We start from the raw sequence: 230,686 nt of genomic DNA on the forward strand, positions 1-230,686 counted from the left end.
CTATCCAACGCAATTTAGACGAGCGCGAAATTGGATATATTAGAAATACAAGTATAAGAATGAGCGTTAAATGCACATTCCTTTGGAGCATAGCTGTTAGGACACCAAATCCAGCTGTAAAAAGATGAAATAAAGATAAAGATATACAAACAATAAAAGTTATACCTACTATATACTTAGTTGCAGTAGATATTTTTTGCTCCTGTTCCATTGTATCACCTCGGAAATTTAATAATTTTTAATGTTAAATACTCAAATTTCGCAGCCCAAATAAGGCATGTACACCTTGATATAATTGGGTAGACCTGCAATCCAATGTTGGAGTTGACGTTTGATGAATGTTTTCATTTGCTTGTTGCTGTTGTTGAAGACATCTTCAAGAAGCTCGATAAGCTGCTGGAGAGCTACAGCCCAATCGAGTTCACTCACTTCATCACAGACGTCATAAAACATACCGCCAAGCGTTCGTTGGTCGGTGCTACATCGGTTTTGCCATGCCAGTACGATATACCGGGCAAAGACAATAGTCGTATGACTGATCAGGGAATCATATGAGCGGCCTTGAAATTCTTTTTGCAACTTTAAAAGGGACTTGCTCGTTTTGAAAAACACCTCAATGTCCCTTATCCAAACGTTTGGATTATGGCCCACCGCATACCATAAATACGGATGATCTCCTGATCGCTTAATGTACAATCCGTGCTCAGAATTGCCAACCAGTCACTCTTTTTATTTCGATTGCGAACAAAAACAACTTTGACAGGAACGCCGTTAGCCATCGTTGTATGAATGGAGCGAAGCAACGCCTTTTTCCCGGTTCTTGGGGCAGCGAGGCGGTAGAGTTGTTCTAAATCAACCTGCTTGCCGTCCACGATATAACGCTGGTTCATTTTCTTGACCATGCCGATGACGTCGAGGCCCTGTTTGGCTTGGATCAATGGCGGCTGCGTAAACCAACTATCCATCAATACGTAAGAGGCATCAATCCCTGCTTTCGTTGCTCTTTGAAGCATGCTCGGCATTTGTTCCGGAGCAGATTGAAGGGCTTCCCGTCGTCTTTTATAACCAGAAGTCCGTTTATCAATGTGATCAGAAATGCCGTTGATACACGATTGTTTAGAACTGAGCAACGAGAAGTCGACAGGCAGAAAGGTTGCTCCATCTGTCCATCCTAACGTGAGCATTCGAAACCCTTTGTAATAGCGCATCTTTTGGGACGCATGATCAAAACAACGAGCTAATAATTCCACCTTTTTACTTCGGTTACGATCGTAGGAGGAATCGTCCAGCACAAACACTTTTGGCCGATCGTGACGGGTTAGCTTTGTCACTTTTCCAATCGTGTGGGCACTCAGGAAGAGAAGAAAGCGACGCCATGCAAAGGTGGATTCATTCAAAAACCGATAAACCGTGTCCTTACCCGGAGATTCATCCGATTTCTTGCTTTCAAGAAATTGAAACCAGTTTTTATGTTCAAAAATCAAGCAGAAGGCCAACTGAAAAAGGTAGCCGCAAGAAAAGCCGAATGACTTCGTAATACCGGCGTTTCGCAAGTGTTTGAGCATGTTTAACTCTTGAAACGTTGATCGTAGTTCATTTGGAAGTTGATGATTCGTGCTATTTTTCGGTATCATAGAGACGCACCTCTTCTTTTTGGTTGTGTTTTCTGTCAATGACACTATACCAAACGTCGAGGTGTTTTTTTATGATTGTTTCTCATGTCAAGGACCGAACCTGATGCTTCCTAGACCAAGCAACCGTAGGTTTCGTGATCATTATCTAGGTGCGAAAGTTGAGTTAAATATTACAGTCATAATATTTTTCCGGGAAATCGTTTAATACTAGCGTGAGATACTATAAATTCAAGTGTTTTTATAAACATAGCTTCTAATTTGCGAGATCTTGTACTACCTATTTTAATACATCTATATCTACTATTTTAAAATCCAGGACTTGGGGACAACTGAGTTATTACAGAGATCCCCTAATCGTATCTTCACGCTAGATTATTGATTTTAAGTTGTTTGCGAGAGAGCATGATATCGAAGGGATGCCTTTAACTGCTAATACGTTTATTGATTTTCTTCAAAAAACCTTTCTGCTCCAGGATGAAGATCAATTACATCTTCATCTGCTGTTTCTAACGATAATTCTTCAAGGGTGGAAACTGAGTTTTCCAATTCTTCCGTATTATCAAATATAATTTCCATAAATGAGTAGACATCTTCATCAGGAGTATCTGCGGCGGTATAAAATTGAACATTTACAGAAACTGTTTGAACATCTTCTTCAACACCATCATACGTTCCTCCTGGTATAGTGTGCTCGTACAAAGCTGGAAAATCACTAACAACATCGTCAACTTCCTCAGAAGTTAATGGTATCATGTGAATATCATCTAAGGAGGCTAAATCCATAATCCCTGGAGTCGGAAGACCTGTCCAAACAATAGATGCATCTACTTGTCCATCTCTTATACCCTCGACACCTTCTTCAATAGATAAGAATTCTGCGTTTATATCATCATAAGTAAGGCCTAAACTCTCTATTACCTGCCTGGTTCTTACTTCATTACCACTTCCTGGAGATCCAACTGCTACAGTTTGACCTTCTAAATCAGAAAAAGATTCTATTCCTGACCCTTCCAAAGTTACCATGTTTAGGGGTTGGTCATATATACTGAAGACTCCTTTTAACATATCTTCGTGAGATTCCCCTTCGAAATCATTCATACCATCAATGGCATCTTGTGCCATATCCCCTCCAAATAATGAAAATTGGGCATCACCACTATCCATCAAACGAACATTTTCTACTGCTCCACCAGAGGCCTGATTAGTTAAATTTAGAGAAGATTCACTGCCATTTACAGTTTGTGAAAATGCTGCTCCCACGGAATATAAAGTTCCTGATGTCCCTCCAGTCGTAACTACATAATTTCCATCATCGCTAGATGCCGAATCTTCTCCACAGGCTATTAAGAGAACAGATAAGAAAATGAAGTTAAATACTAGTGAAATTCTTTTCATTTTTTTTCCGCCTTTCATACTAATTTAATATGCGACCCACATTATTGTTGCTGCTATGCGTAAAGTCTAAATCTCTAGATACCTTAAATAGACTCACATTCCTTTCCATTGGGGTTTTCTTTTTTCAAGAAAAGCTTGTGCACCCTCTATTCGATCCTCGCTTTCGTATACATTTGGTCCGATATCTAATTCTAAAGCTTGAAATAAGGGAACATCCATTGTTTTCCATATGGTTTCTTTAATTCGTTGGACAGATAGAGGAGCACATTCGCAAATTCTTTCTGCTATAGTAGTTGCACGGTCTAAAAGTTTTTCGTTGTCCTCAAGAACTTCACTCACTATTCCAACTTGATATGCTTCTGAGCTTGATAGTAATTCACCAGTGTATAAAATTTTAGCAGCCTCACCCGGTGATATTAATTTAGGTAAAATCGTGGCACCAAATGATGCCCCCATGCCTCTTTTTGCCTCCGGCATTCCTATTTTAATATCAGCAGAAGCTAATCTAATATCACTAGCAAGAGTTATTTCACAACCAGCTCCAACAGCAGAACCGTTAATGGCAGAAATTACAGGTTTATAAGTTTGAATAATTGCGTTAAAAAGCCTCCCTCTTAATGGTTTTTTTGTGACTGCATCACTATTTTCACTTGATTCTTTCAGATCCCTACCGCTACAAAAAGCTTTATCGCCAGCCCCAGTTATAATTAACACCCTCGCTTGATCATCTTCCTTAAACTCTGATAAATAGTGTAGTATCAAATCTGCCATTTCAGTATTAATGGCATTCCTTTTTTCCGGACGATTTAAATACATGAATGATATTTCACCTTTTTTTTTGTACTCAATAACACTCATTTTATCCCTCAATCTTAAAATTTAATATTTTCGATTCTGTTACTCCGAATTGATCTATTTCCCTAAAAATTTAGGTTTTCTTTTTTCAGTAAATGCTGATACTCCTTCTTTATGGTCATGAGTTTCTTTAATAATTGCATAATGTGAAGATATAAGATCAAGAGATTGTTCTAGATCCATATTTCTAGAGTATTTAACAGCTCTTTTAGTCATACGAATAGCAACCTGAGGTCCAGAAGCTATTTGTTCTGCTAATTCTAAAGTTTTATCCATAAACTCCTCTTGTTTGTAGGAATAATTTACAAGTCCTATATTTAATGCTTGATCAGAATCAATAGCCTTTCCGGTCCATAACATTTCATAGGCTTTAGCCTCTCCAATTATTTTTGGTAAAAAAAATGCTCCCCCATCTCCGGGCACAAGACCCACCTTCACATATCCTTCGCTAACTTTGGTAGAATCCACAATTGTACGCATATCACACATTAACGCCATATCTAAACCTGCTCCAACAGCGGGACCGTTAATTGCAGCAATTACAGGTTTGTCAATATCCCTTAAAGCCATTGGTACCCGATGAATATTTCTCCATAGCTTATTTTTATTATCTAATGGGCTTTGATGATTTGACATTCCTTCTACATCACCACCGGCACAAAAAGCACTTCCCTCTCCCGTAATGACTATAACGTGAACATCATCATTGTTTTTTGCTTCTAATAAGGCATTTACCCATGCTTCAATCATTTCGCCATTGAATGCATTCTTTTTTTCAGGTCTATTTAACTTGATAATTTGAACATGGTTCTTAAAATCTTGCACAATAGTTGAACTCAACTCTTTCATTCTCCTTTACACAAATATTCATATATTCGATTTAGTTTTATTTGTATGAATTACATTTTTATCTATAAGTTGCGACAAATCATCTTTGCTAAGACCTAACATATTTTCAAGAACTTCTTCAGTATGCTCTCCCATAATAGGAGCTGCTGATATGTCTTCAAGAGGTGAATCTGATAAACGAATTGGAGATCCTGGTATTTTTATTTGTCCTTCTTTAGGGTGATATACTTCTCGTATCATATTCCTGTACTTTAAATGGGGATCATCGGCGACTTCAGCTATTGTTTGGACAGGAGCATGAGGTATTTTATAATCTACTAGTCTTTGTTCAATTTCAGATTTATATTGTTTTGAGGTCCAATTTTCAACAATGTTGTCTACTATATCTGTATGGGCTGCGCGATTAACATTCATTCTAAAACGATCATCTTCCAATAAATCTTCTCTATTCATTAGTATTAATAGATTTTTCCATTGTTTATCTGTCACACAAGTAATAGCTACATAACCATCAGCTGTAGGGTATACATTAAACGGTGCTGACGCCTTTCCACTATGTTGATTTCCGGTTCTCTCTGGAGTATCCCCTCCTTGACTGTAATATGCTCCTAGAGCCGAAGCTAATGTTGGGTATACTGCATCGTGCATTGAAACCTCGACTAACTGTCCTTTTCCAGTTTGTTGTCTTTGATAAAGTGCCGTTACAACACCTCCAAATAAGTGGATACCTCCTAAAAAGTCACTAACTGCAGGTCCTGCTTTCACAGGAGGAGTATCCGGAAAACCCGTTGTAGACATAATTCCACTCATAGCTTGCATGGTTAAATCCATTGCCGGCCTGTGGGCATATGGACCTTCTAACCCGTACCCTTTCCCAGAAGCATATATTATTCTTGGATTGATCTGTTTTAATTTTTCATAATCCAATCCCAATCGTTCCATAGCTCCTAAAGAAAAGTTCTCCACAACTACATCAGCTTGCTTTACTAAATCTAAAAATACCTGTTTTCCCTCATTAGACTTCAGGTCAATAGAAGCACCTAACTTATTGGAGTTGAGCATAAGTAGCTCATGGCTATCTCCTTTTCTTCTCACACGTAAATTCTCACCTTGAATTGGTTCTATCTTTATTACTTTTGCTCCTTGATAAGCTAACATCAGTGAACAATATGGACCGTTATATATTTGTCCTAGATCGAGCACCGTTATTCCTTCTAGAGCTTTATGCATATTTGAAACCCCTTTCAATACTAACAATATCTATATTATTCATTACATTTTTTAATATAGTATAAACATGAATCCAACTCTAAAAATTTCTTGTCTATAATGCATTAGGATTATCTATTATACGTACTATTTGATCTGCCGCATTTTTAGCTAGCCTTGAAAAATATTCTACTGTAGTATCAGTTTTACGAAACGTTGGGCATGAGATTGCAATACTTGCTAGTAAAGTTCCACTTTGAGATATAACAGGTACAGCAACATTTAAGGTGCCAACGTTTACTTCTCCCTCTGTATTGGAAAAACCTAATTTTTTAATAACCTCTAATTCATCTTTCAATATGTCAATTTTTTCAAATCCTTCATTCTTGGCTTTTTTAAATATTTGTTCCTGTTGCAATGGACTTAAAAAAGCTAATAAAACCTTTCTTGAGGCGCCAAGGAAAACTGGTTTACTCACACCTATAGGGGCAGAAGTTTTTAATACTTGCTCACTTTCAATAGATGCAATACATACACCCTCTAATTTCACAATATCAAAAAAATTAAGGCTTACAGTTTCTCCTGTTTCCGAAGCTATTTCTTTAAGAAATGGCATAGCCGTGCGGGCCAGTTTAGGTTGAGGGTTTGCGTATAAGCCAAGGACATACGCACTTAATCCTAAACTATATTCTCCTGTTTTCTCATCTTTCGCTAAATAACCACCTTCAACCAATGTATTAAGCAGTCTTAACGTTACTGTAGGTGACATTTCCAATATTTCAGCTAACTCCCTAGCCCTATACCTAGCCTCATCTCCTTGAAAAAGATCTAAAACTTTTAAACCTCGTCGTAAAGTCTGTGATGTAGATGTATCTGCCAATTAGTATCACCAACCCTCTCCACGAACTAAAACAATTATAGGTTTTAGATTCCTATAATAGGATATTATCATCGGTTGATTTATCTGTCAACATTCATTCATGAATTCTTGTAATTTTTGTCTTTTTGTCTTCATCCACAGATAATTATCATATTTTCTTGCATTCCATGCTTTATGCAATTTTGATCACAATCTTCGTGCATATCCCTGCATGAGGATGTTGTTAACCGAGTGGAGGGATGCACAAATTCAATCATCCCCGACCTAATTTTCCAAAACTCAAAAATCCTTTCTGGGCATCACCGAACATCCAAAGGGCGCATAAGATGCGGTATCGATGCAAGGAGGGAAGATGATTATTATGAATAAATGGATCCGTCGGGGATTGGCTCCGGTGCTTGCCGTGCCTTTAATGTTAACCGCTTGTGCCAACGGCGATGATGGCGATGACGACACGGTGGAAGTAGCCGAAGTGACCCGTTCCATTTTCTATGCCCCGCTTTATGTAGCCATTGAAGAAGGCTTTTTTGCCGATGAAAACATTGACATTGATCTTACAACGACTTGGGGCGGCGATACGACCATGACCGCACTCTTATCGGATAGTGCAGATGTGGCGCTTGTCGGTTCGGAAACATCCATATACGTACACGCGCAAAACCCAAGTGACCCGGTTGTCAACTTTGGGGCGCTCACGCAAACAGATGGCACGTTCCTTGTTTCCCGAGAGCCGATGCCGGACTTTTCTTGGGATGATCTTGAAGGAGCGTCATACTTGGGGCAACGCGCAGGTGGCATGCCGCAAATGGCCGGTGAATATGCCCTCCGCCAAAACGGGATTGACCCTCACAAAGACGTAGAACTGGACCAAAGTGTCGACTTTGAAAATATCGCCGGTGCATTTGCATCCGGAAGTGGAGACTTCGTGCAATTATTCGAACCAAATGCCACTGAATTCGAAGAAGAGGGAATTGGGCATGTCGTCGCTTCTTTCGGTGAAGAATCAGGCACGCTTCCGTACACCTCTTTTATTACGAAGGAAAGCATGGTCGAAGAAGATGAAGATGTGCTCGTTCGCTTTAACCGCGCCATCTATGAAGCCCAACAGTTCGTGGAAAATGAATCGTCAGAGACGGTCGCCGCATCCATTGCCCCTTACTTTGATGAAACATCGGAAGATGTCATTGCCAACGTCGTTGAACGCTATGACGAACAAAATTCCTTTGCAAAAGACCCTTATATTGATGAAGAAGGATGGGACCACCTCCAAGACATTATGGAAGAGTCCGGGGAATTGCCTGAGCGCATTGACTATGAAGATCTCGTTGACACCGACATTGCTGACCGGGCATTAGAATAAAGGGAGGTTCCGGATAATCTTCCTGTCTCTAGCAACTCGCGCGCTAGCCAGAAGGAGGCGAGATGATCTATGGCGCTTTTGGCATTGAGGGATGTGGAAAAGCATTTTTTTTCTCGGGAAAATGTCCTTGAAGCGATACGCAACGTCAGTTTGGAAGTGGATACAGGGGAGTTTGTCTCCATCATTGGCCCGAGTGGTTGCGGAAAAACAACCATTCTATCCATGATCGCGGGGCTGATGGAACAATCGGAAGGGGAAATTCTTCTCCAGGGTGCTCCGATAACGAATATAAATACCAATGTTGGCTATATGTTGCAGCAGGATTATCTTTTTCCTTGGCTAACGATCGGCCAAAACATCGACATTGCTTTAACGATTACGAAAATGAAAAATAAACAAAATCAGGCTTATACACGGGATTTGCTCGATCAAATGGGGCTGGCGGACCGGGAACATGATATGCCCGCCGCCCTTTCCGGGGGAATGAAGCAACGGGTTGCGCTCGTTCGGACACTTGCCGCCAAGCCCTCCCTACTGCTCTTGGATGAACCTTTTTCGGCACTGGATTTTCAAACGAAACTGAAATTGGAAGACTTGATTCACGAAACATTAAAGGAAAAAAGAAAAACGGCATTGCTCGTAACTCATGATATTAGTGAGGCAATCGCGATGTCCGATCGGATTATTCTCCTGACGAATCGACCTGCTACCATTAAAAAAACATTTATGATGCCGGAGGAACTTAAAATTTTATCACCGCTTGCTGCACGTCAACATCCAACGTTCCAAGATTGGTTCCAATTGATTTGGAAGGAGTTGGAAAATCTTGAGTCCGAAGTTGAATGAACAACATGCACAGTTTCGTTCACGGATAAAACGGGAGAAAATATACGTTCACGTCAGTCAGATCTTAATATTAGTCGCGTTCTTCTCTTTGTGGGAAGTGGCGAGCCGATTGCAATGGATCGATCCCTTGATCTTCAGTTCACCCGGCAGTGTATGGGACCTCCTGGTCAACATGTTGGCAAATAACACGCTGTATGTACACATCGGCATTACTATACTGGAAACGATCCTCGGCTTTTTGATCGGAACGTTAGGCGGGATATTGATTGCAGCCTTTCTATGGTGGTCTCCTTTTATGTCGCGTGTGTTGGATCCGTACATTGTCGTTTTAAACGCGACACCCAAAGTTGCCCTCGGACCGATGCTTATCGTTATTTTCGGGGCAAACATGACATCCGTAATTGCAATGGGCGTTCTTATCTCCATTATCGTTACGACCCTTGTCATCTACGGCGCGTTTAAAGAAACGGATGAAAATCTGGTTAAAGTCATTGATACGTTTGGCGCCAGCAAACTGCAACGATTTCGGCATGTCATTGTACCCGCTTCCTACCCGGCAATGGTATCGGCCTTAAAAGTAAACGTCGGTCTCGCGTGGGTCGGGGTGATTGTCGGGGAATACCTTGTGTCCAATGAAGGCCTTGGGTATATGATCATTTACGGCTTCCAAGTATTTAATTTTGACATGGTCATGTTGAGCCTTGTGCTCGTTGCAATCCTCGCCACTATCATGTATCAGCTCGTGGCAATGCTGGAAAAATTTCTGATGAGAAACCGAAATTAAAAACATCCATTACACGTTATGGATGTTTTTTTCTTATTTTATTTGAATTAAATTTATAATTTATTGTCAATTATAAAAATAAGGCGAGTCCCCAGAAAACTCGCCCTACGTGCTACAAAATGGTTCTCGGATTAAGAGAACCGCAATATTCTTTGAGAGGATGAAGGTCCCCTCTCTATATACAATATTATACATGACTTATTGAATTTATGCTACAACAACCGCAAAATGGCCGTTGCTTTCACAAAAACTGAAAAACCGCCGACTTATAAAAAATGATTTTCTACGTATTCTTTTGCCAGTTTCCATACGTTATCTTTCATGATGAAACTGAAATCCCTGTTATTTTCCAATTTTTCCGGAAGGCTTTCCAGCAACGAAGGGCCTTTCGTTTCCATATACCCTTTTTTTACTTGTAAGTACGCAATGTCGGCAAAATATACATTTTTCACGATCGTGTCTGAGCGTCCACGTACTTCATATTGGCCAAGATAGTGAAGACGATTGATGCGGGCACCTGTTTCTTCCCACACCTCCCGAATGGCGGCGCCTTCCGCCACTTCTCCTTTTTCCACTTTCCCACCCGGGAATTCCAATCCGCGTCGCGGATGCTTGGTAAGCAGCCACTTATTTTTGTATCTGCAAAGCACCAACACATGCCATGGTTGCTCTGAAAAAGGTTCACGGCGAAAAGAGAGGCTGACCTCATTTCCATAATAATCTGCGAATGTGTGTATCATGATTTATAGCCTCTGCTTTCATTTCCGGCACTTTATTCAGCGTGACTAAGGGGCGAATACCCCTGTGTACGATATTGTTTATATAACGACCCGGCCAAATGCCGAGACCAGCTTCCCCGATCTTGTTTGCGTTTTTTAAACTCTGTAAGGAGCTCTTCTCCCGAATAGCCGTCTTCAATCAACGTCTCTAGAATATAATTGAAGACCTCTTCTTTTTTCACTGCCATTTTCCCGTCGATTAAAATCGAATAGCGGTCTGTCAGCGGCCGAATGGAGCGCACACGGCCGACTATCGTTGCCGGATCATTTTGCGTGTGTGAAATAAGAATCTCCATTACCACTTCACGGCCTTCCTCTGATAATTGTTGAAAGGTAGCAATCCCCGATTCTGCCACTACTGCTTCAACCAACCACCAGCCGTCTTCCTCACGGTTAATGACAAGTCCTTCTTGTAATTCAACCTGTTCTTCTTCCGGTTTTTCATTATCTTTTTCCAATAGCAAATGTAATCCACGCAGACGAAATGTTTTCATAAGCGCCTCCATTTTTCAAGCAAAAGTTTCCGTCTTTGCAATACTGTTTTCGGCAGCATTCGCCATTACTCTCCTGGTGTTTTCTTCGCCAACCCAGTAAAGAAACATAATCTCCTCATCTGTAAGCGGGCGATGTAAAGACGCTTGAAATTCTTCTACTAATTCTTCACTAAACTTTTCTGCCATCATAAGACAATTCTCCTTTGCCAATGTGGAGCTGTCGCCTAAACGATGCGTAGCTTGTCTCTCTTTATACTAGCCTATTCACACATTTCGATACAAATGCTTAAATTCCTCTATTTCTTTTAAAAAAATATGGGATTTCAGTTAAAAAAATTAAAAATGCAAGGATCTAATTGTTTATTTTTTTATCATATGCTGTCTTTAATCGATTCATCCCTTCAACGACATGTTCGCGAGGAGTTGCCACATTCATTCTGGCAAATCCGCTGCCGGCTTTCCCGAACATATGGCCGTCATTCAACGCGATTTTGCCTTCTTTTCTAAGCCATTTCTGTAGGTCGTCCTGCGTTAATTCCAGCTTTCGAAAATCAAGCCATAGCAAATAAGTCGCTTCCGGCTTCACAAAACCAATGCTTGGCATTTCGTTTTGCAATCGTTCGCTCACGTAATCAATATTGCCCTGAACATAGCTCAGTAGCTCCTCCAACCATGGTTCCCCGTGTCGATATGCCGCTTCGGCAGCCGCTGATGAATATGGATTTCCGATCCCCATGAAATTTCGTTGCATTTGTTGTTCAAGTTTCTTCTGCATTTCTTCGCTATTGAAAATCACGTATGACAGCTGCAAAGACGCGAGATTAAATGTTTTGCTCGGAGCCATGCAAGTCGCAACCTGCAAGTCTTTCGCTGCCTCGAGCTTGGCGAATGGCGTATGTTTGCCTTGTAAAATCAAATCGGCATGAATTTCATCAGAAATAACCGTGACGTCATAACGCGCACACAATTCCGCGATTCTCGCCAGCTCTGATTCGGACCAAACGCGTCCGACGGGATTATGGGGATTGCAAAGAATGATCATTTTCGCACCGTTTTTCATGTGCGCTTCCAGATCGTCAAAATCAATCTCGTACTTGCCATCGTCCTTTTCAAGGAGCCGATTTTCCTGGAGCGTGCGACGATTGCTTCTCAGCAATGCAAAAAAGGGATGATACACCGGCGTTTGGATGATGATGCCATCGCCTTCATCCGTGTACGCATTAATTAAATGATGGATCGCCGGAACGACGCCCGGGGTAAAGGTCATCGCTTCCGGTTTAATCTCCCAGCCAAACCGTCGTGACGTCCAGTCTTGAATGGCTTGCCGCAACGAATGAGGCGGATGGTGATAACCAAACACACCATGCCTTGTCACATCGTCCAATGCTTTCAAAACCGGCTCCGGTGCGCGAAAGTCCATATCGGCCACCCACATCGGCCACAGCTCGCCATCTTGATACTTCGCCTCTAATTGATCCCATTTCATGGAGTTTGTATTTCTGCGTTCAATAATCTCATCGAAATTCATTGGGTCTCCTCCTTCTTATCCTACACATGACATCTTCTCTCATTGTACGATAAGACCGGGCACGTTGAAAGTCAGAAGCACTCCTCGTTTTTCTGTTTGCTTTGCATAATAATGTCCACGGTCCCAATAGAGCGAACCCCGATAAGAAGGGTGGCGCCACAGAGTTAAGATAACCCCTTAACGCCGGCTAAAGCATATGAGGGGTTATTTTTTATTGTTTCTTTTGGACATGAAACGCTAAGAGCAAGTGCTTTTAAAACAGGAAGCATGAATATCATGCCGCATTGCTTCCTCGCCCATTTTAAAACTCACGTTCTCTGTTTGAGCAAGATGACGCGTCCCTTGTTCCTCTCGGAGCAGTTCGACTTACGTCTGAGGGATTACTTCGCGTCTTTTGTTCCTCTCAATCCAGCTTGGCTTCTCCCTGAGGGATTACTATGCCTCTCTTGTCCCTCTCAAAGTAGTTCGATCTCCGCCTGAGGGATTACATCGTGTTTCTTCTCCCCATCAGGAAATCAATCAATATAATATGACGCTGATCTACTTCCGACTTTTTTGAAGTAATTAGTAAGCGTTCGATAAACTTTTTTCCGGTCACCTTCCACCGCACACCATTCAATGATTGTATTGCTGGTGATTTTTTTCTTTGGAAAAAGAATCTTGAATTCCTTGATACTTCGGAGGATTGCGGCTTGAGAATTTTCCGTTTGGCCACATGCAGCACATATCCATATTCGCCCCTTTTCTATCATAAAGGATGAACATTCGCTACAAACCACCCCTTTTTTCAATTGCCCAAAATCATACGCCGGCCACTCGGTATTTGGTGAGTCGTTTAAATGCAATGCAACTAGCTGCTCTGCAAGCTTTTCATGACCCCGGTTAAGTTTCGAGTGCATGTTGTTCATTTTTTTCATAAATGAATTCAGTTGGGTGGGGAAAATCGCTGGTAACTCCGGGGAGGCGTGATACAGCGTAAATTCAGGATGGGTAAAAACAAGGAAAGGGTCAATCGATAGATTCGTGTTTAAACGTTGTCTAAGCAATTGGCGCGAGAGGGATTCGCAACGTTCCAGCTGGGGTAAAGGGCTGGTAATTTCATCAGCGGCTATTGTGTTCCATTTATTACCGTCAAGATAAAAGTCACCTTTATGATATTTGGAGTCAAAGAGATAGATGATACTCTGAAAAATAGCCAACGAATCAATTTGAAAAAGCTTTCCCTTGTGCTTAAGCAACAAGTCATTAACGACAAGACAATCGTTCGTTAAGCCTTCCAGCCAAACGTCCAGTTTCAGCTCGCCGGCATAACCTTTTTCAAGATTCATGTAATGTTGATGGTCCGGAAGATTCATTCGCGGATTCAATAATCGCAAAACTTTTAATTCAGGGGTCGGCTCTCGCTCTTTAACTATTTTCATTGCCCACTTCCTTTCATTTTTGTAAGTATAGCATAAAAAAGAGCTCCGCAGGGAACTCTTTTCAAGAAATGCTAGCGTTTGTTGTACCTTTCGGAAAGGCGCACGCACCTTTTGAGGGATTACTGTGCTTCTGTTGTTCCTCTCGGAGCAGCTCAACCTCCGTCTGAGGGATTACTTCGCCTTTCTTGTTCCTCTCAGGGCGGATGATCTCTCTTTGAGGGATTACTTAGAGTTAAAAAGTAAATTTTCCTTGCATCAGCACCATTTGCATTCCATTAGCATAGCGAAAGACGTTCATTCTCCTATATTTTGTATCCATTCACGTAATTTTGAACTCGGGTAATAGACTTGTTCATTTATAATAATATGCGGTATATCAGGGTATTCCTGAATGAGAGACTTTGCATCTTCTTTTGATAAACCGATATAATGGTGAACCTGTTTTTCTTTTATCAATTCAGGTAGTGTTGCATTAGACATATCATCAAAATTATAATCATGGCCATTGGGATTTTTAAAGTTTTTTAATCCGTCACCTATTAGAAAAACTTGGCTTCCGGAGCGACCGAGCATAGGTCGTGTCATTTAACAGGTGGAAATCCTGTTTGGTAAGGCTCTAACCAAGCCACCAATAGCGAGTCTTGGACGCAATGGAGTAATCAATTGGGTTAAGCGTAGACAGTTAGGTCGTAGGCCTGAAAGTGATTGAGCCTCGTAAAAAGTTAAAACGGGGAGGTTGACGGTGTCGGAAGACTGGAAAACAACACGCCGTATATCGTGATCGGTGAGATATATGGAGCTCCTCCGGGGTCGGAGAGCCAGGCATGCGATACAATGATGACACGAGAACTCGGGAGATCCTGTTTGTTCTTTCTTCAATAGAAGAGAGTATGGTTGAACAAGCGATACAAAGCGAGGAAACCAGATGACGGCAGGAAGTCGGATGACCGCATAGTACCAATGACATCGGGTAATGCCGAAAGAGGGAAGGCAAGCGTCACACCGACATCACCTTAACAAGGGGCACATTCCCTACACACGGAGGTAGGAACACGGAATGGAAACAAAACTTGCTAGGATAACGGAATTAGCTAAGAACAACTCAGATATGACATTCACATCTCTTGCACACTTGCTGAACAGTGAATACCTCATGCAATGTCATCACCAACTTCCTAATCGTAAAGCACCTGGGGTAAAGGGAACAACCAAGATGACGTATGAGCAAAATCTTGAGGAGAATATCGAAGATTTAGTGCTTAGAATGAAACAGAAGAGTTATTGTCCCAGCCCAGCTAAGCGGGTCTATATTCCAAAGGATGAGAAGGGAAAGAAAAGACCACTGGGCATTCCTGAACATGAAGACAAAATTGTTCAGAAAGGAATGGCGCCCATTTTGAACGCCATCTATGAGAATGATTTTCTGGACTGTTCATTTGGTTTTCGTCCCCAACGCAACTGCCACGATGCATTGAAGGTATTAAATGTGTATATAGAGAAAAGACCTGTGAGTTACATCGTTGATGTGGACATAAAAGGTTTCTTTGATCATGTTGACCACAAGTGGATGATGGCTTTCCTGAGAGAGCGTATTGTAGACCCGAGCTTTCTCCGAATCATTGCTCGGTTTCTCAAGGGCGGGTACATGGAGCAGGCGAAACACTATAAGACTGAGAGCGGAACGCCTCAGGGAAACCTGATATCGCCGATACTAGCGAATGTCTACCTGCACTATGTTCTGGACCTTTGGTTTGAAAGACATGTGAAGAAAAGAATCAAAGGGCAGGCCTATCTTGTGCGGTACGCAGATGACTTTGTCTGTTGCTTTCAGTATCAGGAGGATGCGTATGCATTCTATGATGCCCTTAAGCTAAGGTTGAACAAATTTAACCTCGAAGTGGCGGAGGATAAGACGAAAATTATTTCTTTTGGGAGGTTCGCTGAGGAAAATCATAAAAGGGCTGGGAAAGGAAATCCACCAACATTTGATTTTCTGGGCTTCACACATTACTGCAGCAAGAGCAAGGAAGGCAAATTTCGTGTGAAACGCAAAACAAGTAAAAAGAAAATGGCCTCCAAGTTAAAGCGAAATAACGAATGGCTGAAAGCTAATCGTCACCTGGATATGAAGGACATAGTCCGTAAACTAAGCCGCTCTCTACAGGGTTATTACAACTACTATTGCATCACAGACAACGTAACCACTGTGGTGAAGTTTCAGAATGCGGTCATCCAACAATTTTTCAAATGGATGAACCGGAGAAGCCAACGTAAGTCGTTCGGTTGGGAGAAGTTTCGGTTATTTCTTATGAAGTTTCCCTTACCGAACCCAAGGGCTAAGGTAAACATCTATGAACTAAGAAACCATATTAGCTATATTCTGTGAAAGATGTTGGTGAGGAGCCGTGTGCGTTAATTGCGCCCGCACGGATCTGTGGAGGGGGGAGGAGCACAATCCATACTCAAAGGAGAGGCTCCCTCCTACTCGACCCAAGTCCTTATAGCGGAAGCCTTAGTTTTTCTTATACTTTAATCCTTGACTAAAGTTAAACATTCTTAAAGTGCAAAAAATGCTGCTGCTGCAAATCCTAAAGCTATGAATAAAAATTCAGCTTCCATATTCTATGACCCCTCCATTTTTTAGTGATTTTCGTCCCCCCCCGAAGGGCCGTTTTGCGCCTCTTATCCTCACGGAGGGGATCGACTTCTGTTTGAGCAATCACATGGCTTCTATGATTTTTCTTTCCTCGACATCGTCACGGCTTGCTTGATGCCGTTTTTGAACGTAAATTTCCCGTACATGAGCACGCCACCTTTATAAATACGTGCCGCGAGAATGTTAAACAGAATCGCGCTGATTAACAGAATACCAATAATCAACGCCACTTCCCACATCGGTACCGTGCCCATGCCGATGCGAAGGAACAGAAGCTGCGGTGCGAAAAACGGAATATAGGACATCACTTGAATGAACGTCGTATCCGGGGTATTCAGACCGAAGATGGCGATGAAAAAGGCGATCATGGCTACGATGATTAAAGGTTGCAGGGCTTGGTTGACTTCTTCCGCACGGCTGACGAGCGCGCCAAGCATCGCGGCCAAACCTCCGTATAAAAAATACCCGAGAATAACAAACAACAAGGCGTATAACAAGAGAGACATGTCGGGGGCTTCCCCTATGATTGTTTGCAATAGCTCATCATCGCTCATCGTAAGCCCGATACCAGCTGAAGCCCCAAGCGCGGCCAAACTAACGAGGCCAACGACACCGATCCCCACGAGCTTCCCTAACATTTGCGTAATGGGATTCACACTGGACACGATCAATTCCATGACACGTGACGATTTCTCGGTGGCTACTTCGGTGGCAATCATCGTCCCGAAAGTGATGACGATCAAGTAGATAGCAATAACCAGGACATAAACCATCCAATAGGCTTGCATTTGCGATTCCTCGGTTTGCACTTCCCCGTCCGGGGTAAGCGGCTGTTCATTAAAAGAAATCGGCGCATGAATCATTTCGAGTTCGTCTTCATCTAAATCGAGTTCGCTTGTGACGACGGCTTCTTTTACATTTTGCACATCTTGATTAATCTCTTGACCAATCGTAAAATCATTATCATCACCGTAAAAATCAACATTGAGATCGACCGCGTCGCCACTCAACGCCAGCACATACTCGTATTCCTCATTTTCCGCTGCCGCGATCGCGTCTTCTTCATCGCCCTCGGTATAATTCACATAGTCAAAAGGCCCGTCTTCATAGCCTTCAAGCATGTCACCGATGGCATCATCCGTCGTCTCATCGACGACCGCGATACGCTGCGAGCTGCCCCCTTCATCTTCATCTGAAAACACCGCTATAATTTGGCCCGCATTCATCAATCCTATGATGAGAAGCACCATCGTTAACGTTGACCACATGAATGCTTTCGATTTTAATCGTCTGTTCACCGTATGCCCGACGGTAATCCAAAAGTTATTCATCTTCGTCTCCCCCTGCCTTATCTACAAAAATATCGTGCAACGAAGGTTCCTCGACCTCAAATTTGCGGACAAACCCTTCCTGGGCAATCGTGTAAAAAAGATCTTCAGCCACTTGTTCATTTTCAACTTTTACAGTTGCCCCATCTTTTGTATTATCCAGGCTTAAAACCCCGGGGCGATCGTCCAAGAACTGTAAATCATAGTCTGCTCGAATACTGATGCTTTTCATGCCGTATGAACGTTTAATCTCTTTCAAATTGCCTTGAAGGACAGGCTCCCCGCGTTTTAGCATAATAAGGTCTTCACACAGTTCTTCCACGTTTCTCATTTGGTGGCTGGAAAAGACAATCGTCGTCCCTTTTTCCTGTAAATCTTGCACCGCATCACGCAACATATCCGTGTTCACCGGATCAAGACCGCTAAACGGTTCATCCAAAATTAAGAGCTCCGGGTCGTGTAGAACGGCCGCGATAAATTGAATTTTTTGCTGATTGCCTTTCGATAACTCTTCGATTTTCTTGTTTTCATATTCCGGGACTTGGAATTTTTCCAGCCACCGGCGCATGGCCTCTATGATATCCTGTTTTTTCATCCCTTTGAGCCTCATCAAATAAATCAATTGTTCTTTCACGGTCAGCTTCGGGTATAAGCCTCTTTCTTCAGGAAGGTAGCCCACCAAGTGGGTACGTTTGTAGGAAAGTTGCTTCCCGTCCCATGTCACGGAGCCGTTGGTCGGGTCGAGCAACCCTAAAATCATCCGGAAAGTTGTCGTTTTTCCCGCGCCATTTGCCCCGAGCATTCCGAACATGCTGCCTCTCTCCACAGTAAGAGATAAGCCATCCACAGCCTTGTGTTTGCCGAATTTTTTTTTGACATCGTTAATCATGAGTGTCATGGAATTCTCCTTTGCATTTAATAATAACTCGCATCAATCAGCTATCGCTTCCAGTATCTCTTCGCGAAAAGTCTTATCTTCAAAAAATTGCTCGATAAAAATTGACATGTTCCTCCCCAGTTTAAAACTTTGCCACCAACTGAGATCATCGTTCAAAACTACCAGCTCCATGACATTGCCATCCTCGGTTGTAGCATACATCGCCTGATTAAGGACAAAAGCCGTCGATCCTCCTTTTTGTCCGAAAGATTCGATGCCTTCAATGTCAGCCGTTCCTGCTTCCAATATGTCCATAAGGATGGCTGTTGCTCCTTCATTGGACCACTCGTCTGTATGAATATCGTGTAGCCATTCTCCGTATGAAGCGGCTGTGGCTGCCGGCAAGCGATCCGACCACATCCTCTGTTCATCCATTGAAAGTGTGAATCCTTCTGCACTAGCATCAAGCTCACCTTGAACGATCGCTTCATGATACAATTCTACCTGTGATCGATAGTCTTCCATCGGTAACGAAGCCGCTTCCTCCCCAATATCTTCGTACATAAGCAAGGGGCTAACGAGTGGGTAGACGGGATCATGATCCGTTAATCCCCATTCTTCAAGCCTTTCATTGATAGACTCGATCCCGATTTTTTCAAGTAAAAAATCCGTGTTCGCGTTTGAACTGAAAACAATCATTCCCTCGACGACTTCTTGTAGGGGGACGGTATCCTCGCTTTCGGAATCCAGTTGATCAAGCCACTGAGGATGCGCCCCGCCTTCGGTATTTTCCATGTGAAAACGTTCCAGGTCATCCAGATTTATCGCTTCATCAGGGTCGATGTCACCCGCGTCCACAGCTTCTGCATAGACAGCGGCAATCACGATTTTCACCGTGCTCGCCAGCGGTCTTTGCTCATCAGTTGACGACTCACTAGCACTTCGCCGTTCTCGGCAACATACATTGAAGAATTCTCGTCCTCGGACAAATGGTCAACGACGTACTGTGTATCTTCACGAAAGGCAAAGTAAGCAAGGCTTCCGACAATTAGCGCGATGCTGCCAACTGAAATCAATCCCCATTTTGTATACACAGACCTTTCCATAAAAATAATGCCAACACCTACAATAAGCGCGCCTATAAACGGTGAGATGATAAGATTGGTGATCGCGATCGATGCCACGAGGACGATCACTACCGTTCCGGTTGCCCGAAAATAATTCCACGTCGTTCGCTTATCCTTTTTCAAAAGCGGCAATGCATTAATAACGACAATAATCAAAAACACAATTACGATAAACGACGGCATAGCTTACACCCCATTCGTTTCCTCGTCTCGAAGCAGCAACGGCAGGCTTTCATGCAAGCTTAAACTCTCGCGTTTCATAATTTGAGCGTCTCGTGCCGCCAACCATTTTTCCGTCGCTTCGGCATCATTCGTTAAAATCTGAGGCAGGGCGCCCTCTATACTGACTTTTTGGATGCCGGGGGCTTCCTCGACCCCGGTGACGGATTTGGCTAGCCAGATCCGCTTAAATTGTTGAGCGAGTGAATCTTTTTCCATCGGCTCTCGTGTTTTTCCATCTTTCATCATCACAATATAGTCGGCGAGGCGCCCAACTTCATCCGCGATATGTGTGGCAAATACGATGCTGCAATTGGGGTCTTCTTCCATTTTGTGAAGTAACATTTTCTCTAATTGTGTCTGCCCCTCCATATCCAAGCCTGCGAACGGTTCATCGAGAAGCAAGAGCGATGTGTCGCGACTGAGCTGCAGGGCAAGAACCGTCTTACGTTGCATCCCGACGGATAGTTTGTTAATTCTTTTTCGGAGCGGCAGCTTGAATTCATGCACAAAGGCTTGGAATCGGTCATCTTGCCAACTGTCATCATGCGCTGCATGCAGATCCCGCAATTGTTGCAGGCGAAAAGGAAGCACTTCCGGAAAGGTTTGCGGCACATAACTGAAAGCGGCTTTTGCTTCAACACTGTGAATATTGTGACCCAGAATATTCGTTTCTCCCTTCCCGGGATAATCACCACTCAATGCTTGAAACAATGTCGTTTTACCAGCACCGTTATTTCCGATTACCGCCGTAATCGTGCCGGCGGGGATCTCCAGATTGATTGGGCCGAGCGTAAAATCATCTCCCATTTTTCTGACAACATTTCGGCACGTCAGTGTATGCATCTCTTATCTCTCCTCTTTCAAAACGGTGGACAATAATCGCTGAATCTCTGTATCCGTATATTCATGTTGGCGGGCTGTTTTCACGGCTTGCCGCAAGGCATCTTGCACCGCTTGCTCTTTTAAGATCGAGCGTTTCTCCCGCGTCACTTCGCGAACGAACGTCCCCTTGCCGCGATACGTTTTGATATAGTCTTGCTGCTCTAGGTTCTGATACGCGCGCCGGGTCGTAATCACGCTACATCCCAATTCGGAAGCAAGAACGCGAATCGATGGGAGAGCCGTGTCCGCCGGCAAATAACCGGACACAATGAGCGCCTTCACTTGCTCTTCGATTTGATGATAAATCGGCTCTTGCCGGTCTTCATTGACTTCAATCGGGAGAGGCACGAACATCTCCTCCCTTCCGTTTGATGCGTCTGCGACCCAGTAAAGCGAAGACGAGGAGCGTTAAACAAACAATGATGATTGGGATGACAACATTCCACAATAGATCTGCTTCTTCGGCCAGATAAATTGAAAATGCCATAAACGTGCCATCAAAAGGAACAAGCCAAATCCATACAACGAGATAAATTAATAAATAGAGGAAAAGGATAAAATACGCTCCGCTATAAAGATGGACTCTTTTTCGATAATATATCCCAATCTCTTCGAGTGCCGTGTACGTCGGTATAAAAGCAATAGCGGCCCAAAAAACAAGAAAACTGTAAAACGCGGGATCAGTAAACGTGAAAGAGAACACGTTCGTAAATAGCGATGCAAAGCAAATAGCAATCGTCATAATGACAGGTCCTTGCAGACCTTTCACCAGCATCCTGCTATAAAATAAACGCTTCTCCGGGATCGGGAGCCGCCTAGCATACGTATAGTAAGGACTCGACCATTTCGATGTCGACAACTCTTTCGATCTAAAGCCTTTGAGATGTACATTACCTAGCGTTAGGAAAGCAAATAAGAAAGAGATCTCAACAACCCCTTTGGCAACATTCCATCCAGAATCCATACTTGCCATTACATATATGAATCCAGCGTAAAGCACGCAGATCATCAATCCGAGAGCATGACCGCGCACATTCGTTTGTTTCCACTCAAACAGTGCTAACCGAAATATTTCTTTCACGTCTCTCACCCCCCATCCCTTTGTTTCCGTATCTTCTGCCGCCCTGAATATTCAACGACCCATAACGTGACGAATACAATGGCTCCGGCAATACCCAACATCACTGTCGGACGGGCAACTGCGTATTCAATCGTAAAACGCATAAATGTTCCGTTATAAGGAATGAGCCACACCCAAATGACAAGGTAGAAGACAAAGAACCCGATGATCCATGCCGCTGCTTTCAGGTTCATTTTCTTACCCTCTTTCATGCTGTATCCAATTTCATATATCGCGTTCATCGTGGAAATCAAGACAACAGCGATCCAAAAAGCAGTAAAACTTATAAATGCATAATCTCCAAATGAAAACGGAAATGGATCAGGGGCAAAGATCACTGCCAAAGACGCCATTGCAAACATGAGCACGGTTAGATACACGGCTTTAACGAGCAAACGACTGCGGAATAAAGCCACTTCCGAACGCGGTAATCGCTTCATATAACGATAAAAGGAGGTCGAAAGCATATCATCGTTCATCTTAGTCAGATTAAACGGCTCACCGCTAAACTGGGACGTGCCTAACCAGAGGATAATCGCTAAAATTAACCAAAAGTCCAATCCCTGAACTATTCCTTCATCTTCTCCCAATCCCGCGACAAAGGCTAAGAGAATGGCGTAACATATCAACACAAAAAGCGCGCTAACAACACCCCGAATACTCACGTTCTTCCATTCAAACCAGGCTAGGCGGAATACATCCCTTATCATCATGAACAACTCCTCAACTGTTCATCTGTTTATATCTACATATACAGTATAACATCCCCTGTCATTTTGCAACTGTTTTTTGTAAAAAAAACACACGCCCGCGCTTGGACGTGTGAATCATTTGCAGATTTCTTTTTACAGGATAAGCATACCGGCAATCGCGCCGTTCATTAAATTACCGAGAATCGCGGCAATCAACGCTCGCGGACCGTACTGGGCAATTTCCTGCCGGCGTTCCGGCACAAGTGCCCCTAAACCGCCGATCATAATCGCGATCGTACCGATGTTGGCAAACCCGCAGAGGGCAAAAGTTGCAATCGCGATCGTTCTCGGATCCGTAATCGCTCCGGCTTCCATGGCTTCAATGAGCGTGCCGAAACCGACAAATTCGTTGATAATCGTTTTCTCCGCAATCATCTGGCCGACGAGCGTCGCTTGTTCCCAAGGGACACCGATTAAAAATGCCAAAGGAGAAAAGACAAAGCCGAATATGGTGGCGATCGTCAAATCTTGACTGATGAGCCCCAACCCAATATCAAGCAATTCTACAAGCGATACGAAGGCAAGCACCATTGCACCAACGTTCAAAGCCAGCCGCAGCCCATCGGTCGTCCCTCTTGCCGCCGCATCAATGACATTTCTTGTGTCTTTATCTCTTTCGAGTTTAACATCATCCGTCGTCTTACTGTGTTCCGATTCGGGAATGACCATTTTAGCCATGACCAATCCGGCAGGTGCTGCCATAAAACTCGCGACGATCAAGTAATCCACCGGTGCTCCCATGGCGACCAGACCACCGAGAACGGAACCGGCAACGGTGCCCAATCCAACGGTCATAACCGTAAAGAATTCCGAGCGTGTCATTTGATTCAAATAAGGTTTAATCGTAAGCGGAGATTCCGTAATTCCAACGAAGATATTCGCAGTTGCGGCAATGGATTCCACTTTACTCGTCCCTAAGACTTTTGAAATGAGACCGCCCAGGATTTTAATCAACCAGGGCATAAACCCTATGTAAAACAGCACACCCATTAAAGCAGCGAAGAAAATGATAACAGACAAAACATGAATGAAAAACGTGTTGCCATTGTTGAGCGCCATTAAATCTTCCCCGAACAAAAAGTCAATCCCTGCATCTGCAGCGCCTAAAATGCCGGTTACAAATTGACTGAGCACAGCTAGCACTTCCTCGCCTACACCCCATCCGAGGAAAAGCAAACCGATGGCAATTTGAATCGCCAAGGCGCCTAAAACAGTCCTTACATTAATGTTCTTCCGGTCCACAGAAAGCAAGAAAGCGAGCCCCAACAATACAACAATTGCGATAAGCCCCCATGCAATGTTGCCCAATAACTCCATATCTCGCGCTCCTCCCGTAAAATTTTTTGATTCATTGAAAATAAGTGCTTGTATGAACAAGTAGGCTTAACGTTAGATTACCATGGTCATGGTGCCTACCACAATAAGCGCATCAACATTTCCGTCAGCGACCATTCTTACGGTTGCGGGCAAGTTCGATGATTTGCTTTTCTTCTTCCGTTTCCCCGAATACTGCAGGTACCTTTGCCGGCTTTCCTTGATCATCAATTGCTACCATCGTCACAAAAGAGGTAGTCGTTGTTTTCATGTCTCCGGTCGCCGGATTTTCTACACTTACATGCACATAAACGACCATCGATGTCCGTCCGGTTGATGCTACCCATGCTTCAACATTAACAAGATCTCCTGATTTTACGGCTGCATGGAAATCAACGCTATCCACCGAAGCCGTGACAACGATTTCACCTGAATGCCGCATAGCCGCGATTGCCGCTGCCTCGTCAATATAGGCGAGAACATTTCCGCCGAAAATTGTTTGCAGATGATTCGTATCCGATGGGCTTACCAGGTGCGATTGAAGTGTATGGGAACGGGATATTGGTTGCGTTTCTTTTCGTTTACTCATGACGAACACCTTCCTATATCATAATTACCTTATTAAACCTACATTTTTTGATGTGGTTCGTCAAATGTGATTGCGCTATCACAGCGGGCGAGGACATTTTGAGCACGATTCGCTTTGTTTTTGTCCCCACCTACCCCAAGTGTGGACACTTTACCCGCGATTCACCTTATTTTTGCCCCGGATCAATCATACGGTTAGTGACCCTTTCATCGTTCCCCTCTCTGCTGTTCGGGTGTTAATTGTATGATTAGTGACCCTTCGAGCGTGTTTTTACTGCTGTTCGGGTGCTAATTACGTAGTTAGTGACCCTTCTACCCAGTTTTCACTAATGTTCGGGTCCTAACCCGCAATTGTACGTCTCCGTTCGAGCAAAAACCACCGGCGCATATGCCTAGTGGTAATGTAAAACCCTTCGCCGGGTTTTGTAGCCCAATTTTCCCGGCTTTCATGTACTTGATGAGAAGCGGACACGGCCGGTATTTTTCACGGAGTGTTTCATATAAATAATTCATGTTACGCAGGTGGCTATCGATAATCAAATACAGCTATTAGAAAACTTGGCTTCCGCCAAGCTTTGATGGCGAAAGCCTTAGTTGCACTTATGCAGGTAATAAATTTGATTTATACTTTCTTACCTGCTAAAAAAAGCCAAGCCCATTCAGTTGAGCTTGACCTTTCGGGACATTCATGCTGTAGGCGTTAAGATTGCACTTCCAAAATAATTTTGCCTCTCGTTTTTCTGCCTTCCATGAGCTCATGCACACGCGCGGCCTCTTCAAGAGGAAACGTATGACCAATCTGCAGCTCTAGCTCTCCCTTTTGCAAATGGGTAAACAACGTTTCCAAACTAGCCTGCATTAACGCTTGCCTTCGCATGATTTGCGGCAAAAAGAAGCCGATAACGGATTGATTTTTTTCCATAAGCCGACCGGCATTAAGTTTGCTTTGTTCGCCACTCGCGGAACCGAAGATAACGAGGCGCCCGAAGCGGCCGAGCACTCGGAGTGTTTTCTCGAAAATATCTCCTCCGGCCATTTCCATGGCGACGTCCACGCCCTTGCCGTCCGTTGCCTCAAGGACTTCTTTTTCCCAACCTTCTTGGGTATAATTGATGCCCACATCAGCACCTAATCGCTTGGCATCCGCCAACTTTTCTTCCGTGCTTGCCGTCGCTATTACTTTGCCGGCGCCGTGCAATTTTGCCAGTTGAACAGCGATGCTGCCGACACCACCCGCGGCCGCGTGAACAAGAACGGTCTCTCCTTCTGCCATTTGGCCCATCGTTATCAACACGTGATAGGCACTCAACCCTTGTAACGGCAAGGCAGCCGCGGTAGAGAAATCCAATGTGTCCCCGAGGGGGATTAACCCACGCTCATCCGCCGTTACATATTCGGCATATGCCCCCGACCCTGTCATTGTAACGACACGGGAACCCGGCTTCACACTCGTCACTTCGGGACCGACTTCCTGTACGACGCCTGCCAATTCTGCTCCGGGGATAAACGGAAGCGGCGTTGGCACAACATATTGCCCTCTCCGTCGTGCGGTGTCCGCATAATTGACGCCCACACGATGAACGGCAATTAAGACTTCGCGTCCTTCCGGTTTCGGTCGCTCTACATCCACTGTTTCCAATACTTCCGGCCCGCCATAGTTCGAGAATTGAATTGCTTTCATTTTATCACCTTTTCGCCTTTCAATTATTTTATGAGCCAACCGCCATCGGCAAGAACATCAGAACCGACCATATACGATGCTTCCGTTGAAGCGACAAACGCAATGATATTGGCTATCTCTGCTGATTGCCCCACTCGTTTTAACGCCGTGTTCCGTTCAATGGCTTTGGAAAACCGTTCATTCGTCAACGCATCTTCAGTTAGCGGCGTTTCCACAAATCCCGGTGACACCGAGTTCACCCGAATGCCGTACGGCGCAAGTTCGAGAGCAAGCGCTTTTGTGAAATTAAGCGCCCCCGCCTTCGCCGAACTGTAATGGGGGATCTGCGCACCGGCTTGATGCCCGGATAACGAAGCCACATTCACAATCGCGCGTGGTCGATGCTCCGTTTCTTTTTCCGCTTGTCTGATCATTAAAGCGCCGAGTGCCTGCGAAGAAAGAAACACGCTTTTCAAATTCACATCCTGCATGGCGTCCCAATCTCCCTCTGCCGTTTCCATGATCGGGGAATGTTTAGATCCGCCTACGCCGTTGATCAGCACGTCCAATGTTTCACATTCCGCTTCTACAAAAGAGACAAGCTTATCTACCTCTTCCTTTTTCGTCACATCGGCGGGAAAAATGACCGCCCCCGGGACTTTTGTAGCCACATGTTGTAATTTCTCTTTCGTCCGGCCCACTAAAATTACTTTTGCCCCTTCATTGGCGAGCCGAACGGCTGTCTCTTCCCCAATGCCACTCCCTGCACCTGTTATCAAGGCCGTCATATCTTTAAATCTCATTGTGTCCTCTCCTTCACGATTGAATGCCGTGCAACACCATATCGACGAAAACACCTGCTACTTCTTCATCGCTGTATTTCCCTTCAGGGTTAAACCATTGATAGCTCCAATTTATTACACCGAGGATCGCGAGCGTGACGATGGGCGGATTCAGATCACTGCGAAATTCTTGTGCTGCAATTCCCTCTCGGACAATCTCTTCGGTCCGTTCTCTTACTTGATTGCGCTTGCGTGCAATTTCCGTGTAACTCTCTGCACTCACATGACGCATTTCCCGAAAAATAATATTGGCACTTGAGCGATGATGTTTTATTTTCATGACCATTAAGTAGACAACACCGACGAGTTTATCCCTGTTACTTTTTGTTTCATCTTCTGAGAGTTCTTCAATATTCCGAACCAACTCATCGATATAATCAAAATGGATTTCGGTTAACAATTCTTCTTTACTGGAAAAATAGTAATAGAATGTTCCTTTGGTGACTTCCAGCGAACGAACGATATCTTGTATGGATGTTTCTTTAAATCCTTTTTCCCCGAATAATTGAATGCTTGCTTTCTTTATTTTTTCTCTCATTTTTCAGCCCTCGCTACATCAAGCTTGTCCCTCCGTCAACAACGACGACATCTCCGGTTATATACTTCGAAGCGTCGGATGCAAGAAAGAGGGTGGCTCCTTTCAAATCGTCATCTCCGCCAAAACGGCGAAGCGGTGTAAACGTCAGCATTGCTTGGCTGTTTTTGTCCATCAGTTCCTTTGACATTTTCGTCTTAAACCAGCCCGGGGCAATGGCATTGACATTAATATTATGACGCCCCCATTTTACGGCTAAATCTTTCGTGAAGTTAATGACCGCGCCTTTGCTCGTATTGTAGGGAATTGTATCCATCATTTCCGGCATCGAGCTTTTCAGGGCAGCAACCGATGAAATGTTAATAATTCGCCCTCCCCCTTGTTCGATCATCACTCGGCCGACCGCCTGGCTCATGAGAAAAGTGCCGGTAATGTTGACATTAATCACCTTTTGCCAAGCTTCCAACGGCACGTCAACAACCGCCGCCCCCCAAGTTGCGCCGCTGTTGTTGATCAGAATATCAATGGAGCCGAACGTCTCTTGCGTTTTTGCGACGAGATTATCCACGTCTTCTTGGTCGGTCACATCGCATTGCAGAGCCAGTGTTTCCACTCCGTATTCATCTTTCAGTTCTTTGGCCACGTCTTCGCAGTTTTCCACCCTGCGTGAGCAGAGCACAACGTTAGCCCCGGACTCTGCCATCGTTTCTGCAAATTGGGCGCCGAGGCCTCGACCGCCACCGGTAACAATGGCTGTTTTTCCTTTGATGTTAAAAAGATCCAATACACTCATTAGATAACCTCCCTTAGGCTTTTTGAACATACAATGTCTATTAGGCTGTAAATTCTGAACCTTTTTCTGATACTGACCATTTAGTATGGACATATTATAACATAAATTTAGTTTAATTAAACAAAAGTTTTCATAAAAACAGAAAAAAATGCTTTGCTTGTTCAGGGTTGAAAAAAGAATCTGGTTGCAGGCAAAGCATGAGCTTTGAAAAGACATGAGGGCTATAAGTTTTTCAAACGGTAAATTTCCCGAGAATGGTCTTTCACTTTTTCTTCAATGCCTGAAAAATCAACATCCAACAACCGCAACTGACGGTCAACAAAATCAAAACGATCCTTGGTTTCGTTAAAACGAGTACTGATTTCTTTCCTTATACCTCTTTGACCATCGGTCAGCACTTTTTGGCCAACTTTCAACTCTTCGATGTTTTCATCCATTCTAGTCATTCTTTCTTCCATCGAAGTAACTTTTCCATCCATTGCAGTGATTCTTCCATCCATCGACGTCATTCTTTCTTCCATACGTGCTTGGCCTGATTTTAGACCTTGAATATCATCACTCATTCGTCCATATGAAGTTTTTAACTCCGTAATATCTTGACCCATATCATCCAATTTCGACAAAATTTGCTCTAACTTTTCTTCGCTCATCGCTCTCCCCTCCTTTTTTACAAAGATAATGCCATTTAATATCACAAGTGTACACGAACATGCATTCTTTGTCAACTAAATTCAGAAAGAAAAACCCCCGTCGATCCAACGTGGGATCAACGGAGGTTTCATTGTTTCAGAGATATTACTTACACATTCACTTTGCTCATGGAAATGCCACATGCTTTAGCTACACCTTCGCCGTATGCAGGGTCAGCTTTGTAGCAATTACCGATGTGTCGGAGTTTAATGAATTCCGGCGCATCTGATATATCACGGGCAGTATTGGCAAATAATAATTCTTTTTGTTCATCGCTCATCAGATTGAATAATTTACCTGGTTGCTCGTAATAGTTATCATCATCTTCCCTGAAGTTATACGCGTATGCATCGCCATTAATCTCCAGAGGTTCTTCTTTACGTTCCGGCGTTTCTCCCCATTCGCCGTAACTATTTGGCTCATAAGCAATTTTACTTCCGTGGTTGCCATCAACCCGCATAGCGCCGTCACGGTGATAGCTGTGAGCTGGGCATTTCGGTGCGTTAACCGGGATTTGATGATGGTTGACACCTAAACGGTAACGTTGCGCATCTCCATAGGAAAACAAGCGTCCTTGTAGCATTTTATCCGGAGAATAGCCAATGCCGGGAACAATATTTGTCGGCGCAAAAGCCGCTTGCTCTACTTCTGCAAAGTAGTTGTCCGGATTGCGATTGAGCACGAATTCCCCAACCGGAATCAATGGGAAGTCTTTTTTATACCATACTTTTGTAAGATCAAACGGGTTGTAAGGCATGTTTTTCGCTTCTTCTTCTGTCATGACCTGAATATAGAGCTTCCATTTCGGATAATCACCATTATCGATGCTTTCCAGTAAATCTTTTTGGTTGCTCTCACGGTCTTTTCCAATTGTTTCTTCTGCTTCTTGGTCGGTTAAGTTCTCAATGCCTTGCTGTGATTTAAAGTGGAACTTCACCCATACCCGTTCGTTGTCAGCATTAATCATGCTGTATGCATGGCTTCCGAATCCATGCATATGACGGAATGTTTTAGGGACGCCACGATCACTCATAACAATCGTCACCTGATGAAGAGCCTCAGGCAATGAGCTCCAAAAATCCCATTTGTTTTGGGCACTGCGCTGATTTGTGTACGGGTCACGTTTAACGGCGTGGTTTAAGTCCGGGAACTTGATTGGATCTCTGTGGAAGAAAACAGGGGTGTTATTGCCTACGAGATCCCAGACCCCTTCATCGGTATAAAATTTCAAAGCAAACCCGCGAATGTCGCGCTCATCATCTGCGGCACCGCGTTCACCGGCAACCGTTGAAAAGCGGGCGAACATGTCCGTTTGTTTGCCAACCTCAGAGAAAATATCCGCTTTTGTGTATTTTGTAATGTCATGGGTAACCGTGAACGTACCGTACGCGCCGGAACCTTTCGCGTGCATCCGCCGCTCCGGAATGACTTCCCGGTCGAAGTTTGCCATTTTCTCAAGAAACCAAAAGTCTTGCATAAGCATTGGACCGCGCGGTCCCGCTGTCTGAACATTTTGGTTGTCGGGAACCGGATTTCCAAATGCCGTTGTCAGTTTCCTGTTTTCATTGTTTTTGTTTTCGCTCATGAAAAGCGCACCTCCAAGTGATTTTTAATAAAAAACAAGCCGCATGTTAAATTGAATGCTTACTGCCATTCATTCCCTCGACAGTCCGCACACACCCCCTTTAACACAATATGATGAAAGTTAACGGGTTTATCAACGGTATAATTCGTTTCCTGAGCAACGGAGTTGAGCCATTCTTTCGGAAGATCCGCGTAGACCTCATCGATTTTCCCGCACTCCATGCACGTAATATGGTGGTGGTCGTCGATGTTAGCATCATAGCGGCTGGCGTTATCTCCCAATTTCAATTCCGAAATATACTCCGCATCTACTAAGTAACGAAGCGAATTATAGATCGTGCCATAAGCGAAGTTTTGACCTCGCTCACGAAGCCGGTCCATAATTTCAACCGCTGTCGGATGATCTCCCGACTCCCGTATAACTTCATAAACAGCTTGTCTTTGGGGCGTATGATAAGCTTTTGCCGACATGTAATTCACCCCTCACATCTACTAATTTATACTTAGTCTAAATTTATGTCAAGACATACGCTCTCTATAATTTCGGGCTGCAATGCATACAAAAAATTGTCATCATCGATTTATACACAAAAAGTGTGATAGTGTTATGATAAGGAAAACAGATTCAGAGGTGAAAAAAGTGGCTCAAGCAAAAAAGAAAAACACAAATAAAAAAGCACCAATCAAAATGTTGGTCATTATCACGCTTGCCCTTGTCATTGTCATGGGCGCGCTTTTATTCGTCGTAAATAGCGGCGGAAACACCACGGCTGTCGAACAGGCACCATCCGTTGAAGATGTTCCAACGACAGGAGATGAAGACGCTCCCGTTTCAATCATTGAATTTGGGGATTACAAATGTCCGGCATGTTCCGATTGGGATTCCGAAATCGTTCCCCAACTATATGACGATTATATAGACACCGGCGATGCTTCGCTGTCTTTTTACAATTATATTGGTTTTGGGGAAGAGTCATTGTTGGCATCTTTGTCTGCTCGCACCATTTATGAAGAAACACCCGACCAATTTTGGAACTATCATCACGCCCTTATGCAATATGCAGGACAACAGGGGTCACAAGTGACTACCGATCTTCTATTGGATTTAGCGGACGAGCATGCCCAAGATGTAGATCTAGATGAGCTGGAGGAAGCCATCCTTAACCAGGAAGCAATGCCGAGAATAGAAGAAGATCACAGTGTAATAGAAGAATTTGACGTACAAGCAACGCCTACGATTATGGTCAACGACCAAGTTATTGACGATCCGTTTGATTATGGTGCCATCCAAGAAGCCATCGACGAAGAATTGGCAGCTGCAGACGCATGACACGGCAAAGCCTCTTCTTATACGCCGCATGGTTGCTGGCGCTCGTATCAACATTCGGAAGTTTATATTTCAGCGAAGTCGCAGATTTTGTTCCCTGTGAAATGTGCTGGTATCAACGGATCGCCATGTATCCGCTCGTGGTGATCCTCGGGATCGCTACCTTCCGTTCTGACTTCGGCATTCGTTTATATGCACTGCCATTTTCCGTTATTGGCGCTATCTTGGCAGCACTTCATTATGCGGAACAAAAAATACCGGCATTTGGCGGCGCAACGCCATGCGCGGAAGGGGTGCCATGCAGCGCCGAATACATTAACTGGCTTGGTTTTATGACCATTCCTTTTTTAGCCCTTATATCTTTCTTACTCATCACCATCTGTCTATTGTTCGTACGGCAATCATCCAAAAATTAAAGGTGGGAAAACCTTGAAGCAAAGGAGAATGACACTTCTTGTCACAACTTTGATCCTTCTGTTAAGCGCTTGCCAAGAAACGCAAGAAAACCAGCAAACGGATCATTCCGCCAAAGAAGAAAACACAAACAGCGAAAATAAGGAAGAAGATAACGATGATCCATGGGTTATCGAAGAAGAACGATTCAATGAGACCGAAACGGTGGAAGGGGTGGAAACCATTCAGAATCCGGATAATGTTCAAGTGCTCGTGAATCATGATTACGCCTTGCCGGAAGGCTATGAGCCTGACGATCTTGTCATTCCCGATGTGGCCTTCTCTTTTGATGAGGACGTAGAAAAACGGTATTTACGGGAACCGGCGGCAGATGCACTGGAAGATTTATTTGATGCGGCGGCAGATGACGGGCATGATCTTTTCGCCGTATCCGGCTTTCGTTCCTATGAACGACAAGATGCCGTTTTTGCAAATGCAGCAGCCGAAACGAGCGAAGAAGAAGCAAGCGAAACGGTTGCCACTCCAGGTAACAGCGAACACCAAACCGGATTGGCCATGGACATTTCCAGCGAAAGCAATGATTTTGAACTAAACACTTCATTTGCCGAAACGGAGGAAGGAGCATGGGTTGCCGAACATGCCCATGAACACGGATTTATCATCCGTTACCCGGAAGACGGGGAAGAGATAACAGATATTTCCTATGAACCCTGGCATCTCCGATATGTCGGCGAGGAAGCGGCAGAACTCATTTATGAAAATGACATTACGCTCGAAGAATTTTTCGAGCACGCCGGTAAAATATAAAGGGTGTTCCCCTAAACAGGGGAACACCCTTTAAAAAATCCATTCCATCAATGCCCAGCCTACCGCTCCGATCACACCGGCAACGACGGAATTAAGCACTTGTTCACTGTTAACGCGCTTCTCTTTGGACCAATCGATAATGAGCCATCCGACGAAGATGGCAAGCCCAAACCAAATGGCTTGCATGTTCCCCTCCCATTTCTAAACGTAAAACCGTTACACGTTATGTTGCCAACACCTGTTCCAATTCCCGAACAAGCATAACCCCCTCGCGAACGTACACCTGATCAACGTAGGCATCTTTTTCTTCCGGTGACGAAAATTGGTTCCATAGTGCACTGTACGCCGTGATCCCCTCATGGTCAAGTCCTGTTTGATACCGGTGGGACAAAATAAATGGTGTCCCCAACACAACCGTTGCGTCCCCGCTCCCGATTTCACCAACCGTCGCTGAAAATGGGATGCGTAAAAATTGATAGCCGTTGTCATCGGCGATTTGATATTCCATGTACGCGTGATCGTATTCCCATCCGCCTCCAATCATAAAGCCGAGGGGCCCTAACCTTTGTTCCAATTCCTTCAAGGGCATTTCCAAACCATTGATTTGTGATCGCAGTTCTAACATATCCACCGGCCTCCTATGAAGCAATTCGAAGAATTGTAAATTAAACTTCCATCAGAGGATTTTTCCTCTGATTGTTAGTTGCAGTCCCCATTATTTCAGAGGTCAGAAAAGGATTTTTTCAGGATTTCTGGGTCTTCCGGAATCGCCACATCTTTCGTTACTATCCCTCTAAATACGGGTTTCATACAAATCATAGGAGAGGCAGTTTCCACCAATTTTTTTGGCTATTGCCATTCGTTCAGACGTTCTTCCAACTCGGTGCGGCGTTGTTCATGACCGGATTTTCCCAAAAGAGCATACATATTCTGCTTATAGCTTTCCACCCCCGGTTGATCAAACGGATTGACCCCAAGCAAATAGCCACTTAAAGCGCAAGCCTTTTCAAAAAAATAAATCAATGCACCCAGGGAAAAAACGTTCAGCTCATTCATTTCAAGGAAAACATTCGGCACTGCTCCATCCGTATGTGCCAACATCGTCGCTTGAAATGCTTTTTGATTGATGGCATCCAAACGCTCTCCGGCAAGAAAATCAAGCCCATCTTCATCACTGGCGGATTGGGGAATTTGTATTTCATTCCGGCTTTTCCTAACGAATAAAACGGTCTCAAATAAATGGCGACGCCCATCCTGAATGTATTGGCCCATCGAATGAAGGTCGGTCGTAAAAACCGCCGATGCAGGGAAAAGTCCCTTGCCGTCTTTCCCTTCACTTTCCCCGTATAGCTGTTTCCACCATTCACTGAAATCCGTAAGTTTCGGTTCATAAGTAGACAACAATTCAATCTGTTTTCCTTTTTGATACATCAGGTTTCGAAAAGCTGCATATTGATAAGCCTGATTATGACTTAAACGCTCATCGGTGTAATCACGGCGTGCTTCCTCCGCACCCGCGATCAGATCCCGGATAGAGATGCCGGCCGCGGCAATCGGAAACAATCCCACAGGTGTAAGGACGGAGTATCGCCCGCCAACATCGTCCGGGACGACGAACGTTTCATACCCTTCCGCGTTTGCCATCGTTTTTAAAGCACCTTTTTCCCGATCGGTCGTGGCGATGATGCGTTTTTTTGCTTCTTCTTCTCCGTATGTATGCTCCATCCATGTTTTCACGATGCGGAACGCAATCGCAGGTTCTGTCGTCGTTCCCGACTTGGAAATGACGTTTACGTAAACACTTTTTCCTTCCAGCGCTTCAAGAAGTTCATTTGTATAGTCGGAACCGAAATGCTCCCCGAGAAAAAAAACATCCGGACCGTTTTTCTTCTGCGGATGCAAAGAAGAATGAAAAGCGTGGCATAACCCCGATATCACGGCTTTTGCTCCCAGAGATGAACCACCGATGCCGATGACAATAAACACATCTGCATCTTTACGGATCCGCGCGGCTGATTTTTCAATACGGGAGATTTCCTCTTTGTCAGGTAAATCCATCCAACCAAGCAAACCCGCTCCCTTCCCGGTTCCTGCATGTAAAAGATGGTGGGCGTGGGAAACCGCCGGGTGCAACTGCTCCCATTCATGATCAGCCACAAACAAAGCGACATAATTCAAATTCAGCGACACAGGTGACGACATAAAAAATCCTCCCTCTTTTATCTCCTCATACATAATCTAAACATTTCTCCCTCATACTACCTACAGGTATTAGAAAACTTGGCTTTTCGCCAAGCTTTTATGGCGAAAGCCTTAGTTACACTTATGTAGGCAAGAGAGTTGATTTATACTTTCTTTCCTACCATGTTAGGGAGGTGAAGGAATGAGCGGCTTACAACGCACGGCTCTTATTATAGCAATTATAGGCGCGGTCAACTGGGGGCTGATCGGATTCTTCGGCTTTGACTTGATTGCTGCGATTTTCGGCGGCCAAGGCGCCGTGTTTGCACGGGTCATCTACGCCATTGTCGGTCTCGCAGGTCTCTATTGTATTTCCCTTCTTTTTATTCCTCAAGAACAAACACAACCAAGTCCCGAGCCACAAAGATGAATCAGCCATGAAAAAACCCGGACGCTGCAAATGTCCGGGTCTCATTTATTTTTTTGCTGGAAACATTATTTACGGGCACGTTTGTTCAGATCAGCGTGAATTTCATTGGACTCTTTCAACCAATCTTTAAGTTTATCTTCCAATGTGTTGAATCCTTGATTTTTGCTTTCTTGTTTCTTCGGTCCACGTGATCCGCCGCCGCGTCGACTGTCGCCGCCTTCCGGCGCGGGTTGGGTGGCACGAATGGACAGGGAAATCTTGCCGGATTCAGCATCTACGGACTTCACTTTCACTTTCACTTCTTCACCGACAGAAAGCACATCATTAATATCTTTCACGTAGCCGTGGGCCACTTCGGAAATATGAACAAGTCCCTGGTTTTTATCATCAAGCGCAACGAATGCGCCGAACGGTTTAACACCCGTCACCTTGCCTTCCACAATGTTTCCAACTTCATACTCTGCTACAGACATTCGAACATCCCCTAAACATTTATTAACGCATAAATCATACCACATGTTGCACCTTTCAGGCAAAGAAAAGTTCAAGATCTGGAGATGACGATGCTTGACAACCAATCTTCCCCAAAATAATGTGTACATAACTGCTTTTTTTAACACTCGGAAAGGAGCTGTTCATAAAGAATGGCCTCTGATCAATGGACATCACGGATTGGATTTATTTTGGCTGCCGCCGGATCAGCCATCGGGTTAGGAACCGTTTGGCGTCTTCCCTATGTCGCCGGCACAGAGGGAGGCGGTGCTTTCTTCCTTATTTTTCTCGTGCTTTTATTAACGATGGGAACGGCTTTATTGCTCGCTGAATTTGTCATCGGGCGGCATACACAGGAAGGGGCGATTCACGCCTACAAACGCATTGCTCCCAAAGGCCAATGGCAACTGGTTGGGGTTTTGGGGATGATTGCCGCTTTCTTGCTTTTATCTTTTTATAGCGTCGTTGGAGGTTGGATCCTCGCCTACCTGGTGCGAAGTTTCGGCGGTCAAGTGACCAATCCGCCAGGCGGTGATTACAACGCGCTATTCGAAACGATTACCGCGAACCCTTGGGAAGTGGGAGCAGCCCACCTTGCTTTTATGATTATGACGATTCTCGTCGTTCAAAAAGGAATTCGCAAAGGAATTGAAAAAGCAAGCGTGTACATGATGCCAGCTTTGTTTATTCTTTTTGCCGTACTCGTCGTTCGTTCCCTGACGCTTGATGGCGCTTGGGAAGGTGTTGTTTTCTTCTTGCAGCCTGACTTATCGGCCGTAACCGGCGAAACGCTGCTGACAGCCCTTGGGCAAGCGTTCTTTTCCCTTAGCCTCGGTGTTTCTGTTATGGTTACATACAGTTCTTACTTAGGAAAAAATGAAAACCTGCCGCGATCTGCCTGGTCGGTCGTTTTGCTGACGATTCTCACTGCGTTTATGGCAGGACTCGCGATTTTTCCAGGCGTATTTGCATTTGACTTGCAACCGGACGAAGGACCTGAGCTTATCTTTACGATTTTACCGGCGGTCTTCGGTGAGATGACCTTCGGGGCCCTCTTTTTCACGCTTTTTATGATTCTCATGCTGTTCGCGACGTTGACGTCAGCATTTTCACTCGTGGAAATCATCGTCAAACCGTTGGTTCGCGGCAAAGAACAAAAACGTGTCAAAATGACGTGGATTGTCGGTTTGCTCATTTTCGCAATGGGGGTTCCTTCAAACCTATCCTTTGGCGTTCTGGCCGATTGGAACGTGTTTGGCGACATCTTTTTTAATCAAGTCGATTACCTCGTCAGCAATATTTTACTGCCTACCGGCGCATTGTTCATTTCGCTGTTTGTTGCTTGGAGAATGCGTAAAGAAGATTTGCAGGAAGAATTGCTGCGCGGAAGCAACAGAGGAACGGGGTTGTTTAACACTTGGTTCTTTGCAATTCGCTATGTTGTACCGATTGCGATTGTGGTTGTTTTTATTTCTATGATTTAAAGGTCCATTTAACCGTTTTGCCGAGGAGTCCCCTTCAAAATCTTTGATTTAGTGGGGATGAATCGGCTTTTTTTTATTAGAAAAAGAGGAAAAAAGACCTTAATAAAAAACATAAGTTTGGGATAATCGAAGTGAATCACACGTTCGGAAAGTGACGATAAATGTTGGTACGCATGAATGATAAATACGAAATGTTTCCAACCGAAAAATAGAGGCAAACCATGGATCGTTGGCTGTCTATTTGTCGTCACCAGTACAATTCCGCTCGTTTGGACAAACAAACAGTCGCCCTTCTTAAAACGATGCCGTCGCAACCTTTGCAAGAAGTATTCTTCCCGTCTGGAGAAAGCGTACAAGAACTTTTTCGAAGAGCGTGCCCGTTACCCAAAAATCAAGCAGCACAAGGATTATACGTCAATGACATTTACACAGTTTGGGGTGGAAAAACGAAAGGTAAAAAACAACGTACGGGATGTGCGTTATGCTGCTTCGTTAGACGAGAACAATCATCTCCTTTTTTCAAAGCTCGGGGCCGTGTATGTCAATTTTCATCGCCCATTAGAAGGAAAGGTGAAACAAGTCACGATCAAACGCCAGGGTCATCGTTGGTTCGCGATCTTCAGCGTCGAAAGACTTTTCCGTTCAATCAACAGGCGTCGCTCGACAAGTTTTGTTATAAACACTTTTTAGCGTGAAATACAGGGGATTCTCTATGAATCCTAACGTTACAACCGAGGATGGGAATGACGGAGCCATGTTTCCCGAAACCATCCCGCCAATACTCCTGCATGCGTCATGACAGACAGGTCATGGGGTTTGAAGACAGGTAGAGTCGGCAGAACGAAGGCTAGAGCCACCTTACGAGGAAGGTATGCCAACGGATATGCCGGACGGCTGAAAAACTGGATATGGTGAGAATGGTTTCCGTGGAGGGAAACTGACGAACAACCGAATGTACAGGTCTATAGTGGAACTATAGGGAAACCTATAGGCCATCCAACGATGGCGTGAGTAGCGTGGAGTAAAACTGCGCCTTCTGAAACACGCTATACCGAACAATGGCGGTATCTCGCTCACAGGCTTAAAGGGAACACCTACGTTCAGAAAGGATAGCTAGGTTGTAAGGGACTTGGAAAACAAGGAACGTTGAAACAAGGACTGTCATCCGAAACGTTTGCTATAAGACTTGATGTCGAAAGGCATTGATCCTTGCGAGGGTAGGGGCATGACCAATGAAACTCCTGTAATGGGAGGGGAGGAACAGCCCCAAGTCTAGCGAATGGAACGATCATTTTCCAAATGTGCATTGCATCGATCGGGTAAGAACGTGGGAACATCACTCTTTAGAGAGGATGCCACAATGCAAGCTTTACGTTATTGGGATTACTACGATATGACGGAAATATTCACGGATTTGTATGAAAAGTCCATCGAACGCCAAAGCTTTTCTCGTCTCTATGATGTCATCACATCACGGGAAAATATCCTTTTAGCCTATCGGACCATCAAATCCAACAAAGGTTCAAAGACATCGGGAACCGACGGGAAAACCATTGCCGATTTAAAATCGTGGTCGGAAGAAGATTTAATCGCTGAAGTCGGAAGCAAACTCAAAAACTACTGCCCAAAGAAAGTACGAAGGAAGTGGATTGAAAAAGATAACGGGAAATGGCGACCACTGGGCATTCCATGTATACTTGATCGTATTATCCAGCAATGTTTTAAACAAGTGCTGGAACCGATTGCGGAAGCACAATTTTACAATCACAGCTATGGATTTCGCCCACTTCGGTCTGCTCATCATGCCATGGCAAGAATCCAATTTTTGATTAATCAGGCACACTTCCACTTTGTGGTAGACATTGATATCAAAAGTTTCTTTGACAATATCAATCACACACTACTGATCAAGCAATTGTGGAATATGGGCATACAAGATCGCAAAGTGATGGCATGCATCTCGAAAATGCTAAAAGCTGAGATCGACGGAGAGGGAACTCCAGTTCGTGGCGTGCCGCAAGGTGGATTGTTGTCAACGTTACTTTCAAATGTCGTGTTGAATGATTTAGACCAATGGGTCGCCGATCAATGGGAGTTCTTCCCGTTATCAAAACCCTATCAATCCAAAGAAGGCGAAAGAAATGCCAAGAAACGCACCCGACTCAAAGAAGGTTACCTTATCCGTTATGCAGATGACTTTAAAATCCTCTGTAAAGATGGGGAAACAGCTCAGAAATGGTATCATGCGGTTCGCCTATACCTCAAAGACCGTTTGAAACTGGATATATCGCCAGAGAAATCCCAAATTGTGAATCTGAGGAAAAAGGAATCGGAATTTCTCGGGTTCACCATCCGTGCGAATAAAAAGGGCAAAAAGAGAGTTGCGCATACAGGGATCAAAGCAGTGAAAAAGCAGAAGATCAAACAAGAAGCGAAAAAGCTTATTCGAAGAATAAGATCTTCCCCATCTGCACTCAACGCACTCCTCTTCAATAGTTTTGTTTCTGGACTGCATCAATACTTTAAACGAGCCACAAAAGTAAATCTAGAGTTCTCGCGTCTTGCCTACGATCTTCAACCGTACATCTACAATCGTCTCGGACCTGTAGGAAAATATGAACACCCTAATAATCCGCCACCCACGTATAAAAAGCTCTATAAACAAAGCTTTAAAACGTTCAAAATTTGTGGCGTGTATTTATTTCCCCTTGCCGATGTAAAAACCGTCCATGCGATGGGTTTTACGCCAACCGTTACCCCTTACACGAAGAAAGGTAGGGAAAAGATTCACAAACGGTTACGTCCAGATTTAGGGCGAGAGATCGGGGTGCTGATGAAAGCAACGATTCCTCATCGAAGTGTCGAATATTTGGATAATCGAATCAGCCGATACAGCATGAAAATGGGGAAATGCGAGATTACAGGCATGGAGTTGCCCGCCTCGGAAGTTCATTGCCATCATTACATTCCAAGGCAGCTGGGTGGAACCGATCAATTTCATAACTTGCGAATTGTTCATAAGGATGTACACCGTCTCATCCATCATACGGATGATGAAAAGGTGCGAATCCTTCTTCGTCAATATAAAATCAACGCATTGCAATTAGAAAAGATCAACAGGTATCGAGAACAATGTAGATTACGAAGCATCGAGCAATCCTAATCACAGAAGTAACGAGGAACTTATGATCCAGTATATTTCGTTAGATGGAACGCGGAGTGCGGGGAAACTTGCACGCTCCGTGTGGAGCAGGGGAAAAGCTAGAGATCACGTCAAAGGCTTACCTATTGCTGACTGATGTTGGGATTTATAAGTTTGCCGTGCTATCGGATGGAACCAACGTCAAAAATCCGAGATTCCTTCTGAAGGCAGAAAAAAATTGAAACGAGCACAAAAGAAACTTTCCCGCATGAAGCAAGGCTCAAATAACTGGAAGAAACAGCTTCAAAACGTACAGCAGCTGCACATAAAAGTGGCAAACCAACGACGTGATTTTCTTCATAAGTGAAGTTATCAGCTTTCGAAAACGTATAAATTCGTTTTTGTAGAAGACTTGAAGATCCAAAATATGGTGGAAAACCGCCATTTGGCAAAATCGGTTCATGACGCTGGTTGGGGTGCTTTTTGTCAAAAACTTGACTACAAGTGTAAAAATAATGGTGGCTCATTTGTAAGAATTAAACCCCATTATACCAGTCAAAACTGTTCCAGCTGCGGGGAGCGTGTGAAAATGGCCCTGTCCGTTCGCGCGCACGTATGCCAGTCATGCGGCACCGTTTTAGACCGCGACCATAATGCTGCCATCAATATTGTGTCCAACTGTATAAATAAAAGGTTTCGACTGTAGGGCAAGGTCCTGTCCGAACAATATAAAACAAAGCCCTGAGAGATGATGTAAGACCCGGTTCACATAGTACAAAGCCATCGTCCGTGAATAGGGAAGCTTCATAAAATCTTTGATTTAGGCGGAGAGGTTCACGCATGCTATAATAGGAGGTGAAGAAATAAACGGAGGTGTCATAAGACAGTGGGGAAAAGAATCGGACTTTTTATTTTAACGAACATTCTCGTTTTGACAACGGTGGCCATCGTTTGGTCGTTGATTACAACGTTTACGACTATCGATGGCTCCTTTCAATCCAGCGACGGGGTATTGGGCATTAATGTCCTCTCCTTGTTAATTTTCAGTTTATTGCTCGGGTTCGGGGGCGCGTTATTCTCCTTGGCTATTTCTCGTTGGGTCGCGAAGAAAATGATGCGCATAAAAGTTTTGGATCCTGAAAAAAACTTAAACCAGGCGGAACGTGCCATCGTTGAAAAAGTACATCGAATGGCGGGCGCCGCAGGGCTTGTTCATATGCCCGAGGTGGGGGTTTATCAATCGAAGGAAGTGAACGCCTTCGCAACCGGTCCTACGAAAAAGCGGTCACTCATTGCAGTATCCACCGGATTATTGCAAGAAATGGATGAAAATGCCGTAGAGGGAGTCATCGCCCATGAGATTGCCCATGTGGACAACGGGGATATGGTGACGATGACGTTGTTGCAAGGGATCGTCAACACATTTGTCGTCTTTTTATCACGGGTAGCAGCGATTATCTTATCGCGGTTTGTGCGCCCTGAGCTACAATTTATCGTGCAGATTGCTGCCATCATCATTTTGCAAATCCTCTTCTCCATCCTCGGCAGCCTTGTCGTTAACGCGTATTCCCGCCACCGGGAATACCACGCGGACCGGGGCGGAGCCGATTTTGCAGGAAAAGATAAAATGACCCATGCACTGCGTTCGCTGCAAAACTATGCAAATCGTGCACAAGTGGATGATCATACGGACGATTCAGCACTGCAAACGATGAAAATCAATGGAAAACGCGGGTTCGCACAGTTATTTTCCACCCACCCGGACCTACAGGATCGCATTGATCGTTTGGAGCAATCGTGAATATAATGAAAAAGCAGCGATGTGAATCGCTGCTTTTTCATTATTGCTATTCCGATTCGCTTTCCTTTTTTGGGTCAACGCAATGACAACTAACTGGCAGTCTATCAATCAACGGGTTTGCAGCAAGCGTACAACAGTGAAACTGTCCGGGAGTAGCCGTCAAGACTGGGAATCTAATGGAACCAGGGTCTCCTATGGCCAGTTAGCCGCTTCAGACACTTAGTCTATCCGATGCGTGAGGACACGCAGTGCTCGGAAGTGCAAAGTAATCCCTTGAACGGGGATTGTGTTGCTCCGAGAGGAACAAATGGAGCTGAGTAATCCCTCTGACGAAGGTCGAGTTATCCTAGAGGAACAAAGGATGAAAAGTAATCCCTCAAACGGAGGGCCAGCTGCCCTGAGAGGAACAAGGGATGAAAGCCACTCTCCCGCACTTTCAATCTTTTTACCGGATCGGGATATTTGCTCGTATGCAGAAAAGAAACCGGGGTTATCTTATTTGTTTTGTTTCACTTTTCATCCATCTCCTTTTTGATGAAATAGGCCATATGATTAACGAATGCTGTGACCTCGGCGTCCAACCCTTCCCAATTATCCACATACTCTCCTCGATAGGCTTTTCTGGCTACGTTAAGTAACGTCGCGTATTCTATAGATAACCGTGGGATCGCCCAATCTGCAGCCACATCTTTTGGAGAGATTTCACCAACCGCCACTGTCTGCCACATGCGGGCGAGTGTCAAAATGACGTTACGTTCATCCCCTTTCATTCCCTCCAACAATTCGGGCAACGACTCCATGATCGCTTTTCGAATATCTGTCAGCGGTACAGGATCAAGTATTTCTGATGCACAGGGACCAAGCAGAGAAACGCTATTCTTTCTCACCTGTGCCAAAACAATAGCCAAATCAGGGTCATACGTTGGCTCCTGGATTTTTCCTTTTTCAAACTCTTCCCTGAGCCACTCCCCATAAATAAATTCATTTTTCGGAGGATAATGCCAAGGAACAATTGATTTATGATTTACAACCGTAACTTCAAGTGGCCGTATAAATTCTGCATTTCCTATCTTCCCGGATACAAGCATTAATCGGTCTATTAGTTTTCTTCGGATTATTTCAGATAACCCTTGGTTAACAACTACGAAAACATCGACATCGCTGTTCATACGCAGGCCACCTTTTACTGCCGAGCCAAATAGATAGATTCCTATGATCGAACTGCCAAACAACGCCTCGACAATTTTTAGTGCTCCCATCGCTTCCTTCGGTATTTTTTCGTTAATCAAATCGGTCACCAACGCCACACTCCTTTGATCTCTGCCAGTTTAGCATATAACAGAAGTGAATTTTTCCGTTATAATTGAAAAAGACTCTCAATTGTGATTGACAAAAGCGATAGCAATGCTTATAATGGTTTCAAGTTAATTGATAATGATTTTCATTATTGATTATTGAGAACGTAATACATAATAAAGGAGCTTATAAAACATGGGGAAAAAGCAACTATTTGGAATACTTATCGGTATGTCAATGACTGCTGCACTTGCCGCGTGCGGCGGGGAAAATAACGATGAAGCGACAGGTGATGAAGAGAATCCATCATCGGAAACGGAAGAAATCACCATTGAGCATGATTTGGGAGAAGCGAATGTGCCTGTAAACCCGGAAACCGTTGTGTCCTTTGATAACGGCGTAACAGACTCCATTCGGGAGCTAGGAGGCAATATTAGCGGCATTCCCAAAGCAGGAAGTGTCCCGGAATATTTGTCAGAGTTTGAAAGCGATGAATACGAAGATGTAGGCGATCTTTTTGAACCTAACTTTGAATTGATTAATGAAATGCAACCGGATGTCATTTTTATTTCCGGGCGTGCCTCCGACAATTATGAAGAACTGAGCGAAATTGCCCCAACTGTTTATATGGATATTGATGACGGGGACTTTATGGGATCATTAGAAGAAAACGTTACAACATTAGGGGAAATTTTTGACGCTGAAGATGAAGCAGAAAATCAATTGGACGAAGTACAAACAAGAGTTTCCGAAGTTAGTGACCAGGTGAATGAAGCTGACGAAGACGGTTTAATTCTTTCTGTAGATGATGGTTCGGCAAGTGCTTATGGTGCAGGCTCCCGTTTTGGCATTATCCATGATGCACTTGAAGTCACTCCGGCGGATGAAGAAATTGATTCAGAAACGCATGGGGAAAATGTATCCTTTGAATACATTGCGGATGTTGACCCGGATAATCTGTTCGTCTTGGATCGTGGCGCAACCGTCGGAAGCGACGAAGAAGCAAGCCTAAATGAAATCCTTAATAATGAACTCGTCGAATCAACTACTGCTGCTCAAAATGATAAAATCACCCAAATGACCGGTGATTACTGGTATCTAAGCTATGGCGGGTTAGAATCCACGAATCATATGATCGACGAAGTTGAAGAGGCTTTTGAAGAATCATAGGTAATAAGAAAGGATCCCTCGTTACAATCGGGATCCTTTCTTATTCCCGATTAGTGATCATCATGGTCGTGATCGTCCATGAAATCACTTTCGAGATCAATGGCGTCTTCATCGAACGCGTCTATGTCTTCCTGATCTACGTCTCCGACGATGATATGATGGACAGGCATCGAATGCATACCTCTTGCCGTCACATGGGGTTGTACAAGATAAATGCCATCCTCTTCAAACGTGTACTCGGCACTGTAGACCCCATCATTTTCCGCTTCTTGTTCGATCATATCACTGTCTTCTTTGCTTCCATCTTCCCAGACTTCAAAAACGACTTCGTCCGCATCCGTAACCGCCTCATCTTCTTGCGTCACTTGTGTCTCTAACATGTGCTCACCTGTGTCCATTTCTTCAGGCATTGTCACTTCCACGTCGATCGCTTCCGTAGAACCCGGATCCCCTTCCGCTTGATCTCCCTCAGCCCCACAAGCGACAAGGAAAACAGAAAAGAGTCCACAACCAAGCATTTTCATTTTCATATAGGAAAAACTCTCCTTTAAAAATTAATCATGACCAACAAACATCATCGATCTCGTAGTCTTCAGAGGAATCCGCATCCCCTGTTAAGCACGTAAAACATCCATTATAAACAATCGCGCTGCCAATTGCCCAGATTTCCTGCTCGCAGTTAAAGCATGTCGCTCCGGCTTTCTTGTCTGCAACTGCTTCTTTAAGATTCTCTCTTAACTGCTTTGGTTCTTCGTCAGGGTTCGTCTCGCAATGCATTTTTACAAACTTTTCGATTGAAATAGGTACCATTCCAATGATTTTCCTTTCTCCATTAAATGGTTCTTTTGAGAATCCATAGGTTTTGAACAAAGAAGGAGGCTTGTTTTCCGCCAAGTTTGATGATTTCTTTTGCGTCTTTTTTAGACGCTTCGTTTGCCTTAACTTTGCCATCGGATAAGTAAAGCGCGTATAACCCTTTTTTAATCAATAAATGAAATTTCTCATCGGGCAGTCCCTTGAGTCTTTTTGTCGCTTCATGATCGATGTATTTAAATCGTTCAAGCATATCATTCTTATTTTCATAGTATGCTACAAAATTCATTTCATTTTCCTGTCGATCTTCTTCTTGATCAATAAAGTAATCGAGCATAATATGCAACCCTTGCAACCACGGGAAATAGGCATCTTTCAGACGTTTGGATTCTTCTTTCGTCCTTGGGCCACTTGCCGCGTATGCCGCGAGGCAATACAGAGCGAGTGTTGATGCAACGGCACACGAAAACTCGTACCAGCGCATGCCTGGGACCAAATCCTTGTTTTCATTGTAAAAGTTGACTAATAATTGTTCACGCTGGTCTTCTTCCACATGTTTATAGACTTGAAAATCAATGTAGTATTGGGATACGTCTTTCATGTCCGCTTTCATGGCAGAAAAACCCGGAAATTTAACAATAGCCTCCCTGCAATGCTTGACCATTTTTTCTAAGTAGCCATCATCTTCAAATCCCGGTCGGTATTGGTAATAATTGTTGATCTGCCCATATGGCTCTAAACTATCCAATAACGCTTGGTGCATGGACCGAAAATCATCGGGGTTATGTGCGTCATTTTTATCGCAAAGGGTATCCAAATAATCACAAATGGATTGATAGGCAACCATAAATTCAATGTAAGCATCTTGGTTATCCCCGGCAAGTAAAGCTAATATGCTCCCGCCTTCACAATGGAATGTTTTATCGCTTACGGTCCATGTTGCCTGCTCACGAATTTCTTTATCTTTTATGTTCTGCCCTTCTCTTTTCCAAGACTCAAGTTGTTGATGAGCTTTCGGCAACGTTTCTTTTTTCGCTCTTTGTAAAATCCTTACCGGGTTGGAAGGTGTAGATTTAGTCATTATGATCACGACCTTGTTTGTGTAAGTTTCTATGCTGAAATGTAATGTCATTTTCGGGTCACAAAATCTATAGTTGACAAATGGGTTATGCACTATGGTAAGCGCTACGGAAAAACACTACGCTAGTACAGAGTGGTTGAATTATCCAGTCACACCCATGGGAAACACCAAAAAGGAGGGCGTCACAAGTGCATTATGGCTGAATTTCCTCACACTTAATGATTTTACCTTCCGGTTGTTCCACAGGACTCACTCATGGCACCTCTGATTAAGATATTATTGCTTCTAGAGGTGTCATAACTCGTTCATGGCACCCCTGATTAGGTTATTTACTCTTCGAGTGGTTTCATGACTCATTCATGGCGCCTCTGATAGGGGTAATTTTCCTTCTTGAGGTGTCATAATGGCGATTTTGGACGTTCTCTTCGCGGAGGCTAATATTAAACGCGCATTTTATTTTTGGTACCACATCCACTGGGTGGAGATCTGGCACTTTACCTTAATTTGGTGCCATTAACAATGGGGATCAGTTACTTCAGCCGTCCCGGTCTAGTTAGTTTTATTACCCTTAATTATTCACTGATAGATTTTGATGAACAGCCTTATTTTTATCATACAATCGTTTGTTAAACTTATAAGATACAGCTGTTATTGGTATTTTCATTACGTCTGCACACATCGTTACGAGAGTGTGAGAGTTATTTCATTGCACCTTCGACGTTTGATTCCGGCTGTGAAAAATCAGCTTTTTTCAACCGTGCATCGAGGATAAAGTTGCCGAATGGGATAAATGCGACGGCGCTTGAACCGAAGATCCATTTCCATGACCAGCGTATGGTAAGAGTTAAGAGTAGAACGAACGCCATGTACAGGATGTAAAGGATCCCATGGGCCATCCCTACAAAAGAAACAACAGTATCATAACCGGCCATATATTTTAGTGGCATAGCCACAAATAGAAGTGTGACGAGTGAAAGGCCTTCGATGTGTCCCACACATCGAAACCATTTTAATAAAAAGTTTTTCATTATCATCTCTCCCTCCGCCTACTTTACATGAAATCAGAAGGACAGAGGGCGACAATTTCTTGAATTTTATGCCGTGATTTTTTACATAAAATAGGAGAGCCTTTTATCATTTGCTCTCCTTTTCCCCATTATTGGGCATGCCGTTGGACGAACGCTTCGATGCGGGCGGTTGCTGTTTGCAGGGCATCCATAGACGTTGCGTATGAACAACGAACGTGGCCTTCACCGCCCTTCCCGAATACCGATCCCGGCACTACCGCCACTTTTTCCTCTATCAGCAATTGTTCGGCAAATGTTTCATCATCCATCCCCGTCGCTTCCACCGATGGAAACGCGTAAAAAGATCCGCCGGGAAAACGACAAGTTAATCCCGCCTCATTTAACGCGTGTACAATGTAATTGCGCCGGGCACGATAACTGTTCGTCATTTTTTCCACAGTTTCTCTCCCATTTCGCAATGCTTCCAACGCACCATGTTGCGCCGGTGTCGGGGCACACATGAGGGAATACTGATGAATTTTCAACATCGCTTGCGTAATATCGTTAGGTGCGCAAACGTAACCGAGCCGCCAACCTGTCATGGCAAATGCTTTGGAGAACCCGGAAATTAACACGGTTCGGTCGCGCATACGGTTCAGTGCCGAAAAGGCGGTGTGCGGCGTGTCATAACTGAGCTCCGCGTAAATCTCATCGGAAAAAACGAGCAAATCATGGGCTTCCGCTACCTCCGCAATCGCCTGAAGCTCAACATCGTTCATGACCGCTCCCGTTGGATTGTTCGGAAACGAGAGAATGATCGCGCGGCTACGCTCGGTGATTGCTGCTTCCAAACGTTCTTTCGTCAATTTAAAATCAGTGGAAGCATCGGTCGGGACAGGCACGGGTACCGCTCCTGACATTGTAACCAACGGCTCATACGAGACGAACGCAGGTGTTGCTACCAGCACTTCATCACCCGGATCAATCGTCGCCCGTATGGCAAGATCGATCGCCTCGCTAGCCCCTACCGTAACAATTATTTCCTCTTCCGGATCATAGCCCACGCCAAAACGGTCAAACATATACCCGCTAATAGCCGTACGCAATTCAATCATGCCGGCATTCGATGTGTAGGAGGTGTATCCTTGCTCCAGGGATGCCATAGAGGCTTCCCGCACATTCCAAGGCGTGACAAAATCAGGTTCGCCAACGCCCAGGGAAATGCAATCTTCCATAGTTGCGGCCAAATCAAAAAAACGGCGGATGCCGGAGGGTTCAATACTGGAAACCGCCCGTGAAAGTCGCTTTTTTTTCGTTGTCGTTTGCACCGTGTGTTGCTTCATGGTGACACCACCATACGGCGATCTTTTTCCTCTTGATTGAAAATAACGCCGTCATGTTTATATTTTTTCAATCGAAAATGCGTCGTCGTTGACAATACCGCGTCCAGTGTAGACAGCTTATTGGACACAAAGCGAGCAACGCCCTCCATCGTTTGCCCTTCGACCATTACGGAAAGATCATAAGTCCCTGACATCAAGTATAGGGCGGTGACTTCCGGGAAACGCTGAATACGCGCAGCCACTTCATCAAAACCAACCTCACGCTGAGGGGTAACTTTTACATCGATCATGGCGGCAATGTGATCTTCCGTGGTCACTTTATTCCAATCAATAATTGCTCCATAGCTCAAAATAATCTTTTCGTCTTCAAGTTTTTTCATACAATTTTTTACATCATCTTCGTTTTCGTCCAACATTTTCGCGAGCACATCCGTTTCGATGCGCCCATGATGCTCAAGTATACGAATGAGCTCCAATTCTTTCTCTTTTGTCACTGCCATTCCCCCATTGATGAAAATGCCTATCTATACATACCTTATTATAAAACCGTTTATCATGTTCCAAGACGACGAATATCTCCATTTTATCATAGATTTCGACTGTGATTCTGACTATTTTTTGAAAGTGGGAAAGAAATGAAAGGATACATCAGTCATTATCATAAAGAACCGACCGTTGCAATGCTCATCATTGATATGATCAACGACTTGGAATTCGAAAATGGGGAAAAATTGTATGAACCAATGCGAGCCGCGGCCAATCAAATTGCAGCACTAAAAGCGCAGGCAAAATCGTTTCATATTCCGGTTATTTACGTCAACGATAATTATGGATTTTGGCAAAGTGACTTTCGGGAACTTGTCAACCATTGCCTCTCCGAAAATGTCCGCGGCCAAGAAATTGTCCGTATCCTCCCGCCGGATGATGAGGACTATTTTGTGTTAAAACCGCAGTTTTCCGGCTTTTTTTATACCCCGCTCGACCTTCTGTTGCGCTACCTAAACGTACGCACGTTGATTTTAACCGGAGCATCCGGCAATATGTGTGTCCAGTTCACGGCAAACGATGCCTATATGCGGGGATATCACTCGATTGTCCCTCGCGATTGCATTGCTTCGGTTCACAACCATGAGAACGAAGAAGCCATTCAAATGATGGAAAAAGTTTTAAAGGTATCTACGACCCCGGCTGCTGAATTATCGATGCGCAATGTCATTACCGAGGCGCAGGCGTATTACGAAGATACTTGATCGGTTAGAAAAAGAAAAGGCAGCATGTGAACGCCACCTTTAAAATACTTCTTCCAATGCTTTACGATCTTGTTTTAGCCAATCCCGCATCCACGTTTTCGCTTCTTCCAAATCATGGAGTTTCGCCTGGCCGCATTGTTCTTCGGTGGCTGCAGGAACATAGTCATATTCGAGCCCGGCTTTTAACGTTTTCTCCAAAATATCAATGATCTCGGCAACTTCCGCCGCTCCGTTAACGATGAGGTAGAAACCGGTTTGGCATCCCATCGGGGAAAGGTCAATCACTTCAAAATGGTCGTAAGCATCGGCGTACCCACGTATATTCAAAGCCAGCAGATGTTCCAGCGTATGAATCACCGGCGGCGTCATGTTCGTCACATTCGGCTGGGCAAAACGAAGATCGAATTTATGAACGATGCCATCACTGCCTACCTTTTGCGTCCCAGCATGACGGACGTATGGCGCTTTCACTTTTGTATGGTCAAGCTCGAAACTTTCAACACGCGCTTCCATAAAAAATCCCTCCGTATCGTATTCCTACACCTATCATACAACAAGGCGAATTTTTTTCGCAATGTTGGTGCGTGCAATTGGATCGTTCACCGGAGTAAAGCGTCCGTCTCTTCTACCAACCTATCAACAAGTTCCTTAGCGGTGATTGATTCGCTAAGCCTTACACCTTGCCCTGCCCACAATGACATGTAATCCGGGTTTTTTTGTTGACCGGCCGCTTTTCGAATATCTTTTGTTGCAGCATTTTGAATGGGGTATGGGGGAATAGCATCATTTTTATCAGCCATTTCTTCCATAAATCGATTCTTAATGCCTCTCGCTTCTTTTCCTGAAAAGGCTTTTGTGATCATTGTATCAGCTTCATTACTTTGTGAAATTTCCTCTTTATGCACATCTTGCGCGCCACTTTCGTTACACGTGAGAAAAGCTGTACCCATTTGCACCCCGGACGCGCCCAACATAAGCGCGGCTGCGATCCCCCTTCCATCCATAATCCCACCGGAAGCAATAACCGGAACATCCACATGATCGACGATTTGTGGCACCAGTGCCATCGTTCCAACCATTGCTTGCTCCATCGAGGACTGTAAAAATGTACCGCGATGTCCGCCTGCCTCACTCCCCTGCGCCACAATGAGGTCAACGCCGGCTAGGTCAAGTTCGATTGCTTCATTTACAGTCGTCGCGGTTCCTATTGTGGTGATGTTTTGCGCTTTTAATTTTTGAAGCATTCGCATTGGAAGAAGACCAAATGTGAAACTGAAGCAAGGCACTTCCTCTTCTAAAACGACGTTTAATTGCTCATCGAAATTTTCTTCAACTTGATTTATTTGCGGGGGTTCAAGATTAAATTTTTGCCGGTAACGCTCCGTCAGTTTCAATCCGGTTTCGATGTAAGACTGCTCTTGTTCCCTTGGATGCTCGGGAGAAGGGATGAACAGGTTAACCGCGAATGGTGCGTCCGTTAATCCTTTAATGGCGCGAATCGCTGATCGAATCTGTTCCGGAGCCATATACCCTGCTCCCAGCGTGCCGAGACCACCGCTGTTTGACACCGCGGCAACAAGCTCCGGCGTCGTTGTGCCACCAGCCATCCCGGCTTGAATAATCGGATACTTGATTTCCAGATGTGATTGGGCCTCCGTTTCGTACCACATGTTGATAGCCTCCGTCCGTAGTGTTTTTATATGAATTTCTCGTATATGTCCTTCTTGCTTTTTTATCTAAGGCCAAAAACCTAGCCAATTCCACCACGTATATACGACCAATAATGTAATGATCGTTGTCGCGATCGTCGCCCATATGCCCGGAATATAAAAGTCTTTTTGCTCGATTAAGCCGGTGCCGTGCGCAACGACATTCGGCATCGTTTCCACGACCAAAATGTACCCATACAACGTTGTCAAACCTGCAGCGACACTGATAACAACAGGGTCCAACCCAACTTGCGTGGATAAACCGATAAAAACCGGAAGCAAAGTGACGACGGCTGTCGAGACGTTGGTCACACCTAAATGATAGATTTGTGAAAGGACCACAACCAACAAAAGCGCCAACCAAGGTTCACTGAACGCCGCAAGCAACCACTCCGCGGAAAGAACCTCCTCTAATAAATCAATGGCTCCTGACTCAATTAAAGCAAACCCCAGTGATAATGTAGCTCCTATTAATAGAACCATATCAAAGTTGACCTTCACAAGGTTTTTCCAATCGATAAACCCTACTTTTGGCATCCCCATTAAAACGACCGCAAGAAGGGCAGGAACGGTTGGATGATAACCATGAAGTGGTTGTGTCATCCAAAGCACTACCGTTAAACATAAAATCCCTATACACTTTCGTTCAGCTTTTGTTAACGCGCCTAAGTTTTCTTTTTCTTTCTTCATCTGCTTTTTTAATGGTGCAAATGAATAATCTTCAGGCGGAAAGCATTTCCAAACAATAAATGGGATCGTCCCCATCAATAATAGCCATATAGGAAAAGAATACAACAGCCAATCAAAATAGGATAATGTCCGACCTACGTACAATTGTAATATTTCGATCGTTAGTATGTTCCCGACCGCTGCCGTCAACACTGCCGTCCCACTGATATTTCCGGCATAGGCCGTTCCCACGAGCATCAATTTACTAAAATTGCTTTCTTTTTTTGCTCCAACGGCTGAGAGCACGGAAAGAACAATAGGCATTATTAAAGTAACACGAACAGCTGTTGCAGGGATAAAAAACGCTTGCATTTGCATCAGCAGAAACAATCCATGAAATGTCCCCTTTGCAGAATGTCCTACTTTCGATAGCAACGCATAAGTTACCCGGTTGATTAACGGTGTTTGTCTGACGCCTTCAGCTATCATCATTCCCGCGATAATTAAAAACACTGCGGGGTTAGCAAAACCGCTCAGTACAACATCTACAGGCACAGATTGTAGCAATAGAAGCAAAACCATCGATAAGACCGACGTCATTCCCAAAGGGATAGGTTCCAAAGCAAATAGAAATATCGCAAATACCATGATGGCAATCGTAGATTTCGCTTCCCAAGAGACCCCTTCCGGTAACAGTAAAAGAGGTATGAAGAAAAAAAACACAGAGATACTAAAAGTAATGGATCGCTTAGATATAAGGAACTTTTTTGGCTTATCAACATGCCTTTCCGGTTTCATATACGGCTCTCACTTTCAGCACAATTAGAAAAACATAACGGCTCTAGACAAGGAATCATCTAGAACCGCTTGTCATTGATTAAAGATTACTCACTCTCACTGTCTTCTTCATATTCCCGACGAATCCCTCTACACGATTCCATAATTATCCATTCCAATCGATCCATTTATAATCCTTCAGGTAAAACGGTTAAATCAATACCCCATACAGCGGGTAGCAAGAACATAACCAATATCACCAAAACGACAATGGCAATGATATTCATCCAAAATCCGGCTTTTATCATATCACCTATTTTCAAGTAACCCGAACCAAACACAACCGCGTTCGGCGGAGTCGCCACAGGTAACATAAAAGCACAAGAAGCAGCAACTGCTGCAGGAACCATCAAGGCAAAAGGATGCACGGCCATTGCCACAGCGAGAGATGCCATAATCGGCATCATCATTGTAGCGGTAGCCGTGTTGGATGTAATTTCTGTTAAAAATATGACGAGCACTGTGACACCTAGCAAGATAAAAATAAACTCGACACCTTGCAGCATGGTTAGTTGTTCACCGATCCAGACATCCAAACCGCTATCTTGAAATCCACCCGCGATCGCGAGACCGCCACCAAAAAGAATGAGGATTCCCCAAGGGACATCTTTGGCTGCGTGCCATGTCATCAATTTATCACCTTTATATGTCTTCGACGGTATGATGAACAGCGCAACAGCGGCAGTGATTGCGATCATCGTATCATCGATTCCCGGGATAATATCCTCCAATATAAAAGTTCGGCTAATCCATGCCAAGGCGGTGATGGTGAATACAGTCAGCACCATCTTCTCTTCAGGGCTCATTTTCCCCAAACCCGTTCGCTGCTCTTGGATAAGCTCTTTTCCGCCGGGAATATGCTTCAACTTCATCGGAAATGCAAAATTAACCAAATAGATCCAAGCTAATGTAAGAAGAATAGCGGCCAGCGGAACTCCAAACATCATCCAACTGGCAAATGATAAGTCAAAATCAAATATTTCATTTAACGAGCCGGCTAAAATCGTATTCGGCGGGGTTCCGATGATTGTTCCCAAGCCCCCGATAGAAGCAGACATAGCAATGGCAATCATCAAACCCTTAGCGAATTGATTTTCCTGTGACTCTGCGTCTTTAATATCTCCATCACGTAACGACTGACTAACTTGAAAAATAATTGCCGTTCCGATCGGAACCATCATCATCGCGGTCGCTGTATTTGAAATCCACATGGACAGGAAACCGGTGGCAACCATAAATCCCAGAACTATCCGCTTCGTGCTTGTTCCAATTAAAGAAATAATCGTTAGTGCGATCCTTTTATGCAAGTTCCAACGCTCTATTGCTAGCGCTATCACAAAACCGCCTAGAAATAGAAAAACGATGTCATCCCCGTAGTTCGGAGTTACTTCACCGACTTCTATGCTTGTCACTATTGGGAAAAGGATTATTGGCAATAAAGCGGTCACAGGGATCGGTAGCGCCTCGGTAATCCACCATGTCGCGATCCATACCGTTCCGGCAAGTACCCCGCGCGCTTCCGGTGTTAAACCTTCCGGCTGAAAAAAGAATAAAACAATAAAAAAGAGTAAAGGTCCTAATATAAGCCCTATGGCCCTTTTTTTAGAAATCTCTCGGCCACTTTTCGGTGGTTGGCCGCCCGTCATTTTCCCTGACGCTTTCTCCATACGTCCGTTTTTGCCCATGGCGCTTCCCCCAGGCCTCGCCATCATGAACGAACACAAATCTTTTACGCGTTGATGACTATTCCACGCTTCTTGCCACACTCGCGTCAACAATTCTTATTCATCTCCATTCCTTAACATTATGAATGCGGTTTAAAAATTTTGTTGGGTATACAATCCAGCTCAACCAAGAATTCAGAATTGCCCAACATACATGACACATATATTTGCAAACTTTGTCGCATCATATACTATCATGGGTTGATTTTTTTTGAAACACAAAAACCATATGGCGAAAGATTGGGATAACTCTATCATAGTATTTGTTCTTTCTGGCTTCCGTATCAATTAAGCACTTCCTTAGAATTATCCTTTTACGTTCATGTATACTATTCCTTAGCCTGATCTGAAAGGAGAATTCCAGTGTCTAATTTAAGTGATAAAGAATCAAAAACGTTACGTATGGTTATGCCTCAATGGCAAGGAGGCAATAATCCTAACTATTCTTTAGGATCAGATCTTTTGGCATGGTTAGCCCCGGAAAGTGAACAACCTTTCGTTCGGGTTCCGGTAAGTGAAGACGCTTCAATAAGTGAGAAAAATGGTATCGTGGCTAGAGGTCATCTTCTGAAACAACTTGAAGCTGCCGATCATATCATTCAAGCCCATAAACCGGATCGCATTGTCATGTTTGGTGGGGATTGTCTCGCTAATCAAGCTCCGCTTGCATACTTGAATGAACGATATAACGGTGAATTAGGGTTATTATGGATCGATGCTCATCCTGATGTCACTACGCCAAAACAAATGCAAAATGCTCATGCAATGGTGTTGGGAAATCTCTTAGGGGAGGGAGATCAGGAGTTTGCAAATCACGTGAAAACCCCTTTCGACCCCAAAAAAGTAATGTTTGCCGGCTTAGAAGAAACAGCCAGCCATGAAACGGAAGTTATTCAAAGACTGGGAATTAAAACCGCCCGTACTGAGGAGTTGGAAACAAATAGTAAAGCGGTAATGGATTGGGCAAAAGAAAATGACATTAAGCATTTGGCGATCCATTTAGACTTGGATGTCCTTGACCCGAGCGTATTTAGGTCATTGCTTTTTGCTAACCCTTATGCAGAAGAAGAAATTGGCGCCCCTTCCGGAAAAATGGATTTTCCCGCGCTCACTCGTTTAATACAAGACGTATCGCAGCAAACTGAAGTGGTTGAATTAGGGATAACTGAGCATATGCCATGGGATGCCATTAATTTGAAAAGCATGTTAAATGGGATACCGATCCTCAACAGTTAAAACCAAACTTAACACCGGCCATGAGTATTATATACAAAATCAACGTCCATTAGGTATTATTGATCAATTAGGATAAATATATATAAACTGGCTTCGCATGAGGGATTTGGTAGCACTGTCGATCTGCCGTTAGTCTTCATTGGAGACTTCCAGGGAGGGAGGTGTATGCCAGTGGACATTGTTAGTGCGTTAGCGTTGATGATATCCTTCGGGATGTTGGTAGTGTTCATCGTTTCCGATAAAAACCGAAAAAATAATCCCTCATGCACTCTAGCAGGTAAGTGAGGGATTATTCTTTCCTAGCTACCTTTCCCCTCTTGACGGGGTTCGGTCTATGACGATCGTTTCATGTAACAGCATGGGCGGTCGTTATTACTGTATGCATTTACAGTGTTTCTATGTTAACCATACCACAAAATCGATATTTGTACACATTGAATTTTTTTGCTCTTTCATTTCTTCAGCATCATTTTTAAACCGGCATTAGATTTTTGCCAACGTTCTTCCACCATCACCTCCGAGTACCCTTCACCACTTCCATCGCTTCGACGATATCGTCTGTAATTAATCCGTCAGCCCCTTTATGGAGCACTTTTTCCATTCGCCATTTTTCATTCACCGTCCATACATAGACGGGCAGGTTGAGGCGATGCATACGTTTTACAAATCCAAGCCTTAGCAGATGGTAATGCGGGCAAACCGCATCTGCACCTATATCTTTCAGTCGGGCTTCAGGAAAAAAATCTTGAATATAGGCGTGCAACCGAAAGCGTTGTTGAAGTAACCTTCGACCGAGCAGTAGACCTGTTCGGATCTTAGGATCAAGCTGTTTTATTTTTTTTAGTATTGAATCACGAAAAGAAGTAATCAGGACTTCCCGCGCCATCCCGGTCTTTTCCACGACATCTACGATCTGCTCTTCCAATCCTTTCGCTTTGATTTCAATATCCAGTTTTAAATTTCCTTTACATAATAACAACACTTCTTCCAATAATGGGAGTTCCCAACCGATGCCCCGAGCATACTTTTGCAGACTTTGATAGCTTCTTTTTTTTACTGCCGTACCATCGAGTTTTCCATCATGAAAACAAATCAATTGACCATCCGATGTGCAACGAACATCGGTTTCAATAAAATCGGCGTCGAGGGCAACAGCTCTTTCAAAAGCTTTTACGGTGTTCTCAACCATATCCACTCCCGTAACTCCGCGGTGGGCAATAACGATGGCATTTCGTTTTGTGCGCATGTTGGGCAATGGCCTCCATTCATCCTTTAGCATTTAGATGGAATTTTCGGTGGCACGGAGCAATCTTGCATTCAGGCACGATCTCTTTGTTTTTTGCTCGGAATTGCAAAATGGCCGACGTTGACGATGCCGTCCTTTTCGCTATATATTTATTTAGGAAGACGAAATAATTAAACAGGGACACGATCGGGCGAAAACCGATTGAAGGTGATCGTATTCAAATCGAAAAAAGAAATTTAATAATCATGTGTTTTGCCAACATGCTCGTCTCCGGGAGCATGACCATGGTTTTGCCGTTTTTGTCGTTGTATATTGAATCTTTTGGAGCGTATTCCCCTGCGGAAGTACAACGTTGGGCCGGTATTGTCTTCGGAATTTCTTTTCTTGTCGCATTCCTGGTATCCCCCATATGGGGACGAATTGGAGACCGGTTTGGCCGAAAAAGCATTCTCATCGGCACCGGATTCGGAATTGCACTTTCTGTATTACTAATGGGGTACGCCGAGTCTGTCGGTGCCCTTTTCGTTTTGCGGGCGTTCATGGGGTTGGCAACCGGGTTCATCCCCGCTTCCATGGCGCTCATATCTGCACAAAGCAATAAACGGACGGCCGGTGAAACGTTGGGCACTTTGCAGATGGGCACGGTTTCCGGGGGCCTGCTAGGACCGTTATTCGGCGGATTGATCGCCGATACCGTCGGCATGGAATTAACGTTTATTTTGACCGCTCTGGTTCTCGCTTTGGCAACATTGCTCGTCATCTTCGGTGTGAAAGAAGTTATTTTTGAAGAAAAAGATGAAAAACAACGTTCCTACCATTGGAAAGAAGTTATCCGACACATTGTCACGCATCCACTATTAATTATGGTAATGGTCGTTGCGCTTGTCGTGCAACTTGTAAATTTTAGCGTACAACCACTGCTTGCGCTTTATGTCGGCGAACTTACCACTGCTGAAAATATGGCTTTCTTGGCGGGGATGGCGTTCTCCGTTACAGGGCTCGGCAATTTGCTGGCCACTCGTAAATGGGGACAAATCGGCGATCGTATTGGCCATGAGAAAATACTGCTGCTTTTGCTCGTTTTGTCCGGTTTATTTTTTATCCCGCAAGCATTCGTTACCGAGCTTTGGCAATTAGTATTGCTTCGGTTTCTATACGGCATACAGGTAGGCGGCCTTATTCCGTGTACCACTGCGTATATCCGCCAAGTCTGTCCGGTCTCTATGCAAGGGGAAGTTCTCGGTTACAATCAAAGCTTCCGTTTTCTAGGCAATGTCATCGGCCCGGTCTCCGGAGGGGTAATCGCGAGCAGCTTTGGCATACCTGCTGTGTTCATCTTCTCCGGTATTCTGCTGATTATCACCGCGATCGTCGTGAAAATTATGCTCAATCAGAAGAAACGGCATAAAGTGAAACACGAACAAACGCAAACCGTGCAATAAAAATCGTTTAGTATTCAAATCGGGACAGGGCGGTGCTTTAGAACTGTCATGCGACCGAATTGACGGGAGGCAATCGATTTCGGGCAGCATGAGCCGGGCATGGCGACCGAATTGCCGAGAGGCACTCGATTTCGGGTCTCATGAGACGTTCATGGCGACCGAAATACCGGGAGGCAATCGGTTTCAGGCTTCATAAACCGCTCATGACACCTCAAATCACGGGGGATGCCCGGTTTCGGGGCTCATGACCCGCTCATGGCACCTCAAATCACGGGGGATGCCCGGTTTCGGGCTTCATGAACCGCTCATGGGGTATAGTCCATATAATTGTGTAAAAAGAAAAAGGGTCAAGTCGACTCCCGTGTTACAATGTTTTCAGCGAAAAAAACAAACAGGAGGAATCGACAATGACCCAGTTCCATCTTACCCTAAACGCGGATCAATTAAAAGAAGAGCTCATGAATTCAGACATGAGTGCCGTCGCGAAATCCTCGATGGTCCTCGTCCTGAATCAAATCATGGAGCAGGAGCGCGATGATTACTTACAAGCAGCAGCCTATGAACGCAATGGCGCGCGTGTGGACTATCGAAACGGCTATTACGAACGTGATTACACGATGTCTTTTGGGAAAGTCACACTGACCGTTCCACGCACGCGCAACGGCGAATTCTCTCCCTCTGTGTTTGAGAAATATGCACGTTCCGAACAAGCCTTTCTCTTAGCGATGTTGGAGATGGTCGTTAACGGCGTATCCACGCGGAAAGTCACGAAGGCTGTGGAAGAGCTTTGCGGCGAGCGTGTGTCCAAATCTTTCGTGTCCTCGCTCACCGAAAAATTAGACCCGGTCGTCAACGAATGGGCCCAGCGCCCTTTGAACGTGAATGCCTACAGGTATGTCTACGCCGATGCCATGTATATTAAAGTCCGTGAGGATCAAAAGGTCGTCTCCAAAGCCGTTTATATCGCGCTCGGGGTCAATGACCAAAACAAACGGGAAATCATTGGTCTTCAAGTGAATCATGCCGAATCCAAAGAGGGATGGTTTCAATTCTTTCAATCGCTTCAAGCCAGGGGTCTGGCATCGCCACAATTGGTGATTTCCGATGCGCACGAAGGCCTGAAACAGGCCATTCAACAAGCGTTTGTTGGAACCTCGTGGCAACGGTGCACGGTTCATTTTAAGCGAAACTTGTTTGAACACATCCCCAAAAAAGGTTCAGAAGGCTTTCGTTCGCTCGTTAAGGAGCTCTTGAACGGGAGTTCTCCTGCAAGAGCCCGCCAGTTACGCACCGAGATCTTTGATCAATACGAGGGCGTCAAAGGTTATGAAAAAGCGTTAGAGAAACTCGATGAAGGATTTGAAGATGCGATTCAATTTATGAATGAACCCATCGCTTATCATGACCAATTGCGCACGACAAACAATCTCGAAGGGATAAATTCCGAGGTTCGCCGCCGCGAGCAAGTCATTCGGATTTTTCCAAATACCCAATCCGCCTTTCGATTAATTGGAGCGTTGCTCAAGGAACATGAAGAAAGCCTTGATCGTGGTAACCGAACGTTTTTAAAAGGAAAACCAACCGATTTGTAAGCAAATGAAAAGGCAAGAAAGCAAGGGTGATTCAGCAAAATTTTCCTTCTAGGGCGCCCGCGGGCGCCCTAGAAGGAAACACCCCAGGTTCAAAACCTATCTCCCACTCGCTGATTGCATTGTGATACTTTTACACATAATTAAGGACTTGACTGCTCATGGCACCTCAAATCACAGGGGACGCCCGATTTCGGGGCTCATGAAACGCTCATGGCGACCCAAATGCCAGGAGACACTCGGTTTCGGGCTTCATGAACCGGGCATGGCGACCCAAATGCCAGAAGACACTCGATTTCGGACAGCATGAACCATCGCTGTCCCTCTTTTAACGCTTATTGTTAACCTTATTTATTTTAATGTTGACATTTAATCCTTTCCTGTTTACACTCATGTTATCAACGAAACAAGGAGGCAAGATCTACATATGAAATCGTTTGATTTGGTCATTATCGCGATGTTTGTCGCCTTAATGAGTGTGTCGGCAAATATAACTGTCCTTTTTCCTTTTCTTATGATCGCCGGAATACCGTTAACGTTTCAACCATTCATCGCAGTTTTGGCCGGTGCCATTCTCGGCAGCAAAAGAGGCGCGTTCGCGATGCTCGTCTATACGATTGTCGGGTTATTTGGCGCCCCTGTTTTCGCGCAACTCCAAGGAGGTCCCGGCATCCTTGTTCGACCAACATTCGGCTTTATTTTATCATTTATTGTCGTCGCCTTTGTTGTCGGAAAAATCATCGAAAAGTCGCGAGAACCGGGGATGCCTACTTATTTATTCGCAGGGTTGATCGGATTGGCATTTAATTATTTAATCGGAACAAACTGGGTGTATGGTGCTTATGTATTCGGATTCGATGCTCCTGAACAATTTACGTACGGAGTTGTTTGGTTGGGGATGCTTCCACTGTTTATAAAAGATATTCTTTTCACGATAGCCGCCGGTATTGTTGCCCGTAACCTTCCCGAAACCGTGAAACGGCCCGTAATCGAAAAAAACATGCCCGGTCAGCGAGCGCCCAGTGATTCCTGAATATAATTTAGGATGTGGCATTTGGAGCACTCAACTTTTCCATGTTCGGGTTTCATGGGCTCTTTATGGCACCTTATCTATCCCTTAAATTCTGCAGTTGGAGCCCATGAATGTTCCCATTTCAACGCTAGTGGCGTCTTTCAGAAGTTTTTTTATATGTTCAATCTGAGTCCTAACGATTTACGCACGGTTTTTGAGGCCAAAAACCGTGCCCATTTTGTGGTTTTGTCTTGATTCATCCCTTTCGAAGACAAACATTTGCATCATTTCGTATTTTTGTCATCATACAAGCGTTTGGAAGACAAAACATTGACGTCATCCCTTATTTTGTCCTGCATTCTCTCATTGCAGGACAAAATGGTCACTTATCTTCATTTTTGTCTACAATCATGAACATCCTCGCAATGATCCGCTCTATGCGACGAAAGAACTTCTGAAACAGTGCATAGGCAATCATAGCCTGATGATCCATAATCACAGCCCGGCTTCGTGTACGCCCCACTCATTAAGTGCCGCCAATTCCTCTTCGCTGATTTCACCGTTTCCTTTTTGAACAATGTATACGTCGACGTCTTTTTTGCCCCACTCGTTATAGACTTGGTCGATCGTGTCAAAATACAAATCAATCGTTGCTCCTTGGATCGCCGAGCCAGTATCCGCAACCACTCCATAGCCATAACCGGGAATGAATAAAACCGTTCCCAGTGGAAAAAGGGCAGGGTCTGCCGCGATCGTAGAATATACATTTCGGTGAACGGGGACACCTGAGAATGTAATCCCGTACGCGGGATCTCCCGGGTTTTTTCCCGTCGACTCTGCGTTGGCTGTATAACCTGTTGCTGTTACCGTTTCAACGGGGTACTCAGACCAATTAACTTCTTGTTCCAGCGTTGTCACTGTCTCTGCCATCGAAGCGCTTGCCGTTTCGGTTTTCTGCACCGTTTTTTTCGCGGTAATACCTAGGTCATTATGTATGGGGGAAGCAACGTGCGTATCTTCTATTTGATCATTTTCGAAACCTATGAGCTCATTTACGGGCACTTGGCTTAATGTCGTCCACGTCACATATAATGCCGCTATGAATAGCACCGTCATGAAAACGTTTTTGGCAACGTTGAGCCCCTTTGACATGCGCTCACCCTCTTTCACTTCTGAAAGAAAGCATGCCCAAAGAGAAAGGGGAATATACCTAAAAAACGTGCTCATCGAGCACGTTTTCCTTTTTACCGCCCTAAAACATTTGATACCCACGAACACGCAACATCCGAACGGAAATTCCCGCGATGATCGCTCCAACTAACCCTGAGCCCAAAATCAACACATCAACCAATTGCAACGATGCCAAGCTCGGACCTATCGCAGAAAAAGAAGCAGCCGGCGATGTGAAGTATTCCGTTAAACTCGCCGGGTTCACAATCCAAATGACGATAATCGGGTAAATAATAGTCATCATCCACGTGGAACGCAACACCATATTCAATAAAAATCCAATCCCAAAAAAAAGGATGAGAAATAACATCATCGAAATAATTACTTGCGGGAGACTGGTAATCCCCAAGCCGCTCACCTCCAAAACAAGTGTACAAAAGGAACCGTCAAGCGTCAATGAGAGAGGTGAGCGGTTAAAAGGGGTCGGTTTCTAGAGTGGATTCCGCCCTTTTGTTAGCATGAGCGATAGACCGCCGAGCTTCATTAAATACCGGTTGTCGCTCATATGTTTCATAAATAAAGCGGAGCGGCCGTACATTTTCCGTGCTTTAACCGTGCCCATCGCTTCTTTCCCACCGAGGGAGGCCAATGTCCCAAGGATTTCCGGTTCAAATTTTGTAGGGGTTCCGCCCATGATTAAATTCGTTATATTTTCACCGGCTTTTACCCCTTGCTGCATGGCAATTTGAGCGGTCGGTGGATACGGGCGTTCCGTTTCTTCATTAATAATAAGGGAGTTATCGCCGATAACAAAGACATCATCAAGCCCGGGCGCACGCAAATCCGGTTCTACTTTTACACGCCCACGGTTCGCCTCAATTCCGGCATCTTCGATGATCGGGTTTCCACGCACACCTGTCGCCCAAATGATGGTGCTTGCAGCAATCTCTTCGCCGTCCTTCAGGATAACCTTCCCTTCTTGCACTTCACTGATTGGCTTATTAATCTTAAATTCTACGCCACGGTGCTCCAACAAATTCATGGCATATTCGACAAGCTCGGGATCAAAACCCGGAAGGGCAGATGGTGCGGCTTCAATCACGTACATTCGAACCTTTTCCCGCGGAACGTCATATTGTTCGCATAGCTCTGGGACCCTTTCGGTCAATTCGCCGACGAATTCAATACCGGTGAAACCTCCGCCTGCAACGACAAATGTCAAGTCCTGTTCTTCCGCTTCCTCTTGATTTCGGTACTGCGCAAATTGAAATTCGATTTGATCTTTAAGTTCACGGGCGCCATCCAATGTCCATTTGTGATAGGAGTGCTCGTAGACGCCCTCGGCGCCAAATGTTTCAGCGATCGATCCGACAGCAATGACGAGGTAATCATAGGAAAGGTCGTCCCCGTTTTTGAGAACGACTTGCTTCTCTTCTGTTTTCACTTGCTCTACGGTATCCTGAACAATATTAATTTTCGCCGGATTCAACACTTTTCGTATTTCTACACGTGCTTTATCATGGTGCATCGTCCCGGCCGCAGGCTCATGCAACCACGTTGTTTGATAATGATAGTCATGCTTGTTCACCAGGGTTACGTTTGCCCGATCTGTCCCCAATTTCTTTTGCAATTGATTTGCGGCCATCATTCCTCCGTATCCTGCGCCGAGAATAACGACATGCGGTTTTTTCGCCATTTCATCCACATCCTTTTATTATCATCACTGTGTGATCATTTTCACATACTAACGTAAAAATTATGTCTAAAAATATTCATGATTTCTACACATAATTATAACCATTTTTATATTTGTATTTCAAGGGTGAAGGTATGGAAGCAAACACCTTCCTTGAAAAGACCGAGCAGTTCACTTTCCCACTCGGAAAAAAAAGTGTTATAATACCTCTGTTATTAAAAAGATAGACCATACGCTACTGCAAGAATCGGAAATATACAAGGTGTGGAGGTGTAGATTCGTGGAGGATACTTCCATTGATCTTTACGATATAACGATTATCGGCGGTGGACCGACGGGATTATTTACCGCTTTTTACGGCGGCATGCGCCAGGCAAAGGTGAAAATCATTGAAAGCATGCCACAGCTGGGCGGACAACTTTCCGCGCTTTACCCCGAAAAATATATTTATGATGTGGCCGGTTTTCCGAAGATACGGGCACAAGAACTTGTTGATAATTTGGTCGAGCAAATGAACATGTTTGACCCAACCGTCGTGCTCGATCAATCTGTAGAAACAGTTCATAAGTTGAACGATGAGACATTTCGCATCGAGACGAACGAAGACGTTCACTATTCACGCACAGTCATCATTGCCGCAGGCGTAGGTGCTTTTCAGCCGCGAAAATTAAAAATTGAAGAGGCTGCCCAATATGAAGGCCGAAATCTTCATTATTTTGTTAACAACCTCGGCGCTTTCAAAAATAAAGACGTCCTCATTTGCGGAGGCGGGGACTCTGCGGTGGATTGGACACTCATGCTCGCCAATAACGCGAACGTAACACTTACGCATCGGCGGGACAAATTTCGTGCCCATGAACATAGCATTGCCGAGTTGCAAACGGCCCCCGTCCAAATGCACACCCCTTTTGAAATCAGCGAACTTCGGGGAGACGGCGAAAATATTAAACAAGTCGTTCTCCAAGAAGTAAAAGGAACGGACGAAAAAGTCGTCGATGTGGATAACGTGATCGTAAACTATGGATTCATCTCTTCCCTCGGTCCGATCAAAACGTGGGGGCTAGAGACGACGAAAAACGCTATTTACGTAAACTCCCGTATGGAAACGAATATCAAAGGCATTTATGCCGCGGGAGACATTACCTCTTACGATGGAAAAGTAAAGCTGATCGCCACCGGCTTCGGCGAAGCGCCAATGGCCGTAAGCAATGCTAAAGCCTATATGGACCCGAGCGCGCGTTTGCAACCCGGCCATAGCACGCATATGTTTTAGAGGTAGGAAGTTGAAGGTTAGAAACTTCCTGCTCACAAAAAAAACATCCGTATGCGGGAGTAATCCCCATATGGATGTTTTTAATTAGGCAGATAAGGCTTCCGCCAAGCTTCATGGCGAAAGCCAAGTTTTCTAACAATTTTCCGGTGTGCCTACATTTTCTTTCGTACGGAATGATGCGCCGCAACCGCAAGATAAGATCGCGTTCGGGTTATCCAACGTAAACCCGCCGCCCATCATATTTTCTTTATAATCAATAACGAGGCCGTTAACGACCGGCCGACTTTCCCCATCGATAAGCACACCCAAACCTGATTTATCGAGGAGCGTATCGTCCTCATTTTTCTCTGCATCAAATCCAAGCCCGTACGAAAGTCCGCTGCAACCGCCGCCTTTGACGCCAACTCTTAGCATTAAAGAAGGATCGCCTTCCTCTTCCTGCATGCCTTTAATTTTCGTCATGGCCGCTTCGGTAATTTCAATCATTGCCTAACTACCCCCTTACGGATACTATAGCTTCATCATATCATATATCACCGGAGGGTGAAAAAGACCGAATCTTATCCGCACATCGTACCGTACTGTTCCGCGAGTAACGCGGTATGCACGCGATCGATTTCACGGCTGTAAAATAATACAAGCGGATGCTCCATCCCATGTTCTTTTGCCGCTTCCATCATTCGTGTCCTTAACTCTTCTAAATCATCTTCCATTCGATTCTTTGCCACGGCGTACACCATCGAAGAGATCTCCTCCCCTTCTATCTTTTTTGCGTGTTTTTTCTCTATTCCCTAATAATACTTGAAAAAACACAAAATGCAAAGATAAGTGCCAATTTCCCTTAGAAAAACTTGGCTTCCGCCAAGTCCTTATAGCGGAAGCCTTGGTTTTACTTATACTTTAGTCCTTTAACAAAATTAAACATTCTTAAAGTGGAACAAAAAAATCGTGAACGTATTTTGATCGCTTTTCTTTGTCCCTTCTCGGATGTATAATAGAGACTAGATAACACAAATTCAAGGCATTATTTATAAATTTACCTTTATCCAAGGAGGACTAAAATGGCTACGCTCACGCAAGATACGGACCTTCAGGCAATCCGCGAAAAGGTTCTGAACGGCGAACGCCTCACCATTGAAGATGGCTTGACATTATACCATTCGGCCGATTTGCTCTCCGTTGCCCAGTTGGCAAATGAAGTCAACGAGCAAAAAAACGGAAATAACGTTTATTTTATCGAAAACATGTACATTAATCCAACCAACGTATGCGAGGCTAACTGTGCATTTTGCGGATTCAAACGCAAGCCCGGCGAAGAAGGCGCGTACACGATGCACGAAGAGGAATTGCTTCAATATGTCAGTGACCGTTGGAATGACAACATCCGTGAATTCCACATCGTTGGCGGACATAACACTGACGTGCCGTTTGATTATTACTTAAACACGATTCGCACCTTGAAAAAGAATTACCCGAACGCAACCGTCAAAGCATACACGGCAGCGGAAATCGAGTTTTTTGCCCGGCATGCCGGCCTGTCCATGCGGGAAGTTCTGGAACAATTGATCGATGCCGGCCTTGATACCCTCCCGGGCGGAGGCGCCGAAATCCTTACCGAACGCTACCGGGCCAAGATGAGTCCGGAAAAAGCAAGCACCGACGAATGGCTGGAAGCGCACGAAATTGCCCACGATCTGGGATTAAAAACACACGCGACCATGCTTTATGGATCCATCGATACGTACGAAGAACGGCTTATTCATATGGACCGCGTCCGCCAGCTTCAAGACCGAACCAACGGATTCATGGTCTTTATCCCGTTGGCCATGCAACCGCGCAAAAAGAAAGCAGGGCTCGAACGGCGCACGTCATCGTTTGACGATATGCGCACGATCGCGATCTCACGGCTTATGCTCGATAATTTTCCGCATGTTAAAGCGTATTGGATCAATATCGGTCCGCAACTGACGCAGATGGCACTCACATTCGGATCCAGTGATATTCATGGCACGCTGATCGAAGAACGAATCTCCCATTCGGTCGGTGCGTTAACATCCCAAGGGATTACGAGAAAAGAACTCATCCACTTAATTAAAGGCGCGAACAAAACGCCTGTGGAACGGGATACCTTCTATAATGTCGTAAAAACGTATTAAACGGTTGAGACCCCCGGTACTTTTATTATACCGGGGGTTTATACTTCCATACGAAAATGGTTAAGTTCATTTTTCGGATCGGTCCACGAGATCGGGTCTTGAGGACTCTTTGTGTTGAACGGTACCCATATGAATCCTCAGAATTGGGGTTTGCGGACTCATATGGCGATTGATTCAATCTTTAAACCAATCCGACCACCGCAAGGCAAGCCGGCGACAGGCTTGCCTTACTTTTTTTCGATCCCATAAATTTCGTTCAAACGTGTATTCAAGCCGCAAACATGTTATGATAAAAAACAGACTGTCTATTCACAAAAACTAGCATACACAATGACTATTTTATATAAAAGAAAGGGTCGATCGCTTTTGATCAGTTGCGAAAACATCGGTTTACGTTACGGTGACAAAAAGCTTTTTGAAGAAGTCAATATTCAGTTTAACCCCGGAAATTGCTACGGTTTAATCGGTGCAAACGGCGCTGGAAAATCGACATTCCTCAAAATTCTTTCCGGTGAGATTGATGCACAAACAGGAGACGTTCATATTGGAAAAAACCAACGGCTAGCCGTTTTGAAACAAGACCACTATGCGTACGAAGAATTTGAAGTACTTGAAACGGTAATCATGGGGCATAACCGCCTCTATGAAGTGATGAAAGAAAAAGATGCTATTTATATGAAGCCGGATTTCTCGGATGAGGATGGCATGCGCGCGGCCGAACTTGAAGGGGAATTCGCAGAAATGAACGGGTATGATGCCGACAATGAAGCAGCCTCTTTACTAAACGGCCTCGGTATTACAACCGATCTGCATAACAAAAAGATGTCCGAACTCGCCGGTTCCGAAAAAGTGAAAGTGTTGCTTGCGCAAGCACTGTTTGGCAACCCCGACATCTTGCTTCTCGATGAGCCGACAAACGATCTGGACATTAAGGCCATACAGTGGCTGCAAGAGTTTCTGATTAATTTTGAAAACACGGTCATTGTCGTTTCCCACGACCGTCATTTTTTAAATAGTGTCTGCACGCATATTGCGGACATTGATTACGGCAAAATTGAACTTTTTGTGGGAAATTATGATTTCTGGCACGAATCGAGCCAACTGGCCAAGCAAATGGCCAAAGAACAAAACAAGAAAAAAGAAGAAAAAGTGAAAGAGTTAAAAGCGTTTATCGAACGGTTCAGTGCGAACAAGTCCAAATCGAAACAGGCAACATCAAGAAAGAAAACATTGGAAAAAATCGATCTTGATGACATTAAACCCTCTTCCCGCCGCACGCCGTATATCCATTTTAAACCGGATCGGGATATAGGAAATGATCTGCTCACCGTCGAAGGACTTTCAAAAACCATCGATGGGAATAAAGTGTTGGATAACGTCAGCTTTAGGCTTGAGCCCGGAGAGAAAGTCGCGTTTGTCGGTGAACGGGAAGTGGCAAAAACAACGTTATTCCAAATTCTTGCCGGAGAGCTTGAACCGGATGAGGGCTATTATAAATGGGGCGTTACGACAAGCCAGTCGTATTTTCCAAAAGATAATTCCGCGTATTTTGCAGGAGCAAGCAAAAACCTTGTTGATTGGCTCCGCCAATATTCCGATGATGAAGATGAAACGTATATTCGCAGTTTCTTAGGGCGAATGTTATTCAGCGGGGAAGAAGCATTGAAAAAACCTTCTGTCCTCTCCGGGGGCGAAAAGGTTCGCTGCATGCTTTCAAAATTGATGCTTAGCGGTGCAAACGTGTTAATTTTGGATGAACCGACCAACCATTTGGACCTGGAATCCATTACCGCGCTCAACAATGCGCTGATTGATTTTAACGGTTCCGTGCTCTTCTCCTCCCATGACCATCAGTTTATTCAAACGATCGCCAATCGCATCATCGAGTTCACACCTGAGAAAGTCATTGACAAAAAGCAAACGTATGAAGACTATTTGGCTGATATGAATTTAATCAATCAATGAAGCAACTGGCCGGGGTAACAATGCCCCGGTTTTTTTGTTGGATAAAAACCTTGAACATTGGCATTCTAAAAGAAGAACCGTTTGTGAGGGTTCGATGTCAACTACTCACCACTTAAACCCTAATGGGTTTTGAAGTGGGGGGCTTGTGACGACCCAATAGTGCGAGCGATCTTGCGATCTCCTATCTTAACGTGGTGTCACATTGGGGCAGGTTGACAGCTACCCAACCACCCGAATCATGTTCGGGGCGTTTCTTCAACGATGTACTCCATTCCTTTTCGTTGAAGGTTCATCGCACCGATACGGTCATCGTTCGATGTGTATCGACATGTCTTACAGCAGAACGTATGGGTCTTTTTTGGCGATTCGCTCTCTCGGTGTGCCCACATTTCGGACACGTTTGTGATGTGTATTTTGGATCGACGGCGATCAGTTTCGCTTGTGCTTTCAAGGCTTTATATTCAATTTTCTCCCTTAGGTCATAGAAGGACCACGACACCATTTGATAACGGTCTTTGACACGCACCTTTTCCGTTGCGGTTCGCACACCGGTTAAGTCCTCAACAACAAAAAGCGTATCTTGCCCATATGTTTTGACGAGTGCCTTACTGATGCAGTGATTGATGTCCTGCATCCAACGGTTTTCCGTTGCCCGATTTGTTTCAGTTTTCTGCGGGCAGCAGGCGTTTGCTTTTGTTGGAGTTCCTTACGGAGCTGCTTGTATTTCGCTCGTTTATGCTTGATAGGCCGGCCATTGAAAAAAGTGGTTTCACCATTTGAATTATAGGTCGTTACGACAAAATTAATCCCCATATCAATCCCCACAATCTGATTGATATTTGACAGATCAGCTTCTTCAACTTCTTTTGTGACAGGAATGTGGAGGAACCATTTTCCGTATTTGTTGACGAGTTTAGCTGTTCCGAATGTCCATGTACCATCAAAATACTGTTCGAGTCCTTTGGTTTCAAACGTTACTTTGCTTCGTCCAGCAAGCGTATTGACGGAGAACAACCTCTTTCAGGGAGTAGTCCCGGTTGAATACTAAATCATACTGGTTTTTTTGAACCGTACTTTCGTCCATTCATGACCGTTACTACGATTCGTCTTGTATTTGGCAATCACGGTTTTTAATACAGATTGTGCCATTTGTGATTTCAAACCGAGATCAGAACGGAGGTCTCGATACGTCAGTTTGTGTAATTTTGCCTGTGCGAGCAGTTTAGAATCAAAGATGACATCAGATACCGCGCTGCAGGCTTTTCGATAGGTGCGAACGGTCTTTAACAGTAATTGTTCCTGTTCGCCGGTTGGATTGATTTTTATTTTCGCGGTCAATGTCAGTTTCATAGGCTATCACCACCTTTCACTTACTATTATTATACAATATAATCAGTGAAAATAAGGCAATAAGAAAGGAGGAAGGCAAGGGTTGGCTTTCGCCAACGGCAATTCCTCCCCACCTAAGCTACGCTAAGAGGTGAGGGTATCCTTGCCGAATTACGATGAAGATAAGGGCCTGCCTCAGTCTACTTTTTCTAGTCACAGCGCTCGCGTTGCCAACATTTGTTCATGCCGAGCAAGGCGAGGAAACGTCGGTCCAAAAACCGAAACCGTTTGTTGAAGAGACATTCGCCGGAGATGAACATGACCTTATTCTTTCGGTTAAGGCTGTCCAAGAATGGACGCATCAATTTCTGGAAGTAGAGGAAGGAGATATGGATAAGGAAACCGGTGCTCATATGGTCGAGGAACTGCAAGATTATTTTACCGAGGACATGGCTTTAAAGATTTACAACCAGTTTCATCGCCCGCATTTAGCTGAGTATGATGAGGTGGATGATTATGTCGAGGTCGATTCATTGGTGCATCGGGATGTCGAGCACGTAGAGATTGTCCATCGAGACGGCCAAAAGATCGTGAACATGAAAACGTCATCGGTTGAGGACGGCGCCGGAAACCGGGCTCACTTCGAGGAAACGTTCACCTTTTCGTTTGATAAAGAGCATGAAACCTATGTCCTCGCGGGGATGGAGGCTGAGCAAGTATCTTGAGGAGGGTGAAGCTTTTCCAATCGATAAGCTTCACCCCTTGATTAAAATTTGAATATTGGAATGACATTGCCGAATACGATCTAGTGCAAAACAGCGGAAATAAATGATCACACCGTTTCCGACCCGGTATGAGGCTATCTGTTTTGACGACCTAACGACTTCCGAGAAACAGAGTTAAGTCGTCAAAAGCTGTCGTTGAAGACCTAACGACTTCAGAAAGCCAGGGTTAGGTCGTCAAAAGCTCCTGTTGAAGACCTAACGACTTCAGAAAGCCAGGGTTAGGTCGTCAAAAGCTCCTGTTGAAGACCTAACGACTTTAGAAAGCCGGAGATAGGTCGCCAAAGCCCTCTGTTAGTGATTAAAATAATCTTCGAAACCCGGAAGGGAAGCACCAATAGGCATAAACGAACCATGAAAAATTGCCCGGGAACTCAATCCTCCGTCACGGATTCGGTAATAATGACGTTCCGCTCACCCATCGCTTTGATGTAGCTATCCCCGGGAACAATTTGCTCCGGAGGGCAGACGCCTCGTTTATGGATGTCTCCGGACCCAATCATTTGCGCGACAACTGAAATGGTATTAGCCGTTGCCCTTGCCATCGCTGTCACATCATGCTCGCGGTCTTTCATGGTTATCATTTCATACGTATACGCCGATGATTTTCCCTCGCGAATCCCTTCGACGATGACACGCAAAAGAACAGCATCATCTTTATCTTTTAAATCAACGATGGGTTCAAGCGTTTTTAACAACACTTCCCGAGGGTTGATGCGTTGTCCATTTACATCGACGGAATAATTCTTGTCCGTTAAATTCAAATCCACGAGCAGCTTGAACTTTTCCGCATGACCCGGGTAGCGGATGGTTTTATATTCCAACGTATTCAAGTTCGGAAACGAGCGGCTTAACGTCGATGTTCCTCCGGACGTATGAAACGCTTCCAATGGACCGAAACGATCAAAATATATCTTTTCAATTTCAGATAGGGAAGGGATGCAATCCTTGCTTCCGTTGCGAATAATCGAAGCAGGATCCGTGTAATGATCAAGCAATCCTTCCATGGAAAACACATGATTATATTCCAAAGGAGATTCCGGCCGCATAGGAATGCCGCCCACATATAACTTCACCGACTGTGCACGGTCAAGTTTCCCGATCCCGTGTCCCGATAAAATATTGATCATGCCGGGGGCTACTCCGAGATCGGGAATAATCGTCACACCTTTTCGTTTGGCATCATTATCTTTTTTTAGCACTTGGTCCGTCACATTCCCGATGTGTCCGCCCAAGTCCACACAATGGACGCCGGCTTCAATGGCCACTGCGGCAACGGTTTCATTAAAAGAGTAGAAGAGGGCATTAATCACCACATCATAGTCGGCAATGAAAGCTGATAATTCAGTAGGGTCGCTTGCGTCCACACGGTACCCTTTTAAAGCCGGGGCATTAAGCTGCTTACATATGAATTCCGCGCGATTGAGATCAATATCGGCAAGGGCTACCTTTTCAACACCGGAACTGTTTACAAGGTCCCTCGCCGCTTCTTTTCCCATTAAACCGGCACCGAGAATAGCTATTTTCAATCGATGGTACCTCCTCTTCACTGAAGTGAGCAATCACCAGCGTTTATCAGCCAAAAAGACAGTTTTATCAGCCGAAAACAGCAATATATCAGCCAAAATAAACGGTTTATCAGCCATTTGACACGACATAACCCATCACTGCTATGTTATGACCTAAACGTCTTACGCATGTCATCAATGGTTTTCCGATAGGCAACATACGGTTCATCGTCGCATTTTACATCAATCACGGTTGTTTTCCCGGATAGCAGTGCATTTTCTAAAGTGGTCCGAAATCCTTCCCCGGTTTCAACGGTATATCCGTTGGCTCCCATTGCTTCTGCCATTTTTGCAAAATCCACCGTTCCGAGATCAGTTCCAATGACTTTCTCAGGATAATGCATCTCTTGATGCATACGAATCGTTCCGTACATTCGATTATTAAAGACGATACATATGACCGGTGCTTCTTCTCTTATCGACGTTTCAATTTCCTGCATCGTCATCATGAATCCTCCATCTCCGCATAAAGCAACGACAGGACGTTCCGGAGCGAAAAGCTTTGCCCCTACCGCTGCTGGCAGTCCATACCCCATTGCTCCATTTGCCGGACCAATAAAAGAGTTCGGGCGTTTCAAACGAAAAAGACCATTTACCCATGTAGCGTAATTCCCGGCATCATTCGTCAGAAGCGCTTCTTCGGGCAAGCGGTTATAAAGGGTTTCGACAACGGAAGTATAAATGGAGTCATCCCCTGGCTTTTCAACGATACGGTCGAAGGATCGTTTGCATGTCTGCAACCATTCTTCCCATGTTTGATTGCAGATCATTTCCGTAAAAGCTTCCAATGCCATTTTCAAGTCGGCAACGATGCCGAGATTCGGGGCATATACCTTGCCGATCGTATTAGGGTCAACGTCGACGTGGATGAGCGATTGTTCCCATCCAACAAGTGTATAGTCTTGTGACGTCGCTTCCGATAAGCGAGTCCCCAAAGCGATCACGAGATCCGCTTCCTGAAAATGTTTGACTAGTGAACGCGCAGCCCCTAGCCCCATGTGCCCCACATAATTCGGATGGTGGTTATCAATGAGATCTTGCCTGCGAAATCCTGCGATGACAGGAATGGAGTATTTTTCTGCAAAAAGGCGTAATGCTTCCTCGGCACCGGATAATTGCACGCCTCCTCCGGCGATTACGACAGGCCGTTTTGATTGTTGCAACAATTCCCGGAATTTATCGGTTTCTTCTTTGGAAGGCGCCGGTTTTGGTTTATGGGCAGCGGGTCCGAAGGTCATTAACGCTTCATCTTTAAGCATATCTTCCGGCAAAGAAACAAGCACAGGTCCCGGGCGTCCGGTTTGCGCGACACGAAACGCTTTTTGCACCAACTCCGGTACACGCTGGGCATCGGTGATTTCTATCGTATCCTTCGCCAAATCATGAAAGCCACGATCAAAATCCACTTCTTGAAAACCTTCTCTTCCCCGGAATTCTCTTTGTACCTGTCCAAGAAAAACAACAAGCGGTGTCGAGTCTTGATAGGCCGTATGTATGGCGATGGAAGCGTTTGTGGCTCCCACCCCCCGAGTGGCCATCACAACACCGGGCTTACCGCTCGCTTTTGCATACCCTTCCCCCATAAAACCTGCTCCGCCTTCATGGCGGTTCACGACGAGCCGGATGGAGGTTTGATGTTCCAAGGCATCCAACACGGCAAGAAAACTTTCGCCGGGCACCGTGAAGACGTGCTCCACCCCTTCTATTTGCATACATTCAACGACCGCTTCTCCGCCTGACATTGTTTTTTGATACCGTGTTTTCATCTCATCATTCCCCTTCCTGCATGGACTCGTATTGACGATGCAAATCGTGGACAGCGGCGAGCAATGCGCTCGTCGCTTTCCCTTTATATTGACGGCGGATTAATGCTTCCGCTTCAGCTAAACCCGTCTTTAAACTAATGCCTTTTAAAAGGTCATGGATGTATTGACGACCGTGATCGGTCGCCAACGTACAGGAAGCTTCCAAAATAACTCCATGTTTTCGGTCCACTTCCGCCGTGATTGTCAGTGTATCAAAGACGCTTTTGGCCGCCATCCCTTGCGGAAGATTCGCATGTCCGGCAATAAAGCACGTATGTTCATTAGCCATCGTTCACAGCCCCCTAAAAATTTGATTGCCGGGCGAATGTTGCAAGGGTTCTAACCATGACCCCAGTGCCACCTTTAGGCCCCATCGGCGTCTCGCGTTCTACATACGCGGTACCGGCAACATCCAAATGGATCCACGGGGTTTCGTGAATAAATGCGCCAATAAAAAGCCCCGCCGTAATGGTGCCTGCTTCCCGTCCTGGGGAATTGTTTAAATCGGCCACATCGCTCGAACGTACCATTTCTTCATAACGCGGATGTGTCGGAAAACGCCAAACCGACTCCCCTGCTTCTTCCGCACTCTTTTCAAACGTTTCATATAGGGCGTCGTTATTGGAGAGCGCTCCGGTCACTACATCCCCCAATGCAACGACACATGCGCCAGTCAATGTTGATATATCGGCGATTGTATCCGCACCCAGGTGCCTTGCATAAGCCACACCATCCGCAAGGATCAACCGTCCTTCTGCATCTGTATTGTTCACCTCGATCGTCTGGCCATCAAACGTTTGTAGCACATCTCCCGGCTTCATTGCCGATCCATTTATGAGATTTTCGGTCGCAGGAATGATGGCGATCACGTTTTTTTGCGGTTGCATTTGTCCGATCGCTTCAAAAGCGCCGAGCACGGCTGCCGCTCCGCCCATATCCGATTTCATCGTTTTCATCCCGTGGCCAGGTTTAATCGAGTACCCGCCGGAATCAAAGGTGATTCCTTTCCCTACAAGTGCCAACGGATTCTCCCACGTCTCCTCTCCTTGATAACGCAAGATAATCATTTGCGCCGGATGGTCCGACCCGCGATTGACCGCGAGTAACGCATGCATCCCCAAAGAACGCAGTTCATTAATGTCGAGAATCTCAGCCGATATCTTTTCATGTCGGTGAGCCAATGCCTCTGCTTCCTCTGCCAATGCGACAGGTGGCAAGTCATTGGCAGGGAGGTTGACGAGTGTCCGTGCCAGGTTTACCCCTTGGCCAAACGCCCGACCTCGATGGATCCCCGCTCGCACTGCTTCCGACTCGCCATTTTGTACGTAAATCGTATACGCATAACGCCGTTGCTCTTCTTTTTTCGTTTTATAAGTGTCAAAACGGTAAGAGGCTGTTAATACCGCGTCCGACAACGCCTGCGTGGCAACTTCCTCTCCAAAACTTACAGATTCATCGCAAAAGGTGTCCAGTAATACACCGATCTTCGTTGCTTTTTGCTCATGCACAGCTTTCACCGCGGCGCCGAACGCTTCCTTCAAGCCAGCCAATGTGAGGCTGTCGCGTGTACCAAGACCAACGAAAATCAACTGTTGGAGCGTTTCACCTTCATCCAAAACAGCCATGTTGGTTACCTTTGTTTTTTTTGTCGCGATAGCTCCATCGGTCCATTGTCTGTTCAATGCCGCGAACATTGATTTGTTCCCTTTTTCCAGTTCTTCCGGGAGCCCGTCATCTTCTTCGCGCACACCGACAACAAGAATCTGATCACTGCTTTTTTTTGACCATTTCTTTTCGACAGCCAACATGTTCCCGCCTCCGTTCTTTCCCATTTCTGTTCACCAATCAATAGGATCTCCCTTAAATAATACCTTCTTTTCTGAGCACCTGTAAACTTTCTTCGTCCAAACCCAGTTCTCCTGCCAATACCTCTTCCGTATTTGCTCCCAGTACGGGAGGCGCTTGATCGATAGACAACGTTTCCCCGTTTGCCCGGATAGGATTTCGTACGAATGTCGTTTCCCCCAATGTCTCATGCTCTCCCGTCTGAACCATTTCACGATGTCGGACTTGAGGATGGTCGAATACCTGCTCAATGTTATTCACAGCTCCGCATGGAACGCCGTGATTGGTTAGCTGTTCTTCCCATTCCGCCGCTGGTCTTTGCGAAAAGGCATCTTCAAGGAAAGAGCGGAGTTCATCACGGTGTTCGATGCGGTCACGGTTCGTCGTGAAGCGCTCGTCGTCCGCCCACTCCGGATGCCCCATCACCTTTGCCACTTCCGCGAACATCCGGTCATTTCCGGCAGCGATCATAATTGGGTCATCGACGCACTGGAATGTTTCGTACGGTGTTATATTCCCGTGGGCATTACCCATTCGATCGGTAATATGATTTTTTAAAAGATAACTGCTTGCAACATTGGCAAGGGAACTGACTTGCACATCCAAAAGAGAGAGGTCTACATGTTGCGCCTTTTGCTCCCTGTCGCGCACTCTTAAAGCTCCCAATAAACTTATCGCCACATAATGGGACGTCATAATATCCGCGACAGGAATCCCTACCCGCGTCGGTTCACCATCCTGCTGCCCCGTGACATCCATTAATCCACTGACCGCTTGAATAACGGGATCATATCCCGGATGCTTATGCATGGGACCGGTTTGTCCGTATCCGGTAATGGAACAAAGAATGATGTCCGGTTTAATCATTTTTAACCGTTCATAGCCAAGGCCGAGACGATCTAACGTTCCGGTTTTAAAATTCTCTACTACAATATCAGCGGTTCTGACAAGCTCTTCAAAAATTTCCCGACCTTTTTCTGTTTTTAAATGCAGCGTCATCGAGCGTTTATTCCGATTGGCAGCCATATAGTAAGTACTTTCGTCACCGACAAACGGATACCAATGACGAATATCATCGCTTCCACCAGGTTGTTCCACTCGCAAAACATCGGCACCCATATCGGCAAGAAGCATCGTTCCCAGCGGACCAGCAAGCACACGCGACAAATCCAGCACTTTTACCCCTGTTAATGCGTTCTCCATTTTGAATCTCCTTCCTCATATTGAAAGAAAGCGCCGGCTCTCATCACGAACGGCCGGCGCTTTTCCCTTTATTTATTCCTCAAAAGGCCACGCAGGCAGCATTTTTCTTAATGGCTTATCTTCCGTTTCCCCAAGGGCATAGCGGGCCTGCATCACGGTATGAATCTCTCTTGTCCCTTCATAGATCACCGGGGCTTTGGAATTTCGCAAGTAACGCTCAACCGGATATTCATTGGAATAGCCATAAGCCCCATGGACTTGCACCGCGTCGTTGGCTGCTTCATTGGCAAAATTGCAGGCTTGCCATTTTGCCAGCGACGTCTCACGCGTATTTCGGACGCCTTTGTTTTTAAGCTCACCTGCTTTGAATACGAGCAACCGGCTCATTTGCAAACCGGCTTCCATTTTTGCAATCATTTGTTGAACAAGTTGGTGCTTGCCGATTTCTTTTCCAAACGTTTTACGTTCATGACAGTACGCAACAGATGCTTCCAAACTCGCCATGATTAATCCGCATGCGCCTGCAGCTACCGTGAAGCGGCCGTTATCCAAGGCTGACATGGCAATCTTAAACCCTTCGCCTTCTTCACCGAGTAAATTTTCTTTCGGCACTTTCACGTCATCGAAGAAAATTTCTCCGGTATTTCCTGCGCGAATGCCCAACTTCCCTTTGATTGCTTTCGAACTAAACCCTTCCCACTCCCGTTCCACGATAAAGGCGGAAATGCTGTTGTGTTTCCCTTCTTTTTCCCCTGTATAAGCAAAAACGAGGAAATAATCGGCCACGTCACATAAGGAAATCCACGTTTTGGAACCGTTCAGGATGTAATAATCGCCTTCTTTTTTGGCAGTGCTATTCATCGCGGCCACATCTGAGCCCGCGTTCGGTTCCGTTAATCCGAATGCTCCGACTTTTTCCCCGGATGCAAGGGGTTTTAAGTACTTTTGCTTTTGCTCTTCCGATCCCCATTGCAGAATCGTCATGCTGTTCAAACCGGTGTGGACCGAAGCTGCAGTCCGAAAGGTTGTATCTCCTCGCTCCAGTTCTTCACAAACGATGGCAAGCGTATTATAATCCATGCCACTGCCGCCATATTTTTCAGGAATACAAATCCCCATCAAACCGAGTTCTGCCATCTTATCCAAAATGCTATGTTCAAAATGCCCGTTTGCATCCCACTCGGCAATATTCGGCATAATCTCGTCATCGACAAATTGGCGGACGGTTTTCTGTACCATTTGCTGTTCTTCCGTTAATGAAAAATCCACGCTTCCTCCACCTCTCCCTATATCATCATTTAGAACCTAAAAAAGCCAGTCTACTCCCCGAGAGTAAACTGGCTTTTAACCTTAGAACCCATCCGGGTATGAACGGGATAAGATCTTAACAGTTCTTGTTCAAGAGTCTATCATTGAAAACGGTTTCCGTCAATACGAGGGAGTTATGAGCTTATTGAGCTGTACCGCATAAAAACAAGCCCAGGACGAGGTTCAAGTTCATGCCTTGTTTTTTTTGCTTATTATGCTCCCAACGCTGCGAAACCCTATGGAAAGATGAAAAGGACGTTGAGCATATCGTGTTTTGTTGCATTTGCGGACTCATTTGGCGCTCGACAAACATTATAAGTCCGCAAACCCTCATTTTGAAGACTCATATGGATACGGAGCAATGCTAAGAGTCCGCTAAACCAGATCCTGAGGACTCGTATGGTCCCCGAGCAACACATAGAGTCCTATAAACCTTATCCTGAGGACCCTCATGGATCATACCCAGCACATTGAGTCCTCACAACCCTATCTCGAGGGCTAATCTGATGTTAAGCATTGGCATTTCCCTTTCATCATGTCAGTGGGCATTTTATGCTTTGGATTCAATATTTCGTGAATGATACTGTTGAACGCCGCTATGCCTATGATTGATGTTGGAATTGGGGGATTTATTTTCGACTTGATCTTATTCTTTGCACGGGAAGCGCTCTGTGACAGCGTAATTATCTGTTCATCAAACGTTTAATTAAACGTCACGCCGGAAAGTACGTACCCGTACAGACGGTGACTGCCGGTCCTTTCATCCACACGTGATCATCTTTCGACGACCAATGGATCGTTAAATCACCGCCCGGAAGGTGGACGGTAATCGCTTCGTCTTTTTTTGCTTCCCCATTCAAAACCGCCGCCACAACCGCCGCGCAAGCACCGGTTCCGCACGCTTGCGTGACACCGCTGCCACGTTCCCACACGGCAAAATCTATTTCCGACGTATTTTTCATGGAAATAAATTCCACGTTTGTACCTTCCGGAAAAAGGTCTGCTTTCTCTACGAGAGGGCCTACGGATTCCACCGGGGCATCCGCAAAGTTGTCCACGAAAAATACGGCATGAGGATTACCCATGGAGACAGCGGTGAATGTGTAATCGTTCCCATTGATAGGTTCCGTCGCATCGATGACATGCGCCTCGAGGGCGCCGCCCTTGCCGCGCATCGGTACTTCTTTTCGTTTAAGCCGGGGGACGCCCATATCCACCGTTACTTCAGAAACCTTCCCCTCTTCATCAAGATGGACCTGAGATTCAACGATCGCTCCAAACGTTTCAATGGAAAAATTCGCTTGTTCAACATGTTGTTGCTCATAAGCGTATTTGGAGACGCAGCGCAAACCATTCCCGCAATTTTTTGCTTCAGAACCATCGCTGTTAAACACGCGCATTCGCACATCCGCAACGTTCGAAGGAAGAATGAGAATCAGACCGTCCGAGCCAATTCCCGTGTAGGGATTGGCCACTTCGGACGCTAAATCGGGCAAACACTCCTCATCCGGAATTTTTTCTCTGAAGCCATCTACATAAATATAGCTATTTCCAAGCCCGTGCATTTTCGTAAACTTCACCGTTCGTCCACCCTCACTTTCGCAACCGCTCCGTCGCCCAAAGATAATCGTTATCCGCCTCTGCGATCGTTATTTTATAATGGCAACAAGGCATAATAATGTCGGTTTTCACCCCATCAAATGCATCGTCCAATTGTTCTTTTTTCATATAGGTAAGTACATTTTCAGCGCCACAATTCGGACATTCGTCAAAATAAATATCATCTTGAATCCGTTCATACGGCCAAGTATTTTCGAAAGGAAGCAATTTCATCACGATTTCCTCCTTCCTGTCAGTATAGCGTAATAGTCACTGACGTCAATCATTTCGTGTCTTATTTCCCGGGAAATAGTAGAGATTTGTATAAATACGTCTGTTCACACAGCTACTTTTTTCTTTTTATATTCACACGTACTGCGACATATTCATAGTTTTCTGTCGTAAAAAAAGCACGCATGTACAGGGCTGCCACTCTGAACACACGTGCTTCAAATCTATATCATGCCTTCTTCTTCAAGAAAAGAATAAATATTGGCGAGCAGATCATCACTATCTGCGCCGGTGATCACTTCACCGTCCACAAGTGCGTAGTCATTTTCGGCACAAGTCGTGCAAAATCCTAGGCATCCATATTCGACGACTTCCAAGCCCGGATCCTTTTCTAATGCTTCCAGCACAGGATGGGTTCCGCTAGCCAAGTTACTGACACAGAACTCGACAATGGGAAACATTTCTCTCACCTTTCCTGTTCAAACTCCCATCAGCTTGTATGACACATTCCATTGTTATGGTAGCTTTTTTCCGTGTCATCGTCAATAGAACAGGCTTATACCAAGCAGTGTGTCCGGTGCTTCTCGAAGTAGCGCTTTCTACGTTCAGTGGATACATTTTGATCACAAGTAATCCCTCAGACCGAGGTCGAACTGCTCCGAGAGGAACAAAAGATGTATAGTAATCCCTCAAACGGAGGTCGGTCTGCTACGAGAGGAACAAGAGTGGCTAAGTAATCCCTCAAACGAGATCGAACTGCTCCGAGGGGAACAAATGAAACTAAGTTCGGGGAATTACTTCTCATTTCCGAGAAAGACGTACCTCAGTTCGATCAATAAATTGTTGTACATTGACTTTACCCTGCTTACACCGAGCTTGCGCCATTTATTCTACACCCCATTCACCTCCTTCATTTTACCTAAAATTAACATTATTTTACTTTATAAAGTGCGTTGGCCACTTCATCAGATTTCTCCCTTTTCTTCACAACACTCTTTCTTTTTGTGTAAGTGCACACGATTGTTGTCTTCTATCCACTTAATCGTTATAATTTAAAGAGTGTGTTCATGAACGTCTCACATCAATACTTTTGCTTTTGGGTATATTTTGTAACACTAAGCGAACTCGTGCATTTTTATCAAAGGAGTCCATAAGCATGCGAAAACTTGTAATAGTGGGCGGCGGCTACGGCGGGATGAAAGTCATGCAACAATTGAGCGCTAAAGATTTGCCCGACGACTACGAGATCATCCTTGTAGATAAACTGCCCTATCACTGCTTTAAAACCGAATATTATGCGTTGGCTGCAGGCACCGAATCGGATCATGAAATCCGTGTACCTTTTCCAAAACATGTCCGCCACCACTTCGGGACAGTGCAAAACATTGATCTAGCGGAAAAAAAAATAACTTTAACTACAGAAACCGATAATGAAATCCTGGAGTACGATAAAATCGTGATCGGTCTTGGAGCCACAGACAAGTATCACGGTGTTCCGGGTGCGAAAGAACATACGTTTAGCATCCAAAGCATGGAAAATACCCGGCGTACATATGAAGCTATCAGCAATCTTCCGCCTCATTCCAATGTTTCCGTTGTCGGCGCAGGGTTGTCGGGGGTGGAATTAGCCGCGGAGTTAAGGGAAAGCCGGCATGACCTTAACATCCGTCTTTTTGACCGTGGCGAAACCATTTTACCGATGTTTCCAAGGCGGCTGAGTTCCTATGTAACTTCTTGGTTTCAAAAACATGACGTGGAAATCGTCAGCAACTCCGACATTACACGAGTTTCTGCCGATGCCCTCTACAATCATGATGAGCGAATCAAAGCAGATGCCGTGATCTGGACCGCCGGTGTACAACCCTCTAACGTCACCCGCGAATTAGACGTTGAAAAAGACGATAAACAACAAATTATCCTAACGAAACATCATCATATCCCGGGTTTTCCCGATGCCTTTGTCGTCGGAGATGGCGCGAGCCTTCCCCATGCCCCGAGCGCGCAACTTGCGGAAAAACAGGGCGAGCAAATTGTTGATATCCTGAAATTGCAATGGAAAGGCGAAAAACTTCCGGACACAATGCCTGACTTAAAATTGAAAGGCACGCTTGGTTCCCTCGGAAAGAAAAAAGGGTTCGGCACAATGATGGGAGAAAAAGCTGCCGTCACCGGACGTGTTGCCCGCCTCTTAAAAAGCGGTGTTTTATGGATGTACAAGTACCATTCCGGCGTTTAAAATACAGTGAAACTGCCATCAGAGGGCGGATTTCCCCGCTGCTGGTTAATTGAACCATCCGGGGGCGCTAGTCTCCCGTTTAGACGGAGATTAGATTTCAATAGCCAGAGGTCGGAAAAGGCTTTTTCTGGGTCTTCCAATTTCCGTCTTCCGATGTCTGGCTTCCGGAAAAGCAGCTCACCATGTTTGGTGAGCTGCTTTTATGACGCCAAATGATCGATTTTTGCGTAAATATCCTTCAGTTTCGGATTCCCTTCGGCAACAATATCTCCATTAATGGTAACCAACGGATACATCCGATCATCATCAATAATATAGCGGGCAAATTCCTCATGCCCTGCTTCCGGATTCTCAATGTCAATATATTCAAAAGCCAATGGCTGATTCTCATATTTCCTGTTGAGCAGTGCTTCCAACCAATCTTTCGTTTCCAAAGCCGATGGTAAATTCACACAACTTGCACATTTTTTCTCCGCACCGTATACGGTAATGGTGATTGACATATCCATTCCCCCTTTCTTATAATCATTGTACAATGATTTGGGATAAAGTGAAACTTAGGCAGATTGTTTTCAGCAAGCGAAGCTTCATCTTCTGAAATCTGATCTCTGGAATAACATCTTTTCCATAAAGATAAGTCCCCATCATAGATTTTTAACGTTCTGGGTATTATAATGGGTGTTAAGAAAGGAGTGTTTGCAATGACAGAAGCTGTAGGAGACATCACCGGTCAAGTACGGGAAGTACTCGAAAAACTTCGTCCATTCCTTCTCCGGGACGGCGGCGACGTCGAACTGGTCGAGGTGGAAGATGGCATTGTAAAGCTACGTTTAATGGGCGCGTGTGGCACATGCCCATCCTCAACGATTACATTAAAAGCCGGTATTGAGCGGGCACTCACAGAAGAGGTGCCCGGCGTCACAGAAATCGAACAGGTCTTTTAGACTTTATGTTAGAAAGCTCCGACAGTGTCGGAGCTTTTTTTAAAGCGAAGCGACGGATTTTTCGGTCGCATCATAGACCTCAACGCCGGCGATTGCCGGATGGGCCGCTTCTACATGATACTGGGCATAATCGGCCTGTATCGCGGCCGCAGTTTCCTTTCCGCGCCCCAAAGGAGCCAGGCATAATACCGTTGGTCCCGCGCCACTTAAAGCAGATCCGTAAACACCGTAATTTTTGACATCCCGCAGGGCTTCAAAAAGGCCGGGAATTAACGAGCCCCGATAAGGATGATGGTAACGGTCATCGCCCATCATTTCCCCTACAAGGGGCCAATTTCCGGTTAATAAGGCCGCCACAAGCACATTCCCGCACGCACCCGCCTGAACTGCGTCCCGATACTTCAACGTTTCCGGCAACACTTGCCTGGCTTCCGATGTAAGCAATTCATCACTTGGGATCATTAAAACAAGATCCACGTCCGGATTCGACTGCTCAACGATCCGTGTCTTGCTATCGGTGTGCATACCAATGGTCAAGCCGCCATACAGACAAGCGCCCACGTTGTCCGGGTGTCCTTCCAAAATGCTTGCAAAACGTAGCTTCTCTTCTTTTGTCAATTCCAGCTCCACCAGACGATCAGCAAGTTCAATCGCTGCAATAATGGCAGCCGCACTGCTGCCGAGTCCTCGTGCCAAAGGGATATCTGACGTCATATGGATGTGGCACGGGGGGAGCGCCTTTTTTCTCGTCGCCGCCATTGCACGCGCCACTTGGAAGACCATATTCTTCTTCCCAGTCGGGATCCCTTCAAGCTGAGGGGATGACGTTGTAAACATCCAGTTACTCGCGTCATAAACCTCTAATGTCAAGTAGCGATCGACGGCCAAGCCGATCGAATCAAACCCTGGTCCAAGATTTGCGGAACTGGCCGGCACATGGATCGTCATTCGTTTTTCACCCACGAGACCCCGCCCCCTCTTTCTGTTGCAAATGGGAAAGGAACGCTTCGGTTTCATTCGGAATTCGAATCGGGTCGATCTCATTTGTATCAAGCGCGGTTGACGGGTCCTTCAGGCCATTACCCGTGAGCACACAAGCGACCGTGCTTCCTTTTTTAATTTCTCCGCTTGCGATTTTCTTTCGCAAACCCGCGAGCGAAGCACAGGAAGCGGGTTCTGCAAAAACGCCTTCCGTTTTTGCCAGCCCGCGATAAGCAGCAACGATTTCCTCATCCGTAACGGCATCAAATCCGCCACCCGCTTGTTTCACCGCTTCGAGTGCTGCCGACCAACTGGCGGGGTTGCCGATCCGTATCGCCGTCGCCAACGTCTCCGGTTCCCGGACCGCTTTATTTTGCACAATCGCGGCCGCTCCTTCGGCTTCAAAGCCGAACAATTGAGGCCTCCCGGTGCCGTTCGCTTCATCGTATTCCTTAAATCCCTTCCCGTAGGAAGTGATATTTCCCGCGTTCCCAACCGGGATGCACAACACATCCGGCGCTTTGCCGAGCGCGTCACAAATCTCAAAAGCACCTGTTTTTTGCCCTTCCACCCGATAAGGATTGACAGAATTAACGAGCGTAACGTCTTCCTTTTCACTTACATCGCGAACCATGTCCAGCGCCTCGTCAAAATTCCCTTCGATTTCAAACACTTCCGCCCCGTACATGCTCGCCTGCGCCAACTTTCCGAGCGCAACTTTCCCTTCCGGAATCACAACAATCGTACGTAAGCCCGCGCGGCTTCCATAGGCCGCTGCCGCCGCGGACGTATTGCCTGTTGATGCGCAAATGATCGCTTTGCTTCCCGCTTCTTTCGCTTTTGCAACTGCCATTACCATGCCGCGGTCTTTAAAAGATCCGGTTGGATTTACGCCCTCGGTTTTTACATGTACATTTACTCCCCATTCTTCCGACAATGCCGGGAGATGGATCAGGGGCGTATCCCCTTCGTGCAGGGTAAGCAAAGGCGTCGCCGATGTCACCGGCAAATAGTTTTTATACGAGTGCAAGATCCCTTTGTTCGGGGACATCGGCTTCTCCTCCTTCTACGCGATAACGGCTTTTTACCGTCTCAACAACGTCCAGGTTTTCGATATCGTTGATGATTTGTTCAAAGTTCGTGCGGCTAGTCTCATGTGTGACCATGACAACTTCCGCCAGTTCTTCAGATTCCATTGGAAGCTGAATGAGCTTTTCAAAACTTACTTTATTTGACGTGAAAACGGAAGTGAGTGATTTAAATGCTCCCGCTACATCGCGAACATGAAGACGGATGAAATATTTCGCGCGGATGTCTTCTTCTTTTTTCAAAACGGTTTCTGATTTGTCTGCCACGTTTACCTGTGTTGCAGCTGTCCCTAAACGGATTTGGCGGATAACGCTCATTACATCGGAAACAACCGCTGTAGCGGTAGGGAGCGAACCTGCGCCCGGTCCGTAGAACATCGTCTCGCCGACCGCTTCCCCATAAACGTAGACGGCATTGTATTCATTGTGAACAGAAGCAAGGGGGTGATCTTCCGGGATAAACACAGGCTCCACAGACACTTCGATCCCTTCGTCGCTTCTGGAGGCAAGACCGATCAGCTTTAGCGTATAGCCCAATTGTTGCCCAAAATCAATATCTTCAGCGGTGACTTCGGTCATCCCTTTAAGGTAAACCTCATCCAACTGCACGGAAGCCGAAAACCCGAGCCGAGCTAAAATCACCATTTTGCGGGCTGCGTCCAAACCTTCCAAGTCAGCAGTAGGATCACTTTCGGCAAAACCTTGATCCTTGGCCTGTTGCAACGCTTCATCAAGCCCAAGTTCTTCTTTCGTCATCTTCGTGAGCATGTAATTGGTCGTGCCGTTGACAATGCCAATCATTTTCGTAATTCGATCGGATGCCAATCCTTCCGTTAGCGACCGCAAAATCGGAATGCCTCCGGCAACGCTGGCTTCGTAAAGAAATTCCGCGTTATTCTCTTCGGCTAGGGCCAGAAGTTCATCTCCATGCAGTGCAATCAAATCTTTGTTTGCACTCACGATATGCTTTTTGTTTCTTAACGCCTTTTCAATGTATTGTTTCGTTTCATCGATCCCGCCCATCACTTCAATGACAAGATCAATGTTCGGATCATCGAGCACATCCTCCGCCTTCGTTGTTATCATTTCTTTGTCGACGTTTTCGCCACGTTGTTTTTCCAAATCACGAACGAGCACCTTTCGGACGGTTACATCCGTGGCGCCCGTTTTTGCGATCAGTTCTTTTTTATGATGCTCTAAAATATGAATAATTCCGTTCCCCACCGTTCCGAGTCCCAATAACCCGATTTCGATGCTGTTTTTCATATATACCGACTCCTTTATCCAAAACAACTGTTGTTTGTTCATACGAGAAAAACAAATGTCTTTTTCCTACGGACATTATAGTCGTTCTTTGCAGAAATAACAAGAGGAAAATGCTTTATTCATACGTTTTTACATAAAAAATTCAGGAACGGCAACAAATAAGCTTAAAAGGTACGGGCTCTCATAAACCAATGGCCTTCCGATGCGCTCGGGAGTGCATCGAGCAAACATCGCGACGTACGTTTCATGTACCGTTCCTCCCGTTCCAATAACTGTTCAAATTGCGCTTCGTCCACTTCCGCACGGCTCTCATTTGTTCCTTCATTCAAGTAGTGTTCCTCCATCAGCTCCACATAGGTTAACGGGAATAACAACCTTGCACCAACGAGCGCCCACATTTGGGGCTGAAACGATTGGCCGCGGGTATACGATTCCAGAAACTCTGTCGCAAGATTCAAGTCATCTTGTTCATAACAGTGGCGGAGGCACTCCCCGACATCCCGGGCCGGGTGATCATAAACGAACGACAATGGAAGTTTCACTTGCGTTCGATTTTCATCCGCAACCATCCAAGCCCCCGGTTTGAAACGCGTATGATTCACCGTCCCAAGGTAGGGAGGCAACGTATGCTCCCGGCCCTCCTCAACGAGCCATTGCATCGCTGTTTCCGCTCTTCCGAGATAATAGGGAAACGTGTATAAAAATTGTTGGTCAAAAGCCGTCTTTTGCAATCGTTGATCAACAGTCCGATGATAGGCTTCCAACTGCTCGATTCTCGTTTCCCAAAAGGCAAGCCATCGTCCATATAGTTGAAGGTCATTCACCTCGGGGACCCAACCAACTCCAGACTCATGCATCATTGCCAACGTCTCTCCTTCGCTTGAACCCGAGCGGTCTTCTTCCTCAGGCAATTGAAAAAGGAGTTGTTGCACCCCATCGACGCGGGTCACTACGTTGCCGTCCAAATCGGTCACAAGCTCAGCAATTTGGGGAACCCCCATGGCTTTCAACCGTTTTGCCCATTCCAATTGTACCCATAAATGATCATGTCGCCGCAACGAAGGCATAAGGACGTAGAACCGATCGCCTGAGCGAAAACCTTCGTATTGACCAAATTGATACTTTTCGTCACAATAAAGTCCATATTGGTCATAAATATTTTTTTCAAACATTCCAGGCACCCCCATCTTCCTATCAGTGTATGGCAGATGGGATCGATCTAGTCATCGCAGTTCCCGGCCAAGAAACATTGAACAGACTATAGAAGACAGGAAGGGAGAGATTAGAAAATGATATCAACGGAGATCGCTATCCATACGTTGGAGGAGAGAGGCGTTACCATTAACGATATCGCCGAACTCGTCTATGAATTGCAATCCCCTTACATTCATGACTTAACGAAAGATATGTGTGCAGCCAACATCAAAGCCGTGCTCGGTAAACGTGAGGTGCAAAACGCTTTATTAACGGGAATCGAACTTGACCGCCTCGCCGAAGAAAAAAAATTAAGTTCACCGCTTCAGGAAATTATCGCTGCAGATGAAGGGTTATACGGCATAGATGAAATCGTTGCTTTGGCAATCGTGAACGTATATGGCTCGATCGGGCTCACCAATTTCGGTTATGTGGATAAAATTAAGCCGGGAATTATCGCCGAACTTAACGATCATGAACAAACAAAGTGCCACACGTTTCTCGATGATATCGTGGGCGCAATTGCAGCAGCTGCGTCCAGTCGCCTTGCACACTCCAGCAAAGGCGTTGAGGGGTAATCATCGTCTTTCATCGGTCGAGCAGAGAAGCGTCCAACTTCGCGATAGAAAACGTAGGCTGTTCCCCTTTTCCGGCAAGGGACGCAGCCCGCGTCACCCCGGTGTCCACATGCAACGTTGGGACGCCGGCGCGAATGCCTGCAAGCATGTCCGTATCATAATTGTCACCGATGAGCAGTGTTTCGGCTTTTGCGGTTTTTAAAATGGACAGAGATTGTTCTACGATCCACTGCTCCGGTTTCCCGACAAACATCGGGGGGGAGCCGCTTGCTTTTGCAATCGCGGCCACAATTGACCCATTCCCCGGCATATAGCCATCTTCCGTCGGAATGGCGTTGTCTGCATTTGTGGCGAGCAACGTCGCGCCATTAAACAGGGCAGCCTGAGCTGTCGCCAGTTTCTCATAGGTGAAAAATCGATCAATCCCAACGATCACAACATCGGGGTTCCGATCCGTAAAATGCACCTCTATTTCTTCCAACGCGCTGACAAGCCCCCGTGATCCAATTACATAAGCGTGGAGAGGCCAGTGCCAATATGCACGCACGTATGCAGCCATGGCCAAACTACTCGTATAAATGTGTTCGGAAGTCGCCGGCACATTCATGCGCTTGAGCTTATCAGCGATTTCTGTCGGGGTCCGGGAGGAGTTGTTCGTCAAAAACATGTAGGGGATTTGCCGATCAGCAAGGGCATGCACGAAATCGGCACTTTCCTTTATGACTTCTTTTCCGTTATAGATCGTTCCGTCCAAATCCATTATAAAACCTCGATAGGGTGCTAACATGCCCATCACCTCTCATCCGGCAAGAATGCCGATACCGGTCCTAGCTCTTTCTCCAAATAAACCCGTACCGCATTCGAAAAATATTCCATTGCTCGTTTATGTTCCCGCATTGTTGCCTCTATTTCTAAGTGGTTTATATTCAAGTAATCGTTCACGAGCGTTTTCCGCCAAACGAGTACGTTCTGTAACGCGTTTGCCGTTTGCTCCTCGATCACCTTTTCGTCTTCAAGAATATTTATAATGTCGCTATATCCTCCGGGGTCTCTCATAATAAAACCGTCAATCATTTGATTGCCCACATCAATCATCGCTTCCAACCAACAATGGACAATCCGTTCCAACGCCAATTGCTGCAAAGGCTCAGTCCATTCATTTTGGCTGTGAAACGTTCCTAGCAATTTTTCCATATATTGAAGCCGCTCTTCAAGCAGCTTCCGATCGACGAAATACATACTGATTCACCTCTTACAATTATTATACTCTAGCGCTACATACTCGCAATCCATTCGGGCTAACATCATCCATTCATGAATATATCTAATGAGCGTTTCTCGAATTTCATCCCATTTATCCTTCCAAATGATCGGGATACACGCTGTCCGTTCCCTCTCATGTACGGATATCCAATTGGAGGTGCAACAATCGCGATGTAATCCCTCAAGAGCGGGAAACCTTGCTCCAAGTGGAACTACTAAGCCCAAGCAATCCCTCAAGAGCGGGAAACCTTGCTCCGAGTGGAACTACTAAGCCCATGTAATCCCTCAAGAGCGGGAAACCTTGCTCCGAGTGGAACTACTAAGCCCATGTAATCCCTCAAGAGTGGGAAACCTTGCTCCGAGTGGAACTACTAAGTGGCCATTCATCGGCATGTTGTTGCATTAGTGCTTTTTCCCTCCCACATCGTCTGTTTTGCTAACATATGTGACCGATGGTTAACGCTAATGAGGATAATCGGCCACCCTCCTTAGTTTAACACAACACTAAAATTTCAAAGCCATCATCAATCGTGTTAGGATAAAAAAAGTGATCAAAATGGAGGAGATTAGATATGGAGCGAGAGTTAGCGTTGGAATTGGTTCGCGTCACCGAGGCGGCCGCACTGGCGAGTGCCCAATGGCTCGGACGCGGCAAGAAAAATGAAGCGGATGATGCAGCGACAACCGCGATGCAATCGATGTTCCGATCCATCCATTGCGATGGGACGGTCGTTATCGGAGAAGGAGAAATGGACGAAGCACCCATGCTCTATATTGGTGAAAAAGTGGGAAACGGGCAAGGCCCGGAAGTGGACATAGCCGTCGATCCGCTGGAAGGGACAAGCATTGTTGCCAAAGGGCACCCGAACGCGATGGCTGTCATTGCCATCGGGGATAAAGGGACACTTCTGCACGCGCCGGATATGTACATGGAGAAAATCGTCGTCGGCCCCGAGTCAGCCGGGTACATCCATTTGGATGATTCCATCGAGACGTCCATTGCAACCGTCGCAAAAATGATGAACAAACGGATACGTGATGTAACGGTTATGATTCAAGAACGGCCCCGTCATGAAGCACTCATCGAACGCGTTCGCCAGAAAGGCGCACGGGTACAGCTCTTCGGCGACGGAGACGTAAGTGCATGCTTGGCAACCGCAACCATCGGCACCGGGGTCGATCTGTTTATCGGAACCGGAGGGGCTGCCGAAGGTGTGATATCGGCCGCAGCCGTGAAGGCGCTCGGAGGCGACATGCAAGCGCGCCTTGCTCCCCGGGATAAAGAAGAAACTAGACGATGTAAAGAAATGGGCATCGAAGACCCGAACGCTCCTTTGCAACTAAACGAACTTGTTCGCGGAGACGACGCCATCTTCGCGGCCACTGGCGTTTCCACAGGGGAACTGCTCAACGGCGTTCGTTTTCTCGGGGATGACATTGCCGAAACAGACTCCATCGTCATGCGGGCAAAAACGCGAACCGTCCGCTCTGTAAACGCCCGTCACCATTTGCAACACAAGCCGTCGTTTCTTCCAAGAATTGAACCTGTCGACGATGAATAACCCGACCGCTCCCCGACCATAGTATAAATCCGGAAGTCAGACGTCCGAAGCCAGAAGTCGGAAGATCATCCTTGACTTCCTGAAAAGGTATTTTCTGGCCTCTGGAATGACGGGCGCTTACCACCTGGCAAAAAAACGGTTGCAAGGGAGTGAAATAAATGCCGCGAAAAAATAATACCGGCAAGTATCGTGATTTTGAGTCGGTTGAGTCACAAGAAAATGACCTAATATCAGAAGAATTAGCGGAAGGTCCTTATGGAACACCTTTCGAAGGAACGATCGGAAAATCATCCCCGTGGAGACCCGGACAGCAAATGACGTCTCCTTTCATTTACGAAAACCGCGAGCTACACGCCGGTGGAGGCCGTCTTTTTCCAAATACCCAAACCCACAAGGTCCACTCCAGCAAAGACGATGATAACGATGTTCGCCGTTAGAAAACTTGGCTTTTTGCCAAGCTTTGATGGCGAAAACCTTAGCCCAACTTATGCAGGTAAGAAAGTTGATTTATACTTTTTTACCTGCCAAATAAACGTTAAATTGCCCTCACCACATCCGGTGAGGACAATTAATTTTTTCAGACGCTTAAGACGGTTGCCTAGCCACCTTGCCACGATTTAAATAAAAGAACGCCGTCGGCAAGCCACCGAAACGGATAAACCGTTTTGCCGTTCTTTTCAATTCCTTATTTTCCTGCACTTTTTTATCCGAAAGATACAAAGCGAGCAACCCTTTGTTGATCATCTGATGAAATTTTGCGTCCGGCAATTCCTGAACGCTGTGCTCGGCATTCTCTTTAATATACCGAAAACGCTCCACCATTTGTTCTTCATTTTCATAGTAAAAGACAAAATTCAAGTCTCCTTCTTGCCGATCCTCTACTTGATCGATAAAATAATCGAGCATGATATGAAGACCTTGAACCCAGGGAAAATAGGCGCCTTTGATTTCCTCCACTTCTTGGGCAATCATTTTCCGCTTGGAAGCATAAGCGGCAAGGCAAAATATCCCTAGTGTAGACCCGGCACAAGCGGAAAATTCATACCATGTCATAGGAGGAAGATCCTGCTTATGTCTTGCAAACCAGTCTTCTAACTTTTCCTCCCGCTCATTTTCATCAATATGTTTGTACACTTGCAGATCACAATAAACAGCAGATAATTGCCGCATAGCATCCTGGGCATCCTCAAATCCAGGAAGCGTTTTCAAAGCATCCTGGCACGTCTTAACGAGAGAGGCTAAATAGCCACCATCCTCCTGCTCATCACGAAACTCATAATAGTTATCCGGTATTTCCCCCGGTGTTAAGGCATGGTACATGGAACGATGGAGGGAGCGAAAATCCCGTTCTTCCAAAGATGTGCTTCGATCGCAAAGGTTGTCCAAATAGTCACTAATCGTCTGATACGCGACGATAAAACGAATCACATCGCGACGACGAGCATCAGTAGCCACTAATCCAAAAATCGTCCCACCTTCGCAGTGAAAGGTTTTTTCCTCAATACTTGCCAGCGCTTGTTCCCGCAATTCCGCATCCGGAATTTCATCGGCTTTTTTCTTCCATTCATTTAAAAACTCATGCGCAACAGGAAGTGTCTCCTGTTTGATTTTATATAACAATGTCCACGGTTTCGTCGGCACCTTCAACATTAACACCCCTTCTACGCACTAAGTCTGATCATCTTCTAAGTATAGCATACCTAACAACGATTGAATGGGCAAGGAGGCAATCCGCTGATTATTGTGAAATCTCCTGTTCATAAATGATAAACACTCCCAAAACGACAAAAAACCATCAGCGCAAACGATGATGGTTTTAAGTAACTTTTTTCACGATAAAATACGGACAGTCAAAATTACAGTATTCGTACAAGTAGTCATAGATGGTGCTTGCTTTCGTGTCAACGCTTGCTTTTTTGTTATTATCATGAAAAAAACCGCGAAGACGCAATTGCTCATGACCCCAGTCACCGACAATGTAATCATACTTATCAAGAATCTCGCTGTATCGTTTTAAAAAGGCCTCTTCGTCCCAACCGGCTTTTGCTTCTTCGACGAGCTCAAACCGTTGATGATGGGTTTGGACCATCGATTATCCCCCCACTCACACAGAAGCCTCGCTGCCTTGGTATTTCGCGGCTTCTTGCCATACTTGTGCTTTGTTGACCTGCTCATCGGCGTGATAAGAAGAACGAACGAGAGGCCCTGCCTCGCAATGACGGAACCCTTTCTGCATGGCAATTTCTTTGAAACGCGCAAACTCTTCGGGTGTGTAATATTTTTGCACATCCAAATGTTTTTTCGTCGGCTGCAAATATTGCCCGATCGTCATAATATCCACATCGTGGGCACGCAAATCATCCATGACTTCTTCGATTTCTTCGGGCGTTTCCCCAAGGCCGATCATGAGGCTTGATTTCGTCGGAATGTCGGGATGCAACTCCTTGGAATAGCGAAGAAACTCCAGGGAACGATCATACGTCGCGCGTGCGCGAACTTTTTTCGTTAAGCGCCGGACCGTTTCAATATTGTGATTCAATATATTCGGGCGCGCCTCCATAAGCGTTTGTAAATTGTCATGCAGCCCCATCATATCCGAAGGCAATACTTCAATCGTCGTAAGCGGATTGCGGCGGCGGACGGCGCGAACCGTTTCTGCATAAACATTTGAACCTCCGTCTTTAAGGTCATCGCGTGCAACAGCCGTAATGACGACGTGTTTCAATCCCATTTGTTCCACGGACTCGGCGACTCGTTCCGGTTCGCCCCAATCCAGTTCATTGGGCAGTCCGGTTTTCACCGCGCAAAATCGGCAGCCGCGCGTACACACATCACCGAGAATCATGAATGTGGCTGTTTTTCTTACGGCCCAGCATTCGTGAATATTTGGACAGCGCGCTTCTTCACAGACCGTATGTAATTTCTTTTCGCGCATCATCTTCTTAAGGCCTTTATAGGATTCATTTGTATTTAATTTTATTTTTAGCCAATCCGGCTTACGAACGTGCGTTTCTTTTTCCCCCATTTGATCACATCCTTTGCCTTTACTTTAACACACCACCGGCACGGTTCCAAATGTAACAGATGGTGGATATTCCCTATAAAAGACAACATTGGCGCTTATAATTCTGCGAAATTGTTGCAAAATAAAAGATAGTCGCTGACCTAATGGAACAACCGTTAACATCGAAAACGCCAGAGAGGAGAAGTGCAATGAACAAAAAAACGCTCCCCCTCCTTTTACTCGTTATCAGCTTTTCACTAACGTTTTCACCGGAAATGAGTGCCGCTGAAGATGAGGAAGCCATTGACGTAGCTCATGAGCGAATGATTCTTTATAAAGAAATGGATGGAATTACTCACGTTCCCTGGTATTGGCTCGCTGCAATCGATGCGCATGAACGGGGATTGAATGTTGCTCGCGACGATCGGAACGACCGCGAAGGCCTAATTGATATTTACTATTCTCCGCGTGAGTGGGTAGGGGCTTTAAATCCGGATCTTGAAGATAATAACGCGGCGCGCATCAGCATATTTGGCGGTGTTGGCCTTGACGGAGATGATGATGGAGAAGCAAATCGCCAAGAAGACCGGGATGTGCTGTACACAATGGCAAGGCAAATTTCTACTTATGGTTATGATGATGAGAATATTCGCATCGCATTATGGGAGCATTATCAACGCGATCAAGCTGTGCGTATTATTAGCGGCCACGCGAAACTTTTTAAGGAATACGGAACGATTGCTTTGGATGAAACTGCTTTTCCCGTTCCTCTTGAATACAACTACACGTACCATAGCACATGGGGCGACACGCGTGGATGGGGAGGAAGAAGAATCCATGAAGGTACGGATATTTTTGCCGGCCACAGCACTCCCGTGCGGGCAACGAAGTACGGAGTCGTTGAACTAAAAGGCTGGAATACCTACGGCGGTTGGCGGATCGGCATTCGCGATTTAGATAATGTGTATCATTATTATGCCCATCTCAGCAGCTTCGCAGAAGGCATTGAAGAAGGCAGCATTGTTGAGCCCGGGATGGAAATCGGAAAGGTCGGAAGCTCCGGCTACGGGAAGCCTGGAACGGAAGGCAAGTTCCCGCCTCATCTCCACTATGGGCTTTATCGGGACAATGGGTATTCCGAATGGTCGTTTGACCCGTATCCATTCTTGAACTCTTGGGAAAAGAAAGAGCGTCAAAAGGGGTGAGGAATTGGTCTGCGGCCTCGACTTGAACATCGTAGGAGCGAACGCCTTTTGAGGGACAATTTGCGTTTTATTGTACTCTAGGAGCATATTGTACACCCGTTGAGGGGCAACTCACGCTTGGTTGTTCCTCTAGGAGCAGATCGAACACCCGTTGAGGGGCAACTCACGCTTAGGAGCAGGCCAAGCATCTTTTGGGGGACAACAATTTATCCTCACCTATCTTCCCGCTCCCGCACCAAAAAACATCCACCGCGATATTCCTTATCACGGCGGATGCTTTATTTTTGGAAAGGTTTTGATCGCCTATGCTTCGATGCCGAAAAGGTTCGCAAGTAAAATAATGATGATCATGAGCGGCGCGACAAACCGGATCAAGAAAAGCCATATCTTTGCGAACGCTTGACTTTTAAAGTCTGCTTCTTCAAGAGCCGCTTTGCTTTTCCATCCCCAGCCAACGAAAAGAACGACAATTAAACCGCCGATCGGGAGGAAATAGCTGTCTGTCAGAACATCGACAAAATCAAGGAAGGGCAGACCGGCGATCGTGAAATCACTGAGCGGGCCGCCTTGGCTCAACGCCGAAGGAATCCCCAATAACGTGATCAACCCTCCGACAATAAGCACCGCTTTCTTCCTGGTTAATTTTACTTGCCTTATTGCAAAGGATATGCTGACTTCCGCCAATGAAATGGCCGAGGTCAAACCGGCAATAAAAACAAGGAAGAAGAAAAATACGGCAAAGAATGTCCCGCCTGCTGCCATTTGATTAAACACTTCCGGCAAGACGACGAAGATTAATGTCGGTCCTTGATCCGCATCGGCGCCTATCGTAAATACAGCTGTAAAAATCACCACTGCGACCAAAATCGCGAACAGCGTATCCAAAAGCACGATGCTTGTTGCAGTGCCCGGCAAACGATTGCCTGTTTGTTTTGAAAGATAGCCGCCATAGGTAACCATAATCCCCATCCCCAGGGATAGCGTAAAGAACGCTTGGCCGATAGCCGCCAAATAAAGGGAAGGATCACCTAATGCGCTCCAATCGGGAACGAACAAAAACGACATACCTTCCCCTGCGCCATCCAATGTTAGCCCGTACCCTGCCAAAACCAAAAGAATAACGGCAAGCAAAGGCATGAAAATTTTACTGCTAAGTTCGATCCCTTTTTGAACCCCGAAATACAAAATACCAACAATAATAGCCATTACAATCAATTGCCAAATCACGGGGATAATCGCATCTCCGACGACCCCGCCGAAATAATCTTCAACGCCCCCGGTCTCCACTTGCTGTATACTTCCGGTCAAATAACTGAACATATAATATAAAACCCAACCCGTAATCACGGCATAGAAAGAAACGATTAAAAACGACGTGATAACGCCCAACCAACCGCCAATGACCCATGGTTTAGCGGGCGCGGTTTTGGAAAACGAGCCAACGGCATCAAGTTGCCCCCGTTTTCCAATGGAAAACTCCGCAATCATTGTAGGTAAACCGATGATTAAAATACAGACGAGGTAGACGATTAAAAAAGTAGCGCCTCCGTACTCACCGGCGATGTAGGGGAAACGCCATATGTTTCCCAGACCGACGGCCGAGCCTACAGCGGCCAGCATGAAACCGACACGCGTCGCCCATTGTTCTCTCCCTTGCATCCAAAGACCTCCTCAAAATGAATATTTATAAAATTATAATTAAAATATGTCCAAATGTCAAAAATATGAATGGTTTTTGTTAAGGACTATAGACATTTTTCACATTAGTTTGTTGTTAAATTAATCCATTATCTTGTCTAAATTAATTTAGCAAATTCATTTCCTTAAAGGATTGTGCTTATTTTTAACAACTTTATGATCATGGTACATTTGCTTCGTCCTCCTCATCCGTTGGTTCATCCTCGATTTCGGCATCCGGCGCCTGCATCTCAACTTCTTCTTCATCGCCGCTCGGGGTTATGGCCGGAATAGGCATTCCGCCGCCTTCGCCATAATAATCGGGGACATCTCCGGGCACAAACACCATTCCTACCGGAACAAATGTGGTTGCCGTTTCTTCCTCCGTCCCAAAAGGAATGACGACACGGATATCCATTTCAATGGAAAGGCCGATACGCAGCCACGTGTTATTGATCCCGACATTTTCCACCCGTTCTTCCATATCCACATGGGGATCACCGACGGCAGAAAAACTGACTGGCACTTGTGGCCCAAGCTGCGCAAGCAACGCGTTATTCGTCGCCATTCCGAGCGGAATATTGTAAATCCCGCCGTCTTCCACACGACCAACCCCCGCGTCCTCGATTTCCGCTTCCAATTCACTAGGAAGTTCTCCCTCCGTCATCCCAGACTCCACTTCTTGCAAATAAGAATGGATGAGATCGATCGCATCTTCAAGAACTTGGTTATAGACAGACGCATCAAAAGCCAAAGATGAAATGTCGCCGTCTTCTGTCGTTTCTATCAGCACAAGATCATCCAGGTGTTCCTGATCCGTCAAATCCCGTGACACCGCTTGGTTAATCGCTTGCGTTGAGATCCTCTGCGTTTCGATTGTCGCAATCGTCATTAACGCCGGACGAACATGTTGGTCAATGAAATAAAGCCCTTGTGCCGTTAAAAAAATAAAAATCACAAATGAAATAAGCAAAACATAGCGAAAAGGGAGCGGCCCTCCCTTACGCTGCTGTCTTTGGTTATTCGGTAATTTTAAAGCCATACTTCCCCCTCCCTGCTATATATATATGCAGCGGAGGACGGGTTAACCTTATTTATTGTTTAAGATTATATTACTTTCTTCGATCATACATCCGGAACCAATAGTCATACGGGTTTTTATCATTTTTCGTTCCCTTTTCTTGCCATATAAGTTCCCAGTCATTTTGATCAAACGCGGGGAAAAAACGGTCAACATCAAATGAATCATCAATATAGGTAACGTAAAGCCGATCCGCATACGGAAAAGCTTGCTCGTACACGTTACTCCCGCCGAGAATAACCCACTCTTCATCCAAACGCTCGTTTTCTGCCAGAACCGTTTCAATAGCATGAACCGTTTCGATACCCTCAACTTCAAAGTCTTTTTGCGTCGTTAAAACGATGTTTCGTCGCTCCGGCAACGGTTTCCCAATCGCTTCAAAGGTAGACCTTCCCATCACAATCGTCTTGCCGACTGTATTTTTTTTTAAAAAAGAAAGGTCTGCCGGCAAATGCCAAGGCATTGCATTATTTTTCCCAATTCCACGGTTCCGGTCGTGGGCAACCATCATGGATAGCATTAGAATTCCCCCTCTACACAGCGATTGGTGCACGAATCGCCGAATGTGGTGCGTAATCTTCTAACGTAATATCATCTGTCTCCAAGTCGAAAATAGACCGTGACCCGCCGGCAACAGCAACGGTCGGCAAGGCGCGCGGCTCGCGTGAAAGCTGGGTACACGCCTGCTCGAGATGGTTTTGGTACAGGTGGGCATCTCCCAACGTATGGACGAACGTGCCAAGGGCAAGCCCGCATTCCCTAGCGATTAATTGGGTGAGTAACGCGTAACTCGCGATGTTGAACGGGACGCCTAAAAACATGTCTGCGCTCCGTTGATACAACTGACAGGAAAGTTTCCCGTCTGCCACATAAAATTGAAATAACGTATGGCAAGGAGGGAGAGCCATCGTTGGAACATCTTCGGGATTCCAGGCAGAAACGATCAGACGCCGTGAATCGGGGGTTTTTTTAATCATCTCGATCACATCTGCGAGCTGATCAATCATCTCCCCTCTCGACGTTTTCCAGGCGCGCCATTGACGGCCGTAGATATTGCCAAGGTCCCCATATTTCGCGGCAAATGCATCTTCATTGAGGATGCGTCCTTTAAACGTATCCAGCTCTTTTTCATAGCGCTTGCGGAATTCATCATCCTGCAAAGAACGCCGGCCGAAGTCCGCCATATCCGGCCCTTGGTAATCGTCACTTTTCACATAACGTTGGAACGCCCATTCATTCCAAATATTATTATTATGTTTCAGTAAGTATCGGATATTCGTGTCCCCTTTTATAAACCACAGCAGTTCACTCTTAATTAGCGAAAAGGGAACGCGTTTCGTCGTGATCAGCGGAAAGCCTTCGCTTAAATCGAACCGCATCTGACGGCCGAAAGTCGAGCGCGTGCCTGTGCCTGTCCGATCCATTTTTTGATCTCCGTTTTCAAGAATATCCGTGAGAAGATCAAGGTATTGCTGTTCACTTCGGCTCATCCTATTGCCCTCCTTGGCTGAATGCTTCCGTGCAAAGCACAGAAGCATTCTTTTATTCCTGCATCCTCAATAAAGCTTCACGGCCGCTCATCCCGGCGTGAATGCCCCGGGCTTCAGCTGCAAGCGTTACCGACTCCAAAGGAGCCTCAAGCAGTTGGTCAACCGTTCGGACACCGACCGCGCGGCCGGCGACAATTTCACGGTCAGCCAACTTCTCATTCAGCAATTGAACATCTAAAGCGCCGCACATAATATAGCCGACATCATTGGCCACGGCCATAAAATTCGTTTTCGGCAGTTTCATCGTCACCGCCTGAAAGCCTACACCATCTATATTTACCGGTTCCATCTCCAACATCGCTCAGAACCACCCTTTCCGAATACTCTCTCCAGTGTATGAGCGCATGCCTTTTAACGTAAGGGCGGTTTAATTAAACGTTTATCCCGATGATAAGCGCCCGCTATTCCGGGGATCAGACGTCGGAAATCGGAAAATCATGCTTTTTCCGACCTCTGGCATCTAAAATCTGACTTCTGGCTAAACGGGCGACTAACACCCCGATTCGTTCCGACGCCCAGGACGGGCTAGTGTCGGCGTTGTCACAAGATGTGACGGTTTTAGCCGACTTCCTTATTCAGAGGTAAATCACCTCTGATGGAAGTTTCACTTTATCTATACCGTATCTTCTGTTTTTAATCCCCACGTAATAAGGTCACGGATAAATTCCGGTGTGAAGTAGCGTTTATCTTTGGCGGCGGCAATAGAAGGATACAACGTGCCAAAGGTTAACATATCAGCCGTAGCCACTTCGTAATCTCCGTTTTCATCAATTTCCCGGCCTTTGAAATAAACGCCGTTCACTTGATAGAAGCCTGCCGATGACTTTTCAACATCAACATCCAACCCTGCAAACGCTAAACGGCCAAGTTTATGCCCTCGAAAACCGTAACCTTTTAATGGGAGATGAATCATTTTTTCCGTAAACGATTGGTGGATGGCTTCCGTAAGTTGATGCCCTTTGACGTTGACGACACAAGGATTGACCGGATGGGGGCAAAGGCGATGCAGATCATGCTTTGTGACATTGCCTTCCCGTAACGATGCCAACAGCAGGCCCGAATGGATCATGGCGATATCTGTCCCACACCAACTTCTTAATTGCCGGGCGAGAAACGTCGAGAAAGCGGACGGCTCGGTCCATGAAATGGCGAGCGGTTCTTCCCGATTCGCAACCACTTCATTTAAGTTCCGTTCTGCTTCCGTTTGCAATTCCTGCAATTTTTTTGTGATATGCCCGGCCTTTGGGGCAACCCCTCCCATTGATACGAGCGTCCCGGCGGTCTCGGCCATTTGTTTTTTCCCGGTGTCATACGTAAGCTGTACTTTTCCTACATGCGTGCCTAACTTGCCGGTTTGCGTAATCAGCGTACCGTTAACGACAGGAGCCGGATCTAAACGATGGTGGGTATGGGACCCCAGAATCACATCGATATCATGGGAAGCGGCGATTTGCTCATCACGAAATAACCCCAAGTGGGAAAGGAGCACGACGATATCCGCCTGTTCCCGAATCTTCGGCAATTCTTTGTCCAAAATCATAAGCGGGTCTTGAATATCCCACCCCATTGCATAATAAAAAGGGTAAAAAGATGCCGTTAGCCCAATCATTCCGATGACAAGGCCATTCGATTCCATCGTCATCGCCGGCTTGGCCCATGATGGCAGCTCTCCTTGTTCGTTATATAAGTTGCTTAAAAGAACGTCAAAATTGGCAGGCGAGTACAGATGTTCCAGTGTATGTTTCGCAAACGTGACCCCTTCGTTATTCCCTATCGTTGCATATTGAATGGGAGAGTCATTCATCAAGTCAATATTCCCTCTCCCCAACGTCCCTTCCGTTATTGGATGCACTCGATCGGCATGATCACCGATATCAAAAAACAAAGCATTTTCGCCGCGCGATTGGTGATGCTGTTTTTGTTTTTCCAAATAATGCACGATTTTGGGCCATTGGTTCAGCTGGCTATGCAAATCGTTCGTATGATAAATGTAAAGTTGTTTTTGTTCGGCCATGAATTGCCATCACCGTCCCTTGCAGGCAACCGATTGTTAATTCCCCCAATCGATTCAGCTTCGATTCCACCACCTAAACTCTACAGTAATTTTATCACGGAAAGGCGGATATAGCTAAATAAAATAACCGGAGAGCAACCGTCAATGGATGACGTTTCATCAAATAAATATGGGGGAATCAGTGAATTAAGTTTGGAGACCAAGGCGGAAAGGTGATCGCATCATGGACACGATAATACCGAATCCTATTTCTCAAAAAATAGATGAATTATGGACTGAAGAAATTGTTTTTTTACAGGAGATCAGTCGCTTCCCGAGCGTCAGCGGGAAAGAAAAAGCGTTGCAGGCGTATATAGCAGATTATTTGATTTCAGAACTGAATATGGACGTGGACCGATTTACACCGGATATCAAAGAAATTGCCAATCATCCGGGCTTCTCACCTCCTGAATGGGGGTATGAAGAGAGTGATGTCGTAATTGCCAAACAAGCCGGGCCAACAACTCCAATCGGGAAAAGCCTTATTTTCCAAGGACACGTAGATGTCGTCAGCCCGGAACCCACATCTTTATGGTCCAGTGATCCTTGGGTCCCGATTTTTCGTGACGGAAAAATGTACGGCCGGGGTGTAGCAGATATGAAAGCCGGCATCACCGCTATGATCTTTGCCTACAAAGCGATTATATCTGCAGGGTATAAACCTGGCGCTGATTTTATGATCCAAAGTGTCGTTGATGAGGAGAGGACAGGGAACGGAGCGCTGGCCACTCTGAATAAAGGGTATACAGCCGATGGCGCACTCATCCCAGAGCCTTTCGGTTTAAAAGCAGCGAAAGCCCAAGTTGGAAGCCTCTGGTTTCGAATCAACATCGACACGGCTTTAAAAGACAAAAACATCAATCAAGTTGTGAACGCAGTGGAGAGAAGCCAATTGATCATTTCTGCTTTACAGGAATATGAGAAGCTGATGAATGAGCGTCCGAAGCATGACGCCTTTAAAGATATGCCCCACCCGGTGGATATTAACATCGGGAGATTTCATGCCGGGGATTTCCCTTCCAATGTTCCCGTGAAAGCGGTGATGGAGGGAAGGGTTGGATTATACCCCGGGCAATCGATCAACGCAGTGAAAAAAGAGTTGAGAGAGTGGGTGTTGGAAGCAGCAGACGAGGATCCGTGGCTTTCCAAACAACCGCCGGAAATCACTTTCTTCGGATTTCATGCCGAAGGGGTTGAGATGGATGACCAGTCACCTTTCTTCAAAACACTGGATGATGCTCATGAAACCGTGTTACAGCAACCGGCTGAACGAAACGTTTTATCGTCCACGACCGATGCTCGCTTCTTTAATTTATACTATGATACCCCCGCAACTTGTTACGGCCCGGAAGGCGGCAACTTTCATGAAATCGACGAATGGGTAGATTTGGATAGTGTCAAGCAAGTAACGAAAGTTTATGCCGAATTTTTATCACAATGGTGCGGATTAATTCCGCGACATTCATAGCTCTCCAAAACACTTAAAAACCTCTCGCATCATTGGCGAGAGGTCTTTTATACGGTTGGTCTAGCCTTTTTCCGCTGAAGTTAACATTGATTCTTGCATTGCCCGCTCAAAACACCCGCATTTTTCCTTTATTTTAGAAATATCAGGGAACAACGAAGCGATGATTTCACTTTCCTGAACCATGTTCCTAAAATGCTCGTAAGTGTCCTGATCAATTGTTGTTTCACCAAGTTCCTCACACACCAATTGAATGGCATAGATGCAGTCTATTCTTGAAAAATTATTCATGATCCATCCCCCGCACATTAGTCGTCCTTCCCGCTCCATTAAAAGCCGGTTGCCGTTTAGACGCAAAACAATCGGGTTCATAACAGTGTCCTCAAAAATATAACTTCCCGCTTGGCCGTAAAATGAAACACAACATTGATTAGAAAAATTGGCTTTCGCCAAGCTTTGATGGCGAAAAGCTTTAGTTGCACTTATGCAGGTAAGAAAGTTGGTTTGTACTTTATTACCTTCCAATGAAAGACCCCCCACCCATCGACAACGAGAGGTCTTTTCATCTGTTTTTTGACCGACAAGCACTACGTAAGAAACGAAGAATGATTGCAGGCTCTTCACCAAAATCTATCGTTGATATCAGTAAATAGTTATGGTAATAACACGAGCTAGCGGAGGGAAAACACCTTGCCAAGTGTTTTCCCCTTTCTTCTCGGTCAAGTAGCCCTCCACCATTACGACTCCTACTTGCTACGTCTCACTTTATTCCGGAAAATAGCCAAAAAGGCAAATAACAACGCTATAATTTCTCCGCAAATGCGCCATGATTGATGAACATTTATAGAATTCCTTGTTTAGGATTCCGATTATTTTACACGGATTTCTTCCATACCTTCTTCAGCTTCGTGAACAGGCAATTCAAAAACTTGCTCATGCGAGTATCCATTTGTAATATAAACACGTATATCTTGTCCTGCCTTAAATTCGTGCGAATTTACATGAATGGTAAAGTAACCATCTTCAGAAACCTCTGCCTCCTCTGTTGAGCGATCAGCACTATTCTCTGCATCTGGAAATTCGAACATTATTGTATCACCAGAATTCACCCGTCCATTATAATCTTCCGTGTTTTCATGAATACCTGATAATAGAAGATCTACGTACACTTCATCTGAAATTTCTTCAGGCTTAACCGCAAGTTCTTCATGGTGGGCGCGTCGTTCTTCTTGATTTAAATCAACAATCTCACTGAGTTGAGATTCTGTTTCATTGGTTTGATTTTCAACCTCTTCAACTTCACCTGTTGTTCGGTCAACTTCATAACTCGACATTAATGGAGACCCTATTCTCTCGTCATCAGATTCAGCTGAAAACATGTTTACTTGATATATATCATCATTTTCTTCCACCGAGAACTGGTACACATCCAGAAAATCTGCTATTTCAGGTTTATTTTCATTTATATAATCAATAACATGCGCCTCTGCCTCATCTTCTGTCATTTGTGAATATTCTTCGTTATTTTCATCTGTTTCTTCCTCGTTGTTATTAGAATCATCGTTCTCGCTTTCATTACCATTGTTTTTATCGACGTCGGCAAAATCGTCTGAAGCTCCATTTTCATCTTCACTTACGTCATCATCATTGTCCAGTACATCATCACCAGTCGTTTCCTCTTCATCACCTCCACAAGCAACTAAAAATGCCATACTTAGAAACATCGTGAATGCTGTTTTTGTGAATGTTCTCATTGTGTGCCCCTCTCATCAAATCAAATTACCAGGTTACTCTCTATAATAGCCCTTCGTATTATGGGGTCAGCCAGCCATTTCTTGCTGACCTGTTTTTCATATAATTTCTTGATAAATTAAACCGTTTTCTTCATCTTGGTCATTTAAATTAATAATTTTTAGGCGTTGATCGTTTTGTATATAAATAGATTTATACTCTGGAATACCATCATTTTCATAAAGTATGACTCGGCTCCCTCCTTGGTCATTCTGTATATCAACTTCATCAAATTCCATCCCGATTTCTTCCTCTACAACACTTAGCTCAGACATTTCATCTCGATGATTTTCAAAGAACGGTTGACCACTTTCACCCATGTTTTCATTTTCCTCACTACTGTCATCCTCGACTATATTTTCCGTTTCAACGTTTTCTTCACCATTTTCTGTTATACTGCCTTCATCTACATTGCTACTTTCATTTACATCATCAGCGCTACATGCAACAAGCATTACGACACTAACAATGGCATAATATTTCTTCATAGCAAACACCTCTCATTCAACATTTATTTCCTTCTGCATAATATCAAGATCATGACACTTCCACAAAAAATAAACTTGCTCCCAAAGCCAGTAATACCGACATTCATCGCTACATCAGTGAAACCGGGTCCATCAATGTCGGCTGGACGCGCGATCGGCTGAAAAGAGCATATCAACGTATTCACATGGGGATAAACGAGCAGATGTGCATCCTTAATCCCGCCGATGATAATGTTGAAAAAAAAGCGATTGATTAAGGAAGCACATTCTATTGTAGCCAAACGGTTTCCACGTGAAAAAGGATACTAGTGCAACGTTTCAAAAGTTCCTGCACAAAAACTCCAGCCAAACGATGATCAACCACGGCATCTGAGGACTCAGCATGCTGTTTTTGACACCGATTAGTCCTCAGGTATGTTAGCTGAGGACTCTTAAGATGGTTTTTTGCCCCTACTAGCAGTCCCCAGGTCTGGCATCTGAGGACTCAACATGCTGCTTTTGCCCCCGATCAGTCTTCAGGCGTGATAGTTGAGGACTCAAAACATGGGTTTTTGGCTTTAACAGTCCTCAAATCTGGCAACTGGGGACTCAACATGCTATTTTCATCCCCGATCAGTCCTCAAAGGATCGGTAGATATGTGAAATAGAAGTTTTGGAAAGAATTTTTGATAAAAACCACAATGTACCACATATACAAAAAGCGCTACTCCTGGGTATGATAAAAGGTTTCATTCTACCTCCAATTGAACCTTTCAACGCACCCGAATCAGTGTTTTCTACCGCTTCGGGGACGTTGGATCTTTCAATGTACCTCATATCAGCAATTTCTGCAAATTCGGGGAACATTGTAGCCCTTAAAAAGGCCGTAACCACTGCTCGGAGGTGCGATGAGTGTTAATCCGCCTTATCATATCCAGAATGAATGTCTTCAATCCGATCACCATTAATGATACGGATCGGGCGCATCGCTTCATTTACCCTGCGAAAACAATTAAAAACCTCTCGCCCATAAAAGCGAGAGGTTTTTAATGTGTTTCTTAACCGATCGAACCTTCCATTTCGAAGCGAATCAAACGGTTCATTTCGACGGCGTATTCCATCGGCAGTTCTTTTGTAAACGGCTCGATGAAGCCCATGACAATCATTTCCGTTGCTTCTTCCTCACTCAAGCCACGGCTCATCAAGTAGAAGAGTTGTTCTTCGGAAACCTTGGATACTTTTGCTTCGTGTTCAAGTGTGATGTCATCGTTTAAGATTTCATTGTAAGGAATCGTATCGGAAGTAGAATCTTTATCCATGATCAATGTGTCGCATTCGATATTTGACTTCGATCCGCGCCCTTTACGTCCAAAATGGGACAACCCGCGGTATGATACTTTGCCGCCATGTTTGGAAATGGACTTGGATACGAGTGTCGATGAACAGTTCGGTGCCAAATGGTACACTTTGGCGCCTGCATCTTGAAGTTGATTTTTACCGGCAATCGCGATGGACAACACATTGCCACGTGCGCCTTCGCCTTTCATAATCACGGACGGATATTTCATCGTGAGCTTGGATCCGATATTTCCATCGACCCATTCCATTGTCGCGTTTTCATCCGCGGTGGCACGCTTCGTTACAAGGTTATAAACGTTCGGTGCCCAATTCTGGATCGTTGTGTAACGGCAATAAGCATCTTTTTTCACGATGATTTCAACAACCGCACTGTGAAGGGAATCCGTTGAAAAAACAGGTGCAGTGCAACCTTCAACGTAATGCACGGAACTTCCCTCGTCGGCAATGATCAACGTACGCTCAAATTGGCCCATATTTTCAGAGTTAATTCGGAAGTACGCTTGCAGCGGAGAATCTGCTTTCACGCCTTTTGGCATGTAGATAAACGATCCGCCGGACCAAACCGCTGAATTTAGCGCCGAAAATTTATTATCACTCGGAGGGATGACTGTTCCAAAGTGTTTGCGGAAAAGATCTTCGTTCTCTTTTAACGCCGTGTCTGTGTCTTTAAAAATAATCCCTTGTTCTTCAAGGTCTTCTTGCATGTTATGATAAACAACTTCGGATTCATATTGGGCGGACACACCGGCCAAATATTTTTGTTCAGCTTCCGGAATGCCTAATTTATCGAAGGTGTTTTTAATCTCTTCCGGAACTTCATCCCAAGATTTTTCCGTGCGTTCCGATGGCTTTACGTAATACGTAATGTCATCGAAGTCCAATTCTGAGAGATCACCGCCCCATTGAGGCATCGGCTTTTTGTAAAACACCTCTAATGCTTTCAAACGATAATCCAGCATCCACTGCGGCTCTTCTTTCATCTCGGAGATTTCCCTTACAATATCTTCAGTCAGGCCACGTTCTGAACGGAATACGGAAACATCCTTATCGTGAAAACCATACTGGTATTCTTCTAGTTCAGGCATTTTTTTTGCCATGTGAATGACCTCCTTTTAATAGTGCAGGATGAAACATCCTTGCCCAAATCATTCTTCATCTAACCCTTTTTCCATTGCTTTCCAGGCTAATGTTGCACATTTAATACGGGCAGGAAATTTTGTAACGCCTTGCAACGCTTCAATATCGCCAAGTTCATATTTTTCGTCATCATAATCTTCCCCCTGAACCATTTCCGAAAAAATATCGGATAGCTCCAGCGCCTCGGCAACCGTCTTGCCTTTAACTGTCTCGGTCATCATCGATGCTGACGAAAGACTGATGGAACACCCTTCACCGGTGAATTTTGCATCATGCACAACACCGTCATCCACTTTCAGGTGAAGTTGTATTTTATCTCCACAGGAAGGGTTATTCATATTGACCGTCAGCGCATCGGCATCCATTTCACCACGATTGCGCGGATTTTTATAATGATCCATGATCACCTGTCGATACAGCGCATCAAGATTATTATTCTGCATAGACATCGCCGAAATACTCCTTTGTCGTAACGAGCGCGTCTACGAGCGCGTCTACATCTGCTTCTGTGTTATAAAGATAAAAACTTGCCCTAGCTGTCGCGGCAACATCCAGCCAGTTCATGAGAGGTCGTGCACAATGATGGCCGGCGCGTATAGCTACGCCTTTCGTATCGAGAACCGTGGCCGTGTCATGAGGATGAACGCCATGGATGTTGAAGGTGATAATCCCTGCCCGTTCATTCGCCGGCGGACCGTAAACCTCAATATCATCATGGTGGCCGAGCTGATCCATCGCATAGCTGGCCAGCTGCTGTTCATGGTTTTTTATAGTTTCTAAGCCTATATCGTTTAGAAAATCAATAGCTGCATTTAGTCCAATCGCTCCGGCAATGATCGGAGTGCCTCCCTCAAATTTATGAGGGACTTCCTTCCATGTTGCATCATAAAGGCCGACTTCGTCAATCATTTCTCCGCCAAATTCAAACGGCTCCATGTCTTCCAGCAACGCTTTTTTTCCATATAAAACGCCTATGCCGGTCGGTCCACACATTTTATGAGCGGAAAATGCGAAAAAATCGCAGTCAAGGTCTTGAACATCCACAGGGGTGTGTGGGGTGCTTTGCGCACCATCAACGACCATGATCGCTTGATTTTCATGGGCTATTTTCGTTACTTCTTTGATCGGGTTCATCGTCCCGAGGACATTGGACACGTGCACCATCGCGACGATTTTCGTGCGCTCGCTGATGGCGGAACGCGCCGCCTCTACGGAAACAGTGCCATCCGGTTGCAACGGAATGTATTTCAACTCGGCTCCGGTTGCCTTCGCGACCTGCTGCCATGGAATTAAATTGCTATGGTGTTCCATAGGGGTAAGAACGATTTCATCCCCTTCTTGCAAGTTGGCTCGCCCGTAGCTTGCGGCAACGGTATTGATCGCGGTCGTCGTCCCGCGCGTAAATACGATTTCTTCTCTCCGGCCGGCATTGATAAACATTTGGACTTTGTCACGGGCGCCTTCGTAACCGTCGGTCGCCACCGAGCTGAGCGTGTGCACACCTCGGTGGACATTCGAGTTGTAACGGCGGTAATAATCTTCCATCGCTTCAATGACCGTTCTCGGTTTTTGGGATGTAGCCGCATTGTCCAGATAAACCAATGGGCTGCCATTTATCTCTTGGTCCAAAATCGGAAACTGTTCACGCACATCTTGTACGTTCAACATTAATAAACTTTCCCTTCAATGACTTCCGAAAGCCGTGTTTTAACAGCTTCAATTGGCAGCGCACCGACAACCGGTTCCAAAAATCCGTGAATAATTAACCGTTCGGCCTCTGTCTGGGAAAGCCCACGGCTCTTCATGTAGAACATTTGGATCGGGTCAATTTTTCCGACAGAAGCCGCGTGACCGGCGGTTACTTCATCTTCATCAATTAACAAAATCGGGTTGGCGTCTCCGCGCGCTTTCGGCGAAAGCATGAGCACGCGGCCCGTTTGTTCACTATGGGAATTCGTGCCGCCTTTTTCGATTTTGTTAATCCCGTTGAATATCGAGGTCGAGTTATCTTTCATAACCCCGTGGGTAAGGATATAACCTTCGGTTTGTTTCCCGTGCGCCACGACGTCACTCGTAAAGTTTTGCGTTTGGTCTCCACGGCCGACATGGACGGTTTTTGTATCACCGTATGAACCGTCTCCCATAAGATACGTGGTATTCTCGGAAATGGTATTGCCTTCGTTCATTTGGCCGAGCGCCCATTCAATCCGAGCGTCCTTATCCAATGTTGCACGTCGAATGACATACGTAGTTGCGCCGCTTTCGAGATTATCGACCGCTCCGTATTTAATTTTCGACCCTTGAGCCCCATACACTTCCGATACAATGTTGACATTGGCTTGGTCTTCGGTAAACGATGCGTAGTTTTCCAAGTACGTCAGGCTGCTGTTCGCTTCAACGACCATTAGCACGTGGTTAAAAAGGCCTGTTTTCACATCGTCTTGCCAAAAGATTGTTTGGATCGGGGTTTGAAGTTCCACGTTTTTCGGCACGTAAATGAAAACCCCGCCGTTCATCAACGCTGTATTTAGCGCCGTCAAACGGTTTTCGTTTGTTGTTACGGCACCGCTCATCAAGTATTTCTCAACGAGGTCGCCGTGCTCTTGAACGGCCGTTTCGATATCCGTAAAAATAACCCCGTTATCGACGAGCTCTTGTTCAACCTTATTAAACGCCGTTTTTCCGTCCCGCTGAACGATTAGATTTTGCACATCTTTTTCTTCTCCCGCCAGACGGGTCACTTCTTCAGGGAGATCGGAAAAACGTTGACTTTCCGGTTCGGGGGCTTCGATCTTTTCAAAGTCGGTAAACTTCCATCTTTTTAAACTCGTTTTATCAGGGTCCGGCATGGGCAGGTCCTCTGCCTCAGCCAATGCTTTTACCCTTTTATCCGCTAACCAAGCGGGTTCTCCTCTTTTTTCCGACCACTGTTTAACGGTTTCACTGTCAAACGTCCATTTTGTTTCAACAGCCATCGTCTGTCACCTCCTACCTTTACGCTTCCTGGCTTTGCCCTACACGCTCATCTTCAATGCCGAGTTCTTCCTTGATCCAGTCGTAGCCTTCATTTTCTAGGCGCTGGGCAAGTGTTGCATCCCCCGACTTAACAATGCGTCCTTGCATGATAACGTGTACGTAATCCGGTTCAATATAGTTAAGCAAACGCTGATAGTGGGTAATGATTAAGCAACCGAAATTATCCGAACGCATGCTGTTTACGCCTTTCGAAACAACCTTCAAAGCGTCAATGTCAAGACCGGAGTCCACTTCGTCCAGAATCGCGATTTTTGGCTCCAACATAAGAAGCTGCAAAATTTCATTCCGCTTTTTCTCCCCGCCGGAGAAGCCTTCGTTTAAATAACGGGTCGAGAAGGATTCATCCATATCGAGCGTTTCCATTTGTTTATCCATTTTTTTAATAAATTTCATCAATGGAATTTGATCGCCTTCTTCACGATTCGCATTAATCGATGTACGTAGAAAATCGGATGTTGTGACACCTGTCACTTCACTTGGGTATTGCATGGCGAGGAACATACCGGCTCGCGCGCGCTCGTCCACTTCCATTTCAAGGACGTCTTCGCCATCGAGTTCGACACTTCCCTGTGTGATTTCATAGCTTGGATGGCCCATGATAGCCGAAGCAAGAGTTGATTTCCCCGTACCGTTCGGGCCCATAATGGCATGAATTTCACCGCCATTTATTTCTAAATCGAAACCTTTAATGATTTCAGTTCCTTCAATTTCAACGTGTAAATCTTTAATTTTCAACGTTGATCCAGCCATTCTAAAACCTCCGTTTATCATACTGCAACGAATGCCGTTGCGAATGTTTCTCAATCTATCATCATTATTAGTTTATAACAAATTCAATCTTCGTTCAAGGGATTAGCGCTATGTCTTCGTCAGATCACCTCTCCTTTCTTTAAGGCAAAATGCTTTAAAATAAAGCGACGCCAGACACATGATTAGACTGTCGTTTTCCTAGTATGAAGGTTTTTTCGATACGTTTCAAACGATAACCACTGAAATGGCAAAAAAATAAAACGTCCGACCCATAGGCAACCAGACGTGCTTTCTGATTCTCATTCATTATCAATTGTCCGTATCAAGAACCGGTGTCAAACGTGTCGACGGCGTCACGCACCACTGTGACCGCTTGGCTTAAAGCGGCATCTCCCCGAAAAGAAACCGCCACCGCAACAGCTTCCATGATTTCCTCTTCACTACAATCCTCATCGATACAGTTCTTCGTATGGTTAATGATCGAATATTCTTCGTTCATACAAACACTAATCGAAAGCGCAATGAGATATTTGTCTTTTGCTTTTAATTCCCCTTCCGCAAAACACGCGTCTGTAAACGCATTGAATTTTCGTGTAAGTTTCGGCAATTGCCCCGATAAATAGTTCATCCCATCTTTATATTCCTGCAAAGCTTCCTCAATGAATGAGTCTCCTTGTGCCATCTGCTCATCTCCCTTTTGCGAAAGTCGTTCCGCTTAGGATGTGCAGGAAAAGGAAAAAAATACATTTTAAAAAAAGCGCCTCCCTCAATGAGATACTCCTTTGAGGGGGCGCTTTAAACAATTATTCTTCAACGGGAACGACTGCTCCATCATACTCTTCTTCCATATAATCCTGAACTTCCGGCGATTGTAAAACGTCCATGAGGGTGGCGATGTCTTCATCGTCTTCATCCTCGCTATTTACCACAACGACATTTACATACGGGTTATCGGCATCCGCTGATTCTGATGCGATCGAATCTTCAAGGGGTAACAAGTCATGGTCGATGGCAAAGTTGGAATTAATCAAAACTGCGTCTCCTTCCCCATTTTCATAAGCCTGCGGTAACAAAGCCGGTTCATACTGCGCCTCGAACTCGAAGTCATGGGGGTTTTCTTCAATATCGTCCAACGTCGCTTCGACCCCTTCCCCTTCCGCCAATTCGATCAAGCCTTCCTCTTCGAACATCGTCAAGACACGGCCATGATCCGCAACGGAATCACTCATAAGGATGGTCGCGCCTTCCGGCAATTCATCGAGACTGTCGTAATCTTGGCTGTATACGCCGATCGGCTCGATATGAACACCGCCAACATCAACGAAATCAAACCCGAACTCGTCAATGTGATCTTCAAGAAACGGGATATGTTGATAAAAATTAGCATCTAAATCACCGTTATCCAACGCTTCGTTAGGAATGACATAATCATTGAACGTTTCGATTTGCATATCAACCCCCTCTTCTTCGAGAAGGTCTTCCGCAAACTCAAGAATTTCAGCGTGAGGGACGTTTGTGGCACCAACGACTAATTCAGATGGTTCTTCATCATCCGCGGCTTCGGTGTTTTCACCTTCTTCCGCTTCATCGCCGTCTTCCTCATCTGCCCCGCAGGCGACAAGGGCGGTTGTCAATGTTCCTAAAGCAATCAGTTTATAAAACTTATTCAATTTGATTCTCCCCTTTTGTTATCTTTTATCAATTTTACGCGTGACGACATCCCCGATGCCTTGAATAATAAAAACGATGACTGAGATGATGATCGTCGCAACGATCGTCACATCCGTGCTATTGCGCTGAAAACCGTCACGAAACGCCAGATCCCCTAAACCACCGGCGCCGATGACACCAGCCATCGCCGTATAGCTGACGAGCAATATCGCGGTGACCGTAACGCCGGACACGAGCGCAGGCAACGATTCCGGAATAAACACTTTGAAGATGATTTGCCTTTGGTTCGCGCCCATCGATCTGGCCGCCTCCACGACACCTTTATCCACCTCACGCAAACCGATTTCCACTAGGCGGGCATAAAAGGCCGCGGAACCGATCACGAGTGCTGGTAAAGCAGCGTTCGGTCCAAGCATTGTTCCCATCACCACATTCGTAAACGGAATGAGCAAAATAATTAAAATGATGAATGGCACGGAACGGAAAATATTCACAAATCCAGTAGTGACAATGTTTACAGTGTTATTTTCCCAAAGTTGTCCTTTTGAAGATAAGAAAAGAATGAGCCCGAGTATAATGCCAAGGAAAAAAGTAAACACGATCGCGATCCCACTCATATAGAGGGTCTCCCACGTGGCTTCCAGCATGTTTCCCCAATCAACGTTTTCAAGCATCGGCAATCACCTCTGCTTCCACCCGGTGGCCGTGAAGAAATTGAATAGCTTCTTTCAGTTGCGCTTCATCCCCTTCGATGGAAACGTACAAACTGCCATAACTCCCGTGTTGTGTTTTGGCAATATTTCCTTGCAAAATATTCACCGTTACGCCAAACGAGCGGATCAATTCGGATACGACCGGTTTTTCTGCATCGTTCCCGACAAACGTCAAGCGAATGACGGTACCCTTTTCCCGCTTGAGCTGCTCTTCAATGGCTTCATTGGAATCTTCCGGGTCGGTGACTTGTTTCACGAATGTTTTCGTAATCTCTTGTTGAGGATGCCGAAAGACATCCAATACATTGCCTAGCTCAACAATCCTGCCACCCTCCATAACAGCAACACGCGAACAAATTTTTTGAACCACTTGCATTTCATGGGTGATGATGACAATCGTGAGCCCTAATTTTTGATTAATATCGTGGAGCAAATCGAGAATCGCTCCGGTCGTTCGCGGATCAAGTGCGGAAGTCGCCTCATCACACAAAAGCACTTTCGGCTCATTGGCGAGTGCTCGGGCGATACCGACCCGTTGTTTCTGCCCGCCGCTCAGTTGCGAAGGATAAGATGCTTCCCGTCCTTTTAAACCAACGAGTTCGATCAACTCTTCCACACGCTCGTAGCGTTTTGATTTTGAAACACCGGCAACTTCAAGGGGGAAAGCAATGTTTTCACGAACGGTTCGAGACCACAAGAGGTTAAAATGTTGAAAGATCATGCTGATTTCTTGTCTTGCGCCCCTCAAGTCCCGATTGGATAGATGCAACATTTCACGATCTGCAATTTTTAAAGTGCCGTTCGTGGGCGTTTCCAGTCGATTAAAGAGACGTACGAGTGTGCTTTTCCCTGCACCGCTGTAACCAACAATTCCGAAAACCTCTCCCTTTTCAATATCCAGATTAATCTCTTTTACCGCTTCGATGGATTGTCCTTTTAATTGAAACGTTTTCGAGACGTTATTCAGATGTATCAGCGAATGAACCTCCTTTCTTTTTATCTCTACTATCCTGATAAGTTCAGTATTTTTTCATCAAAAAAATAAACCTTTTGCCCTACGATGAGCAGAAAGGTTACGCATCATTTCTGTCTCATCTTCCAAGGATGAACACCTTGCAGGAATTGGCACCTTTGTAATCGCCATTACCGGTTGCCGGGCTTCATCGGGCCAGTCCCTCCACCTCTCCAGATAAGAATAGCAGTCTATGAATGCATTTATTTTAGCACCGGCTTTACAGGCTGTCAACGACTGTGGTTTCCCGCATTAGTTCAATATTTTGTAACATTAAACACTTGCCATGCGTCTAAGTTAGAAAAGATACACAAAGGGGAGGGGCATTATCGGTAGCCGAATCTTTTATTATTCATTGATTTTTCTTGTAGTGATCGTAACCGCGGGATGCAATGATGATGAAACGGCTCAACAGGAGCGAGCGGACACGCATAGTGATGATGAAGCCGAAATTGCAGTGGAAGAAGCAGACGACGCGGGAGATTCCGAAGGCGAGGTTGCAACGAGTGATGAAGAAACGGGCGACGGCTCGGAAGATATAACAGACGTTGATATGTCCGACCAAATGATTATTTACAATGGAGACATCGCTATTGAAGTGGATGAATTCAATGAGGCCCAACGTCAAATTGAAGAGCACGTGGAACACATGGACGGCTACGTCGTTGAATCTACTGTCCATGACCATGATAATGAAAATCAGAGTGGGACGTTTTCCGTACGGATTCCTCAAGAAAACTTCACTCCATTTCTGGATGAATTGGAAGCCATGGGGACAGAAGTGTTGGAACGTTCCACTTACGGAGATGATGTCACAGAAGAATATGTTGACTTGGAATCACGCCTCCAATCCCAGGAAACTGTGGAAGAGCGTCTACTGACGTTTATGGAAGAGGCAGAAAACACGGAAGATCTCCTTGATATTTCCGATGACCTGGCTACCACCCAAGAAGAAATCGAACAAATCGAGGGGCGCATGAATTATTTGGAAAATAACGTCGCCTATTCTACGGTGAACATTGACATGCAAGAGATGGCTGCATCCACCTTACAAGACCGACAATCATTGAATACATGGGGGCAAGCAACCAGCCTTTTCACGGATACAATCAATGTGCTGGTTTCCTTTTTTTCCGGTTTGGTCGTAGTCATGATCGGTTTATCCCCTGTACTGGTACCTTTACTGATAATAGCAGCAGCGGTCGTGTTTTTCCTGAAAAAGAAATAGAAGGCGCCGTCGGGGAAACGAATTTCTGGCGCGCCTCCTTTATTTGGCACCACACGAAAAACTATTATTATCAAAATTGCCACGTTACAATAAGATGTAGAAAAGTCATCGAGAGGAGTTTTGCACGATGTACGAGCAGCTATCATCTTTGCGTGAAGAGGCACAGGCCGAATGGTTAACGACGACGCTCGTCTCCATGGATAGCACGAACGGAGGCATGGGGGAAATCGAAATACCCAATTATATACATAAGCTTATTCGTTCGTTCCCATACTTCCAAAAACACCCGGAACACGTCTGGCTACAAACGATTCCAAATGATGAACGCAGAAATGTTTTCGCTTTTTTGCCGGGGACGGCGCATGCAAAAGATACGATTATTTATCACGCCCATTATGACACGGTGGGCATTGAAGATTACGGCTCTTTAAGTGCGCAAGCATTCGATCCGAAGGCATTGCTCGCCTATTTTTCCGAAGAAACAAATAATACAGAAATACGGGAAGATGCCGCATCCGGCGAGTGGTTGTTCGGGCGAGGCGCGACGGACATGAAAAGCGGAATTGCCGTTCATCTCGTAAACCTGCTTCGATACGCGGAAGACGAGCGTCCATACGGCAATATACTCCTGCTCATCAGCGCTGACGAAGAAAGCGAGCACGCGGGCATGACGGCAGCCGTTACAGAGCTTCGACATCTACAAACAGAAAAAGGGCTCCGCTACATCGCTGCCATCAACGACGATTATATCGCCCCAGAATATGAGGGGGATAATACACGTTACATGTACACGGGCGCGTGTGGAAAAATCCTGCCTTGTTTTTATATCGCCGGTAAAGAAAGCCACGTCGGTGATACGCTGACGGGATTGAATCCGACATCACTCGCTTCTCAACTCAATCTCGAGCTTCATAATAATATCCGGATCACTGAGCACCTTGACGATGAATTTATTTTACCGCCAACGTGCTTGTATCAACGTGATAACAAGCAAACGTACGACGTACAAACGGCAACGAGCGCTTACATGTATTTTAATTTTTGCCTATATGAACGCAACGTAGATGAAGCAACTGTTGAATTATTACACATCGCAAGAACTTCGGCAGAAATGGTAAGGGTTGCGTATGAAGGACGCTATCTCGATTATATGAAACGGATGGGTCGCGAGCCGAAAACACTCGATTGGTCGATCGAAGTCATTACATTCCATGATTTTAAAAAATATTTGCGGGCGATGAACGCGCCGGTTACTGATGTAATGGAACAGACATCGCAAACGTTCGCGCATCTCGATGTCCGCGAGCGCTTTTTCAAGATCGCGGAAGCTTTGCAAGCACTGGATCCGGCGCGGAAACCAAGGGTGGTTCTTTTCTTCGCACCGCCGTTTCTCCCTCATAATCACTTGGAAGAAGGCAATCAACATCATGCACGCGTATTGGAAGCGCTCAGCGATACACTCGACGCATCTGCAAAAGCAAGCGGCGAAAACTATCGAATACGTCGATTTTTTCCTTTTATCTCCGACAGTAGCTACCTCGCTATCCATGAAAGCGACGACGAGCTAGCGGCACTTATTGATAACTTCCCGCGTTGGGACGAGGATTATGGAATCCCCGTCGATGAAATACGCAAACTGAACATCCCCGCGCTCAACATGGGCGTCTATGGCAAAGACGCCCATCAATGGAGCGAGCGTCTTTATAAACCATTTAGCTTCCAGGTGCTGCCCGGGTTAATTCGAGATGTGACCGCGCGGCTATTTGACAATTCTTTTGAATCACAGGGGTGAGCGTGTGTGGCCGGTTTATATTGCAATTATTGCGAGGAAAAAATTCCATATCGAACACGGGCCAAAAAACGATTTAAAGACACCAAGCTCATTTGCCCCCACTGTTATCGGGAAAATGAGCTTGACAAAGCACTGGTTAACTTGAGTCGGTTGATATTTTATGTGACGGTAAGTTTTTCACTTGCTATGCTTGTTTATGGCTTTTCCAATAATTTACTATCAGAACCGCTGTTCACCTTTTATCTGGGCTTGATCCCGGCATTCATTTATCCGTTGCTAACAATGTTCCTCATTCGCGTGGACCCGGAGTGAATTTTTCTAAATGGCTGATAAACCGTTTGTTTTGGCTGATATATTGCAAAATTCCGCTGATATCGATGCGTTTTCGGCTGATAAAGATGTCAGACGGTTTGAACCTCTCCACCTAAATCAAAGATTTTGATGGAGCATCCCTTATCTTAAATACAGCTCAATATCTCGCATTGTCATTCCCTTCGAGAAGACCTACGCCAGATTTAAGCTAATGAATGAAGACAAGTTCCGAAATGTCCTTATTCGCAGCATAGAAACTTTTGTCTATAATGCGAACCTCGTTATTTCTAACAAGGATTTTAAACGCCGGATATTTTACATGTCGAACGCTTTTTTCGACACAACCTCATATATCCAATTATCAAAGAGCGAATATAAAGTCCATGCCTCTTGTTGGGCGTTGCTTTATACGATAAATTCATTATATCAAACGTTTGTTCCTAAATCTAGTCTTTTTAGAAATCTTTTTTATTACGAACAAGAAACTAAAAAAGAGCGCCTAACCCCCACTAAATCGTAGATTTTGAAGGGGAATGATGTTGTTCAAGAGCGGGAGCATTCAAACCTTTAAGTGAATACGATTCCCGGAAGGATCCATCGTGACAAAAACGCCGTTTTCTTTTGCCACAGTGACACCGGTCTTCTCAACATTCGCCACGACGCGTTCCCTCGTTGCTTCATTCGGCAAATTTATTGTAAAAAATTTCAAGCCGGAACTATGATCCGGTGGCGCGGGCGCGCCAACACCAGCCCAAGTATTCAAGCCAATATGGTGATGGTAGTGGCCACTGGAGATGAAAAGGGCTTGATCTCCCAGTTTGGAAACGACGTCAAAACCAAGCCCTTCGGTGTAAAATATCATCGTCTCTTGCAGATCCGCGACGTGTAAATGGATATGGCCCATAACAGTGCCGGCAGGCAGCCCTTCCCATGACTCCCCTTCTTTCTTTTCGGAAAGAATACCCGGGACATTCAGCGGATCAACGGCCATCGCGACTTGCCCATTTTCCCATTCCCATGTCGATGAATCGCGGTCTGCATAAATTTCGATCCCATTGCCATCCGGATCCGATAAATAAAGGGATTCACTGACCCAATGGTCCGAGGATCCAACACGGACGCCTTTTTCGATAAAATAGTTAATGATATTCGCTAAATCGGCACGCCGAGGTAAAAGTAATGCAAAGTGATACAACCCTGTCGTTCTGCTCGGCTCTGGCACGGCTTCTTCAAGTTGTTCGATGGACACGAGACTGGTTTTTCCATCAGCCGTTAACTGAGCGGTTGTTTTTGTTTGTACCAGGATTTTAAAGCCGATGATTTCTTTATAAAATTGGATGGAACGTGCCAAATTTTCAACTTTAATGGTCACATGCTCAACAAACGTCGTTGGTTTACGATGAAAATTCATGTTCATTTCTCCTTGTGGTCATCGTCCGACTTTTACGACTTCCTGCCCCACCATATCCATATCCCCCTAAGAAGGACAAAGCTCATGTGTCATCGCCCCCGAAAGGAACGGACGGGGATACTTGGCTTCCCTTGTTCCTTTCGGAGCAGCTTGACCTCTGTTTAAGGGATTACTTGACTTCCCTTGTTCCTCTCGGAGCAGTTTAACCTCCGCTTGAAGGATTACTTTGTCTTTCTTGTTCCTCTCGGAACAGCTCGACCTCTGTTTAAGGGATTACTTGACTTCCCTTGTTCCTCTCGGAGCAGTTTAACCTCCGCTTGAAGGATTACTTTGTCTTTCTTGTTCCTCTCGGAACAGCTCGACCTCTGTTTGAGGGATTACTTGGCTTCCCTTGTTCCTCTCAGAGCAGTTTGACCTTCGTTTGAGGGATTACTTTGTCTTTCTTGTTTCTTCAGAGCAGTTCGTTTTCCGTCCGAGGGGTAAAGACCCTTCAATTATCCCTGCCAACGAGAAATGCTTCCGCTAAAGAGCACTGCCTTCGCGGAAGCATTTTCATGTTTTTAACTCAACTTTCGGAGCTAAAAATCACAGGTAAACCCTTGTGAAATCAGGATTTTCAGCAGATTTTTTATCCGAAAAAAGCAAAAAACACCCTGTTCTTTGGTAAAATAAAGGTACAACCACCAAAACCAAAGAAAGGATGTTTTCTGTGGCTTCCATGGTACCAGATTCCTATCAAAATGACCAACAACAATCTCGGGTGATGCGCTTTTTCAAACAGGCCAAAGTTGGTACGTTTTTGCATCAATCCAATATTCATAAAGAAAAAGGGTTAACTGCGCTCGTGCTTGTGCAATTTATCTTTTCTCTCGTTCTTCAAGGGAAAAATCTTTACCGGACGCTTGAATCTGACCGTCTCCCTGATGCACCGGAAAAGGATGCGGTGTACGATTTGATGAAACGCTCAACGTACAACTGGCGGAAATTTCTCGTCTTGGTTAGCGCTCATCTCATTGAGACCTACCTCCGACCGTTAACCAATCGCGATGGTGTGTTAATCGTCGATGACTCGAGCTATGACCGTAATCGAAGTAAAGCCGTCGAACTTCTCGCGCGTGTTAAAGATCATACCACAGGCGCCTACTTTAAAGGCTTTCGGATGCTCACGCTCGGCTGGTCAGATGGCACAACATTTCTGCCTCTGGCCTTTTCACTACTCAGTTCGAGAAATGTAAAAAACCGTTTCCAGGAGGTAAATCCGAACATCGACAAACGAACGGTGGGTTATCGCCGCCGACAAGAAGCGCTACAAAAAGGAACGGAAACGTTGTTCACTTTGCTGGATGACATCAACCCTGTGAAGCTTGGCGCTAAAACACTCCTTTTCGATAGTTGGTTTGCATACCCTTCAATCATCAAACGAGTGGTCACCGAGTATCCCCTGGATGTTGTGTGTATGATCAAGCGATCCCCCAAGATTCACTATACCTACGAAGGGGAATCCTATACGTTGAACCAGCTTTACCAAAACGTGCGCAAGAAACGAGGCCGGGCAAAAATCCTTGCTTCCATTCTTGTTGGTCTAGGTTCGGATGAAAATGGGCAAGAGATTCAAGCTCGCATCATTTTTGTTCGTGATCGTAACCGTTCGAAACAGTGGTTAGCCATTCTCACGACGAACCTGGATCATACCGAAGAAGATGCTGTCCGCATTTATGGCAAGCGTTGGGCCATTGAATGTTTTTTCAAAGTGACCAAGTCTCATTTGCGATTGGCTAAGGAATTCCAATGCCGCAGTTATGATGCGCTAACTGCGCACACATCAATCGTTTTCCTCCGCTACATGATGCTCGCTGTGAGCTCGCGGGAGGAAGAAGATCCTCGCACGATTGGTCAGCTGTTTTTCATGTGTTGTGATGAGATAGAGGATCTTCGATTTTCTGAAGCACTCTTGATGATCCTTGACGTGTTAGGGTCGATGCTCGCGGAAGAACACTTGCTCACGGACGAGCAAATTCAGCCGTTTTTGGATCGCTTGCTTGATAACTTGCCGGAATTTTTGCGAAAACCGTTACTTTCTCGAGGGTGAATTAGTCTTAAATCCCTTTATATCAGTGGTTTACGAGTGTTAGTCATGTCCGAAAGTTGAGTTTTTATTCTTCACCAACCATGTCATCGTACGCTTCGGCGCTCATCAATTCATCTAATTCAGCCTTATCGGAAAGCTCGACGACGACCATCCAAGCTTTGTCGTAGGGGGATTCATTGACGAATTCCGGAGAATCTTCAAGTTCTTCGTTGATCTCCACCACTTTGCCGCTTACCGGCGCGTAAAGTTCGGAAACGGTTTTTACCGATTCCACACTGCCAAATGGTTCATTCACTTCAATTTCATCACCCACCTCCGGAAGCTCAACGAATACGATGTCGCCAAGTTCATCTTGCGCGAAGGATGTAATTCCGATTCGGACGTTATCCCCTTCTTCTTTCACCCATTCATGTTCTTCCGAATACTTTAATTCTTTTGGTGAAGCCATGATATTTCCTCCTTATTTATTGATTTTTCCAGTTAGCGAGGAACTCAGATTCCTTAAACCCGAGCGTGACTGTTTGTCCATCGGTCACAATCGGCCGTTTAATAAGCATGCCGTCCGATGATAGCCAGTCAATGATAGTCTCTTCATCCGCATCCGGAAGCTTGTCCTTCAAGCCCATCTCGCGATATTTTTTCCCGCTCGTGTTAAAAAACTTCTTCCATTCCAATCCGCTCTTTTCCTTTAGGTCCCGGATTTCCTCACGTGTCGGCGGTTCTTTTACAATATGTCTTTCGTCATACGAAATGTTTTCGGCATCCAGCCACTTCTTTGCTTTTTGGCATGTGCCGCACGGTGGGTAACTAAAAACGGTAAGCAAATCTTAACCTCCTTTATGTACCGTAACGATTCATCTTCATTATACGATATTTTTGCAAACGTTTATACTCTGAAGGTTAAAAAATTCCCCGTTTTGTCGAACAAATATATTATAATGAATGCACCCATAGACAAAAGGAGTTTTCTACCATGGTTGCAAGAGCGTTATCCATTATGCAGGCGAGCTGGCAATTGCTTCGATTCGTGGCCGTTGCCTCTTCCAGTTTTGCAACGATTCTTTCTACCTTGCTGCCGCTTATTTTACATTATTCCATATCTGCCGATTTTATCATTTCGCTTTTTTTGTTGCTAATCAGCGGAGCACTTCTTATCCATGGGGTGCTCACCCATATATTAAATGATGTTACCGACTATAAATCAGGAACAGATGCACACAGCCCGGCAATCCTTTCAGGCGGCAGCCGCGTATCGCAAGATGGGCATATCACCATCATTACCCTCGAAAAACTTGGCAAACAACTCATATTAGCCATTGTATTTACAAGTATCGCGCTCGCTTTCCTCGGTCTCCATGAGCTCTCCATCCTGCTATTGATCGGTGTATGGGCCGCAGCTTCTTACTCGCGTCCTCCATTGCAACTCAGTTATCGCCCGTTTGCCGGGGAAGTGTTCAGCTTGTTTCCATCCATGTTGGCCCTCGGCTTGGCCGGCGCATGGTTGGCACTGGATGACATCCCCATGTGGGCACTGCAAAACGCAACGATCAACGCCCTCTTTTGCGTGGCTTGGGTGATGGTCCACCATATCCCCGACCGCTACGCCGATCAACAGGCGATACCCATGAAGCGGACGAGCATTGTATGGTCGATGGAGACGTTTGGTCACGAATTTAGCCGCTTTCCGGCTTTTTTCTATCTTTTGTTGACCGGCTGTTGCATATTCTGGCTAGGAACGGACCGGCTATGGGCCGCCTTAGGATTGCTCGCGATCGTCGCCACCTCCATCACCCTACTTAAAAAAATGAACATCAACGACGATCAACAAGTGTCTGCATGTGAAAAAATAATGCTGCTGTTAGCCATCGTTAACGCGATTTGGTTAGGGGTTTTTATTTAAAAAGTTGCTCCAAGATTACATGCCTTAATAAGGTGCAGTCGCATCCACAGGGTACTCCAAATCGCGTCCAAAATCCTCAACGGTAGCTACGAGTCTTATTCCGTTCTCAGCGATCCCACATGTTCAGTTTATTCGGAACCTTTTATTAACCACTGTTCTCAAATGAAAACCCGCGCCATCCCAAGGGCGCGGGGTCTCCTCTTAAACCTCATATTTTTTCTTATCAATGATTCTGTCGGCGATTTCGCGCTTCACGCCAATCACGTTGATCGGTGTGCGGCGGGTAAGTTTTCTTACCATGGAAAGCATGGTGCGCAAGTTGTCTCCTTCTTCCATGTGAATGAGGGATTCTTTGACATCCGCTTCGATGTTCTGCAACCCTTCTTCGCAAATAACCTGGGTAAGCGCAAGTTTCATCGCTTCGTTTTCCGCGCCATTTTGCTCAATCGCTTTTTCCGTACGGGCGATCGCCGATTCCATATTGTAAATTTCATTTACAATATCTGCCGTGTTCAAAAGAAGTTCTTGTTCATCTTCGATTTTCTCTCCGTACTTTTGCATGGCAGTTCCGGTTCCCACGAGGAATAATTTCTTCGCATTGGCGAGGAGATACTTCTCTTTTTCCAACGGCTCGTCTCCCGGTTCTTCCGGCATAAAAGCCATTAATTCTTCTTGAAGGCCGTTTGCCTTTTCAAGGAATGGAAGCTCCCCTTTCATCGTTTTCCGGATTAACGTCCCGGGAACGAGGAGGCGGTTAATTTCGTTCGTCCCTTCAAATATACGGTTAATGCGGGAGTCGCGATACATACGCTCCACTTCATATTCCGCCATAAACCCGTAGCCGCCATGGATTTGAACGGCTTCATCCGTCGTATAGTCCAAGGTTTCCGAGCCTGCGACTTTCGTTAGTGAACATTCAATGGCGTACTCGGCAATGCCTTTTGCGATTCGCGAACCATCTTCTTGTTCTTCTTCCGTTAGCTCGCCCAATTGTTTCTCAAACAACCCGCCGGTGCGGTAGATGGAGCTTTCAAGGGCATACGTTTTTGCAGTCATCGAGGCCAGTTTTTCCTGGATCGTTGTAAAACGGGCAATTGGCGTATTAAATTGCTTCCGCTCGGTCGCGTAGCTCGCTGCTAATTCAATCGCGCGTTTGCTTCCCCCGAGACAACCGACACCGAGTTTATAACGGCCCATGTTCAAGATGTTAAAAGCGATGATATGCCCGCGTCCGATTTCACCGAGCACATTTTCTTTCGGTACCTGAACGTCTTCGAGGATCAAGGTTCGCGTCGACGATCCTTTAATGCCCATTTTCTTTTCTTCAGGACCGGTCGAGACGCCATCATATTCACGCTCCACGATAAATGCCGTAAATTTGTCGCCATCGACTTGCGCATAAACGACAAATACATCCGCGAAAGCCGAGTTCGTGATCCATTGCTTTTCCCCATTTAAAACGTAATGGGTACCTGCATCGTTTAACACGGCTGTTGTTTTCGCACTAAGCGCATCGGAGCCGGAACTTGGTTCGGTCAACGCGTAAGCCGCAATTTTTCTTCCGCTCGCGAGATCCGGAAGATACCTTTTCTTTTGTTCTTCATTCCCAAAAAATACAATCGGTTGGGAACCAATGCCAACGTGGGCGCCGTGACTGAGCGAAAAGCCCCCGGCTCGGAAAAACTTCTCGGTAATGAGTGTTGAACTGATTTTATCAAGGCTTAGCCCTTCATATTTTTCCGGTACATCCGCACCGAGAAGTCCGAGTTCTCCTGCTTTCGTTAAAAGATCCCGGGAGACGTCAAATTCATGGTTTTCAATGCGATCGATCTGCGGGCCCACATCTCCGATAACGAAGTCTTCCGTCGTTTTCGCGATCATAGTGTGTTCTTCCGTAAATTCCTCCGGTGTAAACACATCCTGCTTGTCTACTTCATCCAGTAAAAAGCCGCCGCCTTTAATGCTTGTTTTCAGAGTTTCTGCCATTTATGACCTCTCCTTTACGATTATAATAATTCAAACACGCCTGCTGCGCCCATGCCGCCGCCGATGCACATCGTAACAATGCCAAACTGCTCGTTCCTGCGCTTCATTTCGTGAACCAATGAAAGCGTGAGTTTCGTGCCCGTGCAACCGAGCGGATGCCCGAGCGCAATTGCTCCGCCATTGACATTCACTTTGTCATGATCAATGCCCAGTTCGCGAATCACTTGCAAGGATTGGGAAGCAAACGCTTCGTTCAATTCGAAAAGCCCAATATCATCCTTGCTCAACCCGACAATATCAAGCACTTTCGGAATCGCTTCTACGGGGCCGATGCCCATTACCTCGGGACGCACACCGGAAACAGCCATCCCGCGAAACTTGGCAAGGGGTTTTAGGCCATCGGCTTCAGCCATCTCTCGGTCCATGACAAGTACGGAAGCTGCGCCGTCGCTCGTTTGCGAGGCATTTCCCGCGGTCACGCTCCCTTTCGGATGAAACACCGGACGCAAGCCGCTCAGTTTCTCTGCCGTTGTATCCGGGCGCACCCCTTCATCACGGGAAAACGTAATCGTGTTCTCCTGCAACTTATTGTCACTCCCGACGGAGCGTTGTTTGACTTCCACCGGAACGATTTCGTCCTCGAATCGGCCTGCTTCAATCGCTGCCGCCGCCCGCTTATGGCTTTGTGCAGCGAACGCATCTTGATCCTCGCGGCTCACATCAAATTCCTGAGCCACCTGTTCGGCGGTATGGCCCATTTGCATGTAATATTCCGGAGCATCTTCCACGAGTTTCGCGTTTGGAGCGATCACGTGCCCGCCCATCGGAATAAGACTCATCGATTCCGTGCCCCCGGCAATTGCCGCTTGCGAGTGCCCGAGCATAATGCGCTCGGCTGCGTAACCAATGCTTTGCAAGCCCGAAGCGCAATAACGATTTATCGTTGCGGCAGGTACGGTGTGCGGCAATTCTGCCAATGCGGAAATACTTCGTGCCACGTTCATGCCTTGTTCTGCCTCAGGCATGGCACACCCGATCACGACATCATCGATCTTTGAGGCGTCATAATCCCCTGCCCGTTTTAATGTTTCTTTAATCGTGACCGCTGCATAATCATCCGGCCTTGTATTCGCCAGCGTTCCTTTTTTCGCTTTTCCCACGGGTGTCCGTGCTCCAGCTACAATAACCGCTTCTTTCAACAGCTTCCCCTCCCAATCTTTGTATCTTTTTTCATAGACGAACTGCCAAACCGATTAATTGCGCAAAGGTTTTCCGGTTTTTAACATGTGCTGCATACGCTGTTGCGTTTTCGGTTCGGCAATTAAACTTAAAAATGCTTCCCTTTCAAGGTCCAACAAGTAGTCTTCATCGACTTTCGTTCCCTTCGGCACACGTCCGCCGGCAATCAGAAACGCAAGTTTACCCGCGATTTTTAAGTCGTGATCGCTGATTTGTCCGCCAGTACGCATTGACTTGGCACCGAGCAGCATCGTTGCATAACCGGTTTCACCGACAACGGGAATGGGTTGTCGAACCGGGGGCTGATATCCTTTTTCATACAGCTCCTGAACCTTTTGTTTCGCATACCAAACCGTGTGATTGCTATTGGCGATAATGGCATCACGGTCGCTCATAAATCCGTTTTCCGCAGATTCTTGAGCCGATGTTCCCACTTTGGCCATGGCAACTTTTTCAAAGACAGCATTCGCTACCGGTTGCAGGTCAATTCCGGCATCCTCGGGCATTTTTTCAAGTTCGCGAATGTATAATTCTTTATTTCCGCCTCCGCCGGGAACGAGTCCGACGCCAGTTTCCACCAATCCCATGTACGTTTCCGCTGAAGCCTGAATACTCGCCGATGGCAAGCAAATTTCCGCTCCGCCGCCGAGGGTCATTTGGAAAGGTGCGGCAACGACCGGTTTCCCGCTGTAACGAATACGCGATGTCATGCCTTGGAAGCGTCGAATAACCATATCAAGTTCATCAAACGCATCATCTTGCGCTTCCATGAGCATCATCATAAGATTCGCGCCGACGCAGAAATTCTTTCCTTTGTTGGCAATAACGAGCCCCTTGTAATTTTTCTCCACTTCATCAAGTGCTTTGTTCACCATTTGGATGACGTCTAACCCAATCGAATTGTTCGGCGATGTGAATGTGAGTGCCGCCACATCGTCACCGAGGTCGGTGAGAACAGCACCGGCGTTTTTCGTGATGATGTTCTTTTCGTTTTTCAGATGTGTTGCTACGTCAATCTCTTTCTCATTGATGTCCGGTTTTTGATAAGCGCCTTTGTGATAAAAGTCACCGGCGGCGTTGTAAAAGCTTTTATAGCCGGCATTGAGCATATCTTTCACCCACGCGGGCACATTTTCGCCTTCTTCTTCCATCTTTTTGACGGAACGTTCCACATCGAGAGCATCCCAAACTTCGAATGGGCCAAGATCCCAACCGAATCCCCACTTCATGGCGTTGTCAATCGCCGCGATGTCATTGGCGATTTCATCACTTTTTTCCGCCGAATAAAGCAACGAAGCTTTTAATGTGTCCCAGGTAAAGTTACCGGCTTTGTCATCGGCATACGCGAGCGCTTGAATTTTCGCCGCTTTTCCTTTTGCTTGTTCCGCAGCTTGAACAGAGGGCGCCTTCAATTTCTGGCCTTGGCGGTATTCCATTGTTTCAGGGTCAAGCTCCAAAATTTCCTTGTTGTCGCCCTTTCCTTTTTTCAAATAAAAACCTTGGCCGGCTTTTGCGCCGATCCAACCCTTTTCCGCCATATCTTTTAAAAATTGGGGAGGGTCAAAAATGTCTCGTTCTTCGCCTTCCACTTGATCGTAGACATTGCGGGCAACGTGAACGAATGTGTCCAGGCCAACGACATCAAGCGTTCGGAACGTGGCGCTTTTCGGACGGCCGATCAAGGGGCCCGTAATGGAATCAACTTCGGTGATAGACAGTCCCAGTTCCTGCATTTTCCGAACACTGGCGAGAAGGCCGTAGGTTCCGATACGGTTGCCGATAAAGTTTGGCGTGTCTTTCGCTTCCACAACACCTTTCCCGAGCACTTCTTCAGCAAACGTTTTCATATCAGCCAGCACACCGGCATCGGTATCTTTTGTCGGGATAACTTCGAGCAAGTGAAGATAGCGAGGCGGGTTGAAAAAATGGGTGCCCATGAAATGGCGCCGGAATTCTTCACTCCGTCCTTCAGCCATGGCATTGACCGAAATCCCGGATGTGTTTGACGAGACGATCGTGCCGGGCGAGCGGTGTTGCTCCACTTTTTCAAACAGTTGCTGTTTGACTTCCAATTTTTCCACGACGACTTCAATAATCCAATCCACATCGGCAAGACGTCCAATGTCATCTTCCAAATTTCCAACTTCAATTTTATTTGCATTCTTTTTTGATGCCAGCGGTGCGGGGTTTTGTTTGAACAATTTTTTCTTGTTCTCGGCCGCAAGCCTGTTGCGGACGGCGCGGTCGTCTAAGGTTAATCCTTTTGCTTTTTCATCATCGGTTAATTCATTAGGAACGATATCAAGGAGCAATACCGGAATGCCTAAATTGGCAAGATGCGCGGCAATGCCGGATCCCATCACACCGGAACCCAGAACGGCTGCACGTTGAATATTTTTCTTCATCATTAGCCTCCCTTTTTTGAATGAATGTTCATTCATTAAAGCTTAATAAGCATTCACAAAAAGCTAATATGCCTTTTGTGATAAACATGAAAACGATATCTATCTATACTATAAAAGATTTTTCGTGACTTAGCAATACATATTTCCTTATCGTTTGGTGAAGCTAGCAACTAGTCAAGGATAAAGGAGGAACTGCGAATGGATATGCAACAACAACCCGGCCAATCGGGGCAGCAAAACATGATGATGGAACCGCCGCAAACGCTTTCCACAAAGGATCAGCTTTATCTGTCGGATATGCTGAACTGGAACCTTACCGCGGCAAAAAAAGCAAATTTTTATGCAGAGCAATGTAACGACAACGACATTAAAAGCGCTTGTCAACGCGTCGCGCAAATGCATGAACACCATTATCAAACGTTTCTTTCCCACTTGCAACAACACACCCAATAAAGGAGATGAGAACCATTTCAGGACAAAAAATACAAAATCCGCAAACAAACGTCCCAAACACGCAGCAAATGAATGATAAAGATTTTATTACCGATCTTTTGTCCACGGAAAAATACATGTCAGCTTCGTATGGGACAGCTATGAATGAAGCGGGCCATACGAAATTATTCCAAGAAATCAATTCCATTTGTAACGAAACCGACCAATGCGCGCGCGATTTATTTAACACCATGTTTCAAAAGGGATGGTACGCCCTCGAGGGAGCCCCGCAACAAACGATTCAACAAACATTCCAGGAATATTCGGGCATGAAAAGCCAACTTCCTTCCGGCAATATGCCACACTAATGACGAAAAAGGCCCTGGGCAAAGGGGCCTTTTTCAAAGTTGCAATTTTTTATTTTCTTCATAGATTTCTTCTTTCGTCCTCTTGCTCAACAAACCATACAGGCTTGTAAAAATAATGCCGCAGAAACCAACAATTTGGGCGATCGCACTAATGACTTCCAGGGAAGTAATGAGACCGAAAAAGAAAAAGAATATTGAGGCAGCCATCGCGCCCAATATCAACCACAAACGTTGCATCTTCATATTTGTCACCTTCCTATAATTATCCCTATGTGCATCACACGCTTCCTATTATTATTTTTAATTATTTTTAATATTGAATAAATATAGGGGTTGAGGTCAAAAGGATGTTATTTCTAATATTAAACCATCAATAAGAATATTTGTCAAGGAATTTTTCTCAAAACAGAGATTTTTGCGCTGTCTCACGTCTAGTTTTGTGCTCCCCTTCAACATTTCCTTCCGCCGAACCAACATCGCTTTTTTTACGCCCGCCAACACTCATGGAAAGAAGACGGAAAGGAAATGTCGAACATCCCTCCCGTGTTTTGTTGCATTTACAGACGAACGCTCGGCGACCATGATGCGTGCGCTAAACCTCATTCTGAGGACTCATTTGGGTGCAGACAGAGTCCGCTAAACCCCATCCTGAAGACTTATATGAAGCCCACCCAACACAAAGAGTCCTCAGACCCCCAATTTCGAGGGCTACACTTTTTATGTAAACGTTGCTATGCCTATGATTATGTTGAAATTCGATGAAAATTTATTATCCTTTGCGAGGCAAGAGCTCTGAAACAGTACAATTAGCCCCTCAATCGGGTTGTTGACCACTTCATGGCGACCGAAAAAGGGACAAGCCCTCGTTTTCAAGCACCATAACCGCATCATGACGACCGAGAAGCTTCGCATCAATTAAATTCGGGTGTCATAGGCCCTTCATGGTGTCCGAAATGACCGTCTTTGATCAAGTTCGGGCACCATACGCTCCTCATGCAGGTAGAAAGAACCGCTCCCCTAACGGGTTGCAATTTTTTCTTCGAGGAATTATAATTTTAGAACTAATGTTCGTATTATGTTGAAAAAAGCTTCTTAATTTTCCTTTCTGTACTATAGACACAAGGGAGGGTGAGCGGATGAATCACGACACAATAGAGCAACTCAAAAAGAAATGTCCTCAGATGGCCGCGTTTTTCGACAACAATCCTAAACTGGCCAAACAGCAAATCTTTCATGGTTTTCTTGAACACGACGAATATCGGCACATGTTCATCCAAGCGGTCTGTTTTCCCAATCATGATGCATTCCAGGCATTGAACGAAGCATTTAAAGACCATTATGCAAATGTGCAATTTACGCACTATTTATCAAAAACATTGTACTGGACTTCCGTTCAATATGACCAACGCCGACGGGAACAAAGGGATAATCAGCGTCTCATGGCGGACAACCTCCACGAAACCGAAACGATTTACTATCCATGTATAGATATCCCCGACATCATTACCGAAACGAGCGACCTTGGCACGTGGAGTGAAGACGTTGAACTGACGAACGCATTGCGTCGATTAACCGACAACCAACAACTCGTTATTATTGAACGATACGGCCACGAGCGAACGAACAATGAAATCGCCCGTTTATTGAACGTAAGCCCACAAGCCGTTTCCCGGACGCACGCACACGCGCTCAAACGTCTTCGCACTATTTTGCAAAGGAAGTGGGAAAATGATGCTTGAATTTTTAGGGCAATTCGGCTTGCCGTTTTTGCTCGCGGTTTATCTCTTTTATCGATTTGAACGGCGGATTGACCGATTGGAAAACATCCTCCACAACGAAGCAGCACAAGAAAGGAGAAATCGCTAAATGATCCGTCACTATGTAAAAGAAGCACAACGCGGAGACCGGGAAAAACTCGCGACTTTGATTCATCAGTTTGAACCGAGAATAAGAAATTGCCTATGGCAAACGACACCCGGGGAAAGAGACGACCTTCGCCAAGAATTGATGCTAAAGTTGATCGAAATCACGCTCCATTATGATACGGAAAAAGCCCCCACCTTTACCGAATTCAACGCATCCCTCCACGTTAGAAAAACTTGACTTCCCGCCAAAAATGATGAAACCCTTATGCTTTAACCAATCTTTAAAGTGAAAAAAGCCGTGAACAACGGCTTTTTTCAAGGTTCTTCTTGCATTAACGATCGTTGAACCCAAACGGCCGCCTGCGCCCCTTCTCCCATGGCAATGGTCACCTGCTCGGAATGCACGGCGATATCACCGGCTGCCCATACACCCGGGATGTTCGTCATTTTTGTACGGGAATCATTAAGGACGTGATGATTTTCCAAGCGTTCGACGCCAATTTGTTTTCCTAACTCCGAATGAACAACATTGCCGGGAAAAGCAATAAACGCTTTCTCAGCTTGCAAAGCTGTGCCATCGCCGAGCGTTACGCCCGCGAACTGAGACCCTTCCATATGAACACGTTCAACCATTCCCTCGTAAAGACCAATGCCGGCTTCCGATAATTGCTTTTTTTCCTCCGCGGTCACAGGCGACTGCCCCCCATGGTTCACATACATCAACTGATCCGTCCAGCTCACAAGATCGAGCGCCATCCGCACACCCGCGCGCCCGGAACCGAGCACAAGTGACCGTTTATCTTTGATTTCATAGCCATCACAATCCGGACAGATGTATACACTCAAGCCGAAACAAGGTTCAAGCTCCGGAAATGGATTGGCGTCAGTCACCCCCGTAGCCAATATCAGCTTCTTCCCGCGATACGTGCCCCCGTCTTCCGTTTGCGCTTGAAATCCCGACGGTTCTTTTGCCAAGCGGGTAACTTTCTTATCAATAAAATCAACATCATAATGGCTCGCATGCTTCCTTCCAGCCTCCCGAAGTTCCCTACCGCTGATCCCGTCCGGCCAACCGAGAAGATTTCGATATTGCCGGCAGAGCGTGGAACGGCCGCTCCCCTCATCAATCACCGTCACCGCGCGCTCATAACGCCCTAATTGAATCGCTGCCTGCAAACCCGCGATCCCCCCGCCGATAATCATGACATCCACTTGCACAGCAAAACACCTCCACCCTGTAGAGTGCGTCAACACACATAAAAAAATGCCCGATCAGGGCACTATGATTCAATCAACATCATTGATACACTATCAAAGATACACTATCAAAAAGGAGGCCTCAAATTGGACCAAACAGACATTGAAAAACAAGTCGTTGACCAATATAAGCAAGATGAAAACATGATGATCCTCGTCTTCGCCCAATGGTGCATCAATCAAGACCTGGACCCTCACAACCTATACAAACGCGCCCACCCGGATCAACCAATGAACGAAGAATTGGAGAAAACACTGGAATTAACCGTTCCAAAAAAAGAGGCCGGTGATATCGAAGATGAAACGGTCCTCGGCGTCCTCTCCATGTTTGGAAACAGCGACCTGGCGATGGCCGTGACCGAAGAAATCGAGAAAAGAGACCGGCAAAAACGCTGAAACCGGAGGACCAACGCGTTCGAAATGTCTCAATCGATCAATGCCAAAACGTGTTCGTACACCTTCTCTGCCCGCTCCCCTTCGTCAATGCCGTGCAAAAGCGCCCGTCCATCTTTGAACAGGACGACCCGGCAACCTTCGTAATCAAGGGTGGCAACATCTTCGTGCAAACGAACGGAAGAAAGCATGGCATGCTCAACCGTTTGCAGTTTCTCCACTTGCACGGTTTTTCGTTCCCGCGGCCGCACATGCACGGTGTCGCCGCCGCACAACACCCGAATTTGCTTGCCCGTTGCCTCATCGAGCAGCGCCGGATAAGTCGGATTCGTGCCACAGGTTGGACAATTGTCATCTTTTAAACGAGTTGCGTTTATCGCAGAAGTTTCATTCTCCCAAAGATCAAATGAACGCATCCGCTCGGCAACGGCAGGTGCGTTGCCACTTACGATTTTTATCGCCTCTGCGCTTTGCAGCGCCGTTACCATCTGAACAGCCGGCGCGATCACCCCGTCGTTATCGCACGTTTCATCTAATGATAAAAATGGGCTCAAACAACGGAGACAGGGGCCTTCGTCTAACATAAAGGCACGGGACAACCCATAGCTACCGACGACGCCTCCATAGATCCAAGGCACACCGTACCGGTAAGCTGCATCATTTAGCAACATTCGAACTTCAAAATTGTCGGAACCATCCATAATCAAATCAACCTCGGGCACAAACTTAGCCGCTTCGTCCGCCTGGAAATCACGGACGTAGGCGTCAATCTCCACATCCGCATTCACTTTCTTGAGGTCGCGGGCGGCAGCTTTGGCTTTGGCCACTTTTTGCTCGGCATCTTCTTCTGTGAAAAGCCGCTGACGGTGGAGATTATGAAGCTCTACATAATCACGGTCAATGATTGTGATTTTACCTATTCCCGCTCTCACAAGCGTATCGGCAATGGACGTGCCGAGCGCGCCGCAACCGACGAGCAGCACATGCGCGGCGCGAATGCGATCTTGCCCGTCTGTTCCGAGCGGCTCAAAACGCGTTTGCCGGTCGTAACGATCAACCATGGAACACACCTTCCTGAGGGCTGCTTGCCTTCGCAAAACGTTTCACCGGAATGCGACCGGCCTCATAGCTTAAACGCCCCGCTTGAATGGCCAGCTTCATCGCCTCCGCCATTTTCACAGGCTCATCGGCTTGCGAAACCGCACGATTCAATAACACGGCATCCGCTCCCATTTCCATCGCCAATGAAGCATGGGACGGCGCGCCGATCCCGGCGTCGACGATCACAGGGACGTTCGCTTGTTCCACGATGTAGGATAAGTGAAGCGGGTTCAAAATCCCGCGCCCCGTGCCGATAGGCGCAGCCCCCGGCATCACCGCATGCGCACCCAACTCTTCCAACTTGCGGGCAAGCACGGGGTCATCGGCAATGTACGGCAGGGTGATAAACCCTTCTTCCAAAAGCATTTCCGTCGCCCGATACGTTTCAACGGCATCAGGCAAAAGGGTTTGATCATCCCCAATCACTTCGACTTTAACCATGTCGCTCAATCCCGAAGCGCGAGCAAGTTTTGCAATGCGAACGGCTTCTTCCGCCGTTTTTGCCCCGGCTGTGTTCGGTAACATGGAAAACGTATCCGGTTGCAGCTCCGAAACGAGATCATCATCACTGTCATCCAAATTCATTTTAGCGACTGCAAACGTCAAAATCTCCGTCTCCGACGCTTGCACGGCTTTCCGTTGCACATCAACATCCGGAAACGTTCCGGTCCCCAATAACAATCGTGACCGAAACGTTCGATCCCCTATTTTCAACATGTTCATCCTCCCCCTACAAAACGGACAACGAGTATTTGATCACCCTCGGCGAGCGCCGTTTTTTCATATTCGTCAGGCTTGAGCGCGACCTCGTTGTGTTCAATCATGGCCTTTTTATCCGCTAAATTATAATACATGCGAAAATCTTCAATCGTTTCCACATCTGCAGGAACATCCATCGTTTCTTCATTGACTTTGATATTCACGATTCATTCCCCCTTTAATGTTTCGATCAGGCTGAAACGCCTGCAAAACTTCCGCCTTTCCACTCGTAATCGCGGCAACCATCTCCTTCCCGGAAGCCGGCGCCAATAAAATGCCGTTACGTCCGTGGCCACTACAGAGCCAACAGCCACGGATGGACGGATGAGGCCCCATCAGAGGAAGGTCATCCGTCGTTTGCGGACGAACGCCCGCCCACATTTTCGTGATTTCCGCGCGCGCCACTTCAGGAACGAGTTGTCGCGCCCGCCGAAGCACTTCACCGATGCCTTGCACCGTTGCTCTTCGATCGCGTGATAAGCCGGAAGTCGCGCCGATGAGCGTTTCGCCATTTGGCTTCGGCACGAAATAGAAGTGTTCATGATACAACGTCTTCGTTACGAGCGGGCGTTTCCCTTGTACGCGAATCGCCTCTCCTTTCACCCCTTCAATCGGCAGGGTTCGATCCGCGGAAAGCTCAAGCAAATCGGGACCGGTTGCCAAAACAACGTGTTCGCCATAAAATTCCTCGCCGCTTGTCGACATGACCCCTTCGCATTGATCACCATTTTGAAGCAGCGAGCATACGCCGGTATACGTTTTCAATTCAGCGCCTTGAAGGACCGCTGCTTGTCGAAAGGCAGCGGCTGTTTGCACAGGTTCCACGTGCGCTTCTTCGGGAAAATAAAGGGCACCCGTTGCCCCATCGGCAAGGAAAGGAAGATGTTCGTACAATTGTGCAGCCGTTAAGCATTGCACCGATTCCCCGGCAGCCGTTTGCCATCGTTCAATTTCAGTTAATTTTTTCCATTCTTCCGGCGAAAAAGCCGGTTTAATCGCGCCGGAAACCGTTCGGCCAATGGAGGTCCCCGTTTGTTCCATTAGTTCCTCGGCCAACTGCGCGTACAATTGCCGGCTTTTTTTCGCAAGGGGGTACAAAGGCGTCCGTGACTGCAGTTCCACTTGCACCCCCAACATACCGGCGGCTGCCGAAGTTGTGCCTTTTGCCGCATTTCCACGGTCAAGAATTAGTGTTTTCAACCCTGCCCGTGTGCCGTAATACGCAATCGCAAGTCCTATTATCCCTGCACCGACGATTATCAGATCGTAGGATTCATATCGTTTCATAGCTAAACTGCCCGAAGCGATTAAAATGGCTTGCTTCTTCTTCCGGTTTTTCCGCTTCCCAAAAACCTGAAATCAGCGCAATGCCCGAAGCGCCGGTATGGGCTATCCCGCCTAAACGGTCACGGGTAATACCTCCGATTGCCAGCACAGGGACGCTAACCGCTTGCACAACCGATTGCAATGCCTCAACCCCCCGGGGCGGGACGTCGGGTTTGCTCGCGCTCGGATATACATGCCCGTAATAAAGATAGTCCGCACCTTCTTCAGCCCGGGCTTTGGCTTCCCCGAGATTATGAACCGACGCCCCCACTTGCAAATGCGGCGCTTCTTTTTTTATTTCTTTTGCCGTCAGCGGGGAATGGCTCGGCAAGTGCACACCCCCTAACTCCCACGCGGCCGCTGCCTCTGCATGCTCGTTGAGGATAATTTGCTCGCGCCGCAGGCCAATTTTACAAAGTTGGTCAATTTGTTGTTTCAACCGCTGCAGCGAAGCTTCCTTATCGCGAATATGAACGATGTCAATATTTTTCAATGCATGCCGTAACTGCCTTATTTGCATGTGAAACGGCAGGTTGTTCGTCGTAATTAAATGCCAAGTCACAGTTTACCTCCTTACCAGCCTTCAAGGCACGACAAAAAGCCGTCCTTGAGACAGCAAAGGACAGCAGAAAGAATGATTCCCGTTCTTCATCTACTTTCCTCCGCTGGCTTTATCATCCAGATCAGGTTCCAAGGGTTCGAGGTTCTCCTCATCTCAGCCCCGGCAGGGCACCCCCAGTAGAAATGCTTATTTAACTATATTATACACGCAACCAGGAAAATACGTCAATTTTTATCGGCGGAAGGGGCGTATATCAGCGGAAACCGGGCGTATATCAGCCAAATCGGACAATTTATCAGCGAAAATCAGCATTATATCAGCCATTTAAAGGTCAGTAAGCATATACCGCCGGCTTTTATTTTTTCCTTGTATGGGAAGCTCTAATTGGGTGAGGAGTTTGCGGACAATTGAAGCAGAGGGGATATCGAGGAAAATTCGCGCTTCGCGGTTCGAAATAGATGGTTGGAAAAGTATACGATAGTCTTTCAGACTTTCAGCATGAGCCATTTTATGGCGAAAAGAACACCGAGGGCAATGCCATCCATTTCCATGGATCCTTTGCATGGACAACTTGAAACAAGACGGACAGTGAACACCGGTGAGCAAGTCGAACCGACTGATGTTATAGGCTTCTACGACATTGTCAGGTTGCTCATGATGACCGTCAAGCAATTGCTGTGATAATTCCTTTTGCGCAGAGGAGGATAACTGATCAGCAGGGTTTTCTTTTTTCAGTTGCAGAACTCTCTGTGGCAAGACCTCCGCACGTACGATGGATTGCATGAAGTGACGCGGGGCATTTTTAAAGGTCAAGGTTGCTGACGGGTTGCCGGAAATGACGAGAGGGGCAACCGGCAGATTGAAATAGCCTCTCGCATTCAGCCATTGACGGAGCAATGTTCTCTGCCTTGCCACCTGGATATATGGGTGACTAAAACTTTTGACCTCGCCTTGATAGGTCCGTGAAAATTGGTGGATATCTTCATCAAATAAAATTTCCCCGGCAATCGTCTTAATCTCCAAAAGAATGGCGACCCGTTTCGATAGCAACATGGTATCGATTTGAAACTGCTCACCATCTGTCGTTTTCAGGCACAACCCATAAAATAGCCAGTATTCACCTTCCGGTAGCTGTTTCAGGTAAAAATCCAGAGAACATTCGCCCTTATAGCCAACTTCCCACATACGATGATCTCGGGATACCTTCTCCATTCTGGGGTGATTTTCCAACAAACGTCGCTTCATTGCTTCCAGTGCCATTAATTGTTTGGGTGGTATTCGCTCTTTTAAGACAATCAGTGTTTTCACCCCCTTTCAATTGAATATCAGCAGGATATCAGCCGAAAAGCGGAATATATCAGCCAAATCGGCCGTTTTATCAGCCAAAACAAACCATTTATCAGCTAAATACGATCAACGCGCCTCCTCTTCCACATCCCACGCCCCCTGCTGTTTTCGAATAAATACAATTTGTCCGATGTGGTAACTCGTATGGATCATCATATTCGCGAGCTCCGTCCCCCACGTCTCACCGCTTTCTCCATGAACGGGCGCTCGCCAATCGGATTCCGTTGTCCCATCAATGGTGTGCAGCCATTCATCCATCATCGTTGTTAACTGGGCCACGGTGACCGACCAATCCCGATTTTCCCCGCTTCGAAAAGTCGTTTCATTCCCTTCCTCAATAGGGGGAACAGGCTCACCTTTGAACCGTTCCAGACAACGATTATTATATACAATAAGATGATTGACGATTTCATGAATGCTATGGTCGGTTTCCTCTCGTTTCCAATTTGCTTGCTCATCCGTTACTCCCGCGAGCGCCTGCTGAAGGCATGCGAACCAATGGTTTTCATCATGACAAGCGGATAACTGCCGATAAAAAACTTGTTTTACCCCCATCAGTGATCCTCCCCGTTTATGCTTAATAATTATGCTTTCGCCATTTAAAGCAAAAATCCTGCAAAAAATAAAAAAATGCAGCCAACACTGGCCACATTTTTTTAATAAATCACCCAATGGATCTCGTACCAATACCCATCGGAATCATATTCCAAATCCACTTGGTATTCTCCGGGTCCATAGCCGGTTTCCATTTGCCCTTGCACCAAATAATGGTCTTCGCCCTGTTCCATGATGGACGTGGCTTCTTGAGAAGCAATTTCGACTCCTGTCACTCCTTCGGTTTGAAGTTCACGCATCAACACTTCCTCCGCATCATCATACGCAACGTCCTTACTCACCCCAAAACAACCGGCCAAAAGTAAAACGAGGGCGAACAACAGACAGGAGGTTTTCTTCACTCAATCCCGCTCCTTCATTTGTACATATATTCACCACTTATTACTCTTTTTTACTTATGTAGTACTACATGTACATATGCCGGTAATCTCACGAATGAAAGGTTTTATTAAAACAACCCGGGCTTCTTTTATAACCCGGGTTGTTTTTTGCTTGGTATGAATTTAAAGATCCAAATCTTCCTCTTCCAGCTCTTGCATTTCACTTTCCAATTCCTCTAAATCGACCGCCTCATCGATGGCTTCTTCCGGAATGTCAATTTCATCGATTTCATCAAAATCGGAGAAAGTCCCATGCATTTCTTGAGACATCTCCATTGTCTGTCCTTCTTCTTCCATTTCCATCTCCATATTCATTTCCAATTCATCTTGATAGAAAGTTTCCTTATCAATGTACATGACATAGTCCAGCGTATTGATCTCCATCTGCCCTAATAATTGATCCATTTCATCCTGCATTTGTGGATCTCCCTGTTGCATCGTTGCAAATTCCCTGGTGAGTTCAATGAGCTCATCACCGGAACCTTCAATCGTTAATGCATAGTGATCCTCTTCTTCTTCCACAGTTAGTTCACTTGAAAATGCCTGGAGCATCTCCAACTGTTCTTGCGGGGACATCTCCAAATCTTGAATGTCCTCCATTCCAAAGTCACTTCCGTCCATCATGATCCATTCATCCATTTCCGGATCCAGCATATAAATCGTGCCATCTTCGTCCATGTATTGTTCGATTTCCATATCTTCTTCCGTAATTGGATTAGGTGTCGTCATTGTTTGCGAAAAAGACATCGGATCTAATACAACATCCATGCTCATCGTCATATCCATGGGTATTTCTTCACCGTCTACGTTTATGGACTGGTTCATATCCATTTCTGTGCTGTAACTGTTTAATTGATCCATAGCCTCGATGGACTGGCTTAATACCTCTTCGGCATTCTGTTCCTCTTCTTCTGCTGGGTCTGTTTCAGCACTGTCGTCTGAACCATCTTCCTCGCCATTTTCATCTGTAGCTTCCACGCCCTCCGTCTCGCCATCCTCAACTTCTTCCGTATCGTTCTCGGCTTCTTCGGTATCCGCGTCTCCATCTCCACAAGCTGCCAGCATCAGCATACAGGCAGATGCCGCCACAAATCCTTTCATTTTCAACATTTATAAACCTCCTTGAATATGTAATAAATTTCATTTGGCAATGACTCTCTAAATCATAGCGGAAAATGCTCATAATCTCAAATCATTTCATGCACGAAAATTTTTAGTGTGAGTGTCAATATTATTAGCGAACGAGTTACAACGTTTCACCCGTATATTTTTCCAACACATCTAAAAATTCGTCCCAATTCGGCGGGAAATCATTACTGCCACCCTTACGCATCTCCTGATCTTCAGGAAATTGAATGGTTAAACGCCATTGTATCCCGTCCATGATGTCAAGATCATGATAACTATCATCCCACTGTTCAATGCTCAACGCTGTCAACGCTTCTAACAAGCGATCCCATTCCTCGGAAGTCAACACAATCTCTTTTATTTCCTGCCCCGGTTCAAGCTCATCTTGGGCTGTTTCATGAATATCGAGTGGGAGGCTTCCGAGTTCGCTATACCCATACTTTATACTTTTGTTGTCAGCATCAATGTAGATCTGATGATCATGTGCATCATATCCCCCTTTGGAAAACTCCAATGATGTCATCATCTCTAATTCGGGCTTACCACAAGCACTCGCGGCCATGAACAAAAATAATAATAGTAAACTTGGAATTAATCGCTTCATAGGTATAGACCGTCTTTCTGTCCTGTTTCATGAAACCTCAATGAGCTGCCTTTATTCATTTTCTAAGCTCATTTCCAAGGGACATTATTCGTAGTTAAGAATTCAAAACCATACGGAAATTTCAGATTCTACCGTACAGCCATACTACACTATAACTTGAAATCTCGGTATATGTTAGCTTTTCAGCAATAATAAACAAATTATTTGCCGGCGCTTCTCTTGTGTACCCATTTCTCAATCATTTAAAGCCTGCCTCACCAAGTGTTACTTGTTGAGCCCCCGCAAACCCTTCCGTAAATCCACTTCCTCTGTTTTTTAGACTCAGTATTCACTTTAAAAGAATTTACTCAAATAAAAAGAGTGTCTATCCGAAGCTGAATTGCATATGCTGCGCAAAATATGGAGAAAAATCCAGGGTCAACACTAGAATCTATGCCTGACAAATAGGTTTAAGTATGGGCTATGGTAACCGTTACGGAAAACACGACGTTTTCCGTGGACTTGCGCTCAGCCTCCTCGTTTGAAAACTTGGCTTTTCGACAAGCTTTTATGGCGAAAGCCTTGGTTGCGCTTTCCCGCAGTCTCCGTGTTTTTCCTCCGCTAGTGGTCTATATCAGAAGTTCTTTCTAAAACCCCTATTCACATATCTCCCGATTCTCTGAAAACTGATCGGGGTCAAAATTTGCATTTTGAGTTCTCAGTTGTCAGATCTGAGGACTGAGCGGGGCTAAAAACTGCATTTTGAGTCCTCAGTTGCCCGATCTGAGGACTGATTGGGGGGCAAAAACTGCATTTTGAGTCCTCAGTTGCCTGATCTGAGGACTGAGTGGGGGCAAAAACTGCATTTTGAGTCCTCAGTTGCCTGATCTGAGGACTGAGTGGGGGCAAAAACTGCATTTTGAGTCCTCAGTTGCCTGATCTGAGGACTGAGTGGGGGCAAAAACTGCATTTTGAGTTTTCAGTTGCCGTGGTTGATCATCGTTTGGCTGGATTTTTGTGCAGGAAAGCATCTTTGAAACGTTGCACTAGCTCGTGTTAATACCATAACTATTCACTGATATCAACGATAGATTTTGGTGAAGAGCCAAAATCCATTATTCTTTGCTCGACAAGGATTCTGTGACAGCACGATTAGCGTAAAGAAGGGACGGTGAAAACCGCCCCAATTCCTTTAGCTAGTCATGATGAATTTCTTGCGTAAAGCCAACGCAGTCACACCAGCTGCAGCAATTAGGGTACCAATGAGTACCATGAGCATGCTGTTACCTGCAGTGTCCGGCAGCTCGCCGCCTATTTCGTCACCCGTTCCGCGGTCATCGATACCGGCGGGCGTATCATCGCTTGCGTCTCTGTCTTTGGATGGGACAGTGTCTTTAGTACCGTTGTCATCACCGGTACCGTTTCCGTTATCTGTACCATTTTCTCCATTGCCGGTGCCGTTCTCTCCGTCTCCATTTCCATCGCCGTCACCGTTTCCTCCGTTATCCGGGTCCGGTTCTGGTTCAGGTTCTGGCTCAGGATCCGGCTCTGGATCTGGAGCTGGCTCTCCGCCATCATAATCCACCAACTCAAATGGGACGTCTATTTCCATGACTTCTTCGTCACCATCTCTAAACAGCGTAACGGTCGCAGTCAAGTTTTCTAGTTCTTCAAGTGCTACGCTACTTTCCCCGATGGCGTTGAAAAACCCTTGATATCCTTCACCCCCGTCAAGTGTGTCTAAAGTTATGGACGCTGTATTGCCATCCCATTCAATATCAAGGGATTCACCCATGCCAAAACCTTCTTCATCAAAAAAGTCCTCAAGCTCATCAGGGATCTCGCCTTCTTCGTACTCATCCGGTTCATATACGGTGATCTCGCTTGGAACATCAAATTCAATGTTCACACCATTAACATCGTCCCACGTTATATTTTGCACATCAAAGCCAAAGTTCATTGCAAATTCATCATCATTTAATCCCGGGAAATCCGGGACAATTTGGCTTGCCGCGTCAAAATACCATTCATCGTCCATGTCCGAGAAATCAACATTGGCTGAGACGTCGGTTGGGCCGAGGTCTTCATATTGGCCGTCAACGACATATGCATTTAGATTATCTTCGTTTACAGATTCAGACGTTTGTCCAAAAACCGGAACCTCGTATGTTACCTCACCGTCTCCTTCAGGCAACTGAAAGCCAAGGACATCAGATCCATCAACATCTAAAAGTTCTACACCTTCAGGGACGTCGAGACCAACAGAAACGCCCTCCGGCAGCTCGAATCCGGTATAAAGACTTTCGATTTCTTCCTCTGTATTATTTGCTGTATCTACGGTTACATCGAGTGTATACTGTCGTTCGTCACTGTCGAACTCAGATACTGATCCGTCTACGGAGCCTTCAATGTCTAATTCCGGAAGCTCGGGATCCTCTGGGTCTTCTGGATCTCCGGGTTCTTCTGGATCACCTGGATCTCCGTTGTCTTCATCCATATCTGAGAACTCGATACTTCTTTGATAGTTTATATTACCTAGACTTTGAGCATCATCATTCTCTACGTTGATATCAAATAGATATAAAGTGTAATGCGGCGGATCAGGATCAGCAGGATCGCCCTCTAACGGAATATCATAGTGGGAAAACTCTGAGTCACCTGCTCCAATAATATCGGGTAATTTTGCAGCAAGACCTTGGTTGCCATTCTCTAGTGTAACCGAGTATACACCGTCCGGCATAAGACCATCAGGAACATTCACACCTGCTGGCAATTCAAACGCAATCCACTTGTCATTCACATCGATATCTGAATGGTTGTGCACACCAGCTTGTAAATCGAGCACAAAATGCCCAACTTCCTCGTCAAACTCAATAAAACCACTTGCTACGCCATTGAGATTGTCAAGATCCAATTCATCATTTAACGTATTAACGTCATCGTCATTCGCCTCTTCTGAATCTTCCGCGCCATCTTCTTCCTCGGTAGCATCTTCAGAACCACCGTCTTCTTCATCTTCCTCAGTTCCTTCTTCCGCATCATCTTCATTGTTACCTTCACCGGATTCTTCAGAACCATCTTCCGTTTCTTCATCATTAGTGGCTTCTTCAGAGCCATCCTCTTCTACTTCGTCTTCTTCATTACCTTCTTCGGAATCACCATCTTCGTCTTCATTGGTGCCTTCCTCAGATTCTTCAGCTCCGTCTTCGTCCTCATTGTTTCCGTCTTCTGATTCTTCCGTGCCGTCTTCCTCTTCATTGCTGGCCTGATCAGCTTCATCAGACGCCTCGTTGCTGCTCTCTTCTACTTCTTCGTCACTGCCGGCATCTTCTTCGCCGACAACGTCTTCTACATCTTCTGACTGCCCGCCATTACCGACGGCCATAGCGTTCCCCGGGTAAAAAAGCAAAACGACAGCCAGCATCAATATAGACGCTTGCCTAACCATAAAACCTCCTAGAGAAATGTAATATTTTCCTCAAAATCATACAAAGAATTAAGATCCGACACGATACCTTATGTAATATCTAAGATGTCTGGATTAAAAATTGTGTTGAATCCCTTCATCCTTGAAGACTAGAGAAATGAATGACCCATTAAAATATTACCAAAATTATTTTATTAAGAACATGAATATATTGACCCATTCTAAGAATATAAGGCTAATAATTTTCAATACTAATTTATGGAATTTATATGCAGCCATTGTTTTATATTTATTCATAAAAATTATCTTCTAATCATTATAAATTCTCAGTAACTAAATAGAAAAAATACTTATGTAGGGAATGAAATGTCCATAATTTCTTTCATCTATTATATAAGCACTAAAGGCAGAGTGGGAACGCACTAAAAAATGTACACTTTTCATGGGACTCTTTACCAAAATTTATCGTTGATACAATGCAGACTGTTCACACCGGCTATCGGAAGACCGAATCAGGGCTTCAAACTGGGGTTGGTGATCGATTGGATTAAACGGCCATAGCCCAAGTTAAGGTATCAAAGGCTATCGTCAATGACCGAATATCTTCTTGCGAAGCAGGCTCCCTGGTCACCATGAAACGGTTCATGGCGACCGAAAACGAAAACCAGTCGTTAGTTCGGTCGCCATGAGGCAGCCATGCCGACCGAATTCTTTCGATACAAACCTTTTCGGTCTCCATGAAGCGGCTATGACGCCCGAACGCTTTCGATTCAGGCCATTACGGTCACCATAAAACGGTTATGGCGACCGAACACGAGAACCGACCGCTTTTTCGGTCGCCATGATGCAGTAAATTGTCCATCAGGGAGCCATCCAGAAGCGTTGCCGACCGAATTTCTTCCAACTGACCCCTTAATTGATTAATCCACCTTAGACTAGTGTTACACTTCAAAAGTCCTTTCTGGCCCAATGGAAAACGTCGTGTTTTTCCGTAACGGTTAGTTCATACTTACATCTATTTGTCAGCCATAGATTTTAGTGTTAAAAGCCGAGCATTCTTCTTACGTGTTTCACGTATGTTTGACCTACGATGAGTGGCGGGTGTTCGGTTTTCTTTAGCGTGATCACTAAATTTGCAGACAGATCACGAAATATTTGTTGGATAAATGAGATATTTACAATATAGGATCGATGAATGCGCAGGAAGGAATCCGGCAAGTGTTGTTCCAACGTTTTTAAGGAATAAATCGTGCAATATTGATTATCTGCCGTATAAATCCATGTTTTCTTTTGATGACTTTCAATATAGGTGATTTCTTCGATCGGTATCGGTTTCCAAATGTCACCACACCTTCCCGTTAAATAAGAAAACTGTTTCCTAAAAAAATAATCCGGCGGGAGAATGACTGTCACAATCACTTCGTCACTGTCCTCTTCTTCTTCAAATGGGTAGCCGATTCCGTAATATGAAAGGCCAAATACTGATTGGTCAACGAATGCTTCGACGCGCCTTTTTTTGCGGGCTACCTCATATGAAATACTGCCAAAAGGAACAGGTTGTTCAGGATACAGTTGAATATCATGGCTGCCCGCATAATAATCGAGGTATTTATTTTCCGTGGCAACGGCAATCGAGGCTTCATCAGGCGCCCAATCTTTCATGAATGTTGTTAGTTGTTGAATATTAATCGTGCTCATCGTCTCGCCCCCTCAATCGATTATATAGTAGATTAATCATCAATTATTTTTTCCCATAACAGAATATCATGGTTTGTCGAAAAATACTCACAAAAATATTAAATTGCTCTATAATTTATGATGTTTAATGATCTGTGCCCCATTTCAATAATTTTGTATCCGCTTACAAGGAGGGTTTTTATGAGTGCCGAAAAGTCATCTGAACAACGTCACGGGATCAACTATGAACGGGTAGATAGAAGTTCATCTTTCAGGCAATTGATTTCGGAGAAAAAGAAGTTTATTATTCCTTGTTCCATTTTCTTTTTTCTCTTTTATTTTTCCTTGCCAACGCTCGCATCTTACACGACGCTTCTAGACGGAGAAGCCATAGGCGTCATTACTTGGGCGTGGGTGCTTGCGTTTGCGCAATTTGTTATGACTTGGACGCTTTGCATTATGTATACGCGCAAAGCTGCACGTTTTGACCGACTCGCCCAAGAAGTGTTGAATGAGGAAGGAGAGCAGCAAAAATGAACTTAACCGTTATCACACTATTCCTTGTTTTTGTAATAACAACACTTGTGATTACTTATTTTGCGGCGAAACGAACGAGCACGGCCAGTGATTTTTACACGGCCGGCGGCGGGCTTACCGGCTGGCAAAATGGTTTGGCGATCGCGGGAGACTATTTATCCGCAGCTTCTTTTCTTGGGATCGCCGGGGCGATCGCGCTTGATGGGTATGATGGTTTTTATTACAGCATTGGTTACCTTGTCGGGTTTCTCGTCGTACTCTTTATTGTTGCTGAGCCAATGAGAAATATTGGGAAGTACACAATCGCAGATATGGTCACGGCCCGCTTTGATTTGAAAAAAATACGCGGGATCGCTGCTTTGAGCACAATCACGATTGTTACGTTTTACATGATTGCCCAGCTTGTCGGTGCCGGAGCATTAATCCAATTACTATTTGGCATTGATTACTGGTTGGCAGTCGTTATTGTCGGAGCTATGATGACAACATATGTGATGTTCGGAGGGATGACTGCCACCAGCTGGGTGCAAATCATTAAAGCCGTTTTGTTGATGTTCGGAATGATCGTCCTCTCCCTTTTAGTTCTTTTTTACTTTAATTTTAATCTTGTTGAACTGTTTTCATCTGCCAGGGATGCTTCCCCGCATGGAGATGCGTATTTAAATCCGGGCGTTCAATCGGAACTGCCTTTGGACACGATATCTTTAATGCTTGCGCTTGTATTGGGGACTGCCGGTTTGCCCCATATTTTGTTGAGATTCTTCACGGTTAAAGATGCAAAGACGGCACGGACGTCAGTCGTTGTAGCCACTTGGATTATCGGTTTTTTCTATCTCCTTACGGTATTTTTAGGCATGGGCGCGCTTTATTTCGTTGGACACAGTACTATTATTGAGACGAATCCAGCCGGGAATATGGCCGCTCCAATGCTCGCTGATGTACTTGGCGGAGATCTGCTCTTCTCATTTATTGCTGCAGTATCTTTCGCGACAATTCTAGCCGTTGTGGCAGGGCTTGTATTATCAGGCGCTTCAGCTTTTGCCCATGATTTATATGGCCACATTATTAAAAAAGGACAGGCGACCCAAAGACAACAAGTGATCGCTGCCCGTTCCGCGACTTTCGGCGTAGCAGTGATGTCGATTATCCTAGCGCTTGCAGCGGAAAACTTAAATGTCGCTTTCCTCGTCGCTTTAGCGTTTGCTGTTGCTGCCAGCGCGAATTTACCGGTGATTATTTTTACGATCTATTGGAAGCGATTTAATACAACCGGGGCAATAACGGGAATCTTGTCAGGTTTGATTACGGCGCTTGCGCTCGTGATTGTCAGCCCGAGTGTTTTATCCCCGGACGGAGACGCGATTTTTGTCGGCACGCCGCTCTTTCCGCTTGAAAATCCGGCAATCATATCTGTTCCGGCCGGTTTCTTAGGCGCAATCATTGGTACCTACCTTGCTAAAGCGCCATTGGATAAAGAAAAATATCGAGAAGTTAAAATTAAAGCCAACACAGGGTATTCAGATTCAGATGAAAAAGCGTAGATCCATTATCCAGAAAGGAAGATAAGTTATGGAATTAAAAGCACTCTCCCCACAGGGTGAAGATTATAACCTCAAAAATTATGAAGAAGCCGCACAACATTTTGATTGGTCAAAAGTGAAGGAAGCCTTTACATTCCATAAAACCGGGAACGTGAATATGGCATATGAAGCCATTGACCGTTTCGCGGAAGACGACGTTAAAAAAGATCAAGTCGCGCTCTATTATAGTGACGACACCCGGGATGAAACTTATACGTTTGCGGACATGAAGAAAATGTCAAATAAAGCGGCGAACGTATTGAAAGACGAAGGCATTGAAAAAGGGGACCGCGTCTTCATATTCATGCCACGTTCACCGGAATTATATTTTGCCGCGCTTGGAGCCATCAAGCTGGGCGCGATTATCGGCCCTTTGTTTGAAGCGTTCATGGAGGGTGCCGTCAAGGATCGTTTGCAAAATAGTGAGGCCAAAGCGATCGTGACAACCCCCGACCTTGTTGGACGTGTGCCGGTCTCTGATTTACCTGCGTTGGAAAAAGTTTTTATCCAAGGGGATCAAGTCACCGAAGAAGGGGCAACAATTGACTTGAAAGCACGGATGGAACAGGCTTCGGAAACTCATGCCATCACATGGGTGGATCTTGAAGATGGATTAATTTTGCATTATACATCCGGTTCAACCGGACAACCGAAAGGTGTTCTCCATGTACATGCGGCGATGCTGCAACAGTATCAAACGGGCAAATGGGTGCTCGACTTAAAAGACGATGACGTTTATTGGTGCACGGCCGATCCGGGCTGGGTCACCGGAACGTCGTATGGGATCTTCGCGCCTTGGTTAAACGGCGTCACCAATGTCGTTCGCGGCGGGCGGTTCAGCCCCGAAACGTGGTATTCGACGTTGGAAAAATACAAGGTGACGGTTTGGTACAGCGCGCCGACGGCGTTTCGGATGTTGGCGAGCGCGGGAGATGAAGTCGTCAAAAACTATGATCTTTCCAACTTACGGCATGTACTGAGCGTAGGTGAACCCTTAAATCCGGAAGTTGTGCGCTGGGGGCATGACGTCTACGGTTTGCGCATTCATGATTCATGGTGGATGACCGAAACGGGCGCCATCATGGTCTCGAACTTCCCTACATTAACGGTGAAACCCGGTTCCATGGGCAAACCAATCCCAGGTGTTCAAGCCGCTATTTTGGATGACCAAGGGAATGAATTGCCGCCTAACCGAATGGGGAACCTTGCCTTACGCGAAGGTTGGCCATCGATGATGAGAACCATTTGGAATAACGAGGAAAAATACAAGGGCTATTTTGAATTTCCTGGCTGGTACGTCTCCGGCGATTCCGCCTATAAAGACGAAGATGGATACTATTGGTTCCAAGGCCGGATCGATGATGTGATTTTAACAGCCGGTGAGCGTGTCGGTCCATTTGAAGTGGAGAGTAAGCTCGTGGAACATCCGGCGGTCGGTGAAGCCGGCGTGATTGGCAAGCCGGATCCGGTACGCGGTGAAATCATTAAAGCTTTCGTGGCGCTTCGGGAAGGATACGAGGAGACGGATGAACTGAAGGAAGAGATCCGATCATTCGTAAAAACCGGCTTGGCGGCCCACGCGGCACCCCGCGAAATGGATATCCAGGACAAATTGCCGAAGACCCGGAGCGGTAAGATCATGCGCCGCGTCCTCAAAGCATGGGAGCTTAACCTGCCAACCGGAGATTTATCAACGATGGATGAAAATTAATATACAGCAAAAAGTAAGTCCGCAGCATGGCATGGAGAGCATAGCTGCGGACTCTTTTTGTTTTCAAGGCCGCAAGCCGATTATTTGAACACCTTCATCACTTTTCGTCTGATCTCCTAATTGACCGATTGGTCATCGGTGAATAGTTGCTGATAACTCACCCCTTCCCCTCTTTCTCTTACTTTGGGATAGGCTTTCGTTCTAATAAATGTTGCCCAAAGAAAAATAAAATAAGGAATGGGGGTATAATAAAAAAGAAAGGATCATCCAATATCGCACCGATCGTCACAAAAAAGACAAAAAACATGAGCACATAAATGATTAGGAACATTATGTTATAATATAGGATAGGCATATAAGCCATTCTTTTTCTTCTGTCCTTTTGATTCTTGACTAGCTTTATGCTGTCAACAAACTCTTCCCACATTTCTTTATACAGATGGATGAGCTTACTAAACATTCACGATTCTCCTTCTGACAAATCGCTTCACTCTGCTCGTGATTAAATATGATCCCACGTAATTAAATAATGTGGCTACTCCCCACCGTCTCACGATGAGAAGTACCCACGCCTCTACGAATGACAAATGCATTGCCCATTATTGAATCGCAAATCGATACTCGATGCCACTTGCCTCTTCCGTTTCAATTCGAACATCATAAACACCTTCGATGGCTTGTATTTCCATGATACCGTCCATGTCGCCCGAAACCTCTTCGTTCCACACGACTTCATTGTCGCCCCTGCGCTCAACGATGAGGTCAAATGTGCCTTCATCCACAGATGCCTCATAATAAACGGGAAGAAAATTGTTCGGATTCTGAGACGGAATATCAATTTCCGGTATGTCGTCGAAGGATCCCCGTAACGTTCCAATCGATAATTCATATTCATCATTAGCGGTCATATTGCTCGAAGCATTAATCACGACCGATCCCCCAGGAAGGCTGAATGCCAAGGCAAAAATAACCGTAATAAACGAAATGCTCATTAAACCTGCTGCGCCCACAAAACTTAACACAGTGCGCGCGTTCACACGAGACTGGGAATCGCCTGTCCATCCTTTGTAAAAAATAGAAAAAAGTAGATTAAAAAGCCGAACGATAAGCGGGAACAGAATCGCCCACCCTAAAGCGATCATCCAATGAATATCGCCTACAAAAATAAATGTTGCAAGTATCAATAAATAGAACACGAATACAGCCCAATAGATGACAGTGTACGCCACGTGATGAACCACGCGTTTGCCAAAAAACAGATCGAGAAACTTCATTTTAAAATTGTCCTTTCAATATTCATTTTTCAACAGATTGCTCAACATTTTTTCATAGATAAAGAGCCTTCTTTTTTCTGCAAAAGCTGAGCCCTGACCTTTGGATGGTGAAGCAATCGAAATAGTGTAAATGCAGTTAATAAAAGCAACACCAAGCTTACCTAATAAAATAGGCGCCATCGGATTTAAATTAATCACTCCCTCAACTACACAATATTGTTCATGAACAGTGTTATTCTTGCCATTCTAGCTTTCATCGTGAGTATTGCATTCGGTTTGTACCACCCTTGCAATCTTTTTTACCACCAAGTGCGGAGATATTTACCACTTATTGCGGAAGCCTTTACCAATACACCACCTCCTGTATACTTAATGGGCATGCCAAACGGCATGACATTAGGAATACAGGAGGTTTTTTATGTTCCCATATCGACAGATGCTGGAATTACATGACGAGGAAAGGAGTTTACGAAGTATCGCAGCTATGACCCGCCGTTCAAGGCAAAAAGTAACGGAAGTCATACGCTTGGCGGAGAAAAGAGGGTTGAAGTGTCCGCTCGATGAGGAAATGACAGATGCTTGGATTGAAGATTTTCTATATCCAGAGAAAAAGTTAGAAGCTTCTGGACGGCAAATGATTGATTTTGATTATTTGCATGAGGAGTTGGCCAAGCCCCATGTCACTTTGACATTGCTTCATGAGGAATATGTGAGGAAAGCCCGGGACCAAGCGAAGATTCCCTATGCCTATCGGACTTTTACGGAACACTACCACAATTTTGCCCAGAAGTATAAAGCGACCATGAGAATTAAGCGGAAACCAGGGGAATTGTTAGAAGTCGATTGGGCAGGTTCTACCCTATTTATCATTGATCCCGATACCGGGGAAAAAGTGAAAGTCTATGTATTTGTGGCAGCTTTACCGTGTTCTCAGCTTTCCTATGTGGAGGGCTCTTTATCCATGGATTTAGCTTCTTGGATTAAGCTTCATCAACACGCGTTTGAATACATGGGAGGCACCACCCAAATTATTGTGCCCGATAATTTAAGGACAGGGGTGACCAAGCATACCTCCAAAGAGCTGGTGTTAAACAAGACGTATGAAGAAATGGTCCGCCACTATCACTCCGTGGTCATGCCAGCACGCGTGCGTTCACCCAAAGATAAGCCGAGTGTGGAAAGTTCGGTGAACACGGTGTCGACGTGGATTATCGCTGCGTTAAGGCATGTCCAATGTTTTACGTTGGAGGAAATGAACCAAGAGATCCGAAAGAAGCTAGGGGAGTTTAACCACCGGCCCTTCACAAAAAAAGAAGGCTCTCGCTGGTCAGCGTTTATGGAAGAAGAGAAGTTCGCCCTTACTCCTCTTCCCGTTAAACCCTACGAGATGTCTGAGTGGCGAACCGCCAAGGTGCAGCCTGATTATCACATCTCTGTGAAAAGCATGTTCTACTCCGTTCCCTATGAATACATCGGAAAGCACGTCGATGTGAAAGTCTCAGATCATGTGATCGAAGTCTATTTCGATCACATGAGGATTGCCTCACATCAAACATTATATGGGAAATACGGCCAACATTCTACTGTGAAAGATCATATGCCGGATAACCATAAGCATTACGTGGAACAAACGCCGCAAAATGCATTAGATTGGGCTACAGATGTTGGGGAACATACGCTTTCCGTGGTGAAGTTCTTGTTGGAGAGCTACGGGGTTGAAAAACAAGCGCTGAAGTCTGTTTTTGCCTTAAAGAAATTGGAACGCACCTACACGGTTTATGATATCGAACGTGCGTGTAAAATGGTCCACCAGATCACGAATCGGCCTACAGTAAAAAGTATTCAAACGCTCATCAAGAACAATAAAAAAGCAGACGCAGAGAAAGCTTTCACACAGAAGCAACAGAACGTCAAAAATAAGCATGCGTTTACACGTGGGGCTTCCTATTTTGGAGGGAAAAACAAATGAACCAGCAGAATATTGATAAACTAAAAACATTGAAACTATCAGGGATGGCAGAAGCCTATGAATCTCTTTTCACGAAGGCAGAAAATAAAGAGATGGATTTTGATACATTATTCGGCATCTTAATTGACCATGAAGAATCCCGCCGGAAAAGTAATAAACTCAACCGTCTTCTCAAACAGGCAGCGTTTCCTGAACCGGCTTCAATCGAAGAGATCATGTATTATGATGACCGGAAACTAGACAAAGATTTACTCCAGCGTTTAGCCAGCGGAAGCTATATTCTGGATGGGCGAAATATTATCTTTAAAGGCGTGTCTGGAGCCGGGAAATCGTGGATGGCCGCCGCATTTGGCGTACAGGCGTGCCGACAGTTCTTCAAAGTACATTACACACGGCTTCCTGATCTATTAGAGGAATTTAAACTTGCAAAATATCAACAGGATGACAGCTATGTCAAACTCATGAGAAAGCTTCTAAAGGTAGATCTTCTTATTCTTGATGAATGGCTGCTTCACGCCTTAACCAATGAAGAAGCAGCTCTCCTTCTTGAAATCATAAACGCAAGACGTCAGGCAAAACAATCCAACATCTTTTGTTCTCAATTTGATATTGATGGATGGTACGAGAAACTGGGAGATGGCACCTTGGCAGAAGCCATTCTCGACCGAATTATTCATGATTCCTATGATATTTTCATTGACGGAAAAGTGTCGATGCGCGAACGTCTTGGTGTGCAAAAACAAACGGCAAACGATAAAGAGAACAACAATTTTTTATAAAAAACCTAGAAATGAAAGGGTGTTTAAAATGAGGGAATACATGACACTCGCGGAGACTCTCGATCTCCTACACAATTATGAGATTGACTGCGATGAATTAGATGTTAGAAAATGGATCGCTGAAGGTGAAATCGAAGCAACAGAAAATGGAGAAGATTTCAATATTACAGAGCCAGCAGTATTATCGTTTTTGGTCGATTTAAGTCGTGTTGGAACACCCTATGAAAAAGGAATTAGTGATAAAACCAAAATCGTAAGACTCGAGGAAAAAGTGGAAGAGTTACAAAAAAAGATTGATAAGCTGAAATGTGAGCTTGACTTTGAATTAGGGAGACTCCCATTTTAATGGCTAAAGATATTCCCCGCCCATGGGCGGGGAATATCTTATTTCAAGCCGTTCTTTTCATCTGTGGTAAAGGGATCCGCATTGAGTGGTACATTTTCCTGCAAAAGGTGGTAAAAAAGACCGCACAAGTGGTAAGAATTGTCCGCCGTACTCATTCATCGGGGTTGTCGTTTGAAATACTACTTTTATATCTCCCCAAAGTTATTTCCATATATCATCATACATATGATACAAGGTTTTCACGTTTTAGGATCTTCCTCCTCGGTTAAAATATTTCTTAATTCTAGCTCTCCTTCGGTCTCCAATCCTTTAAATATCACTCTCGTTATTTGGTCATGATTAAAAAAAACATTTGTATCGTTTGAGATATGCCCTTGGGGATATGGGCAGGCAACGTAATCCCACTTGTTGTCCTGGTCGATATTCCTTTGTTTTCTGCCATAAATCATGATTGCTTGTTTTACAAAATTCACTTCTACAACGGTCCCAATCGGCAACAACGTTTTACTTTTTGGAAGTTGTAAACTATTAATATGATCTTCCTGATTCATTATCTGATCACCTTAATCAAATTGATTTTAAGTTTAAAGTCTGCATGTTTGGTTAAGCTTATTTCAAACCCATAATCACCAAACTATGTTTCAATGCCAAAACTTCATTTACACGATATACTCAAATCACTCTATGACATAGCTAATACTTTATATTCTATTTTTTTCCTCAATGCTTTCCAGAACTTCTGTTCGAGCCTTAGGATAGTGAAACAACCGTAAAAGTGAAAAACCTGTTAATAAACATAAAGCAATACCAACAGGTATTAAAAAACTCGGATTTACATGGATAATCGATCGAACGATAAAGTATACAACACTTAAACCAAAAAGCGTAAAAGCCATTAAATATACAATGTTATTCATGATCAGTTTAATCCTTAGGGTTCTTAGTTTCATTGATGTTGTATTTATTAACACGCCAATATCTTCTCGAAGCTCCTTCCAAATTCCAGTATACATATGAAGTAATGTTTTCACGTCTTGATACCCCTCTTCATTTATATTTAATAAACTCTTAACCTCAACTCCCCTTTCTTCTCTTTTGAAATTTTGGTTCGAGTGTAATGGTAGGTTACATAATCCCGAATATATCTTGATCTAACATTTTTTCACTTTCTGCCCATGCATAATTACTTTGTGACATTGACATCATTTCTTTTCGGAAGTTACAAACTATGAATCATCATCTTGAGCCACATTCGATTACCTTAATCAAATTTCACTCCAAATTTAAAGCCTAATATTTTGCTTAAACTTAGCTCAAATCCGCCATCTCCAAACTCTGCTTCTCCACCGATTGCCCCTGCATGACCGCCTAGAGTAAGTTCTACATCTGTATCGGTAAATGGAATTGTCATCGAACCCGATAACTCCCCGCTAGCTAACGATGCATGGGCTCCCGCTCCAATGCGGTCTTCATCTACTCCCACAAAAGCTCTTGCTTGTAGAAGTTGGCCCTCGGCCTCGCCTCCAAATTCTCCATCATAAAAATCAGGATCCCAACTCGTTCCAGCGCTTCCCTCAACTAGTGATCCGTCAACTCTTGCCGTAGGAGCATAAACATCAAATGGCAAAAATTCAACTTCTTTCACGGATGCTTCTGCTGATCCATTCGCCAAAGAATAGGAACCGTCAACAGTGGTATTATCATACTCACCCTCAATAGCTGCATGCACTGCTGAACCTTCGGCACTCCCGCCTATATATTCTTCTTCAATATCATACCTTCCAGCGCCAACAGGTGCTGTCCAGTTCTCATTAATCTCAATTTCTTCTCCGGCAAAAAAGTTATGACCTGGGTCATGAGCGATACATGAGCCACCTATTTCGCCTTGAAAGACATCGGTAGGGTCCGAAGATTCAACACCGATATTCCTATAAAAATCGTTACTTAACCCATGTTGGCTCATAGCTTGATTGTTACCCTTGGACCCCATAAGCAACGGATTCAAATGAGGCGCCTCATGCCCATTCATCTGTGTGTTCATAAAATAAAAATCGTTAAAATTCATTTGGGATTGAACATTTTGATTATCTGGTTGAAAATCGGAAATAAAGGCGTTCATCGGAGATTGGGCGAACCCAAACGGGCTTGCCTGCAAATGATGCGCCGGATGCATTTGACTCACGCCCGGCATTTGAGCCGCCGCCTGATGCATGGCAGGTTCGAGCGCTTGGTACGCATCCAAGTCCGAAAGCTGCGTGCGTTGGTAACCGACGACGCCAAGACTCCCGTCATTAATGTTGGCGCTGATGTCGGCAAGATACGTTTGCATTTGCAACATATTCTCCTTCACTTCGGAGAGCAGGTTCGTTTGCTCGGCGTCAAAGGCATCCAGTTGCTGAATCGTTTCCACACGATGACGATTTCCTTGATCGATGCCTTCCATGACTTGGGCATCCGACAGCGGTTCCAAATAGACGATATCATTCACACTTCGCAACACATCATTCGTCTCCGACGTAAGGTCTTCCACAAGGTTGGCCATGTTTTGCAATCCGCTATGTAATTCATGTTCCAAATAGTTCCGGTCAATCACCCCGTTGGATGCCGGTTCAAAGCCGTCGATGCGTGAACGAATGTCCGTGAGTGTCATCTCAAATGTTTCCAATACGCTGTCGTACAATGCCAAAAACGGTTCGTGGCAGTCAGCAAAGAAACTGCGTATAGCTTCCCCACCTTGCCCTTTTAAATCGCCTTGCAATCCGATGAACTGATGAACGGCTTGCCGAATCGGCACCAACTGGTCACGGTTGCTGGCGATACTCTCCAGTACGTCATCGATCCCTTCCTTTAATGGGGCTACTTCCAATCGTTTCATCATTAAAGTCCTTTCTTATTCTTTAATTCATTGACGATGCCAAGGAGGTATCCGTTTGCTTCAATGTCGAGATATGGCTTTGCGTCGTCTGTACGTTACTCGTCAACAATGCTCGGTAACTATTCGTAAGATCATTCGCCAACGCACACATTTCATTAAGTTCATCCACCATATTTAAGACATTATTCTGGCCCACACTTGAAGAATAATTGGCATTAAGCTGGTTTGCACCGGCTGAAATGGTCGTCAGCCCATGCTCGACCGATCCATACGTGACCTTTATTTCATTCACATTATTCCTCCGTCCGTTCGATTGATCTAATCTCTAGCATAAAATACCAAGAAAAGAATGAAAAGGGGTAAAACAGTAATTATTGTTTGGAATAGAACATTTTTTTATAAAGAATTAATCCCGTGATTGCCGGTATGGTAAATAAGTAAATTGATAATGCGCTCCAATGCACAGCAAAAGCAACAACCGTAAATCCTACACTTGCTAAAACAAAAAATGTAAATCCAAAAACAAAAAACAATGCAACCGCAACGGCAGGCAATGCAGCAAATCCATCCGATTTCAAATCTTTTATTCCTTGCATGAGTTCAGACCATGATTCTTTATAGGTGCTAAGAAATGTCTTCATGTTTAATCCTCTTTGATCTCTTTTTCCAATGAATCTTTCAAACCGTCTAATTGCGTGATCTGTTGGGTTATTAAATTATTTGTTTGGTCAATCCGCGCATCCACTTGGTCAATGGCTTCCGGAACCTTCACGTCAGCAAGATTGTCATAAGGCGTGACAATACCGGAATCCCTTATATCATCAAACTTAGTTGCATGTTCCCCGTGCCACGTGTCAGCCGTAAGTTCCGGTTCCTTAAAATCCGACTTGGCACTATCCAAGGTCGATTGTCGGGAGATTAGGCGGGCACGGCATTCCTGCAAACGTTGCAAGTCCTCTCTCGCAGATGCCAACGTGCCTTCAGCCGAACTGATTTGCGAGCGTAATCGTTCTTCGGACATGAGCATCACCCTTTTTCAAAAGCTTGGTTCAATGTAGCATTTTCCATGTAAATCTTTTTACATCCATAAATTATCATAGTTTTCATGCCGTTACAAAGATTTGATGAATCCCTGCCTTATAAGGTCATTCCACTCCATTGGCGACCTCTTCAACTGTCCGGTCGTCACGTATAGTTCCGTTAAAGATATACGCTGATAGTTCATAATCTACCTTGGTATCAAGTCTCGATAAATACTCCCCAACCTCAGGCCACTTCCCTGAAGAAATGAGTTCATCGGGATAGGGGATATCCGGATTGAAATCGTGAACCGCTTCCCAACGATCCAAAGGGTATATGTTTTTTAGAAAAACGTGACATCTCGTCAAAAAATGGTGCATTTATCCTTAAAGTGTAATCATCAAATTTGGAATGATTTCTCAAACAGGTGTACACTGGCAGCTCCAGCGTCCCTAAGAAAAGAAACATCCTCAATTGTCCGTATCTATATTCCCCCGATGGTGGTCATACCCAAGATGAGAGGGACGGGATGATATTGCTTACTTTGTTCCTTTCGGTGCGATTCGATCTTCGGCAGAGGGATTACTTTCTCCCTCTTGTTCCTCTCGGTGCGATTCGATCTTCGGCAGAGGGATTACCTTCTCTCTCTTGTTCCTCTCGGAGCAGTTCGATCTTCGGCAGAGGGATTACTAGCGCGCCCGATGCTGGGTAACCGATTAATTCAACCACCCTGCACTAGTGCCTTTACAAAGATCAATAGAATCTATAACTCTCGCTCTTCTCTTAATTCCCGATATAATGCTACCAAAAATGCCTCCGGATTACGTTTCCATCCATTGTGTTTTTCCGGTTCATCAAGGCCCGGTTTTTCCAAAAACCGTTCCATCACTCTGGCACTTAGAGCTCTTTTCTTTTCTTCGGTCAATGTGGGCAATCGCCGGATATATGTATATAATAGTTTCCAATCTTCATGGGAAATCGCTTGTTTCGTTCTTTCACTCAAGATCAGCTTCGGCAAAGCCCCATCATAACCTTGTAATATTTTATTGGCCTTCTGCTTTTTCCGAACCCTGTCTCCATCTGTCTCCACCACGACAACCGTACCGGCCACCAAATCCCCGATTCGTTTATCCCGGGGATGAAATAACATCACAGCGGCTCCAAGAAAATAAAATAACGGCAAAAAATCAATGATGCGAAAAAAATTACGCAATAGATTGGAGAGGAGCGTCATACTTTGCCCCTGATTCTGAATCGTTCTTAATGCCATCATCCTTTTTCCCACTGTCTGGCCTCTCATGAAATATTCCAGCAAAACAAAATAAAGCCCATTCAAAAAAAACACCATTACGATGCCGATGGCAACGACATATTCTGACCAAAGGCCATCCCCCAGAATGGCGGTACTCGAAATAAGCGCGAGAATGAGTACAATATTGATCAACCCGAGTATCAAAACATCAACGAGTTGGGCGGCTGTCCTTCTGCCTAAACCTGCGGTCAGAAACTGTAGGCGTATATGTTCCGGTGTATCAACATGGACATGGCTTTGGCGTTGGTCTGTCATCCTTCATACTCCCTACCTATTATTTAAGATCCAATATATTCCCTTTATTATGTTATCATAGATTAAGGAATGTAAAACAAAAAAAGGAACGGAAATTCATGATGGATATACAGGACTTTATTAAAAAACATAAAGCAACGTGGAGAGACTTGGAAGAGAAGGTCGCGTTTTTTCGGAAACGACCCAAAGAGATTCAAGGCAAACATATCGATGAGCTTACCCAGGCATACAAAAAAGTGTCTTCCCATTACGCTTATCTTAAAACGATTGATCCCCGGGATGAGGCAACCCTATATCTGAATCAATTGGTCTCAAGTGCTCATCACCTTTTATATCAAGAGCAAAACCGCAGCTCACAGCAGCTGAAATATTTTTTTCAATCCTATTTTATCGCGCTTATTCATAAACGTCGTTTTTTCATCGTGCTGGCATTCCTATTATTTACGCTAGGGGGAGCCTTTGGGGCTGTCTCCATAGCCATGGACCCCCTCAACCTGTATCTCATTCTTCCGCCGGAAATGACTGCCGGGATAGATCCCGAACAGATCGGGGAAGGACATGATCAAATTAGCGAACCGCTCATGGCTACTACCATTATGACGAACAACATTCAGGTAGCCATCTTGGCATTCCTGGGCGGGATTACCTTCGGCATTTTTACCGTTTATATTTTACTTTTCAACGGCTTGATTATCGGAGCAATGGCAGCCGTATTTTGGCAAGCCGGCCAGACCTATATGTTTTGGGCATATATTCTGCCGCACGGCATCCTGGAATTGGCGATTATTTTTGTAGCCGGAGGGGCCGGTCTCTATATGGGATACCGGATGCTCGTGCCGGGGACTGCGCCGCGCAAATACCAAATCGGTCGCGCGGCAAGCGAGTCCCTTCAACTGTTGCTCGGCACCATTCCGCTCTTCGTCATTGCAGGTCTCATTGAAGGGTACGTGACCCCTTCCACGACACTTTCCCCGGAAATGAAATATGCCTTTGCCTTGATGACACTTGCCCTCATTGTCCTGTATTACGTGTACGGCATATATAAACGAAAAGAAATGGCCCCCGAATCGCGATGATCTGCCAATTGAAAGACTCCATTTGCAAAACGTGTGATCCAAATGGAGTCTTCTAATCAGGCGCGTTGATTATCCAAATTTATCCGATAAAATAGCTTACACGAATATAACGCTTCGTGAAGCCCTATTAAAGATGAAAAGGATGTTAAACATACCATTTTTTTGTTATTTGCGGACAAATTTGGCGTTCAGCTACCATTATGAGTCCCCAAAACCCGAGCCTGAGGACTCATTTGGCTTCTGAACAACGCTTTGAGTCTGCAGATCCTGTTCCTGAGGACTCATTTGGCTTCTGAGCAACGCTTTGAGGCCGCAGATCCTGTTCCTGAGGACTCATTTGATACTAAGCATTGGTTTCTCGTTTCATACCGAAAGGTATTTCTATCATTAGAAACTTTCGATAGATAACATTTGCACTAAGATGCCTTGGATTGCTGCGTGATCGAACATATAGGTGACCTATGTGAAGGTATTTTAAGGTAAATCAACGCGCCTGTCTTCTAATGAATTTATGTATATGCTTTCATCTTAGAATTCCTTATCCGGCAAAAGAGACCAAATGATTAATATTATCCATCCGATACTGCCTATGAGCCCCAATGTCATAAGAAAACCAAATACAATCAGGTTAAAAACCATGATTGCACCGCTGCTTCGTTTTTTTCGCACCAAAGCGATGATTGTGGGCAAAAAATATAAGCCGACGCTCACAACTAACGCGGCAACCGTTAATAAAAAATTAAAAATAACGTCCATTATATCCACCTCTCTCGGTAAAATAAGTTCCATAAAAATAGATATAAGTTAAAAGCACTCTCTTTTAATCTCAGTTATGGTTGGATCATCATAAGAAATAACATCAATAATATGGTCTAAAGCAACAATTTCATAATGTACATAAGGGTCATCCGGATAAATATCAGAAGCGATTGTTCTATTGTCAATAAAATCTAAATAACTTGATTTTGTAAAGATACGAAAACAATTTCCCTCAAATGTTTCAGCGACGTGTGAAAAAGCAAATGACTCATCATTGACGGTGTAAGATATATACGTTTTAAAATCGATTTGTAATAATGGCATTTCTTCATCAACCACAATGGGAAATGTATCTTTTATTACATGTGTCCCAATGTCAATATCTTCTTTCTGCCGGCTTACTTTACATCTTTCAATCAAAACCCTTAACGAATTGGGGCGAGGTTCCAATAAGCTGTGTAAATAGATATAAGTTTTCGATGCCATTAATTGTTTATAATCCATCAGTCATCCCTCTCAATCATTCAATAGCTCCTCTATATGTAGCGATCAGGCAAAAAAGAACAAATCATTAAAATGATCCATCCGATAAGGCCCATCAAAAACATCACAAATAAAAAAAGAAAACTTACCATCAAATTGCAAACAAAAATCGCGCCACTCCTGAATTTTTTCTCTTCACGGAGATAATCGTAGGTAAAAAACACACCCCGGCCATGACGGCTAAAAAAACCAACGAAACAATCGCTTCCATAGATTCACCTCCTTTGATTGAAGCAGTGATATCACTTAAAAATGTCACGCCTCTTTCTCTCGTAAATCCAAATAAGCGTTAACCGCCGTTAACGAAAATTGATCAGCCGGCACATCCAACGCTTCCGTGCCGATACTGGCCATTTTTTTCAACATTTGCCTGCGCTGCAATGTCATATGGTACGCGACACTGCGGATATAAGCCGTTTTCGTATCGTTCACTTCGGTTTTTTTCCATTGAAAAAGCAACGGATCCTGCAAGGACAACAGCAATAAAGCATGGCGTTTTCCAAGGCGGTGTAAGTATGGCAAAAGTTGATCCTCAAACAGATAATTCTCCATATCCGAAAAGAGTACGAGGAAAGACCGGCGCTTCTGATAACGTGTTAGGGTTGTGAATGCCAGGCTATAATCGGATTCGCTGTAATCGCTTTTCAGGTTATAGACCGCTTCCAAAATCGTCTGAAAGTGAGCCAATCCTTTCCCTGCCGGCACATACGTTTTTATTTCTGCAGAAAAAGCCAGAACCGCCACCTGGTCCCCTTGTTTCAGGGCCACCGCGGCCATCGTTAAAGCCACTTCCAAAGACCGGTCCAACTTGACGTGATTGTCCAGCTCCACGCCCATCATTCTGCCGCAATCGATGAAAAGTGTTACCACTTTCCCGCGCTCCGGTTGAAAAACGTTGGTCATCACTTCCCGATGGCGGGCAGAAGCTGCCCAGTTGATGGTACGCAGATCATCATCCGGCACGTATTCGCGAATATGGTCGAATTCGGTACCGGCAGTTGTTCTGCGCCTTACTCTTTGCCCGTCGATCACAAGATGTTGCTGCAGGGAAGATAAATTCCCTCTTACATTACGTAAATTGGGATAAACGCGAATATTAGCTTCGGCGGAAACAATCGCTTGTTTTTTCCACAACCCGATGATCCCCGAATACCTGGCGTATAAATAATGGAATTGGTAATCGCCTCTTTCTTTCGTCCGGCTCCGGTAAGCTAACGTTTTTTTCCCCTTCCTAACGATCCCGGTTAAGGAAGGTGACGGTTCAAATTCAGCAGGCAAATCATCTTTAATCTCGATCGCAATTGGATGATTACTCCGGTTCTCCACCGCGATGGTTACATCAAAAGGTTCCCGGGCATCCACTTTTTCGGGAAGATCCCGCTGCAATCGTATGTCCTTCCTCGTTGGCGTAAGGAGGACATCAATGAAACTAAACACCAGAAGCAAAGCGTTATACAGCCAGAACATCGTAAAACCAAGGTTCCACAAGCCGGCCACTGCGATGAAAATAACCCCGGCAAGTGCCAGATAAAATAGCCGTTTCGTGGGAAGAATCGTATCGCGAATCAGCCATTTATCGAGGAACCGTAATGGAGGCCATGATCTCCCGGATGATTTGGTCACTGCTTCCTCCCTCCAATTCCACCTGCGGAGTTACGATAATGCGATGGCGTAAAACGGGAAGGGCGACAAACTTAATGTCATCAGGGGTAATATACGTCCGGCCTTCCATTACGGCTAACGCCCGGCTCGCCATTAACACGGCAATGCCCGCCCGGGGGCTTGCCCCCAATTGCACACGACCCGTCTCTCTCGTGGCTCGAATAATCTGGGTCATATAATCATATAACGAGTCTTCCACCTTCACTTCCAACAATGCCCGACGTTTTTCCCGCAATTGGTTCCAATCAAAAACAGGCGCATACGCGTCATCCTCTTCCTGAAAGAAAGGAACATGCCCTTTTAACATTTTCTGTTCATGTTCTTGAGCAGGATAATCCAAAATCAATTTGAACAAAAACCGATCCAGTTGGGCTTCAGGTAGCGGATAGGTGCCTTCGGATTCAACGGGATTTTGAGTGGCAATGACAAAAAACGGATCCGGCAGCGGATAAGTTTCACCTTGAATGGTCACTTGCCGTTCTTCCATCGCTTCCAATAAAGCCGATTGCGTCTTCGGCGGCGTACGATTAATTTCATCGGCCAGCAACAAATTGGCAAAAACCGGCCCTTTGACGGTTTGAAATTGATTGGCCTGCATATTAAAGATCACATTGCCCGTGAGGTCACTGGGCATCATATCAGGGGTAAATTGCACACGACGATAATCACCCGCCGTCAATTCCGCCAACGTGCGCACCATTTTTGTTTTTCCCAGTCCCGGTACACCTTCCAGCAGCACATGCCCGCCAGCCAGCAATGCCACGGTTAACAGACGCATATTTTCTTCCTGGCCGTAAATACGCTGTTCCATTTTCTCCATTAATTGTTGCAACGCCTTCACTCCTTCTCCAGCCATTCAATGATCTCGTTGATCTGGTTGCTTTCCCGCAAAAATTGTTTTTCCGACAATCGGGCTGAACCATTCCGAGCCCGCAGCATTTGTAAAACTTGCTCCAACTGCTCGACATCCTTTTCTTTCCAATGATCACCGGCCACTTCCACGGCGACTTCAACGGACACGTTGGCGCCAAGGCTCCATTTGTCTTGTAACAAGCTGCGGAGATAATCTTCCTGATGGCGCATCGCTTCGTGTTGCAAACGACCGCGTTCATACCAACCGGCTACGGCCAGCAGTGTCTCATCTCCTCTGCGCACTCGCCACTCTCTCGGCACATACGCCCGTCCGAAGCGCTTGCCTCTCCACCATAACCAAAGAACAACGGCAATGACCACCTGAATGGTGGCAATCAGCAAAACGTCCGGGTATACAGCCCATATCCCCGCATCTTCCTGATATCCATGATGATATTCGTCTATCCATACAGCACTCGTCTCCTCTTGAACATGAGGCTGAACCATTTCCAAATGATCAAGTTCAAGAATATGATCATTCGTGACCCAACCCGGTGTCAAAAAGACCGTTAAACTTCCGGCACCGATCGTTTTTTCCAAAGCCAATATGCCATCATCATCCGAAACAAGCACTTCAATGTCGTCTTCATTCTCCTCCTCCAGGGCAAGGCGCAAAGGTGTATCGACGGTCGCGTCCAACGTTTCATCACCCGGATGCCAATGAACGGAACCTTCACCCTCTTCATACGCCCCATATCTTCAACCTCAAACCCTGGCCATTCCATGGGTTCCTCGTCAAATAAGATAAGGTCGTTGCCATCTTCCAGCCAATCCAGCATCCATTCCCGTTCCGCAGAAAAATCCATGAATGGCTGAATCAACAGCACCGTGTGATCCTCTTCCTCGGGAAGAAAACGCCAGGGCTGATTCCATTCCTGTACCGGAACACCGCTCTCCTCCAACCACAACGACACTGCCTTTGTGCCATCGGGAGCAGGAGAAAATGACACATACGGAGAGAAATCTTCTCTGTCCGGCTGAAAAATAAAAAGGCCCAAGATGATGAATAAGAGGATACAAACGAGTATGCCGGTATGGAATCTGTTCCATTTACCCATTTGTCTCACCTGCTCTCATCTCTTCCTCCACCTTTTGCAAAAAACGCTCAAAATCGCGAGCTGAAATCTCTTCCTTTCCATACCAGACACGATCAAATAAATGCGCGGCTTCCCGAAAAAAAGGCAGGAGTTCTTTCTTTCGGCTATGTATTTCACGGGCATATTCACCGTTTGTTTTCCAAGCTTCCACTTGCAAAACATTGTGTGACTCCCAGTGCATCAGCAATCCCAAAAATGCATAACGCACCCCTTCCTGGCGCTCGTTTCTGTCCCGGGACGCTTTCGCTTTGTGCAGATAATCTCCCGCCTTTAACTCCAACTCTTCCTCTTCCAACAACACGTTCCCGGACATATACTTACGCCGCACCATTTGAGTGGATAACCAATACATAAGAAACACGATCAAACCGAGCGCGATAACCACCATGACATAAGGAATAACGGCCATAAATCCGTCATCCGCCGCGGTTTCGGGCAACCAGCCAAACAACCGCTCCTCGACCCATTGCCAAAGTTGTTCCAACAATGGTTCATGTTCGTCGCGATGCTGAACGAATTCTTCCCGATTTAAGATCTCCCGTAAATGTTCCCGGTCCTCTTGTAACGATTCATGTTGATTTGGCATAACGCTGATGCTCCGTTTTCGGTAGTTTCTTAAACATGGTCACCCGGGTTGCCTTCGTCCGTATCATCCAACATATGCTCGAGATCAACGCCTTCTTTTCGTGTCACAAGATCAAAATAAATCAAGGCATAAATAATAAACAGGATCGGCATCGTCAACATGATCACGATTGTTTGCAAAACCTGTCCCAAAACGGAAGCACCTAGAAAAAATCCAAAAATAAGGGTAGCGCCTTCGGTAAGAACAATGTAGATGATAAAGATTAAAAGCAAGATCCCGAACAGTCTCCAAAAATTTTTCTTCGTAAGCTTCCAGCTCCTGTCGATGCCAACTCCCTTATTTTCAAACAGAATAGGGGGCAGAAAAAATCCACACCGCAAACTGAAAAAGCCATAAATAAATATGGATAGCAACACCATGCCAATGATCATGATTCCCGCCAAGATGCCCACGACAACGTTCTCAAATCCCACGCTAAATCCTACGCCGAATAAGGTCGTCATCGCTATAACGATGATGACTCCGATCGATATTCCAAAGATAATAACCGCAAATAACAGGGAATTGGCGACAATTAGCCAAAATTTCCGGAACGGTTTTTTTAACATTTGCCCAAACGAAATATCCTGATTTTTCAGCCCCGACTCTACCATATAAAGGGTGGAAGACGCCGCGAGGGGATAAAGCACAACATACAGAATGGGAACGACTACAAAAGCCACCAACAAGGAAGCGATGATACCGCCAATGCCCATCGTGGGCTCCGCCACCGGAGCAGCTTCCATAGTCGTTAAATAGTCTTCAAAAGATCCAATCTGTTGATAATCCGGGACCATAGGTGCGCCAAACATCGTCGTTAAAAGATTTTGCAACAAGTAGACAGGCGCAATTAATACAAGCATCAACAGAAAAACCTTAGAAAAATTCCTTCTGTAAATCTGAAACGTCCGATCCAATATTTCTCCAAAACCCATCGGCTGCATAATCATCATTCCCCTTTTCTATCAGCAAACATATACCCATAAACTACCACAACTAACGTATGGTTACAAAGAGTAATAGAACATTTTTATCATAGCCATGTGAATGGGGGGTGGTGAAGTTGATTTTATCCGCGGGAAATACTGTTTTACCCACGGGAAATATCAATTTACCCGCGGGAAATAACGCAATACCCGCGGGAAGCGCAGATTCGATGACGATTGTCACTCCACCCCATTCGCGATCTCTTCTACTGTGCGCCCGTCGTCTATGGATCTACCTGAAATATAGTTTGAAAGCTCATCATCAATATCTCTAAAATTGGCTAGATTTCTCACATAAAAATCATCAATTTCAAGCCAATCCTCCGAGTCGATATGCTCTTCAGGGTAAGGGATATCCGGATTTATGTCATGAACTTCTTCCCAACGGTCCAGTATGTCATAGGTGAAAGATGTCGGATAAATTTCAATCTTTCTCACTTTCTCATCATCATAGAATAATGCCTCTCCATCTCCTTCGATCATTGCAAATTGCAATTCCATACTCCTCGTATTTGTCGTGGTCTGAACAATTTCCCTTTTCCATTCGCGTTCAGATTCAGCTGTAAGATATCCGGATATTTGACTCGATACCCGTGTGATCGGATCGGCCAAAACGAGCAGGATTCCATCAAAAATTTCGCCCCACATAAGCTCGTTGTCCGATAGGGCATTTTCGTACATCTCCTCTGAACTTTCATCACCATCCAGATGAATATAACGCGATCTAGCGTTCTCAGCCATGAAAAAAGTAATCTCAAGTTGTTTTTCGTTATCCAATTGGGAAGCAACTTGATACACACGATAATCCAGCTCTTCAAACGTAAGGCTGTCTACCTTGATATCGTCATCAGACTCCATAATCGTATAATAATATTCCAGCATGTATAAATACATTTCCATTTTTGCTTCGGTATCATAATCGTCTTCTGGTAGGTTTAAACAAGCATGAGCACTCAACGTTTCCATTTCTTGCTCCAACGCTTCTTGGGAATGGAGCACACTGCCATTCAGCCGTTCTTTTAGCTCGTTCATCTCCCCCTCGCTGAATTGACCGGTGATATTATGTACGTTGCTCTCCAAACGCTTTTCCGGATCATCACAAGCTATATCCTGTTCCAGAATATCTTCTTTATCAACGATCTCAGTTATTTCATCTGACCCACACCCGGCTAGGATGACAAGAAGGGGAGCGAGCAGAACTATCATTTTCATCATAATGAATCCCCTTTTATTTTCAAGTTGTGCTATAGATTAAAAAATAACTAAATATAAACAGCGCGACAATGAATAATATCCCGGTCATCAATAGGATGTACCCATAATGTTTGAATAAAAAATTGGCCCTGTAAATAATATGATCCCGACTATCCCTTGCCGCTTTTGAAACATTCTTTGCGTCCTGTCCTGTTTTAAAAAGAAAAGAACCGATGATAATAGAGAACACTCCGGGAATGCCCCCAAAAAATGAAGAAAGTAACCCACTTATTGCAATAATTATTCCATATATAACTGTCATGACACCTACAAATCTTCCCCAGAAGCTAATTCTTCTTAAAAGCTTGTGCTCTAAGAGTTCTATATGCGTAACCTCCTTCTGAACGATGTATTTTCATCAAGATAGTCTGTTTACTCTTTTCAAGGATAATTTGTCACCTTTCTCGAAATTACTTAGGCATCCGTTTACAGCTTCTTTCTTAGAAAATCAGTCACTCCACCCCATTCGCGATCTCTTCTACTGTGCGCCCGGCTATGATCGTGTTACGCTTCATAATAGTCGTCTTCCTTGCTTTTCGCTTTTGCACTGCTGAATGCTTTTTGAATGAACGGGACAGATAAAACGAGCAGGCTGATGACGCCGAGAATGATCGTACCGGCAATGAACTCTCCTTGATTTCCGTATTGAATGGCCATATACAGTTCAGCGACAGGATTGGTCGTGCTGAAGTTCGGCATGGCCATATCCAATAGCGGCGTCATGAAGAACACCATAAGACCGATACTGACGAGCCATCCAATGAAAGGACCGGCGCTAAAGGCAAAACGAACAATGCCTGCTGTCGCTATAATCAAAAGGACCGTGAGTGTCGTCCATTGCAAGGCTTGGCCATCCGACATGGAATAAATGTTCAGGCCATAGATGCTGATGATTAAACCGACGACGATCGACAGTATCAAAAACAAAGACACGTTAACCATTAATGGCGCGTTGCAGTAGTCACAGGGGGCACCATCCTTGATAATCGTTCTAGATTTCGGACAGGGGAGACTCACATTCTTGCGGAAATACTAAAGTATTCTCAGTAATTATGTAGCAATAGAGTGGGTCTATTTTTTACAAGCACAACAAGCAGACAGCACGTTTACCGATCTGTCTACACTATCTCCTCCCGCTTCTTCCATAACCTCTTGCGGAACTTCAAATTCGTCAATTTCATTGATATTCTCAAAAGTGATTGTAATTACTAAGTCCGTAGGCTTTTCGTTATTCTTATATGAAATTTTCCAAGAAAGCTCCTCATTGGTTAACTCATCCTAATGATTGCTTATATAGACATCGAGTCTTTAAATGTTCATTTTACCTCGTCATCCTCATTATATTCATCAAATAGTGCGTCCCATTGCTCATTAAACCTTAATTGCAAATCTTCGGCTTCGGCCATGTACTCTCCAGCTTGAACTGAGTTATCAATAGAATTGTCAGAATCCTCATCGTTTACCAACTCATAAGTTATTTTCATCGACATTTCCAATTTCTCAATAGCTTCTTCTTGTATACCGTGTAGTTCCCGTATTTCTTCATGGTTTGGTTCAATGTCTTCGGCATAATTTGCCATTTCATCAAGTTGAGGCAATAACTCTTCCTCATAAAAAGCCTCTAGTTCTGGATATCTTACATTTCTTTGTGATTCATCAAGTTGGTCATAGAATTCATCCATCATTGATTGAAGCTCTTGCCAATCATTACGATAGTCATGCAATTCATCGTTGATACTTTCTGCACCGGTGCTGTTACATGATGCTAGTATAACCATTGACATCATGCTAAGATATTTTTTTATCATTTTTCTACAAGGAAACTCCTTTCGATTTTTGGATTCGGCGAAAGAGGAATTGGCGCTGACATCGCCGACGCCCTTAGCTTCCTTTCATTATTTTTCAAGATTGAACAGTAATTCTTACATATAAAAATCGACATATTCAGCTTGTATAAACATCATTTAATCACTTCTTCTTTATATAGATTCGCTTTTTCGCCGGAACATGCATAGTAAAGACTTATGCGAAGGTCTATCAATAATAACCTATCTATAGAAACCGAATGCCAATGATTAATATATAAAATAGACAGGTCATTTCAGTATCATACGCACCGAAGTGCACTCCACCTATAAGGTTCAGTCAAGGCCTTGACTGAACCTTAGTAGAAAGGAGAAATGCTTGGGATGGATGCTAAAAATTGTGTTAGGGGGGGATATTTCTCTCACCCTTTTTTATCTTTCATTATTTCAAGAGTTATTTCTAGCTTTTAGTGCTTTTAGTCATTTTAGTTGACAGACGGTTATTGAATTTATAACCAACATTAATTTTGGCTAAAATTGTCCATTACAGACATTTAAGCTGGTCAAAAACACTCATTTATTTCCTTTCATTTATTGAATGGACCCTTCCTCTTTTTTCCTTAGTCCATGCATGCATCATTTGGGCAGTTTCATACGTCGATACTAGTATCCTATTTCATCATTGAGTTTCTTCCTCAATACCTTCTTCTATCAGAAACTCTTGCAAATAATCCCTACTGATTGAACCAGAATAAATATAATTGTGGATGCTCTGCCAATCAACCGATTCATCATAATCTGCGATTTCACCGAGCTTGTTTGATGCATCTTCCATCGCAGGCCGATTATTTACAAAAGCATTTTTAACATTTATCCATTCCTCCTGTTCTATTGATTCTTCCGGAAACTCAATGTCAGAAACCACTTTAGAAATAGCCTGCCATCTTTCTAACATTTCCTCAGTTTCTTCTGTCGGTATAAGGATAATATCTTCTAGATGGCCAGAATCCTTATATTGGTCAGCTTCCATCTCCAGATTCAAAAGGTTAGAAGTATACACATATTCATTAAGCACCGCTTGTGTTTCTGCTTCCTGTTCTTCCTGCTGGTTAATCCAAATAAGAGTGATTGCCCCAATGATAAGAGCACTGATTAATGAAATTAATAGTATTCGTTTCAATATACATCATCCTCGATTGATTAAGAAATTACACTGAACTTTAATGATTTCCCGCAAGTTCCTCCACCGTTTTTCCACCTTCTAATTTATTACTAAAGATATAACTGTAAAGATCAGGATCCATACCTCTTATGACTCCTCTATTTTCTGTCAAATGTTCACTAATGCTATACCAATCCTGATCCTCAATTTCGGTGGCAGGATATGGTATATCAGGGTTAATATTGTGCACTTCTTCCCACCTACTGAGTGCATCAAATGTTATATCCGTGGGATGTAGTTGAATTTCCAATTGATTTGAGCCCGGACCCGGAACAAAACGATCTGAAATTTGAATTTCCATATCAAGATCCATAGCTGTCAACTTAGCATTACCTATTTTTAAATCATCTTCCTTTTCATTTTTGCCTGATTCATATCTAGCTAGAGCATCTACCACAGACAAACCTGGTGCTCTTTTAGCCAACTGACTAATCAGTAACCCAAATGTTTCTTCACTTATAAAATTTTCAGTGTAATTGGCATATTCTTCCTCAAGCTCTTCATTTTCCGAATATTGTAAGCCATTTGCTGCATCTTCACTCATATAATAAGTAACCTCTGACTCGTTTAATCTACCTGGCAATACTTCCCGCATATTTAAAAACTTTTCTCTGTTCGGATCATCATCGTATTGGGTGAGACTAATAGCAATACCAGTGTTGAAAGAAATAGCATAAGGCTCATTTGTTTGTTCATACTCCAAGTATTCCACTCGAGCAAACAAAGGGTTGCCTGGTCCGGCGATCTCCTCCCTATCCAATTCTTCCTTAACTTCTGATATAGCCGTTTTGTAGTTATTCAGAACGGCTAAATAGGCACTAAGTTTAGCATCATCCTCTGGCTCTCCAACATGTTCTTTCGGTTTCAAATTCCGACCATGCAAATAGGCTTCAATCATCGCTATTTCATCGTCTAACGTCGCTTCTGAAGCTAGGGTGTCTTGATTCAACTGGTACATTAAATCATCTTCGTCTCCGTCAATTAATTCAACAATTTCTTCCAATTTTTCTTGATCAACGATTTCGTTCTGAATATAGTGATAGACCAGTTCTTGTTCAGCGTCGGTTAAGTTATCACCCTCCACTAACCTTTCTAAAATCAACCCTACCACCTCATCATCCATCAGGTTGTTTACTGTTTGACTATCCTGAAAATAAGCCGAAATATCCTTCAATGTCTCCGGTGATAGTTCCACGTCATCCCCGATCCATCCTTCAACTTTGTTGACGAGGTTGCCAAAGTGGATCAGCAATTGCTTCGCTTCATTTAAAATGACGTGATTAGCCTCATCCGATTCCAAAAGCGCTTCTTCGGTATCATCGATGTTATCCTTGGCGCCTGTGGCACCCTCAATCAGTGAGCTGATATCCAATTGTCCCGTACCCACTAAATCACTGACTCTGTTATAAGAGGCGTTAATCGTGTCTGCAGATTCTTGTGTAAATTGGATAACCTGATGAAGGTCAGCTTTAACATCTTCAAGATACGAGAAACGGACAAGCGCATTATCCGAATCAAAGAGGAAAAGATTATTTCTCACTTGTTCCAGATGGCCTTTATAAGTTTCAATAAAGTGATGGGTCATAGTAAGCACTGGCAGATGAAGGGTCGTGAAGTGGTCTTTGATGGCACTACCGCCCTCTCCTTGTAACGATTCTAAGTTACAAATGGCCTCAACGTTCGATTTAATGGTTTCGATGACATTCTTATGACCGTCTATTTCTTGAACGATAGTTGACATTGTCTCAATTAATTCTTCTGTGTCAAGAATCATACAACCCCTCCTTACGATGATTGTTGGGAAAGCTGTTCATCAGTATCTTCCATGTCTTTGATATGGTCTCTACCTTGTTTTTCTACTCTTTCCAGTACGTCCACATAAGATTTGAGAAGACCACTGTAGATTTCTTGAATTTCTCTCAAATCATCGATGGTTTTCAGATCAGTGATACCAGCAGGGATTTGCTGGCTAACTTCGGAAAAGCTATTTATGGAATCTTGTAATGTAGTAAATGCTTCAGATGCTTCAGCCGTATTAACTTTAATTTCCGGCATTGTTATTCCTCCTAAAAGTTATTGATCGCGTTTTTCCTCTGAAATGGCTTGATCATTAGTTGAAATCGTATTTTGCATGGAAGTGACTTGCGACTGTAGTTCCTGTTTCTTGCGTATGATCGCTGAAAGCATATCCTCGATATCGGTCACACCTACATCAAATCTACTTTCAACGTTGTCTCTTAGCCCGGCATGCGTCAGTTTTCTACCTCCGCGCCAGGCATCATCGCCAAGGTCCTGTTTTCTTAATATTTGCCGATGCTGATTAAAATTAGGTTCTTCTGCGGTAATTTCCTGTTGGGCGATTTCCAATCGTTCGATTTGCTCTTGGGCTGTGTTAATATCTGCCCGCAGTTGAACGTTTTGATTCGTTAAATTTTCAATCCGATCATTCGAGATCATCACTTTCCTCTCCTTTTAGCTACAACTTCTGGCAATTGTTACTCCCCAATCCCCATATTAGGCACAACATACGCAAATAAAGTCCCCACTAATCCAATCACAACCGTCCCTAGCAACCAGGGGATCCAGGCAATGCCGTCATCACTTTCTTCTCCGCTGCTTGCGTATTCCACTTCCGGTTCCACGTCTTCGAAGAGCTCGATGTCATTGGCGACGGATTCGGCCGTGGTGATTTGGTTGTCCGCATCCGAAAACAGGGCTTGCTCGATGTCGTCATAGTCATCTTCCAATGGCTGGTCAAATTCCAGTAAATATTGTTCATCAGGGACATCGATGGCTCCCCGCTCAACATCTTCCGTGTATTCACTCAGTTCCAGCAACACATCCCGTTCCTCGTACTCGCCGGGTTCTACCCGGTCGCCATCGGAAGGTTCCCCTGAAACGGAAGCCGGGGCGGTGATGGCGATGGCCATCACCCCTCCCACGCCGGCTATGAATGCATTACGCTTCATAATAGTCGTCTTCCTTGCTTTTCGCTTTTGCACTGCTGAATGCTTTTTGGATGAACGGGACAGATAAAACGAGCAGGCTGATGACGCCGAGAATGATCGTACCGGCAATGAATTCTCCTTGATTTCCGTATTGAATGGCCATGTAAAGCTCAGCGACAGGATTGGTCGTGCTGAAGTTCGGCATGGCCATGTCCAATAGCGGCGTCATGAAGAACACCATAAGACCGATACTGACGATCCATCCAATGAAAGGACCGGCGCTGAAGGCAAAACGAACAATGCCTGCTGTCGCTATAATCAAAAGGACCGTGAGTGTCGTCCATTGCAAGGCTTGGCCATCCGACATGGAATAAATGTTCAGGCCATAGATGCTGATGATTAAACCGACGACGATCGACAGAATCAAAAACAAGGACACGTTAACCATTAATGGCGCGTTAGAATAGTGATGGGTTAAATAACCGATCAGCAGACTCGTCATGAGAATGATAATAAGCATCACAATCGGCGGTGTCGTGGACGTGGACGTCGATTCTCCCGATTCGGAAGACGCATCTGCCGTTTGTTCCACATTTTCCTGGCTCACGCCACTAACGCCGACGGGATTGGACAAGTGATTATACACATAATCGTTATGGTAGCCATCCGTGGATGCATTGGCCAGAATGGAGTTGACATCTTCATGGACCAATTCTGTGTTATCCACATTCTCCGACCAGCGGCCACTCAAGTCATCCGCTTCTTCTTGCACGGACTCTACACTTCCGTACATCTCTTCCGTCGAGGACACGAGATCATCTTGGCGATCTCCAAGGGATGCCACCTGCCCCCCTAATTGTTGAATCTCTCCAAGGGATGATTGCTGGTTGCTTTGGACGAGCTGGCCATCCAACTCCTCCACAGGGCCTTGGTCTGCTTCGAGGGCATTCCAGTCATCTTGCAAGGTCCCTTGTATGGTTTGCCCGCTTTCCAGCACATCATCAAGATCCTCCATGATCAACTGCTGTTCCTCGGCAATCGCCTCTTCAAGGTCAGCCAAAAGAACATTCGTATCATCGACAAATGCATCTAACGATTCTGTTGCTTCATCGGCGGTATCCCCAGACTCATCGATGCCATCTTGAACATTGGCCACCGAAGATAGGTTGCCGTCGATGTCATCCAGTTGCCCCTGAACCATTTCCGCTTGGGCATCCAATTCATCGATCACATCTTTATCTACTTCGGTCATTTGATCAAGCGCCAAATCGAGGGCGACCAATTCCCCGTAGTAATCCATTAATTGGACGGGGTCCTCGTTTCGAATCGGTTCCTCAAAAACCCCATCATCGGGGAGACGGTCAAGTACCGCTGCCTCTTGTTCCTCAATGTGCCCGATTAACGGTTGGGAAACATTTCCCCAAAGCTGTTCAAGTTCCTCAATGTATTCGAGCAATTCCCCGTAGTAGTCAAGAAAAGCCTCGGTCGATTCCTCATTTTCTTCAATGGCGAATCCGGCATCTTCTAGTTCATGCTCCAGTTCCTCCAATACTTGATTCGCATTATCCCAAGCTTCCCGAAGCTCTTCATAATCTTCATCCGAGGAAGGGGGATCTGCCGGTTCATCTTCATCGTTTCCCTCTTCTCCGTCATCTTCCCCGTTGCCTTCTTCGCCACTGTCTTCTTCCTCGTTGCCTTCCCCTTCGTCTTCCTCCTCAGTACCTTCTTCTTCGTCATTGCCTTCCTCATCGTCTTCCTCCGGCTCTTCCGGTTCTTCCGGTTCTTCCGGTTCATCCGGCTCTTCAGGCCGAAGCGCTTCAAGATGCTTTCCCATATCCTCAATATGTTCTTTCGCTTCGTCGAGCACCTCAGCATTGATAGGGTCCAGTTCTTCTTCAGGTTCCTCCGGCCTTTCCGGTCCTCTGTCCCCGGGGGGATCCGTTAACCCCGAGCGCATATCCTGAACATCGGAATACTGTTCCCAAAACAATGATTCGCTCTCTTCAGCCAACTCATCGAGCATCTCGCGCTGCGTGTCCGAGCTTTGACTCATTTGGCTTAATGCATCTTCGGATTCATCAACCGACCCCTGCATCTCACCTTCAAGGCTGCCTAAATGCTGCGAGTAATCGTCGGCTCCATTCCTCCAGTCTTGTATAAAGGAAAAGACCTCATCACCCTCATTGTCCAGTTCAGGATTATATGGCGACTGTGTATCCTCAACCGACGACCTTCCACCCTCTATAAGGTCGTTGAAATTCGTCACCGTATTATCGACAATCGATTCATTTTCAGTGCTCGTTTCCACAAGGGTATCTGCTTGGCCTTCCTGATATTCCCTGTACTCATCCATGCCATCCAAAAGACCTTCAAAAGCCTCCTGAGCACCTTCCAAGTCCGACTGGGAAGCTTCATACAGGTCATCGGCCTCTGACGTATTCTCAAATAGTTGACTTAATGTATTGCGCTGCTGGTCGATTTCGTCGGCAAGCACTTCGGAGCTTGGCGCATAGAAGTCGTACATCTCATCAAGAAATTCAATTTCCTTTTCCAGCACTTCCTCAAAGTTTGCCCGTACGCCGTTTATCTCTTCGGTTACATACTGCCAATACTGTGTAGAAATTTGGCTGTTCATTTGTTGTTGGGCATTTTCAAGTTCATTTTGCACCCGTTGTTGATTCTCTGCATCCAAATTGCTGTAAATCTCATAGCTTACGTCTGCCTGATCAGGCACTTCATCCGTAAAAGACATCACATTTTCCGAGAAATTCGTTCCGAAGTACACGACAGCGTCATATTCCTGATCTTCCAGACCTGCTTGTGCTGAAGAGCGGCCGGTAACGCTCCATTCATAGTCGGAACCTTCTTGTAACGTAGGCACGATATCCTGGCCGTATAGAAGGGGTTCCTCCATTCCTTCCCCATCATATCCACTATCTTCATTGACAACGGCGATCGCGCCCTCCACTTCGCCTTCATCTGCATCTTCATCCGCGGCTGTGTCCGTTTCCCTATCCATCATTGGATTCTCGCCAATATATTGAAAGAAAAGAACAGGCACCGCGATGATGATCACAACAAGAATCGCCAATTTTATTATTCGACTCTTTTCCAACATAAACACCTCTTTTCATGCTTCATTAAAGTTCGTGTTCAAAAAGGAGAATAAAAAGAGCAGAGAAGTTCCAGGAAGCGTAGCTTCGAGCACCGGAGCGTACGGTTTTGGTACGTAAGGAGCGAAGAAGCAAGCTGACGCAGAAATTCGACCGCTATTTTTCCCGGACTTTTTGAACAACCTCTTAAAGAACTTCCGGAATTTTGATTTTCATATCCTGACCGTTGACGACATAATACCCGAACCCGGGCGTAATCTCTTCTTCCTTTCGTGAAAAGGAAAGCTGCATCAACGTTTGATCCGATTTTTTCACGACGAGAATGAGTTGGCGTATGAGCTTCAACTCATTAGTAAGCGGGTCAAATCCTTTCGTGAACTCATTGGAATTGCCCGCGATTAAAACACGGAAACCGAGATGGGCGTAATTCTTCATCATGCTGACCACTTTTCCCTGGATTTGCTGGTCAATGGTTTGTTGGAATCGCGACAGGCTGTCCACGGTCAGAATAACAGGATCGAAAGTCGGAAGCGGATCTCCTTGATCCAAAGTTTCCATATAAACCCTTTCGCGTTCCGTCATTACCTCGGAAGTGTTCTCCAACCATTCATTGATCTGTTCCTTCGTGTCAATATAGGAAACGCAGTCTTCCCTTGCGTAATGGGAAAGTTTGCGATCGACACCGTCAAAGGTCCCAATTTCCTTGACATGGCCTTGAATATAATAAGACAGGAGCACTTGCAATGTATTGGATTTTCCTTTGCCCGGTTGTCCTACGACGAGACAATGAGGATTTGCCGCCGCCTTCGTATACACCGGTTTAACCTTGTCTTCATCCAGGGCAAACGGCACTTCTCCGTTTTCCACATCCGCCTGTTGCTTAAAGTCGGATAGCGTCAAGCTTGTCGGCAACATGGCGATTTTATCCGGGAGGTCCGCGTGCGCGTGCATATCCTTGAGCTCAGCGATTTTAGCCTTAGTGCCTTCAAGCACTTCATAGTCATCCCGGCCTCCGGCGGGAAGGTAGACTTGCGAAAAGTAGTTTTCACTCTTATTAATAATGACCCTTCCCGGAATCGCTTCTATTTCGAATTTCGTTCGTCCCAAAATACTCATGCGTTCGTTTTTATCCAACAGGTGATGGATAATTTTCGTCTTCATATTATTGACCAATGGTTGGCGCATCGCGTTTACGCGAGTGGCCGAGAGGAAAAGGTAAATCCCGAGCGATTGCCCGTCTCTGGCAAACTGTATGACGGTATTTTCCACATCCTCAAACTCTTCCTTTACAATGTCGAAGTTGTCAATAACAAGCACGATCATCGGCAACGGTTCTGTTGCTGTATCATTAAACATCTTGATATTGCTAACTTCATGGACCAAGAACAACTCGCGGCGCTTTTCAATCTCGGCTTTCAAGAAATTGATGAGCTTTTCAATTTTTCTTACCTCATCAATCTTGAAATAGTCGCCGGTGTGCGGGAGCTGGCGAAACGGCAGCAACGTCCCCGTACCAAAGTCAAAGATGTAATAATGCAGCTCTTCCGGGCTGAATCCTTCGGCAATCGTTAACATCATCGTCATGAGCGTCGTGGATTTCCCGAACCCGCCGGAACCGAACACAGCTACATTCCCATCTTTAAACCACTCGTAATAAACCGAATACTGCTGTTGTTTCTCAGGTTCATCGGCGAAAGCAATCGGAAATTTCCACTCGCCTCCGTTTCCGACTTCCGGCCGCGGCAGCCATTCTTCAAGCGGGTCAAGCCATGGGCTCGCCGCTTTAACGATGTTGAGCTGTTCGGTTGCCGCTTCAATTTCCTCCACCACTGCTTCAATTTCCGTTTTGCTTTTTTCCTGCTTGGCTTTTGATGTGCGGACGTTCGATATCGGTACCAACCCCGCATCCGTCACGAGGGCAATCTCTTCTTCGCCCTCATGGGTTTCCCGCATATACGGAGCGCCACTCCAAGCAGACTGGAATAAATCATAGAGCTCATTGTTGCCGACTTGCAAATAACCGCGCCCGGTCGTCGTCAAGCTTGCCGCATCGGAGTTTTTCAGGATTTCCTTGGAATCTTGGGCGTCCTGAACTTTTAATGCCGCTTTGAAACGGGCGTTGCTCCAGATTTGATCGTCAATGATCCCCCCGGGCTTTTGTGTCGCCAATATTAAGTGAATCCCTAGGCTACGTCCAATTCTCGCGGCGCTGACAAGCTCCTTGATGAATTCGGGCTCTTCATTTTTCAATTCCGCAAACTCATCCGAGATAATAAAAAGATGCGGCATTGGTTCGTCGACTTTTTTCTCGTTATACAGTTCCATATAATCATCAATGTGATTGACGAGGTTTTTATCAAAGAGACTTTGGCGTTTCTTCAATTCGCTTTTAATCGAGGCTAACGCTCTCATGCTAAAATTCTCGCTCTCGCTGATGTTCGTAATCGTCCCTAACAAATGCGGGATCGTTTTGAACGGCTGGGCCATTCCCCCGCCTTTGTAGTCGATGAGTAGAAAGGCGACTTCATGGGGGTGATAATGAACGGCGAGCGAAAGAATGTACGTTTGTAAAAATTCACTTTTCCCCGATCCGGTCGTCCCCGCGAGCAGCCCGTGAGGGCCGTGCGCTTTTTCGTGAATGTTCAAATCGATCAATTCATCTTTCCCTTTAAAGCCGATCGGGACAGACAACGTTTCGGTTGTATCATTGGCAAGCCAACGTCTGTCAATCTCCAGATCCTTCGTTTGTTTCACCCCGAATAGCTCCATAAAAGAAACCATATCCGGAATGGAACGGCTCATCCCGCGCTGATGGTTCAGCGAGGCCAAAAGACGCGCAAAATCTTCGTCCGTGCTGTGATCCTGTTTATCGAAAGTAAATGGTTTATGTTCCGCTTGGCGCTCGCGAATGACGATTTCGCCTTCTTTGTGATTGACCGCTTTAATGATCGTGTGCACATGCTCGGAAAGATTTTCTTCCGTGTCGGTCATAAAGAGCACGGACATGCCGAGCGCTTTTTCGGGACCTTCCAAGTATTCCATGATGGCATGATCACTAATGAGCGCTCGATCGGCCACCATAAAGACGAAATGGGGCATAAAGCGTTTCTTGCCATCCTGGTCCAGTTCCCGTTCCCGGATCAATTCATAGATTGAAGTCAAAAGTTGGTCTCTCGTTTTTTCATTATAAATAAGGCCTTTGGCAAACATATGCGGCAATTGAAAATGGGGCAGCCAACGCATCCATTCCCAACTTGAATATTCTTCTTCGGAAAAGACCGCAACGAAGCGCAACTCATGATAGCTTTGGAAAAATGCCAACTGGCCAACCATTTGCGCAACTTCACGCTGAACAGTGCCCATTTTTCCGACGTAGCCAATGGAACCGCCGGCAAGGCTTAAGCTTAACGGCGCACGATGGACTTCAGAATAGGCGTCTCTTAACTCCTCCGATTGTTCCATAAGATCGTCTTTATCCCGATTGGCATTGTCGCTGCTTTCATCCGAAAACGAAAAGCTCACGGGGATGTCCGCCCGGCCGACACGCACGTGCATGAAATCATCGTCTTGGCTCGTTTTTTCATAGATGCGTCCACTGATATGGCTCGCCATATATTTCGTCCGTTCAAAAGACGGGAAGTGGTAAAAAAGAACCTCTTTTTGCTTGTCCACCAGTTTTTGCAGCTCTTCCCGCTTTTCCGTTAAGTAACGGGTGTACACCCGATGTCTTTTTTCCTCTTTTCGCTTTCGTGCTTTTTTTTCGCGAAAATACGTAACGGTCGAGGTAATCAGTGTCATCGTAAACATCGTCACGGAGATGATGATAAAAATCCCTCTAGGTATGAGAAGCGCAACAATTCCCATAACCATAAGCATGGCGAGCGGCGGCAATATAATGAGCCATAGGGCGCGTTGGTTATGGTCAACCTCCTGGCTCGGAACGGAGAGCTTCACCTTGTCTTTCGGTTGTTCATAAATGATGCGCGGCGTCCGACGGTACTCCGGATACTTTTTCTTCATTTCGGAAGTCGGAGCCATCATTCGGGGCAATTCGGTGTGGAACGGCCGAAAGCTTTCAACCGTAAGAAGATCTCCTTCTGATACATTTACCGCCAAAAAAGACAGCAATAGCGCATCCCCGTTTTTAATCGGCTGCTTTTGCGTTAATTGCTCGCCGTTCAGATAAATGTTCCCGCCATTATGCGGATAAACATCCCATTGACCATCTTTATGCAAAAGGGTGATCATTGGAACAGGATGTTCATCATCTTCTTCTATGACAATGTCCGCTTCTTTTTTCCCGGAAATCGACACAGTTTTTTCATTGCCGATATAATACGTCCGTTTTTCCGATGGCCGGTCGGTAAAAACGAACGTGACCGTGCCTTGCTCACTGTTGTATTCAAAGGGCTCATTGGCGGTGAGTGCCGTTTGAAAACCGTGCCCATCCATTAATAGACATTGACGTTTGTCATCATCCATCTTTGTATAAAGGACGGTCTTCCCCAACATCGGTACGAGCAAGTCCATATCGCGCGCATTACCGATCGCGGCATTAAACTCTGTAACCTCTATTTTCTGGACGTGTGTATGATAAAACACCCACAATAGATTCATACGTTTCTCTCCCGGCTTCCTCTACTCATCTTCTTCATCCTCCTCGTCTTCTTCGTCCTCGTTCTCCTCTTCTTCTTCCTCTTCTTCATCCTCAGCCAATTGTTCTTGCTCTGCTTCTTCCTCTTCCTGCGCTTCTTCCTCTTCCTGTTGTTCTTGTTCCGTCAGATACTCATCGATTTCCCCCTGTATGTCAGACAGAAGCTCCTCTTGATCCTCACCGGTAATCGATTCGTCGTTACGAATTTCATCTCTCCATTGGAGATTCCCATACATGATCAAATCCTGATCCTGCAAATCTCTTGCAATTTCCGTCGCGTCTTCATTTTCCCCGCGTCCAATGGCAATCCAATATTGAAAATAAGGCTCAGCCGATTGGAGCGTTACCATGTTCTGGACGTTTGACAATTGATCCTCATCCAATGTTTCATGGGCAAGGTAGGAATGAGCCAACTGATATTGCACAACTCTTGGCATTTGATCCGGATTATAGGGTTCCAAAGTATCGATCACTTCGCTGGAATTGTTTTCAATAAACGCTTCGTTGCTCGCGATAAAAGCATCTTGCCTCGGTTGCAGGAACGCCATAGCGTAAATAATGTAGGCAATCGCCGGAACAAGCAGCACAATCAGTCCGATATAGATGCCCTTTTGAACTTTCCATTTCTTGCGCGGCAATGCATACATCTCTTTTTCATTTTCTTCAAACGCTTGAATCCACGCGGAAACCAGTTTATGTAAATCTGTAATTGATTGTTGTTCTTTTAATTGTTTGGCATGATTGGACAATTTCAACGTATCCGCATAGTGCATATATTCGTTAAAACGGTACTGCTCATCTAATAAAACGAGTAACGTTGCCTGCAATTCTGCGAACAGCTTCTCTTCGTCTTGTTCGTACGGTGGCAAGCTTTCTTTAACACCGTAATGCAAAAAAGTGACATCCATCCCTTCATTCATCATCAGATTCTCCGGACAGACGATAAGGTGAAGTCGGGAACTTGAATGATTTTGCACTTTTTCCAACAAAGAATGTGCTGCAAGCAACTTCGCATAATGGCTCTTTTTTCGTAACGTGCCGTATGGGAACAAATAGGAATAGGGCTTTACAATCAAACGAAGCTCGTCTGATTCTTGTTCAAACATCCGCTCCATTTCCTGATCCTGATCTTTTAAAAGTTCCGCTTCCAGGGAGTCAGTAAGCTTTACTTGAGCCGTTTGGAATATAAATGTATAAGTGCCTGCTTCGAGATCCCTTTCAAACAATGCTCCCGTTTGCTCTTCCAGATAGAACTTCTTTTGTTCCTCCACACTCGTAAACCCCTTCACAAATCTGTTTATAAAATTTCCAATCGATCTCCGTTTGTCACTCCGCTGCCTTCAAGCGTCTCATCTCCGGATACCACTTTCTCCTTATTTGCGATCCGAATCCAGCTTCCTTCCCGTCTCGGAACATTCATATCCTTAATTTTCCAGGTTAGATCCACGAGCTTCTTGGCTGTATATTGATCGGATAACCGCAAATCAAAGCCCTGTTTCTCGTAATTATGGAGGTCCACGGTTATTTGAATGTACACATTTCTCACCTTTCATAAGGAAAGGCGCAATATAAGAAACATTGCGCCTATAAATGAATGCTATTAACCTCTGAAGCTGCCGGCAATTTGACTATCCGTTGACTGCATTGTTTCACCGGTGTTGTTCAATTGTTGTGAAATCTGATTTAATAGATCACTCATGTTCATAAAGGATGGTTTTAACCGCTCGTATTGTTCAAGAAAGGCTACTGAAGCTTCACCTTCCCACATCCCTTCCAACTCGCTAATATAACCATCCAGTTTTCCGATAAGTTCCATCACTTCACCGCTGGCAGTATCAAATTGACCTGCTTTGGAAAATAGTTCCTCCGGGGTTACACGAATGTTTCCAGACATGTGTTAACTCCTCCTTGGATATATTTATTTGATAAACAAGGGTTGTCCCTTGAAGTATCTTTCGTCGTCACAAAAATTGCATGGTTGCAAAACGTGATATGATTACAGATTTTATTACAATATTAACATTTAGTTACTATTATCTTACTTACTGGATGAAATTACTGTCAATCACAGATTCATTATTTGGATCAAATTAGGATTATAGTAATTTTTTTATGGGAATATATAGAAATTTAATCAGATTTTAAAAGGTCTATATTCCTATATAAGAAGATTATTGTCTCATAGGGAAATGATAAACTTCTAGTCCGAAACGCCGATCTAAGAGATGACAAACAGCTGGGTATTCATATCAGTCTCTTTCTCTTGAAATTGCCGGCCGAAGCGGATGATGACCGCTTGGATGCTTTGCTGGCCTTGGATCGTTTCCTTTTTAATCTTCTCGACTGCTTCCTTTATGGTTTTGCTTTCGCTGGGCACTAGGTACTTTCCATATCCAACATTGACGATCACCCCTTTAAGTGATAGAACATTTGACTCACGTTAAAATCTTCATCGAATAGTTTCCCCATCCCTTCTCTCATCTGCTTAATGGCCTCCCGAAATTCTTCTTGCTGCTTGTTCACAAGCATCACGATCCCGTCCTACACGTCATTCGGCACGTCAAAACCGATGTTATGACCAACAGTTTCGATGCCGCTCTTATTTAAAATTTCCCCGTAATTTTTAAGCGAAAAACCTTTAATCCCTCGTCTCTTGAAGTTTAGGCGTACGCCGTTCCAGTTCATATAATAGTTGATCTTTCTTTTTCAGCCGATTCCATGTTATCCCAAATACAGGGATACCCATTTCCTTGTTTACCTCTGCTGTTTTCTGCATCGCCAGGGGCATGAGCACACTATATTCTTCCTCATTATGCAAAACAATCCCAATGAAGTTTTGATGACGAGTAGCGTAAGGCATATAACCGGCAATATCCTCAAACTTAATCTCGATCGGCATGTTTGGCATTAAATAAAGGACAAGGTGCTCCTTAGTCAACGTTACATATGGCTTTGCACTTAATAATCTAACCAAACCAAAAATGAAAGCGACAAGAAAAAACACAGCACCAAGAGTACCCATAGCAATGTCGTATGGCTCTTCTTCAACCATCCCCACATATGCAAAATAGGAAACTGCCAATACGAATAGCAATGCGGCAATGAGAATTAGAGCATTTTTCTCTTTCGATTCATAAAAGTGAAGCTCCTCAAACATTGCTGCTCCCTCCCTTGCCGCTCGAAAAAATTACCGTGTTTACGGTTCAAACATTAACACAAATGACTGTTTGTATAGCTAATTTAGAGGACACTCTTTTGTCCCCCTGTTGACGAGCGCGTGTTAGCATTAATCCATAACCTAAAAAAACTGCTACTATGTCTAAGTAATCCTAATAATGGGCTTTCTTTTCATATGTGAATTTGCAATATAAAAGCCTACAGATGGAAGTATTGTAAAAAAACGATGGCAAGAATAGTGATTTCATTTAGGAATCGATTCATCCTAAATGAAAAAACAGTCATAGAAACTGACTGTTTTATTCAATGTTAAGCTCTTCCCCATCTTCCATTTCCACGATAAAGCTTTTATCTCTTAATTCATCCTTTTCGACATTGAGGTGTTGCCTTGGCATTTCGTAATCTTCTTCATCGTCACTGTCATTCGGTTCACTGTGGATATCGACAATGATTCTGGCTATGTCATCATCTTCCAGTATGATCTGCTGCGCTCGAAGGGTATGCCCCATATAATCATCGGTTTGATAGTGCAAAACATCATGCTCGTCAAAATCAAACGTATCTTCATCACCTTCCGGATGGTCATCTTCCGTGTATAGCCAAATGCCTGGTTCTGGTTCTCGGTCAGGGGATCCAAATCCAATCCAGTTGATACGCTGGAAATCGACCAAATTTGTATCATTGGGATCGCCTGGTTCTACACCCTGGCCATTGCCCCCTTCATCTTCCTCGGCCGCATTGTCCTCATCAACTGACACATCAGGATCAGAGGCCTCTACACCTTCACCATTTTCCCCTTCTTCATTGGCTGCATTTTCTTCCTCGTTGCCAGTGTCCTCGCTCTCGTTCTCACTATCCTCTGTTACCGTTTCATCATTACCATTCTCCGGCTCGGCATCGGTTTCCTCTGAATCCCCGCATGCCGCCAACAATAACGCAGAAACCAAGAACAATAATAATTGATAATGTTTCATCGATAAACCTCCAATATGTATGTAAATAATTACTATACTATCGTCTAAGATAGACTTTTCATAAAATATATGCAAGCAATATTAGTGGCACACGGGGTAAAAATATTCAGTATGATCATGTTGAGAACGAATCGCTACGGCAAAGCCGTAAATAGTTTGTTCTTTTTAATTTTCATCTTTCTCTTCATGAGACCAACCGACTTCATCAATCAAAGCTATTCAACTGCAATCGGAATGTTCTGTTCTTCAGCTATCTCAAGCGCCTCAACAACCTCAGTGCTAATTGCGTTGTCCCGGAGCCCTTGTCATGCAAGGGCTGAATGCAATGCGAAAAGAACCCCCAAAACCCAACGCGTTCACAGACTTGGCGGTGCTTATAATGATCGGCGCGGAACCATCGCCCCCATAGCGTAAAAAGCCCTTCGGCATGTGCCCCGTATCAGATTAGTCCTCGAGATTGGGCTTTGAAGACTCCTTGTATTGTACGGGACCCAATTGAATCCTCAGGATCGGATTTGGAGAACGCATCATAGTTGCCGATTGCCAAATGCCGTTTGAAAATGCAATAAACGCGCTGGATAATGTCGCGGCATTTGATACATTAAGCATTTCAGAGGCGCACACGCTTGTTTTGTATGATCCATTGTTTCGAACAGTAACACTCGATGATTTCCCGGTAGATGTGTTACATTATTAAACGGCGCAGGTGATCTCGGAGTTTTCACATCGGTTATTTTCTCTTCATAGGCTAATAGGTTATACAGTTCGCTGTGTTTCATGTTGTTGAATCGCGTGCCGCAGGACGTAATTTATATGGATCGCGGGGTGTTTTTTATTTACTGGAGTGCCGTTTTGTGGCTGTAATTATTAAACAGGGGTGGTGATATCGATGCGTGATGTGTTGTAGATGCTTTGAAACCATGAATCAAAACTCCGACAAGATATGCAGAACCAATCGCGTTTTTCGAAAAAGGGGTTCACTGCTATCAAGCGGCATCACAAAGAGTTGCGTCGATTGATTAGCCAATTGGAGCGTATGGTTGAACAGTCAGAGGCGTTGGTGTGAACTAAATTCATTTATTAGAGAAGAAATGGAAAGGGAAGATGTTTTTATGAAGAAAATTAAAACGATACCAATCAAAATCGGAGCGGTGACCGGGGTTTCCGCCTTGCTCACCGGGTGTGGCGCGACTGCGCAGGATGATTACATGAGCGCTTATGACGAAGTCCAGGATGCCGACACATTCGAGGCCGATATACAGATGTCGATGGATGTCGAAAGCGACGTGTTCGGCCATGAAGAAACGGAGATGTTAAATAACACGGTTTTGGCCATGGATGTGATGTCGGATGTGGCAAACGATCAACACGAAGTAGACATAGGGCTTGCTCTTAGTATGGGCGCCATGGATATGAACATCGACATGCCGATGTTTCTGGACAATAGCGGCGATGAAGAAAAGCTTTATTCGACGTCTGACGGAATGATTGATATCATCGATTCGATGTTGATGTTCGAGGGCTTTCCAATGAATATTGAAACACCTGAAAGTATTCAAGGTACTGTCGTTGAATTGCCGGTCGAGGATGACGGGCAAAACGAAGAAGTATCCGAAGAACAGGAAGAAGCGACGGAAAATATTATGGCGCAGTCGCGGACGTTCTTGGAAGATATGGATGAAGAAGCCTTTACAAGAGACGAAGACGCCGAGAATATGATTACATATAGCGTTGATGGCAACGTTGTTGTAGACGCTTTGTTTGATATGCTTGAAGATAACCCAGCGATCTTTGAAGGTGTCGAAGATATGAACGAAGCAGCCATTGATGACGATCTTTCCGAAATCCGCGACGAGATCGATGAGTATATCGAAGTCGATGAAGTGGAAACCGAGGTTGTGCTTAATGAGAACGGTTCGATGGCCACGGAAGAGATGCGCATCCCTATGATGTTAAACAATGACCGGGGTGAAACAATTGACATGACGCTGCATATGGATGTGGAATATAACAGCATCGATGACGATTTGGATTTTTCATTTGATCTTTCCGAAGATAATATTATAAGCGAAGATGAATTCGAAGAAGCGATGGAAGAGTCGTTTAATGATCCTATGATGATGCCCTAATTTTCATGAAAAAAAGTGACTGTTTAGCACGAATGGCCACGGTGTATGATGCGTTCAATCAGTTATTGCTGGTTGAACGTTTTTAATGGCGTCTCAGGTTCAAGCTCCTTCCATCCCTCTAAGGAGTAGCCAAATTAGAATTGGAAATCCCCATCCTTCATTAGGAGGACTTCAGTTCCATCTTCTTTAATGCCCACTACTTTCATATCCTCGCTACCAAAGGTCACATTGACTAACAGAAGGGAAGTATTGAGGCCTGCTGCCTTCAATTCTTCTTCCGATAGGTTGCTGCCATTTAGAAGGTTAGATGGGGAGGCGTTTCCGATTCCAATATGGCAGGCCGTATTTTCATCCAACAAAGTGTTGTAAAAGAGAGTTTCCGCCTGAGAAAGAGGAGAATGGTTAGAGACCAAAGCAATTTCCCCTAGACTTTGTAGCACTTCTGCCCACTGGCGGCATAATAGGCAGTAATCCATCCATCTTTAAAGGTGAGGTGAAAATCATCGATGACACTTCCCCCATAGATAAGCGGTTTAGTGGCTACTAGTTTGCCATTTACCTTATTTTTGTGGGGAGCTGAAAATATTTCTTCCGTGGGAATGTTCGGAAAGAACGGTATTCCCTGTTTATCTATAACACCCCCGCCGATATAGAGGTGATTTTCAGGCATACCGACGAATAAATCAGTTCCTCGGCTATTCGTAAAATGCAGGGCTTCAAACTGGCTGTCGTTTAGAAACTTTTTCCGGGACTCGAAGGCTCTATCATGATTTTCCCAGTCTTTCATAGGATTTTTCCATCCGCCCGAGCGCCACGTAAGATTAATTGCCATAACGATTGCAAGGCTTTTTCTTTACTTAAGTGAGGAAATACTTTAGTGGCCCATGCAAAGTTCGGGACAACTAAAAGACACCAGCGTACCTCGTGGGATCTAATCTTTGCGTTATGATCCTTCAACTTGGTGCGAGAGGCCTTTTGGAAGCGACTCATCCGTTCTGTGGAAACATCCTTAAAGGCATCTAAGTTTTCAGAAATAATATGGATGTAAGCAGCACCCGCATCGTCCCACTCCTTAAAGCGAGAGTACTGCCAGTTGGGAAAATGATCGATGGCATCATCTGCTGCATGCAAATAAAATTCTTTGGTAGACTGTTCATCTGTCCAATCCATAACCACATTTGAAGCTCCCGCATCATAGGCAGCCGTTTGGATTAGACGTGCAAACGTAACATTTTCTATGTCACTATGAATAATCACTAATTGATTCTTTTGCACATTTACACCTGTTCGGACAGCAAGTTCTGCATATTTTTTCAACTGCTCTTTACTAACAAGCTCATATTTTCCTTTAATCACACTCAACTCCTAACTTTTTATTCCATTATACCATTGGGAAAGCATAAGTATTTCTGTACGCTATGATTAATTTTTCTGCATTACGCCACATTTTTCGTGAAATTGATTTTCATTTGAGCTCAGGCATGCCTCTGACCCTCGCTTAAAGCAATTCCATTTGCCTTCTTTCACGTCCATTTTATATGATGATTTACATGATACGTATACAGTGTTACGTTTCAAAAGCCCTTTCCCTATAAATAATCAAACGGGACCGCGATAGTATGGCCTTCACACAGCGAGACAAGCCGGGCAAAAAGTCATACCCTGAGTCAATCGGCCACATACAGTCGTCTATCGTTCTGTTTTCGGCGATCGTTCAGATTTTAGATCGTTTGATCTCGTCTCACAATTTTTTGTGAACGAAGATAAAATGGTGCTTTTAGAAATATTTTCTGAAGCACGCTACTCATGCAGGGTGGCTGAATCTCTTGATCACACGAATCAGGATTGATTCGTTCCGGCCTATTAGTACTCTACTGCCGATGTTCGAAGGTCAACTCATCCACTACACTGACTTTGGCTCCCTAATTCGAGCTTTCAAAAGCTGTTAGGTCGCCAACGAAAGCTTTTGACGACCTAACGCCAGTAAGCGAAAGCCGTTCGGTTATCAAAGACGACTTTTGACGCCGTAACTCCGAAAGTTAGACGTCTTTCGGTCGTCAACAGACAGTCTCACGCGTGGTCGGCAGCGGTGTGATCATTTAATTCAACTCTTCTTACACTAGTTTATATAATAATTATGCATAATAAGAATAAATTAGGAATAATCCTTATACTCCTGTTTCATAAACAAGGCCATTTAACGGAATAACGAATGATTGATAAATATGATTAGATTTGCAGGCAATGAACGACCATATTCAATTTTTAATTCCATAAAGTTACTCCTGCTCTTGTGAATGATTTTAAATAAGTGTTCGATTGATCTAAAGGTGGGGACAGAAGGGAAGATGATGCAGACTCTTGAAACGACGAAATGTTAAATGATCCTGATAAAGAGGGTTTCAAGGATATTAAACAAACGGGCGTGATTGTTTAATAATATTAGCGTTCTTTAGTTAAGAAAACAATTATATTATCAGCTTGTATGAGGAAAACACGGCCTTTTGTATGTTAAGATTATGATAATTAATACAAATGCAGAGAACTGCACATTGATGGGAGGAATGCATAATGAAAACATTTACGAAAACAGCATCCACAATGGTTCTAAGTGTAGCACTGTTAGCTGCTTGTGGAGATGATGAAGAAGATATTGCCAATGATGCTACAAAGCCTGCCGATGACACGAATGAAAAAGAAGCAGAAGATTCTGAAATACCAGAGGACGAAGTAGCAGGGGATGAAACAGCAGCAACCGAAGAAGATGAAGAAAATGATGAAAATACAGATGATCTTAATGAGGAGAGCGATGAAGAGAGTAACGGTAACAGTGATGATACTGTAATGGATGATGGAATGCACATCGGCGATGATTTATTAGGTTTAGGGGAAACTGTTACATTAGAAGACTCTTATGGTACATACGAGATCACACCTGATAATCCCAGATTCTTAGATTATTTCGAACATCCAAATGACAGTGATGAAGTGTTTGATAGCAATTGGGAATTTTTAGCAATTGATTATGATATTACTATAATAAGTGATGAGGGTTTAGAGGATGAATCTAATGAACAATTGTCTGCTAGTTTATATTATGAAGGTGAAGGAGTTGCTCAAAGGCCAGCAGAGTTCCAGCTGAGAAATTGGTTAGGAGATATGGAAGAAGGTGAAAGTGATACAGCTACAGTCTTGTATGAGACATCTGAAGGTGGGGATTATAAAATCCTTCTTTCACCGGGTCTTATATCGGTAGAGGGAGATGATCCCTTTGAATCAGAACAAATACCAGAGCTAGAAGAAAGTTTTGAGTTCACTATTGAGGCTGAAGAAGATAGTTAATGATCTTGAGCAAAGTAGCATATTTTCAGGCAAAAGCATTCTCAGAGCGCTCGTTAGCACACTTATTGCTCATCCAAAGACAGCATTAGCATTACGGTAGAAGTACATAATGTCTAATTAAAGGGAGGGGAAATGGTCTAAGCCGCACCGCTAAAGAGGCAAGTAAATTATTTGTCCATTTGATTCTAGAAATGGGTGAGCAAACTTTTTTATTTTTTCACAAAGAAAGAATCCGTTTTGATCAGTCTTTTTCCAAATGGATTCTTCTTGTTTGCGGTAATATAAGGATTTGTGGAGTATAGCTACATCAGTGGCGGATTATCGCACCGTATTCCCTGAAAATCATTGGCTATCGAACGCCATTGGAAGTGTTTTGAAGAGTTTACGCCAAATATAAATATCTTTGCTACAAAGATTTATTTTGGATAGAAGTTTTAAAGCTGAAGAAATCATCGGGGAAGGGGGAGACATTGATGAGAGGACTTGAGGTGGCAACCGCTATTGCGGGACTGGCATTGACCTTGCTGGCTACAGTAACATTTGGTCTGGTTGTGATAGCATCGAGCCTCGGATTCAATTTTGGGTACAGCGCGCTTGCCTGGGTTGGAACGCGCGTGTGGTTTGCGGATGGAGACAGCTGGTTTGGCACGTGGGTAACAGCACTTCTGTCGATCCGGATGATTCCTCTTATCGGAAACGGCCTTGCCATCTTGCTTACCGTTTTTGCCCTCCTGCGTAAAAACAAAACCGTCAAAACGGCACTTATCATATATTTATTCTCAGCCCTGCTCGTATTTATTTCAACATTCGGGATTGGCTGGCCGGCTTCGCTTTGTTTGTTGGGGGCTTGCTTCGCCTCTTTGCTCCGGACGATCCGAGCAAAACAAGATAGAGAAAAGCCTGTTGATTCGAACGTTTCTGAAATAGAATAAAACCAAGGATGTTCTCTCCGGTGTTTCTGAGTAAATAGACCGTGGTAGGGGTAACTACTTTATTGTTTGTTCTAGGGTGGCGCCAACGCAAAGCGGCCATGGTTTATCAAACTTTTTTTCCGTTTTGTTTACGGTTAAATGTGATATTTCTTTTGATCATGTACATCAATAATACAACGAAACCACCAACGGCCAATGGCTCCATGGGTATGGCCGATTGCAGGATATGGTCGGGGAGTATAATGAGTAATAGCTGACTTGCAATGTATAAAACAAATGCGATAAGTACGACGATACTGATACCCATGTGGCAGATCCTCCTAGGGCGTTTTTTTCGTTTTATCAAAATTAGCGTCGCAAACCCTTTCAAAACCTATGAACAACCCCCTGATAAACATTAGAGATTGTTTACACGTTTATTTTTCTTGTTCCAATCGTTTTGCGTGCTCCATGGCTTTTTTTCGCAATTCTGGCGTCTGCGCTCTTCTTCCGACATATTGCGAAACGCTTTCATACTAGTTTTAAATATTCTTCTAGTGTCGTTATTTCAAGAGACGCCACCATATCAATAAGCCCCGCATAATCGTTGTGTACACCAGCATGATCTAACACTTCATAATATTTTTGCCGCTCATCGACTTGAATAATCACCGGTAAATATCCAGCTCTCATCAGCTCAAAATTCATGAGCAACCGTGCTGTTCGCCCATTGCCATCCAAGAAAGGATGGATGTTTACAAATTTGCTATGAAGAATAGCCGCAATTTCAATCGGATGATGATTATTTTCTATGGCAGAGGTATACCAATATATCAGCTCCTCCATGTCATCTGCAATTTTATAATGAGGGGTTACGGCGTGCAAGGCCCCTATGATAACGACGTCTCGATGGCGATACGCCCCCGCATGATCTGTATCAATCCCTCTTAAAATCAAGGAATGAATGCTACGAATAAGGCGCTCTGTCAATGGCTCGGCGATTACATTCTCTACATACTATGGCATCCCGATGATTAATCGCTTCCATATGTTCCCGGAGCATTTTTCCTTTCCCGATCGTAATACCGTCCTCGAGAATTGCTTTTGTTTCATAAATCGTTAACGTGTTTCCTTCGATGGCGTTGACAATCGGTTTTAGGTGTTTATTCACTTTGACTTATATTCAGATTCATAATAATCGCGGTGCTTTCGGAAATGACGGACGGCTTTTCTTGCCTTCATCATATCAATCAAGGTGCTGTTGATGGTTCAGATCAAAAAGGAAAAGAGATCCCTTATTTGGCTCTCTTGTTATTGCTCAATCGGTTTAGTTCTAAATCGTGTTGGCCGACTTTACCAGAAAGGTACATATTATCCTAATTTAAACGGTCTACTTTTTTGTCAATGTTGTTAATCATACCCATAACGTCTTCATGGTTGTTTAATTCAATTCTGTCGAGCCGCTTTTCGATCTCATCGAACCTTTTATTAGGCTGATTAAACCCTTCGTCAATCTGTGTTTTTAGGGAAAGCAACATTTCTTTTAATTCGTTATCCATCACTCATCCCACCTATTCGGATTAATTGTATCATTAATAGCATAAGGCGTGAATGATCACCTGGCGGGTAGGACATACAAAAATGGTCGATACGAGCGTGCAAAAATTTCGATGGATGCCTATCGTAAGTTATTTGTATTTGGAGTTTCTACCATTGCAATGAAACATTGCGATTAACTGCAGGGGCTGCGGGGACGGTCAAACTGCTGTTGGTTAGGATCAAATATACTTTGTTTTTAGGAATCTCGTTGCTTTAGTGACGAGCAGTTCAATCTTGTTCTTTGAATACTTCATGCAGAATAGTGAGGGTTTTTTTCTGCGTAAATGAATCTCTGTGTATAAGAAGGATATTCATTTCTTAAATGAATTCATTGTTCGCCGAACCGACTGCGAAAAAATCGAAAACATCCAAATCAAATACATGTGCAATTTTTTCCAATGTATTGATCGTTATATTTCGCTCGCCTCGTTCGATAGAGCCAATATAAGATATCGCTGTATCTGTATACTCTGCCAATTGCTCTAGCGTCATATTGTTTGCTTTTCTGAAACTTCTTATTGTAGCACCAATTCTTTGCTGAGTTGTATTATTCATGGAAAAACTCTCTCTTTATCATTTATAAATAAGTTTAGTGAAATTCAATAAAGAAAAAGTGATAAGACCGCGGGGGATCTTATCCCTCATACAAGCCTTTTTTTCTATTAGCAAATGTCCGTTGAAGCGGGGTTTGTTACCAGGCAACCTCACAAATACATAAACGTATGAATCCGCTTGATACAGGTCTCTGTCACGTTTTGTGGCGCTTCCTCGACGATTTGGATTTGGCGTGATTGCCAGTCAATGCTTTTAACATGATCAGTTAAGATCGAACCCCTGATCTTTAAACCTTTAGGTAGTTCCACCTCAAACGGGTACCCCTTTTTTTGCTTCGTGATCTGGCAAACAATTGCCAGATCAGTTACTTGATTAAACGACTTCGGCGACAATATAATGGCAGGTCTGTGACCTGCCTGCTCGCGTCCTGATTGCGGATGGAAGTTTAAATAAACAAGGTCTCCTTTTTCCGGAACTGTTCTCACCAGACTTCCTTCCCTTCTGGTTGACCCCAGTCGATAAAATCAGGCTTATTTTCATCTGTAACCTGTGACAATAATTCATCAAGCGTTGGGGCAGCGTCAATTGGCCTGATCAGAATGCCGTTTTGTTCTTCAATCATTTCAACCTCGGAGCCGTCATAGATCGACACGTTCTTGGCTAATTTATGAGGGATACGAACCCCTAAGCTGTTCCCCCACCGTTGAATTTTTGATGACATGGAGAACCCCTCTTTCTGATTTTTAAAATCGTTAAGATCATTATTTTTGTTATGTTTCATTATAACACCCCTTGAACGCATTGTATACACCAGTATATACATTAAGGGGTGTGATGATACAATGCTCTGCGTGCAAATCATACGCACGCTGTATAAAAAAGAACCGACACGCCGTTAATTAGCGCATCGGCTTGAATCATCGGTTATCGACACCATCACGACCATAGCGAGCACGGGCTATCTACCGCGCATGGGTCTATCGCTACTGAAGTTTTTCAACCAATGATTGTTCGCTTCACGCGTTTCATTGGCTGCGTCGCAGCCTCGGGTTGTTGCGAAAAGCCATCCTTTTTGGATATGATGGACTCAGAAGGTTTTTTTACAGAAAACACCATTCAATGATCAGGCCATATTGTCGAATAAATTTTTGTGGAATAAGCATTGCACTCGTTATTGGCTTTTGAGGGGCTAGGTTATATAGTAACTAAGTAAAGATTAGGGGAGTGTTACTACTGTAATGGTGCACAACATTTCAACTACTTGTATTAGGATTTTTAATGCTTGTAAAAGGGGTGAAGTATGAGTTTCGGGAAAAAACTTATCCCTTTTTACGTAGCAATCGCGCTTATAGCACTTATCCTTTATTTAATCTATAAGCCTAGCCCAGAGGGTACTTATGAGCACTATGATGAGGCAAAAGCTGCGTTTATGGCAGATAGTGACTTGATTGGGCAACAAATCGTTGGAGAATTTGCGGAGGATAACAACCTGTTTATTGTATTTAAGGATGACCCTGCCAGTCAAGAACCACACTATGCATTTGCTTGTTTCTCAAAAAAGCAAAATGATGAAGTTGTTTGGCATGGAAGTTCAAATTATTTTTACGGTGGAGGGGAAAGCACAGCAATAAAGTCTCCTTGTTTCGATGAAGAAGAATAGTATATGTATCAAACCGATGTAGATGCAGATAAGCCGTTTGAAGGATATCCCATTGCAGAAGGGGTCTTAAAAAGTGATAATACCAGACCTGACGTTCGCTACTGGATTCTTGAAGAGTAGAAACGTACAGCAATGAAATGAAAGCTCTTTATCACTTTTAACACTATTCAAGAATAGGGCGCGTTTCTGGAATAACGGGGATTGCGCTCTCCTCGAGAATCGGCTAATTAAATGGAGGGTGATTCCTCTGAAAGAAATTTAAGTGAATTTATGGTAATTGTTTATTTAAAATGATGAAGTGGTTTATAATGATTTGTGGAAATAAAAAGAACAAATGAGGTTTTATTAATATGGCAAAAAGACAAAGGACAGGAAAAAAGCTAATTTTATTGGATTTGCTTTTTTACGCCATATTTCCTCTTTTCATATGGAATTTTGGTAGGGAACTTTTAGGGGATTATGCAGCAATGCTAATCTCAACAATTCCGGGAATTGCATATACCATCTATCGATATTTACTGGAAAAGCAATTTAACATTGCAGGATTGTTTATTATTGGAACATTAGCATTGGGAACGACTGTTAATCTGTTATCTGGCTCAGCAGAGCAGATGTTATGGAATGGAGTATATTTAGGTTTGTTTTATGTAGTTGTTCACTTTGTTGCTCTGATTTTTAAGCGTCCGTTTGCCTTATATTTTGCTGTTGATTTCGCATATTTGCAAGGTTATGCGCGAAAAGATAGTACAACATTATTTTTTCAAAAAGGAATTTTTAAGTGGTTTCAATTTATTCAGGTAATATTCATCATCAGGGGTCTTTTTATGGCGGGGTTACAGGCATTTTTACTGCAAAAATACGGTGTTGATGGATACAATGAAATGTTAATATACAGACAAATTGCCGGTTGGTTTTTCGGTATATTGATTATGGGAATGTTCTTTTATACAAAAGTTCCAGTACAAAGTTTTTTTGATAAACAGCGAAATATACCTACATAAAAAGAGATAAGGCCGTAGGCGTGACCTTATCACATCGTTTGGTGAGGTGAATCCCATAACCATATACCGTCCGATGACCAATCGGATTGTTCTTTTTTTATTCTATCCCTTTTTTCCGTCTAAGTCAATGTGGATATAGGATTCACCGCTTAACTGGCTGCAACAGCAGCCTCTTGATCGCACCGGGTATCGCACCCGCATCATGTATCCTACCCGCACCGTTCGAATGCATCAGCTAAGATGCTGGCTATCATAGCTAAGCCGTCGTGTATACCCGCGACGCACGTAGGCTAGCGTGATTGTTATTAGCCTCCGCATCAGATTGATTAATCCCCGGCCGGTGCGTTGGCAGGTGCCTAAAATGCCCACGCCGAGGGCGCCGAGCAGGTAGACATTTAAGTATATATTTATGTGTACATAAAGGTACACGTAAAGATAAACGTTTACGTACACATCTAAACATCAACATTCAACATAAAAGGGTGATAAGTTGCGGAAAATATCTCTAACCACCGTATTTAAAGGAAAGAAGCCAGCACCACTCTATCAAAATTCGGAGAACCGATATTCAAGTGTATCTCCCTTTCATTCTTTCTCGTCGAGGGTAGAGGAGCTGCTATCGTGATCGGCCACTATGTCACTGAACCATCTTCTTCAATGTCTTGTTGATAGTCGGCTACATCTTCAGGCGCATTGATCTCTTCCAGTTCTTCTTCTATCATTTCATACATTAAATCGATATTTTCATAATAAACTCTGATTGTACTGTAGATGTTTTCATCTCTGTAAAATTCAATCAGATCATAAATCCTTTCTTCTTCTTCGTCCCAATCAATAGCATCTTCTTCAAGTGATAAGTAAATATAAGAGTTTATTAATAATGAATTTCTACTGGATACCAAATCAAAATCTATATCTCGGGCATCCGGGAACAATTCATCAGTTTCATTGGTAAGGGTTTCGTCAATGCCCAAATCTCCCCATTTATGATATTGATAATTGTCGTAATATCGTTCAATGTTGATTCCTTTAGTAACCTGAAAAACAAGATGTTCATTTTCCACTGGATAAGCTTCTAAATAGTATAAGTTACGAGTAAAATCTTCATAATCATCATATTCTGCCACAAATTCCTCATCATAACGATCTTCCAAATAGCTTTCCGTTTCTTCTTCTACTTTTCCCGGATCATCAGGAGGGGGACTCGATTCAAAGAAGTTGTATAAGATGGCATATAGAGCAATACCGCAAAGAACGATAAAAGATACGATGGAAATGAGTATAATGATAATCGTTTTTCTGTTCATGAATATTCCTCCAGTGAACATAATCACAAAGCCACCCTTAACAACAAATGGGTGGCTATTGGAAGTATACTGATGCACAACTTCCTCTGTTGAGTGTCAACATTAATGACGGTTTTCAATAGTATTCCTAAACAAATTATAGCTTAAGTTCAAAAATTGGATCCCCATTACTTTCTATCATCAGAATACTTCGATTCATAAATTTGTTCAGCTTCTGATAAAGGTTCATATTCATGTTCAATTATTGGTTCCAACACTGGTTCAAGTATTGGCTCATAAAAATTATCCCTTAAATATTGAAGTTCTATTTGAGATAGTCATTAATAACCGTAGTCAAGTCATGGAGGACGTTATTCAGGCGTTGAACCAGCGCACCGAGCAGTACAAAGAAGCTGAAAGTCAATACTTTTTCAGTGTCTGCGGTTGTGTGCATGTTTTGTGAACCCCCGTACGTTTAGTTAGCTTACGCCTCACGATTTTTTATGTATGCGCATCTCGCAATAAGCATGTACCAGAATTGACCAAGTGGCGTTGAGAAACTGCATGAAAAAATAAAGGCGAAAAGAGCCAAGCAGTGGAGGATCACCGATTTCGCCTTTCGCCTGGTTGCCCATCAAGAGCAATTAATTGATCGTTTGTTGATTGGATTGGTCATTCGTTAATGACCATACGAGGCACGCCACCCAGCCTAAGAATGTCCATCCTAATAAAATATTAAGTGCTAATATGGCTGTTTTATTCTTATGGTTACGCGTGAAGGCAATAATAGTCGGTATCCCGTATATACCAATAGCAACCGCAATTCCAATGATAATAAGCAAAAAGAAAAAAATACTCACCACTATTTCCATACTAAAACGCTCCTTTTTTTAACGATCAGAATTATGTATGCTTTTTGTTTTTTGTTAGTTACTCATCATATACACGCCTTTTCGAAGATTTTTAGGGGTTTATTGACGATGCCTTTAGTGTAATAGATTTAGGAGAAATAGAAAAGATTTGATGTATGTCTGCGCATTTTATCCTATTCAATCCCAAAATTGCGGAGCAAAAAAGCATGCAGATGATCCGCTTGATCCGTGGGTATCTTCTTTCTCTGCTCATGCATAACGTCTGTCATCGCTTGAACATAAGCCTCGTGCTCTGTTACCCCTGATTTTTTCAGCATTTTATCCGCTCGGCGTTGAACGTCCATCACACAGGCCAGGTGATCCATCGCTTCTTCCCCCTTTTTATCTTAGTTTTGTGGTTGATCTTGCCTCCAAGGAACCTCGCGTTTGATCATCTTGGGTCTTTGGGCTCTGCTTATAGTGTAATAGATTTAGCGCAGGCGGAAAAGGGAAGCGGTATCATTTACAGGCAGAAGCAGGTAAACATTTATGTATATATTTATGTGTACATAAAGGGACACGTAAAGATAAACGTTTATGTACACCTGTAAGCATCAATGTTCAACATAAAAGGGTGATATGTTGCGGAAAAACCTGCTTTTATATGATAAAATGATAATTATTCGAATATAGAGAAACGCTGAGTCAATAGGAGGGATAGATAATGAAAATATGGACGAAAACAGCATCTATGATGTTCCTAAGCGCCGCATTGTTGGCCGCCTGCGGAGATGACGACGCAGACGAAGAGGCGAATGGCGAGGGTGCGCCGGACAATGATCGTGACATCACTGAAGCTGAGGAAGATGATGCGGACGAGGGTGTTGATGTTGATGCAACCGAAGAAGATGATAGTGACGATGAAAACGGCTCCTCGGATGATTTTGCGGAGGATCAGCAACTGTCTTTAGGTGAAACGGGAACTTATGATGCCAATTTTGGCACGTTTGAAATTACTTTAGATGATGTATGGACTGATGATGAGGTTGAAGGAGAACCTCCTGTTGATGACTTGTATGTTATTACAGAAGTTACCGTTGAGAATAATTCGGATGACACGATCGACGCACAAGATCTTGCTCATGCGGATTTATTAAATGAAGATGAATCAAATATCGGGGTTTATTGGTTTTATGGTTTTGATGGAGACTTAGAACCTGGCGAATCTTTAACCGGAGAATTAGTCTTTGATCATACGGATTCTAGTTATTATGAGTTAACTTACGGGTGGGGCCCAGATTCCTTATCCAACGAAGTCCGCTGGGAATTTGATGAGAGTGAGCTTGAGGAATAACGAACGTTCATCTCATCGTTGTGCCATAAACGGTTTAAATTGTTGAACACACAAGAAATCATATAAATGAAAAGGGTGATTTTTCTATGCTATGGATTGCTACACAAGACAAACAAAGTTTGATAAATGTAAAAGAAGTTACGGTCAACGGGAAAAAGTTAAAGGGTGTGATTGGCACAAAGGTTAGACATGATTGGAGTAAAGATTTAGGAAAATATGAATCAAATGCAAGAGCACTAGACATTCTTAATGAAATATTTATGAAAATCGAAGAAAACAATGGTGCTTCTGTGACATTCGCTATGCCTGAAAAATAGGAATCACTTTGTTCAATAAATGGAGCGCAATTGGTTTATCAAGTATCGCCTATATTCATGGATTCGATCAGATTGGAGGTTGAAAATTGGGCATTATTTTAGGTGTATTATTCCTTATGTGGGGAATTATCATACTTGCCATAGGAGCAAAGAAAATGAGTAACAAAGACCTTAAAGCTAAGAGTCGTGGTGACAACTTCTTGTTTGAGGTTGAATGGCTTACATTATTAATTCAGAAGTTACCTTCTCCCTTTGTTCGGTCATTTGTAGTCATCGTTGGAGTGGCTTTCTCAGGTCTTGGCGTGTTCCTCATTGTTTAATACAATTTCTGTAGCAATAGGACACGTTTGCTGAACCAATGATGGCTTTTTTAAACTATATGGTCGTTTTATTGCTTTGTTTGATTAAAGAGCCATTTTGCGAAAAAACAATGATATTCGTTTGTATGAGTAAAACGCGTTTTTTGAATGGTAAAATTATGATAATTAATACAAATACAGAGAATTGCTGAATCGATAGGAGGTATACATAATGAGAACAGTTACGAAAATAGCACCCACGGTATTTTTAAGTGCAACATTGTTAGTTGCCTGCGGAGATGATGAGGAAGAGGCGACAGGTGAAGACGCCCCGGACACGGATGATGATACAAGTGAAGCTGAGGAAAATGACACGGACGAAGACGTTGATAGACGAGAGCGAAGATGATGAAGGCGATAATGGATCTTCAGAAGAGGATTTCGAGGAGGACCAACAGTTAACGTTAGGGGAAACTGGGACATATGATTCCAATATGGGTACCTTTGATATTACACCTAATGATGTTTGGGCAGAAGATGAATATGAAGGAGATAGCCCTGAAAATGATCATTTTATTTTTATTGATGTCACGATAGAAAATGTATCAGATCAAACAGTTGATGGGTTGGATTTGGCTGATTCAGATTTAATGAATGAAAGTGAGTCATACGTCGGTACTTATTGGGATGATGGATTTGAAGGTGAAGAAGTTGGTCCTGGTGATTCAATTGACGGGGAAATTATTTTTGATATATCAGAAACTAATAGCTACGAACTGATATATGGACTTAATCTAGGCTCACTTGCCAACGAAGTCCGCTGGGAATTTGATGAGAGTGAGCTTGAGGAATAAATCAACGTACAAGAAGTCACACACAAAAATCAGTGTGGCTTTTTTATATGAAGATGGTTATCATTGTTTTTACTCTGGCGGATTTTGTATGTATTCTCAAATAAGCTATTTTCATCCATAACCTCTGGTTACGCCATAAAAAATCAAAATCAGCGCGAGTATACCGATACTCATAAAAACGGTTTTGATGCTGATTGGCCTTCCGGTCATTGTTCGGACCAATGCCAGTATGCCGACATAAAGCATTATTGCAAGTACCCCTACAAATAGCAAAGGTACCCATGTATTTTCATTTAAAAAATGTGAAACTTGTTCCGTGTTTCGATCCCCATACCAAGCGAATAATAGTCCGGCACCACTTCCTCCAATAATCATTGCCCAAAAAAGTCTATTCCAAGCTTTGTCGCTCATCAATCACACCTCGTTTTACTTATGATCGGCTCGGCGTTGAACGTCTATCACACATTCTAATTGACCGTCGCTTCTGATTACAGCCTTATCATCGCTAAAACAGAGAATGCTATTATAATCAGAATACCCGTTTTAATATACGTTCTAAATGTTACTTTTTTCTCTGATTCAAAGCCTCGGATGAAGGAGAGGAATAATAAGTATCCGCAGACACAGATTATCCCTACAAGTGTCACCATTATCCCCGTGTTTTCAACAAGGACGCTGTCTCCTTCTGTTGCGGAATAACTTGTACTAAAAGCAATGGTTATAATTATAGCCAATACCACTACAAATAAAATATTCCACGTCCGATCTTTCATCTCTCTTCCACCCCCTGACTGACTTAAAGGCAATCCCAAATGCTCTGTTTTTCGACGATAAAGCTACCCCACCATTTGGTCTGATGTTGAAGGGCCCGTTCTTATTTAAGATAAACGTCTCGTTTAGGGACAACACTGGCTCGCCATGACTACAGCCCAAAAACCCAATGCACAATGGATGCAATCGTAATTAAAAAAGCTAATCCTATCAATGATTCTACAGCCATTTTCAGGCGCGTTGATTTACCATTAAATTCCATAAAATTACTTACGTAGGTGTCATGTTCTTCCTGTCATCTAGAAATTGAGCTAAGGTGTCTTTGACTTCCAATGGAGATGTACCAAGGATCAATTCCCGTGCAAATTGAATGAACGTACGCCGGGTCATCCGCCATACAGGTGCCAGCTGGTTGTATAAAAATCGCAGGACCATATAAACCATGATGGCGCAAAATAATTGCCCATAGACCGCATTCGGCGTCGTTCCAAAGAAGTGATTCAGATTCAAGTGTTGTTTGAGAAAGCGGTGAAAAAGCTCGATCTGCCAGCGTGCCTTATAGAGATCGGCGATATCTTCGGCAAAAAGGGTGCTGAGGTTTGTGGCCACCCGAAGGGTATTCCCTTCATCATCATAAAAACAAACGATACGAAACCGGTGATTGGACTGCTTCTTCCCTTTCCCTATTTTCGCTGAATAATCATCGAAAACTCTGGAATGTTCAGACGTTACACGTGGGATAGGCTCCCGCTCTTCGGTATAGATGGACGTTTTCAAGCGGATCACAAAGCCTTTGTCCTCGTCTTCAAGGTTATCGAAATCACGGATGGTGGCATAGGCGCGGTCTCGAACAGATGTGATCAATTGGTGCGAAAATGAATGAGCAACAGCCGCATCATGCGTCAATCCTTTGGAAGCCTCCACTTGGATCGGAAGCAGCGTATCCACACGGAAAAATGTATGCATTTTAACGCCGTTACGTTTCCCGTGATAAGGCGCCCATGGGAGCCGGTTTTCGCCTACGGTCATCGTCGTTGAATCCAGCGCTGCCAACGAAACCGGCAAGTCCATGGAACGACGAGTTTCCCGATTGAAACGGGAACCTAAAAGCTCCAGTATCTCTTTGACGGCTTCATAAGGAAGGATGCTAGCTTTTGTCGATAACGTCGTGTGATCAACGGCTTTGAGGCTCGGATCAATTTTGAGTTTGTTCTCGCTTTCACGGTAATTTTGCCATTGTTCACTTGACGCCAATAGCCAAAAGAAAATTTGATCGGTTCCCAGCCATTTTCGCCCGACTTCTTGGTAATCATGTGAACGAAGAATGTTCTCGATTTCTTCCATCGACACGAAGGATTTAAAAACCTTTAAAAGTGTGTTAGATTGTCCCATGAAGGCATCACTCCTTTGGTAGGGTTTACCTTTATGGTCATAGTGATGCCTTCATTTTTTTAAGTCATTTGCTTGGATAATTTTGGCTAATCAACGCGCCTGAGCCATTTTCCATGTCACTTTTTTATCTTCCGTGTCCCTTCGCTTCACCCCTAAAAACCCCAAAAACATTAGTATGGCACTTCCTACAAAAAGCAGATAATTACCCTCTACAATATTACTGAGCACCTCGGGATTAAAAAAACCTAAAAAGATAAATACACCCAAAAATATGCTCGACAGTATTGCCATGACATTCCAAAATTTGTTCACCCTAGACACCTCAAACATTTCAAAAAGGATTCTTCATGGTTCTCTTTCTTCAATGTAATAAACGTATACGAAAATGTAAACGTTTAAGTAAACACCTATCGACGGGTGCATGACCCGGCGCGCGCGTGGCGCACCGACATGTGGCAAATCCTATGGCCTAACGGTTCCTTGTAGGTCTTTAATAATTGCGCAGGTCGTTCCAGGCTCGATCCGTTTAAACTCGCCATGGTTAATCAAAATCACAATGGCAAAGGCGCCCTGAACCTCTAGGATGTCCAGGTCTTCCATGCGCCCTTCGATACCGGCTTCAAGGTCTACGTTGTGGCAGATATCAAAACGACCGGAAGTCATGGCGGCTGTATGAAGCCTTAGATTATCCATTATCGCCTGATGCCACAAAAAAGACACACCACCGTTTCCGATGGTGCGCCAATCACTCGTATAGGGTTATTGATGTTTAGCAGCGAAATAATCTTCAATTTCTCTTAATGGGACGAGTGACGTGTCTTTATCTGGAAATTCTTCTTGGTAATCTTTGCGCATTTTTTTGACGGTTTCGATGATATGGCGATAGTCTTCCGACGTTGCGCTTGGGTTTGGTTGTGCATATACACCGTTTAAATGTTTGTCGATGTAGTCGGCATGCTGACTACTTGCTTCGGCCTGTTCCCGGATGATTTTTTTGCGTTCCGATTCGGATATCGGCGGAAACTTGGCAACAAGCTTTTTGTTTTTAATCATCAGCATTCACTCCTTTCCTTAAGTATAACTCAATGAGTTGGATGCAAGCAAAGGGGTCAAATACCATGGCGGGTTCCGGTGCATAATGAAGTTCACCACCAAAAGCCTTGTAGTTATCAAGGACTTGCGGTGTGGTTTTGGTTTCAACTAAAATAAAAGGTTCATCTTCAATAGAGGTACATTGATGGGCCACATAAGCAAGAAGCGGACCTGTGATAAGAAGTAAATTGTCGGGATTTTTATAATCCCTTTTTTCTAATGCTTTCACTCGAAAGAAGCCTTTTTCTTGACGGTATGCGATTAACGCTTGGGTATCAGTGTTCCCACGAACCGTTAATTTATAAATCAAATATTCACCGTCTTTGATGAGCTGATGCCAATCAAAGAAGGCGCCAGGGAAAACATCAAGGCGAGAAGCCGGTTGAACAGATCCTTTGTAGATTTCGCCACTTGTTTTTGTCGGAATAATAACGTTCATGAGAGTGCTCCTTATCGGTATATACGATCTACATTACCAAATATGTTGTCGCGAGAGAAGGGTATAATCGGACATTTTTATCTGTTTGCCACTTGTGCTTACAAGGATGCTCGCCATTTTAATGACGAGAGGAATTATACAGTTAGTTTTCCATAGTTTAATTTTCCAGTACCCCCCGTTGCAGAAAAAAGAACCGGTACGCGCGTGGCGCATCGATGCTATGCGCGCATGAAAAAAGCCCCCGGTTATTCTGAGGGCTTTGAACGCTCTTCTTTATACTTTCGAACAAGTTCGCGTGTGATTGCTTTTTCTTTCTCGGTGTCTTTGCCGCGACCGTCGGCGTAGACGCCACCAAAATGATCATCAATGTACTGCTCATGAGGGTCAACAGGCGTCATGGTCTGATTGAATCCAGGTTTCTTTTTCGGATCGATATTAGGGTGATGCTCGCGGTTTATCGTGATCACGCTCCTTCACGGAATAAATCCTTGTCTATGGGAAAAACAACCCCTGGATTTGAAACAGACAGCAAGCAATTAAACAATGTCATCGACGCACCCTATATGCCCGACATAAGGTGCGACTTTGACGTAAGGGTAGGAGATAGATTTATAATAGATGCTTATTTAGCCCGTGCATCTCAACGGGCGTGATTGTTTGGCAGAGGTCGCGGGAATCGAACCCGCATCGGAGGGTTTGGAGCCCTCTGTTTTACCGTTAAACGATACCTCTATGTTGAATATAACATTATTTTCCAATTTTTTCAATTGATTTTGCCATACAAGAAGCACGACGTGGTGCTATCGGTATGCGGTATACTTATGAAAGCGCTTTAATTATGTACCTTTTTGAAGGCTTTTGACCAGGAACATCGAGGGACAAGCGAGTACAAAAAAGGAACAAACGCTTAATTTTGCATACATAAAAGTAAAATGATACGTTAAAATCTTTTATACATTTGCTTCTGTGTGTACGCACTCACGTTTGTATACCGCCTTACATCGTTGAATTTGGGGTCTCATGTTCCTTCAAACCCCCGAAATGTTCCTCTTTGTTCCTCCATGTTCCTCTTTTTTTACGCCAAATTGGAACATAATATTGTTGATTTAACAGTATTTACAAAAGCTGTGTTCCTTTGTTCCTCTTTTATATAAATAACTCAACTTTCGGACATGACTAACACACGTAAACCTCTGATATAAAGGGATTTAAGGTTGTTTACTTTTAAGAAAGTAACGGTTTTCGCAAAAAATCCGGTAGATGATCAAACAAGCGATCCAGAAACGGTTGAATTTGCTCGTCGGTGAGCAAGTGTTCTTCCGCGAGCATCGACCCTAACACGTCAAGGATCATCAAGAGTGCTTCAGAAAATCGAAGATCTTCGACCTCATCACAGCACATGAAAAACAGTTGCCCAATCGTGCGAGGATCTTCTCCCTCTCGCGAGCTCACAGCGAGCATCATGTAGCGGAGGAAAACGATCGACGTATGCGCTGTCAGCGCATCATAACTGCGGCACTGAAATTCCTTGGCCAATCGCAAGTGAGATTTGGTCACTTTGAAAAAGCATTCAATGGCCCAGCGTTTGCCATAAATGCGGGCAGCATCTTCTTCCGTATGATCCAGGTTCGTCGTCAGGATGGCTAACCACTTTTTCGAACGGTCGCGATCACGAACAAAGATGATGCGAGCTTGAACCTCTCGACCATCTTCATCCGACCCCAGCCCTACAAGGATCGAAGCAAGGATTTTCGCTCGCCCCCGTTTCTTGCGCACTTTTTGGTAAAGCTGGTTCACTGTATAGGATTCCCCTTCATAGGTGTAGTGAATCTTGGATGATCGTTTGATCATACACACAACATCCAGGGGATACTGGGTGACCACTCGTTTGATGATTGAAGGGTATGCAAACCAACTATCGAAAAGGAGTGTTTTAGCGCCAAGCTTCACAGGGTTGATGTCATCCAGCAAAGTGAACAACGTTTCCGTTCCTTTTTGTAGCGCTTCTTGTCGGCGGCGATAACCCACCGTTCGTTTGTCGATGTTCGGATTTACCTCCTGGAAACGGTTTTTTACATTTCTCGAACTGAGTAGTGAAAAGGCCAGAGGCAGAAATGTTGTGCCATCTGACCAGCCGAGCGTGAGCATCCGAAAGCCTTTAAAGTAGGCGCCTGTGGTATGATCTTTAACACGCGCGAGAAGTTCGACAGCTTTACTTCGATTACGGTCATAGCTCGAGTCATCGACGATTAACACACCATCGCGATTGGTTAACGGTCGGAGGTAGGTCTCAATGAGATGAGCGCTAACCAAGACGAGAAATTTCCGCCAGTTGTACGTTGAGCGTTTCATCAAATCGTACACCGCATCCTTTTCCGGTGCATCAGGGAGACGGTCGGATTCAAGCGTCCGGTAAAGATTTTTCCCTTGAAGAACGAGAGAAAAGATAAATTGCACAAGCACGAGCGCAGTTAACCCTTTTTCTTTATGAATATTGGATTGATGCAAAAACGTACCAACTTTGGCCTGTTTGAAAAAGCGCATCACCCGAGATTGTTGTTGGTTATTTTGATAGGAATCTGGTACCATGGAAGCCACAGAAAACATCCTTTCTTTGGTTTTGGTGGTTGTACCTTTATTTTACCAAAGAACAGGGTGTTTTTTGCTTTTTTCGGATAAAAAATCTGCTGAAAATCCTGATTTCACAAGGGTTTACCTGTGATTTTTAGCTCCGAAAGTTGAGTAAATAAATTGGACATGTATAACGCATATATACGCGTACGCACACGCATGCGCGCACACGTAAAAAGTTTCTTTGAAAATCAGAGGAGCAATGGGTCACATCATACGCTTTCTCCCTAATCCAGCCCTCATAACACTTCGAGCTGCCAGCTATTCGGACTTCCTGTTTTCTTGCACAGTCATCCCGCTCTCGTGCCAACATGGGATTCAGCTCTGTTCAGGGATTTGCCTTCAGATCCTCCGCACGATACCTCACGGTCATCGCACTATCTGTTAGCTAATGCTTACCGGCTGTTCGGCTGCATTCGGGTCTTGCACCCTATAGCGGTATGTGCTGCCACTCACGAAAAAAACCCCCGGTTATTCCAAGGGCTTTGCGCGTTCTTCTTTATACTTTCGAACAAGCTTGCTGTACGTCTATTTATTCTTTTCTTCCATTTCTTTTGCATGCTCCATGGCTTTTTTCCGCAATTCCGGTGTGGACTCTGGGTTAGGCTGAGCATAAACCCCTTTGAGTTCCCGGTCAATATATTCAGTTTGATCGTTTTTCTCCATCTCCATACGTTGGCGTCTGCGCTCTTCTTCTGACATGTTGCGAAATGCTTTCGCTTTAATCATCGGCATCCGCTCCTTCTCTTAAGTATAACCCAATAAGTCGCTCACAAGCCAGCCCCGGTAGTTGTCAAAAAAAGAACTGACCGCCGAGAAAGGTGACCGGTTTTAAGAGCTATTTGTTTTTATGATCGTCGGAATTATTATCACGGTGCTTTCGATATTGACGGACGGCTTCTCTTGTTTCTTTGATCGTCTGGTCTATATCTGTGTCCGGTGTGTAGACATAAACCCCATCACAGGCGCGTTGATTAGCCAAAATTATCCAAGCAAATGACTTAAAAAAATGAAGGCATCACTATTACCATAAAGGTAAACCCACCAAAGGAGCGATGCCTTCATGGGACAATCTAACACACTTTTAAAGGTTTTTAAATCCTTCGTGTCGATGGAAGAAATCGAGAACATTCTTCGTTCACATGATTACCAAGAAGTCGGGCGAAAATGGCTGGGAACCGATCAAATTTTCTTTTGGCTATTGGCGTCAAGTGAACAATGGCAAAATTACCGTGAAAGCGAGAACAAACTCAAAATTGATCCGAGCCTCAAAGCCGTTGATCACACGACGTTATCGACAAAAGCTAGCATCCTTCCTTATGAAGCCGTCAAAGAGATACTGGAGCTTTTAGGTTCCCGTTTCAATCGGGAAACTCGTCGTTCCATGGACTTGCCGGTTTCGTTGGCAGCGCTGGATTCAACGACGATGACCGTAGGCGAAAACCGGCTCCCATGGGCGCCTTATCACGGGAAACGTAACGGCGTTAAAATGCATACATTTTTCCGTGTGGATACGCTGCTTCCGATCCAAGTGGAGGCTTCCAAAGGATTGACGCATGATGCGGCTGTTGCTCATTCATTTTCGCACCAATTGATCACATCTGTTCGAGACCGCGCCTATGCCACCATCCGTGATTTCGATAACCTTGAAGACGAGGACAAAGGCTTTGTGATCCGCTTGAAAACGTCCATCTATACCGAAGAGCGGGAGCCTATCCCACGTGTAACGTCTGAACATTCCAGAGTTTTCGATGATTATTCAGCGAAAATAGGGAAAGGGAAGAAGCAGTCCAATCACCGGTTTCGTATCGTTTGTTTTTATGATGATGAAGGGAATACCCTTCGGGTGGCCACAAACCTCAGCACCCTTTTTGCCGAAGATATCGCCGATCTCTATAAGGCACGCTGGCAGATCGAGCTTTTTCACCGCTTTCTCAAACAACACTTGAATCTGAATCACTTCTTTGGAACGACGCCGAATGCGGTCTATGGGCAATTATTTTGCGCCATCATGGTTTATATGGTCCTGCGATTTTTATACAACCAGCTGGCACCTGTATGGCGGATGACCCGGCGTACGTTCATTCAATTTGCACGGGAATTGATCCTTGGTACATCACCATTGGAAGTCAAAGACACCTTAGCTCAATTTCTAGATGACAGGAAGAACATAACACCTACGTAAGTAATTGTATGGAATTTAATGGTAAATCAACGCGCCTGACCCCATCATAATATTCATCAATATAATCTTCCCATTCACCTGTCGTCCTATTCACGCTTATCCTTAGAGACTCTCTTCTTTTGCTTCTCAGACATGGATATCAGTCTCCTTTCATAGATTTACGTGGAGAGGTTCACTGCCCATGAATGTGAAGGAAGCATTCACCTATACAATTTTTCAATATCCACCTCAAAGCCTGCCAACATCTCGGACTGAACCATGCCTTTGTCTTTCGCAATAGCTTGCTGCTGGTATTGCATCGAATCATCAAGGACATAAACTTGAATTGTATTTAAAAGAGGATTAATAATCCAATATTCTTTGACGCCGTACTGCATATACAGATTCAGCTTAAAAACTAAATCATGTGACTGATTAGAAGGGCTGAGGATTTCGAAGACAACAGTCGGAGCACCAACGTACTTAGCTTCATGGAGACCGGTTTTATCACAGATCACAGATAAATCGGGTATGACGATTTTTTTGAGTTTTTCAAGGTCTTTATCCTCTTCGTTTTTAAGTTCGATGTCAAAAGGTGCAGGGAAAACTTCACAATTCGAGCCGTCTAAATGCTGAAAAAGCTGTGCGTGCAGCCTTGAAGAGATTCTTTGGTGTTTGGTTGATGGCGAGGGGGACATGTAAATAACGCCGTCAATGTATTCGAGCAGTTGATCTGTGTTTTCTCGGCGTTGATAAAATTCTTCCAGGGTTACAGTCTCTTTTTCGGGAATGCTCATGTTTTAACACCTTCCCTGTTTAATTAATGCTTTGTTTGTATTATAACATTGTTTTAACAACAATTTTTGTAAATCGGTCGGCGAAATCCATGTTTCTTACTCCTGCTTCGGGTGTATAGCATTGTAGCACTTATGCTACAAAAAACAATGAGTGGTCATGGTTGCCAAAAAAGAACCGATCGCCGATAAAGGCGACCGGTTTTAAGGGTTATTCGTTTTTATGATAGTCGGATTCATATAATGGCGGTGTTTGCGGAAATGACGAACGGCTTCTCTTGCCTCGTGAACCTCTCCACCTAAATCAAAGATTTTGATGGAGCATCCCCTGTCTTAAATACAGCTCAATATCTCGCATTGTCATTCCCTTCGGGAAGTTTTGCGCCAGATTTAGGCTAATGAATGAAGACAAGTTCCAGAATGTTCTTATTCGCAGCATAGAAACTTTTGTCTACAATGCGAACCTTATTATTTCTAACAAGGGTTTTAACACCGAATATTTTACATGTCGAACGCTTTTTCGACACAACCCATATATCCAATTATCAATGAACGAATATAAAGGCCGTACCTCTTCATTGGGCGGTGCTTTATATGATAGATACATTATATCAAACATTTGTTCCTAATCCTAGTCCTTTTAGAAATCTTTTTTATTACGAATAAGAAATAAAAAGAGCGCCTAACCCCCGCTAAATCGTAGATTTTGAAGGGGAATGCGGCGCTAGAAGTATTCAAACCCTTTTGGGGGTATTCTTGTTAGTTTGGAAGCACGTGACGGTTTCGATCCAGAGCCCATTGCCAACATTCAAGTGCAACGACAAACGAGTACCGGTGGCATCTACGAGACCGTTGCTACGCTGGATGGTCAGCAAACAGACCTTCATGAAACATTCGAGGGGGTTACGAGTTCCAATAATCTTGTACGAGTTGTCTATAATGCGAATAGAGACCAAGAGGTAGAACCATTCTACTCGTCTTCGTTTACGCATACGTGGCCTTCCAGTGATTAAATAATAAGGCAACCTATTTTTGGGTTGCCTATTACATATACGAAAATGCTTATCATAATAGGTTGTTGCTGGCGTAATAGTTTTGTAAAATAGGGGCTGTAAACGAATTAAAAAGGGTAGATAAAATGCTTAAACATATGTTTTATTTAGGGGTCGTTCCGTTTTTGGCTCTGACCGGTTGTTCAAATGCAGAAGAAGAAGTGGCAGAAGCAAAGAAAGCAGATGATTATTCGCATATATGGGAAGATGATGAACGCCACCTTGAAAGTTTAGACACGCAGCTGAGCGACGAGGATTATGAAACCATAGAGGAATTGTTCCATAATTTTGAACTCCCCGAAGAAGGGCAGTTAACGACGGAAGAAGCGCATGACCACTTCCCGGATGTAGAGAATCAACCGGATGATTATTTCTTTTCCGATGGGGATATCATTTATGAAAATTACTATGTGTTTGACGCGGATACGCAAAAACTAAATTCTTTGATTTCGAACCCGGATCCAGACTCTCTTAGTGGTACAATGCCTTATGATACGCAATCATTGGGCGTATTTATGACATCTGTCGAACAGACGAATCAGCAAGTGCGTACCCCTACTGGCGAAACGATTGAGGGTACGTTGCCTGATTTGACAGACGAAGACCATGAAGCACTAAGTGATGACGATTACCAGGTATTATCCAAAGAGGATATGCAAACCGAAGACGTCAAAGGATGGCTGGCTATGCAACTGTTCATTGATCTTGTAGACGGAAATCTCGAACAGATGCAACCGCATATTAAAGACTATGAAGAATTGTACACATGGGCAGAGGAAACAAGGCAACATGCTCAAGTGGCGGACAGGCACGGATACAATAATTATGAAGCCGCCTATGACCATATTCAAAAAGCTACCGAAAACCTGGAAAAGATGAACGAGGTTATTCCAGATTAGGTGATATTGGGTGTGTGAGAGGATTCGAATAATAAACGCAACGTTTTCAAGCAATCACCTATGTGATTGCTTTTTTTGATTATTCATTGTCAGCCGTCTTGCGACGGAAAAACCATGGTCCGGCTATCCATGTCGTAATCACTAAGGGGGTCAAGTAAAAGATAAGGTAAATCGGCAAATACGTATACGATGTTGTTTGGAATTCAGATGAAGTATGATCAACGTGATAAATATGTGGCTGTGACTTAATGATAATAAAAGAAACGATGCATATAGCGGCAGTCACAATTAAAGGGATAAAGACAAACCATTTGGTTTTGAATAAAGAAAAGATATAGCATAGAGCAAAACCTAATATGAAATAGATTGCTATCATAAATAAAACAAAGAACATGAATACCACCAACTGTATTGTTTCGCGTAATGAACAATATAACGAAGTGGGAATGGTTTTACATAACCATTCCCGATCGTGATCTATTATACTTCTTGGTTAATAAAATATAACATTTTATCAGCATATGCGTTCCCAATAGCCCCTCCTTCGAAGGGTTCAACATCATCTTCGGGTTCTGTTTCAGAGCCTTCCCCATATTGTAACAAAATATTTCTTAATGTTATATCATCTGGCCTAGATCCTGCCATAACACGAGCCGGGGCCCGTGTTTCTATGTCTTGTGCGTTTCTTCGATTATGTTCGAAATAACCTATGTTTTTATCATTCTGGATCATCTTTGAAAAGCTCGTAAAGCATATTACGGACTTTTATCTGCGTCGTCGCATCTTGCATTAAAAGAAACGTATGGATGTCCTTGATGGCTTCATTTTTGTTAGCGCCAAGCCTGATAAGATCAAAAAGGTCGAGGTCAAAAACGTTTGCAATTTTTTCTAGTGTGCGAATCGTAACATTCCGTTGGCCGCGCTCAATGGCTCCGACATAACTCGGCGCTGTTCCTATATACTCAGCAAGTTGTTCCAGGGTCATACTATTCGCTTTCCGACACCCCCGAATGGCAGCACCGATCCTTTCTGCCGTTGTCATGTTCATAAAAAAACGCTCGCTTTCCTTCTTCTTGTACCAAGTGTAGTGAATCAACCCGAATAAATAGAGATCATTATAAAATCTTTTTTGTGATAAAATAATTCATATAACATTAGGTTGGTGAAGGTCCAGATAAGGGTAGTGTATGAGGAAGAAGAAAGAAACATACATGCTAAAACAAAAGGGTCGGTGATAGGCGTGAAAGATCTACCGGATGCCATTTTAGTCGATGCTTACTTCCGGGCGATGGAGATGCGGTTGCAAGACGATTTTATTCAAATTCTGAGAAACGAGATCGACAAAAGGAATTTAACAAGATTGTCAACCGAGAAAATCATGTTATAGGGGCATATATATAATCATATAAGGATTATTTTATATCTATTTATGATATAATGAAAACTGAAATATAAAAGACATATACACGTATCGAGAATTTATTTTTATTTGGTGCTCCTTTGTTTGATTTAAAAAGAGCTGGCAAAAGTGCCAGCTCTTACTTTTTCTGCTTGATGTCTAAAAAATAACGCATGAGTCTAGAGCCTATGCAAAACATCGGCGTTAAAAACACAAAGACGTTTAATATGGCTTGTTGGATGGTCGATTCATTTACAGCGATGATGAAAATACCCATAAAAACGGATAATAGGATTGGACCTTTAACATTTCCCAGTTTGACCATGAAATAATTTGCAGGCGCTAAAATAAATATGATAAACAATACAGTCATAAAATAAAAAAATAAAACATAAAGCCCAAAATCTTGATTCATCTGGTATGTATCTATATCTATACGATAATGAAAATATCCCGCAATAAAAGAAAAGAGTAAACTGGTCATCATTGATGTGAAAGTCATGTCAAAATATAACATTCTTTTATTCAAGGTACCCCTCCCCTTCGTAAATAAGAAAAGAGGGCTTTGTGAACCTTTCCACCCAAATCAAAGATTTCGATGGAGCTTCCCTTTTCATAGACGATGGCTTTGTTTTATAGTTTCGAAAGGTGATAACTTCGTTTATGGAGAAAATCACGCCGTTGGTTCGCAATTTTTATGTGCAGTTGCTGCACGTTTTGACGTTGTTTCTTCCAGTTATTTGAACCTTGCGTCATGCGGGAAAATTTCTTTTGCGCTCGTTTCAATGTCTTTTCTGCCTTCAAAAGGAATCTCGGATTTTCGGTGATGGTAATGATTTGAAAAAGCGCTGGAACTCAATTCGTAACCAAAAAAGCTAGTAAATGATTCATATGAAAAATGAAGCAGGTCATTCTTTCATAAAAAGCATCTCTTTGGTAGAATAGTACCTGGTGATATCATGAGAATTTTGTCATTGTATGCCAAAATCTATCAAGTTCGTAAAATGGAGCGAGAAGATGATACATAGACTTCCAAGATTGAATAAAAATGGGAAGATTGCCGCATCTGTGTTATTGATTGTCGGCATCCTTATCGTTTCTGGACTATTTGGCGGCAGAGGAGATGCAGATGAAAAAAACGATTTCCCATCGTTGGAAGCCCCTTCTGCAGAAACCCTTTCTGTGTCTTTTGATACGATGCCTTCGTTTGAAGATTCTAACTTACATACATCCATTCAACAAGAAGAAAATGACACAGACGTTGAAGAAGATCAATCTTATCAACAAGATGGCGTGATTTATTTGACTTTCGATGACGGCCCTTCGGAGGCGACGGACAAATTATTAGATATTTTAGATGACTATAATATGAAAGCGACGTTTTTCATGCTTGGCCCGGATATGAAAGAAAACCCGGAAGCAGTCAAGCGCACCCATAAGCAAGGGTTTGGACTTGCCTTGCACGGGATGACACACGACAAAGATGAAATCTACAGTCATGCTTCTGCGCCAACAGATGAAATGATTGAAACCCAAGAGATATTGGAAGACATAACGGGGGAACAATCCGATATCATTCGGCTTCCTTATGGCAGTTCTCCGTATTTAACCGAAGACATGCGCACTCAATTAGACCAAAATGATTTTCAAATTTGGGATTGGAACGTAGACAGCCAAGATTGGGAATTAAAGGACGAACGGTATGTTCAACACACCATTCAAGAAATAGAGCAAATGGAACAAGAAGGGGAAACCCCGGTTGTACTTCTACACGACAAACAAGAAACCGTTGACCATTTGCCGGAATTGCTATCTTATATTAAAGAACAAGGCTATCAAACAGAAGTGTTGGACAGTGACATGGCACCGCTAACATTTTCTTAAGTAGGTCATTGTCTATGAAACCTTTTTTTGGCCGTCATATGTGGGGGATTTTAGGGTGAATCGGTTATTTGTTGTTATGTTAGGTTGTGGCATTGTGTTTCTCGCCAGCTGTCAATCCGATGAAAAACAAGCGGTCGAGATACATGAAAAAATAGAAACATCTTCGTCTTATGAACAGGCTTTTGCGTCGAATCAGGAAGACCTGGAAGAATACCGGGAAAAAGAGCAATCGCTTTACAATGACTTGATCGAACTCGACATCCAGGATAAAGCCACTCTCCAACAAAGCATCGATGACGCCGAAACCTATATAGAAGAACAGCAAGCATTGCTCGATGAAGCTGAGGAAAACTTCCAGAAGGCTTATGAAGCAGCGGCTTCTATTCTAGAAAACATAGAGGAAATGAACGATCAAGAGTTGAAGGGACAAGCATTTGAATTATTGGAAATGATGGCAGAACGAAAAGAATTGGTAGACACCTTTTGTGATGATTACCAACATCGATTAAAAGTACTCGCTTCCTTTTATGAAGACCTGAACGATGATGAATGGAGCCATGATGAACTGGAAGCAGAAGAAGATAGAATTGATCAAATCAATAACCGAAATCAAGTCATGGAGGACGTTATCCAGAAGTTTAACAAACGTACCGAGCAGTATAAAGAGGTTGAAAGTCAATACTTTGAGATGGTTGCATTGGGATAAAAATCAATCCCTGCTTTTTTGTAGCAGTTTATCCACTCGGCGTTGAACGTATTTTCATCTGGAACCGATATATGATACACATCCATTAAACTGCATGCTTATTATATCTTTTATGCGGTCCGACCTAAAGTTTTCAACAAGCCACATGAGGACTTACACAAAAAACAAAAACACTCAAAGAGCCGGCGCTGGAACCAGCTCTTTTGAGATTAAATAAAAACTTCTCAATGCATGTTTTAGTTATATTCTAAATCCTATTATAGCATAAAGGCAAATTTAACCTTCATCCACTTCCTCCAATTCGACATCATGTTCTTCCATTAAAGTATCCCGTTCTTCTTCGAAATCCATGAGCAATTGCTCGGCTTCTTCAAAAACCCCTTGCGATTGATAGGCCATTTCTAATCCTTGATCAACTTGGCCGCCATTAATTAATTGAAAGGATTCATAGTCCATTTCCAAGGCTTCATGCAATGTATCATGAGCTTCTATAAGTGTCTGGTTTACCGCTTGAACTTCTTCTTGTTCTAACTCGATATTAGATAGAAACGCTTGGAGTTCTTCTGATACGGGTAACACTTCTTCCTCCATGTAAACTTCGGCTTCTTCGAAATTTTCCATGCCTGCCATTTGTTCATAGGCCACAAATACCTCTTCGGCTTCTTCCATAAGATTTACATAGGTCACAGCGATCTCTTCATTTTGGTATGTAATCAATTCATCTGCAACAGGACTGGTACATGCAGAAAGTAATACCATAGCGCCTAAAATCATGCTCAGAAATAGTTTTTTCATTGACACATCTTCCTTTCCGGTCGTTAAATTCAAGTGTCTCACTGTTTTTCTTTTTTTATCTTTCGATCAATGAATATAGCAGCACCACTAAGGTTAATAGCGTTGCAAAAGGTTTAGGGATCGGTGGGATGCCAAACAATGATTCCCAATAAAACGATGATCACTCTTAGCCATGCCATACGTTTCTCACCTCCTTTAAACATGACTGTTTATGAATGAAATACCCACAAGATCTAGCCTTTATTCGTTATATTATTATACAGATAATGACTCTTATCTAAAAGATTGAGATTGAATGCTAATAATATCACTTTTATGCGCCGTTTGGTTTGACTTTTGTGTCGAGGGATCGGTGGGAGACCCACGGAAAACCTTCCCGCCATTGCGATCGCTCTTAACCAAGTTTTTAAGATTGTGATACACAATCACCTCTCGTACGATTTTAAAGAGCCAATCATGTGATCATGTTTATGGTCTGATTATAGAAAAATTGATCTGATACGTTTTCAATAGTTATTGCAGTAACAATGAATCGTTCACTTTCAGGACCCTCTCCTTCAAATTCATTTTTTCTCCAAATATCATTTAATATTATAACGTAAGTGCCAATGGTAGCATCATGCACCCAAAGTCAATTGTTCATCATTCGCACCTTCGCTCTCGCCTTCCTTTTCGGTCGCATTAACTTTCGTTTCATGTAACCAAATTCAGTTCATCAAAATGTTGCGGAGGAAACAAATAAGGGAAGCTACAGCAAATATAATTAGTTGAATAAGGACCCATCCTTCGCCTACGGCCATGGGAATCAATATTAGCGTACAAATTAGCGTCATGATACCGCTTAAGGTTGTTTTCGGTTTTTTATATAGAAGAACAAGTGCAATGATACTTAACAGAGCCACAGCCACTTGTATGGACAAAGACATTAGTGTAAATATTATTCTAATAAACTCTATTGGCGGAAACATTTTGGTTATAAATCGCAAGAGCTCTGATTCATAGCTTGGCGGTATTGAAAATAGGATAATGACAGAATGATAAATGCATAATGCAAGCCCGAATAAAATGAAAGTAATCTCCGGCACTCTTTTCATAATAATCGTCCCTATTAATGAATCTATGATTCGAAATACTTTTAATGGCTACATGCAACGCATCCATCCTTGACTGCATGTGCTTGGTGCAAACGGCAAACTCCTATCCGAGACATAATTTATTATTTTTATTATACTAGTAACTCAGTTATCTTTGAAGTAATAATAATAAAAATTAGGCTCTTTGAACGTTTTCCAACACCTTTTCTTCCACATCCCAGAAATCGGATACATTCTCATCCAGCGAAAATACTGCGCTGTTGACGTATGAATTTCATGGAAAAGCTCCGGGTTTTCCGCTAGTGAAACGCCTGATATGGAAATTCATTCGAATTTAAATATCCATCTGTGACCCTAACTCATCTGCCAGGTTTCTTAAGCCATTCGTCCTTGCTGCCGCTGGTGTCAAATAGCACTTGGGCGTTCAGCTGAACACCATCTTCAATGCAGAGTGCGAACGATTTACGTACGGTTTTTGTGGTTTTGTCTTGATTTATAGATTTTCAGGACAAAATTCACGGATCACCTGTATTTTTGTCCTGCATTCTCTCATCGCAGGACAAAATGGTCGCTTATTCTTCATTTTTGTCTACAATCGCAAACATCCTCGTAATGCTCCGTTCTATGTGACGAAAAAACTTCTGAAACAGTGCACTAGTGGCGTGTTTCAAAAATTCCTCCTCCTGGTGGTGTTCTCAAAAAATACGGCAAATAATGTGGAGAGCGGTGATCGTATACAAACCGGATATCTATGAATCATGGTCTAAAAAGAGTGATTTGATATGAACGATATCGGGAAGGGCAGATCCCATTTTAATTTAAGGGACGAAATCCGGGTTATCGTCCCATTGGAAGCTAATGGAAGTCGTTTTCCTTCCTAAAGTGGGACAAAATCGAGTTTATTGTACCATTGGTCGTCACTTTTCTTCCTGAAATGGGACGAAAAGAGGGTTATTGTCCCATTGGGAACCGTTTTGCTTCTTATAGTGGGACAAAATCGGCTTATTGAACCATTGGCGCACTTTCCCTCTGCTTGAACACGAGAACAGGTTTGTCATTCCTCTCTGCGGAGTAGAAATGGTGTTGGCCGAAGAATATATGGTCAGCAATTATGCATTATAACCCATGAAGATGATGTGAAAAGTTCAAAGAAACAATTTCTGGGATAGTGCACTAGTGCAGCATGGCTGAAATAAAAGGTCACACCTGCAAAGGCCACTGAGGCACGGATTTGATTTAGGTTGTCCCCCCATTGCGCAGGCTTCTATCGATCTGAAATCTGAGTGACCGCCGAAGATCGATGGGCGGCTGCTTGCGGGCGATTGACGCGGGACTTGCCCGGTGCTAGGTGACCGAGTAATTCAACCACTCAACACTAGTGCAGAAGATTTGAATTAAATGATCACACCGCTGCCGACCTCGCGTGAGACTGTCTGTTGACGACCGAAAGACTTCTGACTTTCAGAGTTACGGCGTCAAAAGTCGTCTTTGATAACCGAACGGCTTTCGCTTACCGGCTTTAGGTCGTCAAAAGCTTTCGTTGGCGACCTAACAGCTTTTGAAAGCTCGAATTAGGGAACCAAAGCTAGTGTAGTGGATGAGTTGACCTTCGAACATCGGCGGTATCGCTAAGCGTCGATGGGCATCACATATTAACATTTACCATGAGAAAACTTTCGCTAACGTAATCATTACAAGCCATAAAATAATCCCAACCAAAACGAAGAAAATAAGAACTTGAAAAGCGTCCAATACGGTGGAAATTGTAAACCAACCGCTTAATAAAAGGATTGGATAAACGGTTATTAACATGATAATGAAATGAATGCCACTCCGCTTAGCAAAACTCCAGAGGTCTATGTTATATATAACAGTTGCGGCACCAACAAAAAAGGCGATAAAACTTGCAGTCAATGTACCTCTGGCATCTGAATAGTCCCTTTGAAAATAAAGTAATAAAGCAATACCCCCATAATAATGAATGGGATGCCACCTCTCAGAAGTGCTTTGATAATCAACATTTTTTGAAACCTTCTTTCAAAAACTTTTATTCAATTCCACCCGGGGGATAGCCAGTGTCCAGCTTTGTTTATCAAGCCTTTTTCTGGAAAGTGCTTCGACGTGTCCAAGCGTTAAAACTAGAGTGAGATACATAGACGAATATGCCCTATTTTTTTAAAGCATGCTTAAGACCAGGGGAGACGTGTGTCCAAAAATGATGATTTTTTCGGTGATGATCGCTTTATCCTGTCATCATTCTGAAAATGACCTCCGTATTTTAGTAACCAATGCAAAAATGCTAGGATTTGATATCAAATCAAGCCCTCGCTTGGAGCTGTGAATAATTCAGGAGGAAAAAGAGGTCCAAAACTTTTTTAACACAATCGGGAAACTGGATCACCTTGTATTAACAGCCGGTACAGCCACATACGGGAACTTTCTTGAAACGGATACGTCTGAAGCACGCGAGTTGTTTGAAGGGAAATTCTGGGGCCAATATCATGCCGCAAAACATGCAGGGCCATATCTCGCTAAAGATGGTTCCATTACCTTTTTCTCCGGCGTTGTTGCCTTCAAAGCGATGGAAGGGGCTTCCGCCCTGGGAGCGGTCAATGCCGCGGTTACCACCCTCGGGGAAACATTGGCACTGGAATTGGCACCCATTCGTGTTAATGTCGTATCCCCCGGCGTGATCGACACCCCTTCCCGCAGCCACATATGCCAGCGGAAGACCGTAAAGCCTACTATCAATCGATCGCAGAAGCACTGCCTGTTAACCGTGAAGGTCAACCGGAAGATGTGGCGGAAGGTGTCCTTTATTTGCTGCGTAACGGTTTTACCACAGGCGAAACGCTGTATATCGAAGGAGGGCACAGACGAATTTAATAAACGTTCTCTAAACGGATTTAAAATCGCAATTGTTTCATGAGCGACTGGTCTCACCGGTCGTTCATTTTTTACGCATTTGATGGACGCATTGGCCTTCGCCAATCGATGCATCGTATAAGCGCCCCTTTTTCTAGAAATCAAAGTACCCCTAGGGCACTGTTTCAGCAGTTTTTTCGTCGCATAGAACGGAGCATTACGAGGATGTTTGCGATTGTAGATAAAAATGAAGAATAAGCGACCATTTTGTCCTGCAATAAGAGAATGCTGGACAAAAATACAGGTCATCCGTGAATTTTGTCCTGAAAATCTATGAATCAAGACAACCATGAGCACGGTTTTTGACCTCAAAAACCGTGCGTAAATCGTTAATACTCTGCATTGAACACATAATGAAAGAACTGCTGAAAAACGCCACTAACTGCTCCATTAAGTACACGCCATTAGAAGACACCCAATAACTTTTGATTTTCCCATTTTCGATTTCCAAAATATCCATACCGTTAAAGCTCATTATTTCCCCTACTTCTGCCTTGGCATCTGGCATGCCTCCTGTATAAGCGCCTATGAATTCCCAGCGCGCCGATATATACGGGCTATCTACGATAGAGCCTATTTCAATTTCCATCTTACCATCATCAAAAAAGGCGCGAGCATCCTTAATAATTCCCTTTAAGGCTTCCGCTCCCTTTCGTTCATTTCAAACTGGTCTGGTTCGGCACAAATGTAAGTATCATTACTCATCAATCTCATCTTCCTCAAATCTCCACCGGACTTCGTTAGCCACTGTATCTGAAGCAAAGCCATAAACCAGCTCATAATAACTGGATTCCATTTCATCATAGATCAATTCACCCGTCAGCGATTCGCCAGGTTCGATCTCCTCCCCCTCAAAACCATAGTCCCAGTAGGCCATTTCATGTGTTTCTCCATCGTTCATCATGTCTGCCATAGCCAGGTCGACGGCATCAACCGCTTCATCCGAAATGTTCTCAATCGTTACTTCTGCAATGATAAACACTTCATTGACGGGGGGCTCTCCTTCAACCTCATCTTCCGTGCTCACAGAATCCAATGTGATTTCATACGTTCCTATCGTAGTATCATAGACGCCAGTCTCCCCTAATGTGAGGTGCTGATCCTCCTCAAAATCACCTGAAGCATCGTTACCGCTTTCATCCTCTTCACTTTCTTCTTCCTCTTCGGTTGCCTCAACGTCCTCAGCTTCACTTGTGTCATCATCCGTATCCGGAGTGTCTTCACTCGTCGTCTCTTCCTCGCCATCTCCACAAGCAACTAACAGTGCTACACTTAAAAACATTGCGGATGCTATTTTCGTCCATGTTTTCATTATGTATGCCTCCCCTCAACTGATCATTTTTTATATTTGCTTAATAATCGTAATCTTACCATATAAAAGCACCGTTTTGCTGACAATATTTCTCCAATATGATACACGCAACTCGATTGATAAAAAGCTATTTTATTTATGCCTCAGGTTTAGACTACTCCCCTGCAATTCCTAAACCCATACCTATGGCAACTCCAAGAGCCAATAACACAATGCCAGTCGTTTTGGAATGGAATCCGAAAAAGATTATGTCATTAGTATTTTACACTATTATTACGATTTGACAAATGTCCACCACCGTTTCTGCCGATTCTCTTATTCAGCTATTATTTAATTAACCCATTGTTTTTAAGCAAATCTAGAAGACTTTCAGGCACGAGCCGTAATTCTCCGATTTCAAACTTACGGACAGGAACACGCATCGTCTTAAACGACCCACCTGCTAAAGCAGGTGGATTTGGACATAAATTGTCCGCGACTGAAAGTCGCATTTCAGACTGAAGTCTGCTGAAAGACCTTAAGCTCAAGCATACTGATTTTGACTGGAACTCAATCATCAATCCTGAATATATCGTTCCTCTTCTCGCTGGTATGGTTTTCGATATAATTTCTAATGATTTCTTCCGTCACATTTCCTACTGTTGCACAAAAATATCCTCTCGCCCATAAGTGCTGACCCCAATATCTTTTCTTCAGGGCGGGGAATTCGTCTTGGATTAACCTTGATGATCTCCCTTTGAGATATTGCAATATCTTACTCGGTGCTATGCTCGGCGGACAGGACAATAATAAGTGAATATGGTCTTTCCCTACACTTCCTTGTACTATCGTGATCCCTCTCGCTTCACATCCTTGTCTGATTAGTTCCCTTACTCGGTGGGCAATGTCGCCACGTAACACATGATATCTATACTTTGTAACCCATATAATGTGGTATTTGATGTCATAGACCGCGTGGCTACTTCTTTTGTATTCATCCATACTCTCACCTCGGTTTAAGTATGGACATTCAAAGGCAAGGCTAAAAGCTTATACCGTCTAAAGACGGTGGAGTTAGACCACGCTTCTATAACTTAAATGCTTCCCCGTTATCTTCCCTGCCTTCAAACTCATCTTTATCATTGAAAAAAGGGTCAGTGAAAGATGCATCGTACACTTGTACAATCTCATGACCCAATTCCCCGTTTAGAGTAAAAATATTCTCAACAGTCCCTATATATATAAGGTTATAAATATCCGCATCAATTTCTTCTCGTACTTCTCTTATCAATGCATCGGCACTTCTTTCTCCGTATTCAATGCCACCCCCAATGGGACGATAATAATGATCCCCTTTGACTGGGTCAAAGCCCTCGGCGACAAGGATGGACTCATCTTTTTGAAATACACAAATCACAAGCGGACGTATGATATCTTTTTTCATAATAAACCTCCGTATGGTTAGGCTTGCATGGAACTAGTGCAAGGTGGCTTAATTACCCGATTACGAGGAAGACGTTCGGTCGTTAACAACAGCTTCTGGCTCCCTAACCTGAACAATTGATCGCATCATGACGACCGAAAAAGTGGGCGAGTCTCATGTTCGGTCGTCATAACCACTTTATGACGACCGTAGTGGTCTGAATGAAAAGAGTTCGGGCGTCATGGCTGCCTCATGGTGCCCGAACGAGCGATTCCGTTTTCGTTTTCAGTCGCCATGACCATTTCAAGACCGGGATTTCTATTTCGCAGGCATCAGATGTCTCGTTCGGAAGCCCCCTGTCTTATCTGAGTATGTACAACGTATTCCCTACAGACAAAAGCCGCATTTTCTCCGTTGAAAATACGGCTTTTTTTCATATAAGGTTGTTCATTCACACGTGTTCCAACACTTTTTCTTCCACATCCCAAAAATCGGAAACATGCTCATCCAGGTGAAGGGCCTGCGCTGTTGACGTATGAATGTCGCGGAAAAGCTCCGGATTCTCTGCCAGTGACACGCCATAAGAAGGGATCATTTCTTTTATTTTCGGTTCCCATTCTTTCATTTTTTGCGGAAAGCATTTTTCCAAAACGTCAAGCATTACGTGAACGGCCGTGGAGGCACCCGGTGAAGCACCGAGCAGTGCAGCTATCGAGCCATCGTCAGCACTGACAACTTCCGTGCCAAATTGAAGCGTTCCTTTCCCGGAAGCTTCGGTATCTTTAATGACTTGTACACGTTGGCCCGCTGTTACCAGCTCCCAATCTTCGTTTTTGGCATTTGGAATAAATTCCCGCAATTCTTCCATACGCTGTTTCTTCGATAACATCAATTGTTTGATCAAATATCTTGTCAATGGAATGTTTTTTGCGCCTGCTGCCAGCATCGTTGTGAGATTGTCCGATTTTACGGATGTTATCAAATCGAACATTGAACCGGTTTTTAAAAACTTTGGCGAAAAGCCGGCAAACGGTCCGAACAGCAACGTTTTTTTGTTGTCGATATATCTTGTATCAAGATGCGGAACGGACATTGGCGGCGCTCCAACCTTCGCTTTGCCGTACACTTTTGCTTGATGCTGCTCGACAACGTCCGGATTGTTACACGCCATAAAAAGCCCGCTTACCGGAAATCCTCCAACATGTTTTCCTTCAGGAATACCGGATTTCTGCAGTAAATGCAGACTTTTGCCCCCTGCGCCGATAAAGACGAATGATGCCGTATGGTATTCGATGTTATCGTTGGCAATATCGTGTACTTTTACTTCCCATGAGCCGTCGCTCGTCTGTTTAAGGTCTTCAACACTATGCCGGTAATTGATATCGGCATTATTGTTCTGCAAGTGGCCAAGCAACAAGCGCGTTAAAGCTCCAAAATTGACATCCGTTCCCGAATCGATTTTGGTTGCCGCGACCGGTTCATTCGATGTACGGCCTTCCATAATCAGCGGCATCCAATCCTTAAGTTTTTCGGGATCATTGGAAAACGCCATGTCTTGAAACAGGGGATTGTTGGACAGCGCTTCATAGCGCTTTTTCAAAAACTTTACATTTTCCTCCCCGTGTACATAACTCATATGAGGCATCGGCATGATGAAGTCCTGCGGCCTGCGAATCAAATTGCTATTTACAAGATAAGACCAAAACTGTCTTGAAAGCTGGAACTGTTCGTTGATTTTTATCGCTTTGCCGGCATCGATCGATCCATCCGGGTTTTCAGATGTATAGTTGAGTTCACATAAGGCAGCATGGCCGGTACCTGCATTATTCCATTCATTCGAACTTTCTTCTCCCGAATTTCCGAGTTTCTCAAACACTTTGATTTTCCATTCAGGTGCCAACTCTTTCAATAATGATCCCAAAGTCGCGCTCATCACTCCGGCACCGATTAAAATAACATCTGTTTTCATTTGTCCGTTGCTAATTTTAACCATCCCTTACACCCTAAGATTTGAAAAAAGAATGTAGACGTTGCTGCTCATGCCGATGCACACCTTTTCTAAATCTACTATAGCTTAATCTCTCGATTTTTTATAGTAATAAGGTATGGGCTAAACACTCAACATTGATTCCTCAAGCATGGTACCATTTTTTGCAAAGTTCGTGTGCCAGGAGAACGCCTTCTCAAGGATGTGGGGCGTGTGTCCTCCCT

245 protein-coding genes, 1 tRNA gene, 5 pseudogenes and 2 riboswitches (2 of these 253 cut by a window edge) are annotated in these 230,686 nt (G+C 44.5%); of the genes and pseudogenes, 67 read left to right on the forward strand and 184 right to left on the reverse strand.

The features are described 5' to 3' along the window. From HUG15_RS18850 to HUG15_RS18880, 7 genes and pseudogenes are all read right to left on the reverse strand, one after another. A protein-coding gene (locus HUG15_RS18850; protein WP_200124730.1) for a TRAP transporter permease crosses the window boundary here: on the reverse strand, positions 1–211 show its 5' portion. The gene continues 1,691 nt to the left of window position 1, outside the view; the window shows 211 of its 1,902 coding nt (coding positions 1–211); its start codon is at positions 209–211; the stop codon falls past the left edge of the window. Positions 212–252: 41 nt separating this feature from the next. Then, positions 253–1,634 (reverse strand): annotated as a pseudogene (locus HUG15_RS18855) (IS4 family transposase). A 438-nt stretch (positions 1,635–2,072) separates the two neighbouring features. Then, complete coding sequence (locus HUG15_RS18860; protein ID WP_200124732.1) at positions 2,073–3,029, reverse strand: TAXI family TRAP transporter solute-binding subunit; 957 nt, start codon at positions 3,027–3,029, stop codon at positions 2,073–2,075. Positions 3,030–3,122: 93 nt separating this feature from the next. Beyond that, complete coding sequence (locus HUG15_RS18865; RefSeq protein WP_200124734.1) at positions 3,123–3,887, reverse strand: enoyl-CoA hydratase/isomerase family protein; 765 nt, start codon at positions 3,885–3,887, stop codon at positions 3,123–3,125. Between the two features lie 54 nt (positions 3,888–3,941). Further along, the gene (locus HUG15_RS18870) at positions 3,942–4,733 is read right to left on the reverse strand and encodes an enoyl-CoA hydratase/isomerase family protein (RefSeq protein ID WP_200124736.1); all 792 of its coding nucleotides are present in this window, start codon (positions 4,731–4,733) and stop codon (positions 3,942–3,944) included. A gap of 18 nt (positions 4,734–4,751) precedes the next feature. Further along, the gene (locus tag HUG15_RS18875) at positions 4,752–5,963 is read right to left on the reverse strand and encodes a CaiB/BaiF CoA transferase family protein (RefSeq protein WP_200124738.1); all 1,212 of its coding nucleotides are present in this window, start codon (positions 5,961–5,963) and stop codon (positions 4,752–4,754) included. Positions 5,964–6,057: 94 nt separating this feature from the next. Continuing rightward, positions 6,058–6,822: an IclR family transcriptional regulator gene (locus HUG15_RS18880; protein ID WP_200124740.1), complete on the reverse strand. Its 765-nt coding sequence runs from the start codon at positions 6,820–6,822 to the stop codon at positions 6,058–6,060. Positions 6,823–7,183: 361 nt separating this feature from the next. On the opposite strand from HUG15_RS18880, the gene HUG15_RS18885 reads away from it, so the two are divergent. From HUG15_RS18885 to HUG15_RS18895, 3 genes are all read left to right on the forward strand, one after another. Next, complete coding sequence (locus HUG15_RS18885; protein ID WP_246516406.1) at positions 7,184–8,182, forward strand: ABC transporter substrate-binding protein; 999 nt, start codon at positions 7,184–7,186, stop codon at positions 8,180–8,182. Between the two features lie 69 nt (positions 8,183–8,251). Continuing rightward, positions 8,252–9,028, forward strand: coding sequence for an ABC transporter ATP-binding protein (locus HUG15_RS18890; protein WP_200124744.1), 777 nt, complete (start codon positions 8,252–8,254; stop codon positions 9,026–9,028). Continuing rightward, the gene (locus HUG15_RS18895) at positions 9,009–9,812 is read left to right on the forward strand and encodes an ABC transporter permease (protein WP_246516407.1); all 804 of its coding nucleotides are present in this window, start codon (positions 9,009–9,011) and stop codon (positions 9,810–9,812) included. Before HUG15_RS18890 ends, HUG15_RS18895 begins: the two co-directional genes overlap by 20 nt. 266 nt (positions 9,813–10,078) lie before the next feature. Here HUG15_RS18895 and ytkD read toward each other — a convergent pair whose 3' ends face one another. The 6 genes from ytkD to HUG15_RS18925 all read right to left on the reverse strand — a co-directional run bounded on the left by ytkD (position 10,079) and on the right by HUG15_RS18925 (position 14,619). After that, positions 10,079–10,549 carry an RNA deprotection pyrophosphohydrolase gene (gene ytkD, locus HUG15_RS18900; RefSeq protein ID WP_200129054.1) on the reverse strand — a complete coding sequence of 157 codons (471 nt, stop codon included), beginning with the start codon at positions 10,547–10,549 and terminating at the stop codon, positions 10,079–10,081. Between the two features lie 35 nt (positions 10,550–10,584). Next, positions 10,585–11,085, reverse strand: a complete 501-nt coding sequence (locus HUG15_RS18905) for a YwpF family protein (protein WP_200124746.1) — start codon at positions 11,083–11,085, stop codon at positions 10,585–10,587. 15 nt (positions 11,086–11,100) lie between these two features. Beyond that, positions 11,101–11,274, reverse strand: coding sequence for a hypothetical protein (locus tag HUG15_RS18910; protein WP_200124748.1), 174 nt, complete (start codon positions 11,272–11,274; stop codon positions 11,101–11,103). Between the two features lie 163 nt (positions 11,275–11,437). Then, positions 11,438–12,613 (reverse strand): MalY/PatB family protein, encoded by a 1,176-nt coding sequence (locus tag HUG15_RS18915; RefSeq protein WP_200124750.1) that lies wholly within the window; start codon positions 12,611–12,613, stop codon positions 11,438–11,440. A 515-nt stretch (positions 12,614–13,128) separates the two neighbouring features. Next, positions 13,129–13,941 carry a nuclease-related domain-containing protein gene (locus tag HUG15_RS18920; protein WP_200124752.1) on the reverse strand — a complete coding sequence of 271 codons (813 nt, stop codon included), beginning with the start codon at positions 13,939–13,941 and terminating at the stop codon, positions 13,129–13,131. A 387-nt stretch (positions 13,942–14,328) separates the two neighbouring features. Further along, positions 14,329–14,619 carry a DNA-binding protein gene (locus tag HUG15_RS18925; RefSeq protein ID WP_200124754.1) on the reverse strand — a complete coding sequence of 97 codons (291 nt, stop codon included), beginning with the start codon at positions 14,617–14,619 and terminating at the stop codon, positions 14,329–14,331. Positions 14,620–15,091: 472 nt separating this feature from the next. On the opposite strand from HUG15_RS18925, the gene ltrA (HUG15_RS18930) reads away from it, so the two are divergent. Beyond that, positions 15,092–16,420: a group II intron reverse transcriptase/maturase gene (ltrA, locus tag HUG15_RS18930; protein WP_200124756.1), complete on the forward strand. Its 1,329-nt coding sequence runs from the start codon at positions 15,092–15,094 to the stop codon at positions 16,418–16,420. A gap of 344 nt (positions 16,421–16,764) precedes the next feature. On the opposite strand, the gene HUG15_RS18935 is transcribed toward ltrA (HUG15_RS18930), so the two are convergent. The 18 genes and pseudogenes from HUG15_RS18935 to HUG15_RS19015 form a co-directional block, all read right to left on the reverse strand. Beyond that, complete coding sequence (locus tag HUG15_RS18935) at positions 16,765–18,021, reverse strand: ABC transporter permease (protein WP_200124758.1); 1,257 nt, start codon at positions 18,019–18,021, stop codon at positions 16,765–16,767. After that, on the reverse strand, positions 18,014–18,916 hold the full coding sequence (locus HUG15_RS18940) for an ABC transporter ATP-binding protein (protein WP_200124760.1): 903 nt from the start codon (positions 18,914–18,916) through the stop codon (positions 18,014–18,016). Before HUG15_RS18940 ends, HUG15_RS18935 begins: the two co-directional genes overlap by 8 nt. A gap of 33 nt (positions 18,917–18,949) precedes the next feature. After that, positions 18,950–19,789, reverse strand: coding sequence for a serine hydrolase (locus HUG15_RS18945; RefSeq protein ID WP_200124763.1), 840 nt, complete (start codon positions 19,787–19,789; stop codon positions 18,950–18,952). Beyond that, positions 19,786–20,205, reverse strand: coding sequence for a hypothetical protein (locus HUG15_RS18950; RefSeq protein WP_200124765.1), 420 nt, complete (start codon positions 20,203–20,205; stop codon positions 19,786–19,788). The genes HUG15_RS18945 and HUG15_RS18950 overlap by 4 nt, the downstream gene beginning before the upstream one ends. Positions 20,206–20,208: 3 nt before the next feature. Then, a complete protein-coding gene (locus tag HUG15_RS18955) occupies positions 20,209–21,087 on the reverse strand; it encodes an ATP-binding cassette domain-containing protein (protein WP_200124767.1) in 879 nt (292 codons plus the stop codon). Between the two features lie 3 nt (positions 21,088–21,090). After that, entirely contained in the window at positions 21,091–21,480 is a 390-nt protein-coding gene (locus HUG15_RS18960; RefSeq protein ID WP_343073131.1) for a GntR family transcriptional regulator, read from the reverse strand. After that, positions 21,458–22,207, reverse strand: a complete 750-nt coding sequence (locus HUG15_RS18965; protein WP_200124769.1) for a hypothetical protein — start codon at positions 22,205–22,207, stop codon at positions 21,458–21,460. The genes HUG15_RS18960 and HUG15_RS18965 overlap by 23 nt, the downstream gene beginning before the upstream one ends. A gap of 5 nt (positions 22,208–22,212) precedes the next feature. Then, complete coding sequence (locus HUG15_RS18970; protein ID WP_200124771.1) at positions 22,213–22,956, reverse strand: hypothetical protein; 744 nt, start codon at positions 22,954–22,956, stop codon at positions 22,213–22,215. A 135-nt stretch (positions 22,957–23,091) separates the two neighbouring features. Beyond that, positions 23,092–24,315 (reverse strand): NupC/NupG family nucleoside CNT transporter, encoded by a 1,224-nt coding sequence (locus HUG15_RS18975; RefSeq protein ID WP_200124772.1) that lies wholly within the window; start codon positions 24,313–24,315, stop codon positions 23,092–23,094. Positions 24,316–24,439: 124 nt separating this feature from the next. After that, on the reverse strand, positions 24,440–24,901 hold the full coding sequence (locus HUG15_RS18980) for an acyl-CoA thioesterase (protein ID WP_200124774.1): 462 nt from the start codon (positions 24,899–24,901) through the stop codon (positions 24,440–24,442). Positions 24,902–25,240: 339 nt separating this feature from the next. Further along, positions 25,241–25,434, reverse strand: a pseudogene (locus HUG15_RS23740) (3-hydroxyacyl-CoA dehydrogenase family protein); the annotation flags it as partial. Positions 25,435–25,600: 166 nt separating this feature from the next. Then, positions 25,601–26,581 carry a quinone oxidoreductase family protein gene (locus HUG15_RS18985; RefSeq protein WP_200124776.1) on the reverse strand — a complete coding sequence of 327 codons (981 nt, stop codon included), beginning with the start codon at positions 26,579–26,581 and terminating at the stop codon, positions 25,601–25,603. A 23-nt stretch (positions 26,582–26,604) separates the two neighbouring features. After that, the gene (locus HUG15_RS18990; protein ID WP_200124778.1) at positions 26,605–27,363 is read right to left on the reverse strand and encodes an SDR family NAD(P)-dependent oxidoreductase; all 759 of its coding nucleotides are present in this window, start codon (positions 27,361–27,363) and stop codon (positions 26,605–26,607) included. A gap of 13 nt (positions 27,364–27,376) precedes the next feature. Next, positions 27,377–27,940, reverse strand: coding sequence for a TetR/AcrR family transcriptional regulator (locus HUG15_RS18995; protein ID WP_200124780.1), 564 nt, complete (start codon positions 27,938–27,940; stop codon positions 27,377–27,379). Between the two features lie 13 nt (positions 27,941–27,953). Then, positions 27,954–28,730: an SDR family oxidoreductase gene (locus HUG15_RS19000; RefSeq protein ID WP_200124782.1), complete on the reverse strand. Its 777-nt coding sequence runs from the start codon at positions 28,728–28,730 to the stop codon at positions 27,954–27,956. 221 nt (positions 28,731–28,951) lie between these two features. Continuing rightward, a complete protein-coding gene (locus HUG15_RS19005) occupies positions 28,952–29,380 on the reverse strand; it encodes a hypothetical protein (protein ID WP_200124784.1) in 429 nt (142 codons plus the stop codon). Between the two features lie 149 nt (positions 29,381–29,529). Then, positions 29,530–31,005 (reverse strand): catalase, encoded by a 1,476-nt coding sequence (locus HUG15_RS19010; RefSeq protein ID WP_200124786.1) that lies wholly within the window; start codon positions 31,003–31,005, stop codon positions 29,530–29,532. Positions 31,006–31,064: 59 nt separating this feature from the next. Continuing rightward, positions 31,065–31,475, reverse strand: a complete 411-nt coding sequence (locus HUG15_RS19015; RefSeq protein ID WP_200124788.1) for a Fur family transcriptional regulator — start codon at positions 31,473–31,475, stop codon at positions 31,065–31,067. A gap of 136 nt (positions 31,476–31,611) precedes the next feature. On the opposite strand from HUG15_RS19015, the gene HUG15_RS19020 reads away from it, so the two are divergent. The 3 genes from HUG15_RS19020 to HUG15_RS19030 are packed head-to-tail and all read left to right on the forward strand — an operon-like array spanning position 31,612 to position 33,552. Then, entirely contained in the window at positions 31,612–32,334 is a 723-nt protein-coding gene (locus HUG15_RS19020; protein ID WP_200124790.1) for a thioredoxin domain-containing protein, read from the forward strand. Continuing rightward, positions 32,331–32,747 (forward strand): disulfide oxidoreductase, encoded by a 417-nt coding sequence (locus HUG15_RS19025; RefSeq protein ID WP_200124792.1) that lies wholly within the window; start codon positions 32,331–32,333, stop codon positions 32,745–32,747. Before HUG15_RS19020 ends, HUG15_RS19025 begins: the two co-directional genes overlap by 4 nt. Before the next feature lie 13 nt (positions 32,748–32,760). Then, a complete protein-coding gene (locus HUG15_RS19030; RefSeq protein WP_246516408.1) occupies positions 32,761–33,552 on the forward strand; it encodes a M15 family metallopeptidase in 792 nt (263 codons plus the stop codon). Positions 33,553–33,582: 30 nt separating this feature from the next. On the opposite strand, the gene HUG15_RS19035 is transcribed toward HUG15_RS19030, so the two are convergent. The 3 genes from HUG15_RS19035 to HUG15_RS19045 form a co-directional block, all read right to left on the reverse strand. After that, positions 33,583–33,738, reverse strand: coding sequence for a hypothetical protein (locus HUG15_RS19035; protein ID WP_200124794.1), 156 nt, complete (start codon positions 33,736–33,738; stop codon positions 33,583–33,585). Between the two features lie 37 nt (positions 33,739–33,775). Continuing rightward, the gene (locus HUG15_RS19040; protein ID WP_200124796.1) at positions 33,776–34,177 is read right to left on the reverse strand and encodes a YugN family protein; all 402 of its coding nucleotides are present in this window, start codon (positions 34,175–34,177) and stop codon (positions 33,776–33,778) included. Positions 34,178–34,401: 224 nt separating this feature from the next. After that, positions 34,402–35,754 carry a glucose-6-phosphate isomerase gene (locus HUG15_RS19045; protein WP_200124798.1) on the reverse strand — a complete coding sequence of 451 codons (1,353 nt, stop codon included), beginning with the start codon at positions 35,752–35,754 and terminating at the stop codon, positions 34,402–34,404. 181 nt (positions 35,755–35,935) lie between these two features. On the opposite strand from HUG15_RS19045, the gene HUG15_RS19050 reads away from it, so the two are divergent. Further along, a complete protein-coding gene (locus HUG15_RS19050; protein ID WP_200124800.1) occupies positions 35,936–36,163 on the forward strand; it encodes a DUF378 domain-containing protein in 228 nt (75 codons plus the stop codon). Positions 36,164–36,228: 65 nt separating this feature from the next. On the opposite strand, the gene yugI is transcribed toward HUG15_RS19050, so the two are convergent. Then, complete coding sequence (yugI, locus tag HUG15_RS19055) at positions 36,229–36,636, reverse strand: S1 domain-containing post-transcriptional regulator GSP13 (RefSeq protein WP_200124802.1); 408 nt, start codon at positions 36,634–36,636, stop codon at positions 36,229–36,231. 171 nt (positions 36,637–36,807) lie between these two features. On the opposite strand from yugI, the gene HUG15_RS19060 reads away from it, so the two are divergent. The 6 genes from HUG15_RS19060 to htpX all read left to right on the forward strand — a co-directional run bounded on the left by HUG15_RS19060 (position 36,808) and on the right by htpX (position 43,082). After that, positions 36,808–38,139, forward strand: coding sequence for a sodium-dependent transporter (locus tag HUG15_RS19060; RefSeq protein WP_200124804.1), 1,332 nt, complete (start codon positions 36,808–36,810; stop codon positions 38,137–38,139). 417 nt (positions 38,140–38,556) lie between these two features. Next, positions 38,557–38,829 (forward strand): hypothetical protein, encoded by a 273-nt coding sequence (locus tag HUG15_RS22750; protein ID WP_211202268.1) that lies wholly within the window; start codon positions 38,557–38,559, stop codon positions 38,827–38,829. 670 nt (positions 38,830–39,499) lie between these two features. Further along, positions 39,500–41,302: a group II intron reverse transcriptase/maturase gene (gene ltrA / locus HUG15_RS19070; RefSeq protein WP_200124808.1), complete on the forward strand. Its 1,803-nt coding sequence runs from the start codon at positions 39,500–39,502 to the stop codon at positions 41,300–41,302. Positions 41,303–41,549: 247 nt separating this feature from the next. Further along, a complete protein-coding gene (locus tag HUG15_RS19075) occupies positions 41,550–41,648 on the forward strand; it encodes a hypothetical protein (protein ID WP_200124810.1) in 99 nt (32 codons plus the stop codon). A gap of 60 nt (positions 41,649–41,708) precedes the next feature. Then, on the forward strand, positions 41,709–41,987 hold the full coding sequence (locus HUG15_RS19080) for an RNA-guided endonuclease InsQ/TnpB family protein (RefSeq protein ID WP_246516409.1): 279 nt from the start codon (positions 41,709–41,711) through the stop codon (positions 41,985–41,987). 180 nt (positions 41,988–42,167) lie between these two features. After that, a complete protein-coding gene (gene htpX / locus HUG15_RS19085; RefSeq protein ID WP_200124814.1) occupies positions 42,168–43,082 on the forward strand; it encodes a protease HtpX in 915 nt (304 codons plus the stop codon). 509 nt (positions 43,083–43,591) lie between these two features. On the opposite strand, the gene ant(9) is transcribed toward htpX, so the two are convergent. Then, positions 43,592–44,380: an aminoglycoside nucleotidyltransferase ANT(9) gene (gene ant(9), locus HUG15_RS19090; protein WP_200124816.1), complete on the reverse strand. Its 789-nt coding sequence runs from the start codon at positions 44,378–44,380 to the stop codon at positions 43,592–43,594. Positions 44,381–44,573: 193 nt separating this feature from the next. On the opposite strand from ant(9), the gene HUG15_RS19095 reads away from it, so the two are divergent. Beyond that, a complete protein-coding gene (locus HUG15_RS19095) occupies positions 44,574–45,548 on the forward strand; it encodes a siderophore ABC transporter substrate-binding protein (RefSeq protein ID WP_200124818.1) in 975 nt (324 codons plus the stop codon). A 50-nt stretch (positions 45,549–45,598) separates the two neighbouring features. On the opposite strand, the gene HUG15_RS19100 is transcribed toward HUG15_RS19095, so the two are convergent. The 6 genes from HUG15_RS19100 to HUG15_RS19125 form a co-directional block, all read right to left on the reverse strand. After that, positions 45,599–46,078, reverse strand: coding sequence for a FixH family protein (locus HUG15_RS19100; RefSeq protein ID WP_200124820.1), 480 nt, complete (start codon positions 46,076–46,078; stop codon positions 45,599–45,601). A gap of 28 nt (positions 46,079–46,106) precedes the next feature. After that, positions 46,107–46,358 carry a hypothetical protein gene (locus HUG15_RS19105; protein ID WP_200124822.1) on the reverse strand — a complete coding sequence of 84 codons (252 nt, stop codon included), beginning with the start codon at positions 46,356–46,358 and terminating at the stop codon, positions 46,107–46,109. A 22-nt stretch (positions 46,359–46,380) separates the two neighbouring features. Then, positions 46,381–47,442, reverse strand: a complete 1,062-nt coding sequence (locus HUG15_RS19110) for a tetraprenyl-beta-curcumene synthase family protein (RefSeq protein WP_200124824.1) — start codon at positions 47,440–47,442, stop codon at positions 46,381–46,383. Positions 47,443–48,140: 698 nt separating this feature from the next. Further along, the gene (locus HUG15_RS19115; protein ID WP_200124826.1) at positions 48,141–48,470 is read right to left on the reverse strand and encodes a DUF3817 domain-containing protein; all 330 of its coding nucleotides are present in this window, start codon (positions 48,468–48,470) and stop codon (positions 48,141–48,143) included. Between the two features lie 128 nt (positions 48,471–48,598). Continuing rightward, positions 48,599–49,792 (reverse strand): aminotransferase, encoded by a 1,194-nt coding sequence (locus HUG15_RS19120; protein ID WP_200124828.1) that lies wholly within the window; start codon positions 49,790–49,792, stop codon positions 48,599–48,601. Further along, positions 49,789–50,292 carry an Lrp/AsnC family transcriptional regulator gene (locus HUG15_RS19125; RefSeq protein WP_200124830.1) on the reverse strand — a complete coding sequence of 168 codons (504 nt, stop codon included), beginning with the start codon at positions 50,290–50,292 and terminating at the stop codon, positions 49,789–49,791. The genes HUG15_RS19120 and HUG15_RS19125 overlap by 4 nt, the downstream gene beginning before the upstream one ends. A 135-nt stretch (positions 50,293–50,427) precedes the next feature. Between HUG15_RS19125 and HUG15_RS19130 the strand changes: the two genes are divergently transcribed. Next, a complete protein-coding gene (locus tag HUG15_RS19130) occupies positions 50,428–51,042 on the forward strand; it encodes a cysteine hydrolase family protein (protein WP_200124832.1) in 615 nt (204 codons plus the stop codon). A gap of 39 nt (positions 51,043–51,081) precedes the next feature. On the opposite strand, the gene HUG15_RS19135 is transcribed toward HUG15_RS19130, so the two are convergent. The 4 genes from HUG15_RS19135 to HUG15_RS19150 all read right to left on the reverse strand — a co-directional run bounded on the left by HUG15_RS19135 (position 51,082) and on the right by HUG15_RS19150 (position 56,035). Continuing rightward, a complete protein-coding gene (locus HUG15_RS19135; protein WP_200124834.1) occupies positions 51,082–51,555 on the reverse strand; it encodes an S-ribosylhomocysteine lyase in 474 nt (157 codons plus the stop codon). An 86-nt stretch (positions 51,556–51,641) separates the two neighbouring features. Further along, entirely contained in the window at positions 51,642–52,712 is a 1,071-nt protein-coding gene (locus HUG15_RS19140; RefSeq protein ID WP_200124836.1) for an NAD(P)H-dependent flavin oxidoreductase, read from the reverse strand. A 66-nt stretch (positions 52,713–52,778) separates the two neighbouring features. Further along, positions 52,779–54,218, reverse strand: coding sequence for an SLC13 family permease (locus tag HUG15_RS19145; protein WP_200124844.1), 1,440 nt, complete (start codon positions 54,216–54,218; stop codon positions 52,779–52,781). 167 nt (positions 54,219–54,385) lie between these two features. Next, positions 54,386–56,035 carry an SLC13 family permease gene (locus tag HUG15_RS19150; protein WP_425504018.1) on the reverse strand — a complete coding sequence of 550 codons (1,650 nt, stop codon included), beginning with the start codon at positions 56,033–56,035 and terminating at the stop codon, positions 54,386–54,388. Between the two features lie 348 nt (positions 56,036–56,383). Between HUG15_RS19150 and HUG15_RS19155 the strand changes: the two genes are divergently transcribed. Next, a complete protein-coding gene (locus HUG15_RS19155; RefSeq protein WP_200129058.1) occupies positions 56,384–57,217 on the forward strand; it encodes an arginase family protein in 834 nt (277 codons plus the stop codon). A 511-nt stretch (positions 57,218–57,728) separates the two neighbouring features. On the opposite strand, the gene HUG15_RS19160 is transcribed toward HUG15_RS19155, so the two are convergent. Beyond that, positions 57,729–58,463 (reverse strand): glycerophosphodiester phosphodiesterase, encoded by a 735-nt coding sequence (locus tag HUG15_RS19160; protein ID WP_200124846.1) that lies wholly within the window; start codon positions 58,461–58,463, stop codon positions 57,729–57,731. 215 nt (positions 58,464–58,678) lie between these two features. Here HUG15_RS19160 and HUG15_RS19165 point away from each other — a divergent pair, with 215 nt between their 5' ends. The 3 genes from HUG15_RS19165 to HUG15_RS19175 all read left to right on the forward strand — a co-directional run bounded on the left by HUG15_RS19165 (position 58,679) and on the right by HUG15_RS19175 (position 62,527). Further along, positions 58,679–59,905, forward strand: a complete 1,227-nt coding sequence (locus HUG15_RS19165) for an MFS transporter (protein ID WP_425504062.1) — start codon at positions 58,679–58,681, stop codon at positions 59,903–59,905. A gap of 407 nt (positions 59,906–60,312) precedes the next feature. Continuing rightward, a complete protein-coding gene (locus tag HUG15_RS19170; RefSeq protein ID WP_200123767.1) occupies positions 60,313–61,497 on the forward strand; it encodes an IS256 family transposase in 1,185 nt (394 codons plus the stop codon). Between the two features lie 424 nt (positions 61,498–61,921). Further along, positions 61,922–62,527 carry a biotin transporter BioY gene (locus tag HUG15_RS19175; RefSeq protein WP_200124850.1) on the forward strand — a complete coding sequence of 202 codons (606 nt, stop codon included), beginning with the start codon at positions 61,922–61,924 and terminating at the stop codon, positions 62,525–62,527. Positions 62,528–63,001: 474 nt separating this feature from the next. Here the strand turns inward: HUG15_RS19175 and HUG15_RS19180 are convergent, their stop codons facing one another. The 3 genes from HUG15_RS19180 to HUG15_RS19190 form a co-directional block, all read right to left on the reverse strand. Beyond that, positions 63,002–63,658 (reverse strand): 3D domain-containing protein, encoded by a 657-nt coding sequence (locus HUG15_RS19180; protein ID WP_200124852.1) that lies wholly within the window; start codon positions 63,656–63,658, stop codon positions 63,002–63,004. A gap of 100 nt (positions 63,659–63,758) precedes the next feature. Further along, positions 63,759–64,049 carry a YuiB family protein gene (locus HUG15_RS19185; protein ID WP_200129059.1) on the reverse strand — a complete coding sequence of 97 codons (291 nt, stop codon included), beginning with the start codon at positions 64,047–64,049 and terminating at the stop codon, positions 63,759–63,761. A 117-nt stretch (positions 64,050–64,166) separates the two neighbouring features. Continuing rightward, complete coding sequence (locus tag HUG15_RS19190) at positions 64,167–65,372, reverse strand: NAD(P)/FAD-dependent oxidoreductase (protein ID WP_200124854.1); 1,206 nt, start codon at positions 65,370–65,372, stop codon at positions 64,167–64,169. Between the two features lie 280 nt (positions 65,373–65,652). Here HUG15_RS19190 and HUG15_RS19195 point away from each other — a divergent pair, with 280 nt between their 5' ends. After that, the gene (locus tag HUG15_RS19195; RefSeq protein ID WP_200124856.1) at positions 65,653–66,645 is read left to right on the forward strand and encodes an NAD(P)/FAD-dependent oxidoreductase; all 993 of its coding nucleotides are present in this window, start codon (positions 65,653–65,655) and stop codon (positions 66,643–66,645) included. 132 nt (positions 66,646–66,777) lie between these two features. On the opposite strand, the gene HUG15_RS19200 is transcribed toward HUG15_RS19195, so the two are convergent. Together HUG15_RS19200 and HUG15_RS19205 are read right to left on the reverse strand one after the other, a co-directional pair. After that, a complete protein-coding gene (locus tag HUG15_RS19200; protein ID WP_200124858.1) occupies positions 66,778–67,131 on the reverse strand; it encodes a HesB/IscA family protein in 354 nt (117 codons plus the stop codon). 74 nt (positions 67,132–67,205) lie between these two features. Then, positions 67,206–67,385, reverse strand: coding sequence for an aspartyl-phosphate phosphatase Spo0E family protein (locus HUG15_RS19205; RefSeq protein ID WP_200124860.1), 180 nt, complete (start codon positions 67,383–67,385; stop codon positions 67,206–67,208). Positions 67,386–67,706: 321 nt separating this feature from the next. Between HUG15_RS19205 and mqnE the strand changes: the two genes are divergently transcribed. Together mqnE and HUG15_RS19215 are read left to right on the forward strand one after the other, a co-directional pair. Then, on the forward strand, positions 67,707–68,801 hold the full coding sequence (gene mqnE, locus HUG15_RS19210; RefSeq protein WP_200124861.1) for an aminofutalosine synthase MqnE: 1,095 nt from the start codon (positions 67,707–67,709) through the stop codon (positions 68,799–68,801). A gap of 366 nt (positions 68,802–69,167) precedes the next feature. Further along, the gene (locus HUG15_RS19215; protein ID WP_200124864.1) at positions 69,168–70,766 is read left to right on the forward strand and encodes an ABC-F family ATP-binding cassette domain-containing protein; all 1,599 of its coding nucleotides are present in this window, start codon (positions 69,168–69,170) and stop codon (positions 70,764–70,766) included. A gap of 236 nt (positions 70,767–71,002) precedes the next feature. Here the strand turns inward: HUG15_RS19215 and HUG15_RS19220 are convergent. Then, positions 71,003–72,116 (reverse strand): annotated as a pseudogene (locus HUG15_RS19220) (RNA-guided endonuclease InsQ/TnpB family protein). 206 nt (positions 72,117–72,322) lie between these two features. On the opposite strand from HUG15_RS19220, the gene HUG15_RS19225 reads away from it, so the two are divergent. Further along, complete coding sequence (locus HUG15_RS19225) at positions 72,323–72,820, forward strand: hypothetical protein (protein WP_211202271.1); 498 nt, start codon at positions 72,323–72,325, stop codon at positions 72,818–72,820. A gap of 431 nt (positions 72,821–73,251) precedes the next feature. On the opposite strand, the gene HUG15_RS19230 is transcribed toward HUG15_RS19225, so the two are convergent. The 9 genes from HUG15_RS19230 to HUG15_RS19270 all read right to left on the reverse strand — a co-directional run bounded on the left by HUG15_RS19230 (position 73,252) and on the right by HUG15_RS19270 (position 82,897). Then, on the reverse strand, positions 73,252–74,406 hold the full coding sequence (locus tag HUG15_RS19230; RefSeq protein ID WP_200124867.1) for a saccharopine dehydrogenase family protein: 1,155 nt from the start codon (positions 74,404–74,406) through the stop codon (positions 73,252–73,254). Positions 74,407–74,552: 146 nt separating this feature from the next. Then, entirely contained in the window at positions 74,553–76,211 is a 1,659-nt protein-coding gene (locus tag HUG15_RS19235) for a thiamine pyrophosphate-dependent enzyme (RefSeq protein ID WP_200124869.1), read from the reverse strand. Positions 76,212–76,215: 4 nt separating this feature from the next. After that, the gene (locus tag HUG15_RS19240; RefSeq protein WP_200124871.1) at positions 76,216–76,539 is read right to left on the reverse strand and encodes a DUF3870 domain-containing protein; all 324 of its coding nucleotides are present in this window, start codon (positions 76,537–76,539) and stop codon (positions 76,216–76,218) included. Positions 76,540–76,552: 13 nt separating this feature from the next. After that, positions 76,553–78,058: a leucyl aminopeptidase gene (locus tag HUG15_RS19245; protein ID WP_211202272.1), complete on the reverse strand. Its 1,506-nt coding sequence runs from the start codon at positions 78,056–78,058 to the stop codon at positions 76,553–76,555. A gap of 52 nt (positions 78,059–78,110) precedes the next feature. Further along, on the reverse strand, positions 78,111–79,298 hold the full coding sequence (locus HUG15_RS19250) for a CaiB/BaiF CoA transferase family protein (RefSeq protein WP_200124875.1): 1,188 nt from the start codon (positions 79,296–79,298) through the stop codon (positions 78,111–78,113). A gap of 72 nt (positions 79,299–79,370) precedes the next feature. Continuing rightward, positions 79,371–80,567 carry an acyl-CoA dehydrogenase family protein gene (locus HUG15_RS19255; protein WP_200124877.1) on the reverse strand — a complete coding sequence of 399 codons (1,197 nt, stop codon included), beginning with the start codon at positions 80,565–80,567 and terminating at the stop codon, positions 79,371–79,373. 752 nt (positions 80,568–81,319) lie between these two features. Further along, positions 81,320–82,171, reverse strand: coding sequence for a diaminopimelate epimerase (gene dapF / locus HUG15_RS19260; RefSeq protein WP_246516688.1), 852 nt, complete (start codon positions 82,169–82,171; stop codon positions 81,320–81,322). A gap of 28 nt (positions 82,172–82,199) precedes the next feature. Beyond that, positions 82,200–82,439, reverse strand: a complete 240-nt coding sequence (locus HUG15_RS19265; protein ID WP_200124881.1) for a hypothetical protein — start codon at positions 82,437–82,439, stop codon at positions 82,200–82,202. Positions 82,440–82,660: 221 nt separating this feature from the next. Continuing rightward, the gene (locus HUG15_RS19270; RefSeq protein ID WP_200129060.1) at positions 82,661–82,897 is read right to left on the reverse strand and encodes a YuzB family protein; all 237 of its coding nucleotides are present in this window, start codon (positions 82,895–82,897) and stop codon (positions 82,661–82,663) included. Positions 82,898–83,592: 695 nt separating this feature from the next. Here HUG15_RS19270 and HUG15_RS19275 point away from each other — a divergent pair. Further along, positions 83,593–84,672 carry an NAD(P)/FAD-dependent oxidoreductase gene (locus tag HUG15_RS19275; protein WP_200124884.1) on the forward strand — a complete coding sequence of 360 codons (1,080 nt, stop codon included), beginning with the start codon at positions 83,593–83,595 and terminating at the stop codon, positions 84,670–84,672. Between the two features lie 200 nt (positions 84,673–84,872). On the opposite strand, the gene HUG15_RS19280 is transcribed toward HUG15_RS19275, so the two are convergent. Next, positions 84,873–85,175 (reverse strand): YuzD family protein, encoded by a 303-nt coding sequence (locus HUG15_RS19280; RefSeq protein ID WP_343073132.1) that lies wholly within the window; start codon positions 85,173–85,175, stop codon positions 84,873–84,875. A gap of 198 nt (positions 85,176–85,373) precedes the next feature. Here HUG15_RS19280 and HUG15_RS19285 point away from each other — a divergent pair, with 198 nt between their 5' ends. Next, positions 85,374–85,616: a NifU family protein gene (locus HUG15_RS19285; RefSeq protein ID WP_200085753.1), complete on the forward strand. Its 243-nt coding sequence runs from the start codon at positions 85,374–85,376 to the stop codon at positions 85,614–85,616. A 39-nt stretch (positions 85,617–85,655) separates the two neighbouring features. Here the strand turns inward: HUG15_RS19285 and thrB are convergent, their stop codons facing one another. The 4 genes from thrB to yutH all read right to left on the reverse strand — a co-directional run bounded on the left by thrB (position 85,656) and on the right by yutH (position 90,123). Beyond that, positions 85,656–86,579 (reverse strand): homoserine kinase, encoded by a 924-nt coding sequence (gene thrB / locus HUG15_RS19290; RefSeq protein WP_200124888.1) that lies wholly within the window; start codon positions 86,577–86,579, stop codon positions 85,656–85,658. Beyond that, positions 86,572–87,648, reverse strand: coding sequence for a threonine synthase (thrC, locus tag HUG15_RS19295; protein WP_200124890.1), 1,077 nt, complete (start codon positions 87,646–87,648; stop codon positions 86,572–86,574). Before thrC ends, thrB begins: the two co-directional genes overlap by 8 nt. Continuing rightward, a complete protein-coding gene (locus HUG15_RS19300; RefSeq protein WP_200124892.1) occupies positions 87,614–88,951 on the reverse strand; it encodes a homoserine dehydrogenase in 1,338 nt (445 codons plus the stop codon). Before HUG15_RS19300 ends, thrC begins: the two co-directional genes overlap by 35 nt. 164 nt (positions 88,952–89,115) lie before the next feature. Beyond that, positions 89,116–90,123, reverse strand: a complete 1,008-nt coding sequence (yutH, locus tag HUG15_RS19305) for a spore coat putative kinase YutH (protein WP_200124894.1) — start codon at positions 90,121–90,123, stop codon at positions 89,116–89,118. A gap of 117 nt (positions 90,124–90,240) precedes the next feature. On the opposite strand from yutH, the gene HUG15_RS19310 reads away from it, so the two are divergent. After that, positions 90,241–90,723, forward strand: a complete 483-nt coding sequence (locus HUG15_RS19310) for a phosphatidylglycerophosphatase A family protein (RefSeq protein WP_200124896.1) — start codon at positions 90,241–90,243, stop codon at positions 90,721–90,723. A gap of 10 nt (positions 90,724–90,733) precedes the next feature. On the opposite strand, the gene HUG15_RS19315 is transcribed toward HUG15_RS19310, so the two are convergent. Both HUG15_RS19315 and HUG15_RS19320 read right to left on the reverse strand, forming a co-directional pair. Next, entirely contained in the window at positions 90,734–91,516 is a 783-nt protein-coding gene (locus HUG15_RS19315) for a TIGR01457 family HAD-type hydrolase (RefSeq protein WP_246516412.1), read from the reverse strand. After that, positions 91,516–91,962, reverse strand: coding sequence for a DUF86 domain-containing protein (locus HUG15_RS19320; RefSeq protein WP_200124898.1), 447 nt, complete (start codon positions 91,960–91,962; stop codon positions 91,516–91,518). Before HUG15_RS19320 ends, HUG15_RS19315 begins: the two co-directional genes overlap by 1 nt. Before the next feature lie 596 nt (positions 91,963–92,558). Here HUG15_RS19320 and glpX point away from each other — a divergent pair. Together glpX and HUG15_RS19330 are read left to right on the forward strand one after the other, a co-directional pair. Beyond that, positions 92,559–93,548 (forward strand): class II fructose-bisphosphatase, encoded by a 990-nt coding sequence (gene glpX / locus HUG15_RS19325; RefSeq protein ID WP_200124900.1) that lies wholly within the window; start codon positions 92,559–92,561, stop codon positions 93,546–93,548. Positions 93,549–93,706: 158 nt separating this feature from the next. After that, complete coding sequence (locus HUG15_RS19330) at positions 93,707–93,985, forward strand: hypothetical protein (RefSeq protein ID WP_200124901.1); 279 nt, start codon at positions 93,707–93,709, stop codon at positions 93,983–93,985. Between the two features lie 148 nt (positions 93,986–94,133). On the opposite strand, the gene HUG15_RS19335 is transcribed toward HUG15_RS19330, so the two are convergent. The 3 genes from HUG15_RS19335 to lipA form a co-directional block, all read right to left on the reverse strand. Beyond that, positions 94,134–95,195 (reverse strand): tetraprenyl-beta-curcumene synthase family protein, encoded by a 1,062-nt coding sequence (locus HUG15_RS19335; RefSeq protein ID WP_200129062.1) that lies wholly within the window; start codon positions 95,193–95,195, stop codon positions 94,134–94,136. A 169-nt stretch (positions 95,196–95,364) separates the two neighbouring features. Continuing rightward, positions 95,365–95,637 carry a YutD family protein gene (locus HUG15_RS19340; RefSeq protein ID WP_200124902.1) on the reverse strand — a complete coding sequence of 91 codons (273 nt, stop codon included), beginning with the start codon at positions 95,635–95,637 and terminating at the stop codon, positions 95,365–95,367. 15 nt (positions 95,638–95,652) lie between these two features. After that, positions 95,653–96,573 (reverse strand): lipoyl synthase, encoded by a 921-nt coding sequence (lipA, locus tag HUG15_RS19345; RefSeq protein ID WP_200124904.1) that lies wholly within the window; start codon positions 96,571–96,573, stop codon positions 95,653–95,655. Between the two features lie 188 nt (positions 96,574–96,761). On the opposite strand from lipA, the gene HUG15_RS19350 reads away from it, so the two are divergent. Next, complete coding sequence (locus HUG15_RS19350; protein ID WP_200124906.1) at positions 96,762–97,757, forward strand: M23 family metallopeptidase; 996 nt, start codon at positions 96,762–96,764, stop codon at positions 97,755–97,757. A gap of 303 nt (positions 97,758–98,060) precedes the next feature. Here HUG15_RS19350 and HUG15_RS19355 read toward each other — a convergent pair whose 3' ends face one another. The 6 genes from HUG15_RS19355 to HUG15_RS19380 all read right to left on the reverse strand — a co-directional run bounded on the left by HUG15_RS19355 (position 98,061) and on the right by HUG15_RS19380 (position 104,079). Beyond that, positions 98,061–99,416, reverse strand: a complete 1,356-nt coding sequence (locus HUG15_RS19355) for a sodium-dependent transporter (protein ID WP_200124908.1) — start codon at positions 99,414–99,416, stop codon at positions 98,061–98,063. A gap of 199 nt (positions 99,417–99,615) precedes the next feature. Then, positions 99,616–100,476: a sporulation protein YunB gene (gene yunB / locus HUG15_RS19360; RefSeq protein WP_200124913.1), complete on the reverse strand. Its 861-nt coding sequence runs from the start codon at positions 100,474–100,476 to the stop codon at positions 99,616–99,618. 70 nt (positions 100,477–100,546) lie between these two features. Next, a complete protein-coding gene (locus tag HUG15_RS19365; RefSeq protein ID WP_200124915.1) occupies positions 100,547–101,035 on the reverse strand; it encodes a dihydrofolate reductase in 489 nt (162 codons plus the stop codon). A 13-nt stretch (positions 101,036–101,048) separates the two neighbouring features. Beyond that, positions 101,049–102,005 (reverse strand): thymidylate synthase, encoded by a 957-nt coding sequence (locus tag HUG15_RS19370; protein WP_200124917.1) that lies wholly within the window; start codon positions 102,003–102,005, stop codon positions 101,049–101,051. Positions 102,006–102,057: 52 nt separating this feature from the next. Further along, a complete protein-coding gene (locus HUG15_RS19375; protein ID WP_200124919.1) occupies positions 102,058–102,363 on the reverse strand; it encodes a YunC family protein in 306 nt (101 codons plus the stop codon). Positions 102,364–102,678: 315 nt separating this feature from the next. Beyond that, positions 102,679–104,079, reverse strand: coding sequence for a bifunctional metallophosphatase/5'-nucleotidase (locus HUG15_RS19380; RefSeq protein ID WP_200124920.1), 1,401 nt, complete (start codon positions 104,077–104,079; stop codon positions 102,679–102,681). Between the two features lie 223 nt (positions 104,080–104,302). Between HUG15_RS19380 and HUG15_RS19385 the strand changes: the two genes are divergently transcribed. After that, positions 104,303–105,586: an ArgE/DapE family deacylase gene (locus HUG15_RS19385; RefSeq protein ID WP_200124921.1), complete on the forward strand. Its 1,284-nt coding sequence runs from the start codon at positions 104,303–104,305 to the stop codon at positions 105,584–105,586. A 60-nt stretch (positions 105,587–105,646) separates the two neighbouring features. On the opposite strand, the gene HUG15_RS19390 is transcribed toward HUG15_RS19385, so the two are convergent. The 13 genes from HUG15_RS19390 to HUG15_RS19450 form a co-directional block, all read right to left on the reverse strand. Next, a complete protein-coding gene (locus HUG15_RS19390) occupies positions 105,647–106,207 on the reverse strand; it encodes a hypothetical protein (RefSeq protein ID WP_211202273.1) in 561 nt (186 codons plus the stop codon). 245 nt (positions 106,208–106,452) lie between these two features. Beyond that, positions 106,453–107,337: a hypothetical protein gene (locus HUG15_RS19395; RefSeq protein ID WP_200124923.1), complete on the reverse strand. Its 885-nt coding sequence runs from the start codon at positions 107,335–107,337 to the stop codon at positions 106,453–106,455. A gap of 96 nt (positions 107,338–107,433) precedes the next feature. Further along, positions 107,434–107,862: a hypothetical protein gene (locus tag HUG15_RS19400; protein WP_200124924.1), complete on the reverse strand. Its 429-nt coding sequence runs from the start codon at positions 107,860–107,862 to the stop codon at positions 107,434–107,436. Positions 107,863–107,885: 23 nt separating this feature from the next. Continuing rightward, positions 107,886–108,143: a hypothetical protein gene (locus HUG15_RS19405; protein WP_200124925.1), complete on the reverse strand. Its 258-nt coding sequence runs from the start codon at positions 108,141–108,143 to the stop codon at positions 107,886–107,888. A gap of 756 nt (positions 108,144–108,899) precedes the next feature. Beyond that, entirely contained in the window at positions 108,900–110,297 is a 1,398-nt protein-coding gene (gene sufB, locus HUG15_RS19410; RefSeq protein ID WP_200124926.1) for a Fe-S cluster assembly protein SufB, read from the reverse strand. Between the two features lie 48 nt (positions 110,298–110,345). Then, a complete protein-coding gene (gene sufU, locus HUG15_RS19415) occupies positions 110,346–110,780 on the reverse strand; it encodes a Fe-S cluster assembly sulfur transfer protein SufU (RefSeq protein WP_200129064.1) in 435 nt (144 codons plus the stop codon). Beyond that, the gene (locus tag HUG15_RS19420; RefSeq protein WP_200129063.1) at positions 110,770–112,002 is read right to left on the reverse strand and encodes a cysteine desulfurase; all 1,233 of its coding nucleotides are present in this window, start codon (positions 112,000–112,002) and stop codon (positions 110,770–110,772) included. Before HUG15_RS19420 ends, sufU begins: the two co-directional genes overlap by 11 nt. A 2-nt stretch (positions 112,003–112,004) precedes the next feature. Then, positions 112,005–113,312, reverse strand: a complete 1,308-nt coding sequence (gene sufD, locus HUG15_RS19425; protein ID WP_200124928.1) for a Fe-S cluster assembly protein SufD — start codon at positions 113,310–113,312, stop codon at positions 112,005–112,007. Between the two features lie 19 nt (positions 113,313–113,331). Then, positions 113,332–114,123: a Fe-S cluster assembly ATPase SufC gene (sufC, locus tag HUG15_RS19430; RefSeq protein WP_200124930.1), complete on the reverse strand. Its 792-nt coding sequence runs from the start codon at positions 114,121–114,123 to the stop codon at positions 113,332–113,334. A 322-nt stretch (positions 114,124–114,445) separates the two neighbouring features. Continuing rightward, positions 114,446–114,805, reverse strand: coding sequence for a carboxymuconolactone decarboxylase family protein (locus HUG15_RS19435; RefSeq protein ID WP_200124932.1), 360 nt, complete (start codon positions 114,803–114,805; stop codon positions 114,446–114,448). 121 nt (positions 114,806–114,926) lie between these two features. Continuing rightward, on the reverse strand, positions 114,927–115,793 hold the full coding sequence (locus HUG15_RS19440) for a MetQ/NlpA family ABC transporter substrate-binding protein (protein WP_200124934.1): 867 nt from the start codon (positions 115,791–115,793) through the stop codon (positions 114,927–114,929). An 18-nt stretch (positions 115,794–115,811) separates the two neighbouring features. Continuing rightward, the gene (locus HUG15_RS19445) at positions 115,812–116,468 is read right to left on the reverse strand and encodes a methionine ABC transporter permease (RefSeq protein ID WP_200124936.1); all 657 of its coding nucleotides are present in this window, start codon (positions 116,466–116,468) and stop codon (positions 115,812–115,814) included. Beyond that, positions 116,461–117,483: a methionine ABC transporter ATP-binding protein gene (locus tag HUG15_RS19450; RefSeq protein ID WP_200129065.1), complete on the reverse strand. Its 1,023-nt coding sequence runs from the start codon at positions 117,481–117,483 to the stop codon at positions 116,461–116,463. Before HUG15_RS19450 ends, HUG15_RS19445 begins: the two co-directional genes overlap by 8 nt. A 112-nt stretch (positions 117,484–117,595) precedes the next feature. Beyond that, positions 117,596–117,703: riboswitch (SAM riboswitch) on the reverse strand. A 186-nt stretch (positions 117,704–117,889) separates the two neighbouring features. Between HUG15_RS19450 and HUG15_RS19455 the strand changes: the two genes are divergently transcribed. The 3 genes from HUG15_RS19455 to HUG15_RS19465 all read left to right on the forward strand — a co-directional run bounded on the left by HUG15_RS19455 (position 117,890) and on the right by HUG15_RS19465 (position 120,851). Then, positions 117,890–118,747: a DUF4349 domain-containing protein gene (locus HUG15_RS19455; protein WP_211202274.1), complete on the forward strand. Its 858-nt coding sequence runs from the start codon at positions 117,890–117,892 to the stop codon at positions 118,745–118,747. 127 nt (positions 118,748–118,874) lie between these two features. Then, positions 118,875–120,539 (forward strand): M20/M25/M40 family metallo-hydrolase, encoded by a 1,665-nt coding sequence (locus tag HUG15_RS19460; protein WP_200124940.1) that lies wholly within the window; start codon positions 118,875–118,877, stop codon positions 120,537–120,539. 6 nt (positions 120,540–120,545) lie between these two features. Then, positions 120,546–120,851, forward strand: coding sequence for a hypothetical protein (locus HUG15_RS19465; protein ID WP_200124942.1), 306 nt, complete (start codon positions 120,546–120,548; stop codon positions 120,849–120,851). A gap of 559 nt (positions 120,852–121,410) precedes the next feature. Here HUG15_RS19465 and HUG15_RS19470 read toward each other — a convergent pair. Both HUG15_RS19470 and HUG15_RS23425 read right to left on the reverse strand, forming a co-directional pair. Beyond that, entirely contained in the window at positions 121,411–122,262 is an 852-nt protein-coding gene (locus tag HUG15_RS19470; RefSeq protein WP_200124944.1) for a VOC family protein, read from the reverse strand. 585 nt (positions 122,263–122,847) lie between these two features. After that, positions 122,848–122,982, reverse strand: a complete 135-nt coding sequence (locus HUG15_RS23425; RefSeq protein WP_281393566.1) for a hypothetical protein — start codon at positions 122,980–122,982, stop codon at positions 122,848–122,850. Between HUG15_RS23425 and HUG15_RS19475 the strand changes: the two genes are divergently transcribed. Continuing rightward, positions 122,981–124,351 carry an IS4 family transposase gene (locus HUG15_RS19475; RefSeq protein WP_246516690.1) on the forward strand — a complete coding sequence of 457 codons (1,371 nt, stop codon included), beginning with the start codon at positions 122,981–122,983 and terminating at the stop codon, positions 124,349–124,351. The genes HUG15_RS23425 and HUG15_RS19475 overlap by 2 nt on opposite strands. Positions 124,352–124,415: 64 nt before the next feature. On the opposite strand, the gene gcvH is transcribed toward HUG15_RS19475, so the two are convergent. Together gcvH and HUG15_RS19485 are read right to left on the reverse strand one after the other, a co-directional pair. Next, positions 124,416–124,799 carry a glycine cleavage system protein GcvH gene (gcvH, locus tag HUG15_RS19480; RefSeq protein ID WP_200124948.1) on the reverse strand — a complete coding sequence of 128 codons (384 nt, stop codon included), beginning with the start codon at positions 124,797–124,799 and terminating at the stop codon, positions 124,416–124,418. A 16-nt stretch (positions 124,800–124,815) separates the two neighbouring features. Then, a complete protein-coding gene (locus HUG15_RS19485) occupies positions 124,816–125,175 on the reverse strand; it encodes an arsenate reductase family protein (protein WP_200124950.1) in 360 nt (119 codons plus the stop codon). 149 nt (positions 125,176–125,324) lie between these two features. On the opposite strand from HUG15_RS19485, the gene HUG15_RS19490 reads away from it, so the two are divergent. Then, positions 125,325–126,251: a prenyltransferase gene (locus HUG15_RS19490; RefSeq protein ID WP_200124952.1), complete on the forward strand. Its 927-nt coding sequence runs from the start codon at positions 125,325–125,327 to the stop codon at positions 126,249–126,251. Between the two features lie 201 nt (positions 126,252–126,452). On the opposite strand, the gene HUG15_RS19495 is transcribed toward HUG15_RS19490, so the two are convergent. From HUG15_RS19495 to HUG15_RS19505, 3 genes are read right to left on the reverse strand one after another with little or no spacing between them, the layout of a single operon-like run. Next, positions 126,453–128,237, reverse strand: a complete 1,785-nt coding sequence (locus HUG15_RS19495; protein ID WP_200124954.1) for an acyl-CoA dehydrogenase family protein — start codon at positions 128,235–128,237, stop codon at positions 126,453–126,455. Between the two features lie 20 nt (positions 128,238–128,257). After that, positions 128,258–129,436 (reverse strand): acetyl-CoA C-acetyltransferase, encoded by a 1,179-nt coding sequence (locus HUG15_RS19500; protein ID WP_200124956.1) that lies wholly within the window; start codon positions 129,434–129,436, stop codon positions 128,258–128,260. A 54-nt stretch (positions 129,437–129,490) separates the two neighbouring features. Beyond that, the gene (locus tag HUG15_RS19505; RefSeq protein ID WP_200124958.1) at positions 129,491–131,881 is read right to left on the reverse strand and encodes a 3-hydroxyacyl-CoA dehydrogenase/enoyl-CoA hydratase family protein; all 2,391 of its coding nucleotides are present in this window, start codon (positions 131,879–131,881) and stop codon (positions 129,491–129,493) included. A 198-nt stretch (positions 131,882–132,079) separates the two neighbouring features. Here HUG15_RS19505 and HUG15_RS19510 point away from each other — a divergent pair, with 198 nt between their 5' ends. Together HUG15_RS19510 and HUG15_RS19515 are read left to right on the forward strand one after the other, a co-directional pair. Further along, positions 132,080–132,334, forward strand: a complete 255-nt coding sequence (locus HUG15_RS19510; protein WP_343073133.1) for a hypothetical protein — start codon at positions 132,080–132,082, stop codon at positions 132,332–132,334. A gap of 5 nt (positions 132,335–132,339) precedes the next feature. After that, complete coding sequence (locus tag HUG15_RS19515; protein WP_200124960.1) at positions 132,340–132,681, forward strand: spore coat protein; 342 nt, start codon at positions 132,340–132,342, stop codon at positions 132,679–132,681. 33 nt (positions 132,682–132,714) lie between these two features. Here the strand turns inward: HUG15_RS19515 and HUG15_RS19520 are convergent, their stop codons facing one another. Further along, positions 132,715–132,924, reverse strand: coding sequence for a hypothetical protein (locus HUG15_RS19520; RefSeq protein ID WP_200124962.1), 210 nt, complete (start codon positions 132,922–132,924; stop codon positions 132,715–132,717). 893 nt (positions 132,925–133,817) lie between these two features. Between HUG15_RS19520 and HUG15_RS19525 the strand changes: the two genes are divergently transcribed. From HUG15_RS19525 to HUG15_RS19535, 3 genes are read left to right on the forward strand one after another with little or no spacing between them, the layout of a single operon-like run. Next, positions 133,818–134,420, forward strand: coding sequence for a sigma-70 family RNA polymerase sigma factor (locus tag HUG15_RS19525; RefSeq protein ID WP_200124964.1), 603 nt, complete (start codon positions 133,818–133,820; stop codon positions 134,418–134,420). Continuing rightward, positions 134,410–134,547, forward strand: a complete 138-nt coding sequence (locus HUG15_RS19530) for a YvrJ family protein (protein ID WP_200124966.1) — start codon at positions 134,410–134,412, stop codon at positions 134,545–134,547. The genes HUG15_RS19525 and HUG15_RS19530 overlap by 11 nt, the downstream gene beginning before the upstream one ends. After that, complete coding sequence (locus tag HUG15_RS19535; RefSeq protein WP_200124968.1) at positions 134,548–134,784, forward strand: helix-turn-helix domain-containing protein; 237 nt, start codon at positions 134,548–134,550, stop codon at positions 134,782–134,784. Positions 134,785–134,861: 77 nt separating this feature from the next. On the opposite strand, the gene HUG15_RS19540 is transcribed toward HUG15_RS19535, so the two are convergent. Next, positions 134,862–135,764 (reverse strand): NAD(P)/FAD-dependent oxidoreductase, encoded by a 903-nt coding sequence (locus HUG15_RS19540; RefSeq protein ID WP_246516413.1) that lies wholly within the window; start codon positions 135,762–135,764, stop codon positions 134,862–134,864. 126 nt (positions 135,765–135,890) lie between these two features. Between HUG15_RS19540 and HUG15_RS19545 the strand changes: the two genes are divergently transcribed. After that, complete coding sequence (locus tag HUG15_RS19545) at positions 135,891–136,199, forward strand: hypothetical protein (RefSeq protein WP_200124969.1); 309 nt, start codon at positions 135,891–135,893, stop codon at positions 136,197–136,199. Positions 136,200–136,228: 29 nt separating this feature from the next. Here HUG15_RS19545 and HUG15_RS19550 read toward each other — a convergent pair whose 3' ends face one another. The 12 genes from HUG15_RS19550 to HUG15_RS19610 all read right to left on the reverse strand — a co-directional run bounded on the left by HUG15_RS19550 (position 136,229) and on the right by HUG15_RS19610 (position 149,122). Next, the gene (locus tag HUG15_RS19550; protein ID WP_200124971.1) at positions 136,229–137,257 is read right to left on the reverse strand and encodes a ThiF family adenylyltransferase; all 1,029 of its coding nucleotides are present in this window, start codon (positions 137,255–137,257) and stop codon (positions 136,229–136,231) included. Then, entirely contained in the window at positions 137,250–138,014 is a 765-nt protein-coding gene (locus tag HUG15_RS19555; protein WP_200124973.1) for a thiazole synthase, read from the reverse strand. The genes HUG15_RS19550 and HUG15_RS19555 overlap by 8 nt, the downstream gene beginning before the upstream one ends. A 2-nt stretch (positions 138,015–138,016) precedes the next feature. Then, entirely contained in the window at positions 138,017–138,220 is a 204-nt protein-coding gene (gene thiS / locus HUG15_RS19560) for a sulfur carrier protein ThiS (protein WP_200124975.1), read from the reverse strand. Continuing rightward, the gene (thiO, locus tag HUG15_RS19565; protein ID WP_200124977.1) at positions 138,201–139,343 is read right to left on the reverse strand and encodes a glycine oxidase ThiO; all 1,143 of its coding nucleotides are present in this window, start codon (positions 139,341–139,343) and stop codon (positions 138,201–138,203) included. Before thiO ends, thiS begins: the two co-directional genes overlap by 20 nt. After that, positions 139,330–139,944, reverse strand: coding sequence for a thiamine phosphate synthase (locus HUG15_RS19570; RefSeq protein WP_200124979.1), 615 nt, complete (start codon positions 139,942–139,944; stop codon positions 139,330–139,332). The genes thiO and HUG15_RS19570 overlap by 14 nt, the downstream gene beginning before the upstream one ends. Before the next feature lie 78 nt (positions 139,945–140,022). Further along, a riboswitch (TPP riboswitch) is annotated at positions 140,023–140,129 on the reverse strand. 139 nt (positions 140,130–140,268) lie between these two features. Then, positions 140,269–141,252, reverse strand: a complete 984-nt coding sequence (locus HUG15_RS19575) for a nuclease-related domain-containing protein (protein ID WP_211202275.1) — start codon at positions 141,250–141,252, stop codon at positions 140,269–140,271. Between the two features lie 105 nt (positions 141,253–141,357). Then, positions 141,358–141,846, reverse strand: coding sequence for a DinB family protein (locus HUG15_RS19580; RefSeq protein ID WP_200124984.1), 489 nt, complete (start codon positions 141,844–141,846; stop codon positions 141,358–141,360). Between the two features lie 101 nt (positions 141,847–141,947). Continuing rightward, positions 141,948–142,247: a hypothetical protein gene (locus tag HUG15_RS19585; protein ID WP_200124986.1), complete on the reverse strand. Its 300-nt coding sequence runs from the start codon at positions 142,245–142,247 to the stop codon at positions 141,948–141,950. A gap of 162 nt (positions 142,248–142,409) precedes the next feature. After that, positions 142,410–143,396 carry a DUF6612 family protein gene (locus tag HUG15_RS19590; RefSeq protein ID WP_200124988.1) on the reverse strand — a complete coding sequence of 329 codons (987 nt, stop codon included), beginning with the start codon at positions 143,394–143,396 and terminating at the stop codon, positions 142,410–142,412. Between the two features lie 136 nt (positions 143,397–143,532). Then, positions 143,533–144,018 (reverse strand): hypothetical protein, encoded by a 486-nt coding sequence (locus tag HUG15_RS19595; RefSeq protein ID WP_200124990.1) that lies wholly within the window; start codon positions 144,016–144,018, stop codon positions 143,533–143,535. 1,171 nt (positions 144,019–145,189) lie between these two features. Continuing rightward, positions 145,190–147,445, reverse strand: coding sequence for an ICP22 family protein (locus tag HUG15_RS19600; RefSeq protein WP_200124992.1), 2,256 nt, complete (start codon positions 147,443–147,445; stop codon positions 145,190–145,192). A gap of 1,020 nt (positions 147,446–148,465) precedes the next feature. Then, positions 148,466–149,122 carry a LytR/AlgR family response regulator transcription factor gene (locus tag HUG15_RS19610; RefSeq protein WP_200124996.1) on the reverse strand — a complete coding sequence of 219 codons (657 nt, stop codon included), beginning with the start codon at positions 149,120–149,122 and terminating at the stop codon, positions 148,466–148,468. A 180-nt stretch (positions 149,123–149,302) separates the two neighbouring features. Between HUG15_RS19610 and HUG15_RS19615 the strand changes: the two genes are divergently transcribed. The 3 genes from HUG15_RS19615 to acsA are packed head-to-tail and all read left to right on the forward strand — an operon-like array spanning position 149,303 to position 152,929. After that, positions 149,303–149,638 carry a DUF485 domain-containing protein gene (locus tag HUG15_RS19615; protein ID WP_200124997.1) on the forward strand — a complete coding sequence of 112 codons (336 nt, stop codon included), beginning with the start codon at positions 149,303–149,305 and terminating at the stop codon, positions 149,636–149,638. Then, positions 149,635–151,179, forward strand: a complete 1,545-nt coding sequence (locus HUG15_RS19620) for a solute symporter family protein (protein WP_200124999.1) — start codon at positions 149,635–149,637, stop codon at positions 151,177–151,179. Before HUG15_RS19615 ends, HUG15_RS19620 begins: the two co-directional genes overlap by 4 nt. A 28-nt stretch (positions 151,180–151,207) precedes the next feature. Then, positions 151,208–152,929: an acetate--CoA ligase gene (acsA, locus tag HUG15_RS19625; protein WP_200125002.1), complete on the forward strand. Its 1,722-nt coding sequence runs from the start codon at positions 151,208–151,210 to the stop codon at positions 152,927–152,929. 599 nt (positions 152,930–153,528) lie between these two features. On the opposite strand, the gene HUG15_RS19630 is transcribed toward acsA, so the two are convergent. Then, positions 153,529–154,203, reverse strand: a complete 675-nt coding sequence (locus HUG15_RS19630; RefSeq protein ID WP_200125004.1) for a hypothetical protein — start codon at positions 154,201–154,203, stop codon at positions 153,529–153,531. 15 nt (positions 154,204–154,218) lie between these two features. Next, positions 154,219–154,401 (reverse strand): hypothetical protein, encoded by a 183-nt coding sequence (locus HUG15_RS19635; protein WP_211202276.1) that lies wholly within the window; start codon positions 154,399–154,401, stop codon positions 154,219–154,221. Positions 154,402–154,621: 220 nt separating this feature from the next. Between HUG15_RS19635 and istA the strand changes: the two genes are divergently transcribed. The 3 genes from istA to HUG15_RS19650 are packed head-to-tail and all read left to right on the forward strand — an operon-like array spanning position 154,622 to position 157,297. Next, complete coding sequence (gene istA / locus HUG15_RS19640; protein ID WP_200123701.1) at positions 154,622–156,172, forward strand: IS21 family transposase; 1,551 nt, start codon at positions 154,622–154,624, stop codon at positions 156,170–156,172. Beyond that, positions 156,169–156,951, forward strand: a complete 783-nt coding sequence (gene istB / locus HUG15_RS19645) for an IS21-like element helper ATPase IstB (protein ID WP_200123700.1) — start codon at positions 156,169–156,171, stop codon at positions 156,949–156,951. The genes istA and istB overlap by 4 nt, the downstream gene beginning before the upstream one ends. Positions 156,952–156,979: 28 nt before the next feature. Then, positions 156,980–157,297: a hypothetical protein gene (locus HUG15_RS19650; protein WP_200123699.1), complete on the forward strand. Its 318-nt coding sequence runs from the start codon at positions 156,980–156,982 to the stop codon at positions 157,295–157,297. 239 nt (positions 157,298–157,536) lie between these two features. On the opposite strand, the gene HUG15_RS19655 is transcribed toward HUG15_RS19650, so the two are convergent. The 8 genes from HUG15_RS19655 to HUG15_RS19690 all read right to left on the reverse strand — a co-directional run bounded on the left by HUG15_RS19655 (position 157,537) and on the right by HUG15_RS19690 (position 162,759). After that, entirely contained in the window at positions 157,537–157,848 is a 312-nt protein-coding gene (locus HUG15_RS19655; protein WP_200125008.1) for a DUF4176 domain-containing protein, read from the reverse strand. A gap of 150 nt (positions 157,849–157,998) precedes the next feature. Continuing rightward, positions 157,999–158,328 carry a hypothetical protein gene (locus HUG15_RS19660; protein ID WP_200125011.1) on the reverse strand — a complete coding sequence of 110 codons (330 nt, stop codon included), beginning with the start codon at positions 158,326–158,328 and terminating at the stop codon, positions 157,999–158,001. A gap of 230 nt (positions 158,329–158,558) precedes the next feature. Beyond that, positions 158,559–160,175 carry a T7SS effector LXG polymorphic toxin gene (locus HUG15_RS19665; protein WP_211202277.1) on the reverse strand — a complete coding sequence of 539 codons (1,617 nt, stop codon included), beginning with the start codon at positions 160,173–160,175 and terminating at the stop codon, positions 158,559–158,561. A gap of 19 nt (positions 160,176–160,194) precedes the next feature. Continuing rightward, positions 160,195–160,464, reverse strand: coding sequence for a DUF5344 family protein (locus HUG15_RS19670; RefSeq protein ID WP_200125014.1), 270 nt, complete (start codon positions 160,462–160,464; stop codon positions 160,195–160,197). A 79-nt stretch (positions 160,465–160,543) separates the two neighbouring features. Then, a complete protein-coding gene (locus tag HUG15_RS19675) occupies positions 160,544–160,813 on the reverse strand; it encodes a hypothetical protein (protein ID WP_200125016.1) in 270 nt (89 codons plus the stop codon). A gap of 2 nt (positions 160,814–160,815) precedes the next feature. Next, positions 160,816–161,193: a YwqH-like family protein gene (locus HUG15_RS19680; RefSeq protein ID WP_200125018.1), complete on the reverse strand. Its 378-nt coding sequence runs from the start codon at positions 161,191–161,193 to the stop codon at positions 160,816–160,818. A gap of 124 nt (positions 161,194–161,317) precedes the next feature. Then, positions 161,318–161,521 (reverse strand): hypothetical protein, encoded by a 204-nt coding sequence (locus HUG15_RS19685; RefSeq protein ID WP_200125020.1) that lies wholly within the window; start codon positions 161,519–161,521, stop codon positions 161,318–161,320. 434 nt (positions 161,522–161,955) lie between these two features. Then, on the reverse strand, positions 161,956–162,759 hold the full coding sequence (locus HUG15_RS19690) for an RDD family protein (protein ID WP_200125023.1): 804 nt from the start codon (positions 162,757–162,759) through the stop codon (positions 161,956–161,958). Positions 162,760–162,857: 98 nt separating this feature from the next. Here HUG15_RS19690 and HUG15_RS19695 point away from each other — a divergent pair, with 98 nt between their 5' ends. Next, entirely contained in the window at positions 162,858–163,835 is a 978-nt protein-coding gene (locus HUG15_RS19695; RefSeq protein WP_343073134.1) for a stage II sporulation protein M, read from the forward strand. A 528-nt stretch (positions 163,836–164,363) separates the two neighbouring features. On the opposite strand, the gene HUG15_RS19700 is transcribed toward HUG15_RS19695, so the two are convergent. From HUG15_RS19700 to HUG15_RS19815, 26 genes are all read right to left on the reverse strand, one after another. Then, positions 164,364–164,591, reverse strand: a complete 228-nt coding sequence (locus HUG15_RS19700) for a superinfection immunity protein (protein ID WP_211202278.1) — start codon at positions 164,589–164,591, stop codon at positions 164,364–164,366. Between the two features lie 48 nt (positions 164,592–164,639). Continuing rightward, complete coding sequence (locus HUG15_RS19705) at positions 164,640–165,098, reverse strand: hypothetical protein (RefSeq protein WP_200125027.1); 459 nt, start codon at positions 165,096–165,098, stop codon at positions 164,640–164,642. Between the two features lie 294 nt (positions 165,099–165,392). Continuing rightward, complete coding sequence (locus HUG15_RS19710) at positions 165,393–166,760, reverse strand: DUF58 domain-containing protein (RefSeq protein ID WP_200125029.1); 1,368 nt, start codon at positions 166,758–166,760, stop codon at positions 165,393–165,395. After that, a complete protein-coding gene (locus HUG15_RS19715; protein WP_200129069.1) occupies positions 166,711–167,631 on the reverse strand; it encodes an AAA family ATPase in 921 nt (306 codons plus the stop codon). The genes HUG15_RS19710 and HUG15_RS19715 overlap by 50 nt, the downstream gene beginning before the upstream one ends. 589 nt (positions 167,632–168,220) lie before the next feature. Then, entirely contained in the window at positions 168,221–168,769 is a 549-nt protein-coding gene (locus tag HUG15_RS19720) for a DUF4350 domain-containing protein (RefSeq protein WP_200125031.1), read from the reverse strand. After that, the gene (locus HUG15_RS19725) at positions 168,762–169,394 is read right to left on the reverse strand and encodes a DUF4129 domain-containing protein (RefSeq protein ID WP_200125033.1); all 633 of its coding nucleotides are present in this window, start codon (positions 169,392–169,394) and stop codon (positions 168,762–168,764) included. The genes HUG15_RS19720 and HUG15_RS19725 overlap by 8 nt, the downstream gene beginning before the upstream one ends. Positions 169,395–169,423: 29 nt before the next feature. After that, positions 169,424–170,377 (reverse strand): hypothetical protein, encoded by a 954-nt coding sequence (locus HUG15_RS19730; protein WP_211202279.1) that lies wholly within the window; start codon positions 170,375–170,377, stop codon positions 169,424–169,426. Positions 170,378–170,599: 222 nt separating this feature from the next. After that, on the reverse strand, positions 170,600–171,634 hold the full coding sequence (locus HUG15_RS19735; RefSeq protein ID WP_211202280.1) for a hypothetical protein: 1,035 nt from the start codon (positions 171,632–171,634) through the stop codon (positions 170,600–170,602). Positions 171,635–171,653: 19 nt separating this feature from the next. Further along, on the reverse strand, positions 171,654–171,935 hold the full coding sequence (locus tag HUG15_RS23745; RefSeq protein WP_200125040.1) for a hypothetical protein: 282 nt from the start codon (positions 171,933–171,935) through the stop codon (positions 171,654–171,656). Positions 171,936–172,177: 242 nt separating this feature from the next. Then, on the reverse strand, positions 172,178–172,594 hold the full coding sequence (locus HUG15_RS19745; protein WP_211202281.1) for a hypothetical protein: 417 nt from the start codon (positions 172,592–172,594) through the stop codon (positions 172,178–172,180). Positions 172,595–172,744: 150 nt separating this feature from the next. Continuing rightward, the gene (locus HUG15_RS23750; RefSeq protein WP_425504063.1) at positions 172,745–172,918 is read right to left on the reverse strand and encodes a hypothetical protein; all 174 of its coding nucleotides are present in this window, start codon (positions 172,916–172,918) and stop codon (positions 172,745–172,747) included. A 71-nt stretch (positions 172,919–172,989) separates the two neighbouring features. Beyond that, positions 172,990–173,481, reverse strand: coding sequence for a hypothetical protein (locus tag HUG15_RS19750; RefSeq protein WP_200125044.1), 492 nt, complete (start codon positions 173,479–173,481; stop codon positions 172,990–172,992). Positions 173,482–174,157: 676 nt separating this feature from the next. Further along, on the reverse strand, positions 174,158–174,658 hold the full coding sequence (locus tag HUG15_RS19755) for a hypothetical protein (protein WP_200125046.1): 501 nt from the start codon (positions 174,656–174,658) through the stop codon (positions 174,158–174,160). Between the two features lie 40 nt (positions 174,659–174,698). Next, the gene (locus HUG15_RS19760; protein WP_200125048.1) at positions 174,699–176,474 is read right to left on the reverse strand and encodes a T7SS effector LXG polymorphic toxin; all 1,776 of its coding nucleotides are present in this window, start codon (positions 176,472–176,474) and stop codon (positions 174,699–174,701) included. Between the two features lie 11 nt (positions 176,475–176,485). Then, a complete protein-coding gene (locus HUG15_RS19765) occupies positions 176,486–176,755 on the reverse strand; it encodes a DUF5344 family protein (protein WP_200125050.1) in 270 nt (89 codons plus the stop codon). 18 nt (positions 176,756–176,773) lie between these two features. After that, positions 176,774–177,157: a YwqH-like family protein gene (locus HUG15_RS19770; protein ID WP_200125052.1), complete on the reverse strand. Its 384-nt coding sequence runs from the start codon at positions 177,155–177,157 to the stop codon at positions 176,774–176,776. Positions 177,158–177,195: 38 nt separating this feature from the next. After that, positions 177,196–177,669, reverse strand: a complete 474-nt coding sequence (locus HUG15_RS19775; RefSeq protein WP_200125054.1) for a type VII secretion EssA family protein — start codon at positions 177,667–177,669, stop codon at positions 177,196–177,198. Then, entirely contained in the window at positions 177,659–180,766 is a 3,108-nt protein-coding gene (esaA, locus tag HUG15_RS19780; RefSeq protein WP_211202282.1) for a type VII secretion protein EsaA, read from the reverse strand. Before esaA ends, HUG15_RS19775 begins: the two co-directional genes overlap by 11 nt. Before the next feature lie 181 nt (positions 180,767–180,947). Then, a complete protein-coding gene (gene essC / locus HUG15_RS19785) occupies positions 180,948–185,378 on the reverse strand; it encodes a type VII secretion protein EssC (RefSeq protein ID WP_200125058.1) in 4,431 nt (1,476 codons plus the stop codon). A 21-nt stretch (positions 185,379–185,399) separates the two neighbouring features. Continuing rightward, complete coding sequence (gene essB, locus HUG15_RS19790) at positions 185,400–186,686, reverse strand: type VII secretion protein EssB (protein ID WP_200125060.1); 1,287 nt, start codon at positions 186,684–186,686, stop codon at positions 185,400–185,402. Between the two features lie 26 nt (positions 186,687–186,712). Beyond that, on the reverse strand, positions 186,713–186,952 hold the full coding sequence (gene yukD, locus HUG15_RS19795) for an ESX secretion system protein YukD (protein ID WP_200125062.1): 240 nt from the start codon (positions 186,950–186,952) through the stop codon (positions 186,713–186,715). Between the two features lie 63 nt (positions 186,953–187,015). Continuing rightward, complete coding sequence (locus HUG15_RS19800; protein WP_200125064.1) at positions 187,016–187,309, reverse strand: WXG100 family type VII secretion target; 294 nt, start codon at positions 187,307–187,309, stop codon at positions 187,016–187,018. A 324-nt stretch (positions 187,310–187,633) separates the two neighbouring features. Continuing rightward, positions 187,634–187,792 (reverse strand): hypothetical protein, encoded by a 159-nt coding sequence (locus HUG15_RS19805; protein WP_200125066.1) that lies wholly within the window; start codon positions 187,790–187,792, stop codon positions 187,634–187,636. A gap of 29 nt (positions 187,793–187,821) precedes the next feature. Continuing rightward, positions 187,822–187,944, reverse strand: a complete 123-nt coding sequence (locus tag HUG15_RS23430) for a hypothetical protein (RefSeq protein WP_281393567.1) — start codon at positions 187,942–187,944, stop codon at positions 187,822–187,824. 109 nt (positions 187,945–188,053) lie between these two features. Beyond that, a complete protein-coding gene (locus HUG15_RS19810; protein WP_200125068.1) occupies positions 188,054–188,572 on the reverse strand; it encodes an STM3941 family protein in 519 nt (172 codons plus the stop codon). 319 nt (positions 188,573–188,891) lie between these two features. Continuing rightward, positions 188,892–189,566 carry a hypothetical protein gene (locus HUG15_RS19815; RefSeq protein WP_200125070.1) on the reverse strand — a complete coding sequence of 225 codons (675 nt, stop codon included), beginning with the start codon at positions 189,564–189,566 and terminating at the stop codon, positions 188,892–188,894. A 1,112-nt stretch (positions 189,567–190,678) separates the two neighbouring features. Between HUG15_RS19815 and HUG15_RS19825 the strand changes: the two genes are divergently transcribed. Then, positions 190,679–191,695 (forward strand): hypothetical protein, encoded by a 1,017-nt coding sequence (locus HUG15_RS19825; protein ID WP_200125092.1) that lies wholly within the window; start codon positions 190,679–190,681, stop codon positions 191,693–191,695. Positions 191,696–191,829: 134 nt separating this feature from the next. On the opposite strand, the gene HUG15_RS23435 is transcribed toward HUG15_RS19825, so the two are convergent. Beyond that, complete coding sequence (locus tag HUG15_RS23435) at positions 191,830–192,108, reverse strand: aminopeptidase (RefSeq protein WP_281393568.1); 279 nt, start codon at positions 192,106–192,108, stop codon at positions 191,830–191,832. Between the two features lie 11 nt (positions 192,109–192,119). Beyond that, a pseudogene (locus HUG15_RS19830) lies at positions 192,120–193,051 on the reverse strand (aminopeptidase). 1,215 nt (positions 193,052–194,266) lie between these two features. Between HUG15_RS19830 and HUG15_RS19835 the strand changes: the two are divergent. Continuing rightward, on the forward strand, positions 194,267–195,037 hold the full coding sequence (locus tag HUG15_RS19835) for a hypothetical protein (protein WP_200125094.1): 771 nt from the start codon (positions 194,267–194,269) through the stop codon (positions 195,035–195,037). A 473-nt stretch (positions 195,038–195,510) separates the two neighbouring features. Continuing rightward, positions 195,511–195,969, forward strand: a complete 459-nt coding sequence (locus HUG15_RS19840) for a hypothetical protein (RefSeq protein ID WP_200125097.1) — start codon at positions 195,511–195,513, stop codon at positions 195,967–195,969. 106 nt (positions 195,970–196,075) lie between these two features. Here HUG15_RS19840 and HUG15_RS19845 read toward each other — a convergent pair whose 3' ends face one another. The 7 genes from HUG15_RS19845 to HUG15_RS19875 form a co-directional block, all read right to left on the reverse strand. Next, positions 196,076–196,276 carry a hypothetical protein gene (locus HUG15_RS19845; protein WP_200125099.1) on the reverse strand — a complete coding sequence of 67 codons (201 nt, stop codon included), beginning with the start codon at positions 196,274–196,276 and terminating at the stop codon, positions 196,076–196,078. Between the two features lie 203 nt (positions 196,277–196,479). Then, positions 196,480–196,938: a Fic family protein gene (locus tag HUG15_RS19850; RefSeq protein WP_211202283.1), complete on the reverse strand. Its 459-nt coding sequence runs from the start codon at positions 196,936–196,938 to the stop codon at positions 196,480–196,482. Next, complete coding sequence (locus HUG15_RS19855) at positions 196,916–197,119, reverse strand: hypothetical protein (RefSeq protein WP_200125103.1); 204 nt, start codon at positions 197,117–197,119, stop codon at positions 196,916–196,918. Before HUG15_RS19855 ends, HUG15_RS19850 begins: the two co-directional genes overlap by 23 nt. A gap of 205 nt (positions 197,120–197,324) precedes the next feature. Further along, positions 197,325–197,507, reverse strand: a complete 183-nt coding sequence (locus HUG15_RS19860) for a hypothetical protein (protein ID WP_200125105.1) — start codon at positions 197,505–197,507, stop codon at positions 197,325–197,327. Between the two features lie 358 nt (positions 197,508–197,865). Then, the gene (locus HUG15_RS19865) at positions 197,866–198,102 is read right to left on the reverse strand and encodes a helix-turn-helix domain-containing protein (RefSeq protein WP_200125107.1); all 237 of its coding nucleotides are present in this window, start codon (positions 198,100–198,102) and stop codon (positions 197,866–197,868) included. Between the two features lie 149 nt (positions 198,103–198,251). Beyond that, positions 198,252–198,587 carry a type II toxin-antitoxin system PemK/MazF family toxin gene (locus tag HUG15_RS19870; RefSeq protein WP_200125109.1) on the reverse strand — a complete coding sequence of 112 codons (336 nt, stop codon included), beginning with the start codon at positions 198,585–198,587 and terminating at the stop codon, positions 198,252–198,254. Continuing rightward, positions 198,584–198,883, reverse strand: a complete 300-nt coding sequence (locus tag HUG15_RS19875; RefSeq protein WP_246516414.1) for an AbrB/MazE/SpoVT family DNA-binding domain-containing protein — start codon at positions 198,881–198,883, stop codon at positions 198,584–198,586. Before HUG15_RS19875 ends, HUG15_RS19870 begins: the two co-directional genes overlap by 4 nt. Positions 198,884–199,402: 519 nt before the next feature. Between HUG15_RS19875 and HUG15_RS19880 the strand changes: the two genes are divergently transcribed. Both HUG15_RS19880 and HUG15_RS19885 read left to right on the forward strand, forming a co-directional pair. Further along, a complete protein-coding gene (locus HUG15_RS19880) occupies positions 199,403–199,762 on the forward strand; it encodes a hypothetical protein (protein WP_200125111.1) in 360 nt (119 codons plus the stop codon). Positions 199,763–200,112: 350 nt separating this feature from the next. Next, positions 200,113–200,763 (forward strand): VC0807 family protein, encoded by a 651-nt coding sequence (locus HUG15_RS19885; RefSeq protein WP_200125113.1) that lies wholly within the window; start codon positions 200,113–200,115, stop codon positions 200,761–200,763. A 632-nt stretch (positions 200,764–201,395) separates the two neighbouring features. On the opposite strand, the gene HUG15_RS19890 is transcribed toward HUG15_RS19885, so the two are convergent. The 3 genes from HUG15_RS19890 to HUG15_RS19900 form a co-directional block, all read right to left on the reverse strand. Beyond that, the gene (locus HUG15_RS19890; RefSeq protein ID WP_200125115.1) at positions 201,396–202,070 is read right to left on the reverse strand and encodes a hypothetical protein; all 675 of its coding nucleotides are present in this window, start codon (positions 202,068–202,070) and stop codon (positions 201,396–201,398) included. A gap of 623 nt (positions 202,071–202,693) precedes the next feature. After that, positions 202,694–202,921 carry a superinfection immunity protein gene (locus tag HUG15_RS19895; protein WP_200125117.1) on the reverse strand — a complete coding sequence of 76 codons (228 nt, stop codon included), beginning with the start codon at positions 202,919–202,921 and terminating at the stop codon, positions 202,694–202,696. 173 nt (positions 202,922–203,094) lie between these two features. Continuing rightward, positions 203,095–203,286 (reverse strand): hypothetical protein, encoded by a 192-nt coding sequence (locus tag HUG15_RS19900; protein ID WP_200125119.1) that lies wholly within the window; start codon positions 203,284–203,286, stop codon positions 203,095–203,097. Between the two features lie 338 nt (positions 203,287–203,624). Here HUG15_RS19900 and HUG15_RS19905 point away from each other — a divergent pair, with 338 nt between their 5' ends. The 5 genes from HUG15_RS19905 (at position 203,625) to HUG15_RS19925 (ending at position 205,724) form a co-directional block, all read left to right on the forward strand. Then, positions 203,625–204,254, forward strand: a complete 630-nt coding sequence (locus HUG15_RS19905; RefSeq protein WP_200125121.1) for a DUF4352 domain-containing protein — start codon at positions 203,625–203,627, stop codon at positions 204,252–204,254. 86 nt (positions 204,255–204,340) lie between these two features. Then, entirely contained in the window at positions 204,341–204,571 is a 231-nt protein-coding gene (locus HUG15_RS19910) for a hypothetical protein (protein WP_200125123.1), read from the forward strand. Between the two features lie 86 nt (positions 204,572–204,657). Further along, the gene (locus HUG15_RS19915; RefSeq protein WP_200125125.1) at positions 204,658–204,891 is read left to right on the forward strand and encodes a hypothetical protein; all 234 of its coding nucleotides are present in this window, start codon (positions 204,658–204,660) and stop codon (positions 204,889–204,891) included. A 211-nt stretch (positions 204,892–205,102) separates the two neighbouring features. Continuing rightward, positions 205,103–205,279: a hypothetical protein gene (locus tag HUG15_RS19920; protein ID WP_200125127.1), complete on the forward strand. Its 177-nt coding sequence runs from the start codon at positions 205,103–205,105 to the stop codon at positions 205,277–205,279. After that, positions 205,257–205,724, forward strand: a complete 468-nt coding sequence (locus tag HUG15_RS19925; protein ID WP_200125129.1) for a DUF4352 domain-containing protein — start codon at positions 205,257–205,259, stop codon at positions 205,722–205,724. The genes HUG15_RS19920 and HUG15_RS19925 overlap by 23 nt, the downstream gene beginning before the upstream one ends. A 111-nt stretch (positions 205,725–205,835) precedes the next feature. Here the strand turns inward: HUG15_RS19925 and HUG15_RS19930 are convergent, their stop codons facing one another. The 10 genes from HUG15_RS19930 to HUG15_RS19975 all read right to left on the reverse strand — a co-directional run bounded on the left by HUG15_RS19930 (position 205,836) and on the right by HUG15_RS19975 (position 212,007). Continuing rightward, on the reverse strand, positions 205,836–206,135 hold the full coding sequence (locus HUG15_RS19930) for a hypothetical protein (RefSeq protein ID WP_200125131.1): 300 nt from the start codon (positions 206,133–206,135) through the stop codon (positions 205,836–205,838). A gap of 77 nt (positions 206,136–206,212) precedes the next feature. Then, the gene (locus HUG15_RS19935) at positions 206,213–206,497 is read right to left on the reverse strand and encodes a hypothetical protein (protein ID WP_200125133.1); all 285 of its coding nucleotides are present in this window, start codon (positions 206,495–206,497) and stop codon (positions 206,213–206,215) included. Positions 206,498–206,765: 268 nt separating this feature from the next. Then, the gene (locus tag HUG15_RS19940; RefSeq protein WP_200125136.1) at positions 206,766–207,887 is read right to left on the reverse strand and encodes an IS4 family transposase; all 1,122 of its coding nucleotides are present in this window, start codon (positions 207,885–207,887) and stop codon (positions 206,766–206,768) included. Between the two features lie 90 nt (positions 207,888–207,977). Further along, the gene (locus HUG15_RS19945) at positions 207,978–208,199 is read right to left on the reverse strand and encodes a hypothetical protein (RefSeq protein WP_200125138.1); all 222 of its coding nucleotides are present in this window, start codon (positions 208,197–208,199) and stop codon (positions 207,978–207,980) included. Between the two features lie 150 nt (positions 208,200–208,349). Continuing rightward, positions 208,350–208,598 (reverse strand): hypothetical protein, encoded by a 249-nt coding sequence (locus tag HUG15_RS19950; protein WP_211202284.1) that lies wholly within the window; start codon positions 208,596–208,598, stop codon positions 208,350–208,352. Positions 208,599–208,646: 48 nt separating this feature from the next. Then, positions 208,647–208,940: a hypothetical protein gene (locus tag HUG15_RS19955; protein WP_200125142.1), complete on the reverse strand. Its 294-nt coding sequence runs from the start codon at positions 208,938–208,940 to the stop codon at positions 208,647–208,649. Continuing rightward, the gene (locus HUG15_RS19960; RefSeq protein ID WP_200125144.1) at positions 208,933–209,418 is read right to left on the reverse strand and encodes a hypothetical protein; all 486 of its coding nucleotides are present in this window, start codon (positions 209,416–209,418) and stop codon (positions 208,933–208,935) included. Before HUG15_RS19960 ends, HUG15_RS19955 begins: the two co-directional genes overlap by 8 nt. A gap of 245 nt (positions 209,419–209,663) precedes the next feature. Beyond that, entirely contained in the window at positions 209,664–209,885 is a 222-nt protein-coding gene (locus HUG15_RS19965; RefSeq protein WP_200125146.1) for a hypothetical protein, read from the reverse strand. A gap of 191 nt (positions 209,886–210,076) precedes the next feature. Continuing rightward, positions 210,077–210,150: transfer RNA gene (locus tag HUG15_RS19970), tRNA-Trp, on the reverse strand. 492 nt (positions 210,151–210,642) lie between these two features. Next, positions 210,643–212,007 carry an IS4 family transposase gene (locus tag HUG15_RS19975; RefSeq protein ID WP_200125148.1) on the reverse strand — a complete coding sequence of 455 codons (1,365 nt, stop codon included), beginning with the start codon at positions 212,005–212,007 and terminating at the stop codon, positions 210,643–210,645. Between HUG15_RS19975 and HUG15_RS23440 the strand changes: the two genes are divergently transcribed. Continuing rightward, complete coding sequence (locus HUG15_RS23440) at positions 212,006–212,140, forward strand: hypothetical protein (protein ID WP_281393566.1); 135 nt, start codon at positions 212,006–212,008, stop codon at positions 212,138–212,140. The genes HUG15_RS19975 and HUG15_RS23440 overlap by 2 nt on opposite strands. Before the next feature lie 437 nt (positions 212,141–212,577). Here HUG15_RS23440 and HUG15_RS19980 read toward each other — a convergent pair whose 3' ends face one another. Then, positions 212,578–212,778, reverse strand: a complete 201-nt coding sequence (locus HUG15_RS19980; protein ID WP_200125151.1) for a hypothetical protein — start codon at positions 212,776–212,778, stop codon at positions 212,578–212,580. A 334-nt stretch (positions 212,779–213,112) separates the two neighbouring features. Here HUG15_RS19980 and HUG15_RS19990 point away from each other — a divergent pair, with 334 nt between their 5' ends. Then, positions 213,113–214,234 carry an IS4 family transposase gene (locus tag HUG15_RS19990; RefSeq protein WP_200125155.1) on the forward strand — a complete coding sequence of 374 codons (1,122 nt, stop codon included), beginning with the start codon at positions 213,113–213,115 and terminating at the stop codon, positions 214,232–214,234. A 200-nt stretch (positions 214,235–214,434) separates the two neighbouring features. On the opposite strand, the gene HUG15_RS19995 is transcribed toward HUG15_RS19990, so the two are convergent. Next, positions 214,435–215,010 carry a Uma2 family endonuclease gene (locus HUG15_RS19995; protein ID WP_200125157.1) on the reverse strand — a complete coding sequence of 192 codons (576 nt, stop codon included), beginning with the start codon at positions 215,008–215,010 and terminating at the stop codon, positions 214,435–214,437. Positions 215,011–215,771: 761 nt separating this feature from the next. On the opposite strand from HUG15_RS19995, the gene HUG15_RS20000 reads away from it, so the two are divergent. Both HUG15_RS20000 and HUG15_RS20005 read left to right on the forward strand, forming a co-directional pair. Further along, positions 215,772–216,020, forward strand: a complete 249-nt coding sequence (locus HUG15_RS20000) for a hypothetical protein (RefSeq protein WP_200125159.1) — start codon at positions 215,772–215,774, stop codon at positions 216,018–216,020. Between the two features lie 125 nt (positions 216,021–216,145). Continuing rightward, complete coding sequence (locus HUG15_RS20005; protein WP_200125161.1) at positions 216,146–216,958, forward strand: hypothetical protein; 813 nt, start codon at positions 216,146–216,148, stop codon at positions 216,956–216,958. A gap of 480 nt (positions 216,959–217,438) precedes the next feature. Here the strand turns inward: HUG15_RS20005 and HUG15_RS20010 are convergent, their stop codons facing one another. Both HUG15_RS20010 and HUG15_RS20015 read right to left on the reverse strand, forming a co-directional pair. Beyond that, positions 217,439–217,690: a hypothetical protein gene (locus HUG15_RS20010; RefSeq protein ID WP_200125163.1), complete on the reverse strand. Its 252-nt coding sequence runs from the start codon at positions 217,688–217,690 to the stop codon at positions 217,439–217,441. Further along, positions 217,677–218,006, reverse strand: a complete 330-nt coding sequence (locus HUG15_RS20015) for a helix-turn-helix domain-containing protein (protein ID WP_211202285.1) — start codon at positions 218,004–218,006, stop codon at positions 217,677–217,679. The genes HUG15_RS20010 and HUG15_RS20015 overlap by 14 nt, the downstream gene beginning before the upstream one ends. Positions 218,007–218,252: 246 nt before the next feature. Here HUG15_RS20015 and sda point away from each other — a divergent pair, with 246 nt between their 5' ends. Next, positions 218,253–218,345: a sporulation histidine kinase inhibitor Sda gene (gene sda / locus HUG15_RS20020; RefSeq protein ID WP_246516692.1), complete on the forward strand. Its 93-nt coding sequence runs from the start codon at positions 218,253–218,255 to the stop codon at positions 218,343–218,345. Between the two features lie 151 nt (positions 218,346–218,496). On the opposite strand, the gene HUG15_RS20025 is transcribed toward sda, so the two are convergent. Further along, on the reverse strand, positions 218,497–218,886 hold the full coding sequence (locus HUG15_RS20025; RefSeq protein ID WP_200125167.1) for a hypothetical protein: 390 nt from the start codon (positions 218,884–218,886) through the stop codon (positions 218,497–218,499). Between the two features lie 104 nt (positions 218,887–218,990). Beyond that, a complete protein-coding gene (locus HUG15_RS20030; protein WP_200125169.1) occupies positions 218,991–219,161 on the reverse strand; it encodes a transposase in 171 nt (56 codons plus the stop codon). A 213-nt stretch (positions 219,162–219,374) separates the two neighbouring features. Between HUG15_RS20030 and HUG15_RS20035 the strand changes: the two genes are divergently transcribed. Together HUG15_RS20035 and HUG15_RS20040 are read left to right on the forward strand one after the other, a co-directional pair. After that, on the forward strand, positions 219,375–220,241 hold the full coding sequence (locus HUG15_RS20035; protein WP_200125171.1) for a polysaccharide deacetylase family protein: 867 nt from the start codon (positions 219,375–219,377) through the stop codon (positions 220,239–220,241). A 55-nt stretch (positions 220,242–220,296) separates the two neighbouring features. Then, a complete protein-coding gene (locus HUG15_RS20040; RefSeq protein WP_200125173.1) occupies positions 220,297–220,947 on the forward strand; it encodes a YkyA family protein in 651 nt (216 codons plus the stop codon). 276 nt (positions 220,948–221,223) lie between these two features. Here HUG15_RS20040 and HUG15_RS20045 read toward each other — a convergent pair whose 3' ends face one another. Together HUG15_RS20045 and HUG15_RS20050 are read right to left on the reverse strand one after the other, a co-directional pair. Next, positions 221,224–221,742 carry a hypothetical protein gene (locus HUG15_RS20045; RefSeq protein ID WP_200125175.1) on the reverse strand — a complete coding sequence of 173 codons (519 nt, stop codon included), beginning with the start codon at positions 221,740–221,742 and terminating at the stop codon, positions 221,224–221,226. A 2,753-nt stretch (positions 221,743–224,495) separates the two neighbouring features. Next, entirely contained in the window at positions 224,496–224,750 is a 255-nt protein-coding gene (locus HUG15_RS20050) for a DUF3021 family protein (RefSeq protein WP_246516415.1), read from the reverse strand. A gap of 430 nt (positions 224,751–225,180) precedes the next feature. On the opposite strand from HUG15_RS20050, the pseudogene HUG15_RS23755 reads away from it, so the two are divergent. After that, a pseudogene (locus tag HUG15_RS23755) lies at positions 225,181–225,722 on the forward strand (SDR family oxidoreductase); the annotation flags it as partial. A gap of 310 nt (positions 225,723–226,032) precedes the next feature. Here the strand turns inward: HUG15_RS23755 and HUG15_RS20060 are convergent. The 6 genes from HUG15_RS20060 to scpC all read right to left on the reverse strand — a co-directional run. Further along, entirely contained in the window at positions 226,033–226,389 is a 357-nt protein-coding gene (locus HUG15_RS20060) for an ester cyclase (protein WP_200129073.1), read from the reverse strand. A gap of 69 nt (positions 226,390–226,458) precedes the next feature. Continuing rightward, positions 226,459–227,073, reverse strand: coding sequence for a DUF4352 domain-containing protein (locus tag HUG15_RS20065; protein ID WP_200125177.1), 615 nt, complete (start codon positions 227,071–227,073; stop codon positions 226,459–226,461). 549 nt (positions 227,074–227,622) lie between these two features. Further along, on the reverse strand, positions 227,623–228,054 hold the full coding sequence (tnpA, locus tag HUG15_RS20070; RefSeq protein ID WP_200125179.1) for an IS200/IS605 family transposase: 432 nt from the start codon (positions 228,052–228,054) through the stop codon (positions 227,623–227,625). A gap of 85 nt (positions 228,055–228,139) precedes the next feature. After that, positions 228,140–228,496, reverse strand: a complete 357-nt coding sequence (locus HUG15_RS20075) for an NUDIX hydrolase (RefSeq protein WP_200125181.1) — start codon at positions 228,494–228,496, stop codon at positions 228,140–228,142. A 430-nt stretch (positions 228,497–228,926) separates the two neighbouring features. Continuing rightward, entirely contained in the window at positions 228,927–230,459 is a 1,533-nt protein-coding gene (locus HUG15_RS20080; RefSeq protein WP_200129074.1) for a malate:quinone oxidoreductase, read from the reverse strand. Positions 230,460–230,585: 126 nt separating this feature from the next. After that, a protein-coding gene (gene scpC, locus HUG15_RS20085) for a succinyl-CoA:acetate CoA-transferase ScpC (protein WP_200125183.1) crosses the window boundary here: on the reverse strand, positions 230,586–230,686 show its end. It continues 1,417 nt past the right edge of the window; the window shows 101 of its 1,518 coding nt (coding positions 1,418–1,518); its start codon lies beyond the right edge, outside the window — the gene reads right to left on this strand; the stop codon is at positions 230,586–230,588.

This window comes from Salicibibacter cibarius (genome assembly GCF_016495725.1).
GTDB classification, from domain to species: Bacteria; Bacillota; Bacilli; order Bacillales; family Marinococcaceae; genus Salicibibacter; species Salicibibacter cibarius.

Bases quoted from the DNA above. Each gene is read 5' to 3' on its own strand.
- HUG15_RS19695 (WP_343073134.1), top strand. From the start codon at position 162,858: ATGATGGATATACAGGACTTTATTAAAAAACATAAAGCAACGTGGAGA.
- HUG15_RS19160 (WP_200124846.1), bottom strand. From the start codon at position 58,463: ATGCGCACAAAACGAAATGCCATCGTTATTGCCCACCGCGGAGTTACG.
- HUG15_RS19735 (WP_211202280.1), bottom strand. From the start codon at position 171,634: ATGATGAAAATGATAGTTCTGCTCGCTCCCCTTCTTGTCATCCTAGCC.
- HUG15_RS19980 (WP_200125151.1), bottom strand. From the start codon at position 212,778: ATGATTAAAGCGAAAGCATTTCGCAACATGTCAGAAGAAGAGCGCAGA.
- HUG15_RS19185 (WP_200129059.1), bottom strand. From the start codon at position 64,049: ATGATGTTATTTCTCATCCTTTTTTTTGGGATTGGATTTTTATTGAAT.
- HUG15_RS19650 (WP_200123699.1), top strand. From the start codon at position 156,980: ATGAGGGAATACATGACACTCGCGGAGACTCTCGATCTCCTACACAAT.
- essC (WP_200125058.1), bottom strand. From the start codon at position 185,378: ATGAATCTATTGTGGGTGTTTTATCATACACACGTCCAGAAAATAGAG.
- dapF (WP_246516688.1), bottom strand. From the start codon at position 82,171: ATGCACGGGCTTGGAAATAGCTATATTTATGTAGATGGCTTCAGAGAA.
- HUG15_RS19760 (WP_200125048.1), bottom strand. From the start codon at position 176,474: ATGATTCTTGACACAGAAGAATTAATTGAGACAATGTCAACTATCGTT.
- HUG15_RS19580 (WP_200124984.1), bottom strand. From the start codon at position 141,846: ATGGGGGTAAAACAAGTTTTTTATCGGCAGTTATCCGCTTGTCATGAT.
- HUG15_RS19595 (WP_200124990.1), bottom strand. From the start codon at position 144,018: ATGAAGCGATTAATTCCAAGTTTACTATTATTATTTTTGTTCATGGCC.
- HUG15_RS19535 (WP_200124968.1), top strand. From the start codon at position 134,548: ATGATCCGTCACTATGTAAAAGAAGCACAACGCGGAGACCGGGAAAAA.
- HUG15_RS22750 (WP_211202268.1), top strand. From the start codon at position 38,557: ATGACATTTACACAGTTTGGGGTGGAAAAACGAAAGGTAAAAAACAAC.
- HUG15_RS19775 (WP_200125054.1), bottom strand. From the start codon at position 177,669: ATGAAGCGTAATGCATTCATAGCCGGCGTGGGAGGGGTGATGGCCATC.
- HUG15_RS19270 (WP_200129060.1), bottom strand. From the start codon at position 82,897: ATGTTTCCCATTGTCGAGTTCTGTGTCAGTAACTTGGCTAGCGGAACC.
- sda (WP_246516692.1), top strand. From the start codon at position 218,253: ATGCGGTTGCAAGACGATTTTATTCAAATTCTGAGAAACGAGATCGAC.
- HUG15_RS19810 (WP_200125068.1), bottom strand. From the start codon at position 188,572: ATGTTTGAGGAGCTTCACTTTTATGAATCGAAAGAGAAAAATGCTCTA.
- HUG15_RS19380 (WP_200124920.1), bottom strand. From the start codon at position 104,079: ATGGCCGAACAAAAACAACTTTACATTTATCATACGAACGATTTGCAT.
- sufC (WP_200124930.1), bottom strand. From the start codon at position 114,123: ATGGCTGGATCAACGTTGAAAATTAAAGATTTACACGTTGAAATTGAA.
- HUG15_RS19130 (WP_200124832.1), top strand. From the start codon at position 50,428: ATGAAAGGATACATCAGTCATTATCATAAAGAACCGACCGTTGCAATG.
- HUG15_RS19045 (WP_200124798.1), bottom strand. From the start codon at position 35,754: ATGTCGTCACCTGTGTCGCTGAATTTGAATTATGTCGCTTTGTTTGTG.
- sufU (WP_200129064.1), bottom strand. From the start codon at position 110,780: ATGCAGAATAATAATCTTGATGCGCTGTATCGACAGGTGATCATGGAT.
- HUG15_RS19930 (WP_200125131.1), bottom strand. From the start codon at position 206,135: ATGAGCGACAAAGCTTGGAATAGACTTTTTTGGGCAATGATTATTGGA.
- HUG15_RS19895 (WP_200125117.1), bottom strand. From the start codon at position 202,921: ATGGAAATAGTGGTGAGTATTTTTTTCTTTTTGCTTATTATCATTGGA.
- HUG15_RS19280 (WP_343073132.1), bottom strand. From the start codon at position 85,175: ATGTCAATCACCATTACCGTATACGGTGCGGAGAAAAAATGTGCAAGT.
- ltrA (WP_200124756.1), top strand. From the start codon at position 15,092: ATGGAAACAAAACTTGCTAGGATAACGGAATTAGCTAAGAACAACTCA.
- HUG15_RS19510 (WP_343073133.1), top strand. From the start codon at position 132,080: ATGGATATGCAACAACAACCCGGCCAATCGGGGCAGCAAAACATGATG.
- HUG15_RS19800 (WP_200125064.1), bottom strand. From the start codon at position 187,309: ATGTCTGGAAACATTCGTGTAACCCCGGAGGAACTATTTTCCAAAGCA.
- HUG15_RS19490 (WP_200124952.1), top strand. From the start codon at position 125,325: ATGGTTGCAAGAGCGTTATCCATTATGCAGGCGAGCTGGCAATTGCTT.
- HUG15_RS19900 (WP_200125119.1), bottom strand. From the start codon at position 203,286: ATGGATCACCTGGCCTGTGTGATGGACGTTCAACGCCGAGCGGATAAA.
- HUG15_RS19250 (WP_200124875.1), bottom strand. From the start codon at position 79,298: ATGGAGAACGCATTAACAGGGGTAAAAGTGCTGGATTTGTCGCGTGTG.
- HUG15_RS18890 (WP_200124744.1), top strand. From the start codon at position 8,252: ATGGCGCTTTTGGCATTGAGGGATGTGGAAAAGCATTTTTTTTCTCGG.
- HUG15_RS19530 (WP_200124966.1), top strand. From the start codon at position 134,410: ATGATGCTTGAATTTTTAGGGCAATTCGGCTTGCCGTTTTTGCTCGCG.
- HUG15_RS19765 (WP_200125050.1), bottom strand. From the start codon at position 176,755: ATGCCGGAAATTAAAGTTAATACGGCTGAAGCATCTGAAGCATTTACT.
- HUG15_RS18865 (WP_200124734.1), bottom strand. From the start codon at position 3,887: ATGAGTGTTATTGAGTACAAAAAAAAAGGTGAAATATCATTCATGTAT.
- HUG15_RS18975 (WP_200124772.1), bottom strand. From the start codon at position 24,315: ATGGAGTTATTGGGCAACATTGCATGGGGGCTTATCGCAATTGTTGTA.
- HUG15_RS19960 (WP_200125144.1), bottom strand. From the start codon at position 209,418: ATGAACGTTATTATTCCGACAAAAACAAGTGGCGAAATCTACAAAGGA.
- HUG15_RS20045 (WP_200125175.1), bottom strand. From the start codon at position 221,742: ATGAAAAAACTATTTCTGAGCATGATTTTAGGCGCTATGGTATTACTT.
- HUG15_RS19355 (WP_200124908.1), bottom strand. From the start codon at position 99,416: ATGCAAGGGAGAGAACAATGGGCGACGCGTGTCGGTTTCATGCTGGCC.
- HUG15_RS19310 (WP_200124896.1), top strand. From the start codon at position 90,241: ATGATATCAACGGAGATCGCTATCCATACGTTGGAGGAGAGAGGCGTT.
- HUG15_RS18940 (WP_200124760.1), bottom strand. From the start codon at position 18,916: ATGACACTCATGATTAACGATGTCAAAAAAAAATTCGGCAAACACAAG.
- HUG15_RS19680 (WP_200125018.1), bottom strand. From the start codon at position 161,193: ATGTCCGAAGAACGATTACGCTCGCAAATCAGTTCGGCTGAAGGCACG.
- HUG15_RS20065 (WP_200125177.1), bottom strand. From the start codon at position 227,073: ATGAAAACATGGACGAAAATAGCATCCGCAATGTTTTTAAGTGTAGCA.
- HUG15_RS18870 (WP_200124736.1), bottom strand. From the start codon at position 4,733: ATGAAAGAGTTGAGTTCAACTATTGTGCAAGATTTTAAGAACCATGTT.
- HUG15_RS19730 (WP_211202279.1), bottom strand. From the start codon at position 170,377: ATGCAGCCGATGGGTTTTGGAGAAATATTGGATCGGACGTTTCAGATT.
- HUG15_RS20005 (WP_200125161.1), top strand. From the start codon at position 216,146: ATGCTTAAACATATGTTTTATTTAGGGGTCGTTCCGTTTTTGGCTCTG.
- HUG15_RS18920 (WP_200124752.1), bottom strand. From the start codon at position 13,941: ATGAATCTTGAAAAAGGTTATGCCGGCGAGCTGAAACTGGACGTTTGG.
- HUG15_RS19550 (WP_200124971.1), bottom strand. From the start codon at position 137,257: ATGGTTGATCGTTACGACCGGCAAACGCGTTTTGAGCCGCTCGGAACA.
- HUG15_RS19400 (WP_200124924.1), bottom strand. From the start codon at position 107,862: ATGAAGAAATATTATGCCATTGTTAGTGTCGTAATGCTTGTTGCATGT.
- HUG15_RS19005 (WP_200124784.1), bottom strand. From the start codon at position 29,380: ATGAGCGAAGAAAAGTTAGAGCAAATTTTGTCGAAATTGGATGATATG.
- lipA (WP_200124904.1), bottom strand. From the start codon at position 96,573: ATGGGGGAAAAAGAAACGCACGTTCGTAAGCCGGATTGGCTAAAAATA.
- HUG15_RS19105 (WP_200124822.1), bottom strand. From the start codon at position 46,358: ATGGTACCTATTTCAATCGAAAAGTTTGTAAAAATGCATTGCGAGACG.
- HUG15_RS19060 (WP_200124804.1), top strand. From the start codon at position 36,808: ATGGCCTCTGATCAATGGACATCACGGATTGGATTTATTTTGGCTGCC.
- HUG15_RS19690 (WP_200125023.1), bottom strand. From the start codon at position 162,759: ATGACAGACCAACGCCAAAGCCATGTCCATGTTGATACACCGGAACAT.
- yunB (WP_200124913.1), bottom strand. From the start codon at position 100,476: ATGGCTTTAAAATTACCGAATAACCAAAGACAGCAGCGTAAGGGAGGG.
- HUG15_RS19700 (WP_211202278.1), bottom strand. From the start codon at position 164,591: ATGGACGTTATTTTTAATTTTTTATTAACGGTTGCCGCGTTAGTTGTG.
- HUG15_RS18950 (WP_200124765.1), bottom strand. From the start codon at position 20,205: ATGCCGTCGTTTATCGTAATTGTGTTTTTGATTATTGTCGTTATTAAT.
- HUG15_RS19330 (WP_200124901.1), top strand. From the start codon at position 93,707: ATGCCGCGAAAAAATAATACCGGCAAGTATCGTGATTTTGAGTCGGTT.
- HUG15_RS19885 (WP_200125113.1), top strand. From the start codon at position 200,113: ATGGCAAAAAGACAAAGGACAGGAAAAAAGCTAATTTTATTGGATTTG.
- HUG15_RS23425 (WP_281393566.1), bottom strand. From the start codon at position 122,982: ATGGAAGCCACAGAAAACATCCTTTCTTTGGTTTTGGTGGTTGTACCT.
- HUG15_RS19020 (WP_200124790.1), top strand. From the start codon at position 31,612: ATGATAAGGAAAACAGATTCAGAGGTGAAAAAAGTGGCTCAAGCAAAA.
- HUG15_RS19300 (WP_200124892.1), bottom strand. From the start codon at position 88,951: ATGAAAAACAGCATCGAAATCGGGTTATTGGGACTCGGAACGGTGGGG.
- HUG15_RS19615 (WP_200124997.1), top strand. From the start codon at position 149,303: ATGAGTGCCGAAAAGTCATCTGAACAACGTCACGGGATCAACTATGAA.
- yugI (WP_200124802.1), bottom strand. From the start codon at position 36,636: ATGTCTGTAGCAGAGTATGAAGTTGGAAACATTGTGGAAGGCAAGGTG.
- HUG15_RS19285 (WP_200085753.1), top strand. From the start codon at position 85,374: ATGACAGAAGCTGTAGGAGACATCACCGGTCAAGTACGGGAAGTACTC.
- HUG15_RS19035 (WP_200124794.1), bottom strand. From the start codon at position 33,738: ATGCAAGCCATTTGGTTTGGGCTTGCCATCTTCGTCGGATGGCTCATT.
- HUG15_RS19750 (WP_200125044.1), bottom strand. From the start codon at position 173,481: ATGATAAAAAAATATCTTAGCATGATGTCAATGGTTATACTAGCATCA.
- HUG15_RS18995 (WP_200124780.1), bottom strand. From the start codon at position 27,940: ATGAGAGAAAAAATAAAGAAAGCAAGCATTCAATTATTCGGGGAAAAA.
- HUG15_RS19675 (WP_200125016.1), bottom strand. From the start codon at position 160,813: ATGAAGACATTTCTTAGCACCTATAAAGAATCATGGTCTGAACTCATG.
- istA (WP_200123701.1), top strand. From the start codon at position 154,622: ATGTTCCCATATCGACAGATGCTGGAATTACATGACGAGGAAAGGAGT.
- HUG15_RS19050 (WP_200124800.1), top strand. From the start codon at position 35,936: ATGAGCGGCTTACAACGCACGGCTCTTATTATAGCAATTATAGGCGCG.
- HUG15_RS19460 (WP_200124940.1), top strand. From the start codon at position 118,875: ATGTACGAGCAGCTATCATCTTTGCGTGAAGAGGCACAGGCCGAATGG.
- HUG15_RS18960 (WP_343073131.1), bottom strand. From the start codon at position 21,480: ATGTTCGTGCCTCTCCCGATTGAAGTCAATGAAGACCGGCAAGAGCCG.
- HUG15_RS19205 (WP_200124860.1), bottom strand. From the start codon at position 67,385: ATGGTGTACGCCGTGGCAAAGAATCGAATGGAAGATGATTTAGAAGAG.
- HUG15_RS19180 (WP_200124852.1), bottom strand. From the start codon at position 63,658: ATGTCAAAGGGGCTCAACGTTGCCAAAAACGTTTTCATGACGGTGCTA.
- HUG15_RS18910 (WP_200124748.1), bottom strand. From the start codon at position 11,274: ATGATGGCAGAAAAGTTTAGTGAAGAATTAGTAGAAGAATTTCAAGCG.
- HUG15_RS19890 (WP_200125115.1), bottom strand. From the start codon at position 202,070: ATGAACAGAAAAACGATTATCATTATACTCATTTCCATCGTATCTTTT.
- HUG15_RS19920 (WP_200125127.1), top strand. From the start codon at position 205,103: ATGAGAACAGTTACGAAAATAGCACCCACGGTATTTTTAAGTGCAACA.
- HUG15_RS19235 (WP_200124869.1), bottom strand. From the start codon at position 76,211: ATGAAAACACGGTATCAAAAAACAATGTCAGGCGGAGAAGCGGTCGTT.
- HUG15_RS19240 (WP_200124871.1), bottom strand. From the start codon at position 76,539: ATGGCTAATGAACATACGTGCTTTATTGCCGGACATGCGAATCTTCCG.
- HUG15_RS18990 (WP_200124778.1), bottom strand. From the start codon at position 27,363: ATGAGATTTAAAGATATGACGGCCTTGATAACAGGTGCAGGGAGTGGC.
- HUG15_RS19665 (WP_211202277.1), bottom strand. From the start codon at position 160,175: ATGATGAAACGATTGGAAGTAGCCCCATTAAAGGAAGGGATCGATGAC.
- HUG15_RS19120 (WP_200124828.1), bottom strand. From the start codon at position 49,792: ATGAAGCAACACACGGTGCAAACGACAACGAAAAAAAAGCGACTTTCA.
- HUG15_RS19190 (WP_200124854.1), bottom strand. From the start codon at position 65,372: ATGGCGAAAAAACCGCATGTCGTTATTCTCGGCGCAGGATACGGAGGA.
- HUG15_RS19910 (WP_200125123.1), top strand. From the start codon at position 204,341: ATGCTATGGATTGCTACACAAGACAAACAAAGTTTGATAAATGTAAAA.
- HUG15_RS20010 (WP_200125163.1), bottom strand. From the start codon at position 217,690: ATGATCCAGAATGATAAAAACATAGGTTATTTCGAACATAATCGAAGA.
- HUG15_RS19365 (WP_200124915.1), bottom strand. From the start codon at position 101,035: ATGCTATCCATGATGGTTGCCCACGACCGGAACCGTGGAATTGGGAAA.
- HUG15_RS19115 (WP_200124826.1), bottom strand. From the start codon at position 48,470: ATGAAAAACTTTTTATTAAAATGGTTTCGATGTGTGGGACACATCGAA.
- HUG15_RS19935 (WP_200125133.1), bottom strand. From the start codon at position 206,497: ATGAAAGATCGGACGTGGAATATTTTATTTGTAGTGGTATTGGCTATA.
- HUG15_RS19100 (WP_200124820.1), bottom strand. From the start codon at position 46,078: ATGAAAATGAAAATGCTTGGTTGTGGACTCTTTTCTGTTTTCCTTGTC.
- sufD (WP_200124928.1), bottom strand. From the start codon at position 113,312: ATGGCTGTTGAAACAAAATGGACGTTTGACAGTGAAACCGTTAAACAG.
- HUG15_RS19320 (WP_200124898.1), bottom strand. From the start codon at position 91,962: ATGTATTTCGTCGATCGGAAGCTGCTTGAAGAGCGGCTTCAATATATG.
- ltrA (WP_200124808.1), top strand. From the start codon at position 39,500: ATGCAAGCTTTACGTTATTGGGATTACTACGATATGACGGAAATATTC.
- HUG15_RS18875 (WP_200124738.1), bottom strand. From the start codon at position 5,963: ATGCATAAAGCTCTAGAAGGAATAACGGTGCTCGATCTAGGACAAATA.
- HUG15_RS19245 (WP_211202272.1), bottom strand. From the start codon at position 78,058: ATGTTGGCTGTCGAAAAGAAATGGTCAAAAAAAAGCAGTGATCAGATT.
- HUG15_RS19835 (WP_200125094.1), top strand. From the start codon at position 194,267: ATGAAAACATTTACGAAAACAGCATCCACAATGGTTCTAAGTGTAGCA.
- HUG15_RS19815 (WP_200125070.1), bottom strand. From the start codon at position 189,566: ATGAAACATTATCAATTATTATTGTTCTTGGTTTCTGCGTTATTGTTG.
- HUG15_RS19385 (WP_200124921.1), top strand. From the start codon at position 104,303: ATGGACACGATAATACCGAATCCTATTTCTCAAAAAATAGATGAATTA.
- HUG15_RS19340 (WP_200124902.1), bottom strand. From the start codon at position 95,637: ATGGTCCAAACCCATCATCAACGGTTTGAGCTCGTCGAAGAAGCAAAA.
- HUG15_RS19135 (WP_200124834.1), bottom strand. From the start codon at position 51,555: ATGGAAGCGCGTGTTGAAAGTTTCGAGCTTGACCATACAAAAGTGAAA.
- HUG15_RS19375 (WP_200124919.1), bottom strand. From the start codon at position 102,363: ATGTTGGAGATGGAACCGGTAAATATAGATGGTGTAGGCTTTCAGGCG.
- esaA (WP_211202282.1), bottom strand. From the start codon at position 180,766: ATGTTGGAAAAGAGTCGAATAATAAAATTGGCGATTCTTGTTGTGATC.
- HUG15_RS20015 (WP_211202285.1), bottom strand. From the start codon at position 218,006: ATGAACATGACAACGGCAGAAAGGATCGGTGCTGCCATTCGGGGGTGT.
- HUG15_RS18860 (WP_200124732.1), bottom strand. From the start codon at position 3,029: ATGAAAAGAATTTCACTAGTATTTAACTTCATTTTCTTATCTGTTCTC.
- HUG15_RS19940 (WP_200125136.1), bottom strand. From the start codon at position 207,887: ATGGGACAATCTAACACACTTTTAAAGGTTTTTAAATCCTTCGTGTCG.
- HUG15_RS19995 (WP_200125157.1), bottom strand. From the start codon at position 215,010: ATGAGCATTCCCGAAAAAGAGACTGTAACCCTGGAAGAATTTTATCAA.
- HUG15_RS19515 (WP_200124960.1), top strand. From the start codon at position 132,340: ATGAGAACCATTTCAGGACAAAAAATACAAAATCCGCAAACAAACGTC.
- HUG15_RS20075 (WP_200125181.1), bottom strand. From the start codon at position 228,496: ATGAAAAAAGATATCATACGTCCGCTTGTGATTTGTGTATTTCAAAAA.
- HUG15_RS19080 (WP_246516409.1), top strand. From the start codon at position 41,709: ATGGTGGAAAACCGCCATTTGGCAAAATCGGTTCATGACGCTGGTTGG.
- HUG15_RS19620 (WP_200124999.1), top strand. From the start codon at position 149,635: ATGAACTTAACCGTTATCACACTATTCCTTGTTTTTGTAATAACAACA.
- HUG15_RS23745 (WP_200125040.1), bottom strand. From the start codon at position 171,935: ATGACAGTTATATATGGAATAATTATTGCAATAAGTGGGTTACTTTCT.
- acsA (WP_200125002.1), top strand. From the start codon at position 151,208: ATGGAATTAAAAGCACTCTCCCCACAGGGTGAAGATTATAACCTCAAA.
- HUG15_RS19040 (WP_200124796.1), bottom strand. From the start codon at position 34,177: ATGTTAGAACTGCGATCACAAATCAATGGTTTGGAAATGCCCTTGAAG.
- HUG15_RS19725 (WP_200125033.1), bottom strand. From the start codon at position 169,394: ATGCCAAATCAACATGAATCGTTACAAGAGGACCGGGAACATTTACGG.
- HUG15_RS19275 (WP_200124884.1), top strand. From the start codon at position 83,593: ATGCGAAAACTTGTAATAGTGGGCGGCGGCTACGGCGGGATGAAAGTC.
- HUG15_RS19155 (WP_200129058.1), top strand. From the start codon at position 56,384: ATGGTTATGCCTCAATGGCAAGGAGGCAATAATCCTAACTATTCTTTA.
- HUG15_RS19865 (WP_200125107.1), bottom strand. From the start codon at position 198,102: ATGAATAATACAACTCAGCAAAGAATTGGTGCTACAATAAGAAGTTTC.
- HUG15_RS19000 (WP_200124782.1), bottom strand. From the start codon at position 28,730: ATGAGTGTATTGGATCTTTTTAACATCAAAGGAAAAACAGCCATTGTT.
- thrC (WP_200124890.1), bottom strand. From the start codon at position 87,648: ATGTCCCCGAACAAAGGGATCTTGCACTCGTATAAAAACTATTTGCCG.
- HUG15_RS19875 (WP_246516414.1), bottom strand. From the start codon at position 198,883: ATGAAACATAACAAAAATAATGATCTTAACGATTTTAAAAATCAGAAA.
- HUG15_RS19015 (WP_200124788.1), bottom strand. From the start codon at position 31,475: ATGTCGGCAAAAGCTTATCATACGCCCCAAAGACAAGCTGTTTATGAA.
- HUG15_RS19125 (WP_200124830.1), bottom strand. From the start codon at position 50,292: ATGGCAGTGACAAAAGAGAAAGAATTGGAGCTCATTCGTATACTTGAG.
- HUG15_RS19470 (WP_200124944.1), bottom strand. From the start codon at position 122,262: ATGAATTTTCATCGTAAACCAACGACGTTTGTTGAGCATGTGACCATT.
- HUG15_RS18925 (WP_200124754.1), bottom strand. From the start codon at position 14,619: ATGACACGACCTATGCTCGGTCGCTCCGGAAGCCAAGTTTTTCTAATA.
- HUG15_RS19435 (WP_200124932.1), bottom strand. From the start codon at position 114,805: ATGGCACAAGGAGACTCATTCATTGAGGAAGCTTTGCAGGAATATAAA.
- HUG15_RS18985 (WP_200124776.1), bottom strand. From the start codon at position 26,581: ATGAAAGCAATTCAATTCTCGAACTATGGCGGGCCGGAAGTATTGGAA.
- HUG15_RS19145 (WP_200124844.1), bottom strand. From the start codon at position 54,218: ATGAAACCGGAAAGGCATGTTGATAAGCCAAAAAAGTTCCTTATATCT.
- HUG15_RS20035 (WP_200125171.1), top strand. From the start codon at position 219,375: ATGATACATAGACTTCCAAGATTGAATAAAAATGGGAAGATTGCCGCA.
- HUG15_RS19825 (WP_200125092.1), top strand. From the start codon at position 190,679: ATGAAGAAAATTAAAACGATACCAATCAAAATCGGAGCGGTGACCGGG.
- HUG15_RS19610 (WP_200124996.1), bottom strand. From the start codon at position 149,122: ATGAGCACGATTAATATTCAACAACTAACAACATTCATGAAAGATTGG.
- HUG15_RS19025 (WP_200124792.1), top strand. From the start codon at position 32,331: ATGACACGGCAAAGCCTCTTCTTATACGCCGCATGGTTGCTGGCGCTC.
- HUG15_RS19860 (WP_200125105.1), bottom strand. From the start codon at position 197,507: ATGGATAACGAATTAAAAGAAATGTTGCTTTCCCTAAAAACACAGATT.
- HUG15_RS18905 (WP_200124746.1), bottom strand. From the start codon at position 11,085: ATGAAAACATTTCGTCTGCGTGGATTACATTTGCTATTGGAAAAAGAT.
- HUG15_RS19705 (WP_200125027.1), bottom strand. From the start codon at position 165,098: ATGGATTATAAACAATTAATGGCATCGAAAACTTATATCTATTTACAC.
- HUG15_RS18955 (WP_200124767.1), bottom strand. From the start codon at position 21,087: ATGCATACACTGACGTGCCGAAATGTTGTCAGAAAAATGGGAGATGAT.
- HUG15_RS19590 (WP_200124988.1), bottom strand. From the start codon at position 143,396: ATGTTGAAAATGAAAGGATTTGTGGCGGCATCTGCCTGTATGCTGATG.
- HUG15_RS19075 (WP_200124810.1), top strand. From the start codon at position 41,550: ATGAAGCAAGGCTCAAATAACTGGAAGAAACAGCTTCAAAACGTACAG.
- HUG15_RS19010 (WP_200124786.1), bottom strand. From the start codon at position 31,005: ATGAGCGAAAACAAAAACAATGAAAACAGGAAACTGACAACGGCATTT.
- glpX (WP_200124900.1), top strand. From the start codon at position 92,559: ATGGAGCGAGAGTTAGCGTTGGAATTGGTTCGCGTCACCGAGGCGGCC.
- HUG15_RS19395 (WP_200124923.1), bottom strand. From the start codon at position 107,337: ATGAGAACATTCACAAAAACAGCATTCACGATGTTTCTAAGTATGGCA.
- HUG15_RS19630 (WP_200125004.1), bottom strand. From the start codon at position 154,203: ATGAAGTTTCTCGATCTGTTTTTTGGCAAACGCGTGGTTCATCACGTG.
- HUG15_RS19350 (WP_200124906.1), top strand. From the start codon at position 96,762: ATGAACAAAAAAACGCTCCCCCTCCTTTTACTCGTTATCAGCTTTTCA.
- HUG15_RS19200 (WP_200124858.1), bottom strand. From the start codon at position 67,131: ATGATTGAAATTACCGAAGCGGCCATGACGAAAATTAAAGGCATGCAG.
- istB (WP_200123700.1), top strand. From the start codon at position 156,169: ATGAACCAGCAGAATATTGATAAACTAAAAACATTGAAACTATCAGGG.
- HUG15_RS23440 (WP_281393566.1), top strand. From the start codon at position 212,006: ATGGAAGCCACAGAAAACATCCTTTCTTTGGTTTTGGTGGTTGTACCT.
- HUG15_RS19905 (WP_200125121.1), top strand. From the start codon at position 203,625: ATGAAAATATGGACGAAAACAGCATCTATGATGTTCCTAAGCGCCGCA.
- HUG15_RS19845 (WP_200125099.1), bottom strand. From the start codon at position 196,276: ATGGGTATCAGTATCGTCGTACTTATCGCATTTGTTTTATACATTGCA.
- sufB (WP_200124926.1), bottom strand. From the start codon at position 110,297: ATGGCAAAAAAAATGCCTGAACTAGAAGAATACCAGTATGGTTTTCAC.
- HUG15_RS19370 (WP_200124917.1), bottom strand. From the start codon at position 102,005: ATGAGCCGAAGTGAACAGCAATACCTTGATCTTCTCACGGATATTCTT.
- HUG15_RS19110 (WP_200124824.1), bottom strand. From the start codon at position 47,442: ATGACTAAATCTACACCTTCCAACCCGGTAAGGATTTTACAAAGAGCG.
- HUG15_RS18970 (WP_200124771.1), bottom strand. From the start codon at position 22,956: ATGATAAGGGATGTATTCCGCCTAGCCTGGTTTGAATGGAAGAACGTG.
- HUG15_RS19175 (WP_200124850.1), top strand. From the start codon at position 61,922: ATGAAATCGTTTGATTTGGTCATTATCGCGATGTTTGTCGCCTTAATG.
- mqnE (WP_200124861.1), top strand. From the start codon at position 67,707: ATGGCTACGCTCACGCAAGATACGGACCTTCAGGCAATCCGCGAAAAG.
- HUG15_RS19770 (WP_200125052.1), bottom strand. From the start codon at position 177,157: ATGATCTCGAATGATCGGATTGAAAATTTAACGAATCAAAACGTTCAA.
- HUG15_RS19955 (WP_200125142.1), bottom strand. From the start codon at position 208,940: ATGATTAAAAACAAAAAGCTTGTTGCCAAGTTTCCGCCGATATCCGAA.
- HUG15_RS19990 (WP_200125155.1), top strand. From the start codon at position 213,113: ATGGGACAATCTAACACACTTTTAAAGGTTTTTAAATCCTTCGTGTCG.
- HUG15_RS19655 (WP_200125008.1), bottom strand. From the start codon at position 157,848: ATGAATCAGGAAGATCATATTAATAGTTTACAACTTCCAAAAAGTAAA.
- gcvH (WP_200124948.1), bottom strand. From the start codon at position 124,799: ATGGCTTCACCAAAAGAATTAAAGTATTCGGAAGAACATGAATGGGTG.
- HUG15_RS19495 (WP_200124954.1), bottom strand. From the start codon at position 128,237: ATGGCAGAAACTCTGAAAACAAGCATTAAAGGCGGCGGCTTTTTACTG.
- HUG15_RS23430 (WP_281393567.1), bottom strand. From the start codon at position 187,944: ATGCTTGTGAACAAGCAGCAAGAAGAATTTCGGGAGGCCATTAAGCAG.
- HUG15_RS18935 (WP_200124758.1), bottom strand. From the start codon at position 18,021: ATGAATAACTTTTGGATTACCGTCGGGCATACGGTGAACAGACGATTA.
- tnpA (WP_200125179.1), bottom strand. From the start codon at position 228,054: ATGGATGAATACAAAAGAAGTAGCCACGCGGTCTATGACATCAAATAC.
- HUG15_RS19095 (WP_200124818.1), top strand. From the start codon at position 44,574: ATGGGGAAAAAGCAACTATTTGGAATACTTATCGGTATGTCAATGACT.
- HUG15_RS19170 (WP_200123767.1), top strand. From the start codon at position 60,313: ATGACCCAGTTCCATCTTACCCTAAACGCGGATCAATTAAAAGAAGAG.
- HUG15_RS18915 (WP_200124750.1), bottom strand. From the start codon at position 12,613: ATGAATTTCGATGAGATTATTGAACGCAGAAATACAAACTCCATGAAA.
- HUG15_RS19880 (WP_200125111.1), top strand. From the start codon at position 199,403: ATGAGTTTCGGGAAAAAACTTATCCCTTTTTACGTAGCAATCGCGCTT.
- HUG15_RS18885 (WP_246516406.1), top strand. From the start codon at position 7,184: ATGAATAAATGGATCCGTCGGGGATTGGCTCCGGTGCTTGCCGTGCCT.
- HUG15_RS19720 (WP_200125031.1), bottom strand. From the start codon at position 168,769: ATGGGTAAATGGAACAGATTCCATACCGGCATACTCGTTTGTATCCTC.
- thiO (WP_200124977.1), bottom strand. From the start codon at position 139,343: ATGAAACGATATGAATCCTACGATCTGATAATCGTCGGTGCAGGGATA.
- HUG15_RS19445 (WP_200124936.1), bottom strand. From the start codon at position 116,468: ATGCTTGAAAACGTTGATTGGGGAAACATGCTGGAAGCCACGTGGGAG.
- yutH (WP_200124894.1), bottom strand. From the start codon at position 90,123: ATGTTTGAAAAAAATATTTATGACCAATATGGACTTTATTGTGACGAA.
- HUG15_RS19975 (WP_200125148.1), bottom strand. From the start codon at position 212,007: ATGGTACCAGATTCCTATCAAAATAACCAACAACAATCTCGGGTGATG.
- HUG15_RS19265 (WP_200124881.1), bottom strand. From the start codon at position 82,439: ATGAAATTGCTTCCTTTCGAAAATACTTGGCCGTATGAACGGATTCAA.
- HUG15_RS18980 (WP_200124774.1), bottom strand. From the start codon at position 24,901: ATGAGTAAACGAAAAGAAACGCAACCAATATCCCGTTCCCATACACTT.
- HUG15_RS19600 (WP_200124992.1), bottom strand. From the start codon at position 147,445: ATGGTTAGGCAAGCGTCTATATTGATGCTGGCTGTCGTTTTGCTTTTT.
- HUG15_RS19475 (WP_246516690.1), top strand. From the start codon at position 122,981: ATGGTACCAGATTCCTATCAAAATGACCAACAACAATCTCGGGTGATG.
- HUG15_RS19520 (WP_200124962.1), bottom strand. From the start codon at position 132,924: ATGAAGATGCAACGTTTGTGGTTGATATTGGGCGCGATGGCTGCCTCA.
- HUG15_RS19140 (WP_200124836.1), bottom strand. From the start codon at position 52,712: ATGTGGTACGAAACGGAGGCCCAATCACATCTGGAAATCAAGTATCCG.
- HUG15_RS19555 (WP_200124973.1), bottom strand. From the start codon at position 138,014: ATGTTGAAAATAGGGGATCGAACGTTTCGGTCACGATTGTTATTGGGG.
- HUG15_RS19840 (WP_200125097.1), top strand. From the start codon at position 195,511: ATGAGAGGACTTGAGGTGGCAACCGCTATTGCGGGACTGGCATTGACC.
- HUG15_RS19525 (WP_200124964.1), top strand. From the start codon at position 133,818: ATGAATCACGACACAATAGAGCAACTCAAAAAGAAATGTCCTCAGATG.
- HUG15_RS19505 (WP_200124958.1), bottom strand. From the start codon at position 131,881: ATGAAGAAAAATATTCAACGTGCAGCCGTTCTGGGTTCCGGTGTGATG.
- HUG15_RS19315 (WP_246516412.1), bottom strand. From the start codon at position 91,516: ATGGGCATGTTAGCACCCTATCGAGGTTTTATAATGGATTTGGACGGA.